Source organism: Paraburkholderia agricolaris (genome assembly GCF_009455635.1).
Taxonomy (GTDB): Bacteria; Pseudomonadota; Gammaproteobacteria; order Burkholderiales; family Burkholderiaceae; genus Paraburkholderia; species Paraburkholderia agricolaris.
This window is the reverse complement of record NZ_QPER01000002.1, coordinates 1,600,369-1,831,054: the sequence shown is the minus strand read 5'-3', so window position 1 is coordinate 1,831,054 and position 230,686 is coordinate 1,600,369. Positions and strand designations below refer to the sequence as shown.

At 62.2% G+C, this 230,686-nt stretch carries 197 protein-coding genes, 2 pseudogenes and 1 riboswitch (2 of these 200 running past the window's edge); of the genes and pseudogenes, 80 read left to right on the top strand and 119 right to left on the bottom strand.

The window, feature by feature from the left end:
• Both glgX and GH665_RS29570 read right to left on the bottom strand, forming a co-directional pair.
• Positions 1–171, bottom strand: the beginning of a protein-coding gene (glgX, locus tag GH665_RS29575) for a glycogen debranching protein GlgX (protein WP_153140738.1). Its footprint begins 2,046 nt before the window's first position; 171 of the gene's 2,217 nt are visible here — the first part of the coding sequence; its start codon is at positions 169–171; its stop codon lies beyond the left edge, outside the window.
• 102 nt (positions 172–273) lie between these two features.
• Positions 274–732: a response regulator gene (locus tag GH665_RS29570; protein ID WP_174771793.1), complete on the bottom strand. Its 459-nt coding sequence runs from the start codon at positions 730–732 to the stop codon at positions 274–276.
• A 493-nt stretch (positions 733–1,225) separates the two neighbouring features.
• Here GH665_RS29570 and GH665_RS29565 point away from each other — a divergent pair, with 493 nt between their 5' ends.
• Both GH665_RS29565 and zapE read left to right on the top strand, forming a co-directional pair.
• A complete protein-coding gene (locus GH665_RS29565) occupies positions 1,226–3,547 on the top strand; it encodes a hybrid sensor histidine kinase/response regulator (RefSeq protein WP_153140736.1) in 2,322 nt (773 codons plus the stop codon).
• Positions 3,548–3,598: 51 nt separating this feature from the next.
• Positions 3,599–4,705, top strand: a complete 1,107-nt coding sequence (zapE, locus tag GH665_RS29560) for a cell division protein ZapE (protein ID WP_153140735.1) — start codon at positions 3,599–3,601, stop codon at positions 4,703–4,705.
• 37 nt (positions 4,706–4,742) lie between these two features.
• Here zapE and tkt read toward each other — a convergent pair whose 3' ends face one another.
• The 5 genes from tkt to GH665_RS29535 all read right to left on the bottom strand — a co-directional run bounded on the left by tkt (position 4,743) and on the right by GH665_RS29535 (position 11,661).
• Entirely contained in the window at positions 4,743–6,827 is a 2,085-nt protein-coding gene (gene tkt, locus GH665_RS29555) for a transketolase (protein WP_153140734.1), read from the bottom strand.
• Positions 6,828–7,030: 203 nt separating this feature from the next.
• Complete coding sequence (locus GH665_RS29550; protein ID WP_153140733.1) at positions 7,031–8,389, bottom strand: c-type cytochrome; 1,359 nt, start codon at positions 8,387–8,389, stop codon at positions 7,031–7,033.
• Positions 8,390–8,391: 2 nt separating this feature from the next.
• Positions 8,392–10,014 carry a GMC family oxidoreductase gene (locus GH665_RS29545; protein WP_153140732.1) on the bottom strand — a complete coding sequence of 541 codons (1,623 nt, stop codon included), beginning with the start codon at positions 10,012–10,014 and terminating at the stop codon, positions 8,392–8,394.
• Between the two features lie 3 nt (positions 10,015–10,017).
• Positions 10,018–10,467: a sugar dehydrogenase complex small subunit gene (locus GH665_RS29540; protein WP_153142360.1), complete on the bottom strand. Its 450-nt coding sequence runs from the start codon at positions 10,465–10,467 to the stop codon at positions 10,018–10,020.
• Positions 10,468–10,554: 87 nt separating this feature from the next.
• Entirely contained in the window at positions 10,555–11,661 is a 1,107-nt protein-coding gene (locus GH665_RS29535) for a porin (RefSeq protein ID WP_484555886.1), read from the bottom strand.
• A 510-nt stretch (positions 11,662–12,171) separates the two neighbouring features.
• Between GH665_RS29535 and GH665_RS29530 the strand changes: the two genes are divergently transcribed.
• On the top strand, positions 12,172–13,401 hold the full coding sequence (locus GH665_RS29530; protein WP_153140731.1) for an AAA family ATPase: 1,230 nt from the start codon (positions 12,172–12,174) through the stop codon (positions 13,399–13,401).
• 28 nt (positions 13,402–13,429) lie between these two features.
• Positions 13,430–15,181, top strand: a complete 1,752-nt coding sequence (locus tag GH665_RS29525; protein ID WP_153140730.1) for a cobaltochelatase CobT-related protein — start codon at positions 13,430–13,432, stop codon at positions 15,179–15,181.
• Positions 15,182–15,270: 89 nt separating this feature from the next.
• Here GH665_RS29525 and GH665_RS29520 read toward each other — a convergent pair whose 3' ends face one another.
• Positions 15,271–16,119, bottom strand: coding sequence for a class II glutamine amidotransferase (locus tag GH665_RS29520; protein ID WP_153140729.1), 849 nt, complete (start codon positions 16,117–16,119; stop codon positions 15,271–15,273).
• A gap of 20 nt (positions 16,120–16,139) precedes the next feature.
• Complete coding sequence (locus GH665_RS29515; RefSeq protein ID WP_153140728.1) at positions 16,140–16,814, bottom strand: MarC family protein; 675 nt, start codon at positions 16,812–16,814, stop codon at positions 16,140–16,142.
• Between the two features lie 348 nt (positions 16,815–17,162).
• On the opposite strand from GH665_RS29515, the gene GH665_RS29510 reads away from it, so the two are divergent.
• Positions 17,163–17,378, top strand: coding sequence for a DUF3311 domain-containing protein (locus GH665_RS29510; protein WP_153140727.1), 216 nt, complete (start codon positions 17,163–17,165; stop codon positions 17,376–17,378).
• Positions 17,375–18,847, top strand: coding sequence for a sodium:solute symporter family protein (locus GH665_RS29505; protein ID WP_153140726.1), 1,473 nt, complete (start codon positions 17,375–17,377; stop codon positions 18,845–18,847). Before GH665_RS29510 ends, GH665_RS29505 begins: the two co-directional genes overlap by 4 nt.
• 62 nt (positions 18,848–18,909) lie before the next feature.
• Here the strand turns inward: GH665_RS29505 and GH665_RS29500 are convergent, their stop codons facing one another.
• The gene (locus GH665_RS29500) at positions 18,910–20,763 is read right to left on the bottom strand and encodes an FAD-dependent oxidoreductase (protein WP_153140725.1); all 1,854 of its coding nucleotides are present in this window, start codon (positions 20,761–20,763) and stop codon (positions 18,910–18,912) included.
• Positions 20,764–20,979: 216 nt separating this feature from the next.
• On the opposite strand from GH665_RS29500, the gene GH665_RS29495 reads away from it, so the two are divergent.
• The gene (locus GH665_RS29495; RefSeq protein WP_153140724.1) at positions 20,980–21,627 is read left to right on the top strand and encodes a glutathione S-transferase family protein; all 648 of its coding nucleotides are present in this window, start codon (positions 20,980–20,982) and stop codon (positions 21,625–21,627) included.
• 90 nt (positions 21,628–21,717) lie between these two features.
• Here GH665_RS29495 and GH665_RS29490 read toward each other — a convergent pair whose 3' ends face one another.
• Positions 21,718–22,569, bottom strand: a complete 852-nt coding sequence (locus tag GH665_RS29490) for a phytochelatin synthase family protein (RefSeq protein WP_153140723.1) — start codon at positions 22,567–22,569, stop codon at positions 21,718–21,720.
• A gap of 333 nt (positions 22,570–22,902) precedes the next feature.
• On the opposite strand from GH665_RS29490, the gene GH665_RS29485 reads away from it, so the two are divergent.
• Entirely contained in the window at positions 22,903–23,106 is a 204-nt protein-coding gene (locus GH665_RS29485) for a DUF1289 domain-containing protein (RefSeq protein WP_343038786.1), read from the top strand.
• A gap of 27 nt (positions 23,107–23,133) precedes the next feature.
• Here the strand turns inward: GH665_RS29485 and GH665_RS29480 are convergent, their stop codons facing one another.
• From GH665_RS29480 to GH665_RS29465, 4 genes are all read right to left on the bottom strand, one after another.
• Positions 23,134–24,297 carry a GGDEF domain-containing protein gene (locus GH665_RS29480; RefSeq protein ID WP_153140722.1) on the bottom strand — a complete coding sequence of 388 codons (1,164 nt, stop codon included), beginning with the start codon at positions 24,295–24,297 and terminating at the stop codon, positions 23,134–23,136.
• Positions 24,257–24,967 (bottom strand): hypothetical protein, encoded by a 711-nt coding sequence (locus GH665_RS29475; protein WP_153140721.1) that lies wholly within the window; start codon positions 24,965–24,967, stop codon positions 24,257–24,259. Before GH665_RS29475 ends, GH665_RS29480 begins: the two co-directional genes overlap by 41 nt.
• Before the next feature lie 383 nt (positions 24,968–25,350).
• Entirely contained in the window at positions 25,351–25,695 is a 345-nt protein-coding gene (locus tag GH665_RS29470) for a cupredoxin domain-containing protein (RefSeq protein WP_153140720.1), read from the bottom strand.
• A 33-nt stretch (positions 25,696–25,728) separates the two neighbouring features.
• Complete coding sequence (locus GH665_RS29465) at positions 25,729–26,673, bottom strand: metallophosphoesterase family protein (RefSeq protein ID WP_153140719.1); 945 nt, start codon at positions 26,671–26,673, stop codon at positions 25,729–25,731.
• Between the two features lie 235 nt (positions 26,674–26,908).
• Here GH665_RS29465 and GH665_RS29460 point away from each other — a divergent pair, with 235 nt between their 5' ends.
• Together GH665_RS29460 and GH665_RS29455 are read left to right on the top strand one after the other, a co-directional pair.
• The gene (locus tag GH665_RS29460) at positions 26,909–27,109 is read left to right on the top strand and encodes a hypothetical protein (protein ID WP_153140718.1); all 201 of its coding nucleotides are present in this window, start codon (positions 26,909–26,911) and stop codon (positions 27,107–27,109) included.
• A 101-nt stretch (positions 27,110–27,210) separates the two neighbouring features.
• Entirely contained in the window at positions 27,211–27,957 is a 747-nt protein-coding gene (locus GH665_RS29455) for a hypothetical protein (RefSeq protein ID WP_153140717.1), read from the top strand.
• Between the two features lie 172 nt (positions 27,958–28,129).
• On the opposite strand, the gene GH665_RS29450 is transcribed toward GH665_RS29455, so the two are convergent.
• The 5 genes from GH665_RS29450 to GH665_RS29430 all read right to left on the bottom strand — a co-directional run bounded on the left by GH665_RS29450 (position 28,130) and on the right by GH665_RS29430 (position 32,585).
• Positions 28,130–30,304 (bottom strand): M1 family metallopeptidase, encoded by a 2,175-nt coding sequence (locus GH665_RS29450; protein WP_153140716.1) that lies wholly within the window; start codon positions 30,302–30,304, stop codon positions 28,130–28,132.
• A gap of 560 nt (positions 30,305–30,864) precedes the next feature.
• Positions 30,865–31,116 (bottom strand): hypothetical protein, encoded by a 252-nt coding sequence (locus tag GH665_RS29445; protein ID WP_153140715.1) that lies wholly within the window; start codon positions 31,114–31,116, stop codon positions 30,865–30,867.
• Positions 31,113–31,760 carry a glutathione S-transferase family protein gene (locus GH665_RS29440; protein ID WP_153140714.1) on the bottom strand — a complete coding sequence of 216 codons (648 nt, stop codon included), beginning with the start codon at positions 31,758–31,760 and terminating at the stop codon, positions 31,113–31,115. Before GH665_RS29440 ends, GH665_RS29445 begins: the two co-directional genes overlap by 4 nt.
• A gap of 40 nt (positions 31,761–31,800) precedes the next feature.
• A complete protein-coding gene (locus GH665_RS29435; RefSeq protein ID WP_153140713.1) occupies positions 31,801–32,253 on the bottom strand; it encodes an SRPBCC family protein in 453 nt (150 codons plus the stop codon).
• Positions 32,250–32,585, bottom strand: a complete 336-nt coding sequence (locus GH665_RS29430) for an ArsR/SmtB family transcription factor (protein ID WP_106354718.1) — start codon at positions 32,583–32,585, stop codon at positions 32,250–32,252. Before GH665_RS29430 ends, GH665_RS29435 begins: the two co-directional genes overlap by 4 nt.
• A gap of 136 nt (positions 32,586–32,721) precedes the next feature.
• Between GH665_RS29430 and GH665_RS29425 the strand changes: the two genes are divergently transcribed.
• On the top strand, positions 32,722–33,627 hold the full coding sequence (locus tag GH665_RS29425; RefSeq protein ID WP_153140712.1) for a LysR family transcriptional regulator: 906 nt from the start codon (positions 32,722–32,724) through the stop codon (positions 33,625–33,627).
• Between the two features lie 135 nt (positions 33,628–33,762).
• Positions 33,763–34,530, top strand: coding sequence for a YkgJ family cysteine cluster protein (locus tag GH665_RS29420; RefSeq protein ID WP_153142357.1), 768 nt, complete (start codon positions 33,763–33,765; stop codon positions 34,528–34,530).
• A 99-nt stretch (positions 34,531–34,629) separates the two neighbouring features.
• Here the strand turns inward: GH665_RS29420 and GH665_RS29415 are convergent, their stop codons facing one another.
• The 6 genes from GH665_RS29415 to GH665_RS29390 form a co-directional block, all read right to left on the bottom strand.
• On the bottom strand, positions 34,630–35,580 hold the full coding sequence (locus tag GH665_RS29415) for a hypothetical protein (RefSeq protein ID WP_153140711.1): 951 nt from the start codon (positions 35,578–35,580) through the stop codon (positions 34,630–34,632).
• A 420-nt stretch (positions 35,581–36,000) separates the two neighbouring features.
• Positions 36,001–37,359: a sigma-54 dependent transcriptional regulator gene (locus tag GH665_RS29410; protein WP_153142356.1), complete on the bottom strand. Its 1,359-nt coding sequence runs from the start codon at positions 37,357–37,359 to the stop codon at positions 36,001–36,003.
• Between the two features lie 219 nt (positions 37,360–37,578).
• Positions 37,579–38,733, bottom strand: a complete 1,155-nt coding sequence (locus GH665_RS29405) for an epoxide hydrolase family protein (protein ID WP_153140710.1) — start codon at positions 38,731–38,733, stop codon at positions 37,579–37,581.
• A 223-nt stretch (positions 38,734–38,956) separates the two neighbouring features.
• Entirely contained in the window at positions 38,957–40,102 is a 1,146-nt protein-coding gene (locus tag GH665_RS29400; protein ID WP_153140709.1) for a porin, read from the bottom strand.
• Between the two features lie 578 nt (positions 40,103–40,680).
• Positions 40,681–41,640 carry a DUF4148 domain-containing protein gene (locus tag GH665_RS29395; protein ID WP_167531027.1) on the bottom strand — a complete coding sequence of 320 codons (960 nt, stop codon included), beginning with the start codon at positions 41,638–41,640 and terminating at the stop codon, positions 40,681–40,683.
• 337 nt (positions 41,641–41,977) lie between these two features.
• The gene (locus GH665_RS29390) at positions 41,978–42,877 is read right to left on the bottom strand and encodes a DMT family transporter (RefSeq protein WP_153140707.1); all 900 of its coding nucleotides are present in this window, start codon (positions 42,875–42,877) and stop codon (positions 41,978–41,980) included.
• A 308-nt stretch (positions 42,878–43,185) separates the two neighbouring features.
• On the opposite strand from GH665_RS29390, the gene GH665_RS29385 reads away from it, so the two are divergent.
• Positions 43,186–45,501, top strand: coding sequence for a PA14 domain-containing protein (locus tag GH665_RS29385; RefSeq protein ID WP_246216408.1), 2,316 nt, complete (start codon positions 43,186–43,188; stop codon positions 45,499–45,501).
• A 77-nt stretch (positions 45,502–45,578) separates the two neighbouring features.
• Here GH665_RS29385 and GH665_RS29380 read toward each other — a convergent pair whose 3' ends face one another.
• Positions 45,579–45,938 carry a BON domain-containing protein gene (locus GH665_RS29380; protein WP_246216407.1) on the bottom strand — a complete coding sequence of 120 codons (360 nt, stop codon included), beginning with the start codon at positions 45,936–45,938 and terminating at the stop codon, positions 45,579–45,581.
• Positions 45,939–46,059: 121 nt separating this feature from the next.
• Here GH665_RS29380 and GH665_RS29375 point away from each other — a divergent pair, with 121 nt between their 5' ends.
• Entirely contained in the window at positions 46,060–46,641 is a 582-nt protein-coding gene (locus GH665_RS29375) for an alpha-ketoglutarate-dependent dioxygenase AlkB family protein (protein WP_153140706.1), read from the top strand.
• A gap of 46 nt (positions 46,642–46,687) precedes the next feature.
• Here GH665_RS29375 and GH665_RS29370 read toward each other — a convergent pair whose 3' ends face one another.
• From GH665_RS29370 to GH665_RS29355, 4 genes are all read right to left on the bottom strand, one after another.
• Positions 46,688–47,365 carry a type 1 glutamine amidotransferase domain-containing protein gene (locus GH665_RS29370; RefSeq protein WP_153140705.1) on the bottom strand — a complete coding sequence of 226 codons (678 nt, stop codon included), beginning with the start codon at positions 47,363–47,365 and terminating at the stop codon, positions 46,688–46,690.
• A gap of 117 nt (positions 47,366–47,482) precedes the next feature.
• Complete coding sequence (locus tag GH665_RS29365) at positions 47,483–48,118, bottom strand: carbonic anhydrase (protein WP_153140704.1); 636 nt, start codon at positions 48,116–48,118, stop codon at positions 47,483–47,485.
• Positions 48,119–48,561: 443 nt separating this feature from the next.
• Complete coding sequence (locus GH665_RS29360; protein WP_153140703.1) at positions 48,562–48,870, bottom strand: DUF4148 domain-containing protein; 309 nt, start codon at positions 48,868–48,870, stop codon at positions 48,562–48,564.
• Between the two features lie 231 nt (positions 48,871–49,101).
• Positions 49,102–49,362: a DUF1488 family protein gene (locus tag GH665_RS29355; RefSeq protein ID WP_153140702.1), complete on the bottom strand. Its 261-nt coding sequence runs from the start codon at positions 49,360–49,362 to the stop codon at positions 49,102–49,104.
• Positions 49,363–49,597: 235 nt separating this feature from the next.
• Between GH665_RS29355 and GH665_RS29350 the strand changes: the two genes are divergently transcribed.
• Positions 49,598–51,091 (top strand): MDR family MFS transporter, encoded by a 1,494-nt coding sequence (locus GH665_RS29350; protein WP_153140701.1) that lies wholly within the window; start codon positions 49,598–49,600, stop codon positions 51,089–51,091.
• 23 nt (positions 51,092–51,114) lie between these two features.
• Here the strand turns inward: GH665_RS29350 and GH665_RS29345 are convergent, their stop codons facing one another.
• Both GH665_RS29345 and GH665_RS29340 read right to left on the bottom strand, forming a co-directional pair.
• Positions 51,115–52,239 carry an alpha/beta hydrolase family protein gene (locus GH665_RS29345; RefSeq protein WP_153140700.1) on the bottom strand — a complete coding sequence of 375 codons (1,125 nt, stop codon included), beginning with the start codon at positions 52,237–52,239 and terminating at the stop codon, positions 51,115–51,117.
• Positions 52,240–52,241: 2 nt separating this feature from the next.
• The gene (locus tag GH665_RS29340) at positions 52,242–53,141 is read right to left on the bottom strand and encodes an AraC family transcriptional regulator (protein ID WP_408270722.1); all 900 of its coding nucleotides are present in this window, start codon (positions 53,139–53,141) and stop codon (positions 52,242–52,244) included.
• 168 nt (positions 53,142–53,309) lie between these two features.
• Here GH665_RS29340 and GH665_RS29335 point away from each other — a divergent pair, with 168 nt between their 5' ends.
• A complete protein-coding gene (locus tag GH665_RS29335) occupies positions 53,310–54,866 on the top strand; it encodes a rhomboid family intramembrane serine protease (protein WP_153140699.1) in 1,557 nt (518 codons plus the stop codon).
• A gap of 81 nt (positions 54,867–54,947) precedes the next feature.
• Positions 54,948–55,100, top strand: a pseudogene (locus GH665_RS29330) (polyamine ABC transporter substrate-binding protein); the annotation flags it as partial.
• A 19-nt stretch (positions 55,101–55,119) separates the two neighbouring features.
• Here GH665_RS29330 and cobM read toward each other — a convergent pair.
• The 3 genes from cobM to cbiE are packed head-to-tail and all read right to left on the bottom strand — an operon-like array spanning position 55,120 to position 57,875.
• On the bottom strand, positions 55,120–55,848 hold the full coding sequence (cobM, locus tag GH665_RS29325; protein WP_153140698.1) for a precorrin-4 C(11)-methyltransferase: 729 nt from the start codon (positions 55,846–55,848) through the stop codon (positions 55,120–55,122).
• 46 nt (positions 55,849–55,894) lie between these two features.
• Complete coding sequence (locus GH665_RS29320; RefSeq protein ID WP_153140697.1) at positions 55,895–56,617, bottom strand: cobalt-precorrin-6A reductase; 723 nt, start codon at positions 56,615–56,617, stop codon at positions 55,895–55,897.
• 13 nt (positions 56,618–56,630) lie between these two features.
• Entirely contained in the window at positions 56,631–57,875 is a 1,245-nt protein-coding gene (gene cbiE / locus GH665_RS29315; RefSeq protein ID WP_153140696.1) for a precorrin-6y C5,15-methyltransferase (decarboxylating) subunit CbiE, read from the bottom strand.
• Between the two features lie 84 nt (positions 57,876–57,959).
• Positions 57,960–58,138, top strand: a riboswitch (cobalamin riboswitch).
• Between the two features lie 83 nt (positions 58,139–58,221).
• Here cbiE and cobG point away from each other — a divergent pair.
• The 4 genes from cobG to cobJ are packed head-to-tail and all read left to right on the top strand — an operon-like array spanning position 58,222 to position 62,811.
• Complete coding sequence (gene cobG, locus GH665_RS29310) at positions 58,222–59,670, top strand: precorrin-3B synthase (RefSeq protein WP_153140695.1); 1,449 nt, start codon at positions 58,222–58,224, stop codon at positions 59,668–59,670.
• Positions 59,663–60,289, top strand: coding sequence for a precorrin-8X methylmutase (locus GH665_RS29305; RefSeq protein WP_153140694.1), 627 nt, complete (start codon positions 59,663–59,665; stop codon positions 60,287–60,289). The genes cobG and GH665_RS29305 overlap by 8 nt, the downstream gene beginning before the upstream one ends.
• Positions 60,290–61,021, top strand: a complete 732-nt coding sequence (locus GH665_RS29300; RefSeq protein ID WP_153140693.1) for a precorrin-2 C(20)-methyltransferase — start codon at positions 60,290–60,292, stop codon at positions 61,019–61,021.
• Positions 61,018–62,811: a precorrin-3B C(17)-methyltransferase gene (gene cobJ / locus GH665_RS29295; protein ID WP_153142352.1), complete on the top strand. Its 1,794-nt coding sequence runs from the start codon at positions 61,018–61,020 to the stop codon at positions 62,809–62,811. Before GH665_RS29300 ends, cobJ begins: the two co-directional genes overlap by 4 nt.
• Before the next feature lie 72 nt (positions 62,812–62,883).
• On the opposite strand, the gene GH665_RS29290 is transcribed toward cobJ, so the two are convergent.
• Positions 62,884–65,508: an AAA family ATPase gene (locus tag GH665_RS29290; protein ID WP_153140692.1), complete on the bottom strand. Its 2,625-nt coding sequence runs from the start codon at positions 65,506–65,508 to the stop codon at positions 62,884–62,886.
• Positions 65,505–66,647 carry a metallophosphoesterase family protein gene (locus GH665_RS29285; RefSeq protein ID WP_153140691.1) on the bottom strand — a complete coding sequence of 381 codons (1,143 nt, stop codon included), beginning with the start codon at positions 66,645–66,647 and terminating at the stop codon, positions 65,505–65,507. Before GH665_RS29285 ends, GH665_RS29290 begins: the two co-directional genes overlap by 4 nt.
• 196 nt (positions 66,648–66,843) lie before the next feature.
• On the opposite strand from GH665_RS29285, the gene GH665_RS29280 reads away from it, so the two are divergent.
• The 4 genes from GH665_RS29280 to GH665_RS29265 all read left to right on the top strand — a co-directional run bounded on the left by GH665_RS29280 (position 66,844) and on the right by GH665_RS29265 (position 72,395).
• Positions 66,844–68,124 (top strand): DUF445 domain-containing protein, encoded by a 1,281-nt coding sequence (locus GH665_RS29280; RefSeq protein WP_153140690.1) that lies wholly within the window; start codon positions 66,844–66,846, stop codon positions 68,122–68,124.
• Positions 68,125–68,262: 138 nt separating this feature from the next.
• Positions 68,263–70,215 carry an AI-2E family transporter gene (locus GH665_RS29275; protein ID WP_153140689.1) on the top strand — a complete coding sequence of 651 codons (1,953 nt, stop codon included), beginning with the start codon at positions 68,263–68,265 and terminating at the stop codon, positions 70,213–70,215.
• A 250-nt stretch (positions 70,216–70,465) separates the two neighbouring features.
• A complete protein-coding gene (locus GH665_RS29270) occupies positions 70,466–72,184 on the top strand; it encodes an FAD-dependent oxidoreductase (RefSeq protein ID WP_153140688.1) in 1,719 nt (572 codons plus the stop codon).
• 19 nt (positions 72,185–72,203) lie between these two features.
• Entirely contained in the window at positions 72,204–72,395 is a 192-nt protein-coding gene (locus tag GH665_RS29265; RefSeq protein WP_153140687.1) for a hypothetical protein, read from the top strand.
• 101 nt (positions 72,396–72,496) lie between these two features.
• Here the strand turns inward: GH665_RS29265 and GH665_RS29260 are convergent, their stop codons facing one another.
• The 3 genes from GH665_RS29260 to GH665_RS29250 form a co-directional block, all read right to left on the bottom strand.
• A complete protein-coding gene (locus GH665_RS29260) occupies positions 72,497–73,480 on the bottom strand; it encodes a 2-dehydropantoate 2-reductase (RefSeq protein WP_153140686.1) in 984 nt (327 codons plus the stop codon).
• 73 nt (positions 73,481–73,553) lie between these two features.
• On the bottom strand, positions 73,554–74,345 hold the full coding sequence (locus GH665_RS29255; RefSeq protein WP_153140685.1) for a class II aldolase/adducin family protein: 792 nt from the start codon (positions 74,343–74,345) through the stop codon (positions 73,554–73,556).
• Between the two features lie 60 nt (positions 74,346–74,405).
• On the bottom strand, positions 74,406–75,605 hold the full coding sequence (locus tag GH665_RS29250; protein WP_153140684.1) for an amino acid aminotransferase: 1,200 nt from the start codon (positions 75,603–75,605) through the stop codon (positions 74,406–74,408).
• A 244-nt stretch (positions 75,606–75,849) separates the two neighbouring features.
• Here GH665_RS29250 and GH665_RS29245 point away from each other — a divergent pair, with 244 nt between their 5' ends.
• Entirely contained in the window at positions 75,850–76,791 is a 942-nt protein-coding gene (locus tag GH665_RS29245; protein WP_153140683.1) for a LysR family transcriptional regulator, read from the top strand.
• A 134-nt stretch (positions 76,792–76,925) separates the two neighbouring features.
• Here the strand turns inward: GH665_RS29245 and GH665_RS29240 are convergent, their stop codons facing one another.
• Positions 76,926–77,744, bottom strand: coding sequence for a helix-turn-helix transcriptional regulator (locus GH665_RS29240; RefSeq protein WP_153142351.1), 819 nt, complete (start codon positions 77,742–77,744; stop codon positions 76,926–76,928).
• Positions 77,745–77,815: 71 nt separating this feature from the next.
• Positions 77,816–78,706: a LysR family transcriptional regulator gene (locus GH665_RS29235; RefSeq protein WP_246216405.1), complete on the bottom strand. Its 891-nt coding sequence runs from the start codon at positions 78,704–78,706 to the stop codon at positions 77,816–77,818.
• Positions 78,707–78,812: 106 nt separating this feature from the next.
• Between GH665_RS29235 and GH665_RS29230 the strand changes: the two genes are divergently transcribed.
• Positions 78,813–80,045 carry an MFS transporter gene (locus GH665_RS29230; RefSeq protein ID WP_167531025.1) on the top strand — a complete coding sequence of 411 codons (1,233 nt, stop codon included), beginning with the start codon at positions 78,813–78,815 and terminating at the stop codon, positions 80,043–80,045.
• A gap of 32 nt (positions 80,046–80,077) precedes the next feature.
• Entirely contained in the window at positions 80,078–80,956 is an 879-nt protein-coding gene (locus tag GH665_RS29225) for an alpha/beta fold hydrolase (protein ID WP_153140680.1), read from the top strand.
• A gap of 115 nt (positions 80,957–81,071) precedes the next feature.
• On the opposite strand, the gene GH665_RS29220 is transcribed toward GH665_RS29225, so the two are convergent.
• The 4 genes from GH665_RS29220 to GH665_RS29205 all read right to left on the bottom strand — a co-directional run bounded on the left by GH665_RS29220 (position 81,072) and on the right by GH665_RS29205 (position 84,336).
• Positions 81,072–81,968, bottom strand: a complete 897-nt coding sequence (locus GH665_RS29220) for a MipA/OmpV family protein (protein ID WP_153140679.1) — start codon at positions 81,966–81,968, stop codon at positions 81,072–81,074.
• A gap of 414 nt (positions 81,969–82,382) precedes the next feature.
• Positions 82,383–83,126, bottom strand: coding sequence for a peptide-methionine (S)-S-oxide reductase MsrA (msrA, locus tag GH665_RS29215; RefSeq protein ID WP_153140678.1), 744 nt, complete (start codon positions 83,124–83,126; stop codon positions 82,383–82,385).
• A 19-nt stretch (positions 83,127–83,145) separates the two neighbouring features.
• Positions 83,146–83,658, bottom strand: coding sequence for a peptide-methionine (R)-S-oxide reductase MsrB (gene msrB / locus GH665_RS29210; protein WP_153140677.1), 513 nt, complete (start codon positions 83,656–83,658; stop codon positions 83,146–83,148).
• A 135-nt stretch (positions 83,659–83,793) separates the two neighbouring features.
• Positions 83,794–84,336: an Lrp/AsnC family transcriptional regulator gene (locus GH665_RS29205; RefSeq protein ID WP_153140676.1), complete on the bottom strand. Its 543-nt coding sequence runs from the start codon at positions 84,334–84,336 to the stop codon at positions 83,794–83,796.
• 160 nt (positions 84,337–84,496) lie between these two features.
• Between GH665_RS29205 and GH665_RS29200 the strand changes: the two genes are divergently transcribed.
• Positions 84,497–85,513 (top strand): 1-aminocyclopropane-1-carboxylate deaminase, encoded by a 1,017-nt coding sequence (locus GH665_RS29200; RefSeq protein WP_153140675.1) that lies wholly within the window; start codon positions 84,497–84,499, stop codon positions 85,511–85,513.
• A gap of 308 nt (positions 85,514–85,821) precedes the next feature.
• Here the strand turns inward: GH665_RS29200 and GH665_RS29195 are convergent, their stop codons facing one another.
• Positions 85,822–86,700, bottom strand: a complete 879-nt coding sequence (locus GH665_RS29195; RefSeq protein WP_153140674.1) for a LysR family transcriptional regulator — start codon at positions 86,698–86,700, stop codon at positions 85,822–85,824.
• Between the two features lie 135 nt (positions 86,701–86,835).
• Between GH665_RS29195 and GH665_RS29190 the strand changes: the two genes are divergently transcribed.
• Positions 86,836–87,561, top strand: coding sequence for a pirin family protein (locus GH665_RS29190; protein ID WP_153140673.1), 726 nt, complete (start codon positions 86,836–86,838; stop codon positions 87,559–87,561).
• 100 nt (positions 87,562–87,661) lie between these two features.
• Positions 87,662–88,075 carry a DoxX family protein gene (locus GH665_RS29185; RefSeq protein WP_153140672.1) on the top strand — a complete coding sequence of 138 codons (414 nt, stop codon included), beginning with the start codon at positions 87,662–87,664 and terminating at the stop codon, positions 88,073–88,075.
• An 87-nt stretch (positions 88,076–88,162) separates the two neighbouring features.
• Here the strand turns inward: GH665_RS29185 and GH665_RS29180 are convergent, their stop codons facing one another.
• The 4 genes from GH665_RS29180 to prpR form a co-directional block, all read right to left on the bottom strand.
• Complete coding sequence (locus GH665_RS29180) at positions 88,163–89,317, bottom strand: alkane 1-monooxygenase (protein ID WP_153140671.1); 1,155 nt, start codon at positions 89,315–89,317, stop codon at positions 88,163–88,165.
• Positions 89,318–89,678: 361 nt separating this feature from the next.
• Positions 89,679–91,271: an alkyl hydroperoxide reductase subunit F gene (gene ahpF, locus GH665_RS29175; protein ID WP_153140670.1), complete on the bottom strand. Its 1,593-nt coding sequence runs from the start codon at positions 91,269–91,271 to the stop codon at positions 89,679–89,681.
• A 150-nt stretch (positions 91,272–91,421) separates the two neighbouring features.
• Entirely contained in the window at positions 91,422–91,985 is a 564-nt protein-coding gene (ahpC, locus tag GH665_RS29170; RefSeq protein WP_063499251.1) for an alkyl hydroperoxide reductase subunit C, read from the bottom strand.
• A gap of 136 nt (positions 91,986–92,121) precedes the next feature.
• Positions 92,122–94,131, bottom strand: coding sequence for a propionate catabolism operon regulatory protein PrpR (gene prpR / locus GH665_RS29165; protein ID WP_153140669.1), 2,010 nt, complete (start codon positions 94,129–94,131; stop codon positions 92,122–92,124).
• A gap of 170 nt (positions 94,132–94,301) precedes the next feature.
• Between prpR and GH665_RS29160 the strand changes: the two genes are divergently transcribed.
• The 5 genes from GH665_RS29160 (at position 94,302) to GH665_RS29140 (ending at position 99,619) form a co-directional block, all read left to right on the top strand.
• Positions 94,302–95,183 (top strand): isocitrate lyase/PEP mutase family protein, encoded by an 882-nt coding sequence (locus GH665_RS29160; RefSeq protein WP_153140668.1) that lies wholly within the window; start codon positions 94,302–94,304, stop codon positions 95,181–95,183.
• A gap of 90 nt (positions 95,184–95,273) precedes the next feature.
• The gene (locus GH665_RS29155) at positions 95,274–96,596 is read left to right on the top strand and encodes an MFS transporter (protein ID WP_153140667.1); all 1,323 of its coding nucleotides are present in this window, start codon (positions 95,274–95,276) and stop codon (positions 96,594–96,596) included.
• Positions 96,597–96,675: 79 nt separating this feature from the next.
• Positions 96,676–98,115 (top strand): MFS transporter, encoded by a 1,440-nt coding sequence (locus GH665_RS29150; protein ID WP_153140666.1) that lies wholly within the window; start codon positions 96,676–96,678, stop codon positions 98,113–98,115.
• Between the two features lie 130 nt (positions 98,116–98,245).
• The gene (locus tag GH665_RS29145; protein ID WP_153140665.1) at positions 98,246–98,680 is read left to right on the top strand and encodes a GNAT family N-acetyltransferase; all 435 of its coding nucleotides are present in this window, start codon (positions 98,246–98,248) and stop codon (positions 98,678–98,680) included.
• Between the two features lie 294 nt (positions 98,681–98,974).
• Positions 98,975–99,619: a cation diffusion facilitator family transporter gene (locus GH665_RS29140; protein ID WP_153140664.1), complete on the top strand. Its 645-nt coding sequence runs from the start codon at positions 98,975–98,977 to the stop codon at positions 99,617–99,619.
• A gap of 41 nt (positions 99,620–99,660) precedes the next feature.
• Here GH665_RS29140 and GH665_RS29135 read toward each other — a convergent pair whose 3' ends face one another.
• The 3 genes from GH665_RS29135 to GH665_RS29125 form a co-directional block, all read right to left on the bottom strand.
• Entirely contained in the window at positions 99,661–100,539 is an 879-nt protein-coding gene (locus GH665_RS29135; protein ID WP_153140663.1) for a 2OG-Fe(II) oxygenase, read from the bottom strand.
• A gap of 120 nt (positions 100,540–100,659) precedes the next feature.
• Entirely contained in the window at positions 100,660–101,139 is a 480-nt protein-coding gene (locus tag GH665_RS29130; protein ID WP_153140662.1) for a nuclear transport factor 2 family protein, read from the bottom strand.
• 146 nt (positions 101,140–101,285) lie between these two features.
• On the bottom strand, positions 101,286–102,881 hold the full coding sequence (locus GH665_RS29125) for an MFS transporter (RefSeq protein WP_153140661.1): 1,596 nt from the start codon (positions 102,879–102,881) through the stop codon (positions 101,286–101,288).
• 109 nt (positions 102,882–102,990) lie between these two features.
• Here GH665_RS29125 and GH665_RS29120 point away from each other — a divergent pair, with 109 nt between their 5' ends.
• The 3 genes from GH665_RS29120 to GH665_RS29110 all read left to right on the top strand — a co-directional run bounded on the left by GH665_RS29120 (position 102,991) and on the right by GH665_RS29110 (position 106,011).
• Positions 102,991–103,866, top strand: coding sequence for a LysR family transcriptional regulator (locus GH665_RS29120; protein WP_153140660.1), 876 nt, complete (start codon positions 102,991–102,993; stop codon positions 103,864–103,866).
• 198 nt (positions 103,867–104,064) lie between these two features.
• The gene (locus GH665_RS29115; RefSeq protein WP_246216404.1) at positions 104,065–104,529 is read left to right on the top strand and encodes a hypothetical protein; all 465 of its coding nucleotides are present in this window, start codon (positions 104,065–104,067) and stop codon (positions 104,527–104,529) included.
• A gap of 129 nt (positions 104,530–104,658) precedes the next feature.
• Positions 104,659–106,011 carry a DUF2325 domain-containing protein gene (locus GH665_RS29110; RefSeq protein WP_153140659.1) on the top strand — a complete coding sequence of 451 codons (1,353 nt, stop codon included), beginning with the start codon at positions 104,659–104,661 and terminating at the stop codon, positions 106,009–106,011.
• A 76-nt stretch (positions 106,012–106,087) separates the two neighbouring features.
• Here the strand turns inward: GH665_RS29110 and GH665_RS29105 are convergent, their stop codons facing one another.
• The 3 genes from GH665_RS29105 to GH665_RS29095 form a co-directional block, all read right to left on the bottom strand.
• On the bottom strand, positions 106,088–106,411 hold the full coding sequence (locus GH665_RS29105; RefSeq protein ID WP_153140658.1) for a winged helix-turn-helix domain-containing protein: 324 nt from the start codon (positions 106,409–106,411) through the stop codon (positions 106,088–106,090).
• A gap of 127 nt (positions 106,412–106,538) precedes the next feature.
• Positions 106,539–107,174 carry a nitrogen fixation protein NifQ gene (locus GH665_RS29100; RefSeq protein WP_153140657.1) on the bottom strand — a complete coding sequence of 212 codons (636 nt, stop codon included), beginning with the start codon at positions 107,172–107,174 and terminating at the stop codon, positions 106,539–106,541.
• 54 nt (positions 107,175–107,228) lie between these two features.
• Positions 107,229–107,717, bottom strand: coding sequence for a molybdopterin-dependent oxidoreductase (locus tag GH665_RS29095; RefSeq protein ID WP_153140656.1), 489 nt, complete (start codon positions 107,715–107,717; stop codon positions 107,229–107,231).
• A 227-nt stretch (positions 107,718–107,944) separates the two neighbouring features.
• Here GH665_RS29095 and GH665_RS29090 point away from each other — a divergent pair, with 227 nt between their 5' ends.
• The 3 genes from GH665_RS29090 to GH665_RS29080 all read left to right on the top strand — a co-directional run bounded on the left by GH665_RS29090 (position 107,945) and on the right by GH665_RS29080 (position 111,734).
• Positions 107,945–108,916 (top strand): NHL repeat-containing protein, encoded by a 972-nt coding sequence (locus GH665_RS29090; protein WP_246216402.1) that lies wholly within the window; start codon positions 107,945–107,947, stop codon positions 108,914–108,916.
• A gap of 87 nt (positions 108,917–109,003) precedes the next feature.
• Positions 109,004–109,879: an extracellular solute-binding protein gene (locus tag GH665_RS29085; RefSeq protein ID WP_153140655.1), complete on the top strand. Its 876-nt coding sequence runs from the start codon at positions 109,004–109,006 to the stop codon at positions 109,877–109,879.
• A 1-nt stretch (position 109,880) separates the two neighbouring features.
• Positions 109,881–111,734, top strand: a complete 1,854-nt coding sequence (locus GH665_RS29080; protein WP_153140654.1) for an ABC transporter ATP-binding protein/permease — start codon at positions 109,881–109,883, stop codon at positions 111,732–111,734.
• 7 nt (positions 111,735–111,741) lie between these two features.
• Here GH665_RS29080 and GH665_RS29075 read toward each other — a convergent pair whose 3' ends face one another.
• From GH665_RS29075 to GH665_RS29060, 4 genes are all read right to left on the bottom strand, one after another.
• Positions 111,742–113,184, bottom strand: a complete 1,443-nt coding sequence (locus tag GH665_RS29075; RefSeq protein WP_153140653.1) for a nicotinate phosphoribosyltransferase — start codon at positions 113,182–113,184, stop codon at positions 111,742–111,744.
• A gap of 94 nt (positions 113,185–113,278) precedes the next feature.
• Complete coding sequence (locus GH665_RS29070) at positions 113,279–114,040, bottom strand: methyltransferase family protein (RefSeq protein ID WP_153140652.1); 762 nt, start codon at positions 114,038–114,040, stop codon at positions 113,279–113,281.
• A gap of 174 nt (positions 114,041–114,214) precedes the next feature.
• Positions 114,215–115,417 carry a CpaE/TadZ family protein gene (locus GH665_RS29065; RefSeq protein ID WP_153140651.1) on the bottom strand — a complete coding sequence of 401 codons (1,203 nt, stop codon included), beginning with the start codon at positions 115,415–115,417 and terminating at the stop codon, positions 114,215–114,217.
• Between the two features lie 62 nt (positions 115,418–115,479).
• On the bottom strand, positions 115,480–115,767 hold the full coding sequence (locus tag GH665_RS29060) for a hypothetical protein (RefSeq protein ID WP_153140650.1): 288 nt from the start codon (positions 115,765–115,767) through the stop codon (positions 115,480–115,482).
• Positions 115,768–117,008: 1,241 nt separating this feature from the next.
• On the opposite strand from GH665_RS29060, the gene GH665_RS29055 reads away from it, so the two are divergent.
• The 4 genes from GH665_RS29055 to GH665_RS29040 all read left to right on the top strand — a co-directional run bounded on the left by GH665_RS29055 (position 117,009) and on the right by GH665_RS29040 (position 123,571).
• Complete coding sequence (locus GH665_RS29055) at positions 117,009–118,445, top strand: sigma-54-dependent transcriptional regulator (protein ID WP_153140649.1); 1,437 nt, start codon at positions 117,009–117,011, stop codon at positions 118,443–118,445.
• 170 nt (positions 118,446–118,615) lie between these two features.
• On the top strand, positions 118,616–120,292 hold the full coding sequence (locus GH665_RS29050; RefSeq protein ID WP_153140648.1) for an MFS transporter: 1,677 nt from the start codon (positions 118,616–118,618) through the stop codon (positions 120,290–120,292).
• Positions 120,293–120,409: 117 nt separating this feature from the next.
• On the top strand, positions 120,410–120,760 hold the full coding sequence (locus GH665_RS29045) for an NIPSNAP family protein (protein ID WP_153140647.1): 351 nt from the start codon (positions 120,410–120,412) through the stop codon (positions 120,758–120,760).
• 237 nt (positions 120,761–120,997) lie between these two features.
• Entirely contained in the window at positions 120,998–123,571 is a 2,574-nt protein-coding gene (locus tag GH665_RS29040) for a mechanosensitive ion channel family protein (RefSeq protein ID WP_153140646.1), read from the top strand.
• On the opposite strand, the gene GH665_RS29035 is transcribed toward GH665_RS29040, so the two are convergent.
• The 12 genes from GH665_RS29035 to GH665_RS28980 all read right to left on the bottom strand — a co-directional run bounded on the left by GH665_RS29035 (position 123,510) and on the right by GH665_RS28980 (position 139,097).
• On the bottom strand, positions 123,510–124,361 hold the full coding sequence (locus GH665_RS29035) for an alpha/beta fold hydrolase (protein ID WP_153140645.1): 852 nt from the start codon (positions 124,359–124,361) through the stop codon (positions 123,510–123,512). The two genes, GH665_RS29040 and GH665_RS29035, sit on opposite strands and share 62 nt — an antisense overlap.
• 212 nt (positions 124,362–124,573) lie before the next feature.
• On the bottom strand, positions 124,574–126,850 hold the full coding sequence (locus tag GH665_RS29030) for an ATP-dependent DNA helicase (protein ID WP_153140644.1): 2,277 nt from the start codon (positions 126,848–126,850) through the stop codon (positions 124,574–124,576).
• Complete coding sequence (locus tag GH665_RS29025) at positions 126,847–128,730, bottom strand: VRR-NUC domain-containing protein (RefSeq protein ID WP_153140643.1); 1,884 nt, start codon at positions 128,728–128,730, stop codon at positions 126,847–126,849. Before GH665_RS29025 ends, GH665_RS29030 begins: the two co-directional genes overlap by 4 nt.
• 105 nt (positions 128,731–128,835) lie before the next feature.
• Positions 128,836–129,792, bottom strand: a complete 957-nt coding sequence (locus GH665_RS29020) for a nucleotidyl transferase AbiEii/AbiGii toxin family protein (protein ID WP_153140642.1) — start codon at positions 129,790–129,792, stop codon at positions 128,836–128,838.
• A complete protein-coding gene (locus GH665_RS29015; protein ID WP_153140641.1) occupies positions 129,755–130,180 on the bottom strand; it encodes a type IV toxin-antitoxin system AbiEi family antitoxin domain-containing protein in 426 nt (141 codons plus the stop codon). The genes GH665_RS29020 and GH665_RS29015 overlap by 38 nt, the downstream gene beginning before the upstream one ends.
• A 153-nt stretch (positions 130,181–130,333) precedes the next feature.
• On the bottom strand, positions 130,334–130,921 hold the full coding sequence (locus GH665_RS29010) for a LutC/YkgG family protein (protein WP_153140640.1): 588 nt from the start codon (positions 130,919–130,921) through the stop codon (positions 130,334–130,336).
• Positions 130,908–132,299, bottom strand: coding sequence for a lactate utilization protein B (locus GH665_RS29005; protein WP_153140639.1), 1,392 nt, complete (start codon positions 132,297–132,299; stop codon positions 130,908–130,910). Before GH665_RS29005 ends, GH665_RS29010 begins: the two co-directional genes overlap by 14 nt.
• On the bottom strand, positions 132,296–133,039 hold the full coding sequence (locus GH665_RS29000) for a (Fe-S)-binding protein (RefSeq protein WP_030100444.1): 744 nt from the start codon (positions 133,037–133,039) through the stop codon (positions 132,296–132,298). Before GH665_RS29000 ends, GH665_RS29005 begins: the two co-directional genes overlap by 4 nt.
• Before the next feature lie 336 nt (positions 133,040–133,375).
• The gene (locus tag GH665_RS28995) at positions 133,376–134,122 is read right to left on the bottom strand and encodes a FadR/GntR family transcriptional regulator (RefSeq protein WP_028194639.1); all 747 of its coding nucleotides are present in this window, start codon (positions 134,120–134,122) and stop codon (positions 133,376–133,378) included.
• 63 nt (positions 134,123–134,185) lie between these two features.
• On the bottom strand, positions 134,186–135,982 hold the full coding sequence (locus GH665_RS28990; protein ID WP_153140638.1) for a S10 family peptidase: 1,797 nt from the start codon (positions 135,980–135,982) through the stop codon (positions 134,186–134,188).
• Positions 135,983–136,265: 283 nt separating this feature from the next.
• A complete protein-coding gene (locus GH665_RS28985; protein ID WP_153140637.1) occupies positions 136,266–137,453 on the bottom strand; it encodes a pyridoxal phosphate-dependent aminotransferase in 1,188 nt (395 codons plus the stop codon).
• A 138-nt stretch (positions 137,454–137,591) separates the two neighbouring features.
• Positions 137,592–139,097, bottom strand: coding sequence for an RNA polymerase factor sigma-54 (locus GH665_RS28980; protein ID WP_153140636.1), 1,506 nt, complete (start codon positions 139,095–139,097; stop codon positions 137,592–137,594).
• Between the two features lie 399 nt (positions 139,098–139,496).
• Here GH665_RS28980 and GH665_RS28975 point away from each other — a divergent pair, with 399 nt between their 5' ends.
• Complete coding sequence (locus GH665_RS28975; protein WP_153140635.1) at positions 139,497–139,835, top strand: BON domain-containing protein; 339 nt, start codon at positions 139,497–139,499, stop codon at positions 139,833–139,835.
• A gap of 107 nt (positions 139,836–139,942) precedes the next feature.
• Here the strand turns inward: GH665_RS28975 and GH665_RS28970 are convergent, their stop codons facing one another.
• The 3 genes from GH665_RS28970 to GH665_RS28960 all read right to left on the bottom strand — a co-directional run bounded on the left by GH665_RS28970 (position 139,943) and on the right by GH665_RS28960 (position 141,525).
• Positions 139,943–140,524, bottom strand: coding sequence for a hypothetical protein (locus tag GH665_RS28970; RefSeq protein ID WP_153140634.1), 582 nt, complete (start codon positions 140,522–140,524; stop codon positions 139,943–139,945).
• Between the two features lie 96 nt (positions 140,525–140,620).
• On the bottom strand, positions 140,621–140,965 hold the full coding sequence (locus GH665_RS28965; RefSeq protein ID WP_153140633.1) for a DUF1488 family protein: 345 nt from the start codon (positions 140,963–140,965) through the stop codon (positions 140,621–140,623).
• Positions 140,962–141,525 (bottom strand): DUF4142 domain-containing protein, encoded by a 564-nt coding sequence (locus tag GH665_RS28960; protein ID WP_153140632.1) that lies wholly within the window; start codon positions 141,523–141,525, stop codon positions 140,962–140,964. The genes GH665_RS28965 and GH665_RS28960 overlap by 4 nt, the downstream gene beginning before the upstream one ends.
• Positions 141,526–141,750: 225 nt before the next feature.
• On the opposite strand from GH665_RS28960, the gene GH665_RS28955 reads away from it, so the two are divergent.
• From GH665_RS28955 to GH665_RS28945, 3 genes are all read left to right on the top strand, one after another.
• On the top strand, positions 141,751–142,257 hold the full coding sequence (locus GH665_RS28955; protein WP_153140631.1) for a PRC-barrel domain-containing protein: 507 nt from the start codon (positions 141,751–141,753) through the stop codon (positions 142,255–142,257).
• A 16-nt stretch (positions 142,258–142,273) separates the two neighbouring features.
• Positions 142,274–142,696 carry a DUF3175 domain-containing protein gene (locus tag GH665_RS28950; protein WP_153140630.1) on the top strand — a complete coding sequence of 141 codons (423 nt, stop codon included), beginning with the start codon at positions 142,274–142,276 and terminating at the stop codon, positions 142,694–142,696.
• Between the two features lie 148 nt (positions 142,697–142,844).
• Complete coding sequence (locus GH665_RS28945; RefSeq protein ID WP_153140629.1) at positions 142,845–143,414, top strand: FUSC family protein; 570 nt, start codon at positions 142,845–142,847, stop codon at positions 143,412–143,414.
• A gap of 3 nt (positions 143,415–143,417) precedes the next feature.
• On the opposite strand, the gene GH665_RS28940 is transcribed toward GH665_RS28945, so the two are convergent.
• Positions 143,418–144,479, bottom strand: coding sequence for an AraC family transcriptional regulator (locus GH665_RS28940; RefSeq protein WP_153140628.1), 1,062 nt, complete (start codon positions 144,477–144,479; stop codon positions 143,418–143,420).
• A gap of 117 nt (positions 144,480–144,596) precedes the next feature.
• Here GH665_RS28940 and GH665_RS28935 point away from each other — a divergent pair, with 117 nt between their 5' ends.
• The gene (locus GH665_RS28935) at positions 144,597–144,953 is read left to right on the top strand and encodes a carboxymuconolactone decarboxylase family protein (RefSeq protein ID WP_153140627.1); all 357 of its coding nucleotides are present in this window, start codon (positions 144,597–144,599) and stop codon (positions 144,951–144,953) included.
• Between the two features lie 34 nt (positions 144,954–144,987).
• Here the strand turns inward: GH665_RS28935 and GH665_RS28930 are convergent, their stop codons facing one another.
• The gene (locus GH665_RS28930; protein WP_153140626.1) at positions 144,988–146,037 is read right to left on the bottom strand and encodes an aldo/keto reductase; all 1,050 of its coding nucleotides are present in this window, start codon (positions 146,035–146,037) and stop codon (positions 144,988–144,990) included.
• A 340-nt stretch (positions 146,038–146,377) separates the two neighbouring features.
• Between GH665_RS28930 and GH665_RS28925 the strand changes: the two genes are divergently transcribed.
• The 3 genes from GH665_RS28925 (at position 146,378) to pdeR (ending at position 156,631) form a co-directional block, all read left to right on the top strand.
• Entirely contained in the window at positions 146,378–149,704 is a 3,327-nt protein-coding gene (locus GH665_RS28925; protein WP_153140625.1) for an autotransporter outer membrane beta-barrel domain-containing protein, read from the top strand.
• A 175-nt stretch (positions 149,705–149,879) separates the two neighbouring features.
• On the top strand, positions 149,880–154,397 hold the full coding sequence (locus GH665_RS28920) for a DEAD/DEAH box helicase (protein ID WP_153140624.1): 4,518 nt from the start codon (positions 149,880–149,882) through the stop codon (positions 154,395–154,397).
• Positions 154,398–154,627: 230 nt separating this feature from the next.
• Positions 154,628–156,631 carry a cyclic di-GMP phosphodiesterase gene (gene pdeR, locus GH665_RS28915; protein WP_153140623.1) on the top strand — a complete coding sequence of 668 codons (2,004 nt, stop codon included), beginning with the start codon at positions 154,628–154,630 and terminating at the stop codon, positions 156,629–156,631.
• A gap of 112 nt (positions 156,632–156,743) precedes the next feature.
• Here the strand turns inward: pdeR and GH665_RS28910 are convergent, their stop codons facing one another.
• Both GH665_RS28910 and GH665_RS28905 read right to left on the bottom strand, forming a co-directional pair.
• A complete protein-coding gene (locus GH665_RS28910; RefSeq protein WP_153140622.1) occupies positions 156,744–157,631 on the bottom strand; it encodes a crotonase/enoyl-CoA hydratase family protein in 888 nt (295 codons plus the stop codon).
• Between the two features lie 454 nt (positions 157,632–158,085).
• A complete protein-coding gene (locus GH665_RS28905; RefSeq protein WP_153140621.1) occupies positions 158,086–159,549 on the bottom strand; it encodes a M20 family metallopeptidase in 1,464 nt (487 codons plus the stop codon).
• A 164-nt stretch (positions 159,550–159,713) separates the two neighbouring features.
• On the opposite strand from GH665_RS28905, the gene GH665_RS28900 reads away from it, so the two are divergent.
• The gene (locus GH665_RS28900; protein ID WP_153140620.1) at positions 159,714–160,034 is read left to right on the top strand and encodes a superinfection immunity protein; all 321 of its coding nucleotides are present in this window, start codon (positions 159,714–159,716) and stop codon (positions 160,032–160,034) included.
• 50 nt (positions 160,035–160,084) lie between these two features.
• Here GH665_RS28900 and GH665_RS28895 read toward each other — a convergent pair whose 3' ends face one another.
• Complete coding sequence (locus GH665_RS28895; RefSeq protein ID WP_106354827.1) at positions 160,085–160,504, bottom strand: winged helix-turn-helix transcriptional regulator; 420 nt, start codon at positions 160,502–160,504, stop codon at positions 160,085–160,087.
• 84 nt (positions 160,505–160,588) lie between these two features.
• Between GH665_RS28895 and GH665_RS28890 the strand changes: the two genes are divergently transcribed.
• Entirely contained in the window at positions 160,589–160,906 is a 318-nt protein-coding gene (locus GH665_RS28890) for a DMT family transporter (protein ID WP_028194660.1), read from the top strand.
• A gap of 57 nt (positions 160,907–160,963) precedes the next feature.
• Here GH665_RS28890 and GH665_RS28885 read toward each other — a convergent pair whose 3' ends face one another.
• The 11 genes from GH665_RS28885 to gltA all read right to left on the bottom strand — a co-directional run bounded on the left by GH665_RS28885 (position 160,964) and on the right by gltA (position 174,612).
• Complete coding sequence (locus GH665_RS28885) at positions 160,964–161,236, bottom strand: YodC family protein (RefSeq protein ID WP_153140619.1); 273 nt, start codon at positions 161,234–161,236, stop codon at positions 160,964–160,966.
• 475 nt (positions 161,237–161,711) lie between these two features.
• The gene (locus GH665_RS28880) at positions 161,712–163,259 is read right to left on the bottom strand and encodes an MFS transporter (protein ID WP_153140618.1); all 1,548 of its coding nucleotides are present in this window, start codon (positions 163,257–163,259) and stop codon (positions 161,712–161,714) included.
• A 30-nt stretch (positions 163,260–163,289) separates the two neighbouring features.
• A complete protein-coding gene (locus tag GH665_RS28875) occupies positions 163,290–163,925 on the bottom strand; it encodes a TetR/AcrR family transcriptional regulator (protein WP_153140617.1) in 636 nt (211 codons plus the stop codon).
• A gap of 99 nt (positions 163,926–164,024) precedes the next feature.
• Positions 164,025–164,879, bottom strand: a complete 855-nt coding sequence (locus GH665_RS28870) for an isocitrate lyase/PEP mutase family protein (RefSeq protein WP_153140616.1) — start codon at positions 164,877–164,879, stop codon at positions 164,025–164,027.
• A 170-nt stretch (positions 164,880–165,049) separates the two neighbouring features.
• A complete protein-coding gene (locus tag GH665_RS28865; RefSeq protein WP_028194665.1) occupies positions 165,050–165,475 on the bottom strand; it encodes an OsmC family protein in 426 nt (141 codons plus the stop codon).
• A 283-nt stretch (positions 165,476–165,758) separates the two neighbouring features.
• Positions 165,759–166,313 (bottom strand): carboxymuconolactone decarboxylase family protein, encoded by a 555-nt coding sequence (locus tag GH665_RS28860; RefSeq protein ID WP_153140615.1) that lies wholly within the window; start codon positions 166,311–166,313, stop codon positions 165,759–165,761.
• A 28-nt stretch (positions 166,314–166,341) separates the two neighbouring features.
• Positions 166,342–167,670, bottom strand: coding sequence for an aspartate aminotransferase family protein (locus tag GH665_RS28855; RefSeq protein ID WP_153140614.1), 1,329 nt, complete (start codon positions 167,668–167,670; stop codon positions 166,342–166,344).
• Positions 167,671–167,704: 34 nt separating this feature from the next.
• On the bottom strand, positions 167,705–168,760 hold the full coding sequence (locus GH665_RS28850) for a C45 family autoproteolytic acyltransferase/hydrolase (RefSeq protein ID WP_246216401.1): 1,056 nt from the start codon (positions 168,758–168,760) through the stop codon (positions 167,705–167,707).
• A gap of 148 nt (positions 168,761–168,908) precedes the next feature.
• The gene (locus GH665_RS28845) at positions 168,909–169,763 is read right to left on the bottom strand and encodes a MurR/RpiR family transcriptional regulator (RefSeq protein ID WP_028194669.1); all 855 of its coding nucleotides are present in this window, start codon (positions 169,761–169,763) and stop codon (positions 168,909–168,911) included.
• Between the two features lie 120 nt (positions 169,764–169,883).
• Positions 169,884–172,166 (bottom strand): amylo-alpha-1,6-glucosidase, encoded by a 2,283-nt coding sequence (locus GH665_RS28840; RefSeq protein WP_153140613.1) that lies wholly within the window; start codon positions 172,164–172,166, stop codon positions 169,884–169,886.
• Between the two features lie 1,147 nt (positions 172,167–173,313).
• Complete coding sequence (gene gltA, locus GH665_RS28830) at positions 173,314–174,612, bottom strand: citrate synthase (RefSeq protein ID WP_153140611.1); 1,299 nt, start codon at positions 174,610–174,612, stop codon at positions 173,314–173,316.
• 434 nt (positions 174,613–175,046) lie between these two features.
• Between gltA and GH665_RS28825 the strand changes: the two genes are divergently transcribed.
• Positions 175,047–175,448: a hypothetical protein gene (locus GH665_RS28825; RefSeq protein ID WP_153140610.1), complete on the top strand. Its 402-nt coding sequence runs from the start codon at positions 175,047–175,049 to the stop codon at positions 175,446–175,448.
• Between the two features lie 76 nt (positions 175,449–175,524).
• On the opposite strand, the gene GH665_RS28820 is transcribed toward GH665_RS28825, so the two are convergent.
• The 3 genes from GH665_RS28820 to GH665_RS28810 all read right to left on the bottom strand — a co-directional run bounded on the left by GH665_RS28820 (position 175,525) and on the right by GH665_RS28810 (position 178,466).
• The gene (locus GH665_RS28820; protein WP_153142348.1) at positions 175,525–176,310 is read right to left on the bottom strand and encodes an alpha/beta fold hydrolase; all 786 of its coding nucleotides are present in this window, start codon (positions 176,308–176,310) and stop codon (positions 175,525–175,527) included.
• 253 nt (positions 176,311–176,563) lie between these two features.
• Positions 176,564–177,616 carry a rod shape-determining protein gene (gene mreB / locus GH665_RS28815; RefSeq protein ID WP_153140609.1) on the bottom strand — a complete coding sequence of 351 codons (1,053 nt, stop codon included), beginning with the start codon at positions 177,614–177,616 and terminating at the stop codon, positions 176,564–176,566.
• A gap of 190 nt (positions 177,617–177,806) precedes the next feature.
• A complete protein-coding gene (locus GH665_RS28810; RefSeq protein WP_153140608.1) occupies positions 177,807–178,466 on the bottom strand; it encodes an alpha/beta hydrolase in 660 nt (219 codons plus the stop codon).
• 287 nt (positions 178,467–178,753) lie between these two features.
• Between GH665_RS28810 and GH665_RS28805 the strand changes: the two genes are divergently transcribed.
• Both GH665_RS28805 and GH665_RS28800 read left to right on the top strand, forming a co-directional pair.
• Positions 178,754–180,331 carry a DHA2 family efflux MFS transporter permease subunit gene (locus GH665_RS28805; RefSeq protein WP_153140607.1) on the top strand — a complete coding sequence of 526 codons (1,578 nt, stop codon included), beginning with the start codon at positions 178,754–178,756 and terminating at the stop codon, positions 180,329–180,331.
• A gap of 107 nt (positions 180,332–180,438) precedes the next feature.
• Positions 180,439–181,353, top strand: a complete 915-nt coding sequence (locus GH665_RS28800) for a glutaminase (protein ID WP_153140606.1) — start codon at positions 180,439–180,441, stop codon at positions 181,351–181,353.
• Positions 181,354–181,685: 332 nt separating this feature from the next.
• On the opposite strand, the gene GH665_RS28795 is transcribed toward GH665_RS28800, so the two are convergent.
• Both GH665_RS28795 and GH665_RS28790 read right to left on the bottom strand, forming a co-directional pair.
• On the bottom strand, positions 181,686–182,402 hold the full coding sequence (locus GH665_RS28795; RefSeq protein WP_153140605.1) for a hypothetical protein: 717 nt from the start codon (positions 182,400–182,402) through the stop codon (positions 181,686–181,688).
• A 51-nt stretch (positions 182,403–182,453) separates the two neighbouring features.
• Positions 182,454–183,842: an NHL repeat-containing protein gene (locus tag GH665_RS28790; RefSeq protein ID WP_217361913.1), complete on the bottom strand. Its 1,389-nt coding sequence runs from the start codon at positions 183,840–183,842 to the stop codon at positions 182,454–182,456.
• Between the two features lie 599 nt (positions 183,843–184,441).
• Here GH665_RS28790 and GH665_RS28785 point away from each other — a divergent pair.
• Positions 184,442–185,632 carry a helix-turn-helix transcriptional regulator gene (locus GH665_RS28785; RefSeq protein WP_153140604.1) on the top strand — a complete coding sequence of 397 codons (1,191 nt, stop codon included), beginning with the start codon at positions 184,442–184,444 and terminating at the stop codon, positions 185,630–185,632.
• A gap of 9 nt (positions 185,633–185,641) precedes the next feature.
• Here the strand turns inward: GH665_RS28785 and GH665_RS28780 are convergent, their stop codons facing one another.
• Positions 185,642–186,352, bottom strand: coding sequence for an SH3 domain-containing protein (locus GH665_RS28780; RefSeq protein ID WP_246216400.1), 711 nt, complete (start codon positions 186,350–186,352; stop codon positions 185,642–185,644).
• A 320-nt stretch (positions 186,353–186,672) separates the two neighbouring features.
• On the bottom strand, positions 186,673–188,100 hold the full coding sequence (locus GH665_RS28775) for a purine-cytosine permease family protein (RefSeq protein WP_425496070.1): 1,428 nt from the start codon (positions 188,098–188,100) through the stop codon (positions 186,673–186,675).
• A gap of 712 nt (positions 188,101–188,812) precedes the next feature.
• Between GH665_RS28775 and GH665_RS28770 the strand changes: the two genes are divergently transcribed.
• The 4 genes from GH665_RS28770 to GH665_RS38980 all read left to right on the top strand — a co-directional run bounded on the left by GH665_RS28770 (position 188,813) and on the right by GH665_RS38980 (position 194,094).
• Positions 188,813–189,979, top strand: a complete 1,167-nt coding sequence (locus GH665_RS28770) for a helix-turn-helix transcriptional regulator (RefSeq protein ID WP_153140602.1) — start codon at positions 188,813–188,815, stop codon at positions 189,977–189,979.
• Between the two features lie 106 nt (positions 189,980–190,085).
• Positions 190,086–191,252, top strand: coding sequence for a helix-turn-helix transcriptional regulator (locus GH665_RS28765; RefSeq protein ID WP_153140601.1), 1,167 nt, complete (start codon positions 190,086–190,088; stop codon positions 191,250–191,252).
• A 304-nt stretch (positions 191,253–191,556) separates the two neighbouring features.
• Positions 191,557–193,416: a cell wall anchor protein gene (locus GH665_RS28760; RefSeq protein ID WP_153140600.1), complete on the top strand. Its 1,860-nt coding sequence runs from the start codon at positions 191,557–191,559 to the stop codon at positions 193,414–193,416.
• Positions 193,417–193,554: 138 nt separating this feature from the next.
• Positions 193,555–194,094: a hypothetical protein gene (locus GH665_RS38980; protein ID WP_217361912.1), complete on the top strand. Its 540-nt coding sequence runs from the start codon at positions 193,555–193,557 to the stop codon at positions 194,092–194,094.
• A 165-nt stretch (positions 194,095–194,259) separates the two neighbouring features.
• Here the strand turns inward: GH665_RS38980 and GH665_RS28755 are convergent, their stop codons facing one another.
• The 5 genes from GH665_RS28755 to GH665_RS28735 all read right to left on the bottom strand — a co-directional run bounded on the left by GH665_RS28755 (position 194,260) and on the right by GH665_RS28735 (position 200,445).
• Positions 194,260–195,396, bottom strand: coding sequence for a porin (locus tag GH665_RS28755; protein WP_153140599.1), 1,137 nt, complete (start codon positions 195,394–195,396; stop codon positions 194,260–194,262).
• Between the two features lie 65 nt (positions 195,397–195,461).
• A complete protein-coding gene (locus GH665_RS28750; protein WP_153140598.1) occupies positions 195,462–196,391 on the bottom strand; it encodes a VOC family protein in 930 nt (309 codons plus the stop codon).
• Between the two features lie 32 nt (positions 196,392–196,423).
• Positions 196,424–197,263, bottom strand: coding sequence for a fumarylacetoacetate hydrolase family protein (locus GH665_RS28745; protein ID WP_153140597.1), 840 nt, complete (start codon positions 197,261–197,263; stop codon positions 196,424–196,426).
• Positions 197,264–197,305: 42 nt separating this feature from the next.
• Positions 197,306–198,646 carry an MFS transporter gene (locus GH665_RS28740; protein ID WP_153140596.1) on the bottom strand — a complete coding sequence of 447 codons (1,341 nt, stop codon included), beginning with the start codon at positions 198,644–198,646 and terminating at the stop codon, positions 197,306–197,308.
• Positions 198,647–198,738: 92 nt separating this feature from the next.
• Complete coding sequence (locus tag GH665_RS28735) at positions 198,739–200,445, bottom strand: FAD-dependent monooxygenase (RefSeq protein ID WP_167531024.1); 1,707 nt, start codon at positions 200,443–200,445, stop codon at positions 198,739–198,741.
• A 106-nt stretch (positions 200,446–200,551) separates the two neighbouring features.
• Between GH665_RS28735 and GH665_RS28730 the strand changes: the two genes are divergently transcribed.
• Positions 200,552–201,481 carry a LysR family transcriptional regulator gene (locus GH665_RS28730; protein ID WP_153140594.1) on the top strand — a complete coding sequence of 310 codons (930 nt, stop codon included), beginning with the start codon at positions 200,552–200,554 and terminating at the stop codon, positions 201,479–201,481.
• A gap of 205 nt (positions 201,482–201,686) precedes the next feature.
• Here the strand turns inward: GH665_RS28730 and GH665_RS28725 are convergent, their stop codons facing one another.
• The 3 genes from GH665_RS28725 to GH665_RS28715 all read right to left on the bottom strand — a co-directional run bounded on the left by GH665_RS28725 (position 201,687) and on the right by GH665_RS28715 (position 204,997).
• On the bottom strand, positions 201,687–203,066 hold the full coding sequence (locus GH665_RS28725; RefSeq protein ID WP_153140593.1) for a tripartite tricarboxylate transporter permease: 1,380 nt from the start codon (positions 203,064–203,066) through the stop codon (positions 201,687–201,689).
• On the bottom strand, positions 203,066–203,605 hold the full coding sequence (locus GH665_RS28720; RefSeq protein WP_246216399.1) for a hypothetical protein: 540 nt from the start codon (positions 203,603–203,605) through the stop codon (positions 203,066–203,068). Before GH665_RS28720 ends, GH665_RS28725 begins: the two co-directional genes overlap by 1 nt.
• Positions 203,606–203,710: 105 nt before the next feature.
• On the bottom strand, positions 203,711–204,997 hold the full coding sequence (locus tag GH665_RS28715; RefSeq protein ID WP_153140592.1) for a hydroxymethylglutaryl-CoA reductase, degradative: 1,287 nt from the start codon (positions 204,995–204,997) through the stop codon (positions 203,711–203,713).
• A 165-nt stretch (positions 204,998–205,162) separates the two neighbouring features.
• Here GH665_RS28715 and GH665_RS28710 point away from each other — a divergent pair, with 165 nt between their 5' ends.
• The 4 genes from GH665_RS28710 (at position 205,163) to map (ending at position 208,669) form a co-directional block, all read left to right on the top strand.
• Positions 205,163–206,548 (top strand): aminotransferase-like domain-containing protein, encoded by a 1,386-nt coding sequence (locus GH665_RS28710; RefSeq protein ID WP_153140591.1) that lies wholly within the window; start codon positions 205,163–205,165, stop codon positions 206,546–206,548.
• A gap of 304 nt (positions 206,549–206,852) precedes the next feature.
• The gene (locus GH665_RS28705) at positions 206,853–207,530 is read left to right on the top strand and encodes a hypothetical protein (protein ID WP_246216398.1); all 678 of its coding nucleotides are present in this window, start codon (positions 206,853–206,855) and stop codon (positions 207,528–207,530) included.
• A 162-nt stretch (positions 207,531–207,692) separates the two neighbouring features.
• Positions 207,693–207,905 (top strand): ParD-like family protein, encoded by a 213-nt coding sequence (locus tag GH665_RS28700; protein ID WP_153140589.1) that lies wholly within the window; start codon positions 207,693–207,695, stop codon positions 207,903–207,905.
• Positions 207,902–208,669 (top strand): type I methionyl aminopeptidase, encoded by a 768-nt coding sequence (gene map, locus GH665_RS28695; protein ID WP_153140588.1) that lies wholly within the window; start codon positions 207,902–207,904, stop codon positions 208,667–208,669. Before GH665_RS28700 ends, map begins: the two co-directional genes overlap by 4 nt.
• A gap of 9 nt (positions 208,670–208,678) precedes the next feature.
• Here map and GH665_RS28690 read toward each other — a convergent pair whose 3' ends face one another.
• Complete coding sequence (locus tag GH665_RS28690; protein ID WP_153140587.1) at positions 208,679–209,395, bottom strand: O-methyltransferase; 717 nt, start codon at positions 209,393–209,395, stop codon at positions 208,679–208,681.
• 214 nt (positions 209,396–209,609) lie between these two features.
• Entirely contained in the window at positions 209,610–210,485 is an 876-nt protein-coding gene (locus tag GH665_RS28685) for a LysR substrate-binding domain-containing protein (protein WP_153140586.1), read from the bottom strand.
• Positions 210,486–210,648: 163 nt separating this feature from the next.
• On the opposite strand from GH665_RS28685, the gene GH665_RS28680 reads away from it, so the two are divergent.
• Positions 210,649–211,170, top strand: coding sequence for a lipocalin-like domain-containing protein (locus GH665_RS28680; RefSeq protein ID WP_153142345.1), 522 nt, complete (start codon positions 210,649–210,651; stop codon positions 211,168–211,170).
• A 33-nt stretch (positions 211,171–211,203) separates the two neighbouring features.
• Positions 211,204–211,458 (top strand): annotated as a pseudogene (locus tag GH665_RS39265) (mandelate racemase); the annotation flags it as partial.
• A 92-nt stretch (positions 211,459–211,550) separates the two neighbouring features.
• Here the strand turns inward: GH665_RS39265 and GH665_RS39715 are convergent.
• Positions 211,551–212,168 (bottom strand): AraC family transcriptional regulator, encoded by a 618-nt coding sequence (locus GH665_RS39715; RefSeq protein WP_217361911.1) that lies wholly within the window; start codon positions 212,166–212,168, stop codon positions 211,551–211,553.
• Positions 212,169–212,357: 189 nt separating this feature from the next.
• Between GH665_RS39715 and GH665_RS39710 the strand changes: the two genes are divergently transcribed.
• A complete protein-coding gene (locus tag GH665_RS39710; protein WP_217361910.1) occupies positions 212,358–212,810 on the top strand; it encodes an alpha/beta hydrolase in 453 nt (150 codons plus the stop codon).
• A gap of 93 nt (positions 212,811–212,903) precedes the next feature.
• On the opposite strand, the gene GH665_RS28670 is transcribed toward GH665_RS39710, so the two are convergent.
• Positions 212,904–213,596 (bottom strand): GntR family transcriptional regulator, encoded by a 693-nt coding sequence (locus GH665_RS28670; RefSeq protein WP_167531023.1) that lies wholly within the window; start codon positions 213,594–213,596, stop codon positions 212,904–212,906.
• A 154-nt stretch (positions 213,597–213,750) separates the two neighbouring features.
• Here GH665_RS28670 and GH665_RS28665 point away from each other — a divergent pair, with 154 nt between their 5' ends.
• The 4 genes from GH665_RS28665 (at position 213,751) to GH665_RS28650 (ending at position 217,805) form a co-directional block, all read left to right on the top strand.
• Positions 213,751–214,656, top strand: a complete 906-nt coding sequence (locus GH665_RS28665; protein WP_153140584.1) for a fumarylacetoacetate hydrolase family protein — start codon at positions 213,751–213,753, stop codon at positions 214,654–214,656.
• Between the two features lie 71 nt (positions 214,657–214,727).
• Positions 214,728–215,204 carry a cupin domain-containing protein gene (locus GH665_RS28660; RefSeq protein WP_153140583.1) on the top strand — a complete coding sequence of 159 codons (477 nt, stop codon included), beginning with the start codon at positions 214,728–214,730 and terminating at the stop codon, positions 215,202–215,204.
• 59 nt (positions 215,205–215,263) lie between these two features.
• On the top strand, positions 215,264–216,589 hold the full coding sequence (locus GH665_RS28655) for an MFS transporter (RefSeq protein WP_153140582.1): 1,326 nt from the start codon (positions 215,264–215,266) through the stop codon (positions 216,587–216,589).
• A gap of 82 nt (positions 216,590–216,671) precedes the next feature.
• Complete coding sequence (locus tag GH665_RS28650; RefSeq protein WP_153140581.1) at positions 216,672–217,805, top strand: porin; 1,134 nt, start codon at positions 216,672–216,674, stop codon at positions 217,803–217,805.
• An 81-nt stretch (positions 217,806–217,886) separates the two neighbouring features.
• On the opposite strand, the gene GH665_RS28645 is transcribed toward GH665_RS28650, so the two are convergent.
• Positions 217,887–220,421, bottom strand: coding sequence for a glycosyltransferase (locus GH665_RS28645; protein WP_167531022.1), 2,535 nt, complete (start codon positions 220,419–220,421; stop codon positions 217,887–217,889).
• A 386-nt stretch (positions 220,422–220,807) separates the two neighbouring features.
• On the opposite strand from GH665_RS28645, the gene GH665_RS28640 reads away from it, so the two are divergent.
• The 4 genes from GH665_RS28640 to GH665_RS28625 all read left to right on the top strand — a co-directional run bounded on the left by GH665_RS28640 (position 220,808) and on the right by GH665_RS28625 (position 225,122).
• Complete coding sequence (locus GH665_RS28640) at positions 220,808–221,386, top strand: helix-turn-helix transcriptional regulator (RefSeq protein WP_153140579.1); 579 nt, start codon at positions 220,808–220,810, stop codon at positions 221,384–221,386.
• 435 nt (positions 221,387–221,821) lie between these two features.
• Complete coding sequence (locus tag GH665_RS28635) at positions 221,822–222,814, top strand: PadR family transcriptional regulator (protein WP_153140578.1); 993 nt, start codon at positions 221,822–221,824, stop codon at positions 222,812–222,814.
• A gap of 82 nt (positions 222,815–222,896) precedes the next feature.
• Entirely contained in the window at positions 222,897–223,724 is an 828-nt protein-coding gene (locus GH665_RS28630; protein WP_153140577.1) for a siderophore-interacting protein, read from the top strand.
• Between the two features lie 141 nt (positions 223,725–223,865).
• On the top strand, positions 223,866–225,122 hold the full coding sequence (locus tag GH665_RS28625; protein ID WP_153140576.1) for an MFS transporter: 1,257 nt from the start codon (positions 223,866–223,868) through the stop codon (positions 225,120–225,122).
• Between the two features lie 114 nt (positions 225,123–225,236).
• Here GH665_RS28625 and GH665_RS28620 read toward each other — a convergent pair whose 3' ends face one another.
• The 6 genes from GH665_RS28620 to GH665_RS28595 form a co-directional block, all read right to left on the bottom strand.
• Positions 225,237–226,319, bottom strand: a complete 1,083-nt coding sequence (locus GH665_RS28620; RefSeq protein WP_153142343.1) for an AI-2E family transporter — start codon at positions 226,317–226,319, stop codon at positions 225,237–225,239.
• A 135-nt stretch (positions 226,320–226,454) separates the two neighbouring features.
• Positions 226,455–226,697 (bottom strand): CsbD family protein, encoded by a 243-nt coding sequence (locus GH665_RS28615; RefSeq protein ID WP_153142342.1) that lies wholly within the window; start codon positions 226,695–226,697, stop codon positions 226,455–226,457.
• A 70-nt stretch (positions 226,698–226,767) separates the two neighbouring features.
• On the bottom strand, positions 226,768–226,950 hold the full coding sequence (locus GH665_RS28610) for a CsbD family protein (RefSeq protein WP_153140575.1): 183 nt from the start codon (positions 226,948–226,950) through the stop codon (positions 226,768–226,770).
• A gap of 294 nt (positions 226,951–227,244) precedes the next feature.
• On the bottom strand, positions 227,245–228,834 hold the full coding sequence (locus GH665_RS28605; RefSeq protein WP_153140574.1) for a helix-turn-helix transcriptional regulator: 1,590 nt from the start codon (positions 228,832–228,834) through the stop codon (positions 227,245–227,247).
• A 200-nt stretch (positions 228,835–229,034) separates the two neighbouring features.
• Complete coding sequence (locus GH665_RS28600; RefSeq protein ID WP_153140573.1) at positions 229,035–230,183, bottom strand: enoyl-CoA hydratase/isomerase family protein; 1,149 nt, start codon at positions 230,181–230,183, stop codon at positions 229,035–229,037.
• On the bottom strand, positions 230,180–230,686 hold the 3' portion of the coding sequence (locus tag GH665_RS28595; RefSeq protein ID WP_153140572.1) for an enoyl-CoA hydratase. Its footprint extends 330 nt past the window's final position; 507 of the gene's 837 nt are visible here — the last part of the coding sequence; the start codon falls outside the window, past its right edge; its stop codon occupies positions 230,180–230,182. The genes GH665_RS28600 and GH665_RS28595 overlap by 4 nt, the downstream gene beginning before the upstream one ends.

Sequence of the window (230,686 nt, the reverse complement as noted above, 5' to 3'; positions counted from 1 at the left end):
TTCGATGCGTTCGATTTCCGTCTCGCCGGTTTCGTCGAACAGACAGAGTTCGACCCGGGTTGCGTGCGCTGAAAACAGCGCGAAGTTGACGCCGCTTCCGTTCCACGTCGCGCCGAGCGGGAACGGTGTGCCTTCCGCGATGCGCGTCGAGTAGCTGGCCTGGGATGACATAGGGATTCCTGTGGAAGCTGAGAAGGCCGCACATGTGTTTGGCATGCGCAAGCTTGCTGCTCCAGCAAATTCCGGACCCAGACGCCGCGTTTGGCGTAAATATTACGGTGGTCCGAGCGCAGGCATCGCGGCAGCCGATTCGAGCACGCGCAAGAGACGCTCCGGCGTCAGGGGTTTGGCACAATGCGCGTCGAAACCCGCTGCTTTGGCTCGCGCCCGGTCTGCGCGCGAAGAAAAAGCCGTACAGGCCACCAGCAGCATGTCCGAAGTCAACGGATCGGCGCGCAGGCGGCGCGCCAGTTCGAAGCCGTCGAGACCCGGCATCTTGATGTCGAGCAGAACCGCGAACGGCTGCCATTCACAGGCCGCCTCGCAAACGGCAAACGGGTCTTCAAGCGCGCGGCACTCGAAACCGTCGGCAGTCAGGAGCATTTGCAGCGCTTCAGCCGCTTCCCGGTAATCGTCGACCACGAGCACGCGACGGTTTGAAGCCATCGCATACGGGATGGGCCGCCAAACCACAACGTCATCGTTCTCGTCCATTCTGTTGTCGAACGTCACCTCATTCTCCCTGGTCTGCGCTACCACTTCCTGTTTCGTCAACATAGCTCACCGGGCGCGCTGCCGCTTCCTGATTTATGCTGTCTTGACTCGCCCCGATACATCGTGCGCAAGCGCGGGTTGTTGTGTGGAAATATCGATGAAACGCACTTCCGCCGTGCATATCGTGCTGATTACGTGCATTGCGCATAACTTTGCATTCACTTCGACATCATTATCCCGCTATATACGGACGGATATAGTCCCCCGCGGGTTGGGGAAAACACTCAAACTTCGGTAACATTCCCTATTCGCGCTGGGCCCTGGGGTATTTACCGCGGTATTTATCGCTTACCCTGGCCCACTGGCAGGTCACAGGATTCGATCATGAGCTTCAGCAAATACAACAACATAAAGATTTGCGCTAGCGGCAAGCGAACCATGGTGCCGCCGCATGGCGCTTGCTGCAATCCGTGCATGCCCCGCAACGTCGAGCCGCTGAGCCCATAAGACGATGCAGAGCGCGTACCGGCCGCTGCCCTCCTCCGATGCCCTGTTCGAGCATGCCGCCTGCGGCCTGCTCGTGACCACCCCCGATGGCTGGATCCTGCGTGTCAACACCACCTTCTGCACATGGCTCGGCTATAGCGCGGCGGAACTCGCCGAGGCGAAGTCTATTCAGGATCTGCTGACTACCGACGGCAAGGTGTTCTACCGGACGCACTGGTCGCCCCTGCTGCACAAACAAGGCTCGGTGGCCGAGGTCAAACTGGACATGATGCATCGGGACGGCCACGTCGTGCCGATGCTGCTTAACGCAGTGAGCCGCCGTCATGGCGAAGGCAGCTACGTCGAAGTGGCGGCGCTGATCGTCGCGGATCGTCATAAGTACGAGCAGGAACTGCTGCTTGCGCGCCGCAACGCGGAAGCTTCCCTCGCCGGGCATCAGCTCGCGCAGAAAGCTTTGCAGGAAAGCCGTGACGTGCTGAGTCTCGCCATGCGCGGGGCGCGCATGGGTGCGTGGTCGCATGAGCCGGAATCGGGCAAATTCTGGTGGAGCCGCGAACTGGAAGCGCTCGCGGGCTATGCCGAAGGACGTTTTGCAAAAATGCCCGGGGGCTTTTTCGAACTGATTCACCCCGGCGACCTGATCGCGCTCAAAGAGGCGGTCGACCTTGCCGTGGCAAGCGGCGATGATTACGTCGCCGAATTCCGCTTCCTGCACGCCAGCGGCGACTGGTGCTGGATGGAAGGCCGCGGCCGCGCCACCTACGACCAGCACGGTGAGCCGCTGACGATCTACGGTCTCGGCATCGACATCACCGGGCGCAAGGATGCGCAGACCGTGCTGTTGCGTCAGGCGGCCATTTTCGAGCATCTGAGCGACGCGATCGTCATCACCGATCTGCGTGGCAACATCACCGATTTCAACGCCGGCGGCGAGCGCATGCTGGGTTACCGGAGGCGTGAAATTCTCGGCAAGCCAATTGCAATGTTCAATCTGCCGGAAGACGCATTGCGCATTCGCCGGGAAGCGCTCACCGCCCTCGCCGCCGAGGGTACGTGGCGCAGCGAACTGGTTTTCGTACGGCGCGACGGCACTCACGGCGTCTGCGAAACGGTCGTCAAACCGCTGGCGAACGCACGCGGCGACATCTATGGCGCGGTTAGCGTAAGCCGCGACATCACCGGGCACAGACGTGCCGAACAGCAACTGCAGCGTCTGAACCTGGAACTCTCAAAGGCGGACCGCCGCAAGGACGAATTTCTCGCCACGCTCGCACATGAGTTGCGCAACCCGCTCGCGCCGATGCGCAATGTGCTTGAAATCCTGCGTCTGAAAGATTTTGCCGACCCACAGCTAAGCTGGTCGCGCGACGTGTTCGAGCGGCAATTGCAACACATGACGCATCTGGTCGACGACCTGCTGGAAGTGTCGCGCATCACGCAGGGCAAGCTCGAATTGCGCAAGCAGCGGCTCGAACTCGCCCGCGCGATGCAGGCCGCCATGGAAGCGGCGCGGCCCACCGTGCAGGCCTCGGCGCACCATCTGAGCGTGACGCTGCCGCGCGAGGCGCTCTACCTCGACGCCGATCCCACACGCCTGTCGCAGATGATCCTGAACCTGTTGAACAATGCCGCCAAGTACACGCCGTCAGGCGGCGACATTTCGCTCGCCGCATCGCGTGAAGGCGATGAAGCGGTGATCGTGGTGCGCGATTCAGGTATCGGTATTCCGCGCGAGCATCTGAACAGCGTGTTCGAAATGTTCTCGCAACTCGCCCCTGCGCTGGACCGCTCGCAAGGCGGCCTCGGCATCGGTCTCGCGCTGGTGCGCGGCCTCGCCGAACTGCACGGCGGCACCGTGGCCGCATTCAGCAACGGTCCGGGCAGCGGCAGCGAGTTCGTGATCCGTCTGCCCTTATCGAAAGCGATCCCGCAGCCTTCCGATAGCGCACCGTTCGATGTGCCGCGCTCGCAGGGCTTGCGCGTGGTGATCGTCGACGACAATGCGGACGCCGCCGATAGTCTCGCCATGGTGCTCGAACTCGAAGGCCACGAGGTTCGCACAGCCAGTGACGGTATCGCCGGGCTGCAACTGATCGGCGAATTCGCACCGCATGCGGTGATTCTCGACATCGGCTTGCCGCGTCTGAACGGCTATGAAGTGGCGCGCCGCGTTCGCAGCGATTATCACGATGCCGGCATGCTGCTGATCGCCGTCACCGGTTGGGGCCAGCAGCAGGACAAGCAGACCGCCGAAGCGGCCGGATTCGACCACCATTTCACCAAGCCGGTCGATCCACGCGAATTGCAGCGGGTATTGAGGCGCTGACCCGGTGACGGACAAAAAGCGCACAAGAACAACAGACAGAAACTTCAACCCATGCTCGATGAAACCCAGATAATCAGTGCCCTCGCCGCGTGCCAGATCGTTCCCGATGCAACGCAGCGCGATGCCATTGCGGCGCTCGTCACGTTGCTCGGCGCGAATGGTAACGGGCACCGCCTGAAAGCCAACTTCGCGCGCGCGCATCAAGGCGTGTATTGCCATGGGCTGCCTGGCCGGGGCAAAAGCCTGGTGGTCGATACGGTGTTCGAGTTGGCGAACTGCCGCAAACGGCGCGTGCACTTTCACGAGTTTCTACGCGAGATGAACCGGCGTCTGGTGAACGAGCCGCGCGGCGACGATCGGCTGGGCTCGGTCTCGAGACAATGGCTCGACGGCGTGGAATTGCTGTGCTTCGACGAATTTCATGTGCACGATATCGCCGATGCATTCCTGATGGGCCGCTTTCTCGATACCGCGATCGGCCAGGGCACGCGCATCGTGCTGACTTCGAACTACGCACCGGACACGCTGTTGTCCGACCCGGAGTTTCACGAGCGCTTCCTGCCGACAATCGAACAGATCAAACGCTGCTTCACCGTGATTCACTTCGACGGTGCGCGCGATTACCGTTTCGGCGCTGAAGAAGCGGCACGTCCGCATTTTTTTGCACCGCTCGACCCGGCGACGCGCGACGCGCTACTGGATATTTTTGTGCGCTATGAAGGCAACGAGACGCTGGAGTCAACCACCGTCAGCGCGGCAGGGCGGCCGCTCGTTGCACGTGCCGCGGGCGCGGCCTTGCTATGGGCGGACTTCGAGAGTCTGTGCGTGGCGAGCCGCTCGCACCTCGATTATCTGGATCTCGCCGAGCAATGGCATGGCCTGATTCTCGACCACGTGCACACCGAATGGCTTGCCAAAGCCCATACGCTGCAACGGTTCATCTGGCTCGTCGACATCTTCTACGACCGCAAATGCGCGCTGTTCATCGCCTCCGATCAGCCGATCGAGGCCGCGCTCAGCGGGCTGGAAGGCGCGCACGATCTGTCGAGAACACTCAGCAGACTCGCCGAAATGCAATCGCATGGCTATCGCAACACTCTCGACGGTACAGCCGGCCGTGTGGAGATTGGAGCAACAGCGGTGCAGACGCTCGCCTAGCCGTACTAGCCGCGCGAACGCCTGCAAACAGGCCCTGCTACTGCTTGCCGCTCTTGCCTTTCACCCGCGCAATCTGCTGTTTCGCCGCGTCGTACACGCGCTCGGGCGTGAAGCCGAACTTCTTCTTCAGGTCGGCCAGCGGTGCGGACGCGCCGAACGTATGCATCACCACCTGCGCGCCGAGCCGCCCGACATAACGATCCCAACCGAGCGTTGCCGCCTGCTCGACGGCCACGCGCGCGTCCACATCGGACGGCAGCACGGCCTCCTGGTACGCCTCGTCCTGACGCTCGAAAAGATCCCACGACGGCATCGACACTACTCGCGCGGCAATCCCTTCGCTTTTCAGCTTCTCGTAAACGTCGACGCAGAGCGACAACTCGCTGCCCGTGGCGAGCAGAATCACTTCGGGCTTCTGCCCACCAGGCGCATCGGCAAGCACATAAGCGCCCTTCTGCACGCCGGTGGCCGGCGCATAGCGCGTGCGGTCCAGCGTCGGCAACGCCTGGCGCGACACGACAATGCACGACGGGCGCCGTGGATGCGACATGGCTACGCGCCACGCCTCGGCAACTTCGTTCGCGTCGCCCGGGCGCAATACGGTCAACCCCGGCACCCCACGCAGCGACGCCAGTTGCTCGATCGGCTGATGGGTCGGGCCATCCTCGCCGACGCCGATCGAATCGTGCGTAAACACATAGATGGACGGCACCTCCATGATCGCGGACAGGCGAATCGGCGGCTTCATGTAGTCGCTGAAAATCAGGAAGGTCGAACCGAACGGCCGCAAATTCGACAACGCGAGACCATTCACCGCCGCGCCCATGCCGTGTTCGCGAATCCCGAAGTGCAGATTGCAGCCGCCATAGTTGTCGTGCTCGAAGCTACCCGCGCCTTCGAATTTCAGATTGGTCTTGGTGGACGGCGCGAGATCGGCCGCACCGCCGATCATCCACGGCACGCGCGCGGCAATCGCATTGAGCACCTTGCCGGATGAATCGCGTGACGCGACGCCCTTTGGATCCGCATCGAAGGTGGGGATATCGCTGTCCCAGCCCGCGGGCAATTCATGCGCTTCCATTTGCGCGAACTGGCGCGCCAGGTCCGGATATTTCGTGTTGTATGCGTCGAGCTTCGTCTGCCATTCTGCGCGCGCCGCCTTGCCGCGCGCACCGATACCCTGCGCGAAGCGTTCATGCACGCCGTCCGGCACGTAGAAGAACTTGTCCTCCGGCCAGCCATAGAATTTCTTGGTCAGCGCTACTTCTTCGACGCCGAGCGCTTCGCCGTGCGCAGCGGAAGTGTCCTGCTTGTGCGGCGCGCCCCAGCCGATAATGCTGTGAACCACGATCAGCGTCGGCCGGTCCGTAATGCTTTTCGCTTCGACAAACGCAGCCTCCAGCGCCGCGGCGTCGTTCGCGTCGTTCACGCGCAGCGTGTGCCAGTTGTAACCGCGAAAGCGGCTTTCCACGTCGTCGCTATACGCAAGATCCGTGTGGCCTTCAATCGTCACGCGATTGCTGTCGTAGATCCAGATCAGATTCGACAGTTGCAGATGTCCGGCGAGCGAGGCCGCTTCGTGCGAGATGCCTTCCATCATGTCGCCGTCGCCGCATAGTGCATAGACGCGGTAATCGAACAGCGGCACGTCCGGCTTGTTGAAGTGGCTTTCGTACCAGCGTGCCGCCATTGCCATGCCGACGCTGTTGCCGAGCCCCTGACCGAGCGGACCAGTCGTCGTTTCCACACCGGTGGTCAAACGGTACTCCGGGTGGCCCGGTGTGTTGCTGTCGAGCTGGCGGAAATGTTCTATGTCGTCGAGCGAGACGGCGGGCGAACCGGTCAGCTTACCGTGCTCATCCACGGCCTTTACGCCGGCCAGATGCAGCAGCGAGTACAACAGCATCGAGGCATGCCCCACCGAGAGCACGAAACGATCCCGGTTCGGCCATAGCGGCTCGTCCGGATCATAGCGAAGGTGGTTTTGCCACAGATGATAGGCGACTGGCGCCAGTGCCATCGGCGTGCCGGGGTGACCGGAATTAGCCTTTTGCACTGCGTCCATCGACAGCGTGCGAATCGTGTTGATGCACAACTGATCGAGGGCGGGATCGTTTTGCATAGGGACACTCCTTGTTCGGCGGTTGGGAACTCTTCGCCGGGACGGCGTGCATCGGCCGTGCCCGGCGAACCGTGTTCGCGCGGAAGAACGTGGAAAGGACGCTTGAGGACCGCAAGGCCTATCGATGATGCGCCGATGCGCACAAAACTGCACGGCGCGTTACATCGAATGCCCTGTTGTACCGATGATTGGCGGCAGCCCTTTCATTCGGCTTGCGGTTTTAATGATGACCCAGCGGCCTCGTACGCATGCCCCGGTTGACCGACCCAACGCAGCTTCGCGACGTCCTTATCGGTCACCCGCGTGGCCGCCGGATTGCCGAACTGCGTCGTCACATAGTTGGTCAACGCGGCGACTTGCGCGTCATTCAACTGTGTGGCGAAGGCCGGCATGCCGACGTCGTTGGCGGCCGTTTTGCGCTGCACGCCGTGCAGGATCACCTGGACGAGGTTGCCCGGATTGGACGCACCCACCGTCGAGTTGTGCAGCAGCGGCGGATAGTAGCCATCCGGCGTGCCCTTGCCTTGCGCCTGGTGGCAGGTTGCGCAATTGCCGAGGTATAACCGTGCCGGGTCGAGCGTGCCGTCGCTCAATGCAACGCCGCGCAAACGCGTAACGTCGGTCGACGGCTTGCCCCACGTGCCGCGAGCTTGTGAACTGCCGCCCTCCACGGCGGGCACCGTGTGGACGTAAGTGGCGATTGCATCGATGTCCGCGTCGCTCATCTTCGAGAAACTATGCTCGACGGCCTCGCCCATCGGGCCGGCCGCTTGCGCGAGACCCGGCACGCTGCCGGTTTGCAGATACTGCACGAGTTGCGCGTGGCTCCAGCCGCCAATGCCACTATTGACCGACGAGGTGATGTTGTAGCCCTCCCAACCCGCCAGCACCGAACCGCCGAGGAAACCGCTGCCGGTTTCATCCAGCGCCTTCTCCTGCATCGCGAAGCCGCGCGGCGTGTGACACGTGCTGCAATGCGCGAGGCCCTGCACGAGATACGCGCCGCGATTCCAGGCGACGCTCTGATTCGGCTTCGCTTCATACGCGCCGTTTTTCAGGAACACCCAGTTCCATACGGTCAGCGGCCAGCGCATATTGAGCGGCCACGGAATGTCGCTCGCGTGCGTGGCCTCGTTCACCGGTGCCACGCCGTAACGGAAGTACGCATACAAGGCCTTCACGTCGTCGTCGCTCACCTTCGCGTAAGAGACGTACGGCATCGCCGGATACAGATTGTGGCCGTCCTTCGAGACGCCCTTGCGCAGCGCGCGATCGAAGTCCGCAAGCGTCCACGCGCCGATACCCGTTTGCGGGTCCGGCGTGATGTTGCTCGAATAGATCGTACCGAGCATCGGCACTTTCAACGGCAGGCCGCCGGCAAAGGGCTTGCCTTTGGCGGTGCTATGGCAGGCCATGCAATCGCCCACGGTGGCGAGGTACTCGCCGCGTTTGATCAACGCGGTGTCGTTGCCGCTCACCGGACTCGCGGAATCATCGGCCTGCGCCAATGCGGGCCAGGTCAACGCACCGGCCAGCAGCCAGAAAAAGGTCTTTTTCAGCACGTTCAAACTTCCTTCTTCAACTGGTCGGCCATGCGCAGTGCCAGCGCGGCAATGGTCAGCGTCACGTTGACGGTGCCCACGGTCGGCATCGTCGCGCTGCTCGAAATAAACAGGTTCGGGTGATCGAAGGTCCGGCAATGTTTGTCGACCACCGAGTCGCGCGGGTCGCTGCCCATGATCGTCGCGCCGGTAATGTGGTTGTTCGGCGCGAATTCGTCCTGATACTCGATCTCCGTGCCGCCCAGCACTTTCGCCGCGTTCGTGTAGACCTCTTTCGTATGGACGGCGCCGCGTTTCACGTAGTCGTCGATCGCGTACGTGATCTCGGGGCGCGGAATGCCGATCGCGTCGACCTCCGTTTTGCTCGGCACGATGCGGTTTTGCGGCTGCGGGAGGATCTCGTGGAAGCAGTCGAACTCGACAAAGCGCGCCGAACGGTCGCGAATCTGCGCGTCCAGTTCAGCCGGCTTGATCAGTTTGCCCTGCCTGAAAATCTTCTGCGCTTCCTGGTCGATGCGTGACAGGTTCGACAGGTGGATCTTCTTGGCGGCCTCGTTCGCGCGGAACGGGCCGTCGCGAAAGCCGATCAGCGAGGTCATTTCCTGCGGACCACGGCCTGGCCAGAGTTTTTCGTCCGCGTAGAACGTAATGCCCGTGCCCGGATGGTCCATCAGATTGCGGCCCACCATGTCGGAGCTATTGCCCACGCCGTTCGGGAAATCGTGGCTGGTGGACATCAGCATGATCTTCGGCGTTTCGATACCGTTCGCAGCCAGCACGAAATACTTGCCTTCCACGCGATGCTCGTTGCCTTGCGGATCTTTATACAGCGCGGCGATGATGCGCTTGTCCGCACCCACTTCGAGCTTGTAGACGACCGCGTTGACGATCAGCTTCGCGCCGGCCTGCTCCGCTTTTTCGACGTGCACGATGCCGTTGTACATCGCGCCGATCGGGCAGATCGGCATGCAGTTGTTATTGCCGCAACAGGTTGGGCGCCCGTCGTACGGACGGCTGTTACGCGCAACCGGTTCGGTCACGACGTGATAACCCGAGTCGAATGCGTTGAGCTTGCTCTTGATGGTCTGCTCGTTATACGAGAGCGGCAGCGGCGCCATCGGATACGGCTGGCTGCGCGGCGAACCGAGTTCTTCGTCGGTTGGACCCCACACACCGAGTTCTTCTTCGGCACGCTGGTAATACGGCTCCAGTTCCTCGTAGTCCATCGGCCAGTCGCGGCCCACGCCATAGGTGGTCTTCATGCGGAAATCGTTCGGCATGAAGCGCCACGCGGACGCGGCCCAGTGCCATGTCGTGCCGCCCACCGCACGGATGTACTGCGAGTTGAATTTGTGCTCGCCCTTCAGGATCAGATAGTTGTTCGGCGGGCCGTATTCCGGATGCGGCGCCCACGCGCTGGACGGATACGGCGCGGAGTTGTCCGACTTGTCGAACTGATTGCGAAAGCGCTCGACGATCTCCCAGCGCGGCATGCGCGGCCCTGCTTCGAGCAGGATCACGGACTTGCCGGCCAACGCCATCTGATGCGCGACGATCGCGCCCGCAACGCCCGACCCGACTACGACGATATCGGCTTGTTCAGCCTGGTTTTGTGCATCGGCCATAGCTCAGGCTTGCCTTTCGATGGGTTTGGCGGCCCAGAAACCGGGCTTGTTGGGACAGTACGAACGAATAATCAGCGTGTCGGACACCACGTCGTACATCAGCGCCTGTTCATAGGTGACAACCTGATTGTCGACCGTGCCGAGATACCAGGCTTCCATGATCTTCAGCGCGAGCGCCTGTTGCGCGGCGTCGGCGGAACCGGCGGCGAGCGCGCCGGCCAGCTTCGGCAACTGCAGCACAAGATCGGGTGTGGACTTCTGCAACGCAGCCAGCAGGCGCGTGCCGACATCGCGATCGAGAGCCGACCTGGCCGTCAACGATTGCGACAGCGTCATGAAGGCGTCGATCGGCGGTGCGGCCGAGTCGTCGGCCAGCGCCTTGAGCGTGAGCGAGCCGGCCAGGCCGGCGGCCGTCAACGCGAGCGCGCCTTGCAGCCAGCGGCGGCGCGTCATCGTGGACGGTTCATCGCTCGCGGCGAGCCCGCCGTGAGAGTCTTGTGGAGTCAATGTTGTTCTTCCCTTGTGAGACGTTTTACTGCGTTAAAACTGATGCATCATCCCGACGTACGCACCGGTTTGCGATTCGCCCGCGAGCGGACTCGTGTTGTTGGTCGCATCGCGCGGCGACGCTTCAAGCGAGAAATTCGAATTGCTGCCGTTGCGCACGTAACCCACGGTGCCGTACACGAAGGTGCGTTTGGAGAGGTTATAGGTGGTGCCGAGCACGTACATCATTGCGTGGCCGGACGGGTCGTGCGCGGCATCGCCGCCGCCGTCGCCGACCTTGATGTAGTAGCCGCCCGCCGTCACCGCCCAGCGCGACTGAATGTTGTACGTGGCACCCAGCCAGTAGTGATCGGCACTATCGGCCACGCCCACCGGTGAATCCGGTGCCGCGTAATGGGTATAGGCGCCCTGGATCTTCCACGCATCGAAATGCACGTTCGCACCGGCGAAATATTCGCGCGAGGCCTGGAAGATGTTGCTGAAGCGGCCATTGCTGTCGCGCAGTTCATCGTAGATGCCGCGCACGTCGAAGAGCGGTGAGTGATACGTGAGCATAATGCCGTCGGAGCGGCCAAACTCGCCGGGCACACCGTTGTTGAACGCGCCCGCCTGGTTGCCGAACGCGTATTGCGCCTGGACGTCGAAGCCCCACAAGACCGGGCTGTGATACTCGACGTTGTTGCTGGTCTGCTGCCAGTTGCGCCCGCGCACGAGCGAGGCCGAAGAAAACGCCTGTTGCACGAACGGGTCGAATTCCCACACGCCGTCGCTGTCGATAAACAGATTACGCCCAGCCTGCAACGTGCCCCACTGATTGTCCTTCAGACCGACGAATGCGCGCCGTGACCACAAGCGTCCACCACTGGTGGTGCCGTTCATGACTTGCAGACCGGTTTCCAGATTGAAGATCGCATTCAGGCCGCCGCCCAGATCTTCGTTGCCTTTCAGGCCCAGCATGCTGGTGCCCCAATCGCCGCCTTCCGCGCTCCAGCGGTTCGATGTGCCGCCCGCGCCATTGTTGATGTGATTCAGATATTCCACGCCGCCGTCGAGACGGCCGTATAACGTCACGCTGGTTTGACCGTATGCCAGAGGACTGACCACTGCCAGGGCGGCCATTAATTTTGTAGGTAGTCTCATTGTTTTTGCCGTGAGTTTCTTCTGTCGAAATGATGCGCAAAGCCGACTGCCGATGACTCAAAACTACTCAGCGTGTCGCACCGCGACCGACTCTGCGTCAAGCCACGGACACTCGGCGCAAGGGCCGTCCGCAAGGCCTCATGCATACAACGGAACGTATGGGCAATGACCTGTTGCACCTACCGGGTTACACCGGCGTAATGCTTGTAATGCTGGAGCGAACACCGGATCCAACCAGTTTGCGAATGAGATGTTGCAAAACTACACGCGTCGCGCACGAACTATAGGTGATCGGTGCTTGATAGCCTATCCATTTCACGCAATAAACTTTTGCAATCAGCGCGCTCGACATTGAGAATCTTCAGTTGAATCCGCATACGCTGCAAATGAAATGCCTGGCGGGGAGAACGAAAGGTACTCACGATAAGATAGTCGGTCATTCGGCCTCAGCCAAATCGAAACGCATTATTTGTTATTTGACCCATCAACATTCACCATTTGCCACTCGCCATGAACGCGCCTGAATTGACCGAAGACGAAAACCTTGGCCTTTACCAACGGGCGACCGAAACCGGCGCGGAATGGTGGCGCGTCAGCGTGGCGGACCGGCCGGAAAACTATCGGCTCGAGCATGGGGTCAACGAAGGCGCCGGCACCGGATCGGTGGATATCGATCTGGTGGTCGACGCGGAGAACCTGCGCGCGAAGCTGAAGAAGTGGCGCCGCGAGGGCTTTGCGATCGATACGCCCGATGCCTCAAACGAAGCAGGTACAGCGGAGCGCGTGGCCTTCATGCCGGAGTTGCAGCGCGTCGCGGCGCGAGCCTCGGCAGCGAAACACCATCTGCAGGAGCAGGAAGATGCACGCGAAACCGTGCGCATCGGCCTGGTCGACGTGCCATGCGGCGTGGACAATCCGCTCGTGCCGCGCATCAATCCCGCCTATCTGTTCTCCGAGCGCTTTAACGACATTGTCGAAGATATCGTGGAGAACCGGCGCGTGATGCTGATCGGTCACACCGGCGCGGGCAAGACCAGCTTGATCGAACAGGTTGCCGCACGCTCGCATCACAGTGTGTTGCGCTCGAACATGAATGGGCAAACCACCGTTGGCGATTTTGTCGGCTTCTGGACGGTCAAGGGCGGCGAGACGATCTGGGTGGACGGCGTGCTGCCCACCGCGATGCGCGAAGGCCTCTGGCTGATCGTCGACGAAATCGATTTCGCCGAACCGTCGATTCTCGCCGCCCTCACCGCCGTGCTCGAACCGCACGGCCGCCTCGTGCTGAAAGAAAAAGGCAATGAGATCGTCGCGCCGCATCCCGCCTTCCGGCTGTTTGCCACCGCGAACGCGGTCGGCGCGATGAGCCAGTTCCGTCACCTGTATCAAGGTGCGAATCTGATGAACGAGGCTTTTCTCGATCGCTGGCGCGTCTATATGCTCGACTATCTGACGCCCGCCGAAGAAGCCGACGTGCTGATGCGTACCCTCGCGCCGCATATGACACACGCGCTCGCCACCACGCTTGCCGCGATTGCCGCCGACTGCCGCGCGGCGTTCGCCCGCGAAGACCTGTCGAGCGCATTCTCCACGCGGCGCCTGCTCGACTGGGCCGAGCTGATGCTGCGCACCGGCGACCCCGAACGGGCTGCCGGTCCGGCGATTTACGCGAAAGTCAGCCCGGAAGACGCAGCGCTGATTCGCGGCATCGTTCGCCATCACATCGCGCCGACCGCCTGACGCCCGCTCCGCACCATAAGCGATCACCATGAACGCAAGGCATCTCACCCGCGACACACAAGGCTTCGCGTTCGAATCGACGCTCAGCAAGGTGGCGCGCGTGCTGACCGGACAATATGGCGTGACGGTCGCCTTCAGTCCGGATGGACCGCGTGTCGAACCCGGCCGCATTGTGATTCCCGACTATGAGTTGAGCGGCGGCGTCGAGCGCGACGTGCTGATCGGCTATCTCGATCTGCTGGTGGCGCGCGCCAAGCACTCGTCGCTCGCGCTGATGGATGCGCAACCGGGCGGCGTGAGCGCGAAGCTCGCACAGGTGATCGAGGACCGCCGCGTCTGCATGCAATTGCTCGACGAGTATCCGGGAGCACGCTGGTTCATCGGCAAACTGCGTGCGCATGCCGCCGAACAGGCGCGGCAACGCTGGCCGAAGCTGCATTGGCGCGACCGGCTGGTCTGGCTGGTGGAGCGCACGCTATGGGACGAGCAGCCGACCCGCACCGAAGCGGTCCACTCATTGCTGGCCGCGCTGCACGCCTCGCAGGATCTGCTGGACGAAGCGCGCAGAAGCCGTTCGAGCGCGCATAGCATTGCAGCGGCGCAAGCCCTGGTGGCGCGCGTGCGGGCTTTGTCGGCGGGCGATGTCAACAGCATGGTATTCACCGCGGATCCGGTTGAAGACCTCGACACGGAAACCGCGGCTTCTTCGTCCGAACCGTTCAACGACGACGACACCGCCCTGCCCGACCAGGACAATGCTGCCTCGCCTCCGTCCGATAAAGGCGGCGGTGCGCAGGCGGAAAATGCGGTCGGCATGGGGCAGTCGCTGGCCGATGCGCAGCAACCGTCCGCGCGTTCCGAAGGCGAAGCCGGCGCAGTGTCAAACGCATCTCGCGACCGGCTATCGATTCCGCTTGCCACCGAGTTCGACGAAATCACCGACGTCACCGGTCAGGGCGACAGCGCGACCTGGCGCGAGCTTCGCGCGCAGGCCCGCGCGGACACGGCACCGCTCAAGGAAAAACTCGAACGCGCGCTGAGCGCCGACGAACGCACCCGTTGGCGCCGCGAACAGGAGCGCGGCGAAATCGATCGCACCGCGCTGGCGAAACTCGCCACGTCGCCGGGTTACCGTACGCCGTTTCGCACGCAGCGGGCGGCCAAAGGACGCGACGTCGCCGTGACCTTGCTGATCGATCGCAGCGGATCGATGGCCGGGCGCAAGATCGAACTCGCGCGCCTGTGCGCGAGCGCGCTGTGCGATGCGCTCACGCAGTTGTCGTTCGACTGCGAAGTGCTCGGCTATTGCTCACTCGAATCCGCACCGATGAAGCAACTGTATGAAAGGCAACTGGCGGGCGGTGCGGATTTGCGGCGCTATAACCGCTTTGTCGAGCGGCTCGACCTGAAAGTCTACAAGCGCTTTGGCGCGACGGATCTGAGCGGCATTGCCGAAATCGACTGCGGTCACGAGAATCCGGACGGCGAGGCGCTGGCCTGGGCCGCGACGCGACTCGCGGATCATCAGGCCGAGCGGCGCATCCTGATCGTCTTCTCAGACGGCTATCCGTCGACCGGCGATGGCGACCCACAGGTGCTGCGCCACGATCTGCGCGAACGCGTCGCGGCGATCCAGAAACGCGGCATCGAACTGGTCGGCATCGGCGTGCTGACCGATGCAGTCGAGGATTTCTATCCGCACAACGTGGTGGTGAGCCGTCTCGCGGAATTACCGTCGACGGTGTTTTCGGTGCTGAGTTCGATGCTGCTGACGCGCTAGCGCAGCACAACGCCGGGTCACGGATCGCGACAGGCCGCGGACCGAACAGAAGCGATCCGAACCGAACCGAACCGAATTGTCGCAACGCGCTACGCCGATTTGAGCTCGACCAGCTTCGGTTCGAACGGATACTGCTCTATCTCGCCACCCCTTGCGATCACGGCGGTGCTCTCGGGAATCTCCTCCCACCAGCCCGGCAGGTCCGAGAGCGGCTCCGATAACACCAGGAAGGCGTTATCGCCCACCGCCGTGATGCGCGGGTCGTCCGGATACAGCTCGTGCAAATGCTGGAACGAGGTACTGTGAAAGAGCGAGCGCGACTGTCTTTCACTCGAATAGCGAACCGCGATGATCTGCTCGCCATCCGTCGCGCAGACCGTCATGTTCAGCGGCTCATCCACCCCTTGTCTGCGTCCGACGTCTTCGACAAATCCGACCATGCGTTCGAGCGCGGTTACGGGCGCGAGTTCGAGACCAAAGGTCAGCGCGAGAAAAAACAGCACCTCGGAATCCGTCGAACCTTCAACCGAGGCGAATAACTCGGGATCGATCGCCAGCATCAGCTCGCGGCGCACCAGAGGAAAGTTGCGCACCAACCCGTTATGCATGAACAGCCACCGGCCATAGCGGAACGGATGACAGTTGGTTTCCTGTGACGGCGTGCCGGTAGCCGCACGGATGTGCGCGACGAACAGCGGCGCGCGTATGGCCCGCGCGGCCTCGCGCAGATTGCGGTCGCTCCACGCGGGCTGGATACAGCGGTAGCGAAACGGGATGTCGGTGGGATGACCGTACCAGCCGATGCCGAACCCGTCGCCGTTGGTGGTGGTCTGGCCGAGCCGCGAATGCAGGCTCTGGTCGATCAGCGAATGTTTGGCGTTGAACAGCACCGTTTCGAGTTGAAGCGGGTTGCCGGTATAAGCGAGCCAGCGGCACATGAGATTCCCTCCTGTCTTCGCTATTTGACCACGGGTTGCATCTGCGCGATCGGTATCAGGAACTCCGAAAAACCGGTCAGGATAATTTGCACGCCGATGCACAGCAGCAGAAACGACGAGACGCGCATCGCGACCTTGGTGCCGTCCGCGCCGAGATACTTCGCGAAAACCACGGCCCGGCTGTAGACCAGATAGACCGTGACGGCCACGAGGAGCGTGATCCCCACTGAGGCGATACCCGAAAGCACGAACTCCGAAAGTTTATGCGTGCGGTTCGCGGTCAGCGCGATCGCGGTGGCGATCGAACCCGGCCCGGTGGTGAGCGGAATGGTGAGAGGAAAAAACGCCTTCGACATCGCGTTATCCGAATCCACCCGCTTGACTGCCGGCTGTTCGGCCGGCGTATCGGGCGCATTGAGCATCTGCCAGCCGCTTACCGCTACCGCGAGGCCGCCGCCGATACGCAAGGCCTGCATGGAGATACCGAAGAAATGCAGAATCGGGGTGCCGACAAAGAAGGCAACCAGCAGCACGCACATCACGTTGAAGGCGATCTTCTTGGCGAGCGCGGTGCGGTCTTCGGTGGTGAGCGATGCGGTGCGGTCGAGAAAAACGAACGCCATGCCGATTGGATTGATGATGCTGATCAGCCCGGTGAAGCCAAACAGGATATCCGAGACCAGACTTTCGACCATATGCGATCCGTTTCGGGCAGCGGCTCGGGCGGCTTGATTGACTGACGGCCCGCCGGAGCGCTACGCTGAGTTGAAGTGCTGGACGCTTGTGGGCGCTCCAGATTGATGCCCCGCGTTGTGTGACTCAGATGATATCGCGGCGCGGCACGCAAATCTGTAAAAAAGGGGACGATGCAAGCCACGCGCGGCGTTGCACCGCAGCAGACAGGCGCAGAAAGATGCGCGCACAACTTTCAGAAAGCCTACACTTTTTTGACGGACTTTACGGGCTCGAAGCATCAGGCATAAAGTCCTCAGCGAAGCTGCACTTTCAACGAGACGTACTTACCGGTTCGAGGAGTTGCCCCCATGTTGCTTCGTGCACTCGCCGCGCTGCCGTTCATCGGCATTCTGCTCGGCGTCCCGTTTGTGAATCGTGTCGAACCGCTGGTATTCGGCATGCCATTCGTGCTGGCCTGGATCGTCATGTGGGTGATCCTGAGTGCCCTCATCATGGCGATCGTCTACCGTCTGGATCCGAGCAACCGTCAGCTTGCGGCGGATGCCGAGGAGGCCCGCTCATGAGCGCACTCATCATTATTGCGGCCATTACGCTGTTTGCGCTGTACCTGGGTGTGCGCGCGCGGCGCGGCCACGACATGAGTCTCGAACAGTGGACCGTGGGCGGCCGCAGCTTCGGCACCGCGTTCGTGTTCCTGCTGATGGCCGGCGAAATCTATACGACCTTCACCTTCCTCGGCGGCAGCGGCTTCGCGTACGGCAAGGGCGCACCCGTCTACTACATTCTTGCCTACGGCACGCTGGCGTACATCCTTTCGTACTGGATGCTGCCGCCGATCTGGCGTTACGCGAAAGACCATCGCCTCGTTTCGCAGCCACATTTCTTCACGCGCAAATACGATAGCCCGGCGCTCGGCACGCTGGTTGCGCTGGTCGGCGTGGCCGCGCTGATTCCGTACCTGGTGCTGCAACTCAAGGGCCTCGGCATCATCGTGGCGACAGCGTCGTATGGCGCAATTTCCTCGACAACCGCCATCTGGATCGGCGCCGCGGTGGTGACGGCTTATGTGACCGTCTCCGGCGTGCGCGGCTCGGCGTGGAATTCGGTGGTGAAAGATATCCTGATTCTGGCGATCGTGCTGTTCCTCGGCATCTACCTGCCGTTGCACTACTACGGCGGCTTCAGCGACATGTTCCGCGCCATCGACACCGCCCGCCCGGGCTTCCTGAACTTCCCCGCCAAGGGGTCGAGCGTGATCTGGTTCCAGTCGACCGTGCTCCTCACCGCGCTGGGCTTCTTCATGTGGCCGCACTCGTTTGGTTCGATTTTCACGGCGAAAAACGAGCGTATTTTCCGCCGTAACGCGATGGTGCTGCCGCTGTACCAGCTCATTCTGCTGTTCGTGTTCTTCGTGGGCTTTGCGGCAACGCTGAAGGTGCCGGGCCTGAAGGGCGGCGACATCGACCTGTCGCTGTTGCGCCTGTCGTTGCAGACTTTCGACCCGTGGTTCGTCGGCGTGATCGGCGGGGCCGGGATTCTGACGGCGCTGGTGCCGGGATCGATGATCCTGACGTCGGCATCCACGCTGCTTGCCAACGACGTGTATCGCGGCATGATAAGCCGCAATGCATCCGACGCGACAGTGACCAACCTCGCGCGCTTCCTGGTGCCGGTGGTGGCGCTGGTGGCCGTCGGGTTTACGCTGCACGGCGGCGAGACGATCGTGGCTTTGCTGCTGATGGGCTACAGCTTTGTGACCCAGCTCTTTCCGGCAGTGATCTGCAGTTTGATGCCGCATAACCGGGCAACCAAGTACGGCGCGTTTTGCGGGATTCTGGCGGGCGTCGCGGTCGTGGCGCTGACCACCACGCTGCATCTGAGTATTGGGCAGTTGATGCCGTTCTTGCCCGACGGGCTAAAGGACATCAATATCGGCTTCCTGGCGTTGGCGGTGAACATCATCGTTTTTGTTCTGGTGAGCGCCGTGACGCAGCCGCGGCCGGCCGAGCAGACTCACGCGCCGGTGCATTGAGGCGTTCTTCGTAGCTTGCCGCATAGTGGTTGAAGGGGCTGGTCGCCTTAGGCGTCAGCCCCTTATCTGTTTCGGACTCTCGTGAAGCCATCGGCACTCCACTCTTCCGAGTTCACGCCGTGATGAACGAAGAACAGGCCGTCGGGATCGTATTTGCGTTTCACGGCAGCCAGCCGCGCGTAATTGCTTCCCCAGTTCGCGTGCTGCCAGTCGGCTTCGAAGAAATTGCTCTCGGACAAATAGGTGCCAGGCTCCGGGACAACCGTACGCAGTGTCTGCGCAGCCTGCGCGACTCTCGTTGCAGCGCGCCGTCCCTGCGCCTCCTCTGGTTCGTGGCCCGGCATGCCGGGAAAGGCCGGAGCACCCTCGCCTGCAATGATCGCCAATGCAAAGGCGTCGAGTACGGCCGGGTTCATCGGGGTATCCCGGGTCGCGTTCAATGCGTCCGCTGGTGCCCCCGCGAGCCCTTTATTGAAGTGCAAGGAGACCGTCCAGTGCCGGGTGCTCGCGAACAGCGCATCGATCAGACGGCCCCGCTGAGTTGGCGCTACCAGCGCAACAGGCAGCCATGTCGAGGTATAGCCGTACAGATATTGCCCCGCCTCGCCGACGTTGCTCGTCCAGAAAACATTCTCTGCCGGCGTGCCCGGACGATCGTCAATCTTCAGCACGCCGGGCAGATGCTGCATCATGAAGCCAGCGTCCCACAAACGTCGCGCCGGCAGGCTCAGCACTTGTGGCGGTGTTGTCGTGCAACCGTGGGCGGGCTCCGCGATCCAATCGAAAAACGGTTGCCAGACATGTGCGGCATCGTTCTGGTTCATGCCCTGAAACAGCATCGAAATGCCTAACGTGTTGTCGGCGTGGAAGGCAACCGTTTCGCCCCAATGCTCGCTCACCAGATGGTCGGCGCTGAATGCGACGAACTCGCCGATCAGCGCTTTGAACGCGTCGTCCGACGATGCCTTCACTGTCGCGCGTATCAGACCGAACTGATCGGGCAACTCGTGCGTGCGTAGCGTCAGGCTCGTGACGACGCCGAGACTGCCGCCACCACCGCCCTTCAACCCCCAGAAAAGATCCGGGTGTGAGCATGCATTGACGATTCGCACCTCGCCATCGGCTGTGACGACTTCAGCCTGCAGCAAACTCGCGGCGGCGGTGCCGAACCGTTTCGAAAAACTGCCGAAGCCGCCCCCTTGCACGAGCCCGGCCACGCCCACCGTCAGGCAGCCGCCGCCTTGAACATAGCGGCCGCCGCGCGTTGTCACGGCGTCGTACACGTGTCCCCACAGCGCACCGGCGCCTACCGTCACCGCGGGCGCGGGCTTCAGGCGCCCTTCGCATCCTGCCGGCACGAACGCATCGTGCAGGGTGATGTCGCGCATGGATCTCGTCCAGACCAGCAGAGAATCGGCCGCGTTCGACGTGCCCTGATAGCTATGACCGCCGCCTTTAACGACCAGACGCAGACAATGTTCGCGCGCGAAAGCGATTGTGCGTGCGACGTCTTTCGCGTTGGCGACAGCCACCATGTAGGCGCTCGGCGCCGATGTCCATGCATCGAGCCATCCTGATGCCTGCGTCAGCGCAGGGGTGTCGCCGAGGTAGTACGGGTTTTTCAGGCGCCCGAAGACTTCCATGCAAGCCGTGCTTGCAGGCGTTTGCGCGCAGATCGCCAATGGCGAAGTGACAGCGCTCAGGCGGCCCTCGACGGCCCGGTTCAGCTCCTGCCAGGCCTGCGCCGACGGCCATGACGGGTCGCCGGGCCGCACGCGGCGTTGGGTCGGGCCCATCGCCGGTTCAGTTGGACCATTCGGCGCGTGCTGGGCGTGCACAGGAGAGCGCGCCGCTACGCCCAGCAACGGCGCGGCGAGCGCGCCTTTTAGCAAAGTCCGCCTATCGAGTGCACACATCGCGTTGCGTCACCTTCGAACATGAACAGGGGCAGCATAGGACCATTAACGACCGATGAGCCACCCACGAGTTTTCGTAAGGACGGCAATCGCGCGGGCCGGCCGCGGGGCTTCGGGCGGCCGATATCATGCGCATTTTGCAGGCCTGCCGCGTGCGTGCCCGGCAAGGATAGCGTTAGACTACGCCCCACTTCAGCCAACCTCGTCAACGGATAAATGGACTACCTTCTTTGCTATTCGCCAGGCGCGGCCAGTATGGCGGTTCACTGGATGCTGATAGAAATGGGCATCCAGTTCGAGACCCGGCTCGTCGATATCAATGTCGGCAATCAGCGCAACCCTGAATATCTGCGGCTGAATCCCTCTGGCCGCGTGCCTACGCTGATGGTCGACGGCACGCCGCGCCACGAGTCGGCCGCGTTGCTCATGCTGCTGGCCGAACGGCATCCTGAAGCGGGCTTTGCCCCCGAGCCCGGCTCCGCTGAGCGCGCGGCGTGGCTGGAGTTGATGATCTATCTGGCCAACACGGTGCTGCCCGCCATGCGCGACTGGTTTTACGCCGATAGCGACGGCGATCCCGCGGGGGCCGAAGGCGTTCGGGCGCTTGCGCGACGCCGCATCGAAGAAGCCTGTGACCGGCTCGACACCGAACTCGCCGACGGACGCGATTATCTGGTCGGCGGCAAGCTCAGCACGGCGGATTTCCTCGCCGTCGTGCTGATGCGCTGGACACGCAATATGCCGCGTCCGGCACTCGGCTGGCCGCATCTCGCGCGCTATATCCGCGGGTTGCGCGCGCTGCCGTCGTTCATCGAATTGAATGCGCGCGAGGGACTCACCGAGTGGCGCAATCAGGACGATTGAGGTGCGCTCAGTTCAATCGCGGCCGGCAATAGCCATAGCAATAGCAATCGCGCCGGACGGTCTGCGGGACCGGCAAGCCGTGAGAAAGCGCTAATGCGCTCGCGTGCCGACGATCACAATCCCGCGTGAAAGTCCGCTGACGTAGTCGACCGCCAAGGCTCCCGCGTACAGCTGCGCGACCGGCACCCACGCCGCCGGATACTTGTAGCGCGCGACATCGAGCAGCAGCGCGCTATCGCTGGCGGCGTCGTAAGCGGCCAGTGGCGACCAATGGCCGCCGCCTGTTTCACCGATGTCCACCCGCCTGAAGTTCAGCAACGCAAAGCGGCCACTGCGGCTCGTCGTGTCGCGAATCAGATCGCGAAACTGGCCGAGCGTCAGATCGTTGGCATGGAACGCCTTCACCTCGACAGGAAATGCGTTCAGGGCCGCGCTGAGCTGGTCGAGCGTCATGCCTTCCTTCGATACCCGCGCGGCATTGGCCACCTGCGGATCGACGTTGCGAAAGAAATCCTCTTGCGAGAAGTATGGAAAATCCGGATACAACGTCGACTCGGGACGGCGAATGCCCAGAGCATTGAGCGCCATCACCGAGGTCGCGACCGAACAGTAAGCCTCGTTGCGCTGCGTTTCGAAGTACTGCGAAAGCGGCCAGTACGACCGGTTGTGGGCGGTGGCCATCAGGCGTTTCTGGCCCGCCGCCTGCGTCAACGCGATGAGATTCGGAGGAACCGGCAGCGGCCCGTCGGCTGAGCGCACCGCAACCGAAGCAGGCGCTTGCGGCGCATCCTGATGCTGGGTTTGATCCGCGACCGGATTTGCAGCCGGATTTGCAGCCGGCGGTAGCGGCGCGCAGGCCGCCAGTGTTGCCGTCAGCACAGCAACGATCCACTCAGGCCGGCTTGCACGCTCAAGGGCGCGTATCAACGAATATCTGGACATTGACTCTTCCGCTGCGGATGACTTCGGAACGACGGCAGCCGTGCCGACGTATTTCATCGCATATCGGCAGGCCCCGATTTTTTAACACGAAATAAGTCGGCGCGTGCGTTCGCGCGCGAGGCGCAGGGTTGTGCAGCCGCTTGCTATACTCCCGCGGGCCAATTCTGGAGCGCGTGGCCGAACGACTGATCGACGGCGCTCACAGCCAATTCAAGTAGAACGGATTCGGAAATGAGCGACTTAAAGAGCGCTGCGTGTGACATGGAATGCCAGCCTGGCGCTGCGGAGGTATTCGATAAAAAACAGCATCAAGCCAGCGCAACCGCTGCGCCGATCGAGCCGATCGCGACGGTTCCCTCGCCTTGCATCGACATCTGCAAAATCGACAGCAATACGGATTGGTGCATCGGCTGTCTGCGCACACGCGACGAAATTCGCGGATGGAAACACCTGTCCGACGCGCTGCGCATCGTGTTGATCAACGAACTATCGCGCCGCAAGTTGACGCTGACGTCTGAAAAGGCCACGACGCTCTAAGCTGGTGGGCATCATCAAAGGCGCGGATCAACTCGCCCCGTTTGCGAACGCGTAACTGTTCTTGCCACTACGTTTGACCTGGTACATCGCCTCGTCGGCGGAGGCCACAAGGCGATGATAATCGTCGACGGGATCAGGAAAACTGGCAATGCCGATGCTGGCGCGAACCCCGCCGACCCCTATCTCCCGGTCCGTTTGAGCTACGCAGGCAATCAGCCGCCGGGCGATTTCGCCCAGCTCTGCATTCGTCGAAAACTCGCACACCAGGATGGCGAATTCGTCGCCGCCGATCCGCGCGACCACATCGCCTTTACGCACCGACTCACGAAAGCGCTTCGAAACGGCGATCAGAAATTCATCGCCGACGCGGTGGCCGAGCGAATCGTTGACGTGCTTGAAGCCATCCAGATCCACATACAGCACGGCGATTTTGCAAGGCGCCGCGAACGCGCGCGATTTCGTCACCACGGCTTCGAGTGAGGCGAACAGCTTGCGCCGGTTCGGCAAGCCGGTCATTGCGTCGTGCAGCGCCGCCCATTCGAATTCGTTCGACCTGCCTGCCAGCAGGCGATTGCGTTTCGCATACATCCCCAGCGCGGTGATCAGCATGCAGAACAGCAACGCTGCCAATGCGATCAGCGTGCGCGCAATGTGAGCAATCCGCACGCGCACGTCGGCGCTGTCCGCGTCGCGTTGTGCTCGCCACCAGGCCGACGCGGCACCGAGCGCGGCATCCGTATCGCGCAGATCGGCGTCGCGGGTAAGCGAAGATGCGGGCAAACGCGGCGCCGCCGATGGACTGGCATTCACCAGCGCCGCGAGTGACGCGAGCCGCTGAGCGAGTTCGGTTCGCGCTTGCCGGTACCCCTGAGACCCCCGATATCCGGCGGCACCGGCTTGCGCGGCGTCCGGCAGTTGCTGCCAGATGCCGACCACGTTTCGCGCGCTTTCCGCGCGTTCGACCGCTTCGAGAACGAGCCCCGCGTATTCCTGCTTCAACTGATCGGAGAAGATCGTTCGGATCTGCAGCGCAAGGTACAGAAGTCCTGTCAGCAGACAAATCAGCGCGGCGGTGGCGATCACAGCCGGGCCCGGCCTGAAGCGGATGGCGAGCGCGCGCCTGCCCGCGGCGAACTGGCTACGCGTTCGCTCAGGGATGGGAATAGAGGTCTTGCTGGCTTCCGGTGCCATGCTGGCGATAGCTCACGCGACGAAAGAACGAACCCATGCGGGCGAACAGACTGCTCTTATGCCTGGCATTGGCCGTCGGCGCAGAGCGGCGATCCGACTGCGCAAGACGCGCATCTCTGCCCGAGCGGCCGACTCCCGGTTGCTGTGCGGGAGGATTGGAGGGGGATGCCGCGTGAAGAACGGCAGGCGTAGAAACCGTGGCCGGTGTCGCGTCGGCCACCGCGGTCTGGGTAACCGTAGGCATCGGCGTAGGCGTCGGCGCCGGCGCGGGAGGTCGGGTAACCGGGCCGGACCAGGAGGCCTGTTTCTCGCCTGCCTCGTCCATGACCGGTGCTGCCGCTGCTGTCCGCGCGGGTGCTGTGGCCGACCCGGGCGGTGTAATCGATTCAGCGATCGCCTGTCTTACCGCCGTCGACCCAACCGCGCCGAGCGCCTGCCGTGCTCCCGCGATAGCGTCCGCGTACCTTTGCTGGTCGTGGTTGAACCAGACCCCATACGCGACCGTACCCACCACGCCGACAGCCAGCGAACTCGCCGTTGCAACGCATAGTGCAAGACGTCCGAAGCGCACCGGTGGCGCCGCAGCCGACGGCCCACTGCCACCGCCGGCATCGAAGCCGGTATCCGGGCGCTCTACAGCAGATTTTGGCAAGTCAGTATCGTTGGACATCGCAATACTCTCCGGAATCCCTACGTCCGACCTGTCGGCCAGATTTTGTTCACACGATTCAGCAGTGGGTGATGTTGGAAGAATTTATTTCGCGCGCGGGGTAGCCGCCATGCGGCAATGCTGCGCTTTAAACGGCAGCTTGGCGAGTCCGGTACGCATCGGCAAAACAGGTAAAAGATTCAACGCCGCGTGTATCAATGAGCGGTACTGCGGGCACATGCAGTACAACTCCAGGCTGGGCTGATGGGGAGCGATACGAGCGTGCGCGGTGCGTCTGTCTTATGCAATAAGCACGCCAGCAGAAACCCTGCTAATGGGTAGCTGCTGCTTTAAACACGGTGCACGACTGTGTGAGCGCATGGCGCCCACACAGGATCCGGCACCTATTGCACGGTGATCGTCTCTTTCATATTCGGATGGATGCTGCAGAACACCTTGTACACCCCGGGCTTGTCGAACTTGAACTGGTAGGTATCGTTTTGATCCAGCGCGGCAGAGCGAAACATGCCGGCGTCGTTCACGACAGTGTGCGGCTCGCCGTCGAGATTTTTCCACGTCACCGTCGATCCGGCTTTGACGGTGAGTTCCATCGGCGAAAACATGAAGTTCTTGATGACCACGGTGTTGGGCGTCTCGGCTTGTGCAACGGAAAACCCAGCCGATGCGACGACGAGCGCCGAGCCGCCGAGCAACACCACAAGCGTACCGTATAGGGAATTATTTCGCATAACTGATCTCCTGCGTGAAAGAAAATCCTGCAATCAAACGAGTGTCGTATCGTCAAGCGTCGCTTTGAGCGGATGACGCTCGATCTTGATGCTGGTCACGCCGAGCATCTTTGGAAGTTGATCGCTCGCTACCGTGAGCGGCCCGGGGCCGGGACCATTGCCGGCAGTCGGCTGCGGATAGGCGGTCGAGCGGGCGGTATGGAACGTGATATTGCCTTCGACCTTCGACACGATCTGATGAATATGACCGTTCAGTACGGTCACCGAGCCAAAGCGCTTCAGATAGCTCATGGCCTGACCAGCGTCGCCCGTGCCCCATCCCCAGGGCTCGTAGATCGTCCACATCGGCATGTGGGCAAAGACGACGATCGGCGTACTGGACGAGCGCCCCTTCAGGTCGTTTTCAAGCCAGGCGAGTTGATCGTCGCCGAGTCCGCCCAGGCCGTTAGGCTTGAAATGCATCACGTTGACGAGCGCGACGAAATGCACGCCATTGTGGTCGAAGCTGTAATAGCCTTTGTTGTCCGAAGCCTTGCCGAAGCGGTTGAAGTACTCGGTTCCGGGGCCGTCCGTCACGTCGTGTTCGCCCGGTACGGTATGAAGCTCCGTGATATTCAAGCCTGACATCAGCTGCGCCGCGAGATCGAATTCCGCCGGTTTGGAAAGATGCGTGATGTCGCCCGTGTGGATAGTCAGCGCGGGCTTGACCGGCATGGCATTGACGTAGTCGATCGTTTGCTTGAGCGTGCCCGCGACGTCCGGATTCGCTTCTTTATTGAAGCCGATATGTGAATCGCTGATCTGCAGGAAAAGCGGCACACCCATCGATGTCGCGGACGATTTCGCGTCGGCCGCAAGCGCCAGCTCCACGGGCGTAAGAATGCCGCCCGCAAGAACGAACACCGTGCCTACGCCCCCGAAAGCGAGACATTTCAGTGCGCCGCGGCGGGATGGGTTGAATGAATGATGTGACGACATGTCGACCTCACGATAAGGATTCGCAGGCAAACCGCGGGATCATCCGGCGGGCCACACGACTCGGTTCACCTGCAAGACCGCAGCGCTGCCGGCTTTATTCCCGGAAAAATGAAAATAGTGCTGACGGGTGAATTCAGTGCCGTCGGCTTACAGGCTCCGCACGACCGTCAACGCGGGAATAGCCACGCCGCGTCCCCAGTCTTGCAGGTGAGAGAACCTGAAAGGAGTAGTCAACATGGACATCATCGACATGGCCCGTGCCTCGGGCATGGCCGTCATCCTCGACGGCAGGATTGGCCGCGAGGAATATCAGAGCGTGTGCGGCTCGCTGTCCGCGCTACAGCGATTCGCCGAGGCGGTGCGCCAGAGTACGGCACGTGGGGCACAAGCGGGCCGATCCCGCAAGCGCACCCTCACGCCCGCTCGCGGGGCATGAGGACCGCAGAAGCACGGCAGGCGCCGCGGTATGCTCGACGTGGCTCGACTGCGGCCTCTCAAGCCGTTTCTCCGCAGCTTACGAATTGAAGGGAGGGTAACGTGCGAGCGGAATTACGGCCTGTTCTGCGCCGCCTGCAACTCGGGTCGGGCGTGGTGCTGCTCATTTATCTGTTTTTGCATCTGCTCAACCATGCGCTCGGAATCTGGTCGCTCGATCTTGCCGGGCGCGGACTGATGCTGGCTCTGTGGATATGGCATAGCGTGCCCGGCACGATCCTGCTGTATGGGTCCGCCCTGCTCCATTTCGCGCTGGCTGTGCGCACGATTTACGGGCGTCGTCACTGGGCGCTCCCGCCGGCCGAATGGATCCGCCTGTGGGCCGGACTCAGCCTGCCTCTGCTGCTGATCCGGCATGCGGTCGCGACGCGCCTCGCGGCGTCGCTGTATGGTTTCGAGCCGAACTACGAACGGATTGTGATATCGCTGATCACAAGCGGCACGCAAGGTCTGCAACTTGCGCTGCTTGCGCCTGGCTGGATTCACGGTTGCCTCGGCGTGTGGTTCCGCTTGCGTGGCCATGCGGCGGCACAACGCGCCAGGCCGGTGCTGTTTGCCCTGCTCGTTCTTTTGCCATTGCTATCCGCCGTGGGTTTTCTGCGGATGAAGCAGGCGGTCGTCGCAATGCATGCCGTTCTCCCGGCGCCTGATTCGAAACTGCTGACGCATCAGCTTGCGCTCGATACATGGCGTCACAGTCTCGTTACGCTGTATCTTGCCGTGCTCGTTAGCGCGCTTCTGGCGGGTTTGTTGCGGAACTGGCTGGAGAGCAGGCCACGTTCGGCTTGACCTGGCGATGACGCGGATCTGATCGCTCGAGATGGAGCTTTGCTCGATGAGCACCGCTCGCGGCGTATGGCGCCGATGGATGCCGTCGTGCCGTGGCCCGCATCGCTAAGAATGCGGGCCACGTGACGGCTCTTTCACGACGGCACGAGGCCGTCTACCCAGCCTGCCAGGCTTATTGCGCTTGCTGCGCCTGCGGCTTCAGCTTGAACTTGCCCTGATAGCGGATCGTCGGACGCAGGGACTGTGTCGTCGGCGCCGTCATCAACATCTGACGTGCGAGCGGCGTAGCAGTCGAGCCAAGCGAACCGATGCTGCTTTCACGCGACGGATCCGCCAGACCGTTCTTCACCAGCAGCTTGGCCTCGAGCTGCAGACTGGTCAGCAACACCGGGTCCTTCAGTGCATTACCTTGCGTCAGCAACTGACTCCACGCGTTGTTGCTGTAGTTCGTCACGTAGTAGTCGAGGCCGCTCGGATCCGCGAGCACGGCAGAACAGCCGTTCAGACGCACCTGCATTTGCGTGTCCTTCATCGCAACCGTCTTGCGCGCGCTCAGTCCATCACCGTAAGCGAGCGTCAACGGAATCGTCCATTGCGTGCCGGGGTACTGGTTCTGGTTCGGGAACGGCGACTGCTTCAACGTGACCACGGTCTGATTGGTCGTCAGATCGCACTGGGTGTCGAGCGACAGCAAAGGCACGCCGGTTTGCCGCACGAAGCTGTCGCCAATCGCGACCATCGGCTCGCCGCTAGCCTTGGCCAGTTCGTCCCACAAACGCTTGGGTGTGCCGTTGCCGAGCGCGTAGTCGGCCAGATACGACTGCAGCCCCTTGCGCAACACCTCTTCGCCGAGATAGTTCTCCAGCATCTTCAGCACATGGCCGCCCTTGTCGTACGTAAAGGCGCTTGCGCTCAGCACGAAGTCATTCGAGGCCCAGCCGTTAAAGTTCGGCTGCACCGGGAATGAAGTGGATTTCAGATCGGCGTTGATCACCGCATACTTGTTCTTCACGTCGTCGACCCAGCTGAAACGGTCCGGGAAGAAGCGCACCTTGGTCTTGTTCTCGAAGAACGTCGCGAACGATTCGTTGAGCCACACGTCGTCCCACCAGTCGAGCGTGACCAGATCGCCGAACCATTGGTGCGCGGCTTCATGCGTCAAAACCGTCACGCCATAGTCGGACATGGGGGTGCCGGGCGGCGGCAGAATATCGTCGGCAAATTCGAGAATCGCACCCCAGTTTTCCATGCCGCCGAAGTTCAGGTCCTTTTGCGCCTTGAAGGCGTCGTTCGCGGCGATCGTGTCGAACTTGGTGAGCGGCAACGGAATACCCGTGTATCGATAGTAGTAATCGAGCGCCTGCTTGGTCTGCTGCATGGCCGGTTTTGCCCAGTCACGCATGCCGGGTGGCGTGAAGATGCGCAGATGCAGACCCTTGTGATCGGGCAGCGGGCTCGCGAAGTCGTCTTCGAGAATGTCGAACTGGCCACCGCCGAAGAAGAGCAGATAGGACGGCATCGGCGGGGTCTTTTCGAACGACACCAGCTTGTAGCCGCTATCCACGTTCACCGCCGGTTTCTCCGCCGCGTTCGACACGACGTTCCAGTTCTGCGGGACTTCAGCGCTGACCTCATAGGTGGGCCGGAACGCCGGTTCATCCCAGCCCGGGAACCATTGGCGCGAAAGGTTCGATTCACCTTGCGTGAGAATTGCGCCGCTGGTCGTGCCATCGGTCGACTTCAGGTCGACGCGGAACACGCCCTCCGCCGCGGAGCAACCCGGATAGGGATCGTTGCCGCAACTGCCACCGGTTTTGGCGACCGGGTCGTCATAGGTCTTGAAGTTGATGATGCCGCTCCACTCCATGTGCAGCGAGTAGTTGCCGGCGGCGATCTGCCCGCTCACGGGTCGAAGCTGATAAAAATCGCCGTCATCCTGAGGCGTGGCGATCAACTGGATGTTGCCCGGCTGCAGCGTGATCGAGCCGTTGGTGAACTTGATGCGGTGGCCGGCGATCGTGATCGCGTTGACGGACTTCAGCACCTTGATCTGAACGTCCGCGCGGCCGTCGAACGAAGACAGCGCCGGGTTCGGCCGGAACCACAGCTTGTAGTTGATCGGTGTGACCGTGTCGGGCAATTCGACCGGCGGCACGCTCTTGTTGATCGAGGCATCCGCGACGATCGGCGCGGTAGGCGGCGCGAGCGCCGCGTCGGAAGCGGCCGTGGGCGTTTGGGCGGACTTGCTCGAAGGCGTTGGCGAGCCGTCTGAACCGCCGCAGCCCGCCAGGACCATTATTCCTGCTAACGCCAGGCACTGTATCTGCAATCGGAAATTTATACGCATTATTAATCCTCGACTGACAAAATCGGCATAAAGAAAGTGCGTTGAGTGCTTAAGCTGTGTTTCTCTTTTTTCAGCGAAAAAGGTCTCCCGCACTAGCCGCAGATTGCTAGCGAGAATATATGGACGTGTTACTACCTCAGCACTTGTGGCTGATTTTTAATTGCGCGACTTAATCATTACAATTCTTTCGAAAAGCTGGCGTGAGCCGTTTTCTTCCGTTTTGACGCGATCGCCTGACTGACGGACAAAGCAACGGCATACCTGCGTCTCCGGGCAGGTGGACAGGAACAGGGTCAGTTTTTAGCGATAGTGCGTAGCCTAGTTTGGCAAACGTTCCCGTGTCAACTTCCTTTCACAATCTTTCCTGAACGGGTGCACGGTGTATGCAAACAGAATGGCTCGAGTAATCAACGGAGTTAATGCTCTGAAGGCTCGAACGAGCGCCGGCTTCTACGAGAAACTTTATTTTATTGCGGCGCGGAGTGTGATAGGAGGCGGGACGGCAGTCAATGCGTTTCTAAAATTAACTAGCTGTTGAGTTCACAAAATAAAATCCGCCGCTAGCGGATGAAATGAGCACAAATCGGCATTGCGCTCAGGCGAGAATAAAACGACGACTGCCCGCCACGAACCTCGGCGAATTGATCGGCTGCCAGCGCGGAGCCGGCGGCCGCGCCGATCGCAATCGACACGATCGCGATGCGCCGTAGCCACCCGGCCCGCCCGGTGAGCGTGTCCGACACGCTGCGCCAACTGGCGAGCAAGGTCATGGCGAGTGCAACGATCGCGCAGCACATGACGCGTATTTTCACGCGTTGAGCGCAGCGTTCGCGGCGGAGGTTGCCGAACGCACCGGAAACGGATTGCGCCATGCTTCGATCTCGTTCAGTTGATCGTGCCAGCGCTGCATTTCCGGAAATTCGTCGAGCGGCATGGCTGCGGTTTTCGCATAGGGCAGCGCAATGGCAACGGAGAAATCCGCAACGCTCAGGCCATCACCCAGCAGCCATTTACGGCCTTTGAGATGCTGCTCGAGCACGCTGGCGGATTTGCGAAACATGCCCTGCTCTTCAACCACTTTCGACGGATCGGGGCCGCCGAGTCCGAACACCGGCTTGATGATGGACTCGAAGTAAAGCATGCCGGCATGCGGGTAAAAATGGTGGTTGTTCCAGCTAAACCAGCGCAGCACGTCGATCTGCCGGTCGTCGGTCGGCCAGAGGTCGGACTTCGCGCGCGTGGCGAAATGGCTGATGATCGCGTCGGCTTCCCAGATGCTTCTCCCGCCATCGACGAGACACGGCACCTTGCCATTCGGATTGATCGCCAGATAGTCCGGCTTGCGATGCTCACCCTTCGTCAAATCGACGAAGGTGTATTCGATTGGCAAACCTAAATACTTTGCCACTGCACAGGTTTTTCGCGGAGCCAGTGTCTCAGCATAATAGAGCTTCATATTCGACCTCGGTATGAGTTGAATGTGTTTCCGACCTGCGTCAGTTGCCTTCGTCTTCCAGTCGAGCCATGAATGCGTCGAGCTTGTCGAGAGCCGTACCCCAGCCGCTCCGATGAGCATCGCGTGCGGCTTCGTCGAAGAACTGTGCGTGCGTAAGCGTGAGCTCGGTCCCCTCCTCGATCGGACGCAGCCCGAGAGTGACCTGCGAGCGGCGCTCGGGCAGCGTGACCCACTCCCACGTGAAGACGAGCTTGCGGTCCGCTTCGACCTCCAGGTATTCGCCGCGACAGTCGTGCGTTTCGCCATCCAGTGTCTGGAACACCACGCGAAAGCGGCCGCCCACGCGCGGATCGGCTTCGGCGCTGAGTACCGGCCCGGCGTCGGGCCCCCACCAGCGCACCATCAGTTCGGGCCGGGTCCAAGCGGCATACACTCGGGCTGGCGGTGCCTTGATGCGCCGCACGATAGTCAGGCTCGGCTTTTCCTGGGTCATTGCCCGTCTCCCTCCACAAAATCGGCGAGCCGGTCGAGGCTCGCGGACCAGAAACGCTCATAGCGTCTCAACCATGCCATTGCCTCCTCCATCGGCCCTGCGACCAGATCGACCGACACCGTCCGCCCGCTCTTTGTACGCGATACCAGACCCGCGTCGCTCAGCACGTCGAGGTGCTTCATAACCGCGGGGAGCTTGAGCGGCAGCGGCCGCGCGATTTCCGTGACCGACAGCCCGGGCTCCCGCTCAAGGCGAGCGAGGATGGCCCGCCGTGTCGGGTCCACAAGGGCGGAAAACGTGCGATCGAGCTGACTGACTGGAGACTTTGCCATATGGTGAACTATAGATGGATCGTAGGCGCTGTCAAGATTTTTCGTAGGCTGCCCAGATCGCGCGGACTTCTGTTTGCGGCGCATCGCCGGTCCGTTCTAGACTGCGGATCGGCCACATTCGAGGGAACCACCCGGTATGGATATTCTTCAAGGTATGGCGGTGTTCAAGCGTGTCGTCGACGCATCGAGCTTCTCCAGGGCGGCCGATTCGCTGGAAATGCCACGCGCGTCGGTGTCGACCCTCGTGCAGAATCTGGAGAGCCATCTGGGAGTCCGCCTGCTGAATCGCACCACGCGCAGCGTGCAGGTCACCGACGACGGCGCGCTCTACTACGAATACTGCGCGCGCATTCTGGCCGAGGTCTCCGGCGCCGAGTCCGCGTTGTCGAGCAAGCGGCAAAACCCGCGCGGCACGATTCGCGTCGACACGTCCGCCACCTTTGCCGCCAACGTGCTGCTGCCTGTCATGCGCGATTTCAATACGCGCTTCCCCGACATCACCGTGAAGATGGGGCTGGCCGACCGCAACGTCGATCTCATTCAGGAAGGCGTGGACTGCGTGATCCGGATCGGGACTCCCGACGATTCAAACCTCATCGTGCGGCGGATTGGCAATGTCCGTTTGACCACCTGTGCCGCGCCGGCGTATCTCGAGCAGATGGGCGAGCCCGCCACGCCCGACGATCTCGAACACCATCGGGCCGTCAACTATTTTTCGGCGCGCACGGGGCGTGTCTACCCATTCGAGTTCGAAGTGGACGGGGTGCTGGTCAGAAAATCACTGGATGGCGCACTCGCGGTCAACGAAGGACTGGTGTTTGCGAGGTTCGCGATCGAAGGATTCGGCATGATCCAGGTGCCGCGCTTCATGGTCGCGAAGGCGATCGAGGCCGGCGCGTTGCGCGAAATTCTTGGCGCCTACCCATGCCCGTCCGTGCCCCTCTCCCTGCTGTATCCACACCGCCGGCAGAGCATGTGCGTGCGGGTGTTTAGCGAGTGGGTTCACGAGATCGCGCAAAAGAATCCCGATCTCAACAGCTAGGGATGCTTCGGGGGCGCGAGGCGCGGACTCCGGTTGCCCGACCCACTCGCCGCAAAAATTTATCGACTTTGCTGTCAGAATTTTTCATCTGGTCCGACTAAAGCCAGCGTAGACTTTCGCGGCGAGGGATTTATGATGAATGACATCGATTTCGAATGTACTGAATGCGGCAAATGCTGCCACGACCTGCGCCTGGCGCTGACGGTTACCGAGGCTATCGCGTGGCTCGAGCGCGGCGGCCGGATGGAACTCATTTGCGAGGCCATCCCGTGGCCGGTTGAGCCCGAACCCGGCAATGCGCAAGCGGAATACAAACGGGCCCGGTCGTCACAGGCCATGAGCGGAAGCTTGCCGGTCCGTATTTCGATCGTGCTCGCCGCGGCATTCGAAGGAGCCTGTCCCAATCTGCGCGCCGATATGCGCTGCAATATCTACGAGCAACGGCCGCTGGTCTGCCGGATCTATCCCGCCGAAATCAATCCGTTCGTCGAGTTGGCGCCGCAGAACAAGGGCTGTCCTCCTGACGCGTGGCAAAACAAGCCGCTGCTCCGGCAGGGAATCCTTGTCGATGCGGTAACCGTCGAGCAGATCGAGCAGTCGCGTCGCGCGAATCAGCTCGAGGCGCCGCTGCGTATGCAGGTGTGCACCGAGCTCGGCCTGAACGAGGCTGCGCTTGCGAACGAGGGCTTTGTCATGGTTTCGCCGGATAGCGAGGCGCTGTTGAGCGCCCTGCGCAAAATACACACGAGCGGCCAGTCGCAGGACGCCGCCGCGCAGTGGACCTTCGTGTCGAATCGCACTGGCACCGTTGAAACGCTCCAGTCGGTAGGCGCGGCCGGTCACCTCGTTGAAACCAACGTTGCCGGCAACGCCCGGTATCACGGTTTTTTCCCGCCGTCATAGAGGCAAAATCGCCGGTACATGCCCGCGCACAGTTAGACCCCGCTGCTGCCGTAGTGCCCCGCAGAATGCGATGGCCTAACGCTTCACGCCGTGCAAGTCTCAGGCAGACCGCGTGGCCAGACGCTCCACACTCAGCCACCGGGCGATGCGTTTCAGTGCATGGCGCACGCGGCCACGCAGATGCGCCTGTCGCATATGGCGCCAGAAGCGGTCCGGCACAAAATCCGCGAAACGCGCTTCTCGTTCCAGCAACGCCTTACCACCTGGCAAGTGGACAAACGAACAGCAGCGAAACCAGCGCACGTCCCGATAGTTATTGCCCGGCCAATGGCGGCCCACCGCCTGATAGGCGCCCACTTCGATCAGGCCCTGCCCCTCGTCGGCCAGGATATTGAGCGCCGCCGAAATGAACGCTTCGTCGCCGTGATGTCCGAGCCGCTCGATTTCGCTGATATAGCGGGTGTAGCTGGCGCGAGCGCGCGGCACCAGCCGGCGCAATGCAGCGGGCGTCGCCATTAGAAACTCGCCGCCGTACCAGCGCGGATTTTTGAGCCGCCTGTCCGCGACGATTTCCAGATCCGCGACAACGCGTTCGCTGCCGTACGGCGGAAATACCTGATCCGAAATATCGAAGGCGCCGAGCCCCGCCTCAGCGCAGCGCCCGATCAGATCGCGCGAGAGCGGCAGCAGCGCGACCATGTCGGCGTCGAGCAGCAACAGCATCGTGTCGGCTGGCAGCCAACCGGCTATCTGGTCCATCAGATCCAGCTTGAAATGCGCGGCGTAGAACGGCGTGTTCTTCGGCAACTCGATCGTCGCCTTCAAGGTCATCAGTGCAGGCCGGCGCTCGGGCGTCACCTTGTCGAGCCGCGACGCGACCAGTGCCGGCGCATTGGTCATGATGGTCAGCTTCGGCATACCGACCTGCCGCAAGCTGTTGTTCAGGCAGATCGCCTGACTCACATACGACAGCGGATCGCGATTCCTCGAGTTGGGCCCCGGATTCGCATCGACATCCACATACACCAGCGTGCAAGGAAAAAGATTCACGTTGTTCCTCACCATGTGTGAGAGACGGTTCGCTTTTTCCAGCGCTGCCGTAATCGTTCGCGGATTGATCCACAGGTCGTATCGGGCGGCAAGCCAGAAGCCCGCGCGAGGTGGTGCGAGAGCCGTCGTGCCGCGGCTCGCGCCCTGGTGGCGTCACGCTCGAGCCGGGTGATGATCCGCGGCGATGGAATCGGATGAACCGGGCCGCGGCTATCAGGTATGAGCTATCGTTTCACGTCCTTGCATCCCCTTTCCGCCAAAAGCCAGCGAGACGCAACGCGGGCGCCGTCAATCGGCTTTCGGGAGGTCGAAAGTACGCGCAGCGATCCGGTGTTTTGACATTTGCGTGAATAACTTACTTGGGGGCATTAGCTGGGTGCATTAGCTGGGCAGATTGGCCAACGCCGCGCGATCTTCGCATCAGCTTTCGGCCACGGTGCTGTCTTCCCCCTCGCGCATACCGTGCGAAATGAGCAGACGGTACAGCGTGGTGCGTGAAATGCCGAGTTCGCGCGCGGCGTCGCCGAGCCGCCCGCGATGGCGCAGCAGCGCGAGTTCGATGGCTTGCCGCTCCGCCGTCTCGCGCGCCTGCGCAAGCGTCACGGGCACGACCTCGACGTAGTTGGAGAGTTCGAGGTCGTCCGCACCAATCGTTCGCCCTTCTGACATCACAATCGCGCGGCGAACCCGGTTAATCAGTTCCCGCACATTGCCGGGCCAGTCGTATTGATGCATCGCTGCGATCGCGTCCGGCGAAAAACCGTACACCCGCCGGCTCGCATCCTTCCGGTAGCGGTCCAGCGTGTACAGCGCGAGCAGTTCGATGTCTTTGCCGCGCGCGCGCAGCGGTGGCTCGTCGATTCTCAGCACGCACAAGCGGTGGTACAGATCCGCGCGGAAACGCCCGTCGTTAATCGCGGCCTCCATATCGACGTGCGTGGCGGAAATGATCCGCACGTCGACATCGATCGAGTCGATGCCGCCCAGGCGGTCGATCGTGTTTTCCTGCAGGAAACGCAGCAGGCTTGCCTGACTTTCGAGCGGCAGGTCACCGATTTCGTCGAGAAACAGCGTGCCGCCGTGAGCGGCCTCGACGCGCCCTATTTTGCGTTGACTCGCGCCCGTGAACGCGCCGCGCTCGTAGCCGAACAACTCGGACTGCAGCAGATGCGGCGGAATCGCGCCGCAGTTGATGGCAACGAACGGCTCGCTACGGCGCGGCGAGCGCGCGTGAATCGCCGCCGCGGTCAGCTCCTTGCCGGTACCGGATTCACCGTAAACGAAGACGGACGCGTCGGTTGTCGCGACCTTGCGGATCGAGCGGAATAACGCGAGCATGGCATCGCAGTTACCGATCATCTCGCCTTCCGCCATCGACGTATTGACGAACACGGGTTCGCCGAGCGCGATCATGCCGCAGGCATGGCCGACGGTATCGACAATCCTGGCGTTCGCGGCAGGGAGCGTCACATAATCGAAGCAGTAGTCGCGCACCAGCCGGCGCACGGCGGCCTCATCGAGCTCCGGCGTGGCGGTCATTGCGACCCAGCCGACGTTCGGCATTGCCAGGCAGCCTTCCAGCGCGGCAATGTCATGAACGTCGAACACGCTCGACAGATCGACCAGTCCGGCCGCCAGCGAGCCATCGTCCACGGCTCGCCGCACGTCTCGAACCGAGCCGATCACCTCGACCTCCCAATCGCGTTCCTCGAAGCTCGCCAATAGTTCTGGCGAAGCGTCGCGCGTGAAATAGATGACACGCCGCGTAATGGCCTTCATTGTCTGCATTGTTTTTTAGTTTTCCCGCAGAGCCTGCTCTGAGACGCGTTGTGCTCAGACCTGCGTCACTGCGTTGTTCTTGTTGCCCTGCCGATCATACGCGGCCGCCGGGGCACCGCAATACGCCCTGACGATATTTGAAGATTCGCTTCGGAACACACGCTGGCCATGTCGGCCAGGCACATCATCGCCGAACCGATCATGCCATCGAATCGACACCTAGTGCCTCAACTTCCTGAAAAACTTGCGAATCTCGGTTGCGAGCAGATCCGGTTTCTCCAGCGCGGCAAAATGGCCGCCGCCCGGCATGTCGCTCCATTGCACCACGTTGAAAGTCCGCTCGAGCCACGTGCGTGGCGGCTGGTTGATTTCCTTCGGAAAGCAGGCAAATCCTACCGGCGGCACGACGCGCGGCCCCTCGGTGAAACGCATCGGTTGCAGCCGGTTTTCCCAGTACATCTGCATCGACGAGCCGATACTCTGGGTGTACCAGTAAAGCGAAATATTGGTGAGCAGCTCGTCTTTCGAAAACACCCGCTCGACGTCGCCGTCGCAATCGCTCCATGCGCGAAACTTCTCGCCGATCCATGCGGCGAGCCCCACCGGCGAATCGTTTAGCGACGCCGCCGCGGTCTGCGGTTTCGTGCCGTGCATGTGCGCATAGCCGCCTTCGAGCGCGGCCCATTCGTTCTTGTGCCGCAGATAGGCTTCCTCCGCGGGCGTGAGCGGTGTCTGCGCGGCGCCGCTTGCGGGCTCATACGAGCTCGGCAGGAAGTTGAGATGAATGCCATCGACACGTTCATGATGCCTTGCCGCGAGCGCGATCGAGACGCCCGCGCCCAGGTCGCCGCCTTGGGCGCCAAAGCGTTCATAACCGAGACCGCGCATCAGCGAGGCCCACAGGTCCGCCACCTGAAACGCGGATGTACCGGCCTCTGTCGGAGCCTGCGAGAATCCGAAGCCGGGCAGCGACGGAACGACGACGTCAAACGCATCGGCCGGATCGCAGCCGAAGGCGGCCGGGTCGCATAGGCGATCGAGTAACGCGTGGAACTCGAAAAACGATCCGGGCCAGCCATGCGTGACGACGAGCGGATAGCACGCTGGGCCAACCCCGCGCCGATGCACGAAGTGCACGCGCTGCCCCTCGACCTCCGCGAGAAATTGCGGCTGCCGATTCAACTTGCGCTCGGCTTCCCGCCAATCGAAGCGCTCGGCCCAGTACTGCGCGAGTTCGCGCAGCCACGCGGAATCGGCGCCTTGCTGCCACGCGGGCGATGGCGTCGCCGGGGCCCAGCGGGTTGCGCGAATACGCCGGCGAAGATCGTCTATGTCGGCGTCGGGCACGGCAATCTGAAACGGCTCTATCTGCATGTCAGTTCATCCGGCACAGCGTGTGGGGATAACGGGCGCTTCACATTCGACCTTCATCGTGCTGGCCGCCTCCACCCGGCGGCAGCGAAGGCACAAAGCGGGCACGGCAATCCGCATGGTACACAATGAGCGGCCTGAGAGCATGAGGGCGGGACCGCTTCGTCAGCGAAAACAGAAAAGCCCGCAAAATGCGGGCTTTTCTGCTTACCTCTGCACCGGCCGTTTAGAAACGGTGACGGATACCCACCGTGCCGACCACCTGCGAGTCGGTCGACGAGCGGCTCACACCGACGATATCGGCAGTAATGCCCGAATTGCCGACGCTGCCGACATGCTGATACGCCGCTTCAACATACACGTCGGTACGTTTGGACAATGCATAGTCGGTTTGCAGCGTGATCTGCTGGTACTTCGGGCTCGCGCCGTTCAGACTGGCGTCGGTAAATGTATATGCGCCCGATACCGTCCATGCCGGCGTGAATGCATAACGTGCGTTCACTTCATAGTTCGTGAAGCGCGCGCTGCCGGCAGTCAGCGCAAATCCGCTGCTCGTGCCCGACGCCGACGATCCGATCGACGTGGCGTTGCTCAGTTGCGTCTGCGTGAATACCAGGCCGACGTTGGCCGCGCCGAACGCATAGTTCACGCCTGCGCCATAGGTACGCTGCAGGCCCGCGTTGAAGGTGGAGTCGCCGCTTGCCACGGCGCCGCTCGAGTTGGTCGTCGAACCGCCGCCGTTCAGTTGCAGGTAGCCCGCGGCGAACTTCAGGCCGCCGAACGCGTACGATGCGCCGACGCTATAGGCGCGGCTATCGGCGAAGCTGCCCGCCGCGTTCGAGAAGCCGTACAAGGCGCCGAACTTGAAGCCGCCGTAATCGACGCTCTGGAACTTGACGGCGTTGTTGATCCGCACCGAGTTGTTCAGGTTGTCGTTGTCGTACGGGTGCGATGCGAGCGTGCCGCCGTATTGCGTGCCGTTCAGTGCGAGCGGCGCGAGATAGTCGACCACGCTGTCGTACTGGCGACCGAGCGTAACCGAGCCGAACTGGTCGCTCGCCAAACCGACGTACGCCTGACGGCCGAATTCGCGACCGTTCTGACCGAGCTTGCCGGTCGACAGATTGAAGCCGTTCTCCAGCACGAAGATCGCCTTCAGGCCGTTGCCCAGATCTTCCGAACCGCGCAGGCCCCAACGGTCGCCATTGAGCATGCCGCTGGCCTGCTGGTAGTTTGCGCTGCCTCCCGAGTTGCTGGTGTAGGTGAGACCCGTGTCGATCAACCCGTACAGCGTAACCGAGCTTTGTGCGTGGGCGGCACCCGCGGCGCCGACGAGTGCGAGCGAGAGGCCCGACAATACGAATTTATTCATTGATTTCTCTCCGGATTTCAATAGCGGATGCTATCGAGTGGCGGAGAATATCCCACTGATAGAAATACTGTTTTTCAGTTAATTACGATGTTGCTATTATGCGACGTGACTGATTTTTTAGATTGCTGATCATTTCACCGGAACGGCCAGCCTCTGTGGAAAATTAAAAGGGGAACGCGCGACGTGCGATTACACATCAAGTATCTGATTTAATTGCCACATCGAAGAGTCAGGCCGGCGCGCGACTGAAGCAGAAACCTCCCAAACAACTCATATTACTCAACTTTCAATTCCAATTAATTCCCGCTGAAATTAATTGGAATATCTTTGAAGTAAAATTAACATATTCAGTCTATTATTGCGGCAATCGCAAATGCTCATTGCCAATTTTAAATATCAAAAGAAAATCGCCTGCCTGGCAGAAAAGACGAATGAACTGCATCCGCCAACCACCTCGCAACACGCCGTGCTCACAAGCCGGATAAATGAAACCCCTGCCCTTACTCATCGAGAGGAGCTTGCTGCGATGTCTGCCTACGAATCCAAAGTGCCGCGGATGCTGTTGCCCGCGCAACGCTTCAAGGACGCGGCGCGAGGGTCAGGCTCGGTGCGCCGCCGGGTCCGGCCGGGTCCGGATTGCCGAACGCAGGCAGAGCGCCGTCGGCACGGGCACGGGCGATTTCCGCACGCACCTGTGCGCGTGTTTTCGCCCCAGCTTCTGAATTCGCCGACGTGCCGGCAGCGGGCGCGAGTTGAGGCCCCCATTGCGCCGATTGTGCCGATGCGGTTTGCGCGGTTAGCTCGGCTCGCGGTACGGGCTGCGCAGTTGACGCTGGCACGGTCGGCTTTGAGTCAGCGGGCGCACCGGCCACGTTAGAGATTTCCGCGACCCTAGCTGGAACGGAGGGTAATGCGCGTCCAGTTGCAGGAGCACCAACGGCACTCGCCACCCCGCTCAACACGCTGCCCGCGTCAACCGTAGTCACCGCTGTTTCAGGATTCCACCGGGTCTTCGCATAACTGGTTGGCACGCGCTTCGACTGTTCGCGCGTCGCCACGTGACGTTCACGAGAACGGACCGTGTTGCTGGAAGACAGCGACGCAGAGTGAGCCGGCTTCATCCCTTGCCGCGTTGGCTTCCGCACCTGCACGGCGGCCTGCGCTTGCTGTGCCTGCTCCATGCGCGCCGCTACTTCTCTTTGCAGCGCGCGAACCTGATCGTCGCCCCGATGTGCCGGCCGTACCGCGTCCAGTTGCGCTTGCGCGGCGACCAGGTCGTTGCGCTGCAGACTGTGGCGCGCCGCGTCGAGATTCCCGGCAATAGCTGCCGCCGAGCCGCCGGATGTCAGGACGGGTCCCGAACTCACCGAACCGCTGTTCGTGTCGCCGCCTGCGTCACGAGCCAAAGTATTTCCGTGCTCGAGACCCAGGTCGTCCGCCGGTAGCCAGTTTTTATCCGACTGCGAAATATAAGCCACGATCCCAAGCGTGCCGACAATCAGGCTCGTGAGAACGATCTTGCTGGATTCGATAATCATGACGTCTCCCTCTCGAATCGTGGACGTGCGCGTTCGCGGTATCGCAAACGTGCCCGAATTCATCAGAGGGTTCGTAGCGAATTAATCGATGCCGCCGCAACGACCGCATGTTCGGGCCGGTACAGTCACGTACGAATAGGAGTGCAAGCTGGATGCGTGCTATGTGCTATTTATAGCCGCCAAACATCGATCTGTCCGCATGTGCCTGGCGTGTTGTCCGAAAAAGCCAGCTTGCTGGCCAGCCATTTCTAGGACGATTGTTTGAACTGCGAAGCAATCAGCAGCGAATTTGAATTCAGCGTTTGAATCCGGCGCATGCGGTGAGCCCGGTGCATGCCTACACGAGTGGCCCTTCCGCCTGCTTGCCACGCACCGCAACCACAATCGAGCTGCCGACAATCAAGGCAATGCCGAGCAGCGACATGCCGCCGATCGTCTCGCCCCACGCGACATAGCCGAATAACGCGGCCCACACGATGCTGGTGTAGTTATACGGCGCGAGCGCACCGGCGTCGGCCTGTCGGAATGCCATCGTCATCAGCAACTGCCCTGCGGTGGCAAACCCGCCCAGCAAGGCCATCACCACGAGCGCCTCGCGCGATGGCGTGCGCCATGCAAAGAATAGCGACGCCCCGGTGACGATCGTGCCGATCACCGTGAAATACAGCACTGTGGTGCCCGAATCGTCGGTGGCACGAATCCGCTTGATCTGAATGATCGACAACGCGCCGCAAAACGCGCTCGCAATCAGCAGGACCGGGCCGAGCCAACTCGAATGCGAACCGTCCGGCCGCACCACGAAAAGTACGCCGACAAAACCGATCGCGGCGGCCAGCGCATCGCGTGGCTTGAGCGTCTCCTTCAGAATAAGCGGCGCCAGAACGATCACCAGCAAAGTCTCCGAGTAGACGATCGCCACCGCTTCGCTGAGCGGGACATAAGGCAGTCCGGCAAAGAACAATCCTGAAGCACCGAGCAAGGTCAGCGCGCGTACGGTCTGCCCACGCACATCCATATGCCTGAGACGCTCGATGAGCGGTTTGCCGCGCAGGCAAACCGCGATGGCAGGCAAGAGGCCGAACAGCATCCGGAAAAAGGTCACTTCATTGGCCGGATAGGCGAGCGCCACCGACTTCGCCAGCGCGTCGACCAGCGCGAAGCAGAACATCGAGACGAGGATCAGCGCAATGCTGCGCAGCGGCACGGCGGTGTTCCGAACTGCAGTGATGGGCGGCATGAGTTTTCCTGACAGCGCACCAGGCGGCGCGCCGCCTGGGTTGCACCCCAATGAAAGGGTTGCGTAATCGGAAAACGGATTATGCCTGCTGCGCCTCCTTTGCGCCGCCAGCATCGGCTGCGCCCCCGTCAGACCCTCTACCCCGCGTTTACGCCATTCCGGGTAAGTACCGATACAGGTCTCGCAAACTAATAATATTATTCATATCGATTTCCGTATCCATAGGGTCTAGGCCCGTTGTCTGAGGCCCTATGCGTATTTAATAATAATTATGACCATCAATTAAGCGGGGACATCAGGAGATACAGGTGCGCAATTACTTTGTGCTGGCAACGCTCGCCATGCTGGGCGCTTGCGGCGGCAATGATGGTTCGCCAGACGTGGCCGCGTCGGCGAACAGGCAGATCGCAGCAGTCGATTCCTCAGCAGCGTCGGGGGCAGCCGCGGCCTCGGCAGCGGCGCTGGCGGATACGGCCAACGTGGAAGCCGAGTTCAGGACGGCAAAGACCATCCCCCTCGGGATGAAGACAACGACGCCGCCGCTCGTGATCGCCGACCCCACCCTCAACCTTCCGCCGTACACGCCACCACCCCCGCCCACGCCGGTTTCCACCACGACCCTCAACTTCGGCGACTTCACGAGTTACCTCGCGCCGGGGTCGACCCAAGGCTGGCAGCCCGGTTCGAGCAGTTCGACCATCACGATTCCCCCGCCGGCCACCAACGGCACTGGCGCCGGCGACAAAACCGTTGCGCTCGCCAGCACCTATGCCACGGCGTCTTACGAAGCGGATGTGACGGTCAGCGCGCCGGTGGGCAGCGGCGCGGCGAACGCCGGCTTTATTGTCCGCACGACGAACCCCACCGCAGGCGGCCCGGATAGCCTGACCGGTTATTACATCGGCCTCGATACGGGTTCGCACGTGCTGCAGGTCGGCAGGGAAAACAACAACTGGACGAGTTTCATCGCGTACCCGATGAGCACGATCGTGGGCGGCAGCACGCACCACCTGAAAGTCACGACGAGCGGCACGGCCATCACCGTCGATCTCGACCAGCAGCGCGTGATCAGCGTCAACGACGCCACCAACGCGCTCCCCGCGGCCTTCCAGTCGGGCAGCTTCGGGCTGCGGCGATTCGGCGTCGGCGCGAGCTTCAGCAACATCACGATCCGCACCTATCCGACCGTTACGTCGCCCAGCTTCGATTTCTCGAAGGTGGTCGGCGCGGTCTACACGCCGTCCAACGCGGTGAACGCGATCGACTTCTGGGAGAACTACGACCCCGAGATCGTCAATCGCGAGCTGACGTATGCGCAGACATACGGCATGAACACCATTGCCGTGTATCTGCACTACCTCGTGTGGGCGAACGATCGCGTCGCATTCCTTAGCAAGTTCGAAAACCTGCTGAAGATCGCCGCGCGGCATGGCATCAAGGTCTCGCCGATCTTCTACGACGACTGCTGGAACCCGACGCCCGCGTATGGTCCGCAACCCGCGCCGATCTGGGGCGTGCATAACAGTCAGTGGGTGCAGTCGCCAGGCACGCCGGTCGAGCAGGCGTACTTCCAGCCCACAGCGGCCAATGCCGGCACCACGTATAAGGCGAGTCTCGCGAGCTACATCACCGACTTCGTCGCACCGCACCGCAACGACCCGCGCATCATTTTCTGGGAGCCGATGAACGAACCGGGTTGCAGCGGCAACGGTTCGTTGCAGCAAACCCGCGCCGTGATGATGAACGACGCGCGCATCGCGATTCTGAATGCGGGTGCGACGCAGCCGATCAATTCGCCCCAGGTGCAGGAGGACGAAGGCACGTATTTCTCGGACTTTTATGCGTTCCATCCGTACAACAACCCGTACACGGGACCGGTGAACGGCAGCAATGTCAGCGCCTTGAATTCCGAAACGCTGCAGCGCGGCTTCCCCGGCACGACGGGACAGACGATGCCGGGCATTGTGTCGAACTACGGCGGCACGACGGGCTTCGTCGTGTGGGAACTGATGATCGGCCGCACCAATACGCGCTTCCACTGGGGTCAGGTGCCGAGCGCGCCCGCCACCGTCGAACCGGCCACGCCCTTCCAGGGGACGATCTATCCGGATGGTCACCCGTGGCAGACGTCGGAGGTCCAGGCCTTGACGGGCGGCTTCGATGTGAAGCTGCCGGTGCTGCAAGTCGGCTACTACAACGATCCGACTTTCAACAGCGCGCCGGTCAAGACCTCGGTCACGCCGTTGATCGACTTCGACCTGAATACCGAACGCGGCACCGATTCGCCTGATGCCTCCGCGGGCGTCAACGCGACCGGTTATGGCGTGCGGTGGACCGGCGCAATCGAGGCCGCCAGAACCGGGCTCTACACGTTCTCGATCAATAGCGACAACGTTGCACGCCTGTGGATCAACGGGGTGCGGGTCATCAACAAGAAGACCTCGACACTGGCCACGGTGAGCGGCACCACCTGGCTCACCGCGAAGCAGCGCGCCTCGATCAAGGTGGAGTATGTGCACGGGTCGGGCCCGGCGAGCATGCACCTGTCGTGGTCGAGCCCAATGGCGAAGAACCCGGGGGCACTGAGGATCGTACCGTCGGATTCCCTCGTGACATCGAACTAACGGAGCGATCGTTGCGCCAGTCGGCAGCGCGGCAGCCTGCAACAACTGCCGACTGGTGGTTTCGTCAATCCGCGGGTTCAGCCGTTACCGCCGTGCCACAGCGTGAGCTTGTTCACCACGACCAGCACACCCGGCACGGTTCGGGCGATCTGCTCCGCCTGCCGGATCTGGTCGGCGCTATGCACCGTGCCGCTCAAGATCACCGCGCCGTCGCGTGCACGCACGAATACGCCCGCCACATTGAAACCTGGGGCCTTGTCGAGTGCTCGCCGGACTGCTATCGCGAGATTGTCGTCGGACTGCGACCCGGTTTTACCGCTTGTCATTGCGGGCGGCACGCCGGCGTTCGACGTCCCATCCCCGGTTTGCACGCAGGCCGAAAACGCCGCCGTCATGCACACGACTGCTAACAGACCGGATACTCGTTTGCGGTTCACGTGGATGTCCGGTGGAAATGCGCGGCCCGACCTCAAAACACTGTATAAAAACACAGTATAATGACCTTTATGGATGGCCCATTGCTTCGTGTCCGGGCTATCGCTCCGCAAGGTTTGAATCATGGTGTTCCAGCCAGGCCTGTTTGCCCCCGAACCCGTGTCCCTCGTCAATGACGCGGAAGGCGGAATTCGATATCTACCTGATTCGATCCCCGCAATTGCCGCGCAACAGTGGTTCGAGCAGTCACTTGAAAATATCTGCTGGATCAGCCAGCAGCGCATGATGTACGACCGGGAAGTGGCGGTGCCGCGCCTGCTCGCCACTTTCACCCGCGAAGCTGAAGATCTGCCTGCGCCGCTTGGCGAAGCATTCGAGGCCGTGCGCGCACTGTTGGGCGCGCCATTCAATCGCGTCGGTCTGAATCTCTATCGCGACGGCAACGACAGCGTTGCGCTCCATGGCGACAAAACCGAAAAACTGTTACCGGGCCAGCCGATTGCCATCGTCTCGCTCGGCACGTGCCGCCGTATGTCGATCCGGCCAAAGGCGGGTTCTGGCCGGATCGTGCATGTGGAGTTGGAGCCAGGCAGTTGCATCGTCATGAGCTACGCCTCGCAATTCACGCACGAGCACGGCATTCCCAAACTGGCGGGCGTGACCGAGCCGCGTATCAGCCTCGCGTTTCGCTGCTATGCGGGTTGAGGCGGGTTGAAGCCGATTGAGCCCGTTAAGCCCGCTGAGCCTGCCGCTAACCGAGCTTCGCAAGCAACGCCTTGGCCGCCGCTTCCGACGAAGCGGGATTTTGCCCCGTAATCAGATTGCCCGCGATCACCACATGCGACTGCCAGTCCGGCCCCTTCGAATAACGTCCGCCATGCTTCTTCAACATGTCTTCGACAAGGAAAGGCACGACGTCGGTAAGACCGACCGCCGCTTCTTCGGAATTGGAAAAACCGGTAACCGGTTTGTCACGCACGAGCGGCGCTTGATCCGCCAGCTTCGTATGACGTAGCACGGCGGGCGCGTGGCATACGGCGCCGACCGGTTTTCCGGCGGCATAGAGCGCTTCGATCAGCGCAATCGAATGCGGGTCTTCAGCGAGATCCCATAACGGTCCGTGACCGCCGGGATAGAACACCGCGTCGTAGTCCGCAGCCGACACGGTGGAAAGTTTTACGGTATTCGCCAACGCGGCTTGCGCGTCCTTATCCTTGCCGAACCGGCGCGTCGCATCGGTCTGCGCATCGGGATCATCGCTCTTCGGGTCGAGCGGCGGCTGGCCGCCTTTGGGCGAAGCGAGCGTCATCTCGGCGCCGGCATCCTTGAACACGTAATACGGCGCGGCAAACTCTTCGAGCCAGAAACCAGTCTTCCGGCCGGTATTGCCGAGTTGGTCGTGTGAAGTCAGCACCACCAGGATTTTCATGGAAACCTCGCGAGTCGATTCAGTTCGCGTTGCGCCGAGCCGTGCAGCGGGATGGCCGGCTCCGCGCGTTCTGGCAGTATAGGCGGCTATCCGGCCCGCAGAAGCATCCCGCTCACGCTAGACAACATAAATTTCCGGGTTGTCCACCAAGGGTAAAAACTGTCCTGTGCGTCCATCGAGCGCGAGCATCGTGCCGCTTTCGATATCGAAGATCCAGCCGTGCAGCCGCACCGTTTTGTTTGCCAGACCCACGGCCACACACGGATGCGTGCGGATGTTCGCGAGTTGCGCCATCACGTTATCCTTGACCAGTGCGTCGAGACGCTCGGCATCCGATGCGTAGGTTCGTGACGCGTTGATCGCTTTCGCCGCGTCGGCGTGACGCAACCAGCCTGCCACTGCCGGCAGATGGTCGAGGTTCTTGCATGTGCAGATTGCCGTCATTGCCCCGCAATTGGAGTGACCGCAAATCACAATATCCCGCACGCCGAGTACCGCCACTGCGTATTCGACCGTGGCCGATACCCCGCCCGGCTCGGGACCGTATGACGGCACGATGTTGCCCGCGTTGCGAATGACGAACAGCGCGCCGGGCTCCACCTGGGTCAGTAATTCGGGAACGACCCGGCTATCCGAGCAGGTCACGAACAGCGTGCTCGGACTTTGCGCGGTCGATAAACGCTTGAACAAGGCGCTTTGTTGCGGGAAGACTTCGCGTTGGAAGCGGATGAGCCCTTCGATGATTTCTTTCACGACTTTCTCCGGATAGTCAAAGCCTCAGCCTGCCGGAACTGCGGCAAAGGTCCAAGGCGTGTCTGCGATCGGTTCGCGGGACTATACCGCAGTCGCGGCTGCCGTTTCATCCGGCGGCAAGCAAGCCGCAAACAAAAAAACCCCGGCTGTTACCAGCCGGGGCCAACTCTCTCGTCCGCACACCGGAAACCGTGCGGGCATAAATACTGTACCTGCGCAGACGCAGCGGATGTACACGCGACTCTGGAAGAGTCCTTTCCACCGATCTTCTCCGCTCTCCACCGCTCGCCGGCTTCGCGGCGAAAACCCGAACGCGTTGCGCTAATGCGCGCTATCGCATTGCTGCATTGCTGCATCGCCACATGGCAACACGCATCAACACGCATAAGCGCAACACAACCAGGTCAGTCAATCCTCGCCGCGTTTTCGGCAAAGCTCACGGTTTAATGGCCGTACATCGCATTCCAGTCCGCGGCCGATACCGCCGGACGACCGCTTTGCGACGAGCCCGCGGCGTTGCCACCGTAGCCGCTCAAGTCGCTGTTGCGGGCGGCAATTCGTGCCTGCGCAGCCTGAATCGCATCAGGATAATGCGCCTGGTCGCCGTCACCGACGTGATACCCCGCCTGCTGGAGTTGGATCAGTTCGGCACGCACCTGCTCACGGGTGATGCGGGAATTCGATTGCGCAAAAACGGTGGCCGAAGCGGTAAGCGAAGCAACGATAACGACGGCCTGGATCAAAGACTTCATGGTAAAAACAAACTCCGATGATTGAGGGTGGGCGGTCAGTGGACTCATACTCGTCGTGACCGCTGAACCCAATATAGGCGCCGATTCCGCACGGAGTAACGGGCGCTCATCGAAGGGATTGTTGTTGAATCTGGAGAAATCAGCCGGTGCGCTGGCGAAAAGCAATCAGAGCGGGCCCGGCGCACAGATGCCGGACCGCCCTCCCGTGTCAGGATTTGGGCCGCTCAGGGCTCAGTTGAAATCCCCGGTTTCGAGTTCCACTGACCGTCCCCCGTTTTTTTCGAGGACGCGCCGCGTAGCATTTTCAATCCGCGCGCGATTGGCCTCGAAGGTCCCGACCAGATCGTGGGCCGACGGTCCCTCGTTGCCGAAATGACTATTCAGCGCGTCCAGCGACACGCTGCACCAGACGTCGGCTCCATCGACATTGGCTTCGAAGGCGACGCGCGCCGCTGCCACCACTTCACGGCGTCCGGTGAATTCGATCCTCATAATGACCCTCCATTTGGCGAAAGTAATGCTGATGCCGCAATGGCCATGCCAAGCCGTTCCGGTACCACTTCAATACCGGACTGACCTGCGCCGCCGCTAGCCGCGTTCAGCACACATTCTCCGCAAGGTGCATACTCGAGATCGGCCGCCTTCGGGCGGCCGCGCTTATGCGTCGCGGCATGCGTGTGCCTGTTATGCCGTCAGACGCCTCCAACATCCTAATACTACCGCCCCCATGTCCCGCAGCCCGCAATCGTCGCGTCGTTTAGTCATTGCCGCCGTCATGGCTTCAATGGCAATGGTCGCCATTGAAGCCACCATCGTTTCCACCGCCATGCCGCAGATCGTCGCGCAACTCGGCGATCTGCATCTGTATAGCTGGGTCTTCTCGTCGTTCCTGCTGACGCAAACCGCGATGACCGTGGTGTTCGGCAAGCTTGCCGATCTGTACGGACGCAAGCCGGTCATGCTCGCCGGCATCGCGATCTTTCTGCTCGGTTCGGTGCTGGCCGGCTTCGCGTGGTCGATGCCCGCGATGATCGTGTTCCGTCTGATCCAGGGGGTCGGCGCGGGCGCGATCCAGCCGGTCACGCTGACCATCGTCGCCGATCTCTATCCGGCGCGCGAACGCGGCAAGGTGCAGGGTTATCTCGCCAGCGTGTGGGCGATTTCAGCGGTGGTCGGGCCGATGGTGGGCGGCTTCATCATTCACAATCTGTCGTGGGCGTGGATCTTCTGGATGAACGTGCCGATCGGCCTTGCTTCGGCAGCCGGCTTCATTGCGTTCCTGCGCGAATCGGAACGGCACGCGCGGCCGTCGATCGATTTCGCGGGCGCGGCGCTCTTCATGGCGGCGATCGCGGCACTGATGATGGCGCTGACCTACGCAGGCGACGACGACCTCGTCAAAGCCTCGCTCGCCGGTGGCGCGTTCATGCTGTGCCTGCTGTTGTTCGTGTTCCAGGAACGCCGCGCGGCTGAGCCGATGATCTCGTTCGCGCTCTGGAGCCGACGGCCGATTGCGGCGTGCAATGCCGCCACCGTGCTGGCCGGCATGATCCTGATGGGCGCCACCACCTTCCTGCCGATGTATGTTCAAGGCGTGCTGCACCGTTCGCCCGTGGTCGCGGGTCTTGCGCTCACGATGATGATGGTGGGCTGGCCGGCGGGCGCGACGCTCGCGGCGAAGTCATTTCACCGCATCGGCTTGCGGCGCATTCTGATCGGCGGCAGCGCTTTCGTGCCGCTCGGCGCGGTGTTGCTGCTGTTCCTGCAGCCTGGCGGCTCACCGCTCATCGCGGCGTTCGGCTCGCTCATCATGGGCTTCGGCATGGGCACGTCGAGCGTCAGCTCGCTCGTGCTGATCCAGGAGATCGTCAAGATGGACGAACGCGGCAGCGCGACCGCATCGAATCTTTTCTCTCGCAATCTCGGCAGCACGCTGGGCGCAACGTTGTTCGGCGCGGTGCTCAACTTCGGCCTCAGCCACTCGAAGGATGTGGCCGTGGTCACCTCGGATCAGTTAAAAGCGCTGCTGCAGAATCAGGTGACGAGTCTCGCCGACAGCGACATGATCCGCATGGTGCTGCATCAATCGCTGCACCTGACTTTCATCTCGATCTTCGCGATTGCGATTTTTGTGGTCGTGCTGCTCAGTTTCGTGCCGCCCATCTCCATCGGGCCGACGAAGCAGATTCCGCTTGAAGCGTTGTCGCCACTCGAGGATTGAGCGCCGCTGCGTGATACGTGGCGCTACGCGCCACTCGCCGGCAACGCGGTGGCGAAGAAATCGATCGCCCTTTGGGCCGTTTGCGCGTGTACAGCATCCCGATCGACACCTGGATTGTCCTTGCAGATAGTCGCAAGACGATCCATTACACCGGGCAGGCAGGTGTCGAGAAAGGTGTAGTGCGACGCGCCCGGCACCATCGTGACGCTTGCCTTCGGCAGCAAACCCGCGATGCGGTGAATGTTGGTGTCCACCGGCGCGGTCACGTCGGCCTCGCCCGCGAGCAGCGAGACGGGAATGTCGACGTCCGCGAACGAGTGGCTATCGAAAGCCTCGCCTAGCGCCGGCGCGATCGCAAAGACCGCCTTGACGCGCGCATCCCGGTACGAATCGCCGGCGCGGTCCCGGGACGCCTTCGTTTCCGGCGAAAGCGTGGCGAGTGTCAACGGCGGTGCGTGAGGGTCCTCGTGGATTCTGGCGGCTTCCGGCGGATGACAGATCGCATCGGCCTGCGGCCCCGAGCAGAAACGCTCGAAGGCCGGCAAATTGGTTCGCGCGCCGGCCAGTTCGAGAACCGTGTACCCACCGAGCGAGAAACCTACGGCGCCGATCCGGTCACGATCGACATGCGGGCCCAGCATCGGATCGGCAAGGACGCCGTCCAGCACTTCGCTCGCGTCCGTGGCGCGCTCCCACCAGAGCATGAAGCCATCGCGGGTCATCGGCTCCAATGCGTTGTTACCGGGATGATTGGCGCCCGCCACGATATAGCCCTGGGCCGCGAGCGCCGAGGCCAGCCAGTCGAGACTGTCCGCGCTGCCGCCGGTGCCGTGCGACAGCACGAGCAGCGGATACTTCGCTCGCGCGCTCGACAGCGGCGCATCCACGATGGCCGGGTGCCCATGAAACAGCGGGCGCCCCGGCGCGCCAAGATCATGGGCGAGTTCCGGGCTCGCCGGATCGGCCGGATACCAGATGGTCGTCACCAGCGCCTGGGTCCGAGCCCCGCGCCAGTTACGCACCGTGGCAGGATGAAACACACGCGCGGCCTCACCCACATGCCAGGCGGGCGGATCGGCCGGCGCGGCGGCGTCTGCCCACAACAAGGCCACCGAACACGCGAAGGCGGCACAGCAGAAACGAAACATGACTAATCCTTGCGAATGGGGATCATCAGATCCGTGACGCATGTGTGCTGCAAACCGGCAATCGCCGGGTTCCGGTACACCTCGAGCAACGGACGGTTGTCGCGTGCATAGCCGCTTTGCGGCAGCCAGCCGCGGTAGAGCGCATGGAAGGTCGGCGCGATCAACGCATACGGGCCGATCAGCCGATGCACCGCGTACAGTCCGCCCTCCACCCGCATAGGTTCGATTGCCTCGCCCGGTTCCAGCACATCATGAGGCGACGCGACAAGGCCCGCGTGATAGCGGAAACCGGCAGGCTGCGCCGGATCGCGCGTACAGACGCCGATACGCTGGTCCTCAAGCGCGTTCGCGCCGCAGCCGAGCCGTTCCATCAGCGAGCGAAAGGTTTGCCCGATCGTCGCGACCGGTCCTTCGTGGCGAAGGCACAGAAGATCGAGCGGCGCGATCTCGGTGAGTTCAACCGACGGCAAAGCCGACATCCGGCTTTCAGCCGCGTGTTCGCTGCCGGTCCCGTTTGCCTCGTTGTCGCGGCGCCCTCTGGACGGCGCGGCCAGTCGCTTCTGCCGCGCCTTGAATTCGCTCGGCGTCACCCCGGTGAAACCGCGAAACGCGCGCGCAAAAGCCTGCGGACTGTTGTAGCCGGCGTCGTGCGCGACCATGGTGACCAAAGCCGCGGCGTTGGTCAGCCGTTGCGCGGCCTGGGCGAGCCGCAGGCGCTGCACGGTCTCGACCACGCTTTCGCCGGTTAGCGCGCGATAGATCCGATGGAAGTGATAAGGCGAGAGATGCGCCACCGCGGCAAGGCTCTCGAGCGTATGCGGCGCGCCGGGTTCCACCAGAATCGCCTCGACTACGCGGGCGATCCGTCGACGATAATCGCGTTCGGTGCTGGGCTTCATCATGACGCTAGGATAGCGGCCTCATGGACGGAAGACGGTGCAGAACTTGCGGCATTTACCCGGGCGCAGGCTCGGGTTTCAATACTACAATCAGAACCACGCGACGCCCCAAACCAGAAGGGCGATCTTCAAGAAGAACATAACGAAAAATAGAGAGAGTAAGGGGATCGTATGGATCGTTTGGAACCTACCCTGACAGCGCCTGGCCTCGCTTCAGGAACAACGCCTTTTGCCGGTTGGGACAGCACGCAACGCTTCAGCGTGCGCTACTCGATCAAGCCCTCCGGCAAACCAGGCCTTCTATCCGCGATCCGCTATTCATCAGGCATCAACGGCCAACTGTCGTTTTCAGATGACAGCATCACGCTGCGCCGCTCCCGCAACACAGAAAACAACACAGAACAACGAAACTTGCCGCGTGCGGAAATCTTCGACATCCAACTCGCCCATCACCGCATCTCGTTCGATCTGCATCGAGCGCAAGGTGGCGTCGAGCACGTTGTCCTGAAGGCAAGCAGCGAGGAAGACGTCCGGCGCATCGTCGAGCTGCTGCCGGCTCAAATGACGCCCGCATTCGCGGCAGAGCGTATTGCGCTCACCACGTTCAAGGACAAGCTCAGCGCTCTAACACGCTTCACCTGGGTGACCTACCTGCTGATTGCGCTGAACGTGATGGTGTTCCTGGCGATGTGCCGCGCGGGCGTCGGTGTGATGAAAGTGGACCCCGTTGCGATCGTCGGCTGGGGCACGAACTTCGGACCGTATACGCTCGGTGACGAACCTTGGCGGCTGATCACCTCGATGTTCGTGCATTTCGGCTTGATACACATCACGTTCAACATGATTGCGCTTTACGCCGTGGGGCGCCTCACTGAGCGCCTCTACGGAAACATGCGTTTTCTCGCGCTCTATCTGTTCGCCGGACTGACCGGCAGTATCGCGAGCGTGCTCGCGCATCCAACCATCAACAGTGCCGGCGCGTCCGGCGCCATCTTCGGCGTGGCCGGTGGCTTGCTGATTTTCGTGCTGCGCTTTCGCAAAGAACTGCCCGCCAGCATTGCCGCGCGCAATCGTAGCGCGATGTGGGTGTTCATCGTCATCAACCTGCTCGACGGCTTCCGGCATCGGGGCACCGACAACGCCGCGCACCTGGGCGGTCTCGTCGGCGGTTTGCTGATCGGCGCGCTGCTGGCAAGACCGCTGGACAATGCAGCGCGCGAGCGGCACTCGTTCAGGAGCGCATTGCTGTCCACGCTCATGGCATGCGTCACGCTGGGCGCCTTGACCTATCCGCTGACGCACGTCAGCAAAGCCAAACGCGAGGAGATTCAGTTTTCGAAGCTGCTGGTCGAATTGAGTGCGCAGGAGAAACACGCGATCGACGACACACGTGCATGGCAACACATGAAAATGCATTCGCAAATAGAAAGAGACGCCGCTTCCAACAAGCTCTTTGTGGATATCCTCCCGCAATGGGAGGCGCTTTATACGTCGGTCGAGAACACGCGGTTGCCCGATGGCTCGCCGCGCACCGCGCTAAGACAGGCCATGTTGCGCTATCTCGACGACAATCGCCGGATCGTTCGAACCGGCGCCGTGATGCTCTCGCATACTGAAGATAACGATCCGGTTGCGACGGCATCGCTTCGCGCGCTCAGCCAAGATTCGAAAGAACAGGCAGCGCTGGTCAAGAAGCTGGGCGCGGCGACCGGCAGTCCACCACGCTGAAACAGACATGGACGAGTTTGCCCGGATGTGCGACGGCATCTGCCGATGCATCAATCCATCAATCGCTGTCCCGGCCTGGCCGCGCGCAAATTCGTGCGGCCGGAAATTCTCAACGATCCGACCGTGTACCCGCCTGATTCCGTGCTGAAAACGCTGTTTCTGCTCAAGCCTTTGCCTGCCCCGATCAAGCGCCTGGAAGGCAGGCTGTGGGCGCAGCTAAAAACCGGAGGATAAGAAGTCGGCGCCGCGCGAATCAGGCGCCTTTCGCGTACAGCGTGGACTCAGTGAACCCGTCCGCGGCGAGTACCCGCCCTACCAGAATCAGCGCCGTACGCTCGATGGAGGTCGTTTGCACTTTGCCCACGATATCGTCGAGCGTACCGACGATCTTCTCCTCATCCGGCCAACTCGCCCGATAGACCACCGCGATTGGACAATCGCCGCCGTAATGTGGCCGCAACTCATCGACGATGCGTGCCAGATGACGCACGCCGAGGTGAATCGCCATCGTCGCGCGATGTCTCGCGAGGTCGGCGAGTTGCTCGCCCTCCGGCATGGTCGTTTTGCTGGCGAAACGCGTGAGGATCAACGTCTGCGAAATATTGGGCAGCGTCAGTTCGCAGCCGAGCGTCGCCGCGCAAGCCGCGGTTGCCGTTACGCCCGGCACGATTTCGTAGGGAATATTGAGTTCGCGAAGCCTGCGGATCTGTTCGCCGATTGCGCCATACAACGACGGGTCGCCGGAATGCACGCGCGCCACGTCCTGGCCTTTGTCGTGTGCGGCCTTAAGCAAATCAACGATCCGATCGAGGTCGAGCTCGGCGGTATTCACGACCTGCTCCGCACTATGGCCGTCCAAAACAGCGGCCGGCACCAGCGAGCCGGCGTACAGGATCACCGGACAGCCGCGCACGAGGCGTTGCCCTTTTACTGTGATCAGTTCCGGGTCGCCCGGACCCGCACCGATAAAAAACACCGTCATTCAGTACTCCATGATTCGATTGGCCGGAATGTCATGCATGTGCCATTCAAGTCGAGACTCGCAACGCTTCCAGCAAGTCGGCCACGCTTGCAAACTCGCGATCGACCGCGGGCAATTCAGGGCGCCGCAGCATCACGACCGGCAAGCCGCGTTCGCGCGCGACTTCGAGTTTCGCTTCGGTGGCGCTACCCCCGCTGTTTTTGCTGACGATGACATCGAAGGCTTCCGCGCTGAACAGCGCTCGTTCGCCTTCGAGTGTAAACGGCCCGCGTGTCGCCAGAATCCGCGCACGCGGATGGGTTTCGGGTGCGTCGAGGCAACGTATCGTCCAGAATTGCCGCAGAGGGATTTCGTCGAGATGCGCAAGCGGTTCGCGTCCGAGCGTGAAAAGTGGCCGCTTGAACGAAGCGAGCGCCGCCGTAAGCTCGGCCCAATCGCCGACCATGCGCCAGTCGTCGCCGGCTTGCGGCTGCCAGGCTTCGCGACGCAGTGCCCAACACGGCACGCGCGCCACGCCGCTCGCTTTCACAGCATTGGCGCTAATCTGCGCGGCGTACGGATGCGTCGCGTCAATCACCAGGTCGATACGTTCGTCCGCGATATAGCGCGCCATCCCTTCGCTACCGCCGAAGCCGCCCACACGCACCGCGCATGGCAGATCGTCCGGCACCTTGCCGAGGCCCGCGAGACTGTACACGTGCTCATGACCGAGTTGTCTGGCGATCCGCAAAGCATCGCCGGTGCCGCCGAGCAGCAGAACGCGCTTCATTGCACGGCTCCGACTATGGTTGAGGTGAGTTGCCGGACGCGCCGTGCGTGCCGTTGGCCTGTTTTGTGACCTCCAGCAACGTAATCGGCAACGCCTGACGCCACGTATCGAAACCGCCGAGCGGCTGAGCCTCAGCCAGCGCGATGCGGGTCAGCGTGCCGCCATGCTGCTCCCGCCATGCCGCGAGCGCCGCCTCGCCTTGCAAAGTGACGGCATTGGCGACCAGTCTCCCGCCTTCGCGCAGACGCGCCCAGCACGCATCGAGCACACCCGCCACCGTTACACCGCCGCCGATGAACACGGCATCCGGCTCGGCCAATCCTGCCAGTGCCTCGGGCGCGCGGCCGGCGACCAGTTGCAAACCCGGCACGCCCAACGCATCGCGATTGTGTTCGATGAACCGCTGACGCTCCGCGTGTCCTTCGATCGCGATTGCGCGGCAGCCCGGATGCGCACGCATCCATTCGATGCCGATCGAACCACTGCCCGCGCCGACATCCCAGAGCAGTTCGCCAGGCGTCGGCGCGAGGCGCGCCAGCGTGATCGCGCGGACGTCGCGCTTGGTCAACTGGCCGTCGTGGCGAAAGGCGTCGTCGGGCAAGCCGGTGGTCAACGGCAAACGCGGCGCGCCTTCCGTTGCACGGCATTCAAGCGCGACCAGGTTCAGCGCCGCCACGTCGCCCGCGGACCACTGGTCGGCGCGTCCGTCGATACACCGCTCCAGGTCGCCGCCCAAATGTTCCAGCACGCTCATCCGGGTCGCGCCGAAACCGCGCGCGTTCAGCAACTCAGCCAGCGCTGCGGGTGTACGCCCGTCAGCGCTCAAAACGAACACGCGTGCGCCGTCGTACAAATGGGCATTCAGCGCCGGCAATGGCCGCCCCACTAGCGAAACCGTGGCCACATCCTGCAACGGCCAGCCCAGCCGTGCAGCCGCTAGCGATAGCGACGACGGCGCCGGCAGCACCCGCAATTCACCGGTCGGCAATTGCCGCGCCAACGTGGCGCCGACGCCGAACAGCATCGGGTCGCCACTCGCCAGCACACACACGGGCCCACCACGCTCCGCCAGCAAAGGTGCAAGATCGAACGGCTTCGGCCATGCCGTCCGGCGCGCAGCCAGACGCCTGGGCAGCATCGCCAGATGACGTTCGCCGCCATAAACCACCGACGCTTCCAGCAAAGCACGCCGCGCGGGCCGCCCCAAACCGGCGAAGCCGTCATCGCCTATGCCCACCACAGTCAGCCACGCCGGCATGCATCCATCCTCATTCTGTATCGTCAAATATTGCGCTGTGCCACGCCGGTCAAAGCGTCCAGCCTCGTTGTGCTGTTCGAAAAAAGGCATAATACAGCCGCCGGTGCCCTTCGGGGCCGAAGAGGGAACACAGTGTCGCTGTGGCTGCCCCCGCAACTGTATGCAGCGAGTCCGCCTGCGCTGCGCGCCACTGGTTCGACCGGGAAGGCGGCGGCGGACGATGACCTGCCAGCCAGGAGACCTGCCGGCCAGACTGTTCGTGCCAGCCACCATCGGGCGGGGTGTACCGATGCCGCAGCAATGCCCGTAAGGGCGGCGCTCGGGCCATCGCGCGACGCTCAACCCGGTGTCCGTCTTGAATCAAGCTTCGCCCTCCACTGTTTTACCCGACGCGGCGCTCGCGCTGCGGCCTTCGGCGTGTCCGGGGCTGCTGCGCATCGTCGCCGCGCGCGACGGTGGGATCTGCCGGATCAAACTGCCCGGCGGTGAGTTGAGCGCCGCACAGGCCATCGCGATCGCCGAGGCCAGCACGCGGCATGCAAGCGGTGTAATCGAGCTGACCAATCGCGCGAATCTGCAGGTGCGTGGCGTGCATGCTGTACAAGGCGGGCATGAAACGGCACTGATCGCGGCACTCGTCGACGCGGGCCTTGGACCGGCTGTCGGACCGATTCCAGCCAACGCTGCGGTAGATGCTGCCAGTTTGCTGCTCGCGACTTCGGCGGACGACGTGCGCAATGTGATGGTGAGTCCGACTGCCGGGCGCGATCCATTTGCACTGTTCGACACGCGGCCCCTTTGCACCGAACTGCTTGCCTTGCTGCAAACCGAAGCGCGTTTCGCGGCGCTGTCGCCCAAATTCGCGCTATTGCTCGACGGCGGCGAGCGCCTTGCGAGAGTCGATCATCCGCACGATGTCTGGCTGGCGGCGACGCAAGCCGATGACGGCGTGCGATTTGTGTTCGGCTTGGCCGGTTGCCCCGCTGGAGAGACGAACGCGAAACCTGGCGCCCTCGGCGCCGTACTGCCTACGCAGGTCACCGGCCTGGTTCGCGCGCTGCTGCATACGTTCCTCGATCTGGCCGCCGCCGATGCCACGCGCATGCGTCATCTGCTTACCGCGCATTCCATCGACGCCGTTTTGCAGCACGCTCGTCAGTACATCGATTTCCCGCTGTCACGCGACGCGTCGCTCGCACACTGGCAACGCGGCACGCCTGCCGATGCCACGCTGCGGCTCGGCGCGCACGCTCAACGCGTCGTGGGCCTGCAGCACGCGGGCGGCCAACCGCCTCTCGGACGCCTCGACGCCGCCACCTTGCACCGCCTCGCCAAACTCTCCCAACAGCACGGCAACAGCACGCTGCGCATCACGCCCTGGCAAAGCGTCCTGCTGCCCGATATCGCAGCAAACCATGCGGCCGCCGTGCTCGCGGAAATGAACGCGCTAGGTCTCGCCTGCGATCCCGCGCAGCCGATTACACACCTGATCGCCTGCGCCGGTTCCACGGGCTGCGCAAAAAGCCTCGCCGATACCAAGGCCGATGCACTGCTTCTGGCGAATCGCTTGCCCGCTGGCGTCGACGTTCATCTGAGCGGCTGTCCGCGCTCATGCGCTGCGGCCTATTGCGCGCCGTACACGCTGCTGGCCACCGCGCCCGGCCTCTATGACCTCTATCGACGCAATGGCGAACCGGATTTCGGCTCGTGCGTCGCGCACCAACTTACGATCGAACAGGCCGCCGACATGCTCGACTCATTGGCCTACCCGGCCCGGAGCCCTTTAGATGCTTGATTACATTCGCGACGGTCAGGAGATCTATCGCCAATCCTTCGCGACGATACGTGCAGAGGCCGATCTTTCGCGCATTCCCGCCGACCTCGAAAAACTCGCGGTGCGTGTGATCCACGCCTGCGGCATGGTGGACGTCATTGAAGACCTGCAATTTTCCGCAGGTGCGGGCGCCGCGGGCCGCACGGCGCTGGCACAAGGCGCGCCGATTCTGTGCGACGCCGGTATGGTGGCGCAGGGCATCACGCGCGCACGATTGCCCGCCAACAACGAAGTCATCTGCACGCTCACGCATCAGGACGTGCCCGCGCTCGCGCGCGAACTCGGTAATACGCGTTCGGCCGCCGCGCTCGAATTGTGGCGGCCGCATCTGGCCGGCAGCGTCGTGGTGATCGGCAATGCGCCGACCGCCCTCTTCTATCTGCTTGACATGCTCGACGACGACGCGCCGAAACCCGCGCTGATTCTTGGTTTTCCAGTTGGCTTTGTCGGCGCTGCCGAATCGAAAGCGATGCTGGCGGAAAATAGCCGCGGCGTGCCCTACGTCGTGATTCATGGCCGGCGCGGCGGCAGTGCTATGGCGGCCGCCGCGGTGAATGCGCTGGCGACGGAGGTCGAGTAAATGACCGTGCGAGGACGTTTATTCGGCCTGGGCGTCGGCCCCGGCGACCCGGAACTCATCACGCTAAAAGCGCTGCGCGTGCTGAAAGCGGCCCCCGTGGTCGCGTATTTCGTCGCGAAGGGTAAAAAGGGCAACGCCTTCAGCATCATCGAGGCGCATCTGCATGACGCTCAGCAGCATCTGCCGCTTGTGTATCCCGTCACGACCGAAGCGCTCGAACCGCCGCTTTCGTACGAAGCGATCATCGCCGACTTCTACGACACCGCCGCGGAGATTGTCGCCGGCCATCTCGACGCCGGCCGCGACGTCGCGGTGATTTGCGAAGGCGATCCGTTTTTCTACGGCTCGTATATGTATCTGCACGACCGCCTTGCTGCGCGTTTCGAGGCCGAAGTCGTGCCCGGCGTGTGTTCGATGCTCGGCGGTGCGGCCGTTCTGGGCGCGCCGCTGGTGTATCGCAATCAGAGTTTGTCGGTGCTCTCCGGCGTGTTGCCCGAAGACGAATTGCGCCGGCGCCTCGCCGATGCCGACGCCGCGGTCATCATGAAACTCGGCCGTAATTTCGATAAGGTGCGGCGCGTGCTCGTCGAACTAGGGCTCGCGCATCGGGCGCTTTACGTCGAACGCGCGACCATGGGTAATCAACGTATTGTGGCCCTCGACGAAGTCGACCCGATGGCCTCGCCGTATTTCTCGCTGCTTGTGGTGCCGGGGGAAAAATGGCAAGGATGACGCCGCCCGCCATCGTCATTCTCGGCGCGGGCGCGTTGGTAACCGCACGGCGTATCCAGACGCTGTATGCCGGTTCCCAGGTGCATGCCTTGCAGGGGCGCGTCGAAGCTGACGTCTCGTATACGGAACTCCGCGCGCATCTGTGCGATCTTTATGCGCGCGGCACGCCGATCGTTGCGCTCTGCGCCGCAGGTATCGTGATTCGCTGCATCGCGCCCTTGCTGTCGAACAAGGGCGTCGAGCCGCCGGTACTGACCGTGGCGGAAGATGGCAGCGCGGTCGTGCCATTGCTCGGCGGCCTTGCAGGCGTCAACGTGATGGCACGTGAGATCGCGGCTGAATTGGCTGTGCCGCCGGCGATTACGACGAGTGGCGAACTGCGCTTCGGAACGTGTGTGCTCAATCCACCCGAAGGCTATGCACTCGCCGATATCGCGCAAGGCAAGCGCTTTGTTTCGGACCTGCTCGCAGGAGAAAGCACGCGAATCGAGGGCGAAGCGCCGTGGCTCGACGATGCGCAACTGCCGCGCTCTGAATCGGCACGTCTCGCGATTCGCGTGACACCCCGTGCGTGGGATGGGCGTGATGATGAGTTGGTGATTCATCCTCGGAGCGTGGTGGCGGCGGTCACTGTGCCGGGTGCGGGTGCGGGTGCTGGCTCGGCCTCTGCTACGAACGCAAACCTCAGCGCAAATTCCAGATCGGATTCCCAGACGGGTTCTGGCGCGCGGATCGCAGCGTTGGTGCGCGAGGCATTGGACGCACACGGTCTTGCGCCGCTTTCGCTCGCGGCATTGCTGGCGCCTTCTGAACACATGTTGGACGCGGCGCTCGCCGATGCCGCAGCGAGCCTGAATGTGCCCCTGCGTTTTGCCCAGCCGCGCCCGCAGGACGGCGAACCGCCGAGCAATCTGCTGCATGCCGCGCTGCGTGTCCCTTATCAAACGCTGCACGACGACGCGGACGCAGGCGTTGCCCTCGCGTTGGCCGCGCTGGCCATCGACCCGCACACGATTGGCCGCGCGCGCGGCCGCCTGACCGTGATCGGCCTCGGTCCAGGCCGTGCCGACCTGATGGTGCCTGCCGCACGAACCGCGCTGAACGAAGCCACCGATATTCTCGGTTACGAAACCTACGTGAAAATGGCCGGCCCGTTGCGCGCCGATCAACGCGTGCACGGCACCGACAATCGCGAGGAAATGCAGCGGGCACGCCATGCGTTCGAACTTGCTGGCACAGGACGGTCGGTGGTGATGGTGTCGTCGGGCGATCCCGGCGTGTTCGCGATGGCGGCTGCGGTGCTTGAGGCACTCGAAGAAGGCGGTTCGGCGAACGCCGGCTGGCGTGCGGTCGAACTCGCCATCGTGCCGGGGGTGTCGGCAGCCATGGCGACTGCCGCACAAGCCGGCGCGCCGCTGGGTCACGATTTCTGCATGCTGTCGCTATCCGACAATCTGAAACCGTGGACCATCATCGAAAAGCGCCTCCGGCATGCGGCCGAAGCGGATCTGGTGATGGCTTTTTATAACCCGATCTCGCGCGCACGACCGTGGCAACTGGATAAGGCGCTGGATATCCTGCGGGAATATCGCACGGCAGCAACGAAGGTGGTACTCGGTCGCGATATCGGCAGACCGGGCGGCACACTGCGTACGATCACGCTCGGCGAGCTGCGCTCGTCCGATGTGGATATGCGGACGATGGTGATCGTCGGCTCGTCGACCACGCGCGGGTTTGCCAACGGCATCGACGGTGGCGAGTGGGTTTATACGCCGCGCTGGTATGAGTGAGCGGTTGGCTCGCTCATACCGCCCTCCTTTGAGGTAGCCGCCTGGTTCAACAAAGGGAACCCGCTTAGCCCCCTAAGCCGCTACCTTCAGATCGTCAATCGCCCGCTGCCGCACCCCCAGATCGTCCCAAAGCTCCGGATGGCATGTGAACACCAGAATCTGGTGCCGCGTGGCCGCGTCGATCAATGCGCGCTTGATCGCGTCGCGCCGTGCCGCATCGGTATGCACGGCGGCATCGTCGAGCATCAGCAAGGTCGGGCGGCCCGATGCCTTCAACAGATCCGCATAGGCGAGCCGGGTCAGAATACCCAATTGTTCCCGCGTACCGAAACTCAACGCGTCGAGCGTATCCGCTCGACCATAACGATCCAGCGTCGCGGGACTCAGATCGTCACCGAGCGCGATCGTCGACTGCGGGAAAATCCGCTTCAGGTAGTGTCCGAGGCGTTCGGTCAACGGCGCACGCAGTTGGGCCACCGCGGCATCGCGTTCGTCGACTAGCACCTCGTCGAGCAAACTCAACGCACCCGCCCGCAAGCTCAGTTCGTCCTTGCGACGCGTAGCCTGTTCCACTGAAGCCTTCACGGTCGCGAGACGTTCGCCAAGCCCGGACGCGCCAACCGTCTCCAGTTGACTGCGCAATTGCGCGATCCGCACCTGCCGCTCATGCTGCTCGTTGCGTGCAAGCTCAGCCGACGCCCGATAGCGTTTCGCTTCAGCCGCCGGATCGTCGAGACGCGCCGCTTCCAGTTCGCGCTCACGTCCTTCGAGCTGTTTCTTCAGCGCTTCGACCTGCACACGCTGCTCGACGATTTTCGTCTGCCACTGCGCACGGTTGCGGCAAAACGCTTCGTCGCCCAGTTGGGCTTCCTTGCGCTGCACCTGAACCGCGAGCGACTCTGTCGTTGCGGTAGCGGTGGATTTGCTTTCCGCGGCCTGCGCCAGCACTTTTCTGGCGGCTTCCAATGCATCGCGCGCGATGTCGGCATTGCGGCGAGCTTCGTCGAGCGGCAGCGCAGCAGACGCATCGGGCAATAGCGCCAGCCGCTCATTCGAAGTCTTCAAACGTGCAGCAGCCGTCGCCAAGGCGGCACGCAACGCGTCGATACCCTGCGGCGCATGCACTTCAAGAATCTTCGCCTGACTTTTCTGCTGCGCGACCAGCGTCTTCCACTGCTCGTGCCGGGCCTCGGCCTCGCCTAGCGACGCCACGCCCAGGGCCTGCAATAACTGCGCATGACGAGCTTCGAGCGACGCCAGCTCGGACAACTGCGCCGACAAATCGGACACGCCCGGAATCACGCGCAATTCGCCAAGCTCGCCAAGGCCGATCAGCTTCTCTTCATCGACCCGTAACACGCCCTCGCCGCTTACCTGCGTATCGCCGACGCTAATCGCACCCGTCAGCCGGTATTCGATGCGCGTCATCGCCGCTTCGGTACGCGCGCGCAGCACGGTCAATTCGGCATCGAACGATTGCAGCCGCTTCAACTGCGCTCCGTCGATTTCGAGCGCGGCAGCCGCGCGCGTCGCCTCCAGCACGGCCTCATTTGCCTTGTCAGCAGCCGAAATCGCTGTTTCAAGCCGCTCGCTCTCGGTGCGGTGCAGAGCAATCTGACTGCGCAGATCGCCCGCGGTCACCGCAGCGTTCGCCAGTTCCTGCGCACGCGTGGCGTCGGCATACACCTGCTCGAATTGCGTCACGCTCGCCTGAGCCTGCGCATGTTCGTTCTGTATCGCCGACACGTTGGCGCGCGCGGCATCGAGTTGTTGCCTCTCGCGTGCGACGGCCGTTTCCAGTTCGTTCGCCGCCTGTTCCTGCTGCAACGAGAGTGCCAGTTCCGCGTCCTTCAATTGCAACGACTGTGAGAGCGCCTGAAGACTACGCTCGAGTTCCGCCGCGGCATCGGCACGCTGTTGCGCCTGCACCGCTTTCTGCTCGTGCAGCTCCCAGGGGCGCTTGCGTTGCGCGTCGTCGAAAGCTTCCTGCTGCGCGGCAAGCCGCACGATGTTTTCGTCGAACTGCTGGCGCTGCTGCTCCAGCTCGTCGCGTTCCTCATTGAGCGCCGCCAACGCCTGTTCGGCCTCGGCCAACGGCCCGGTGGACTTCTGCGTACGCGCGGTAAGCAGTTGCCAGAGTTCGCGCTGCACGGCGGCGATCAACGCGTCCTCGCCCGCGGATTCGCTGCTACCCGAGAGTTGCGAAAGCGCGTCGCGAAGATACTGCGCCGCGTGCCCGGTGGAATCGCGCACCTCCTGCGTGCCGCCCTGCTGCACCCACAACAAACCGGGAACGCCGGCGTTTTCCGCCTTGAGCGGCCCACGCGCGGCACGCGAAAAACCGAGCAGCGCGGCGAGTTTGTCCTCGGCTTCGTCTTCACCGAACACCGCCTGACCGATCTTCAACTCACAACGCTGCCGTGTGACGAACTGCTTCGACAGCCGGCATGCCGTGCCGTCCAGATCGAACGTCACTTCAACCGACGGCTGCCCGCTCGCCTTGCCCCACGGCAACAGGTCCTTCAGATGCGAAGCCTTGTAGCGCTCGAGGAACACCGCTCGCACGGCTTCGGCAATCGTGCTCTTGCCGGCCTCGTTCGGACCGGTGAACAGGTTGAGCCCGGGCTGCAGGTCGTCGATAACGAGGCGGCCGGTGAACTGCCTGAATTCCTGAATCGCAATACTTTCCAGCTTCATGCGGACCTCGCTTCGCGCGGCAGCTCACGTTGAAAACGGGCGAGAAGCAATAACGCCTCCGCCGCGCGCTTGACCTGTTGCGGGTCGGACTGCGGGTCTTCCTGCAAGCTTCGCAGACGCGCCACCACCTTCGCAAGGTAGCCGCTCTGCGCGCCGAGTTCGGCGAGGTCGGCGACGGTGGGCAGCACCTGCAGGCCGCTCAGATCGACGCGCAGCGCACGCACCCGCGCGCGGGTTTCTTCCACCGCGACGTGAATCGCCTCCGCCTCGGCCAACGCGGTCGTGCCGCTGACAGTGACGCGCAGCACGTCGTGACTGCCTGATGCGGCAAGGCGCGTCCTGAGCGAATCCACATCGGTCGGCACCGAGATCGTTTCCTCCCAGCGATGCCATTGATATTTCCCCACCCGCACCGCTTCCACGGCCGGCACGGCGCCAGGCTCGCTCAACGTGACGTCGAGCATGAAGCCCGGCTCGTTGGCGCGAAACCGGTCCTGCTCGTGCGTACCGGCATACCAGGTACGTTCGTCGACCCGCAGATGGCCGTGCCAGTCGCCGAGCGCAAGATAGTCCAGACGCGCGCTCGCGGCACGCGTTGCTGCGATCGGGTTCGACGAATCGATACCCTCCTGCAAGATCCCGCTCACGCTGCCATGCGCGAGTCCGATGCGGTGATAGCCGGGCGGCGTCTCTGCTGTGTCGAAGAAGCCCGTGGTGTCGTCGTAGGTGATGCGTTGCGTGAGCGGCGCGCACAGCAATGCGCATTGGCAGGCGTCGAGCGTCACCACGCCGGGTTCGAGCACCACCCGCACGTTCGGCGCGATGCAGTTCAGGCGCTGCGCACGGGTCCACACGCTCTCGACCAGCGCGGCGTCGTGATTGCCGGGCAGCATGATCCATGGCCCGGAAAACGCTTGCAACGCGCCGAACAGGCGGCGGATCACCGTGTCGGAGACGGTCTGCAGGTCGAATACGTCGCCCGCGACCAGCACGGCGTCGACCTTGCGCGCGGCGGCTTCCCCGGCGATCCGCCGCACGGTTTCGAAGCGCGCCTCCGCGAGGTGCGCGGCATCGTGCGGCTCGAACTGGCCGAACTGCGTGCCTATCTGCCAGTCCGCGGTGTGCAGAAACCTGATCACTGTGCCTCCATTCCGTTCAATTGCATCGTCACTCAACCGTCATTTGGCGCTCATGTTACCGCGCCAACGGGTCAAAGAAAGTCCCAGGCCGGTGCCACGTCACGGGCACAGCGGCGCTACACTCGCGTTTCTGGACGACCAGATCAATCGCACCGCAACATTTCAATCGACCAGGCCCCCGCCGCCCCCGCTGCCGATGAACAAAGAGACCGAACTGAAGAAGGCCAAGCGCACCCCGCTGCTGTTACTGGCGGCCGCAGCCTGCGTTTTCGTCGTAACCGCCTTCATGCCACGCGGCCTCTGGGTGGACGGCATCAAGGCCGTGGCGGAGGCCGCCATGGTCGGCGCGCTCGCCGACTGGTTCGCGGTGGCGGCGCTGTTTCGCCGTGTGCCGATCCCGATCGTCTCCGCGCACACCGCGATCATTCCAAGGAACAAGTACAAGATCGCCGACAACCTCGCGGTGTTCGTGCAGGACAAGTTTCTGGACGTGCCCTCGCTGGTCGGGCTGATCCAGAAGCACGACCCGGCGCAAAGCATCACCGGCTGGCTGACGAAACCGGCCAACACGGCGCGCCTGGGCGATTACGTGGTCAGGCTGACGGGCGGCATTCTCGAACTGACCGACGACGTGCGCATCCAGGTCTTCATCAAGGACGCCTTGCGCGACGTGCTGGCCAAAGTCGATCTGTCGCAATCCATGGGCGCGATTCTCGACACACTCACTAAAGACGGCCGCCACCAGGAACTGCTCGATGCCGGCATCGAACAGGTCGTGGCGCTGCTGAGCGAGCCGCAGGCGCGCGAGTTTATCGCGGAACGCATCGTCGAGTGGGTGAAGAACGAGTATCCGAAGATGGAGATGATTCTGCCGTCGGCGTGGCTGGGCGAGAAAGGCGCCGAAACGATCGCCAATGTAGTGAACCGGATGCTCGAGCAGATCAGCGAGAACCCCACCCATCAGTTACGCCAGAAGTTCGACGAGGCCGCGCAGAAGCTGATTGTCAAACTCAAGAGCGATCCCGCCTTCCTGCAAAAAGGCGAGGAACTGAAGCGCTACCTGGTGGAAGGCGAAGTGCTGAGTACATATGTCAAGGACATGTGGGGCGAGTTGCGCGCATGGCTCAAGCGCGACCTGCAAAGCAGCGATTCGGCCCTGCATGCCCGGGTGATGGCGATGGGTCAATGGGTGGGCCGGGAACTGGCGCACGACCCCGCGCTGCGCCAGTCGCTCAACGATCATATGGAAGAAGTGGCGCGCGGCATGGCGCCGGATTTCGCCCGGTTCCTCACGCGCCACATCAGCGATACCGTGAAGAACTGGGATTCACGCGAAATGTCACGGCAGGTCGAGCTGAATATCGGCAAGGATTTGCAGTACATCCGCATCAACGGGACGATCGTGGGCGGCTTTATCGGTTTGCTGCTGTATGCGAGTTCGCGATTGTTCGAACTGTTGCGGCTGCACCTGGGCTAGGCGGAAACGACCGCCACACGTCAAAACGCCTACAATCCAGGCATATGAATTGCTCGGGCGCTTTATCTACCTGCCGCCGTTCCATTCGCGCGTGCCCTCGAGCAAAGCGACAGCGTCATCACATCGAGAAGTGTGTTCATGAAAATATCGTTACCGCCGCACGGGCGGCCGAACCGCGTATACCCGCCGGGCACGCCCAGTCTGCATGGCCTCGCCTCGGTCATCACCGGCGTGGTGGTGGTGTGCGCGCTGTACTTCGGCCGCGAGGTGCTGATCCCGATCACCCTCTCCGTGCTGCTCAGCTTTCTGCTCGCCCCGCTGGTGCAGGCGTTGCGGCGCCTGCACATGGGGCAGTTGCCGTCGATCTTTATCGCGGTGCTGTTCGCCCTCGCCGCTTTGCTGGCCGTAGGGGGGCTGATCGGGGCGCAACTGGTGCAACTGGCGGGCGATCTGCCGCAGTACCAGGAGGCGATCGAGCAAAAGATCGAGACGGTGCAGGAGAAAACCGTCGGCCGGGCCGATTCGCTGATGAGCCGCGCCGCCGCCGCACTGCAGCGCGTCGCGCCAACCAAGCCGGCCCCGCCGCGCCTGACCGGACGCGCGGCGCGCAATGCGCCGGCGGTGCCGACGCCTGTGGAAGTGCACGAGCCCTCGCCCACGCCGCTGCAACTCGCACAACGGGCGCTGTCGCCGGCGATCGCACCGATCGAGACGACCTTCATCGTGCTGGTGGTGACGATCTTCATCCTGTTGCAACGCGAAGATCTGCGCGACCGGTTGATCAGTCTGTTCGGCTCACGCGACCTGCACCGCACGACCACCGCCATCAACGACGCTGCTGGGCGCCTGAGCCGCTATTTCGTCGCGCAACTGGGCGTGAACCTCAGTGCGGGCGGCATCATTGCGATTGGCCTCGCAATCATCGGCGTGCCGGGGGCGCTGCTGTTCGGCGTGATTGCCGCGTTGCTGCGTTTCGTGCCGTATATCGGCATCTGGATCGCCGCGATTCTTGCCGTGTTTCTCGCCGCCGCCATCCAGCCCCAATGGACCATGGCGGTCTACACGCTGATCCTCTTCATCGTGGTCGATGTGGCGGCCGGTCAGATCGCCGAGCCGCTGCTGTACGGCCATCGCTCGGGCCTGTCGCCGCTGGCGGTAGTGGTGGCGGCGATTTTCTGGAGCTGGCTGTGGGGGCCGATCGGCCTCGTGCTGTCCACGCCGCTCACGCTGTGCGTCGTCACACTGGGGCGCTATGCCGACCGTCTGAACTTCCTCACGGTGCTGCTGGGCGACCAGCCCGCGCTGACGCCCGCGCAGAACTTCTATCAGCGGCTTCTGGCAGACGATACCCATGAGGCCATCGTGCAAGCCGAGCGCCTGCTGCGCGAGATGTCGCTGATCGACTACTACGACAACGTCGCGCTGGAAGGCCTCAAGCTCGCGCGCAACGATGCGATGCGCGGCGTATTGATGCCCGAGCAGCTGGCACGCATCAACGATGCGCTGGTCGATATCGTCGAGAACCTGGAAATCGCCGACGGACTGCCGGATCGCCTGTCACGCACGGAACCGGCCGACTCGGTGGGCGCGATACTGGCTTCGGCGTCGGCGGATCTTTCGGACCGGCACGACAGCCACAATCCGGCCCATACGCCGCTGCGCCATGAAAGAGAAAAGACCTCGGTGCTGTGCGTGCCTGGACGTGGCGCATTCGACGAGGTTACCGTGGCGATCGCCGTGCAATTGCTCGGCCGCCACGGGTTTGCGCCGATCATGGCCACGCACTCGGGTTATCGCAGCGCACATGCCGACGAGCCGAGTTTCAGGGACGCGCCGATCATCTGCATCATCTCGCTCGACGCGCCCGAATCGCCGCCGTATCTGCGCAATATGCTGCGGCGTACGCGGGAATGGCGGCCGAAGGCAACCCTGGTGGTTGGCGTCGGCGGAGCGCCAGAAGGCAGCGCGGAGACCGGCGCAACCGGCGCTTCACATGCGGCTCCCACCTTCCGCGCGATGATCGAGGAATGTCAGGTGACGACGAGTGTGCATCACGCGCGCCAGACTTCCCACGCGGCTGGCGCGGATTGAGGCGGTCCGCACGGACGCCTGCATGATTGAATGAATGAAAGAGGCCGTGAGGTGCTGGCGCACCCCGCGGCCTTTCCGTTTGCGCTGCTTCAATGCACCGAAGCACCAATGCTCCCGCGCAATGTACCCAAAATGAGGACAGCCGCGCGCCACCCCTCCTGCATACTTCATCGATCGATTCGCACCGTCTTTAGAGCGCGTTCAGCGCCGTGGCGGGCAATTCCCGGCATCGAAGATCCAGGAGACATGCATGAGCCGCAGCTTCAAACCCTATCCCTTCACGCCTCGTCACTACGCGGGCGCGGTGCCGCCGCTGGTCGACGGACGCGACCCCGTGCGCCGCGCGGTGGCGATTGTCGGCGGCGGTCCCGTCGGCATGACGCTGGCGCTGGCGCTGGCTCGCCAGGGCGTGCGCTCCGTGCTGATCGAAGCCGACGACGGCGTTTGCACCGGCAGCCGCGCAATCTGCATTTCGCGGCGCAGCCTGGAGATTTTCAAACGCCTCGGCGCCGTGCACGGCTTCCTGCAAAAAGGCCTGCCATGGACCGGCGGCCGCAGCTTTTATCGCGATGCCGAAGTGTTCCGCTTCACCATGCATCAGGACGACGAGCAATCGCTGCCGCCGATGATCAACATCGCGCAATACCAGATCGAACAGTTGCTGCTCGACGAAGTAGAACAGCACGCCGATCTGATCGAGGTCCGCTGGCAAACGCGCGTGACCGGCATCGAGCAGCATGCCGGCGATGGCGCCGCGGGCGCGACGCTCGCCCTGAGCACCGGCGACACCGCATGGAAAATGGGCGCGGATTGGGTTGTTGCATGCGACGGCGGCCGCAGCACGATACGCGAGGCGCTTGGCCTCAAGCTCACGGGCACGACCTACGAGGGCCGCTATGTGATTGTCGATATCGAACTGGAGAGTGCGCGCGCCACCGAACGCCTCGCCTATTTCGACCCGCCCTCCAATCCCGGCTCGACCGTGCTGGTGCACAAACAGCCTGACAATGTCTGGCGCATCGACTACCAGCTTCGCGACGACGAAGACCCCGAAGCCGCGGTCAAGCCTGAAAACGTAATGCCGCGCGTGCAGAGCGTGCTCGATTCGATGGGCGAAACCGGCGCATGGTCGCCAATCTGGATTACGGTCTACAAAGCCAATGCATTGACCCTCGAACGCTACCGTCACGGCTCGGTGCTGTTCGCGGGCGATGCCGCGCATCTCGTGCCGATTTTCGGCGTGCGCGGCGCAAACTCCGGCATCGACGACGCGGACAATCTCGGCTGGAAACTCGCTTGCGTGGTCAATGGCATTGCGTCGGCGCGGCTGCTCGACAGCTACAGCGACGAGCGTGTTTTCGCGGCATGTGAAAATCTGAGCTACGGGATGAAAAGCACGGAATTCATGGCACCCCCGTCCTTCGCGTTCGACCTGATGCGCAAGGCCGTATTGGGACTAGCCGAACATCATCCCGCCGTGAGACCACTGATCAATCCGCGGCAGACGCACGCCATTGCGTACGCCCAGTCCCCACTCAATCAGGTTGCGGCCACAGCGTCGGATGCGTTCGCCAAAGGCCCCGCGCCAGGCACGGTGCTGCCGGAGTGCCGCCTGCAACGCCTATGCGACGGCGCAGCAGTCGACATCCATCTCACCGACCTGCTTGGGCCGTGCTTCACCGCGCTTCGCTTCGGCCCGACTGCGGCACAAGACGAGGCATGGCAGCAACTGCATCATGCGCTCGGTGAACACAGCATTCCGTTCAAGGCGGTCACGCTGGTCATGGCCGACGCGCCGCGCACCGCCTGCCCGAACGTAGTCGATCCGGCGGGACGCCTGCACGAGATGCTCGACGCGACGCCGGGCACGGTCTATCTGATCAGGCCCGACGGTCACGTGCTCGCCCGCTGGCGCAACGGCAGCGCGGCGAATGTGCAAAGCGCCGTGACGGCCAGCCTGACGAAATGACGCAAGGGGAATCCACACCATGACCGATAGCGAACTCGACCGCGTCTACACGACGCTCTGCACGACACTCACCACCGAAGGCGAAGCGCAAGCGCCTTTGTATCTGGCACGCCTTGCGCTGCTAGCTATGACGGAGCTCGGCGATATGCAGCGGGCGTTGTCGCTGATCGAAGCGGCGAAGCTGCCGCCCACCTCGGCCGTGACCGCGTAACGCAGCCGGAGTACGGCGCAGCGCCGCCGAAGCAAACCATCAGACGAAAAAACCGCCCCGCGAGTGAACTGATCACGCGGGGCGGTTTTTCGTGGCTACGTTCACTGTCGTGGGTACAGGCCCAACGTGCTCGCATGCAAGCGCGCGAGTCCGAGTAGCGCGTCCGTATACGGCGTCGGCACATTGGTGAGTTGCCCCAGTTCGCGCACCGCGGCCACCAGCGCGTCGAGCTCGACGGCCTTGCCCGCCTGTACGTCCTGCAGCATCGAGGTTTTCATCGCGCCGAGTTTGAGCGTGACCTCGTGCCGATCCGCCGGCGCCTGCTCGATCGGAATACCAAAGCGTGCGCCGATCTCCTTCGCTTCCAGCATGATGCTGGTGACGAAGTTGCGCACCAGTTCGTCGCTGAGAATCCGATCGGTGGTCGCGCCGGTGATGGCGCTGATCGGATTCATCGTCATATTGCCCCACAGCTTGTACCAGACGTCGCGCTGAATCTGCTCCGACAGCGACGCATTGAAGCCCGCCGCGCCCAGCGTGGCGGTGAGCGTTTTGACGCGTTCGCTCGGCTGTCCTGACGCCTCGCCGATAATCAGCCCATTACCCTGATGATGCCGAATGACGCCCGGCGCTTCGATCAGACAACTGGCATGCACCACGCAGCCCACCGTTTGCGCGGTGGGAATCGCGGCGGCGATCGCACCGTCAGGATCGATCGACTTCAACCGCTTGCCGGCGAAATCGCGGCCGAGCCCGTCGCAGAACCACCATGGCACGCCGTTCATTGCGGTCAGCACGGTAGTCTGCGAGTCCAGCAGCGGCGCGACATGCTCGGCCACCGACGCCATGGCCGGCCCCTTCACCGCCACCACGACGAGATCCTGCACGCCCAGATCCGCCGGCTGTTCGCTCGCCTTCACCGGCACGGTGTGCGTCACGCCACCTTCGATCAGACGCAAGCCGTGCTGCTGCAACGCATCGAGCGTCGCACCGCGCGCCACCACGCTCACGCCGTGTCCGGCCTGCGCGAGCTTCACGCCCATCCAGCCGCCGATCGCACCTGCACCGTAGATTGCTACTTTCATCGATTCAATCCTTGCTTTGATTCCTGAGCCAGGCTTTGCGTTAAGCCTTGCGTTATTTCTTGCACTATTCCTGTTATTCCTTATAGCTCGCGTCGATGCGATCCACGCGCCGCACCAGGGCGTCGAACACATCCTGTCCCGCACCGTGGCGCGGATCGAACTGCAACGAATCGCGTGAACAGCGGATCGCCACATCTTCCGGCACCGGCCGCGCGCGGCCCATCGAGAACGTGGCCATCTGAATTTCGCACGCGCGGTTGAGCGTCCACAGGATAGCGAAAGTCTGCGGCAACGTGTGGCCCCATGAAAGCAGGCCATGGTTGCGCAGGATCACCGCCTGTTTGTTACCGATATGGTCCAGCAAGCGCGGCCCTTCTTCCGCATGCACCGTAATGCCTTCGAAGTCGTGATACGCGATACGGTCGTGCAACTGCGCGCTATAGAAGTTGGTCTGCTCCAAACCGTTTTCGAGGCAGGCCACCGCGACGCCCGCCGTGGTGTGCGTGTGCATCACGCAGTGCGCATCGGCCAGGCCTTCGTGAATCGCCGCATGCACGACGAAACCCGCGGGATTCACCGGATACGGCGAGTTGTCGAGCACGCTTCCTTGCGCGTCGATCTTCACCAGATTGCTCGCCGTCACTTCGCTGTAGTGCAGGCCGAAAGGATTGATCAGGAAATGACGCTCGTCACCGCTGACGCTGGCCGGCACGCGCAACGTGATGTGGTTGTAGATCATCTCGGTCCAGCCGAGCATATCGAAGATGCGATAGCACGCTGCCAGTTGCACGCGCGCCTGCCATTCGTCGGGATGCATCGCGGCGGACTTCGGTGGGCTCGCCGGTTGTACTTCAAGAATCGTCATCAGGGTCTCCATTGTTATCGCTCATCGATTCGGATGCGCGGCCGTTGCGCGCCGCAGCGCTTAAGCGCCCGCCACCACCGCCGCGATCGACGACGCCACATAGCCCGCGTTGCGCGCATTCAATCCGGCGACGCACATGCGCCCCGAACGCAGCACATACACGGCATATTCGCTGCGCAAACGCTCGACCTGGGCTTCGCTCAGGCCCGTGTAGGTGAACATGCCGCGCTGCGCGACATAACGCTCACGCATCACTTCATCGACGCGGCCTGCGAGGCCGTCGTGAATCGTGCCGCGCATGGCCAGAATCCGTTCGCGCATGGTGGCGAGCTCCGCTTCCCACGAAGCCCGCAAGGACGCGTCCGACAGCACATTGGCGACGAGGCGTGCGCCATGCGTCGGCGGATTGCTGTAGTTGGCGCGCACCGCCGACATCAATTGACCAAGCACGCGAGCCGCCTCGTCCCGGCTCTTGCACACGACGCTCAATGCGCCGCAGCGCTCGCCGTACAGCGAGAAGTTCTTCGAAAACGAATTGGCGGCGATCAACGGCACGCCCGCATCGGCGAGCAGGCGCACGCAGGCGGCGTCCTCCTCGAGGCCCGAACCGAAACCTTGATACGCCATGTCGACGAACGCAATCAGCTTGCGGCGCTGCAATACCGGCACCAGTTCCGCCCATTGCGCCGGGCTCAGATCGACGCCGGTCGGGTTGTGACAACACGCGTGCAGCAGCACGATGCTCTGCTCCGGCAAGCGGCCAATCGTCTCGATCATGTCGGCGAAACGCAGGCCGCCGGTGTGTTCGTCGTAATACGGATAGGTGTTGACCGTGAGGCCCGCGTTTTCGAACACCACGCGATGATTTTCCCAGCTCGGATCGCTGATCCATATCTGCGAGGCCGGGAAATAGCGCTTCAGAAAATCCGCGCCGACTTTCAGCGCGCCCGATCCGCCAATGGTCTGCAAGGTGGCGATGCGGCCCGCTGCACGCGCTTCGTGATTCGCGCCAAACACCAGTGCCTGTGCGGCGTCGCGATACAGCGGCAGACCCGCCATCGGCAGGTAGGAGCGCGGACCGATTGCATCGAGCAGCGCGGTTTCGGCGTGCCGCACGGCGTCCATCACCGGCAGCTTGCCGGCGTCGTCGAAATAGATGCCAATGCTCAGGTTGACCTTGTTGGGCCGCGGGTCGAGTTGAAAGTCCTCGTTCAGGCTCAGGATCGGGTCGCCCGGATAGGCGGGAATGTGGTCGAACATGGCAATTCCTTGAGTGGAGCCCCGCGTGTGGCTGAATGGTGGCCTGCGTATACCCTGGATGTGCCCTGGCCGCGCTCTGGATGTGGGCTGTTGCAGCCTGGAGCCTGGCCTCAGCCGCGTGGGCAAGACGAAAGTCTAAGCGGGTTCCCTCCTCGCGTCGACCAGCACGAGTGTCGGCCAACGGCTCGCCACATACAATCAATCGTTTTTTCACGATTAGTAAGTTTTTCTTTAGAATCGCCTGATGCCACTTACACGCGTCACTATCCGTCAGTTCGAAGCCTTTCTCGCCATCGTCGATTTGCACAGCATCGGCGCGGCGGCGGACCGGCTCGGGCTGACCTCGTCGGCGGTCAGCCAGTTGCTGGCCGAACTGGAAACCGAACTGGGTTTTCGCCTGTTCGACCGTACGACGCGGCGCGTCAATCTGTCGAGCGCGGGGCAGGATTTTCTGTCGTCGGCCGAATCGGTGCTGCGCCATGTGCGCGCCGCCGCCCAATCCGCCGACGACATCCGCAATCGCGCCGCCGGCATCGTGCGGGTCGGCGCGCCGCTGGTGCTCGCAGCGACCGCGCTGCCCGCGGCCATCGCCGAATATGCGCGCGACAAGCCGAAGGTGGTCGTGCGCATTTGCGACACCGTGGTCGAGCAACTGGTGGAACGCGTGGAAAGCGGCGACGTAGACCTCGCAATCGGCCCGGATCGCCAGAGCGGCACGCGGGTGCGTTGCGATCCGGCTTTCGCGAGCCCGTGGGTGATGTGGTGCGCGGCAACGCATCCGCTGAGCGCGCGGCGCCGGGTGCAGTGGCAGCATTTGCGCGACGTGCCGATTGTGGCCACCGGCCGCGACCACGAGCGCGCTGTCGAACAGATGCTGGCGAATCTGCCGGTGGAAGCGCGCATCATTCCGGTGGACTTGGTGGACAACGTCACCACCGCGTTCGGCCTGGCTTCACAGGGGCTTGCCGTCACGCTTGCGCCCGCCTATGTCGCGCCGCTCGCGCGAACCTTCGGCCTGGTGATGAAGCGCATTGTCGATCCGGAAACCATCCGCGAGGTATGCGTGTATCGCTCGACCGAACGTGCGCTGTCGCCACCGGCCGACGGTTTCGCGGAATTCATCATGCCGTGGCTGAAGCGCTGGGATCGTGAGACACAGGCCGATGCACGGGCTAAACGGGGGTGATTGTCGATCCGGGCGCGATTGCATTCCGGCTGTTCAGCGGTAGCCCGTCAACTGCGGCGCCGCGAGGCGATGGCCGCAACTTCGGCGCGCCGGGTTGGAACCGTTCAGGCTCGCTCGGGAGCGCTCAGTTGCACTCAGTTGCACTCAGGCAGCAGACATAGCGCGAACAACTGGCGCTGGCTGGAAATACCCAGCCGGGCGTAAGCGCGCTTCTGATACGTAATCACGCTAGTGGCCTTGATCCCCATTTGCGCGGCGATCTCGGCCGCATTGGCGCCTTCCAGTGTGCCGCGCAGCACATCGATCTCACGCGGCGTCAGCGTCGGGCAGGCCCGTCTCACGCGCGCCAGCATCGCGGCTGCCGTACCTTGCTGATGCTGGCCGTTGAGCGCGTAATGGCTTTTCGCCGCATGCGCGAACAGGTGCGCCACGCTCTCCACATGCTCCAGTTCACCCGCTTGAAACATGCCATAGGCGCGGTCGCGATACAGATTGATCGACAGCCAGACGCTTTCCATTGGTTGCAGAAGCAACGATAAGCGGTCGGACACGTTGGGCTGCGCATAACAGGCGGCACGGTAGGCTTCGTTTTCGATTTCTTCGCTTTGCTGCTGGTGCAGCACTAACGCCTCCTGCGGCTGCTTCGCTTGCGGACGGCCGATGATGGCGCGATTGCCGTCGAGGGCATAGAAGTGCGTGGCGTAGTGGTCGGCGACATTGCGCAGAAAGCGGCCGCCCCGATGGTCGGCGGCGGAGACGGTACGCGGCCTCGCGTCGAACTCATAGGCAAAAATCGTGCACTGCGAAACGGGCAGCGCGTCGCCGACAGTTTTCAGAATGCTTGCAGCGAGCGCGTCCGGGTCGGCATGCGAGATCGACATGACGAGGTCGGTAACACGCGAGGTATTGATGTGCCCGCTGCGGGGCGGTGTGGATACGCGCCAGGAACGCATGATAAAGGCGAGCTTGCCAAGCTTGGGTTTCGGTCCGGCAAGCGTAGCACAACGGGGCATTGCGCCGCGCGCTACAGCGTCCCCAGTTTGACCGCCAGGAAATCGACCAGCAGCCGCGTCCTCTGCGGCAAGCGCCGTGTTTTCGCCCACAGCGCGTGCAATGGCAAAGGCGTGAGATGGAAGTCCGGCAGCAAAACTTCAACGCTGCCGGCCTCGACCCATTCCTGAATCTGCCAGAAGGCGGCAATCCCAATCCCCATGCCGCCCAGCACGCCCGCATTCACCGCGGCCACCTGATTGCTGTCAAAGCGACCGGCTACGGCCACGGCAATTTCGCTGCCGTCGGGCGAAGCAAACACCCACCGCCCGGGATGCGGCACCCCGGTTCGAACGACACAATCGTGTCGCGCCAGATCCCGTGGATGCGACGGTCTGCCATGTTCGGCCAGATAAGCCGGCGCGGCGAACGCCACCCGCCGAAGCGTGCCGATGCGCCGCGCCACCAGCCTTGAATCGGGCGTTTCACCAATGCGGATCGTCACATCCGCGCCGGTTTCCGTCGGGTCGCGATACGCGTCGCTCAAATCGAGCGACAACTCCAGTTGCGGATGACGCTGCAAAAACTCCGCGGCGAGTGGCGCGATAAAGCGCGGTCCGAACAGCGACGGCGCATTGATCAGCAATCGGCCGGTGAGCCGGTGTGCCTCCTCGGCGAGTTCGGTGCGCGCCAGTTCGAGTTCGGTCAGCGCACCTTTGACCCGCTCGTAAAAGCGCACGCCGGCCGCGCTCGCTTGCGAAGTACGGGTGGTGCGCACGATCAGGGTCGTTCCATGAGCCCGCTCCAGCATCTGCAGCGACCGGCTGACTGCTTGCAATGAGCGGCCAAGCCGGCGCGCGGCGCTCGTCAGGCTGCCCTCCTCGACAATCGCCACCAGGGTTTCCAGATCACGCAGGGCATCCATCGCCATTCTCCCGTTTTTCGTGAGGATGTATCAAATTCAGTGCGAATTGTATTTGTTCAACGTGAGAGTAGCATCGATTCGTCATCACTCAACGGCTCGCCTAACGATGGACTCTCCCACGATGCAGTGCCAGACAGCAGCCCGGGCAGCTACGCCGCCCACCCAAAGCGTTCCGACCGTGCGCTTTGCCGCGATGGTCGCGGTCGCCGTGCTGCCCCTCTATGCGTCACAAACCTTGATCGGCCCGCTCAACACCTCGTTGCATCTTGGCGCGTGGACCACGCTCGTTACCGCGTTGACGCTGCTCGGCTATGCGGTCGGCCTCGTCGGACTCGTGCCGCTGATCGACCGTCTGCCCAATCGGCCCCTGATCGCCGCCACCTTGTTCGCACAGATCGCGTGCCTTGCGCTGGCTGCCATCGCGCCGTTGGCGATGGTGTTTCTGGTGACATCGTTCGCCGTCGGCGTGACTTCGAGCGTCGTGCAGATGCTGGTGCCCGCAGCGGCGTCGCTCGCGCCGCCGGCTTCGCGCGGCAAAGTGGTCGGCAACGTGATGAGCGGTTTGATGCTCGGCATTCTCCTGTCGCGGCCGCTGGCCAGTGTGATCGGCGGCACCTTGGGCTGGCGCGCATTCTATGCAGCCGACGCGCTGCTGCTCGCGGCTGTCACGCTCGCCGTGGTACCGCGTTTGCCGGATGTGCGCCCTGTCCACGCACCGCCCTATGCCACGTTATTGACGTCGATGGCGCGCCTGCTGGCGCATGAACCCGTGCTGCGCCGCCGGGCTTTGTATCAGGGTCTGCTGATGGCCGGCTTCAATGCCTTCTGGAGCAGCGTGGCCATCGTCCTCGCGCGCGCACCGCTCGGTCTGAACAGCAACGCCATCGCGCTGTTCGCGCTGGCCGGCGGCGGCAGCGTGTTCATCGCGCCGTTGGCGGGCCGTGCCGGCGACCGGGGCTGGTCGAAGCCCGCCACCCTGCTCGCGCATGCGATCGCCATCGCCGCCGCCCTGATGGCGACACTGGCTTTGACCTCGGGCGTGTCGCGTGCCGCATCGATCGCCATGCTGGCGGTGGCGGCATTCTTTATCGACGGCGGCGTGATTGCCGATCAGGCGCTGGGCCGGCGCGCGATCAATCTGCTTGCACCCGAATCGCGTGGCCGGGTGAATGGGCTCTATACCGGGCTCTTTTTCGTCGGCAGCGCGATAGGCGCCACCATCGCCGGACCGGCGCTCGCCCACTGGGGCTGGCCGGGCGTCGGTATCGCTGCGATGGGATTCTTCGTCGCGGCAGCAGCGCTGCATCTGCGCGACAGTTCGCGCGGCCACAGCGCATGATCGATTTTACGAATCACTGAAGGAGCCTGTTCATGACTTCCACACGCACCGGAATGCGCTATCGCAGCATCGAAATCGACGGCCTCGACATTTTTTATCGCGAGGCGGGGCCGCGCGATGCACCTGTGATTCTGCTGCTGCACGGCTTTCCGTCGTCGTCGCGCATGTACGAGACGCTGATGCCGCTGCTCGCGCAGAATTACCGGCTGATCGCGCCGGACTATCCGGGTTTCGGCCATAGCAGCGCGCCCTCGCCCGCCGCCTTCGAGTACACGTTCGATCACCTCGCCGAGGTGGTGCAGCACTTCACCGAGGCACTGGAACTGAAGCGCTATACCCTCGTCATGCAGGACTATGGCGGTCCGGTAGGGTTTCGGCTCGCGCTTTCGAACCCTGAGCGGATTGAAGCCCTGGTGGTGCAGAACGCGGTGGCGCACGAAGCCGGCCTTGGTCCGCTGTGGCAAACGCGCAAGGCCTTCTGGAACGATCGCGCAACCCATGAGGCAGCACTGCGGGCCAATCTGCTTTCGTTTGAAGCGACGCGTTTGCGGCATGTCGGGCGCACACCGAATCCCGATCGTTACGATCCGGACACGTGGACCGATGAATTCGCGTTTCTATCGCGCCCCGGGCAGATCGATATTCAGACTGAGCTCTTCTACGACTATCGAACCAATGTCGAGCGGTACCCACTGTGGCAGCGGTATCTGGACGAACGTCAGCCGCCCCTGCTCGTGACATGGGGGAAATACGATCCTTCATTCGAAGTGGCAGGCGCCCACGCGTATCGCGGCAATGTGCCCAGCGCCGAAGTCCATATGCTTGAAGGCGGCCATTTTTTGCTGGATGAAGCCGTCGATCAGGTTGCGGCGCTGATGAGTCAGTTTCTGGATGCGCGGCTGGCAAAATAGTGCGCTTTTCTGCGAGGCGATAGTCCGGTGTAGCCTGGTTGTCTGCGCAACGACCGTAGACCGGCCGTCGCGAAAGACACCGGCTATCGCGCCTTTCAGAAGACCCGCGCGTCCATCAGAAGCGATAGTTGATCGAGATATCGGCCACACCGGTGGCCCTGGTATGCGTAATCGGACTGTTGCCCGCACTGCCGACCAGTTGTTCGAATGCGCCGTCGGCCGTGGCAAACCAGTGCTTGTCGAATAGCCACACCATGCTGACACCGAACCCCACCGACTTGAAGCCCGCGCTCGCGTGATACTGCGAGTATTGCGAGTGCGCCGCCTGATTCTGATTCACACCGTACCAGGCGTTCATGTAATTGGAGTCCGCGAGGGTCACGTTCGGCCCGGCGAACCAGAAGAATTTCTTGGTGCTGCCCGGCATCGGCATATAAGCGCCGAGATCGCCGATCCAGCCGTTCGAGCCGCCGAAATAGCGCCGCACGTCGGCGCGCAGCACGAGCGGGAAATCCTTCGACACGACATATTCCCCGGAGAGTTTGAGGCCCGGCGCGGGATTGATGTTGCCGAGTCCGTTCAACTCCTGCTGATCGTCATGAGCGCGGCGCCCTAGATCGTAGACAGCGGCGAGACTTGCACGCCAGTTCTGCCCTTGCGCGAAGTTGACCCCGAGGCCTTCTCCGCTCGAAAAGAAGAACAGGTCCTTGTAACGCACGTCGACGCTCGGACCCGCCATCAGGTGATACCTGTCCGAGCCCTCGTAACGCGGCTGGAACGACGTCGCCGCGCCGACACGCACCTGCCAGTCCGGAATCTCCGGTTGCCACATCTTCTGCAGCGGAATGCCTACGGAATACTGCCATTCGCCCAATGGCGAAGGCGTTTGAGCCTGCACCAAGCCCGGCAGAACGCCGATACCACCCAGGGTCACGGCGACCAGAGACTTTGCCGCGATACTTGTTCGTTTATTGCGAATCTTGCCGATTCGCTTTCTACGGCTGATCAACACCAGAAGCCTCCGTTCTCGCATATCGCGAAGGGTTTAGGTTCTCGCCCGGACTCCAGAACGGATCACAAACGTCCGGGCGAATGCCGCATTACTACGCGCGACATGTAATTCTTTCAGCAAACGACACGCCTTGTCTGACAAAACGCAGTGTTCGAACCTGATGCCGCCCCGTCAATTGCGCCTTGGTACGAATCGGACCTGCGAAAGATTTGTCGACGCACGCTGCTGTGCAAAATGCGGGCCTGGTCGCTGGAGAACCGGTTCGGACAGGGACAATGCAAGGACAGACCGACGGATGCTGACAAGCATGCCGTGGCGATGGTGACAGGCAGAATACAGCCACAAAAAAACGTCCGGCGCCGCGCGATGCGGCGTCGGATCAGGAAGATTGCCGCCGGCGCGGCGTTTGCGTTTCTACTGCGCCGCTTCGACCAGCACGGGTTTGTCGCGGTAGAGATTCGGGAACAGACGCTTCAGATTGGCGATCTTCGGCATATCGTTGATGGCGATATAGGCGGAGTTCGGATGCAAGCTCAGGTAGTTCTGATGGTACGACTCGGCCGGATAAAAGCCCTTGAACGGCTCCGTCTTCGTGACGATCGGCGCCGGGAACGCATGCGCCTTGTCGAGTTGCGCGATGTAACTTTGCGCGACATGCCGCTGTGTGTCATTGAGCGGGAACACCGCCGAACGATATTGCGTGCCGCTGTCCGGCCCCTGGCGGTTCAACTCGGTCGGATCCTGAGTCACCGAGAAGTAGACCTGTAACAACTGCCCATAGCTGACCCTGGTGGGGTCGAACGTGACCTGCACGGATTCCGCGTGGCCCGTGTCGCCGCCGCTGACGGTCTCATACTGCGCGGTGTCGCGCTGACCGCCCGAATAACCCGCGACCGCCTTCGTGACGCCTCGCACGTGCTGGAACACGCCTTGAACGCCCCAGAAGCAGCCGCCCGCGAACACGGCGGTTTCTTCGTGCGCGCTCGTGGCGGAAACCGGTTCGTCGAGCGCGGGCGGCGCAATGACAACCCCGGCTTCCGACGAAAAGGCCACGCGCTGCGCCAGCAGCAGCGCCAGCGCGCCGAGCCCGAGCGAAAGCGCGATGGCCGCGCCGCGCGAGCGGACCGGTTTGCCGATGATGCGTTTCTCGATGTTCATGATGTCTGTCCTGATTCGATCAACTGGTACCGCGCGCAGCGGGCGTGAAAGTGAGAGCGAGGCCGTTCATGCAATAGCGCAGGCCGGTCGGTTTGGGACCGTCGTCGAATACATGACCCAGATGGCCGCCGCAGCGCCGGCACAGTACTTCGTCGCGCGTCATGCCGAACGACTTGTCGGTCCGCGTAATGACCGCGTGATCCAGCGGCTGCCAGAAACTCGGCCAGCCGGTGCCGCTATCGAACTTCGTTTTCGACGAGAACAGCGGCAGCGCGCAGCCGGCGCACGCGAACGTGCCGGCGCGGTGCTCGTCGTTTAGCGGGCTGCTGAACGGCCGCTCCGTACCCGCCTCGCGCAGCACGCGGTACTGCGCGTCTGTCAGCAGCTTGTGCCATTCGGCGTCGCTGTGCGCAACCTCGTAAGCCGCCGCGGCGCCCAACTCCGCCGCGCGTGCCGTGCGCCACGCCGCGGTGCTGCCCGCGAGCGACACCGCTCCGATTAACCTGAAGAAACTTCGTCTGCTGCAAGCCATGATGATCGTCCCGGAAAGTCCGTACCGTTCACCCGTTCAGGCGCTGAACGCGCCGCCCGCGAGTGGTCCCGACACTTAGTCGGCCAGCCACGGGGTTTATGACAGCATGCGCGTCTTTTTACGTGTCGGCGGTGGTTACAGCGGAAATTTCGTGGTCGACAGAATCTCCTTGAGCACCATAAAGGAGCGGATTTGCCGGACGCCCGGCAGATAGAGCAACTGTTCCGCGTGCAGACGATTAAAGCTCTCGCTATCGCGAGTACGGATTGTCATGAAATAGTCGAACTCGCCGGTCACGACGTGACATTCCATGCACCCCGCCACCTTCTGCGCCGCTTTTTCGAACTCGGCAAACGACTCCGGCGTGGACCGGTCCAGCACCACGCCGATGATCACCAGCATGCCCGCCCCGGCCGCCTTCGGGTCGATCAACGCGACGACGCCGCGAATCAGCCCTGACTCCTTGAGCCGCTCGACGCGCCGCAGACAGGCTGGCGCACTCAGTTTGACTTTCGCCGCCAGTGCCACGTTCGAAATCGACGCGTCGGTTTGCAGTTGACGCAGGATCGCCCGGTCGATGCGATCGAGTGTGTGAAGCGAGTCGGCTTGCGCGATTGCGGTTGGGGCGGCGGGTACCTCAGAGGTGGCCGATGTGCCGCGAACTTTTATTGCGCTCATTGGTTTCTACCCGGTTTTTTATTAGGTCATCTTCGATTGAATATTTTAAAAAATATGCTGGACAGAATTTATTTGCAAGCTCATTTCGAGGGCTTTTCCCTACCATCTGGATAGCGCGGCGGCTTGCTGCTCGCGCCGAACCTACCATTTCGGAGCTGCCATGAACCTGCAACGATTCGCACGTTACCCCCTGACTTTCGGGCCCACGCCGATCCAGCCGCTGAAGCGTTTGAGTGACCATCTGGGCGGCAAGGTGCATTTGTATGCGAAGCGTGAGGACTGCAATAGTGGTTTTGCGTTTGGCGGCAACAAGACGCGCAAGCTTGAGTATCTGATTCCTGAGGCGTTGTCGCAGGGGTGTGACACGCTGGTATCGATTGGCGGCATCCAGTCGAACCAGACCCGCCAGGTAGCGGCGGTTGCCGCGCATCTGGGGATGAAGTGCGTGCTGGTGCAGGAGAACTGGGTCAACTATTCGGACGCTGTATACGACCGGGTCGGCAACATCCAGATGTCGCGCATTCTGGGCGCTGACGTCCGGCTGGTTTCCGACGGTTTCGACATTGGTTTCCGCAAGAGTTGGGAGGACGCTCTGGCGAGCGTGCGTGCTGCGGGCGGCAAGCCGTACGCGATCCCGGCCGGCTGTTCAGATCATCCGCTGGGCGGCCTGGGGTTCGTCGGCTTTGCTGAAGAAGTACGCCGGCAGGAGGTCGAACTCGGTTTCAAATTCGACTATATCGTGGTGTGTTCCGTGACGGGCAGCACCCAGGCCGGGATGGTGGTGGGTTTCGCTGCCGACGGCCGTGCCGAGCGCGTGATTGGTATTGATGCATCTGCGAAACCTGCGCAGACGCGGGAGCAGATCATCCGAATCGCGAAGCAGACTGCGGAAAAAGTGGAGCTTGAGCGTGACATTACGAACAAGGACGTGGTATTGGACGAGCGCTACGGCGGCCCGGAGTATGGCTTACCGAACGACGGCACATTGGAGGCGATCCGCCTGTGCGCAAGACTCGAGGGCGTCCTGACTGATCCGGTGTACGAAGGAAAATCGATGCACGGCATGATTGACATGGTTCGCAACGGCGAATTCCCGGAGGGCTCACGCGTGTTGTACGCGCACCTGGGGGGCGTCCCCGCACTGAACGGCTACAGCTTCCTGTTCCGGAATGGGTAAAGAGGAAAACCAACGGCGGAGAAATACGCATCGGCGCGCGCAGCGCCGCCGGAGGTATGACTGCCTTGTCACTAACGCGAAATGTGCGAGAACACAGATTCCAGATGCACCACTACCGTAGCTGCGCGGGGGACCCGCTTAAGAGCTAGCGGTGTAAAGCCGCTTTCTTTTGCCTACTTTTCTTTGCGGCGGGCAAAGAAAAGTAGGTGCCGCCCCGCACAGGGGCAACGCTAATAGACCACTAACAAAGCAAGGAAAGGCCAACCCCAAAAAACACGCCACAAACAAGCGCCGCAAAGGCAAAAAAATCACCCCCTCAACCCCTCCCTCAAAAACTCAACAAAAGCCCGAATACTGCCCGAACTCTGCCGATGCTGCGGATACACCGCATAAACAGTAGCCGCCGAAGGCAAAAACTCATCAAGCACACTCACCAGCAGCCCACTCCCAACCGCATGAGAAACAATAAAATCAGGAAGCCGAACAATCCCAAGCCCGGCGATGGCAGCATCGCGAATCAACTCCCCATTATTGGCCCGCAGCGGCCCATGCACTTCAAACCCCTTCAAAACCCCATCAACAACAAAATCCCAACTCACAACCCCGCCATGCCCATACAACAGGCATGAATGCTGCGCCAGATCGGCGGGCCCAACCGGCGCCCCACGCCGCCGCACATACCCCGGACTACAACACACCACCATCCTCACATCGACAAGCTTCTGCGCGATCAGCGTCGAATCCGGCAACGTGCCGATCCGGATCGCCATATCGAACCCCTCACCCACCACGTCGACGGTGCGATCGCTCAACTCCATATCGAAACGCACCTCCCCATGCTCGCGCAAGAAGCTCGCCACCAACGGCGACAGATGCGTCATCCCGAACGACATCGGCGCACTGACCCGCAACAACCCACGCGGCCCCGCGCGCCCCACCGACATAGCCTGTTCCGCATCTTCCACCTCGCCGAGGATGCGCCGCGCGCGCTCATAAAACTCCTGCCCGAGTTCGGTCACGGCCAGCTTGCGCGTATTGCGGATCAGCAACTGCACGCCGAGCCCTTCCTCCAGCGCCATCACACGCCGGCTGACGAACTGCTTGGACAGCGCCAGCCGCTTTGCCGCCGCGGTGAAGTTATGGGCATCGACGGTGGCGACGAAGATCCGCATGTCATCGAGTTGCATTGTATTGTCCACCTTAACGAGACACTGTTTCATTTTTTCACCAAATTATAACCATCCTGATTGACCTAAACTGTCGTTCATGGATCGCGGCCAAACATCTGGCCGGATCGCCCACCAGAACCCAGGAGAAACACGATGCTCGATATCAGACACGCCAATCAACGCGGCCGCGCGGAGCACGGCTGGCTCAGCTCGCGTCATACGTTTTCTTTCGCGAACTATCACGATCCGAAGCAGAACGGCTTTTCCGACCTGCTCGTGATCAACGACGACCGTGTCGCGCCGGCTCAGGGTTTCGGCAAGCACCCGCACCGCGACATGGAGATTTTTTCGTACGTGCTGGAAGGCGCGCTGGAACATAAGGACACGATGGGCACCGGCTCGGTGATCGTGCCCGGCGACATCCAGTTGATGAGCGCGGGAACCGGCGTCGCGCATAGCGAATACAACCATTCGAAGAGCGAGCCGGTGCACTTCATGCAAATCTGGATTGCGCCGGCCCAGCAAGGCACCGCGCCGCGCTACCAGCAACGTCATTTTGGCGCGGACCAGAAGCGCGGCGTGTTGCGTCTCGTGATGTCGCCGGACGGTGCGGACGGTTCGCTGGTGCTGCAACAGGATGCCCGCGTTTATGCCGGTCTTCTGGACGGTGACGAAACTGCACGCCTCGAACTGGCCAGTAATCGCTATGCTTATATTCATGTGGCGCGCGGCAGCGTCACAGTGAACGGCGTCGAGCTTGGCGAAGGCGACGGTGCACGGGTCCGCGACGAAGAAGCCCTGACCTTCACAAAAGGTCACGACGCGGAGGTTTTGGTGTTCGATCTGCGCAATATTGAAGTGTCGGAGTTGTGGGCTTAAGCGGTTCAGTGAAACAAGCCGATTAAGCGGCAGGCTTAAGCGTGGCTCGCTGCGCAGTTCGCGGCGAGCCGCCCCCTTTCCTTACCTTTTGAGAAAAATCATGCGCTATACGCTATTTGAAAACCAGAAAGACACAGTTGTTCTCGTCGCCCGTATCCTGTTGATGGTGTTGTTCGTGATCTTCGGCTGGTCGAAGTTGACCGGCTTTTCCGGCACCGTCGCTTACATGACGTCCACCGGCGCGCCGGTTCCGGAATTGTCGGCGATCATCGCGGTGGTGATGGAGTTTGTGGTCGGCATCGCGCTGGTGCTGGGCTTCTATACGCGCCCGCTTGCCCTGCTGCTTGCGCTTTATACGCTGGGTACGGCGATCATTGGCCACCACTACTGGAACATGACGGGCGCCGCACAGTACGAAAACATGATCAACTTCTACAAGAACATCAGCATCATGGGTGGATTGCTGCTGTTGTGTGTCACCGGAGCCGGCAAGTATTCGATCGACCGGCGCTAGGACCACAGTCCCCGTGTTTCGCAAGTCCAGTAAAAAAGCCGCCCGGCATTGCCCGGGCGGCTTTTTCTTTGCATCAAGCAGTGCGCGCTAGCCGGCAAACTGCGCCAGCACCCGCTCACGAATGGCCGGCCGGATATTCGACTGCGCCATATTGCCTTGATAATGCGCGACCACGCGCGGGTTCATCACGCGAAACCACAATGGCGGCACGTACGCGAGCATGATCATCGTCGCGTAACCGGAGGGTAATTGCGGCGCGCCGTCGAAATGACGCAGTGCCTGATAAGAGCGCGTCGGATTCGCATGATGGTCGGCATGACGCTGCAACTGGTACAGAAACAGATTCGTCACGATGCGATTGCTGTTCCATGAGTGCTGCGGCTGGCAACGCTCATAACGGCCGCTGGCGAGCTGTTTGCGGCCGAGCCCGTAGTGCTCCAGATAATTGACCACTTCGAGCAACGAAGCGCCATACACCGCCTGAATCAGCAGAAACGGAATCACCGTTTTGCCGAACAGCACGACCATCGCGCCCCACAGCAGTGCCGTCATCGCCCACGAATGCAGGACTTCATTGCGCCACGTCCAGGGCGACTTGCCAAGACGTTCGAGCCGATGCTTCTCCAGGCGCCACGCCGACGCGATGCTGCCGAATACCGTGCGCGGCAGAAAACGCCAGAACGATTCACCGTAGCGCGCACTCGCCGGATCGGGCGGAGTTGCCACGCGCACATGGTGTCCACGATTGTGTTCGACGAAGAAATGACCGTAAGCGACCGGCGCCAGCGTGATCTTGGCGAGCCATCTCTCGAAGCCGTCGGTTTTGTGGCCGAGTTCGTGCGCGGTGTTGATCGACACGCCGGTCGCGGCGCCCAGCGAGAGCGCGAAACCGAGATAGTCGTACCACGTCAGAGCATGCGTGCCGACGATCCACAGTGAGCCGAAGAACGACACATATTCGATGAAGGTGGCGAGATACACGACACGGCGGTAATAGCGCTCCCGTTCGAGCCGGGGAACGACGTCTTCCGGCGGATTGCTTGGATCGTCGCCGATCAGATAGTCGAGCACCGGAATAATGCCGAACACGAAAATCGGCCCGAACCACCAGAAGATATGCCAGCCAGTCTGCAACGCCAGATTGGCGGCATGCAGCGGCAAGGTGATGGTGAGCGCACCGAGCAGCCACAAATAGCGCTTGCCGTCGACCCAGCGGGCGGGGGTCGCTTGCGATGTTGCCATTGTCTCCCTCCTTGTTTTATGTCGCCCGGCGGCAGCACGCTGTGCGCTTGCGAGCCAGTACGCATGTCGGCGGGACGCGCCCGACCCCCAGATTTATATGGCCTGAGCGGTGGGATAGCCAAGGAATTGGCCCAGGTGGGAGGCTCCAAACAAAGGGGCACTGAGCGCGGCAGGAAGGATGGGCGTCGAGCGGGTGAATGAAACGGGCGTTTGCTGGCTTGCTGCAGCGCACCTCAGGGTGCAGGCTTCGTGATCAGTCGGAGTCCCCAAATGGTGAACCCCGCATTGAAGTGAGCTCCGGTCTCAACCACAAACAAAAACGGCGGCCCGCAGGCCGCCGTCCACTAGGCACACAACACCATCAAGCTGTCGCTTCAGTTTCTGCTTCGCTCACCACTTCATCCACATCGCTGCTGCGGATCAGGTGATCGAACGCGGAAAGCGACGCCTTCGCCCCTTCGCCTACGGCAATCACGATCTGCTTGAACGGAACCGTGGTCACGTCGCCGGCCGCGAACACGCCCGGCACCGACGTCGCGCCGCGCGCATCGACGACGATCTCGCCATGTTTCGACAACTCGACCGTGCCCTTCAGCCATTCGGTGTTCGGCACAAGGCCGATCTGCACGAACACGCCTTCGAGTTCAATGCTCTTCGTTTCGCCCGAGCGCAGGTCCTTGTAGACCAGACCGTTGACCTTCTTGCCGTCGCCGGTGATTTCCGTGGTCTGTGCCTGCGTCACGATCGTCACGTTGGCGAGACTGCGCAGCTTGCGTTGCAGCACTTCGTCGGCACGCAGTTGCGCGCCGAATTCGAACAGCGTCACTTCACGCACCAGACCCGCGAGATCGATCGCCGCTTCGACGCCCGAGTTGCCGCCGCCGATCACCGCCACGCGCTTGCCCTTGAACAGCGGACCATCGCAGTGCGGGCAGTACGCCACGCCGTGGTTACGGTACTCGCGCTCGCCCGGCACGTTGATTTCGCGCCAACGCGCGCCGGTTGCCAGAATGATCGTCTTTGCCTTCAGCACCGCGCCATTCGCCAGACGCACCTCGTTGATGCGGCCCGGGATCAGCGCTTCGGCGCGCTGCACGTCCATGATGTCGACTTCGTAGCTCTTCACGTGCTGTTCGAGCGCCATCGCGAACTTCGGTCCTTCGGTTTCCGTGACGGAGACGAAATTCTCGATCGCCAGCGTGTCGAGCACCTGGCCGCCAAAGCGCTCAGCCACCACACCCGTGGCAATGCCCTTACGCGCCGAGTAAATTGCCGCGGCCGCGCCTGCAGGACCGCCGCCGACGATCAGCGTATCGAACACCGGCTTCTTTTCCAGTTCCTTCGCAGCACGCGCACCGGCATTGGTGTCGAGCTTGGCGAGGATTTCCTTCACACCGCTGCGGCCCTGGCCGAACACTTCGCCGTTCATGAACATGGTCGGTACCGCCATGATCTGGCGCGCTTCGACTTCGTTCTGGAACAGCGCGCCGTCGATCGCCACGTGGCGGATGCGCGGGTTGAGCAGCGCCATCACGTTCAGCGCCTGGACGACTTCCGGGCAGTTCTGGCATGACAGCGAAAAATACGTTTCGAATTGATAGTCGCCGTCGAGATTGCGGATCTGTTCGATCACCGCGTCGTCGAGTTTGACCGGATGGCCGCCGACCTGCAACAGCGCGAGGACGAGCGACGTGAATTCATGCCCCATCGGAATACCGGCGAAACGGATGCCCGTTTCCTTACCCGGCTCGCCGATCGAAAACGACGGCTTGCGCTCGCTGTCGCCGCGACGTTCGATCACGGTGACGCGTTCCGACAACGTCGCGATATCGTTCAGCAACGCCAGCAGCTCTTGCGATTTCGCGCTGTCGTCGAGCGAGGCGACGATCTCGATAGGTCTGCTAACCTTCTCGAGGTAGGATTTCAACTGAGTCTTGAGATTGGCGTCCAGCATGGCTTTCGATTCCGTGACGAGGGGTGTTGGGTCCCGGCGCCGCGCGCATCCGGATAGGAAACGCGCAGCCCGGGAGCGTGCGAACCGCGGTAAGACGCGGTCCGCACGGCGATGCACCGTGAGGCGCTTACTGCGAGAGGCCTGTAGACCTTAGATCTTGCCGATCAGGTCGAGCGACGGCGTCAGCGTTTCTGCGCCCGGCGTCCACTTGGCGGGGCAAACTTCACCCGGGTGAGCCGCGATGTATTGCGCAGCTTGCACCTTGCGCAGCAGTTCGCCAGCGTCACGGCCAATGCCGTTGTCGTGGATTTCGGCCAGCTTGATCTCGCCTTCCGGGTTGATCACGAACGTGCCGCGCAGTGCCAGACCTTCTTCCTCGATCAGCACGTCGAAGTTGCGCGAGATGGCCAGCGTCGGGTCAGCCAGCATCGGGTACTTGATCTTCTGGATCGTGTCCGACGTGTCGTGCCATGCCTTGTGCGTGAAATGCGTATCGGTCGACACGCTGTAGATTTCGACGCCGAGCTTCTTGAATTCGGCGTAACGATCGGCCAGGTCGCCCAGTTCGGTCGGGCACACGAAGGTGAAGTCAGCCGGGTAGAAAACGAAAACCGACCACTTGCCCTTCAGGCTTTCTTCAGTGACGGTCTGGAAATCGCCGTTGTGATAAGCCTGTGCCTTAAACGGTTTGACTTGACTGTTGATGATCGGCATTTACTGAGTCCTCTTTCTGGGTGGTTGGAAAGTGGAGTCAGTATGTCAGACACCGCTTAATAGGTAAAGTGGTGTGTTTAAATTATTTTGATAGTTTATTACTATTTGAATGGCTACCGGCGGCTATTGCACCGCATCAATCCCCCGGTAAATCCTTCATGAGCCGCCAGAGGGTGGTGCGGCCGATTCCCAGCGCCCGGCTTGCTGCGGCGCGGTTGCCGCCGGCCTGTTCGAGGGCGCGTTTGAGGTCCCCGGGGGTGGGTGAACCCCGGACCGGAGCATCGCCGGTGAGCAGGGCATGATCCATGGTGCCGTCCCCGTCTGCGGCCACCTGACGCATCCGCCCGAACTCGGGAAACACTGCTTGCAGGTCCTGCCATTCCTCGCCGGCCGAATTGTTCAGATAAATGGCGGCGCGCGCGAGCAGATTTTCCAGCTCCCGCACATTGCCAGGCCATGCATAGTGCTCGAACAGGGGCGTGAGAAAGGTCAGCACCCGCTCGAGCGCGGCCTCCGATAGCCCATATTGGAGCGCGCTGCGCTCCAGCACGTGCCGCGCCAGCTGCGCAATATCGCCGCGCCTTTCGCGCAGCGGCGGCAACGCTATCTGAAGCAGATTCAGCCGAAAATACAGATCAGCGCGAAACACGCCCTGCGCGACCAGCGCGTGCAGATCGCGATGTGTGGCGGCAATCACCCGCACGTCGACAGGCGTCGCGCGCCCGGCGCCGAGCTTCATCACTTCACGCTCCTGCAGCACGCGCAGCAGCCGGCTTTGCAGCGCCGCCGGCATCTCGCCGATTTCGTCGAGAAAAATCGTGCCGGTATGGGCGATTTCGAAGAGGCCCGGCTTGCCGCCACGGCGCGCGCCGGTGAACGCCCCTTCCTCATGGCCGAACAATTCGCTTTCGATCAGCCCTTCGGGGAGCGCCGCGCAGTTGAAGGCAACGAACGGGTTGCCGCGCCGCCGGCTGGCATTGTGGATACCCTGTGCGACCAGTTCCTTGCCGGTGCCGCTTTCGCCGCTCAACAGCACGGTAGCATCGTGAGCCGCACCCGCGCGGGCGAGCCGCCGCACCCGTTCGAGCGCCGGCGAGTTGCCGACCAGATCGTCCAGATGGTGCCGCGCGACCAGATGTTTGGGCCGCTGACTGGTGCGCAGCGAGCGGTCGATCCGCTGCGCAAACAGCGCGTCCTGCACCGTAAGCACCGAGCCCGAGCGCAGGCCCTGCTCGACGATCGGCATACAGTTGACGATCAGCGCGCGGCCGCCGATCTGCTCGATACGCTCCTCGACCGGCATGCCATGTTCGAGTGTCTCGCGCAGCAATGGGCCAACAGTGCGTGTCAATTGCGCCGCAACGTCCTGTTCGCGGTCGAGGCCGAGCAGATCCAGCATTGCCGGATTGATTGCTTCGAGTTGGCCGGCATCGTCGAAGGCGGCCACACCGTCGCGCAGATGGGCGACGATCGTATTCAGGCGCACCCGCTTCGATTCCTTCTGGCGGCTCACGCGGGCCAGTTCGACCGAGCGCTCGAACGCTTCTTCGACCGCGCCGAGCGAGTACAGAAAGACACTCTCCATACCGGCTTGCTGGGCGAAATCGCAGGCCATGCCAGGGCCGATGATTACGCTGCAACCTTCGGCCGCCAGATTCGCGACCGCCAGCCGCACTTCGTCGATCGAGCGATAGGCGCGCTGCTTCAGACCGATGTTCAGCCACGCGCGCAGGTCCGCGAGTTCGTGCGAGATGGTTTCATGCAGGACGAGGCCGATCTGCGCGCGCGGCCAGTTCGTGGTGGCCCGGGTGATCGCGCTCAGCACGTCGAAACCGTTCACCTTGACCATCACCACCGGGACGCTCAGGTTGTCGCGCAGGTAGGCGCCGTTCGATCCGGCGGCCAGTACGACATCGACCGAACCAGCGTCCACATAGGCCTGCAGGGCCGTAACGGCAGCGCCGTAGCCTTCACGGACCGAAAAAAACCTGGCGCGATCGGCATAACGCGGCGCGACCGTCTCGCAAACCGATTGCAAGCGGCTGATACTGACCAGAGCAACACCTGGGAGGCCCGGCTGAGGACTGGCAAGAGACGACGTGAAAATAGACACTGCAGCGCTCCGTTCACAACTGGAACGTTCCATGAAACGTTTCATGGAACACACCAACATTCTGCCATGAACCGAGCCGCTGCTGCCGCTCAGCCTAAGCTACTGATTGTTCGGCATTAATTCTGAGACCCCGCGAATGGCATGGTTCCTGCGGAGTCAGTCCGAGCTTCTATCACTTACTTCCCATCTGGAGACACACCGCCATGAGCATTTCCGCCACCCGCCGCGCCGCCTTCCGCGCCAAAGTCAACCAACGCCAGGGCCTCCTCGTGCCGGGCGCCTTCAACGCGATGAGCGCACGCGTGATCGAGGACGCCGGCTTCGAAGCGATTTACATCACGGGCGCAGGCGTCACCAACATGTCGCTCGGACTGCCCGATCTCGGCTTCATTGGCCTCGCCGAAGTCGCCGAGCATTGCGCGCGGATTCGCGACGCCGTTGCCCTGCCGCTGATCGTCGACGCCGACACCGGCTTCGGCAACGCACTGAACGTACGCCAGACCGTGCGCGTGCTCGAGCGCAGCGGCGCCGACGTGATCCAGTTCGAGGACCAGATCATGCCGAAGAAATGCGGCCACTTCGCCGGCAAGGAAGTCGTCAGCACGAGCGAAATGGTCGGCAAGATCCGCGCGGCTGTTGACGCCCGCGAAGACGGCAATCTGCAGATCATGGCGCGCACCGACGCGGCCGCAGTCCACGGCATTGAAGACGCGATCGAACGTGGTCAACGTTTTATCGAAGCCGGTGCGGACATTCTGTTTATCGAAGCAACCGAATCGCTCGCCGACATCGAGCGCCTTCCAGGACTGTTCGACAAGCCGCAACTGATCAACATCGTGATCGGCGGCAAGACGCCTGTGCAATCGCGTGAAGCGCTCGCCAAACTCGGCTACGGCATCGTGCTGTACGCAAACGCGGCGCTGCAAGGCGCGGTGCTCGGCATGCAGCGCGCGCTCGGCACATTGAAGAGCAACGGCCGCCTCGATGAAGACGCTACGCTGGTCGCGCCGTTCAGCGAACGCCAGCGCCTCGTGAATAAACCGCTGTACGACAAGCTCGACAAGGAATACGCGGCGAAGGATTGAGCTGCATAGACAGCGCGCAGACCCCGCGCGGATGCCGCGCGGATCCATTCCAACCAGAACAACCGGAACAACCGGAAACCAGGAGACCCGATGTCCAGCGCCCCCGACACGAGCCGCGAGCACGGCATTGATACGGTTAATACTGCCGCGCGGCCGCGGATTCGCTCGATTGTCGGCGGCCTCGCCGGCAATCTGATCGAGTGGTACGACTTTCTCGCGTACAGCATTTTCTCGATCTACTTCGCGAACTCGTTTTTCCCCAGCGACAAACCGACCGTGCAACTGATGAACACCGCGGCGATCGCGGCAGTCGGTTATATCGCGCGTCCGGTGGGTAGCTGGCTGATCGGACTGTATGCCGACAAGCGCGGCCGTAAATCCGCGCTGACCGGTTCGGTGCTGGCGATGTGCGTCGGCTCCCTGATGATCGCGCTCACCCCGGGTTACGCGACGATCGGCGTATTCGCGCCGATCGTGCTGATTTTCGCGCGTCTGCTGCAAGGCCTGAGCATGGGGGGCGAATACGGCACGAGCGCGACCTACCTGAGCGAAATCGCACCGGAAAACCGGCGCGGTTTCTATCTCGGCTTTCTTCAGGTCAGCGTGGTGGCCGGGCAGTTATGCGCGCTGGCGCTGATGCTGGTGATGCAGCGCTGGCTGCTGAGCGCCCAGCAGATCGAGGCGTGGGGCTGGCGCATTCCATTCGTGATCGGCGGCGCGCTCGCGCTCTTCGCGCTGTATATGCGCCGCAACGTGACCGAAACCGAAGCGTTCGCGCAGAGCAGGCGGCAGCCCGGACCGTCGGTCGCGCAGGAGATGTGGCAGCATCGGCGGCAGATCGCGCAGGCCATCGGCATCACGGTAGGCGGCACCGTCGCGTTCTATACGTACACGGTGTATATGCAGAAGTTCCTGGTCAACTCGGTCGGGCTCAGCAAGGAAAGCTCGACCTTCATATCCGCGGCGGCACTGCTGCTCTATATGCCCTTGCAACCGCTGTTCGGCCTCGCGTCCGATGTGTTCGGGCGGCGCCCCGTGCTGATCTGCTTCGGCCTGTGCTGCACGCTGTTTTCGGTGCCGCTCTTCACCGTGCTGAGCCACACCAAAGACCCGTTCGTCGCGTTCGCGCTGTCATTCGCAGGGCTCGTCATGCTGAGCGGCTTTACGTCCGTTCACATGCTGGCGAAGACCGAACTGTTTCCGGCACGCATCCGCGCGCTCGCCGTCGGCTTGCCTTATGCGCTGACCACTGCGATCCTCGGAGGTACGACCGAGTTTGTTGCGTTACGATTCAAGGCTAGCGGCCATGAGTCATATTTCTACTGGTACGTCACCGTATGGGCTGCGATCTCGTTGATTGTCTATATACGGATGCCGGAAACACGTTTTCGAAAGGTAGTCGCAAAAACATGAAGTCAACACGCACTCTGAGTACGCGCCGGCACGCCGGCGGCGTCAGCGAATCCACACGCGGTGCGATGAGGAAGACCCCATGACCGGCGGTGGCGCACGCAATTCGCACGTCGGCTGGCTGCCGTACATCGTGGCCGCCACCTTCTTCATGGAGTATCTCGACACCACGGTGATCGCGACAGCGCTGCCGCAGATGGCGCACTCGTTCGGCGTCGGACCGAACAGCTTGAGTCTGGGCATGACGGCCTATATGCTGGCGCTGGCGATTTTCATCCCGGTTAGCGGCTGGGTTGCCGACCGCTGCGGCTCGCGCACGGTGTTCTTCAGCGCGATCGGCGTGTTCACGGTGGCTTCGGTGTTGTGCGGCTTGTCGCAGAACGTGGCCGAATTTACGGCCGCACGGCTGCTGCAAGGCATGGGCGGCGCGATGATGGTGCCGGTCGGCCGCCTGATCGTGGTCCGCAGTACGGAGAAGAGCCGCATGATGCAGGCGATCTCGACCATCACATGGCCGGCGATTGCCGCGCCGGTGATCGGGCCGCCGGTGGGCGGCTTCATCACCACGTATGCGAACTGGCGCTGGATCTTTCTGTTGAACGTGCCGTTCGGTCTGGCCGCAATGGCCATTGCGCTCGCGCTGGTGCCTAACCTGCGCGGCACCGAACGCAAACCGCTCGACGTCGTCGGACTCCTGCTGAGCGCCACCACGCTGACGGCGATCCTGTACGGCGCTGAACTGGCGAGCCAGCCCGGCGAGAATCCCTGGGTGGCCGGCGCGGTCATCCTCGGCGGCTTGTTGATGGGCGTGCTGGCGTTCCAGCATGCGAAACGTCACCCGCATCCGCTGATCGACGTCTCCACGCTGAAAATCCCGACTTTTTCCGTGACGGTGGTTACCGGTTCGTTCACCCGCATCGGCATTGGCGCGGTGCCGTATCTGATGCCGCTGCTGTTCCAGGTGGGTTTCGGCTTGTCGGCGTTCAAGTCGGGCCTGCTGTTGCTCGCGAGCGCGCTCGGCAATCTCGGCATGAAGGCACTGACCACTCGCATCCTGCAACGCTATGGTTTCCGCATGGTGTCGATTATCGACGTGACGGTGGCCGGCATTTTCATCATTGCCTGCGGGCTGCTGACGCCGAACGTGCCGCTCGTGCTGGTGTTGTTCGTCGTGTTCATTTACGGCGTGGCGCGCTCGATGCAATTCTCGACGCTTGCCACGCTCGCCTACGCCGACGTCTCACAACCGCAGATGAGCGCGGCCAGCACGCTATGGAGCGCCGCCGCCCAGATGACGATCGGTCTGGGCATTGCCTTCGGCGCCGTTTCGTTGCGCGCGGCAGCGGTCTTCAATGGCGAGACAACCGGCCACGTCTTCACGCTGGACGATTTCCGCCTGGCGTTTCTGTTTGCCGGCGTGCTGACGCTGGTGTCCGTGACCGGTTACCTGGGCCTCGCGCGCAACGCAGGACAGAGCATTGGCGGCGGCTCACGCGGCGTCGAGGGCCCGGCGAAAAGCTGACGACTACGCGGGCCGTGAAGCGGCAATGGAAGCGTGAATAAAAACGTAAATAGAAACGTAAAGAGAAACCACGCTGCCCTGCCGGCGCTGCTTCCTTTGATTGCTTAACCAGAACAGGCGGAGAGACGCGGTGCTAGCGAACGAGCTGACAATTTCAAACAACAAGGCCGATCTCGACATCGAGATGGTCTATGCGTTCCTCTCCCAGCAGACCCCATGGGCGAAGGGCATGCCACGTGAGACGTTCGACCGGGCGATGGCGGGCTCGCTCTGTTTCGGCGCGTATATCGAAGGCAGGCAGATCGCGTTTGCCCGCCTGATCACCGATCAGGCGACCTTCGCCTACCTGTGCGACGTCTTCGTGCTGCCGGCCTACCGCGGCAAGGGATACGCTTCGGCGTTGATGAAGCACGTATTTGCCAGCCCACAGTTGACCGGTTTGCGCCGGATCGTGCTGGTCACGACCGACGCTCACCACGTCTACGAGCCGCACGGCTTCAAAGGACTGACGACGCCGGAGCGTTATATGGAATTGCACAATCCGGACGTTTACAAGACTGCTTGAGCGAAGCGCGGGCGGCCGGGCGCCGGTCCGCGCGCGCCTGGTCCATGCCTGGTAAGCGCTTGGTCCGTGCTTGGCCCCCGTTCCGCCCGGCGCACTGAGGCCGGGCACCCCACTCGCCCAGATCCGGGCAAACAGAACGCATCCGAGCGCTTATAGCGCTTGCGGCACTGTCATCTGGACGCCACGTTCGACAGGTAATTTCCTGCGACAACATAAAGCGTCCCGACCCAATGCCACAGTCTTCCGCCGTGCGAGACAGCGACCGTCACAGCCGCGCCATAAAAGGCGGCTGTCTTGCTTAAAGCCGCCTCCGCCAGCGCGCTGCTCAACGCCTTTCTCATGGCGATGCAGATCGCCATCGGCCTGACCGCTCATTCGGACGGCCTGGTTGCGGACGGCATCCACACCTTGAGCGACCTGGTCGCCGACGGTGTCGTGCTCGTGGTATTGGTCCTGAGCACCAAAAACCTGAGCACCGCACGCCGCGAAGGAGACGGCAACGCGTCGCAAGCCGTGGCTTCGCTCTTCATCGCCGCCCTGCTGATTCTCACGGCAGCCGAAATGCTCTGGCACAGCATCGGACAAACCGCCACCTTGAACCCCAGCACGGCGATGCAAGTCTGCGCGCTCGCCGTCAGCGGATTCGTCACGATCGCCAAAGAGACGCTGTTCCACTACATGCGCGCCGAAGGCCGGCGCACCGGCTCGGCGATTCTGCTGGCAAGTGCATGGCATGCGCGCATGGATGCGGTGTCGGCACTGGTCGCGACCCTCGGCGTGGCCGGCAGCATGGCGGGGATGCCGATGCTCGACCACGTGGCCGGCGCGGCGATCGGCCTGATGATCATGCGTATGGGCTTCGTCAGCGCGCGCAGCGCATTGAAGCAATTGTCAGCGGGCGCAGCGGGACGAGCCGCCGCGCGTCACGCGGCCGAATAGCTGCAAAAATCGCGCCCCGCCCGCATTGCATTGCTTGCGCGTCAGCCGTAGGCGCGCTCGCGCATCCACTTCGTCATGATCCATTTGTCGCCGCCGAGCACCGGCGCACCGCCGTGCAAGGTCAGCGGATCGAGTTGGCGCTGGCCGTTCATATAGCGGAAATACACCGCGCCGCCTTGTCGCGCCGCAACCGACATTCCCGCTTCCGGGAAAATCGTTTCGCCGCCGTCGGGCACGTCGTTCAGATAGATCACGAGGGTCGCCACGCGCTGGCCGCCCTGCGCGGTATGGACCGCGCTGCCGGCCTGATCGGGCGGGAAATAATCGAAGTGCGGACGATATTCGCCGGTCGTGCCGTAATGAAGAATCTGCAGTCCCTCGCCGTTTTCAACCGGCCAGTTCATCAGACTCGCTATGCGCCGGTCCAGCCGCTCGATGAACGCGTCTTCCCCGCGCTGGTACCAGATGCCTTCGCTGGTGCGGTTGCGGATCACGTCTTCCTTGCCGGTGGCGGGATTGACCGTAGTCGAGCGCTTCAACCGGTGCCGCGAGCGTTCGATCATCTCGTTGCATTCTTCAGGCGACAGCACATCCGCGAACACGATCACCTGCGGCCGCTCGCAACGCATCAGCACGCGGACGTCGCGATCGTGCGCGCGGATCACATTGCCGCGCGCAACCGGCGGCGTGTCGTACTGGTAGGTTTGCGGCGCGGCTTTCGCCAGCGCGGCCTCGGTCGCACCCAGCGGCGAGCCCCCTGCGTCAACCGGGTCCTTGCCGAACGCCCTGTGCACTTCCGCGCGCGCGGCTTCCGTGGCGAAGCCGGCCTGCACCATCGCGTCGATCATCGAGTCGATGCTGCAACCGCGCGCCACATTGCTGCTCAGCCACGCTTCCCACGACGCATCCACTACCGGCATAGCATTCCCCGCTTGTTCATATCACGAAATACTGCATCAACTGGCCGGGGCATAGCAAGACTGGATGGAACGAAGCGGGTTGACCTCCGGTTGATCTCCGGCTGGTCTCCGGTTGGTCTCTTACGCGCTGCGCTGTCTGCGGCGATACAGATCGAGGCCTTTTCTTGCCTGTGCCCTGATTGCGCGCTGCACGAAAGGAGTCCAGCCGAGCAGCACACCCTTGACGCCTAAAGCCTGACGGGTCCACCGCCAAAGGTCGAACGCATCGCGATGTTCGATGATGCGGCCCTCGCGAAACCTGAAGCGGGCGTCGATACGGTTGACCACCGTGCGGCCTGTCTGACTGAAAGTGTAACGGGCCACCCAGTGAGCGCGGCCATTGTGCTCATCGGCTTCGACGCCGTCGAACGTCAGCGAGAAATCCTGCGCCCGCGCCACCAGCATGCGCCACATATCGCGCGCCTCTTCGCCGCGCAGCTCGCCAAAGGCCGGATCGCTGAAGACCACGTCGTCGGCGTAGCAGGCGGCCATGGTGTCGGCATCGCGCTGCTGGAACGCGGTGTAAAAACGCTCGATCAGTTCGGTATTGAGATGGCTCATTTGAGATGGCTCATTTCTTGTGCTGATGCGTTGCCGGCCGTGGAGACGACCTGGAAAGGAGCGCGCACCAGGACTTGAGCGCGCGCAGGCAGCACACGATAGCGGAAAACGGCGCGGCCGGGGTATTACAGACCAGGCGGCACAACCTAGCCATTCGAGGCGGTTCCGCCCACCCGCACTGCATCGCTCCCGCGACCCAGCACCCAGATTCCCGCCGCGCTCGCCACCGCCATCGCGCCCGCCACGGCAAGCGCCGCGGCAAAGCCGCTGGCAAAGCTCGCGTGCGCGGCCGATACCAACGCGATCCGCAACCCGGGCGGCAGATGCGCGGTGGCCTGGGCCATATCGCCCGCCAGCACACGCGACATGAACCCCGAGTCGAGTGCGGCTCCGACTTCAGGCGTCATGGGGATGCCGGCCACGAACGCCGTGTGCGTGCGGGCTGCGAGCACCGCACCCAGCACCCCCACCGAGCTCACGATCGCCGTGAAGCGCGTGGTCGTGCTGATACCCGAGGCCATGCCGGTTCGGTCCGGCGGCACGCAAGCCATGATGGCCTTCTGCGTGTCGCCATTCATGATCCCCGCGCCGAGTCCTGTCACGACCATGCCAAGCGCCACTAACGCATAGCTCGAGTCGCCCGCGACCCACGCCGTCAGCAGATTGCCGGCCGCGATCAGCACCAGCCCGGCCGACAGCAAGGCCATGCCCGGCAAGCGCCTCGCGAGCAGCGCGCCGATGTACGGCCCGAGCACCATCGCCAGCGCGAACGGCAGCATGCCGACGCCCGCCATCACCGCCGACAGGCCGAAGGCGTTCTGCAGGTACAGCGGCAGGAACGTCATCATCACCTGCGCGCAAGCGGCATAGCCGAACATAGCGAGCACGGCGGCGACAAAGCGCGACTGGCGGAACAGCGCAAGGTCGACCATCGCATGCGCCCGCACGCGTTGCACCTGAATGAATGCGCCGAACAACAGCGCGCATGCCGCCAATCTCGCACCCGTTGTCCAGCTCGCGAGCCCATCGGTCGGCACCTCGATCAGCGCCCAGATGCCGAGCGCGAGCGCCAGACCGAACAGAATGCCGCCGGCGGCGTCGAGTGGACCGGGGGTGGGATTGCGCGACTCGCGAATCGAGCGTGACGCGCACCACGCAAGCACCGCACATACCGGCAGATTGAGCAGAAAGATCCAGCGCCAGCCGAGCCATTGGGTAATCACGCCGCCGACGAGCGGCGCGACCGTCGTCGCGAGACCCATGCAGGTTCCCCAGACGGCCCATGCGCGCACACGCGCGGGACCTTCGTGGAAGGTGTTGGCGATCACGGCGAGCGCCGCGGTGAGCAGCATCGCGGCGCCGACGCCCTTGACCGCGCGCGCCACGTTCAGCATGGCGGCCGATGGCGCCACGCCACACCCCAGCGACGCGAGGAAGAACACCGCGAGCCCGAGCAACAGCATGCGCTTGCGGCCGACCCGATCGGCCAGGCCGCCGGCGGGCAGCAGGCATGCGGCGAACGCGACCATATAGGCGCTGACCACCCATTCGACAGCGGCGAAACTCGCGTGAAACGAGCGTGCGATCGACGGCAGGGAAACGGCCACGACATTGGTATCGAGAACGATCAGCGCACAGGTCGCCGAGGCGGTGGCCAGCACAAATGCGGGGTTGACAGGTTTTGCGCCTGTTGGGTTCGACGGCTGCGTGCGCAGTGCGGAACGGGAGGACGGAGATGGCATACAGGCGGGTGGAGTCGAATCGAAGTGTTTCGATGGTAGCCACGCAGCTATTGCCTGTCATTGGCATAAAATCACAGAATAATTAGCTGCATTGGAAATACTGAAAGCCATGCGAAAACTCGAACTCCGCCATATTCATGCATTTGTCTGCGTCGCGAAGCATCTGCACTTCTCCCGCGCGGCGGAGGAACTGGACATCGCGGCGCCGTCGCTGACCAAGCTGATTCAGGAAGCCGAACGGCTGCTCGGCGTGCGCCTCTTTCACCGCACCAAGCGCTCGGTGGCATTGAGTGCGGCAGGCAGCGCCTACCTCGCCGAAGCAATCAGCGCGCTCGGCCACCTCGCGCGCGGCGAAGAGCGTGCGATTCTCGCCGAGCGCGGCGAACTGGGCCGGATCGAAATCGGCTATGTCGCTTCGGCGGCCTATGCCGGCGTATTGCAGCGGGCGGTCAGCGGCTTTCGCGCCCGCTATGCGAGCGTCGATGTGTCGATTCGCGAGGTGCCGATGGACGGCGCGGCCGGGATGCTGCGCGACGGCCTGCTCGACGCAGCCTACGTGCGCCCGCCGATGCCGCTCGTCGAGGGCATTCAGTCAAGCACCGTGCACCGCGATACCTTCGTCCTCGCGCTGCCGGAAAATTCCGCGCTGGCCGGCTCGCCGACGGTTAAACCTGCGCACCTGCACGACCAGTGTTTTGTTCTGCCGGAACAGGAATCCGGCACCTTCGAAGTCGCGCGGCGCGGGCGTTTTTCGCCGCGGCTCGGGCCACGTCCCGGCACACTCGCCGCGGTGCTGGCATGCGTATCGCTTGGCGGCAATGTCGCGGTCGTACCGCATACGCTGGCCGGATGCATCACCTTGCCGGGCGTTGTGTACCGGAATATCGCCGGCAAGCCGATCGCCTCGGAAATCGCTCTTGCCTTCCGAAAATTCGAACGGGCGCCTGCCGTGCGGGCCTTTCTCGAGTTTGCGCGCAGCGGATAAGACCGCCTCTGCAACACTCGCGCGGCCTTTCGTTATATCCTGTCGAATATCACGGTATGCTTCGTGAAGCGCGGCGACTCGCCTGTCGCCCGCCCACGATGAAGCGAAACAAGCCAGCAGGAGCCAGCAGCGGTGCGTAATCCAGTTACAGCGCAACTTACAGCGGGACCCGCAGCGCCATCCACCTCGCGACCGATAGTGCGGTCCACCTCGCCCAATCCTTCGGGACGCGTTCCGAAGGGGCTTTCGTCGACCATTGTTGCGGTCAAGTCGGCGTCCGAACGAGGCCGCGCCGAGTTGATCCGGGATGTCGTGGATGCTTACCGGCGCCTTTATGGCAGCGTGCAGCGCTTCGTGTCGATGCTGACGGACGATCGCCTGAACTTCGCCTCGGTGGGCACCTCGGGTTCGCACTCATTGAACCAGTTGCTCTCGATCCTCGCCGAAGAGGCCAGGGCGGCGGCGTTCGTCCGCCTGCGCGAGCTGAAAGCGTCGATTGAAGAGGCGCGCTCGGCCGAGCAGCTTCGCGACGCGATTTTCTCGGACGCCTATAGCAACGATCTGGCCGCGTTGCGCAAGGTGGTAGCGGAACTCGAACGGCTCGACACAGCCTTTATCGGCCTGTGCGTCGGGCACGTGCTGGATCGCCATAGCCACACATGAACGTTTTTATTTGCCCGGCGTTATATCTTTTCGAATATATCGAAAGCGACGCTTGCTTGCCGTGCGTGACGTGCATGTCGAGCACGCATGCTCAGTCAGCCTGACGCCAGAACCGGATTCGAGGTCCTCATGCACACGCCCCCGTTTCGCCTTGCTCAACCCTCGCGTCTCAAGCTGTCCAGCGACGAACTGGCCGGGACCGGCTTGCGCGCGGCCGATCCGTGCTGCACGCCCGCCAAGGCGTCGTTCTCGAACACCAAACGGCGCGCGCGCCTCGCCGAGCTCGACGGCCAACTGCATTGTTCGATCATCGGCACCTGTCTCAGCACGCATGATCTGCGCAAGCTGGTGCCTAAATTCACTACCCTCGACAGCCGGGACGCGAGCGATCTGGAGATTCATCACTCGGCGGTCGAACTCGCGATCGATGGCGGCGCGGGCGCCAAAGCCCTGCACAAGTTGCTCGACGAGCACTATGCGGCCGCGATCCGCCGCTTCGACAAAGCCACCGACGAGGTCGAACTGCAGAAGCTCTGGGACGAAGCGCTGAAAAACGGCGACATTCCACCGACTTACTGGGCATTGATGACGCATCCGTATGCGAACCTGCACGTGCGCCAGAAAGCGTTCGGCGAACTGCACATGCTGTCGCATCTGGTCGGCGCGGCGAATCGCGCGGACATCCGCAGGCTGGTTGCACTCGAAGCGGAGAACGCCGAATTGAAAGAGAAAATCGAACGGCAGCAAGCCCGTTTGCATGAAATCAGCATGCAGCGCGATGCGTCGATCGCCGCGCTCAATGAGCAGATCGCGCAGCTCACCGCGCTTGCCGCGCGCCAAACGCCGACGGACCCCACGGATCTCGAAGCCGAAGTATCCCGGCTGCGCGACAAACTGGCCGACACCGACCAGCGGGTGGCCCTGCATACCAGCCGCCGTGAGGCCGCGGAACAGCGGGTACTGCAGGAGCAAGGCGCGGCGCTCGCGTTACGCAAGAGCCACGATCAGGCGCTAGCGCTCCTCAAACTGGTGCAAAGCGAATGTGATGCACTGGAGCGCGCTACGGTGGATGCCGCCCACGCCCATGGCGCCGCCCGGACGCGGCAAGCGAGCCTTGATAGCGTACGCGGCAAACGGGTCATGTATGTAGGTGGCCGCCCCGGCTCGAATGCCGCGCTCAAGCGGCTGGTGGAAGCCGCCGGCGGTGATTTCGTGGTGCATGACGGCGGCGTGGAAGATCGCAAGGGTTTGCTTGCCGCTGCGTTGCCGGGTGCGGATATCGTCGTGTTTCCGGTGGACTGCGTCGATCACGATTCGATGACTACGCTCAAGCGGGTATGTGAGCGCCACCAGATCGACTACTACCCGTTGCGCACGGCGAGCGTGGCGAGCTTCGTCGAATTGGTGGACCGGCTGCGGCCCGAACATCTTGCCCAGTTGGGTAATCCGCCGCCTTCGGCGTTTTGCCTGCGCCACAGCTGAGTTGCCGGTGGCGAGAGGTAGTCACCAGCCGCTTACGCTTAAACCCCGGACACTGAGCCGGAAGACACTTCGCAGCTCACGGGCGAATCAGCCGGGTCAACTCGGCGATCTGTTTTGTGCAGCTTCGTTGCGCCTCGATTTCGACCTCGCGGTACAGACGAATGATGTCTTCGCCCACCGGCGTCAACGTGCAGCCGCCGCCGCTCTGACCTCCCTGCTCCGAATGGGTAGCGGGCACTTTGAGCGAGCGGTTCAACTCGTCGATCAGCAGCCACGCGCGCCGGTACGACATGCCGAGACTGCGCGCCGCCGCCGAGATCGAGCCGTATTCGCGCACAGCTTCGAGCAGTTCGACTTTGCCTGGCCCGAGCGCAACGGCGTCGCCGCTCAGAATGCGCATTCTGAAGCGCACTTCGGGGCGCGGTTTCGCGGATTTCGTGGCGGGTCTTGGTTTGGTTTTCGCGGTATCAGCCATGCGCGAAAGGATACACGAACCGCCTCGCCCTGCCACCCAGGCTAAACGGCCTTCAATGGCGGCCGGGAAAGCAATGCCCGTAGTCTTCGCAACCCGGACAACCGGGAGCCGGGCCGGGCTCAAGCCCTAGCGAAAGCGCGCGTTGCTGGGCAAGGAATTTCTTCCAGCGCAGATTGTCGACATTCAAACCGACGAGCTTCGGGAAATAACGCGTCAGCATCCAGGTGACCTCTTCGCGGCCCGCAAGACCGAGGTCACGCCACAGGTGATCGGGCCGCAGGCATGCGTGCGCGATGATCGAAGCAAGACAGTGGGCGTCGTCCGCATCGACGGTGGCGCTGGCATACGTGAACAGGAGCGCGCGCAACGTGTCGACGAATGCCGCGTGTTCGCCGGTGTCCACAGGTGGCAACGCAGACAGCGGCACAAGCGCGGGCGCATGCGCGAAGTGCCGCGCCACTAGCGCGCGCCATGCCGGCTGCGGCAAGCCCAGCAACGCAAGTTCGTCACGCACGTCGCGCACGGCAATCAGTCTGGCGAACAGTTGTGTATCGGGCGAGGCGGCGTCCGTCGCCCCAGCCAGCCACCTGGCCGTGCGCTCGGCAACCGGCTCATCGAGCGGTGTACGCAGCGGCGCGGCGCCGGGCACGGCACCTCCAACAGCAGGCGAAAGCGGTTCGTCAGGCATGGCAGTAACGCAATGATGGGCAACGGATCATGTTACGCCAGTCGCCCAGATCGCCTACCCCAACGGCCTCAAAACATGCGCCTCGATACGGGCGAGACGTTTGACGTGGCGTGGGGCGGGCAGAATGTCCGAGCCGGAAAACAGAATCGGCGCGCCGTCTTCGGCGTCGAGCGCGCGGCCGCCGCATTCGTATGCGACCAGCACGTTCTCGCCGATCGGGGTGTTGAACAACTCGTGCCATGAAAACGTCACAACGTAACCATCGTGTCCCACGGCCACGAATACCGTACGCTTGAACTCGCCCGGCACCTCGTTCGGCAGGCCCGCTTCCGAGAGCAGGGTCGTCAAACGCACGCCGCGGTATGGCTCGACACTGCGGATGAAACGGTTCGTCGTATAGCAGCGCAGGTCGAACGGCGTGGACAGCACGCTTTCGTACGCCTTGAGCCGCTCGAGGTCGAAAGACAACAGGCGCTGGAATCGTCCGCACAGGACGAGCGCGCTTTCGACGGCAGGCGCGGCAATCACATTCACACTATCCATAAGCGCTTATCTCCAGCATTTCGTGTCTGAGCGGCTTGTTCGTTCGTTATGTCCGTGTGTATATTACGCTGCGATGATCGCCATGGCGCAAAAATGCATCGATACGCACTATATCGCCAGGCATATCGACCATTTCGCCGACGTCATCCACTCCTATAAAAATTCACGGCTCGCGTCGACCAGCCGGCTTCGCGGCCGGCCTTCGATCCGGCCGCTCAGGAGATTACATGCGCCTCTCTAGCCGCTTCGCGTCACGCTTCTCGTCCTGCTTCTCTACACGCTTCTCGCCTCTGTTACGCACCACCCGCTTCGCCCTCGTCAGTTGTGGTCTGATCGCGTCGCTAGCGGGCTGCGGCGGCGACGACGTCGCGGCTGTTCCGCAACGTATCGCCGTCAGCGCCGCGCCAAACGGCATCGCGGTACGCGCGGCCGACGGCGCCGTCTTTATCACCGACGACCAGACCAACGGCGTACTGTCCTCCCCCGACGGCCACACCTTTTCTCACTACGCCACCGTGCCGGTCGTGGCCGGCCAGGCGAACAGCCTGAGCCAGTTGAGCTTTGCCGATGCCGGCACGCTGATGATCGAACGCTTCGGCTTCGGCACCGCGAGCGCGGTATTCAGCATCACGGGTGCGGACACGATTGCGCCGCTGAGCGGCCCCAATCCGGCACGCCGCCGCCTCGGGCTCATCTCGATCGGGTCGAACCGGCTGCTGTCCACGTGGTTTATCAAAAACGGCAGCGCGCCGCCACAAGGCGGCCTGAGCCTAATCACTTACGACCCGAACGCGCATACCGCCGTCGAGCGCGACCTGCTGACAGGCCTCGGCAAGCCGGTCGGCGTGGCCGTGTCGGGCGATACCGTGTATGTCTCCGACCAGGCAAACAACAACATCGTCAAATCGAGCCTGAGTGCGCTGCTCGCCGGATCGCAGGCGGTCGCACCTGGCGCGACGCTCGTGCAGATCAACAGTCCCGACCTGATGGCCGTCGACGCGAGCGGCACCCTCTACACCAAGTGCAACACGAGCGGCCTCTGCCGGATCGCGCCGGACGGCACCACCAGCCTGCTTGCAAACGACTTTCAGGACGCTCGTGGCGTGGCCGTCGATGCGCCGCGGCACCTGCTATACGCCGTCGACCGCGCCGGCAGCACGGGCGGCACCAGCTACGTGCGGACTTTCCCGCTCAATTAATTGAGCGGACCAGACGCGCAACGACGCACAACGCAAGGCGATGACGTCGTAATATATCGCTCTTAATAACGCATCGGGGTTAATCGCATGATTCGCAAGCTGCTGGCATCTTTCGTTGTCGTCACCGGCGTGGTGACGGCCGCACCCGCCTTCGCGCAGGACAATACGGTCAACGTGCTGTACGCCGGTTCGCTCGTCAATCTGATGGAGCGCAGCGTCGGCCCCGCCTTTGAAAAGGCGACCGGCCAGCATTTCCGTGGCTATGCAGCGGGCTCGAACAAGATCGCCAACGAAATCAAGGGCAAACTGCGGCGCGGCGACGTATTCATCAGCGCCAGCCCGAAGGTGAATACCAGCCTGATGGGCGAGGCGAACGGCAATCATGTGACGTGGTATGTGAACTTCGCCGAATCGCCGCTGATGATCGGCTACAACCCGCAAAGCAAATTCGCGGCGGACTTCAGGAGCAAGCGCTGGGACCAGGTGCTGCAGGAACCGGGCATCCGCATCGGCCGTACTGATCCGAAGCTGGATCCGAAGGGCGCCTTCACCGTCGAGATGATGACGAAGGCCGCGGCGCTCTACCATCAACCGGATCTCGTCGAAAAAACGCTGGGCGACGCGGAGAACCCCGCTCAGGTTTTGCCTGAAGAAACGCTGGTGGGCCGCCTGCAATCCGGTCAGCTCGACGCCGGCTTCTTCTACTCGACCGAAACCTCCGACCTGAAAATTCCGGCGCTCCGTCCGGCGCCCGAATTGCAGGCTAAAGCAAGCTACACGCTGACGATTCTGAGCGACGCCCCGAACCGTGACGGCGCGAGCAGCTTCGTCGACTTCCTGCTGAGCGCGCAAGGCCGCGCGCTGCTCAAGCAACACGGCGTCGATGTGATCAAACCGACCATTACCGGCGATGTACAAGGAATGCCGCCTTCGGTCCAGGCCGTGATCGACGCTGCACAGTAAGGTGGCAAAACAGGCGGTAAACCGGTCCGCCGCGCGACCGCTGCTGTGGCTGGCGGCGCTGCTTGCCGTCTATCTGTGCGCGCCGTTTGTCGCGAGCGTGCCGCAACTCGGCGCGGCCGACTGGCCGAATGTCGACTGGCGCGCGGTGTGGTCGGCGGTCGGCATCTCGGCGGCGAGCGCCAGTGTGGCCTCGCTCGTGATTCTGCTCGGCGGCGTGCCGCTCGGCTATCTGCTGGCACGTTCGAACTCGCGCAAGATGGCGCTGCTCGGCTTCGTCGTGCAGTTGCCGCTCGCCTTGCCGCCGCTCACGAGCGGCGTGCTGCTGCTGTTTCTGCTCGGCCCGTATAGCTGGGTCGGCCAGTTCACAAACGGGGCGCTGACGGATTCGTTTGCCGGCATCGTGCTCGCGGAAGTCTTCGTGGCCGCGCCCTTCCTGATCATCGCCGCGAAATCGGCGTTTGCCGCCGTGGACCCGGTGCTCGACGACGTGGCCGCCACGCTCGGTCACCATGCGGGCAGCCGCTTTTTCCGCGTGATGTTGCCGGTCGCGTGGCCGGCGATTCGTGCAGGACTAGCGCTCGCCTGGCTGCGTGCGTTCGGCGAATTCGGCGCGACGGTGATGGTGGCCTATCACCCGTACTCGCTGCCGGTGTATACGTACGTCGTATTCGGCGGCCAGGGTCTGCCGGCGATGATGCCCCTGCTGCTGCCAACGCTCGCCATTGCGATTGTTTGCGCGGCGCTGTCGATCTATAGCCTTCGGCAGAAATCCGCGCTCGAACAAACCGAAAACGGCGACGACGCGCCGGAGCCCGGCACGGATCTCACCGCCAGCCGGGGCGAGACCACCGGCCGGCGTCTCACCTTTCATTTGCAACGCCGCCTGGGCGCGTTCGAACTCGACATCGCATGGACACCCGCGACGCGGCGGCTGGCGATCATCGGACCGTCGGGCTCGGGCAAATCGCTGGCATTGCGCCTGATTGCAGGGCTCGAATCCAACGCATCCTGTTCCGTCCGGCTCGGCGCAACCGATTTGAGCCCGCTGCCGCCCGAGCGCCGCCAGATCGGTTATATGCCGCAAGACTACGGTCTGTTTCCGCACATGACGGTCGCGCAGCAACTCGCGTTTCCGGTCGACGCCGATGCCGCCAGCGCGCGCTACTGGCTCGATCATCTGGGCCTCGCGCAACTGGTCGCGCGCTTGCCGCATCAGTTGTCGTTCGGTCAGCGGCAGCGTGTGGCGCTGGCCCGGGCGCTCACGCGTCATAGCGAATTGTTGCTGTTCGATGAGCCGTTCGCGGCGCTCGATACGCCGCGGCGGCGGCGTTTGCAGCAGTCGTTGCGAGCCTTGCAGCGCGAGATAGCCGCGGTGACCATCATCGTCACGCACGATCCCGACGAAGCGGCTCTCCTCGCCGACGAAGTGCTGGTGGTCGAACAGGGCCGCGTGTTGCAGGCAGGCTCCATCGCCACGGTATTCGAACAGCCGGCTTCGATGCGGGTCGCCGAACTGCTTGGCTTGCACAATGTCGGCGAGGGTTCGATGAGCGCCCCGGGTCGGATCGAGATCGGCAATGGTTTGACAATCGCAACGGGCGACAGCGACCTAGCCATTTCCGCTGGGCAACGCGTGATGTGGCGCATCTCGTCCCACGCCGTGCATCTTTGTCCCAACGGTGCGCATGCCGGCGTGGTCGAGGCGGTCGAATTACGGCGCGGCGAGCGGTATGTCAGGCTGAATATCGCGGGGGTACGGTTCGATATCGCCAACGAGGATACCCGCCTGCGCGAAGGAAGCCCCTGCCGGATCGATATTGACGACGCCGGTGTGTCGGTCTGGAAGCTCAGTTGACCCGCGGCTAATTCTCGCCCGCGTGAGCCCGCTTCCTGACATCGGAAAACGCCATATCCACCAGCAGTTTTCCTGAATCGAAAACGGTGACGAGCGCCTCGTCCCATTCGCCTTCAACAGTGCGCTCGCCCCACGCCACCGGCAGCGTCGCCGTTCGATACTCGCCGGTGTGACGATTCTGCAGCAAGGTAAGCCGCCCTTTCATCGACCGCTTGCCGGCATCCGTAACCGGATCCTTGTGGACGTCGTGCCATTCATCGCCATGCCGGATGGCCGAACACTTCATGGCGAACCGCTGCGTATCGCGGTTGATCTGCTGCAACAACGCACCGCCCATGCCGAACACGATGTTGTCCGCGGCAAAGCCAGCCTGATCCATGCCCGCAAGGATCGCTTCGATCGAGTCCGGATTCACACCGTCGCCCTGAATCACGCGGACGTTATTGAGCACGCGCCGCCCCTTACCGTTCACCGCCGAACCGAACGAGGCCTCGAGCGCCTGCATGGTCTGCAGAACTATCGTCAGCGGATCGCCGGAATCCGGCCGGATCACCAGCGTGCCGCCCGAGTCGAGCACCGCCTGCTTCAACTCCGTGCCCCATACCTTGAGCGCGGAAAACAGGTCGTAGGAATCGGATACCACCGAAACGATCGCCCCCGGCTTGCCGAACTTCGCGATCATGTTGCGGAAGGCGTCGGTTTCACGCTCGCGCCCCCATGACGTGATCGTGCTGTGCTCGGCGGCCGGCACCGAGAACGCCGCCATCGGCTCGTTGTAGTAGTGGTTCGCGGCAAGCACGCCGAGCACCGTATCCGAACCCATGAAACTGACGAGATGCGCGGAACCGCCGATCGCCGCCGATTCCGCGCTCGACACGCCGCGCGCGCCGAAATCGTGCAGCTTGAACGGCAATTGCGTGAGGTCGTCGCTACTTTTCTCCAGCCAGGCGCGGATCGTTTTGCGCAGATGCCAGCTTTGCGTCGCGACCGTGATCGGATACCACACGCGCAGCAGCATGGTTTCCAGATACGAGGCCAGCCAGAACACCTGCGGATCGTCGCACTCGACCGTCATCAGCACATTGTGCGTGGGCACGACCGAGCCTTCCGGCACCGCGCGAATCCGCACCGGCAGATAACCGCCGCGATGCTCGACGATGTAACGCCAGCCGGCTTCGTTGAACGGCTCGCCGTGCGCCGTGAAAAACGCCTTCGCCTGGTCGATCATGGCCGCCGTAATCGGGCGGCACAGATACTCCTTGATCAGCATCTGCAGGCCGAAGAACAGCGTGCTGTCATAGCGGCCGCCACGCGACTCGATGTATGAAAACATCGCCGACGCCTCGGGCGGATATTGCAGATAGTGCGACGCCTTGTATGAATCCGTGTTGAGGATCGGATTGGACAGGATCGACGCCATGTCGTTGAACGGGTTGATATCGCTTTGCATGGGTGACGTTGCGCTGACGCGGCGCTCTCAAGGGTAATCGGGCCGGCCGGGTATTTTGCCGCTTATGCCGTAGCCCGAACTACACCATACATCGTCAAAACACGCCCGGAATCACGCGGAACCGCACCTTACCCCTGTACGCCCGATACCGCTCGTCTTCGGACAGGAGCCGTTCCTCCCGCACAATGCGGCCAATCTGCAACGCAAACTGGCATCCGTAGACAATCACGTTCTGAATCCCGAAGTTCGCCAGCAAAAACCCGATATCCGTCAGGAAATACCCCAGGTACATGGGGTGACGCATGAACCGGTAAGCGCCGTGGGAGATCACCCCGCGATTGGCGGGCAAGATGCCAAAGGACCTGCTCAGCGACACCTTCGCAAACATCTGCCAGATGATCCCCAGCAACTGCAATGACGCACCGGCCAGTTCCGGAATGAGCTGGGTTCCCGGCGACAGCCGCACGGCCAGAAAATAGAATGTTCCGCCTACCGAGCAGATGAACGCAAAAGGCGTCCAGTCACGTTTGCTGGGCACCCGCGCAAACAGCGACAGGCCGAGAGTCATGAACGCGCTCACCACGAGCAGCAACAAGGTGATACGGGTGGGCGCAACAAGCCATTGCCTGACCGCCGCATAGGTAAAAATGCTCAGCATGAACCCCGCGGCGACACGCGCGGCGATTTCGACCGTCGCCTCGCGCCAGCCGCCGGCCGCCACCGCGCTGCCTTCGCCGCCGTCTTCACCGCTGCCCTCACCGCCGACGCGAGCTGCCGCGCTCGCCGGCTCGCTGTTCGCAGCATTCTCGAGAGAACCCTCTCTATCGACTTCCCGCGAGCGTGTGGTTTCTGTCATGCGTCACTCACTTCGATCTGCGAATTATTTTTCAAGTCTTCTGCATGAAGATTTCTGGTCCACCCGTGCCGCAGCGTAGCAGTCGCAACGGGCCGATGTCCATATCATGCCATGCGTCATGCCACACGCGCCCGGATTCAGGCCGGGCGTGCGGGTTTCAGCGATCGGATCGGGTCAGTGGCCCGGCTTCAATTGCGGCGGCACGTTCGGCCGCGCAGCGAACAAGCGGCCGAGCATGCCTTTGCGGGGCTCGGCAATGGCGGGCCACAGCATGTCGGCGAGCAGGCAGATACCGCGCGCCAGCGCGCTGTCGTGGGCGGTGGTGACGAGCGGCACGCCGCGATTGAGCGCCTCGTTGACCTGCTTGTCGTCACGCGAAAGCTGGTGCGCGACCTTCGCGCCGAGAGTCTGTTCGAGTGTCGGCAGATTGATGCGAGCGTTCTTGTCGTATTGATTCACCACGACCCGCACCTTGCTGGGCGGATAGCCCAGTTCCTTGAAAATATCGAGCATCCGGCGGCCGCCGTGCAGGTAAAGCGGATTTTGCCGCACGATCATGCAGATCGCATCGCTGTGATCGAGCGCATGGATCGTCAGCGGATTGATACTCTGGCCGATGTCGATCAGGACCGCGTCGTAGCGCTCGCGCACCAGCGCGAGAATCTGCTCCAGTTGCGAGGGCAGCATCGCGGCCGCCTTGAGCGGGTCGCCGGCCCCCGCCAGCACGTCGAGGTTCGCGTGTACGTGCATCACGCAGGCGTCCAGCAACGCGGCGTCCAGACGGTCAACCTGCAAGCATAGATCGGCGAGCGTCACCGGTGGCGGCTTGTCGGCGAGGAGCAGGCTCGCGTCGGCGAATTGCTGACTGAGATCGATCAGCAGCACGCGTCTGTTACGCTGCGCAGCCAGCGACCAGGCGAGATTCACGGCGATCAGCGTCGTGCCGCTGCCGCCCTTGCACGATGTCAGTGACACGATCCGCCCGGCACGGCGCACGCCCACGCTTTTCTTCCCGGCGATATGCGTGAGCGCCGCGGCAATCTCATACGCGTCCAGCGGCCATGACAGCACGTGCCGCACCCCGACGCGCATTGCCGCGGTCAGCAAGGCCGCGGACGGCGCTGGCGTGACCAGCATGCAATACAACGCGGGCGAGCAGGCCAGCGCCTCTTCAACGCCGTGCAACTCGCGCGCGCTCAGATCGACGTCGTCGACAATCAGCAGATCGGCGCTCCTGATTTCACGGGCATGTACGCGCAATTGCCGCGCCGTGCCATAAGCGGTGCGCAAACGAAATACCACGCCGCTTTCTTCGAGGCGCGCGACGATATGCGGCGCGCGCTCCGCGCTGGACGAAATCAGAAAGATGTCGATCATGTCGGGCCTCCGCCGAACTGAAGCCTTCCAGTGGGTAAGGCCACGTCAATCACTCTGCGCGTTCAGACGTAGTCGTCGGGATCGGCTGGGTAGATGGCTGCGCCCCGATCGTGATCCCGTTCGGGCAAAACCGGAATTTCATAGATCGCTTCGCGCAACACGTCGCGCTGAATCTCGGCCTGAGCCTTGCGTTTGATTGCCTCGGCGATCACCAGCGTGAGCAGATCGGCCGACGGCGCGGCGACCAATGACTGCTGTTGCGCAAAGTGACGCGAGTAGAAGAAACCGGCGCCGCGCGCCGTGTTCTGGTGATTCAGCCGCAATGCGGCCGGCTTGCTGATCGTTTTCATGACACCCCCGAATGAAGAGCCATTGCAAGGCCATCTCCAGGTAAGCCGTGCCCGCCCGAATGCGCGGGCACGGCGCCCAGTTCTCCTCGTAGCGTGTGCCCCTCTGTGGAGACTCAGGCCATTCCTCCCCGCTTCGTCGCGCCGGCTGTACGGACCGTGCGCTGCCCCTTCCCTGTTCTGTGCATCGCGTGCTCGAGATCTGCCCGAGCACGGTATCTGTCGTTATGACGATCAGCCTCGACCGTTCACTTCAAATCCGTCCCATTTGACGGATAAAGTGGCGAGGTCAATGCTTCACGTCGTCCGGTGACGGAATGACCGATACTTCGTACCGCTCATTCGCCCCGTTTTTTTGACGTCCGTTTTTCAGTGGCCCCGCCGCACCCTCGTAAGACACATTGGCTTCCCCGGCCGCGCTTACGAAGACAAGTTTTGCCGCCGGGCTCCATCTGCTGTTTCCCCGTGCATCCGGAGCCAGGCGGCAATGAATCTGCTTGTGAGACTCCTATTGCAATGGCTGTGCCATGCATCATCAATCCCTTGCTGGATGGAGAATTTGCTGCAATGCACCGCGCCGGGCCGGGCCTCGCGGTACACGTTGATTCGGATTTGACACGCGCTGGATTCAATCGCTAACGCAAGGCGGAAGGATCTACCTGCGCAGGGCATCGGCGCACTTTTTGTCGGTCCCTCTCCGGCCGCGCTTTGCGGCGTGCCCCGGTCAAATATGCCGATGCTTCGGGCCACGAAACGGCTTTCACGGTAGCTGCCCAAAATGTCGCAAGCTTGAGACGCGGTAATGCCTGGTAATTCGGCAACGCGTCATTTATTGCATGATTAACAGCATGAGATTTGCGGTCGCTATGTGGTCTTACACGCACAGCCGGGGTTGACCTGCTATTTTTGAACGGCAAGCCGATACGTCCCGGTGCGAAAAACGTTTCCTGATCCAGAATTGTTTGTATGGCGCTCCAAAGCGCTTTCGCATATCGTTAGGCCATGCGCCACCTAGAGCGCCTGTGTCAGGCCGCCGAGGTAATAAACGGCTTTTTGTGATTCGGGGATGAAATAGTCAGGCAGTTTCAGCGGTGAACACTTATTCTGCTGCCTGTCCGAAATGCAGCGCCCTGCGGCTCACGCCGCTTCAAACCCCCGTCATTGCCGCTACCGTGAATTTGCCATTGCCGGTCTGTCCAATTCGTCGAAAGCCGTTCTGAGAGAAGCAACGATCCGGGGGTTATATGAATACGACTAGCACGCCTGTCGACACCGAACGCACCGTTCTGTACGTGTCGAGCGCGCCCGATCAGAACCTCGCCCACTTCCTGGCCGCATCGGGCTGGCAAGCGGTACACGCCAAAAGCACGGCGATCGCCGAGCGCATGATCGAGCGCGCCAATATCAAGGTCGGCCTCGTCGAATTGCCCACGGACTGCACCTCCCAATACTTGTCGGCTCTGGCTTCCTGCATGCGGCGCGTCGAAACCAATTGGGTCGCGCAAATCGCGCCGGGCCAGTCGGAAAACGAACTGGTTAGCCGCTTTATCCTCGATTACTGCTTCGATTTCGTGACCCGGCCGTGGTTGAACGAACGGCTGGTGTTCGCGCTCGGGCATGCGCACGGACTGTCGAGCCTCAGGCACGCGCCGGTCGCAACGGAACCCTCGCTCGGCCGGCACGGCATGGTCGGACAATGCGAGGCGATGCAGCAGTTGTACCGCCGGATCGACAAATGCGGCGTGACCGATGCGCCGGTGTTCGTCGCCGGCGAATCGGGCACCGGCAAGGAACTGACCGCGCGTGCGATTCACGAGCGCTCGCCGCGCGCGGGCCGGGCGTTCGTCGCGATTAATTGCGCCGCGATTCCGCCGAGCCTGCTGCAAGCCGAATTGTTCGGCCACGAACGCGGCGCCTTTACGGGCGCGTTGCAACGCAAAATCGGCCGGATCGAAAGCGCCAACGAGGGCACCCTGTTTCTGGACGAAATCGGCGACATGCCGCACGAGTGCCAGGCGGTCCTGCTGCGTTTCCTGCAGGAAGGCACCATCGAACGGCTGGGCGGCAGCGGACCGATCAAGGTCGACGTGCGGGTGATTTCGGCAACCCATGTCGATCTGGACCGCGCCGTCGACGACGGCCGTTTCCGCTCCGACCTGTACCACCGCCTGTGCGTGCTGCGGCTCGTCGAGCCGCCGCTGCGCGAGCGCGGCGGCGACATCAAGCTGCTCGCCAACTACGCGCTCAGCATGTACCGGCAGGACGGCGCGCGCAAACTGCGCGGACTGTCGAGCGACGCGATCGTCGCCATGTCGAACTATCCGTGGCCGGGCAATGTGCGCGAGCTGATCAACTGCGTGCGGCGCGCGGTGGTGATGAGCGAGGGGCGCTTTATCACGGCGAGCGACCTCGGCTTGCCGGAAACCGACAGCGGGCCGGCTGTGACGCTCGCGGAGATCCGCAGCAAGGCTGAGAAGGACGCCATCGAGCACGCGTTGCAGCGGCATGGCTACAAATTGTCCGACGCCGCGGCCGAACTCGGCATTTCACGCGCCACGCTGTATCGCCTGATGCATGCGAACCGGCTGCATCAGGAGCCGGCTACCGGGCGTGCGCCGAATGCCAACGGCGGCACGGATGCCGACAAGGAGGCGGAGCGGCAGGCGCCGTATCTGGTTTGACCCTGCCGGCCGCCTGAGCGGGCGAACTTGCGCAAGACTGCCAGGCCGGACGCGATGGACGCGCCGGGCATGATGGTTACCGCGGTCCAGCGCGCCAGATGTCGTAACCGCCTATCGGATCTCCCCTGGCGTTGCTATGCTGAAAGCCGTTCATCCACCCGGGAGTGGACTTGGCCGATCAGCACGCTCCGGCGCTTGCGCGCCGCCCTTCCTCTGCCCTCCCGGCCCAGGCGAGTCCGTGCGACACGCTTGCCATCCACGCTCAGCCCCTCGGCCTCGGTCCGCCGTGCCGGCGCAAAAAGCTCGTGCTTGCCGCGACCATTCTTGGCTCGAGCATGGCGTTCATCGACAGCTCCGTGGTCAACGTCGCGCTACCCTCGATCCAGACCGAGCTGGGTGCGAGCGTCGCGGCCATCCAGTGGGTGGTCAACGCCTATCTGCTGTTTCTCGGCGCGCTGGTGCTGGTGGGCGGCTCGCTCGGCGATACGCTCGGCCGCCGCACCGTGTTTATCGCAGGAATCGGCGTGTTCACGCTGGCCTCGATTGGTTGCGGCCTGGCGCCGGACGCCCGCGCCCTGATCGCGGCGCGCGCCGTGCAAGGCATCGGCGCGGCGCTGCTGGTGCCGAGCAGTCTTGCCATTATCGGCGCGATGTTCGACGACAAGGAACGCGGCCGGGCGATCGGCACCTGGGCCGGCGTCGGCGCGATCACGTCGGCGCTTGGACCCGTGGCGGGCGGCTGGCTCGTCGATGCGTTTTCGTGGCGGGCGATTTTCTTTCTGAACGTGCCAGTTGCGTGCGCAACCATCGCGCTGGCAATCATCGCCGTGCCGGATAACCGGCGCAAAGACGACCCATCCGGCCCCGCCGCGGCGCTCAACGGGCACGCGCCGCCCAGGCTCGACTGGCGAGGCGCGGTGACAGCCACCGCAGGACTCGCCGGGCTGACCTACGGGCTGACCATCGCCGCGGCACGCGGTTTCGGCGATCACCGGGTGCTGGCATTAATCCTCGCCGGCGTGCTCGTACTGGCCGGCTTCGTCGCGCTCGAAGCGAAGTCCCCTAATCCGATGATGCCGCTCGACGTGTTCCGTTCACGCAACTTCGCCAGCGCGAACCTCGTCACGCTGCTGCTCTACTTTGGCCTGGGCGGCGCACTGTTTTTCCTGCCGTTTACGCTGATTCGCGCCTATGGCTACAGCGCGACGGAAGCAGGCGCCGCGCTGCTGCCGGTGCCGGTCACGATCGGCGTGTTGTCGCGTTTCACCGGCGGGCTGACGGGCCGTTATGGCGCACGGGTCCTGCTGGGCATCGGGCCCGCAATCGCGGCGCTCGGCTTTGCCATGCTCGCACTGCCCTGGGTAGGCGGTGAATACTGGCGCGGCTTCTTTCCCGCGCTCGTTGTGCTCGGGCTCGGTATGACGATTACGGTCGCACCGTTGACGACCACCGTGATGACCTCCGTATCGGCTGCGCGCACCGGCGTCGCGTCAGGCATCAATAACGCCGTTGCCAGGGTGGCGAGTCTGCTGGCGATCGCCGTGCTCGGGATCGTGTTCGTGTGGTCGCACGACGCGGCGCTCGATGCGCGGCTCGACGCGTTGCATGTGCCCGACGCGGCACGTCAAACGGCGCGCCTGGCCCAAACGGGCCTGGCGCAAACAGGTAGCGACGCGGGCTCCGTGCCCTCCGGCGTCACGCAAAGCGCTTCGCATGCCGAAGTGACCCACGCGCAGACCGAGGCGTTGGGTGCGGCGCTGCGGGCGGTGGCGCTGGTGTCGGCGGTATGCGCGCTGGCCGGCGGGGTGCTCGCGGCAGTGACGATCCGTTCGCAACACGGGCCCTAGAGAGGCAGCGCTATTTCATCGACAGTTCAGAAGGCTGTGAAACGTCGTGGTCAACCGGCCGCCATACTGGTAACCGGTATCTCAGACCACCACTACTACTTGATCGGGAGCCTGCACATGACAATGACCTGCTTTATCCGCTATCAGATCGATCCATTCCAGCGCGACGCCTTCAACGACTACGCTCGCAACTGGGGCCGCATCATTCCTCGCTGCGGCGGCCATCTGATCGGCTATTTTTTGCCCCATGAAGGCACCAACGACATCGCCTGGGGCCTGATTGCATTCGACAGCCTCGCCGCCTATGAAACTTATCGGGCGCGTCTGCGCAGCGATGCGGAAGCGCGGGAAAATTTCCAGTTCGCGCAGACCAGGCGCTTCATTCTGCGCGAGGAGCGCACCTTCACCGAAGTGGTCGAAGGCACGCTTGGGGTGCCGGCAACGGGCGCGGTGGACGCAACGGAATAGGCGATGGGTACGCCTGCGGGTTCGCGGCGGCGTCGGCGGCTGTACCGTCTGATAGGCAAGCTTTTTGCTACCTGACGTTACAATCCGGACCATCTGGCCAAGCTTTCGCGTGGCCACCGAAAGCCGCCACGGATGGAACTTGTACGATCAATCCCGTGTCGGTTCAGGGTCACGCCGCCGAACCGGTTCACGCGTCCCGGCACCACCGTCCGAACCTGGTACCCCGCTTTACACCCTATGCGCAAAATACTTCAAGCCTGGTTTCTTCTTTTTCTCGTTCTGAGCACCGCGCCGGTCTTTGCCGCCGCGGTGCAACCCGCCGCCGCATCAGGGGCATCCGCCGCCGCGCTCACCTTGACGCCCGAACAGGCCCGTCAGGCCCTCAGCGTCCTCAATGACCCCGCCCGCCGCGCGCAAGTCAGCGACACCCTCCAGGCGATCGCCGCTGCGGGCGCCCTCAGCGCTCCGCCTGCCTCGGCAGCAACCGCGGCTTCAGCGCCGGCAGCGGCCAGCAGCGCCGCCGCGCTCGTTCCAGCCGCATTCCAGTCCAATGGTCTTGCCTCGCAACTGGCGCGTCAAGGCGCGCATTGGGCCGTACGCCTCGGCGCATCGATACGCAGCTCGCTCGCCGCGCTGCTCGACGTCGCATCGGTGCGTGCCTGGTGGCATTGGCAATCGACCAACCCGCAAGCACGCAGCATATTGGGTCAGGTGGTGTGGTCGCTGCTGGCGGCGCTGCTGCCCGCGCTTGGGCTCGAATGGTTCGCGCGCCGCGTGCTGCGCCGCGCCTACACGGCCCTCGCCGCACGGCGCGAACAGGCGGCCGATGACACCACCGTGCCGCCAACCGGCCTGCCAGGCGCATCCGCCAGCACGCCCACACCGTCGCCCACCAGCGGCAAAGCCATCGAGGCCAAAGGCAAGCAGCACGCCGTGCATCACTGGACGCTCCTGCAACGTCTGCCGCGCGCGCTGCTGACTGCCGTGCTGCGCCTGTTGCCGCTGGCGATATTCGTCGCCACGGCAAGCGCGCTGATGTCGATCTTCACCACCGACGGCACGCCGCAGGACCGCGCGCTCGATTCGATCATCGACATCTACGTACTGTGCCGCCTGATCGTGATCGGCAGCGGCTTCTTCCTGCAACCCACCGCGCCGCGCCTGCGTCTGTTGCGCATGAGCGATACGTGGGCTGTTTTCTTGCAGCGCTGGATCGTGAGGATCGTTGCGGTGGTCGGCGCCGGTTCGGCGATCGCGGAGATAGCGCAGTCGCTCGGCCTGAACGATGCGGCGCATCTCGCGCTGATGAAGGTGGTCGCGCTCGCCGGCCACATCATGATCTCGATCCTGATCCTGCGTTGCTCGAAGCCGGTCGGCGACCGGATCCGCAAGCGCTTCGCCGCGAGCAAGTCGCTGGAAATGTTCGGCCATGCCCTCGCCGACGCATGGGCGTGGTTCGCCGCGTTCATCGTCATGGCGCTCTGGTTCATCTGGGCGCTCGACGTGCAGAACGGCTACCACACCCTGCTGCATCTCGGTGGCATTACGCTGGCGATCCTGGTCGGCGCGCGGGTCGTCTCGATCGTGATTTTCGGCGCCATGGCGCGGCTCTTCAATGTACAAGGCGATACGGAAAAGTCACTCGTGCAGGAGCATGCCTACCGCTATTACCCGCTGCTGCGGCGGATCGTCTCGTGGATCATCGGCATCGTCACCGCACTCGCGCTGCTGCAGGTATGGGGTGTCGACGTGGGCGAGCTGTTCCAGACCGGTTCGATCGGTCATCGGCTGGCTTCGGCGCTGGTCACGATCGGGGTCGCTGCGGGGATCGCGCTGGTGGTGTGGGAAGGCGCCAACGTGGCGATCGAAAAGCGGCTGGACCGCTGGACCACGAGCGGCGACCTGGTGCGCGCCGCGCGTCTGCGTACTCTCCTGCCGATGCTGCGCAGCGTGCTCTTCTGCGTGATCGCGCTGGTGGTGGTGCTCACAGGCCTGAGCGAGCTCGGCGTGAACATCGGCCCGCTGCTGGCAGGCGCGAGTATCTTCGGCGTGGCGCTCGGCTTCGGCTCGCAAAAGTTGGTGCAGGATTTCATCACCGGCATGTTCCTGCTGATGGAAAACGCCATGCAGGTCGGCGACTGGGTCACGCTCGCGGGCGTGTCCGGCACGGTCGAGTATTTGTCGATTCGTACCGTGCGGCTGCGCGGCAGCGACGGCTCGCTCTACACCGTGCCGTTCAGTTCGGTTTCCACAGTGAACAACACCAATCGCGGACTCGGCAATGCGGCGGTAAAAGTGAATATCGTGTTCGGCGAAGATGTGGATCTGGCAATCGCCACGCTGAAGGAAATCGGCGCCGCGCTGCGCGAGGATGAGAAATACAAGGACGGCATCCTGTCCGACTTCAGCTTCTGGGGCGTGGATGGAGTGGATGGCTCGGCGGTAACGCTGGCCGGTCAGATCCAATGCCGCGACACCGCGCGCTGGGGCGTACAGCGCGAATTCAACCGGCGCATTCTCGATCAGTTCAGCACTCGCGGCATCGCCATCGCGAACCCGCAACGGCATTTGCTGACGTGGGACCCGGAGAGCGTGGCGGCCAAAGTCGAATCGAACGGCACGCCGGATGACGCCCCCAAGACCGCACCGGAAGGCCCGGCGCCGGCAACGCCGGCAGCCGATACCTCGCTGAAGACGGCGGCCGCCGCAAAAGCCGACGCACCGCTCGACGATCAGCCGCCGGCCGACCCTAAGCCGGCCGGTGGCCCAGGAACGCCAGCAAATCCTGGTTCAACCTCTCCGCATGCGTGAAGTAGAGGCCATGACCGGCGCCTTCGTAGACGTTCAGCGACGCACCTTCGATCAGCGCCGCCGTGGGCCGGCCAGTCAATTCGAGCGGCGCTGAGGCGTCGCGGTCACCCTGCACGACCAGCGACGGCACGCGGATGCGGGCCAACTCCGCGCGAAAATCGGTGATGGTCTGAACACGGGCGAGTTCGAGCATGGCCTGATGCGAGGTTTGCAGCATCATGCGAATCGTCCAGTCGAGCGGTGCGCGCGACGTGCCCGATCCGAAGTAAGGCGCGGCATTGGCCTCGATCCAGTCGGGGAAAGAGCGGCTCAGCGCAACGCGGCCTTGCTCGAACAGAGCGGCGTCGATCCCGTTCGGATTGTCTTCGGTTTTCAGCAGATACGGCGTGGCGGCCGGCGCGACAAACGCAACCCGGGCCACACGTTCCGCGCCGTAGCGCGTCAGGTAGCGCACCGCTTCGCCACTCGCGATCGAATGCGCCACCAGCGTCACGTTGCTCAGATCGAGCGTGCTCAGCACGCTGTCGAGATCGGCGGCGAGCGTGTCGAAGTCGTAGCCGCGCCCCGGGTCGCTCGAACGGCCGTGGCCGCGGCGGTCATAAGCGATGCAACGGCAGCCGAGGCGCGACAGCGGCTCCATCTGATAGGCCCACATGTCCGAATTCAGCGTCCAGCCGGACAGGAACACGAGCGGCGTGCCATGCCCCCAGTCGCGGTAGAACAGACGCGTATGGTCCGCGGTGCGGATGGTGTTGGGTTCGTCGGTGAGATACGGTGCGGTTGCGTTCATGAGAGCCTCTTTAGCTTGGGTCGCCTGGGTCGGAATCGTTGTGCCGTGCCGCCACTTTGCCTGGCGGCGGTAGGCAGGTCGATTACCTGGGAGGTAAAGAGATCGGCTTGTGCCAATTACGCCAATTACGCCTATTTCACCTATTTCACCTATTTCACCTATTGCACCTATTGCACCTATTGCACCTATTGCACCTATTGCACCTATTTCACCTATTGCACCTGCCACCAGCGCGGCAACAGCCGGCGCACTTCCGGCCGCCGGTAACGGTCGTCGATCAGATGCACCACGCCCTGATCCTGCTCGGTCCGGATGACCCGCCCCGCGGCTTGCACGACCTTCTGCAAACCCGGATACAGATACATGTAGTCGTAGCCGTTGCCGAACTTCGCGTCCATCGTGCGGCGCATCTGCTCGTTGACGTCGTTCATTTGCGGCAGACCGAGCGTCGCGATGAAGGCGCCGATCAACTGCTGCCCGACCAGATCGACGCCCTCGGAAAACGCGCCGCCTAACACTGCAAAGCCGACACCCTGCCCCGTGGTGCGAAAGCGCGCGAGGAACGCATCGCGCGCGGCCTCGTCCATACCCGGTTCCTGTGCCCATACCGGCAGTTCCGGATGACGCTCGCGCATCAACCCCACCACCTGCTGCAGATACTCGAAGCTGCTCAGAAACCCGAGATAGTTGCCCGGCATCGCGGCGTACTGCTTCGCAATCAGATCGACAATGGGCACGAGCGAACGCTCGCGGTCGCGCCAGCGCGTCGATACATTGCCCGCCACGCGCACCTGCAACTGCTCGGCGCGAAACGGTCCTTCGACCTCGAGCCAGTTGGCCTGCTCAGGCAGACCCAGCGTGTCGCGATAGAAATAATGCGGATTGAGCGTGCCGGAAAACATCACCGTGGTGCGCGCGGCAGCGTAGCGCCCGGCGAGAAACGGTGCGGGGATCACATTGCGCACGCACAGCGTGGCGTTCGTCTTGTCGCGCGGCGCGTAGCGATCCGTGCTGAGCGTGATGTCGAAAATCGAATGCTCGCCGAACTGCTCCGCCAGCGCGACGAAATGCATGGCGTCGAAGAAAAACCGCAACGACGCCTCGTCGATAGAAAGCGGCGCTTCGGCCAACTGGTCCGTCACTGCGCCGATCAGGTTTTGTGCCGCCGCAAGCAGTTTGCCGGGTACCTCGGCGTAGACCTGATAGGTGCCGGTCTGCGCGCGTTTGACGGCGTTCCACTCGCGCTGAAGCCGTTCAAGCGGCCTCTTCAGGGTTGCCGGTGCGGTTTTGCGGGCGAGCCGGAACGCCGCCTGGTCGAGCGACGCGCTGTACATGCGGCGTGCCCGATCGAGCAGGTTGTGCGCCTCGTCTACCAGCACGCCGACGCGCCACTGATTGATCTGCGTGAGCGCGTACAACATCGCGCTGCTGTCGTAGTAATAGTTGTAATCGCCGACCACCACGTCGGACCAGCGCGCCAGTTCCTGCGCCAGATAGTACGGGCAGATCTCGTGCGCGAGCGCCGCTTCGCGCACCGACGCCCGGTCGAGCTTCGGCCCGGCCAAAGCCGTGCTGCGGGCCGCATCGAGCCGGTCGTAGAAGCCATGCGCGAGCGGACAGGACTCGCCGTTGCAGGCTTTGTCGGGATGCTCGCAGGCTTTGTCACGCGCGACCAGCTCCAGCGTTCTGAGCGGCAACCGCGCTGCGGACGGCGCGGCGCTCCGATGCAGCGTTTCGATCGCATCGAGGGCAAGCGCGCGGCCCGGCGTCTTCGCGGTGAGGAAGAACACGCGGTCGATCTGTTCTGACGCGCACGCCTTGAGCAGTGGAAAAATCGTCGCCAGTGTCTTGCCGATGCCGGTTGGCGCTTGCGCCATCAACGGCGTGCCGTCTCGCGCGGCACGATACACCGACACCGCGAGTTCGCGCTGCCCGCTGCGGAACGCGCCGTGCGGAAACTGCAAGGCGCTGAGCGCGGTATTGCGCGCCGCGCGATGGGCCTCTTCCTGTACGGCCCAATCGAGAAAGCACTCACATTGCTCGACGAAGAAAATCTCCAACTCACGTGCACTGTGTGTTTCGGCCAGCGACGTTTCCTTCTGAGTGCCGATATCGAAGTACACCAGCGCGACCGTCAATTCGCCGAGCCCGCGGGCATGGCATAGCAGATGGCCGTACACCAGCGCCTGCGCCCAATGCAGGGTCCGGTGATTGGCGGGCATCCGTTCGAGCGCGCCGCGATAGGTCTTGACCTCTTCCAGCCGGTTCGACACCGGATCGTAGCCGTCGGCGCGGCCACGCACGGTCAGGCCACGATGCGTGCCGCTTAGCGTGATCTCGGTTTCATAGCCGCCCGCGCGCCGCCCGGCCACCGTCACGTGGCCCGCCATGCCTTCCAGCGAGGTGGGAGCGGGCGTGAAGCGTAGATCCAGGTCGCCGCGCCTCGCGGTAAATTCGCACATCGCCCGCACGGCGACCACGTAAGTCATGTGGCGCCCTCGTTCGCGGCACCGGTGGTGACGTTTTCCGCCGCTGCTTCTGGAGCCGCTGTCGTGGCTGCTGTCACCGTTTCCATCACCGTCACCATCTCGGGCTTAGCGGCATCTTCATCGGCCCAGCGTACGTCGAGTACCCGTACCGGCATGCCGTGCTGCGCGCAGTAGGCGAGCCAGCGGATCTGATTGTCCTGCAAGCGGTCGCCGGGGCCCTTCACTTCGATCAACTCATAACGGCGCTCGGCCGGCCAGAAGCGAATCAGGTCCGGCAGGCCTGAGCGGTTGCCGCGGATATCGCGCAGCAGACGCTCGAACCACAGTTTCAGATGCGCGGCCGGCAGGCAATCGAGCGCCAACGCCACCAGTTCCGGCGTCAGCAAGCCCCAGAATACAAACGGCGATTGCAGACCCGCCTTGCTTTGCAGATGCCGCAGAATCGTTTCGCGATAGGCACTGCTCTCGAGTTGCGCCAGACAGGTGGCGAATTGGTCCGCGCGGCGCGCATGAAAATCCGGCGCATGCAGATCGGCGGGTCCGCGCTGGAACGGATGGAAGAATGCGCCGGGCACCGCCGCGAACACCGGCTCCCAGCACAGCAAACCGAACAGCGAGTTGATCAGCGCGTTTTCGACGTAATGAACCGGCGCGGACTCGCAAGTCAAATGATCCCGGGCAACGTATTCGACCGGTTGTGGCGCCTCCGGCTTTGGCAGCACCAGTGTGCTGCGCTCCACCGGCCGTGCGGCAGGCACGCGCGCCACCCGCTCGCCGCGCTTGCGCTGCAACCGCGGCAGCATGCGCGCGACGCGCTGCATTTCCTCTTCGCTTTCAGGCGTGCCAGCGGCTTGCGAAGCGAGGGCGAAGGCTTCGTCGAACCGTTCGCTGCGCTCGAGCACCCGCAAGCGCCGATGGCGCGCGCCAGGCCACGCACAGCGCTCATAAACGGCCAGCGCAGCAGGCCAGTTCCATTGACGCTCGCAATGCTGGCCGACACGAAACAGCAATTTCGCGCGCCGTGTTTCGAGCCAGGGATTCGAAATTTCGATTGCGGCAATCGCGGCGACGAGTTCGTCGATCGCGGCGGCTTCAGCGTCACCCGCGGGCAGCCATTCGAGTGCTTCGCGGCAGGCCTGCAACGCAAGGTAGACGTCCACGTCCGCACGCTGCTGGAATGCGCGCGACGACGGCGCGAACGCAACCTTCTCGTACTGGAACACCCCGAGATCGGCAAGCACGAACTCCGACCAGTCCTGCTGGAGATTGCCGAAGAACATCAGGCGCAGACGTTCGCAGAGCGGCGCGACGGCGACGTGGAAGACGCGGTCGGTGGTTTCGCAATGCCATGTGGACAACGGATGCGCGGCAACGCTTCGTTCCTCGCCTTCGCCTTCGCCTTCGCCTTCGCCTTCGCCTTCGCCTTCGCCTTCGCCTTTGCCGTCGGCGAACAACGGCCGCAGCGCTTCCAGCAGATCGGGTTTGCGCAAGCCCTTCGCGCCTGGAATCAACGCGATGGCATCCGCAAAGATCAGCAGCAACTCGGGACGGGTTGTGAGCGCGAACAGATCGTCGAGCGTCAGGTGCGGTTCAGTGTCGACCCAGCCGAGCGCCGCCAGGGGAGCAACGGCCTCGAAGGGACAGCCGATCTCGTCATAAGAAAGGCGGCTGGCGCGGAACAGTTCGCCCTTGCGCATCAGCATGCGAACCAGCAACGCACGCGAAGGCTGCGGCAAAGCGGCGAAATCGCGCAGAAAACCGTGTTCGTGCGCGTCCAGCAGATCGTCGTAACGCTCGGCAAGCCACGCGAGCGCACGCTCGAAGTTCAGCAGGTAGTAAGGGGCATCAGCGCGGAGGTCTGACGGAGCATCTATTGCCACGGGGTTTTGACGAAACCTGTATGTTTATACAGTGATGATAGCAAAAACCGTCGGAGAACCGGCTAACCTACGCCTTATTGAAAGTGGTGCGACGTGCAGCGGTTCTCAAAGCGTCGCCAGAAGCTTCGACGCCGTGGACTTGAACACTGCGAAGGCCTCTCCGAACGTCGGCCTCATCGCTCCATAGACAAGCGGCAGCAGCACCTGCTCATACTCACGTTTCGTCTGCGCTTCTGTTTCCACAGTCGCTAGAGCCGCGGTCATGGATTGCTTCGGATCGTCGACAAACGCGGCGTGATGGTGAAACTCTCCGCGATCGTATTCGACGCAGTCTTTAAAGTGGGCAGCCGCTCGATCGACGAACGCCGCGTTCGAGCCAACGATGCAATAGGTGTCGTAAATGTGGCGCACCAATGCCTGATCCCACTTTTCCCGCACGCCGGCTCTGTGTTCCGCGTGACGGCGCAAAAACGACAGAACTTTTTCCGCGAGTGTTTCTTCGATAGCGACACACGGCATACGGACCGGCGCCCTTTCGCGACCCGCCAAACGGTCGATCAGATAGCCGATAGGTTTTTGCACAACGGCAAAGCTCGGCGTACGCACTGTAAATTCGAGGCTTAAATGAGGTCGTAAGCTGGTGTGAGCGATATAGCGCGTGTTGTAACGCCAACCGGACGCGAAGTAACGGTTCGCGTTAAGAGCCCGTTTTTCTTCTTCGACGAAGTGGAAGCCCAGCGCTTTCATCGCGTCGATTACAGCGTTTTTTAGCTTGCCAAGATGAGTCTTCACGCCGCTTTGCGTGAACCCGTGATCGGCATTCAACACCACTTTCAGATCGACGTCTTCGGACATCCGTTCGATCAGGCCATGCGCCTTGGACAGGCTCGTACCACCGCAAAAAACGAACTGAATGTGCCGATGCTGAAGTTTCGCCAACGCATGCAAGGCGTCAGTGACGTGGATATCTTTCTCGAGGACGAAGGCAGAGAGGTTTCCGGCCAGCCCTTCCGCGGTAATCGAATCAATAAGCTCTTTCTGTTCTTCTGAGATTATTTTCATATTGAACAGTTTTATTGCCGAAACCTAACTTCCGCACGATACGGCGATTGCCGGTGTTGATCACAGTACCGGCCGGCAATTGAGTCGTTTCACCCGCGTTGTACAACTCGACTTGCCTGCTCGGGTAGACCTCGACCCCCATCTTCGTCAAAGCTTGCTCGGCTAAAACCTCAACGGGCTGAACCGGGATCGGTACGCCTGACAGGACACTACGCTTGGCTTTTGCATACACGCCAACGCCGAGTTTAACGATGACCCCACTGTCGAGCAGCTTGCGAAGCGCCCGCCCAATCTGGGCCTCGCTACCAAGACGGGCAAGCTCGGTCCGCAGGAACACATCGGACGCCCGCCTGGCAATTGCTATCTTCAGCCGGTCTTCGAGGACCATGACAAACTCCGCTCACAGAGTTGATCCAAATCAACATGCAACTCAATGATTTTAATAACAAAAATCGATCAAATACCGATCATTGAGTCAGTATAACACGTGCCCGGATGAGATTGGGCGTTGCCCCCTGGAGCCAGGCACGCACCAGATCCCTTACAACCCTGCCACCCACACCACCGTCAACGACCTCACCCCCTGCGCGCCGCGAATCAGCACGCCTTCAATATCCGCCGTAGCCGAAGGGCCAGTGACCAACGCAGCAAAGCGCGCGTCGCGAAAGTCATCGCGTCGGTACACGTCCTGCAAACCGTCAAGTAACTGCGCCGGATCGAGCAGCACCACCAGATGCTGCACGATGTACCCCAGCGCGTTGACGCCATACTCGCGCTCGCTGAACCACACCGAACCGGTTTCAGCGACGCCGAAGCGCGCCCGCACCACGCCCACCTCGACGTCCTGCAACGAAGCCGGCTCGGTTTCGGCCGTGATCTCCCGTGTGCCGGGCACTTCGGAGGTCGCCGAGGCCACCGACGCTGCCTCGCCGAACCGCTCGCGGATCAGCGCCAGTACGTCACCCGCCGCCGACACGTCGACGCACGTGCCGCCCATCGCCTGCAATGCCGCCGTGAAGCGCGCCCGCAAATCCCCGCCCAGCGAAGCGAACAACGGCACATCGGGCCGTGGACGCGCCGGCGGCTGCGCCTCGCGCACCTTCGCCAGAAAAGCTTCACGCGTTGCCATTGCCACCTCCACGATTCTTCTTGTACCAGGTATGGAAGGTCAGCTTCGGCGCCTCCGGCAACTCACGCTGCCGACCCCAGATATTGAGCGGGTTATACAGCACGAAATTCGGCAGCCGCCGCAGCGCGCCTCCCATCGACGACACCGTCGCCCGATATAGCGTCGGACTCGCGAGCAGACGTCCCGCCATTTTCAACACTTCCTGCTTCACGAACGGCACCTCGTGACGCTCGGCGATCACCGTGCGCCATTTGTAGATCTGCTCGTGAATATTGATCTTCACCGGACACACATTCGTGCAACTGCCGTTGAGCGTCGACGCGAACGGCAACGCGCTATAGCGCTTCAGATCGAAAGTCGGATTGATGATCGCGCCAATCGGCCCCGAATACGTGCCGCCATACGACAAACCGCCGCTGCGGCGGTACACGGGGCAGGTATTCATACACGCGCCGCAACGAATGCATTTGAGCGAGTACCAGAACTCCTCCATCGCAAGCCGCTCCGAGCGGCCATGATCGACGAGGATGAAATGCATCTCGGTGCCAGGACGCGGCGCGCGAAAATGCGAGGTGTACTGCGTAATCGGCGAACCGAGCGCACTGCGCGACAGCATGCGGATGAAGACGCCGAGATCCGACACCTTGGGAATCAGCTTTTCTATACCGATCGACGCGATATGCAACGGCGGCACATTCGCCGACAGGTCGGCATTGCCTTCGTTAGTACACACCACCACCGTGCCCGTCTCCGCCACCGCGAAATTGCAGCCGGTCATGCCGGCGGTTTTCCCGGCGACGAAATACGGCCGCGTGTTCATCCGCTGGCTTTCGGCGAGGTAATGAATATCGCTGTTGTTCGGATCGGTGCCGATGGTGCGGCCGAACAGTTCGGCCACGTCGGCGCGTAGTTTATGGACCGCGGGCACCACCATGTGGCTCGGGTCCTGGTGATCGAGTTGCTGGATGCGCTCGCCGAGATCGGTTTCCATCACCGTGATGCCGCGCGGTTCGAGATACTCGCGCATCTTGCATTCGTCGGTGAGCATCGACTTGCTTTTGACGAGCGTGGTCATGCCGCGCTCGGACATCAGCTTGTGAACCAGCGCGTTGTGTTCTTCCGCTGTCGCGGCCCAATGCACCACAACGCCATTGGCTTCAGCCGCGGCAGCGAACTGCTCGAGGTAGTCCGACAGATGCGACAGCGTGTGTTCCTTGATGTCCGACGCCAGGTCGCGCAGCGTCTCCCATTCCGCAATGCCGTGCGCCTGCGCATCGCGCTTCTCGCGCAAATCCCACAGACGCTTATCGTGAAACGCGACATGCTCCGTCTTCCTGATGAAAGCGCCCGCGGCTTTCGCGTGATCGACCCGGCTCATGCGCGTGCTCCGTTAAGGACCTGCGCGATATGAATGAAACGTGCGTCGGCTTTCATGCGTTCCGCGCAACCTTGCTGGTGCATCAGGCACGACATGTCGCCCGATACGATGTACTCGGCGCCCGCATTGAGATGATCGCGGACCTTGTCCTGCCCCATGCGGACCGACACAGGCTCCTCGGTCACCGAGAAGGTGCCGCCGAAACCACAGCATTCGTCGGGCCGCGACGGTTTGACGAACTCGATGCCCTTAACGCCTTCGAGCAAGGTGCGCGGTTTTGAAAACGGCGTCGCAGCGATCTCCGAGACCGATGCTTCCTTCAGATGCCGCAACGCGCTACAACTGTTATGCAGCCCGACGCGATGCGGAAACTCGGCCCATGGAAACTCGCGCGCGCCGACCACGTCGTGCAGAAATTCGACCAGCTCATAGGCGTTGGCACGAACCTTCGTGACTTCATCGGTCTGCGCAATCGCGGTCAAATGCTCGCGCACGTGATGGATGCAACTCGCCGACGGCCCGACAATGTAGTCGTAGCCGGCGAAGTTGCGCGCGAACACGCGCTCGGCGCCGGCGGCCTCGGCTTGCGCGCCGCTGTTGGCCATCGGCTGGCCGCAGCAGGTTTGCTCCTGCGGATAGTCGACCTCGATGCCGAAGCGTTCGAGCAATTCGAGCGTGGCGATTCCCACCTCGGGATAGAACGCGTCGATAAAACACGGGATAAACAGGGCGACTTTCATAAGCTCATTGAAAAGAAAGGCGGCGGCCGGCGATTCATCCACTCTAGTGCTGGAATCATCGCGGCGCAGGCATTTTCCGCCGACGCCATGCGTCTGGCCTGTCAGCGCGGTCATTCGTCGTGAGCCGCATTGTAAAGACTCAGTCAGACTGGTCATGTTGGTCTGACCATGAATTATATAAGGAGCGCACCGCACGGTGTCAACCGGAAATCACAGCAGGAGCGAGCTGGGTGGGTCGTCAGGAAGCAGCGCAGGTGCGCAAGGCGCCACTCGCGAGGCGAGCGCGAACGAAGTTCGAAAGCTCAGATAAACCAGAACATCAGACACCCGGCGGAATCAGGAAATCACGCTCGGCGCAGGTTTCGTCGCGTCGTCTTTGTACATTTCACGCACAAAGGTCAAATGACGCTCGGCGGCCTTGCGCGCCTTTTGCGCGTCACGCGCGATGACCGCGTCATAGATGGCCTGATGCTGGCTCATCAACTGTTTTTCCATTGCCTCGTCATAGTCGATCAGGCGATGGTATTGGCGCATGCCTTCGCGAATCAGCGTATGGATGCCGTGCATCACATGGGCAAGCGCGATGTTATGCGTAGAGTCGGCAATCGCGAGGTGAAACGCGGCGTCCAGCTCCGCCAGGTTCACGCGGTCTTGCGACTGCGAGCCAGCCTTCAACGCTTCGAATGCTTCGGTAATTTTCTGCAGATCGGCCGCCGTGGCACGTTGCGCGGCGTACACGGTCGAAATCGATTCGAGGCCCTGGCGCAGTTCGAGAATATCGGCGCTGGTACGCGGATTCTGCAGCAGCAGTTCAGCAAGCGGCTTGGAAATGATCGGGGCGGTGACGTCGACAACCGTAAAACCGCCCCGCCCCGACGTTTCAATATAGCCGTCCGCTTCCAGCCTGATCAGTGCCTCCCGCAACGACGGCCGCGACACACCGAGTTGCGTGGCCAGATCCCGTTCGGCCGGCAACCGGTCGCCCGGCATCAGCGCGCCGTCCGAGATCAGTTGCTTGATCTGGTCGGACACCACGTCGGAAAGTCGTTTGCGCGTGAAGGACTGGATCGGGAGAAATGGCATGGGCGGCGCGGGTGAAGAAGTGGACGAATTATACCGTTCGCCGACGTTGCGCCACTGACGAAGCTAGCTCGCGCCCGCCGCATAGAAGCTCGCCAGATCCCGCTTGAGGGTATGCAACGCGGCATCGTCGAGATAGATCATGTGGCCGGTCGGATAGTAGGCGATACGCACGTTGGCGCGCAGCGGCGCATCGACACCCAGATGCGCAAGCGCGTACTCGGTTGCATAGAACGGCGTGGCAAGGTCGAAATAACCATTTACCGACATCACGCGCAGATGCGGGTTCTGCCGCATCGCTTCGGCGAGATCGCCCGCGGCATACGGCTCGTTCAGGTGTTCCCCCCACCACTCGCGATGCTTCCAGTCCCATTGCGTCAACGCCTCGTTGTTGAAGACGCGATAGCGGTCGACGGGCGTGAAGTGCAGATCCTGCGCCAGATGCTGATGAAGCGCGGCATCGAAAGCGCTCGACACCCCGGCCACCGACGCATCGAAATCGGGATGCTCGGACACGCCGTCATACTCGAGCCCTTCGAAACGCGCATCGAAACGGCCGACGCTGCGCGATCGATCGCGCAGCAACTGATCGCGAAAGCGCGACGGATAGAGACGCAGGCGGCTTCGCTTCACATAATCGACGTCGAGTCCGGTGAACTGCGCAACGCGCGCGGCAATCTCGTCGCGCTGCGCGTCCGGTAACGCGTCGCCCTGCGCAAGTGCTTGCGCATAGGGCCCTCGGGCGAACGCGCGGGCTTCGTCGAGAAAGGCAGGCAGGTTGGCCGGCTTCGGCACGATCTTGTCGTGATACCAGGCAATGGCCGCGAAGCTCGGCAAGTAGCTTTCGCTCTGGAAATCGGAGCCGGGTGAAAACGCCGCGGAATCGAGCACCGAGGACATCAGGATCACGCCGTTGAGCGAGATATTGTTTTGCCCCAGCTCATACGCGAGCATCGCGGCGCGCGCGGTTCCATACGATTCGCCGAGCAGATATTTCGGCGAATTCCAACGCTGGTTCACCGTCAGGTAGCGATCGATGAACTGCGAAAACGCGGCGAGGTCTTTATCGACGCCCCAGAAGTCCTTCCCCGTGCCGTGCCCAACGACTCTCGACAAGCCCGCCCCCACGGCGTCGATAAACACCAGGTCGGTGGTGTCGAGCAGACTATCGGGGTTGTCGTCCAGCACATACGGCGCGGGCGGCGTGTTCGCGGGACTCGCCGTGCGCACCCGCTTCGGCCCGAACGAGCCGATCATCAGGAACACGGTGCCCGCACCCGGTCCGCCGTTGAAGAGAAAGGTGACGGGACGCGTCGAAGGATTTTTCGTGGCGACGGTATAGGCGATATAGAACACGCTCGCATTGGCCTGGCCGCTATGGTCACGCAGCAACAGATTGCCGGCGGTCGCGGTGTAATCGATCTTGCGGCCGCCGATCCGGATCGAATGCTGCGTCACCGCGGCGCTCTCCGGCGGCACCGGAATCGCCGGAGTTTCCGGCTTGGCGCTATGCGGCGCGTTGTCTTCCGACTCGTTCTGACTGGCGGCGGCAACCCGCAGAGGACGGCCAGGGCGTGCAGGATTGGCGCCAGGCGCCCTGACTGGCTGACCGTTCGCATCGGCGGCCTGACCGGCTGTTCCCGCCTGGGTACCCGGCATGCCGGACGCGCTCGCCGGGCTGCCCGGCAATGCGGCTGTTCCCGTGCTGGCCGCGGCAGCGGAAGGTTCGTCCAGTTCGGCCGCCACGCACATCTGACTGAACGTGGCGATAACGGCGAAGACGAGCGCCATCGCAATCAGCGCGGCCGCCACGGATCCGGCCATCAATGACCGGCGCAACGCGAGATAAAAGCGAATGGCCATGCAGTTTCCGTCCGCGAGTCGATAGGCGCCGATGTTCCGGCTGTCCAGACTAAGACGAACTCGGCGAACGATTCTTGACGCAAGCATGAACGACGTCAATCGAAAATGGGCTCTAACGGACTCTAACCGGCTCAAATAAGCCCCTACCCCTGCATCGCGTTGCTTCTTCGAGGGGAAACGAAAGCAATTCGAAACACTTAAGAAAGCCGACCATCTATCCTGCCCCCGCCAGCGGCTCACCTGCGTCCAAGGTCCCAGCAGCGTTCTTTGCGCCCGCTTCCGCCTACGCCCGGTTGTGCGCCGGCAATCCGCCGACGAATGCGGCAATCCGCTCGCATGCATCGATCAGGCTCGCTTCGTCGACTACGAAACCCAGCCGCACGAACCCGTTCGCCGTTTCGCCGAACGCACTGGCGTCGAGCAACGATACGCCTTGAGCACGAAACAGCTGCCAGGTGAAATCGACCGTGTCGAGACCCGTGCCGCTGACATCGACCATCATGAACATGCCGGCTTCCGGCAACAGGCAACGCAAACCCGGCACGTGGTGCAACCGTTCGAACACGACGTCGCGACGACGCCGGTATAGCTCGCGCATCCCGGCAACGATCGGCGCCTTGCTTTGCAGAGCCGTCAGCGCGGCCTGCTGGATGAAACCCGGCAAGCCATAAAGCATCGCCAGCGCGAGCCGCCCCATATGCTCGATCAAGGGAGCCGGCCCGATTGCCCAACCCACGCGCCAGCCCGCCATGGCATGCGATTTCGACAGACTGCCGAGCGTCACCGCGCGCTCCGCCATGCCCGGCATCGCGGCGATACTGACGTGCTCGCGCTCGAATGTGAGATCGGCATAGACCTCGTCGGACAGCACCCATAGATCATGCCGGCAGGCAAGCCGCGCGATGCGTTCGAGGTCGGCACGCGGCATCACCACGCCGGTCGGATTACAGGGTGTGGCAAAGAAGATGGCCTGGGTGCGCGGCGTGATCGCCGCTTCGAGCGCGTCGCAGTCGAGGTGAAACGCCCGCGCGGGGTCGACCGGCACCGGCACGAGCGTGGCGCCCGCCGCGCGCACGCAGGCCTCGTACGTGAGATACATCGGCTCGGGGACGATCACTTCGTCGCCTGCTTCCAGCAGACACAGCGATGTAGCAAACACGCCGTTCTGCGCACCCGCCGTCAGGATCACGTTGGCCGCGCTCACGGCGCAACCGGTGGTGCGTACATGTTCTTCGGCAATCGCTGCACGCAGCGGCTCACGCCCCGATACGGCGCTGTAATGCGTATCGCCGCCGCGCAACGCCTCGATTGCACGTTCGACGATCGGCGCGGGTGTCGCGAAGTCAGGGTCGCCCACACTCAGGACGATCACGTCTTCACCATTGGCGAGCGCCTGCTGGGCAGCACGGTGGATTTCCCACGCCGACGTGCGCTTGCCTTGCAAACGCTCGACCAGATTCGAGTACTTCATTGACTCACCCCGTTTCGACTTGACCCGCCAATGTAATGGGGCACGCGCGAAACGTCCAGATACGAAAAAGAGTCACGCGAGCGGTCAGTCTCGCGCGACTCTCTGGTGAAACCCGGCTTTAACGGAAGCGAAAACCGTTCAGACCTGGCGGCGCAGTTCGGCCGGCGGCACCTTCATCAGATGGCGGTACTTGGCCACCGTACGCCGCGCCACCAGCACGCCCTGATCGGCGAGCATCTTCGCGAGCGTCACGTCCGACAACGGATCGTGCGTGTTTTCCGCAGCGATCATTTCCTTGAGCAACGCACGCACGGCCGCGGCCGAACAGGTGCCGCCGCTTTCCGTCCCGAGCTCGCGCGGGAAGAAATGCTTGAACTCGAAAATGCCGCGCGGCGTAGCCATATATTTGTTGCCGGTCGCGCGCGAGATCGTGGACTCATGCAGACCGAGTTCCTCGGCCACGTCGCGCAGCACCATCGGTTTGAGCGCGATTTCACCGTACTGGAAGAAGGCCTTCTGATGCGCGACGATGCACTCGGCCACTCGCTGAATCGTATCGAAGCGCTGCTGCGCATTGCGGATCAGCCAACGCGCTTCCTGCAATTGCTGCGCGAGCGGCGAACGGCTCGCACCGGCCGACTGCGCGAACAACTCGGCATACATGCGATGGATGCGGGCACGCGGCTGCACGGCCGGGTTGATCGATACCGCCCACTTGTTGCGCACCTGGCGAACGATGACGTCCGGCACCACGTAGTTGTCGTCGGCACGACCGTAGCTGTTGCCCGGTTTCGGATCAAGCTTGCGCACCAGCGCGCAGGCCACCCGCAACTCCGTCGCGCTACAGCCGATCTGCTTTTGCAGTTCAGCCTGTTCGCGACGCGCGAGACGTTCAAGATGATGCTCGACGATTTGCTTTGCTACATCGCGTCCCGGCGTGTCCGCGGGCAGCGCGTCGACCTGCAACGACAGACACTCGGACAGCGAGCGCGCGCCGAGACCGGGAAGGTCGAGCGATTGCACGAGGCGCAGCGCGACCAGCAATTCTTCTTCGGTCAATTCGGGCTTGAGGTCGACACTCTCCGCAAGATCGCTCAACTCCTGACGCAGATAGCCATCGTCATCGAGTGCCTCAATGATGAAGCGGGCCACCGCGCGGTCGCGATCGTCGAGTCGGTACAAGCGCAGCGAGTCGTGCAATTGCTCACGCAAGGTCGGTTGGGCACGGGCCCAGTCGGCGGGATCGCTGTTTTCCGAGTCGCCATTCTGGCGCATCGAACCACGGCTGCTGTAGTCACCCGTGTAGTCACCCGAAAAGTCGCCCGAAAAATCACCGGGCATATCGTCCTGCCCCGCGCTTTCCATGGTGTCGCTGCCACTGCTTTCGGCCGGCGGCGCTTCGGACTCGGCCGCGGCAGCCTGGTCCGTGGCGGGCGTGGCGCCTGAGTCATCGCCTGGCGTTGTAGTGGCGAGCGCGACGTCTTCCGTGTCGGTCGAGTCGTACTCGAGAAACGGATTGGTGTCGAGCGCGGTGCGCAGCTCCTGCTGAAACTCCAGAGACGACAACTGCAACAGACGCACCGATTGCTGCAGACGAGGCGTGAGTGCGAGAGACTGCCTTGTGCGTAGTTCAATTGACGGCATTGTAGTGAGGTCCCGTGAATAGCTGAAAAATCGTACGTGACCTCAATAGAGCAACTGTCGTACCAGCTTGCCCAACACGCTGTTTTTTCTAAGTTTTGCCTTTTCAGGCCCGCCGATTGCGCAGGCGCCGAGCCCCATTTTTACAAGTACCCGGCAATTTCCGGTCGTATAACCTGCGCGGCGCCGGGCGGCGGGCCGCACCGGCGCTTCCTCCTATTCCTCAGCCTAAATGCATGGGCGGTAACGGCTTTTTCCGGCAGCGGGCCATGATGCGGCGGGCCGGGCACATACCTTGCGGGTGAACTTGGTGTGGACAGGCGCAGGTCTTCGCAGGCAGATGATCGCAGGCAGTGACTGCATCTTTGAACGCATCCTTCATCAATACCCAATGGAGAAACCATGAAGACTATTCGACTTCTGAAAACCGCCGGCAGCATCGCTTGTGTTGCATTCGCACTGAACGCTACGGCGCAGACCAGCGCATCGGCCCCGTCGGCAGCCTCCGAAACCATCGGCCAGCACGTGGACGACGGCACCATCACCACCAAGGCCAAGGCTGAACTGCTCAGCGCGAAGAACGTCAAGTCGACCCACATTCACGTGAAGACCCGTAAGGGCGTGGTATGGCTCACGGGTTCCGTGCCGACTGCCGACGACAAGGCTGCGGCAGGTGAAGTCGTGAAAGGCGTCGATGGCGTCTCGAGCGTGAAGAACCATTTGAAGATCGTCGCGGAATAAGCGCAGACGATTCTCTCGCTGGAATGCAAACGGCCCGACAATTGTCGGGCCGTTTGTGATTTACCGCGTCTACGCTTAAACGAAACCGCCTGCATTGCTCGCTTCGCTCAAGCATGTTTCTCGCTGAATTCGTTGAGCGGTTCGGGCGTTCTACGTGGATCGAAATCGGCCCACCGCCCCTGCTGCCAACGCCCACTCGCACGCTCGATCGCCGCGCCCCCTGCTTCGCGTAAGACGCGAGCAGCGTCGAACTGATTGTCGGGCGACACATGAACGGCGACCAGCACGCCGGAGTCGCGCAATTCCTGGTGGAACGGCACATGGTGGCCCACATGGCCGCCTTCGCGGGTGCGCGCCATGGCCCCAACCAGCGAGCCCACGTAAGCACCGACGCCCGCTGCAATCAGCGATACGAGCAGCGGCGCCGAGAAGGTCGCAAATATCGCTACGCCGACCACCGCCCCCACTACCGCGCCGATGGTGACACCCATGCCCGCGCCTTTCGGCGCTTCCTTCGCGGCGGAGTCGGTGGCGGTATCGCCGCCAATCGGATAGCGCGCGTGCTGGCCACGCGGATTGACAAAAAACAGCGTCACATCTTCTTCGACGAAACCTGAATTGAAGAGCTTTTGGGCCGCATCTTCAGCGGCGGGGAAAGTTGTAAACCGTGCTGCGACGATGAGTGACATAAGGCCTCCTTGCATCGTTGAATCGCGTTTTGCGGACCATGCCGCCGCACAGCCTTTGCGCTGGAAACACGCGCAGACGGCGGGCACGTAACCGAACTACGCGGCGCCGCCGCGATCGGGTTCCATGCCTTCCACTCTGAACAGTCCACTATGTAACACTACGCCTTCTCCACCGTTGCGGTCGAGTGCTTCCGCGCAAACTGAGCGGATACGGTTACGCCCTTTGTCGAAGGCAGCCATCAGGGCGGATTCGAGCGCGGAATCGGCGCCGAAATGATCTTCCAGCGCTTCGGCGCTGATCGCGCACAGAACGGTTTCGCCGTCGACGCGCGCCATGAATTGCACGGTCAGATTCGCGCCGTCGAACACCGGCGGGTCGTCGGGGAAAGTAATGTGCATACGGGAATCCTCATAGGCCGGCCGCGGCAGGGTCGCGCTCATGACGAACCCTTCATTGCGCCGGCAAGTTGTTGCGCCATCGCGAGATGATGTCTGATGGTCGGCAATGCATGCGCGGCCGCCGCCTTCAACTGCGAGTCGGTACCGCTCTGGCTCTCCTGCTGGAACAGATCGACCGCTCGCTGGTGCGCCTCCAGGCCGATCTGCTCGACGTAGGCCTGATCGAATTCGCGGCCCTTGAGCGTCTGCAGTTTGCCGACCAGCGCGGAGTCGGCTGCCGGCGTCACGGTGAGCCCCTTCTTCGCGACGAGCGCGGCCATGCCGTGCGAGAGTTTCGTATGGTCGGCGATCATCTGTTGCGCGAATTTCTTGACGTGCGGATCGTTCGAGTTCTTGAGCGCAATCCTGCTTGCCGCGATCTCGGTGGCGTCGGACTGTGAGGCATCCTGCACGAACTGCTGGTCCGCCGGCGAAAGTCGAGTGGCGCTCGTGGGCGCATCGCTGGCGGGAGCGTCGCTGGCCTGTGCGTACGCGGTGCCGACCGACGCTGCGCCAAACCCTAGCGCAACGGTCATCACTTGTAGGGAATACCGGAATTTCATGCATTTTCTCCCTGGTCAACCTGTCTATCGAAGCGGGCCGGGCAACCTGGCGGCCAATCGCGCGCTGCCGTCCACGGTGCTGTCCACGCTGTCGTCGAAATACATAGCAAGCTACAGAGCAAATACAGAGCAAGCCTTATGCCTTGTGGTGCATCGCTTCCCGCAAACCGATGGAATGCCGGTTGCTCAGTTCTCCATACATCGAACCGGTAAAGGAGAAACGTCATGGCCAACCAGACACAGACCCAGGGCGCACGTATCGTGGGCAAAGGCAACGAGACCGCCGACGGTCCCGGTCCCGAGGTGATGGCAGCCGCCACCCTCGACGGCAACAAGGTGATCAGCAGCGACGGCGAGGACATCGGCAAGGTCAAAGACATCATGCTCGACGTCGGCTCTGGCCGCATCGCGTATGTGGTGTTGTCAAGCGGCGGCTTTCTCGGCATCGGCGACAAGCTGCTGGCGATTCCGTGGCGTGCATTGACGCTCGACACGCAGCAGAAGTGTTTCGTCCTCGATATGACGGCCGAGCGTGTGAAAAATGCACCGGGGTTCGATAAGGATCACTGGCCGGCGATGGCTGACCAGACCTGGGCCACCTCCGTGCATCAGTACTACGGCAGCGAGCCTTACTGGGGACCCGCCCCGTACCACCGGCGCGACGACCTGGGCGTTGGCGACATTCCGGCGGCTTCGTCGGATGCGCCGGAAGCCGGCGGCGTAAAGCTGTAAGTCGGGAGGCGAAATCATGGCCGCGAGGAAAGCCACCGGCAAAACCGCCAGCAAATCGAAACGCCCGGTCGCTGGCGGCAAGTCAGGACGTCCGCCACGTCAACGGCATGCTCGCGCGCACGCGGCGCATCACGCGAAAAGCGCCAGCCGAAGCAGCGCGAAGCATCCGCAAAAGTGGTCGCATCAGGTGATGGAGACCAGCGACGCAATGGATATCGAGCACGATATTTTCAGAACCGGCAGCGCGGAGTCGATTGCCGAATCGCTGAAGCGATCGTCGACGCGAAGCCGCCGCCGTAAGGGCACGCCGTTCCAGTCGGCGATGTCGATGCTGAACTTCTACATCAATCGTGCAGGCAGGAATCTGCCGAAAGCGCGCCGCGACACCTTGCAACAGGCCAAACGCAAGTTGCGTGAGGCGTTCGGACGCGCACCATGAGATGACGTGTCCGGATGCCTGACCCTCAACCGGCCGCGCATGCTTCGTTTGCATGGCGGCCCCTACCTGCATGGTCACAAACGGAGTCGCCAGAACGGAGTCGCTAGAATACGAGTCCTTGCACGCTGCAACAGATTCCTCCCATTCGATGACCGCTCCCGACAACTCAAGACGCGCAGCGCGCACGAACGCCGCCAATTCGCTGTTTGCTTTTCTCAAGACGCTGCCGCTCGGCGACCGCCTGGCCGAAGGCGGCGTGATGGCCGCGCAGGCGGTGGCCGGCGCCAGTCTCGCTTTCGCCATCGGCCGCTGGCTACATACCGAACAGGCATTCTGGGCTGCGATTACGGCGATCGCGGTGAGTCAGCATAGTTATATCGACACCCGCAATCTCTCGCGCGATCAGTTCATCGGCGCGATGGTCGGGGGCATTTGCGGCCTCGCCGGCGCAACGCTCGGCGGCGGCAATCTCGCGGCTTATGCGGCCACCGTCGCCGTGGCAATCGTAACTTGCTGGGTCGTGAACGTGGGCAGCGCCGCGCGTTTGGGCGGCATTACCGCGACCATCATGCTGCTGGTGCCGGGCACCGGTTCGCCGTGGGACAAGGCCCTGCTGCGCCTCGGCGAAGTCACGCTGGGCACGATCTGCGCGCTGCTGGTGACCCTGATCATGTCGTCGATCGAGAAACGCTGGTTCGGCAGACCCGGGAAGACTTAACCCTTAACCGGCATTTCGATCGCTCTCCTGCGGTTGACGCCGGTAACGTCCCGGCGTCACACCTACGCTCTGCTGGAACGCCTTGCCAAACGCGGCTTCCGATTGATACCCCACCGTCTCGCCGATCTCCGCGGCGCTACGCTGCGTGCGCCGCAGCAGGTCGCACGCAATCGTCATGCGAATCTGCGTGAGAAAGTCCATCACGGTCATGCCCGCGCGCTCGTTAAAGTGGCGCGCGTAAGTCGCGCGGGACATCGCGGCGATCTCACCCAGTTCCGCGATCGTCCATGCCCGCTCGGGCACGCTCAGCATGTTTTGGACAGACGCACCGAGACGCGCGTCGGCGAGTAGAGCCAGCACGCCAGGGCTCGATGCATTCCGTTCCCCATGCATGCGCAGGGCCATCGCGAAGAGTGCGAGGCTCAGTGCGGTGACGATTGCAAGCGCGCCGGGCTGACGCCGTTCGGCTTCGGTGCGCATCAGCGTAATCACCGTCTGCAGCGCGCCAAGTGTTTGCACGCCGCCGAGCGACACATGAAACGGATCGGGCAGCGCGTCGAGCAGCAACGCGGAGGAACCGGGCGCATAGACGAACCGGCCGCACAGAAGATCCAGATCCACGCCGAGGTTGCACTCGCCGTTCGAATCGCGCGTATCGCCGCCATTGCCGACGGGGTTGCGTGCCGTGTTGCGTACCGGCTTGCATGCTGCGGGACAGGCTTCGTTGACGGCGTGATTGCGCTCAGCATCGCGACCATCATTGCGATGCACAGGCAGCATGCCGTCATGACTCAACCTGATCGGTGCGCCGCCGCCAGCCCGCCCGACATCGCGCACCCGATGCGCGGCGCCGTGCGGAAACAGCATGAAATCTCCTGCGCGCAATTCAATCCGTGCGCCACTCGCCGTCTCGACGACGCAAGCGCCGTCCAGCACCAGATGAAAAGGCGCAATCCCCGCCTCCATCGGCGCATGATCGACGTCGAAGCCACCGCTGAACAGGCAGCGCAAGTCGAGGCTGGCTTGCGGCCTGGCAAGGTCGATCAGCCGGCTGAGGGTATCCATGAGACGATCGCGCTAAAAGTTGAGCGAATCGAGTATTCAGGATGTCGCGGCACAGCGCAATACTTTGTCTCACGGCACCGGCACCCGCCGGCTTGCTGCCAACCAAGGAGCTCTGTCATGTTGAACTGGATCGATTACCGCAAGAAACTGTTCGGCCGCATCGGCGAGATCGCCAAACTGTCGCCGGATACGGTGAAGGGTTATCAAACGCTCTCAGCAGCAGGCCAGAAAGCTGACCTGCTCGGCGCGAAGACGCGCGAATTGATCTCGCTGGCGGTAGCGGTAACCACACGATGCGACGGCTGTATCACCGTGCACACCGCCGAAGCGCTGAAGCACGGCGCGACCCGTGAAGAGATTGCCGAAGCGCTCGGTGTCGCGATCGCCATGAACGCAGGCGCCGCGATGGTGTACTCGGCGCGCACCATGGACGCGGTGGCCGCTTATCAGGCAGACAACCCACCCGCGGCGTGAGGGAAGCAGCAGTTCCCCACACGCATTGCACGGGCTATAGCGGATGGCGCGCTTCTTCAAGCTGTTTGCGGCGCGCCTCGCCCTGGCGCTCCAGCATCCAGCCCGGGTACTCGGCCGGCAATACGCTGACCTTGTCGAGCTTCGCCAGTTCGTCGGCGTTCAATGTGACACTGGTAGCCGCAATGTTGTCGTCGAGTTGCTCGATTTTCTTCGCCCCGACGATCACCGTGGTCACCACACGTTGATGCAGCAGCCAGGCGAGCGCGATCTGCGCCACCGAGACGTTCTTCGCGTCCGCGATATCACGCATCACGTCGATGCAGTCGTAAGCGCGCTCGCGATTGACCGGCGGAAAATCGAAGGTGGTGCGGCGGCTGCCTGCTTCGCCCTGCTGCTCACGCCCATATTTGCCGCTCAGCAAGCCACCCGCGAGCGGACTCCACACCATCAGTCCAAGACCTTCGCTGCGCAGCATCGGCACGAGTTCGCGTTCGAGGTCGCGCCCCGCCAGCGTGTAATACGCCTGTAGCGTTTCAAAGCGCGCGAGACCGAGGCGCTCCGCAATGCCCAGCGCCTTGACGATCTGCCACGCGGCCCAGTTCGACACGCCGACGTAGCGCACATGGCCATGCTGAACCAGCGTGTCGAGCGCGCGCACGGTTTCCTCGATCGGCGTGGCCGGATCGAATCCGTGGATCTGATACAGGTCGACGTGATCGAGTTGCAGCCGCTTCAGGCTAGCCTTGACACCGTCGATGATGTGATAGCGCGAAGCGCCGCGTGCGTTCGGAAACCCGGCCGTTGGACCGAACACTTTGGTTGCGACCACAACTTTGTCGCGCGGCACTTTAAGGTTCTTCAGCGCCTGGCCTGTGATCTGTTCGGACAGTCCTTCCGCGTAGACGTCGGCGGTGTCGATGAAATTGATGCCGGCATCGAGCGCCCGGCCGACCAGCCGCTCCGCGTCCCCTTGCTGCAGATCGCCGATCTGCTTCCACATGCCTTCGCCACCGCCGAAGGTCATCGTGCCCAGGCATAGCTCTGAAACAAACACACCGGTACGGCCTAACGGGTTGTATCGCATCGTCGAGACTCCATCAAAGATTGGTGGTTCGGTGAGCCATATAGAGTACTTCACCCGGCAAATCTCCACAGCGCGCGACACGCTGCACGAGTAGCCAACGAAGGAACCCATGTTTCAAATTCATTACAGTCGAACGTCACTGTTACCGATGAATATTTCGATCGGAAAAATAATCCGATCCCCGGCAAGCCAGTCGCCATGCGGGTCTCCGGCAAGCGTCGGCGATTTGCAACATATTCATCAGTTATGCCAGGGGCATTTGGAAAGTTTCAGTAAGACGTGTATAAGTCGGACCATTCCGCTCGTATGGTGCAGTGCCTTTAACAAAAGGACCACGCGTATGAAGAAGAAGAAAAAGTTTGGAATCGGCCTGGGCAGCGTCGTCCTGCTCTCCAGGGCACTCACCCCTTCCGCGATGGCCGCGTGCAGCAATACCGCGCCGCCGAGCGGTACCACAGTCTCCTGCACGGGTAGCGGCCTCCCCGCCGTCGTCGCGCAAACCGGCAGCACCGGTGTGACGATCAATGCCGACAACACCGCCTCGGGCAGCTTCGTACGCAGTGCCACCCCGGTCGTCTTCAGCGTCGACACCAACAGCACGATCACCAGCAGCGGCACCTTCTCGCTGACGGGCGGCGGCGGCACCGGCACCGCGCGCGGCGCCGTGCTGCTCGGCGTGAACAACGGCAATCAGATCACCAACGCGAACGGCGGCAGCATCACCACGACCGGCGCCTACAACGACGGCATGGCCGCCAACGGCAGCGGCAACACGCTGACCAACCGCGGCTCGATCACGACCAGCGGCCCCAACGCTTACGGCATGACGGCCGCGTGGGGACAAACGAACGTCGGCCAGTCGAACAACACGCTGATCAACAGCGGCACGGTGACGACCTCGGGCAGCAATGCACGCGCTGCTTCGATTCTGGGCGGCAGCGGCACCATCAACAACAGCGGCACGCTGTCCACCTCGGGCGCGAACAGTCCAACCGCTTATCTGCAAGGCAATAACGACCAGTTGATCAACAGCGGCACGATCACCGCGAGCGGTGCCAGCTCCGATGCGGTGTTCTCGAATACCGCGGGATCGAGCTTCGTGGCGACGATCCAGAACCTCGCGGGCGGCAGCATCATCAGCCAGAACGGCTCCGGCATCCGCACGCTCAATGGCGGCAGCACCATCACGAATGCGGGACTCGTGCAGAGCGGCATCGGCACCGCGATCACGATGGGCAACGGCAACAACACGCTGATCCTGCAAACCGGCTCCGTGATCAACGGCGCGGCCGACGGCGGCGCCGGAGGAACGGCCACGGTGATCCTGCAAGGCTCCGGCACGGCATCGAACGCGTTTACCAATTTTCAGACCTTGCTGATGCAAGGTGCGCTGTGGAACTGGACCGGCAGCGGGACCTTTTCGCTTGCGCATGTGCAAACCGGCACGCTCAATCTCACCGGTACGCTCGGCGCAAGCGCGACGGCGCTGGTCGATAGCGGCGCGACCTTGCAGGCGAATGCGCAGAACCTGCCTGCCAGCGTCACCGACAATGGCCTGGTACGCTTTGCCCAGGACAGCGCGGGCACCTACGCAGGAACGATCAGCGGCACCGGCGCGGTCGATAAAACCGGCGCCGGCGTGTTGACGCTCGCGCCGACGGCGACCACCGGCAACACCTACTCGGGCGGTACGACTATCGATCAAGGCGGAATCGCGGTGGGCGCGGACAATGCGCTCGGCGCGAACACAGGTGGCCTGACGTTCAACAGCGGCACCTTGCAATTGACCTCGAGCTTCGACCTCGCCGGCACGCGCGCAATTGCGCTGGCAGCGGGCGGCGGCACCATCGACACACAAGCGTTCAACTCCACACTCACGCAGGCCGTAAGCGGAAGCGGCGCCTTGACGAAAGCCGGCAGCGGCAGTTTGCTGATGACCGGCGTGAGCACCTATAGCGGCCCCACCACGGTCGCGGCGGGCAGCCTCGCGATCGGCGACGCTACCCATGCGAACGCCGCGCTGACCGGCGGCGGCGCCACCACGGTGGCCGCCGGCGCGACGCTCGGCGGCTATGGCAGCGTGACGGGCGCCGTCCAGAACAATGGCACGCTGGCGGTGGCAAATGCAGTGCCCTTGTTGGCCAGCGAGGGGACCGGAGCGTTCTCGATCAACGGCTCACTGGTCAATGCCGGGCTCGTGCAGATTGGCGGTCCGGCCAGCGCCGGTGTCGGCAATGTGCTGAACGTGACGGGCAACTATACCGGCCAGAACGGCACCATCGGGCTGAACACCGTTGTCGCCGGCGACGGCGCGGCGTCCGATCGCCTCGTGCTGAGCGGCGGCACGGCCAGCGGTTCAACCCGTCTGCAAGTCACGAATATCGGCGGCCAGGGCGCGCAAACGATTGCGGACGGCATTGAGCTGGTTCAGGCGGCCAATGGCGCCACCACGGCTCCGAGCGCGTTCACGCTGGCCGCACCGGTAAAGGCCGGCGCTTACTCTTACTACCTCGCCAAAGGCGGCGTGAGCGGCGGTACAACGGACAACTGGTATCTGCGCAATACGGTCGCGCCACTGCCGCCCACGACTACACCGGGCGAGCCGCCTGTTGCGCCCGGCCAGCCCCCCGTCGCCGAACCCGGCGTGCCGGTTGCAGCCGAGGGCACACCGCCCTTGCCGCCCCCGCCGCCGGCCGGTTCGGCCGCCACGCCGCTCTATCGCGTCGAAGTGCCGATCTACGCCGCGGCGCCCGGCGTCGCGCGTGAACTCGGCCTGATGCAGATCGATACGTTTCATGACCGCCAGGGCGATCAGGCCTTATTGAGCGAAAGCGGCACATTGCCTGCCGCATGGGGCCGCGTATGGGGCGGTCATAGCGTGTTGAGCCAGAGCGGCACGGCAAGTCCGCAATTCGACGGTTCCGTGTATGGCATTCAGGCCGGCCAGGATCTTTACGCGGATCACAGCGCGAGCGGCCAGCGCAACCACTACGGTGTGTTCGTTGGTTTCGCGCGGGCCACCGGCGACGTCGACGGCTTTGCGCTCGGCATGCCCAATCTCGCGGTCGGCCACCTTGCGATCAACGCGTATAGCCTCGGCGGCTACTGGACGCATATCGGCCCGAGCGGCTGGTACACCGACGCCGTGCTGATGGGAAGCTCGCTGAACGTCGATCCGCTCTCGCGCGACGGCGTCGGCACGACGACGCACGGCAACGCGGTCACCGGTTCGCTCGAAGGCGGCTTGCCGATTCCGCTCGGCGCGGGCCTCTCGCTCGAACCGCAGGCGCAACTCGTGTGGCAGCATCTCGCGCTGTCCGATTTCAACGACGGGGTGTCGAGTGTCGGCTTCAATAGCGGCAATACTTTTGTCGGACGAATCGGTGCGCGCCTGCAAGGTCAATTCGATGCCTTCGCGACAGCATGGCGCCCTTATCTGCGCGTCAGCCTCTTGCGCGAGTTCGGTTCCGACGACAAAGTCACCTTCGGCGGAGGAACCGTCATGCAGGGCACGGTCGGACAAACCGCGGCGCAGCTCGGCGCGGGTGTGGTCGGCAAATTCAGTGCGTCCGGCAGCGTGTTCGCGACGCTCGGCTGGGTGACGAACCTGGGCGGCGCGCATCAGAGAACGGTAACCGGCGACGCGGGCGTACGCTGGATCTGGTAGTTTCCGCATGGCCCTAGGTACGCGCTACCGGTGCGGTGCGGCAGGATCCGCACCGGCAGCAATTGCCTCAGCGCTTCACACTTTCCCGGCCACCCGTCCCTCGGCAAAGCCGGTAAAAACCTGCCAGACTGAGTGCTGATCTTCGCAACAGGCCGGCGCTTGCCGTCCTCTGGATATGGCACGTCGCGCCCCCATCTATGCCAGCATGACTTCGGCCTCGACATCTGCGACCGCCTTGCGCGCGCACCCTGATTCCGCCAGCTTCGATCCGGCCTTGCGGACGGCGCCGGACGCCGCTGCGGGTCACGCTTCCAGCTTCTTAACGGCCACTGTGCTCGATGACTTCCATCCCGCGGTCGCCGGCTGGTTCCTGAAGACCTTCCCGGCGCCCACCGACGCTCAGGCGGCCGCCTGGCCGCAGATTCGCAGCGGCCGCTCAACGCTCGTCGCCGCGCCTACCGGTTCGGGCAAAACCCTCACCGCCTTTCTGTCCGCGCTCGACGAACTGGTTCAGCAAGGCCTCGCCAACGGCGGTGTCCTGCCCGACGAAACCCTGGTGGTCTACGTCTCGCCGCTCAAAGCACTTTCCAACGACATCCGCATCAATCTGGACGTGCCGTTGCAGGGCATCGCCGCGGAACTCGACGCGCGCGGGCTGCCCCCGCTCGAGATTCGCACCGCCGTGCGCACCGGCGACACCACGCAACAGGAACGCAACGCGCTGAAAAAGCGCGCGCCGCATATTCTCGTGACCACGCCGGAATCGCTCTACGTCCTGCTCGGTTCGGATTCCGGCCGGCGCATGCTGTCGACGGTGCGCACGGTGATCGTCGACGAAATTCATGCGCTCGCCGGCAGCAAGCGCGGCAGTCATCTGGCGCTCAGCCTCGAACGGCTCGACGCGCTGTGCGAGCGGCGCTTGCCGCGGATCGGCCTGTCGGCGACGCAAAAACCGGTCAGCGCCGTTGCGCGCTTTCTGGTGGGTGGCGCGAGTATCGAAAGCACCATTCCCGCGGACTGCGCGATCGTCGACGTGGGGCACATCCGCGAGCGCGACCTCGCGCTCGAGATTCCACCCGTGCCGCTCGAAGCAGTGATGCCTAACGAAGTGTGGGAACGCGTCTACGACCGGCTCGCCGAACTGATCGCAATGCATCGCACCACGCTGATTTTCGTCAACACGCGCCGCATGGCCGAGCGCGCCGCGCGTCATCTAAGCGAGCGCCTCGGTAAGGACGCGGTCGCAGCCCACCACGGCAGTCTCGCGAAGGAACACCGTTTCGACGCCGAGCAGCGCCTCAAACGCGGCGACTTGCGGGTGCTGATCGCCACCGCCTCACTGGAACTGGGCATCGATATCGGCGATGTGGATCTGGTCTGCCAGATGGGGTCGCCACGCGCGATCGCGCCATTCCTGCAGCGTGTGGGGCGCTCCGGCCACCATGTCGGCGGCATGCCGAAGGGCCGGCTGTTTCCGGCCTCGCGCGACGATCTGATCGAATGCGCGGCGCTGCTCGATTGTGTGCGGCGTGGCGAACTCGATGCACTGCGGATCCCGCGCGCGCCACTCGATGTGCTCGCCCAACAGATCGTGGCCGAGGTGTCGAGCAACGAACTGGGCGAAGACGCGCTGTTCGACCTGGTGCGGCGCGCGGCCCCCTACGCCGAACTCGAACGCGAGCAATACGACGCCGTGCTGCGCATGCTCGCAGAAGGCTACACGAGCCGCAACGGCCCGCGCGGCGCCTATATTCACCGCGACGTCGTGAGCGGCACGCTGCGCGGCCGGCGCGGTGGAAAACTGGTCGCCGTGACCTCGGGCGGCACGATTCCCGAGAACGCCGACTATGCGGTGGTGCTCGAGCCGCAGGCGATCAATATCGGCACCGTCAACGAGGATTTCGCGGTAGAGAGTCTCGCGGGCGACGTGTTCCAGCTCGGCAACGCGTCATATCGCATTTTGCGAATCGAGAGCGGCCGCGTGCGAGTCGAGGACGCGCAAGGGCAGCCGCCGAATATTCCGTTCTGGCTGGGTGAGGCGCCGGGGCGCAGCGATGAACTGTCGTTCGGCGTGGCGCGCCTGCGTGAGCAGATCGAGCGCCTGCTCGACGGCAAGGCGGCCGATGCCGACGCTAATGCCGATCCCATGGCTGCACGCCTGCAGCACGCAATCGACTGGCTCATCGAAACGCTCGGTCTCGACGAAGCCGCCGCCCGCCAGATTGTCGACTACCTCGCTCGTGCACGTGCCGCCCTCAGCGTGCTGCCGACGCAAAACACGCTGGTCATGGAGCGCTTTTTCGACGAATCGGGCGGTACGCAACTCGTCATCCACGCGCCATTCGGCAGCCGCATGAACCGCGCATGGGGCCTCGCCTTGCGCAAGCGTTTTTGCCGGACCTTCAACTTCGAACTGCAAGCCGCCGCCACTGAGGACGCGATCGTCCTCTCGCTCACCGGCAGCCATTCGTTCGTACTCGACGACGTATGGCGCTACCTGCATTCGAACAGCGCCGAGCATCTGCTGGTCCAGGCGCTGCTCGACGCGCCGCTGTTCGGCGTGCGCTGGCGCTGGAACGCGACCACCGCGCTCGGCCTGCCGCGCTATACCGGTGGGCGCAAGACGCCGCCGCAATTGCAGCGCATGCGCAGCGAAGATCTGCTGGCAAGCGTGTTTCCGGAGCAAGCTGCGTGCCTGGAGAACATTGTCGGCGAGCGTGAGCTCCCGCGTCATCCGTTAGTGGACCAAACCGTCGACGACTGCCTGCACGAAGCGATGGATAGCGAACGCTGGCTCGCTTTGCTGCGTCGCATCGAACAGGGCGACGTGCAGTTGGTCGCCCGCGATCTGCCGGCGCCCTCGCCGCTTGCCGCCGAAATCCTCAACGCAAAACCGTATGCCTATCTCGACGACGCACCAATCGAAGAGCGTCGCACGCAAGCCGTACTGAACCGGCGCTGGACCGATCCGGCCAGCGCCGACGACCTTGGCGCCCTCGACGCCGACGCGATCGACAGCGTACGCGGCGAAGCATGGCCGCAGGCACGCACCGCCGACGAGATGCACGAAGCGCTAACGGGCCTCGCGTGCATCACTGGAGCCGAAGCGGATCACAACGAAGGCTGGTCCGCATGGCTCGCGTCGCTTGCCGAATCCGGCCGCGCTACCCGCCTGCGGATCTGCGACGACGTGCTGTGGCTGCCCGTCGAGCGCCTGACCTGTTTCCAGGCGCTCTATCCGGACGCGCCGTTCGACCCACCGATCACCGCACCGAAGGGCTTCACCGATACCTGGAGCGCCGACGACGCCCTGCTCGACGTGTTGCGCGCGCGGCTGACCGGTTTTGGCCCGCTGCCGGTGCATGCGATTGCGCAAGCGCTGCGCTTGCCCGCGGCATCCGTTGAGCCGACCTTGATGCGCCTCGAAGCGGAAGGCTACGTGATGCGAGGCCGTTTCTCGCTTGGCGCAAGCGAGGAAGAATGGTGTGAACGCCATTTGCTGGCACGGATACACCGCTACACCGTGAAGCGCTTGCGACGCGAGATCGAGCCGGTGGAACGGCACGACTTCATGCGCTTTCTGTTCGAGTGGCAGCATTTGACGCCGGATACCCGTAGCGAGGGACGCGAAGCGTTGGCCGCCGTACTCGAACAGATGGAGGGTTTTCAGGCCGCCGCGGGCGCATGGGAAGAGGACATTCTGCCGGCGCGCGTGAAGGCGTACGCGAACACTTCGCTGGACGAACTATGCCGGGCCGGCAAGATCGTCTGGACCCGTCTGACCGAACGGGCACGCGGCGCCGCGGGGCCGGTGCGCAGCACGCCGATCGTGCTGCTGCCGCGTGCTCAGGTACGTGTATGGAGCGCGCTGATCGACCCGTCGAAACAGGCTGAGCTATCGGCGCGGGCACAGCGCGTGCATGACACGTTATCGCAACACGGCGCGATGTTCTTCGACGAATTGCTCACTGAAGTAAGCGGTTTGCGCATGGAACTGGAGAACGCATTAGGCGAACTGGTTGCAGCAGGCCTCGTGAATTCCGACAGTTTCGCCGGCTTGCGGGCACTACTGAAACCCGTCGCCAAACGCAGTGCCTATTCGAGCAGCCGGCGCGTCAGGTCGAGCGCATTGATCGGAGGAATGGACGACGCCGGACGCTGGGCGCTCGTCAACCGGCAAGCCGTTGCTGCCGCGCCGGAAACTTCGCCCGCGCGTCGTCAGCAGTTCGCGCCCGAGATACTCGAACACGTTGCGATGACTTTGCTGCGCCGTTACGGCGTGGTGTTCTGGCGTTTGCTCGAACGCGAAGCCGATTGGTTGCCGCCGTGGCGCGATCTGTTGCGTGTCTTCCAGCGGCTCGAAGCGCGTGGCATGGTTCGCGGCGGTCGATTTATCAATGGCCTCGCCGGCGAACAGTTCGCGTTACCAGAAGCGATTCCGTTATTGCGGGAGGTTCGACGGCACGCAAACGACGGTGCATTTGTGTGCGTTGCCGCAACCGATCCTTTAAATCTTGCGGGCACTTTGCTAGTCGGCGAACGGGTGCCTGCTGTCGCCGGAAATCGGATTCTGTATCGGGATGGTGTTGTTATCGCGACACTGATTGCAGGGGCATTCTGGTTTGCTCCCGCCATGGAAACGATTCCTGCGGAACGGGAGCACGCACGAAGCCTGTTGACGCGACGATTCTGACGCGATTTTGATTCGATTCTGAAACAATTTCTATGCATTTTCGCGAGCTTTTCGCTCATGCGCGCCGAAACAAAAATTTAAAGACAAAGACCATTCTGATCGTTAACGTTTTATGGGCCCGAATATCGGTTGCTTCGCTACAATGAGGCAAGTCTTTAAGTATGATGAAGACTGTTTGCCGCCAATCCACCTTCATGGTGGGGCCCATCGGCACACCGCCCAGGGATCTCATGAACGACGACCAACACGATCAGGTGCTTTTTGCGCAGTTCGGCACAAACAGCCCTTGCTGGCGTTTGTCGAACGACAGCAACGCATTGGAACTCACGCCGGTCAGCGGCGACGTGCCGGCTAACGTCGCAATTCCGCTGAATCCCCAGCAGGCCTCGCAAATCCGCTGCCTCACCGGGGTTACTTCGCACCTTATTCTCGACGTGCGGCTGTTCGGCGAGCCGCTGCGCCTGCACCTCGTCGGTAAAAAACTCGCCAGCAATACCTGGGCGGGCACCGCTTCGGCCTACGACGATACGGAGTCCGTCGCACGCGATCTGGTCCATGGTCTGTCATTCGCCGAACAGGTCGTCTCCGAAGTCAATTCGGTTGTGGTCATCGTCGACAGACACGGCCGTATACAGCGCTTTAACCGCCTTGCCGAGGAACTCACCGGCGTCAAGGAAGAAGACATTGTTGGCCGCAATGTGTGGGCATTGTTCATGAGCACTGAATCTGGCGCGGCATCGAGCCAGAACATCGCGGGGTTCTTCAATCGCGGCGTCTCGTATGAAGTCGAGCGGCGCGTGAAAACCCTGCGCGGCGAACGGCTCTTTCTGTTTCGCAACAAGTTCGTTCACAGCGGCAGCGGTGTCGACGAACAGTTTCTGATCTGCTCGGGCACCGACATCACCGAAGAACGGCTCGCGCAGGACCGGCTCACCGAACTGGCGAACACCGATTCGCTCACCGGCCTCGCCAATCGCAATGCGATCCAGGACAAGATCCGGACTGCGATAGAAGATGCGGCGCCAGGCGAATCGGTCGGCGTGCTGTTCCTCGATCTCGACAACTTCAAGAAGGTCAACGACCACTACGGTCACGTTTTCGGCGACCGGTTGATCTGCGACGTGTCGTCGGCGATCCGCGCCTGCCTGAACGAAGGCGACGCGCTCGCGCGCCTCGGCGGCGACGAGTTCATCGTGCTCGCCACCAAGGGCACCGCCCACGATCTCGAAGCAACCGCGCAACGCATTCTCGAACGCCTGCGCACGCCGTTTAGCCTGGGGCTCGTCGAGGTCTACACCGGCTGCTCGATCGGCATCGCGCTATATCCGGAGCACGGCGACAACCTCGAATCGCTGATCCGTTCCGCGGATACGGCCATGTACGTCGCCAAAGACGAAGGCAAGCGCACCTATCGCGTGTTCTCGCCCGACATGAACCGCAAGGTGGCGGAGTACATGTGGCTCGATACCAACTTGCGGCGCGGCCTCGAAGAAGGCCAGTTGACCCTGCACTATCAACCCAAGCTCACGCTCGCCACCGGCGTGGTGCAAGGCGCGGAGGCGCTGGTGCGCTGGAACTCGCCGGAGCGCGGGCAGATCATGCCGGCGGAGTTCATCCGCTATGCGGAAGAATCCGGCCTCATCGGCGTGCTCGGCCGCTGGGTCATGGAAACAGCCGCGCGGCAGGCCGCCAAATGGAAGGCCGACGGCTATAACCTGCGCGTCGCGATCAACGTGTCGGCACGGCAACTGGTCGATACCGCCGTGGTGCGGCATTTCAGCGAAGCGCTGCAATGCGCGAATCTCGATCCCTGCCTGATCGATCTGGAACTCACCGAGAGCTGCCTGATCGAGGACGAAGCCGCTGCGATCGATCTGATCAGGCAGTTCCGCCAACTCGGCGCACAGGTTCATCTGGACGATTTCGGCACAGGCTACTCGTCGCTCTCGCAACTGGGCCGCATTCCGCTCGACGTCATCAAACTCGACCGCAGTTTCGTCCGCTCGATCAATGCCGACACCAAAGCGCAGGCCCTGGTGCGCTCGATGGTGGCGGTCGCGCAGGAACTGAATTTCAAGGTGGTCGCCGAAGGCATCGAAACCGAGGCCGAAGAGGTGTTCATGAAAGGGCTGGGCGTCGACTACGTGCAGGGCTTTCTGTACGGTCAGGCCATGCCGGCCGCGGAGTTCGAACGCTGGTTGCAGGATAGACAGAAGCTCAGACTGATTGCCTGAGCTTCCGCGCAACCGGTGGCCCACAGGAAGTGCCCCGCCCCGAAAGAAGTCCCCGTGGAGTATTGGCGGCCCGCGCCCGCTGCGGTTCGATGTCGTCGAGACCCGGATCGATTCAGGCGAAATTGGCCGCACTGGAAGCTGTCTGGCGCAAATTTGAAGTACGGCGATTTTGCAGCATCACCAGCCGCTCCATGAAGGCAAGGTCCTTCTCTTCGATCATGAAGGCGGCATTCACCCAGTCCTCGGTAATTTCCATCAGTTCGGCGCGCGAGAGTTGCAATACACGCTGACGCGCCCGCAGCATCGCGCGGATTCCGTTCATCTTCGGCTTGAGCGTGTCAATGAACGTACGCGTCGCCATATAGGCGTCGCCCGGCTCGAACAGATGGTCGACCAGACCCTTGCCGAAGTGCCACTCCGCCGTATGCGATTCGCCCACACCGATCAACTCCTCGGCCAGACGCATGCCCACCTTGCGCGCGACCAGCGAATAACCGCCCATGCCCGGGAACAGATTGAATGCGATCTCCGGAAAACCCATGCGCGCATCGTTCTGCGCCAGCACGAAATGGTGCGCGAGCGCCGCCTCGAAGCCCCCACCCAGCGCCGTGCCCTCCACCATGGCGATCGAAATCGCCCCGGTGTCGAAGCCGCGTGCCGCCGCATGCACGCAATCGACACAGGCTCGCGCGTACGACAGCAGCGACTGACGCTTTCCCGAGCGGATCGAGTCGGCAAAGAAATCGAGGTCGCCGCCGACATTGAACATGGTCGGAATCAACGAGCCCGTCACCCAGAAATCGATCGGCAGGCCGGATTCTCGTGCTGCCTGCGCGAGACCCAGAATGTCATGCACCAGATCGAGATTGAAACAGGGCCGCGGTTGTGCCCGCAGCATCATCCACATGATGTTGCGGCCTTCTTCATAGTAAGCCGAGATTTGCGACAAATTTCCGGCCTCGAGGAACGGACGGCAGGCGTGATGATTATGCAGATTCATTTTGAATGATCCTTTTAAGGTTAAACATTGGCATTGCAATGCGAGCCTAAAGCAGACCGGAATCGGATGGGAGCGGGGTAACCAACAGATGAATGCAACACGTGCCCGGAGCACCGCCGGGCGGGGCTCTGCGGGAAGGTCAAATACAGGGAAACAGGATCCGCAGACGCAAACGCTTGCGCATCGGAGATGGGCGAAATTAAGCGCCGATCGGGCAGTCGGTCACAATAAATTAGCGAACGAACAGCACCTGAATTTCGTGCCGGATTTGAAAGAAAAAGAAATAGCTTTCGATTAGGTAATGCAATCGAAAATAGTGTTTGTGGATATTTGCTTTCTGATTTGTGGCCTAACAGACGGACTATTCAATTCGCATAATAAAATGCGGGCGCCTCATGGCGCCCGCTGATTCACCTGCAACGTTATTGCAAGAAAAGTGAAGGCGAAGCCCTGGTTAAGGCGCTGCCGCGATCACCTGCGCCACGGCCGCCGTCAACTTCTTGCCGTAGGGCACGTGCAGAAACTCGTTGGGTCCGTGCGCGTTCGACTTCGGCCCGAGCACGCCACACACCATGAACTGCGACTTCGGGAAGCCCGACTTCAACACGTTCATCAACGGAATCGTGCCGCCCTGCCCCATATAGGCGACGTCCGCGCCGTAGTGTTCGCGCGACGCGTCGTTAAGCGCGCTAGCGAGCCACGGCGCGAGATCGGGTGCGCTCCAGCCGCTCGCCGCACCGGCGTCCGGCTTGAAGGTGACCTTGGCGTTGTACGGCGGATCGAATTCGAGCAGCGCCTTCAGTTCGGCGACGGCCTTTTCCGCTTCGATCATCGGCGGCAGGCGCAGCGAGAGTTTGAATGCCGTGCGCGGACGCAGCACGTTGCCCGCGTCGGCGAGCGCGGGCAAACCGGCCGCACCGGTCACGGACAGCGAAGGACGCCACGTCGAGTTGAGCAAGGCTTCCTGCGGATCGGTGGTGGTGGGCAGCACCTGCCGGCCGTCCTGGCCACAGGCCCACGGTAGTTTCTTCCAGACGTCGTCGCCGAGAATCCTGGCGGTCGCTTCCGCTTCGCGCAGCCGGTCTGCCGGGATCTGAACGTGAAAACCCTTCGGCAGCAAGGTGCCGTTGGCGGAGTCTTCGAGACGGTCGAACAGCTGCCGCATGATGCGGAAACTCGACGGTGCAATGCCGCCATAGCCGCCCGAATGAATCCCTTCGTCGAGCACCTGAACTTCGAGGTCGCCCGCCACCAACCCGCGCAGCGACGTAGTGAGCCACAGCTGATCGTAATTGCCCGCGCCCGAGTCGAGGCACACCACGAGACCGACCTTGCCGAGCCGTTCGCGCAAGGCGTCGACGTACGGCAGCAGATCGTAGCTGCCCGATTCCTCGCAGGTCTCGATCAAACCGACACAGCGCGGACGCTCGATGCCCTGCGCGTCGAGCGCCGCCAGCGCCGTGAGGCTCGCGTAGATCGCGTAGCCGTCGTCGGCGCCACCGCGGCCATAGAGCTTGCCGTCTTCGAGCTTCGGCGTCCATGGACCGAGGTCGTTGCGCCAGCCGTCGAATTCAGGCTGCTTGTCGAGGTGGCCGTACAGCACGATGGTTTCGTCGCTGCCCGAGCGGGTCGCGGCCGTTTCGAAAAAGATCACCGGCGTGCGGCCCGGCAAGCGGACCACTTCAAGTTTCAGGCCACGCACGGGTTGCTGCTCGGCCCATTGCGCCGCGTCGGTGATGACGCGCTCGAGATAGCCGTGCTTGACCCATTCGGGATCGAACGCCGGACTCTTGGCCGGCACGGCGATGTAGTCCGTAAGCGCAGGCACGATCTCGTCGTTCCATTTGCGGTCTACGAATTCGCGTAGCGTGTCCTGATTGATGCGCTGAGTCTGCTGGGTCGTATCGTCGGAGATCATGGTGGGGTGGTCCGTGGCGGATCTGTTCTGTCGAAGCATCCATGATAGTCCTGATGCGCGATGCACTGAACCCCTCGGCCTACCTGCATGTTTCGCGGCGGCCCTGCGCAAACAGAACAATCGCGCGACAATCGGGGATACATCGCGTCCTGAGGAGCCGGTCTATGGGTGGCAACGTCGTGGTTCAGGCCATCGCCGCAGTGCTCGCGCTGGCGCTGTATTTTCTGCCGAGCATTCTCGCCGACCGGCGCAAGCGTCATGACGTGCTGACGCTTGCGCTCTTCAATGCGTGCCTCGGCTGGACCGGGTTCGGCTGGCTACTCGCGCTCTACTGGGCGATGCAGCCCAACCCGCCGAAGAACGTGGCCGGTGAAGTGATAGAGACGCGCAAGATCGTGCGGATGCGGGCGTTTTCTTCGGCGCTTCTGATGCGTGTGCAAAGGCGCGCCGCGGCGCGTGAGCGCCCGGAAAACAAACAGCCTTAACTCAATTCAAAGTCAAAGCACAACCGTACGCAGCAACCGCAGTCAGCCGGTTAGCGGTGCGTTTGCTGCCGCGCGTCATAGCGTTCACGGGCAGCGTCGAGTTCGGCCGCGTTGTTCTCGGCCCAGTCATCGAGCGCCACCAGCGCGTCACTCAGCGTTCGCCCTAACTCGCTGAGCCGATACTCCACGTGCGCCACTGCGCCTGGCTGCTCCTCGCGGATCACCAGACCGTTGCGCTCGAGTTCCTTGAGTGTCTGCGTCAGCACCTTCTGCGAGATGCCACCGATCTTGCGCAGCAACGCGTTATTGCGCATCGGACCGGGCAGCAGCGCCGGCATGATGAGCAGCGTCCATTTTCCTGCGATCAGTTCGAGCGCAAGGCGCGACGAACAGGCCGCGTCGAAAACGTCGCCGCGATAGGCTTGTTCGGCCGATGTGAGGGACGCGCTGGCGGACTCGGGGAATGCCATGGTTACCAGTGGGTAAGTAATGGTGAGCGCATCACTATAGCTCTAAGCTGGCCGCTCATTAACCACTTACCGATGGGACTCACGATGGCATGGCTTATTCTGCTCGCCGCAAGCGCGGTCGAAATCCTGATGGCGCTGGCGTTGAAATATGCAAATGGATGGACACGTTTGTGGCCGAGCATCGGCGGCGTTGCGGCCGCGCTCGGCAGCGTGTTTTTACTGACGCTGGCAATGAAACATCTGCCGGCCGGTACGGCTTACGTGGTATGGACAGGGATCGGATCGCTTGGCATCACGGTGCTCGGCGTGGTGCTGTTCAACGACCCGGTTTCGGCACCCCGGGTGATTTGCATGACGCTGATCGTGTTGTCAGTGGCGGGGTTGAAATTGATCGACGGATAAGCCGGCTCGCGGGTCTGGTACGTGCCTCTGGCTGGTACGTGCCTCAGGCTGCTTCTCTCAAGCTGCCCGGCCCATCTTGCCCCACGTCACCGAGCCGGCCGGAATCGAGCGCGGTTCAGCCCGCACGCTCTCGTGCGCGAACATCTCGCGGCGCAGTTCGCCCTGATCGTCGAACCACTCGCAAATCAGCCAGTCACCAGGATTGAGCGCCACCGGTCCCGCGTAGGTCACGGTCATGCGCGGACCGCCTTCTTTTAACGTGACGACGTCACCGACACTGAAAGGGGCGGCTGGCGGTGTTTCAAATGCATCAATGATAGCGGTCAGCATATTCAATCCCTACGGAACCCGTTGCGCGGAAATAGTTATGGCCTGGTGCTTTGCAACATCGAACTGCCGAAGGAAAACCCCAAAGAGCTTGCCAAGATTAACAATCCGAATTAATCGCGGCAAGCGCTTTTTATTGATACCGTTTTCATAGGCGCTGGAATAGGTTTTCCATGCCGGCAGCTAAGGTAAAACTCGTGAAAACCCTGCACATCAAGCCAGTCGGCCATCCTGGCAATGCTATCCGACTGCAAAAATTACTCTGGAAAACCCGAACCTCAAGTAGAAAATGCGGGTTGCATTTGTCATATTTAATGCTCGCCTGACAAACCGGTTCGGGTTTATTCCAATCAGCTTAAAAGCGGAATTACCAGTGAACAAAAAACCAGCCGGTAAATCTCACGCCGCGAACCGGGTTGGGTCGAAGGGTATAAAAAGTCCGCAGCTTCCGTTGAAAACGATTCCCGGTGCGTTATTTTCAAACCGGCTGGGCGGCGCTCCGGCGCAATGCAAGTTGCTGATGCCGTACCAGCAGCACGCTCAACCCGATACACACGAACATCAGGCACGCATTGATCGCGAGGCTGTACTGGAATGCGTGCGCATAGGCACCGGGCGTCTCACGGCCGCCGATCACACCGAAAAACGCGCCGCTGATGGCCGCCGTGCCGAACGCCGAGCCGATCTGCAAGGTCGACGACACCACGCCCGAGGCGAGCCCCGCCTTCTCCGGAACGACTTCCTGCAGCACGATGCGCATGATCGACGGCAGCAGCAGGCCATGACCGACGCCCGCGCACACCAGTCCGCAATAGAACAGCAGATCCGGCGTGGCGGCATGGGTCGCGGACCAGCCGGTAACCGTGAAACCGATCGTCATCATCGAGAAACCGAGCGCCAGTACATGGCCGCCGATCCGCTTGACCACCGCTGGCGACGTCAGCGGCCCGATCACGAAGCCGATCGCGAACGGCATGATGGCCATGCCCGAGGCCAGCGGCGACCAGTGCAGACCGGTTTGCAGGAAGATCCCGTAGGTCAGGAAAAACGCGCTGTTGCAATAGAACAGAAACGCGAGCACGAGACCCAGCGCGAAGGCCGGATTGCGGAACAATTGCAAATCCACCAACGGATGGCCACCGCCGCGTTCGACGCTCCGCTCGGTCGCCACGAAGAGCGCGAACACGGGCACGGCAAGCGCGAACATCACGAAGGTCCATGCCGGCCAGCCGGCTTCGCGGCCGTGCGTCATCGGATAGATAACCAGCAGCAGCACCATCGAGAGCAACGCGACGCCCTTCAGGTCGATGCCGGTTTGCGTGGCCGGCTGATTTTCCGGCACGAACTTCCAGGTGCCGATGAAGGCCACGATGCCGATCGGGATATTGATGAGAAAGATGATGCGCCAGTCGAGCCCGAACGGATGATAGGTAATCAGCGCGCCGCCACCCAACTGGCCGACGATCGACGACAGCCCGAAGACGAAACCATAGAGGCTCATCACCTTGGTCTGCCGATGCAGAGGCACGACCGCGCGGATGGTCGCGAGCACTTGCGGCGCCATGACCGCGGCCGCGATGCCCTGCACGATCCGCGAGATCACCAGCATATGGCCGCTGGTAGCAAAACCGCACAGCGCCGAAGCAACCACGAATGCCGCCATCCCCGTCATGAACATGCGACGCCGTCCAAACAGGTCGCCGAGCCGTCCGCCGGTGATCAGCAGCACGGCGTAAGCCGACGCGTAGGCGGACACCACGAGTTGCAGTTGCGCGTCGGTGGCGTTCAGGCCTGTGTGAATCGATGGCAGCGCCAGGTTGACGATGAAATAGTCGAGCGGCGCGAGGAAGGCACCGACGAACAACACGGCGAGCGCAAGGCCCGGACGCTCGAAGCCGGCCGCGGCCTTTTCGGAGACGGCGGCCGCGCGAGCGGCAACCGCGCCGGCACCAGGACAGACGGCAACGGTCCCACCCTCCGCCCCCGCGAGTGCCGCCGAAGCGGACTTGATAGCATCTCTATTCATGACTGTTCGTTCAAGAATTAGGTAAAAAAATTAGACGAGCGCACGCATGGCGACGTCCACGATTCCAATCAGCGCATCTTCCGTATGGGCGACTCGCCCCAGCACACGCAGCCCTTGCATCACGCACAGCAGGAAATCGCCAACGGCTTTTTCGTCGAGCGTGGAATTGAAGGCGCCGCTCGCCTGCCCGCGAATCACCGCCGCCGCCAGCAAGGTTGCCATGCGGCGCTGAATGGCGGCGACGCGCATACGCAAGGTCTCGTCGTCGCGCGGCATCTCCAGCGAGGTATTGGTAATGAAGCAACTGCGCTCGCCGTTCAACGCGCAGGCAACCCGGGCGTAATGCAGCAAGGCGTTACGCAATGCCTCGTCCGGCGGCACCGGCGCGTTGAGTCGCTCGGCCAGCCGCGCGACCGAGCCTTCCGCGTAATGATCGAGGGCGGCGAGCATGATGCCGTGCTTGTCGCCAAAGACGCCGTACAGACTGCCGCGCAGCAAACCGGTGGCCTTGCAGAGGTCGTCGATCGAGGTGGCATGGTAGCCGTGATGCCAGAACACCTGGCTCGCGCTCGCCAGAACAGTGTCCGTATCGAACTCGCGCGGCCGCCCACGGGGTGCTTCGCCGCCTTTTTTCACGGATTGCTTCCAGTTGCCAGATTGCTTCATGCAACGGATATTATGACTAACCGTTCAAGAAAGCAAGGCAAGATTGGATAGCGGGACGGTCCGGCAAAAATTCACGCGGCCGCCCGTCGCCATCTATCCTCACTCGCCCGTCTGCTGACCCCACTTCTGTTCGGCTGCCGTGAAGAGCTGGTTGATCTCGTTACCGCTCGCGGCCTCCTTCGTGTAGTTGAAGGTGCCGTGATCGCGCATTTCATGCGCCGCGCGGAGAAACGCGCCCAGCGCCGCGCGCGCCAGCGAACCGCCCACGCTGACACGCCGCACGCCCAGCGAACGCAGATCGTCGAAACTGAGCAGTACGCCCTGCAGCCCCATCAGCACGTTGACCGGACGTTCGAGTGCATCGACCACCGCGGCGATCTCTTCTCGCGTCTTCAGACCAGGTGCGTAAAGCACGTCCGCGCCGGCCCCCTCATAGGCCCGCAAACGCCGGATCGTATCGTCCAGATCGGGCCGGCCCACCAGATAGTTCTCGGCGCGCGCCGTCAGCGTGAATGGAAACGGCAAGCTGCGCGCCGCAACAACCGCCGCGCGCACGCGCTCCACCGCAGCTTCGAACCCATAGATCGGCTCATCCGCGCGACCGGTCGCATCTTCGATCGAACCGCCGACCACGCCCGCCGCAGCGGCCTGAATGATCGTTTCAGCGCAATCTTCCGGGGCATCGCCGAAACCATTTTCCAGGTCAGCGCTGACCGGCAAATCGGTCGCTGCTGCGATGTCGGTGAGATGCGCCATCATCTGCGCGCGGCCCACGGCGTTATCCGGCCGGCCGCGCGAGAACGCATAGCCTGCGCTACTGGTGGCAAGCGCCTTGAAACCCGCCAGCGCAAGCAGCCGCGCGGTGCCGATATCCCACGGATTCGGGATGATGAAGGCTTCGCCGGCTGCGTGATATGACTGGAATTGCCGTGCTTTTTCGGTTTGTGTTGTCATTGACGATCCCATCGAAGACGGCAACCGGCATCTCGCCACTCGCGCGCGGCCGGAACGTCGTCATGTTCGTTAGATTACAAATGAATGAAATGAACGGAAAGCGGCTGCCGGCGGCAAGGTGTCCCCTGCCAGCCGGCTCTGCATGGATCTGCCGCGCACAAATCGCGTGCTCAGGTTTCGAGCTTCGCGTCCATCGTGATGGTGGCGTTCAGCACCTTGGACACCGGGCAGCCCGCCTTGGCGTCCGCGGTGGCCTTTTCGAACGCGGCTTTGTCGCCACCCGGGATTTTCACGGCCACATCGAGATGCACCGCGGTAATCGTAAAGCCGCCGCCGTCCTTGTCGAGCGTGACGGTTGCCGTGGTGCCGATACGCTCGGGCGTGATGCCGGCCTTGCCCAGTTCCGCCGACAATGCCATCGAGAAGCAACCCGCATGCGCGGCCGCAATCAGCTCTTCCGGATTCGTGCCGATGCCGTCCGCGAAGCGTGTGGAAAACGAGTACTGGGTTTCCTTGAGGACGCCGCTGTCGGTAGAAATCGAGCCTTTGCCGTCCTGCAGGCCGCCTTGCCAGACTGCTGATGCCTTGCGCTTCATCGCTCTCTCCTGTTTGTGCCCTGCTTCGTGCCGCTCCTCAACCCTACGTGATGCCGCCCGCAACGGTCCAGCCCGGATTTTCGTGGTGTCGGCATCGGTCGCGAGTCGCCCGCAAGGATTTTCCTCGAGGGCGTGCCGCGCGGCGCGAGAGGCGCGGGCGTAGACCGAACTTCATGATAGGCGCTTCCGTGTGCCAGTGTCGTGACGACAACGGCTTACGGTTCGACGACGCGCGGAGCAAAACCCGGCGGCGAAACCAGCGCCCCCGCCGCCCCCGCCGCCACTACCCGGCGAACGGCAAGCTCTCCTGTCCCACGGCGCGCATGTCGAACACGTTCAGCGTCATCGCCACCAGGGCATAGTAGCCAAGCAATCCGACAAGGTTGATCACCACCTGATGGCCAAAGCGCTCGACCGCCTTTGCATAGGTCGCATCGGACACGCGTTTGGTATCGTAGAGTTCACTCGCGAAATCGTGGATCAAGGCGTCATCGGCGTGAGCGAAGGACGGGCGATGCCCCTGGCGGATCGCCTCGGCATCGGCTTCGGCTACACCCGCTTCCAGCGCGATCGGATAGTGGATGTACCACTCAGCCTGCGCCTGCCAGCGCGCCGCGGTCACCAGAATCGCCAGCTCCGACAGGCGCAGCGGCAAGCCGGTGCGATAGCGGCAGAACGCGCCGAGCCGTTGCGCCTGCTGCGCCAGCTCCGGACTATGAATCCAGCCCAGAAACGGCCCGTTCAGGTTGCCGCGCGGACCGGACAATATCTCGTCAAGAACAGCCTTCTGTTCGGGCGTGGCATCGGACAGTTCGAAGTGAGGCAAGCGCTCGGTCATTGCAAATCTCGCAGAAATAGAAAGGGTGTCAGACGGCGGCCAGTGCGCCTTCGATCGCATCGGCGAGACGGTTGACGATCTCGTCGATGTCGCGCGCCGTGCAGATAAACGGCGGCGCCAGCAGCACATGATCGCCGATCTTGCCGTCGACCGTGCCGCCCATCGGGTACACCATCAAGCCACGCGCGAACGCCTCGCGCCGGATCGCCGCATGCAGTTTCAGCGACGCGTCGAACGGCACCTTGGTGGCGCGCTCCCGTACCAGTTCCACGCCGACAAACAGGCCCCGCCCGCGCACATCGCCGATATGCGGATGCTGCGCGTAGTGTTCGCGCAAGCGCCCACGCAACTGCTCGCCGCGCGCCTGTACGTTCGGCAGCAGCCGCTCGTCAGCGATCACGCGCTGCACTTCGAGCGCCGCGGCGCAGGCAGTGGCGTGGCCGATATACGTATGTCCGTGCTGAAAGAAGCCCGAGCCGCCGACAATCGTCTGGTAAATCCGCTCGCTTACCAGCGTCGCGCCGATCGGCTGATAGCCGGCGCCGAGCCCCTTGGCAATGGTCAGCAGGTCCGGCGCGACGCCGTCTTCCTCGCACGCGTACAGGTAGCCTGTGCGGCCCATGCCGGACATGATTTCGTCGAGAATCAGCAGCACGCCGTAGCGATCGCACACGGCGCGGATCTTGCGGAAATACTCGCGCACCGGCGGCACCGCGCCGGCCGTCGCCCCCACCACCGTTTCAGCGACGAACGCCGCCACCGTGTCTGCGCCGAGTTCCAGAATCTTCTGTTCGAGTTCGTCCGCGAGACGCTGCGCGAACTGCTCTTCGGTTTCGTCGGCGCGCTGTTCGCGATATGCGTAACACGGGCTTACGTGATGCGCTTCGATCAGGATCGGCAGAAACGGCTCGCGCCGCCACGCATTGCCGCCAATCGCAAGCGCCCCCAGGGTGTTGCCGTGATAGCTCTGCCGACGCGCGATGAAATGACGGCGTTGCAATTCGCCCTTCTCGACGAAGTACTGCCGCGCCAGTTTCAGCGCCGCCTCGATCGCCTCCGAGCCGCCCGACACGAAGTACACGTGTTCGAGCCCTTGCGGCGCACTCGCCACCAGGCGCTCGGCGAGTTCCTCCGCGGCCTGGGTCGTGAAGAACGACGTGTGCGCATACGGCAATTGCTGCGCCTGGCGCTTGATCGCGTCGATCACACGTTGATTGCTATGGCCTAGGCACGAGACGGCTGCGCCGCCCGAAGCATCGATGTAGCGCTTGCCGGTGGAATCGATGATTTCGATGCCGTCGCCGGCGATAGCGACCGGCAGTGACTGCTTCGGCGAGCGATGGAATACGGTAGACATGATTTTCCTGTTCCTTTCTATGGGCGACGGCGGCTCAGGTGCGGAGCGGCGCAGGCCGCAAGGAGGCGACAACGGTCTCGAACGCGCATTGGCCTTGTCGATAAACCGTCATCGAAACACGGTCGCTGCCGATGTCGAAAAGCGCTGTCGCGAGCGTGTTTTCATCGTCGGGATCGAACGGGTCGTCGCGGTAGATCGGCAAGCCTTCAGGGGCGCGATCCTGCAACATATTCAGCAACGCGGCGGGATTGATTGGACCGGCGCATGTGCTCAGCAGATGCTCGACGCGAGCCTGCCGGTCGCGTGAAGAATCGGTGACGATTTGCGCCTCGGCTTCGCAGCCAGCATGAATCAGATGATTCGCATGACCGGCGATCGCCGACACCGTTTGCGCGGAACAGCGCCGCGCGCTGACTTCGACGCTCAGAAGACGCTCGTCGCCCGCACAGCCGAGCGTGTGATGAAAACCGCTCGCAGCCGGCGTGCCGCGCAGAATGGACAATGCTTCGTCGAGCGAGGCCGCATCGAGCACCGCGCGCGCGAGAATCATTCGCGGCACGCCGGCTGCGGGTATGCAAATACGCAGATTGTTGATGGCCTGCACGAGGCCCGCGCGGTTGGCCGCGAAGGTGTGGCCCGGCAACGATCCCGGGTAGTAGAAACTGACAAAGCCGGGTTTGCCGGCAGGTTGAACCTCGACCAGCGCGCAACGCTCGCGCAGAAACGGATCACCGTCTTCGTTGTGCGCGATGAAACGCGCATTGCCTCCGACCGCGGCTAACGTCGTGCAACCGTCCGGTGCGTTGTGAATCAACTCGCCGCGGCAATTCCACAAAAAGACGTCTTCCGCCGACCAGCCCAGTCCTGCCGCCATGCCGTCGAGTTCGGCCAGCAGCGCCGGGAAATATGCGTGAGCCGCCGCCCGTAGTTGTTGCACGAACGGCTCGCCGCGCCAGCGCCGAACCGCCCGCCACGCAATGCTTTGCTCCATATACTCGGTGAACACCGGCCTCGCGAGTTCACCCAGCCGGAAGCCGATGTCATATGGCTCACCGCTCACCTGAAAAAGACTCAAATCCTGCTTGGACACCACGGTTCGCACCCTGTCAACAATCGGCACGTATTTATACTTCCAAACAACATTTGTTGTCAAATTGCGTGACGGCGGAACGAGCGGAGCGGTTCTGCTTCAAGCCGCGCAGACCTGCGCGTGGCTCAAACGACAAAGACGAAGAACATCAGGGCACGTATGCGCCTTTGTCATGCAGCGATTGTTCGGCAATGCCAAGTTGTTCGACGGCCCCCGCCCCTTCCAGCGCGAGCAGATGCGCGACCAGCGATTCGGAAATCGCCGTGGCTGCCACCAGCGAAGGAAAGAACGACGGGCTTTCGTGCGAAAAAATCAGCACCTTGTCGGCGTTCAACGCGATCGGCGAGACCGCGCTGTCCGTGATTGCGATCAGCTTGCTGCCCTTTTCCAGCGCGGCCTCGGCGACACGCGCAGCCTCGACGGAATACGGCGCGAAACTGATGACGATGGTAGCGCTGTCACGCGCTACCGTACGCAGTTGCATTTCGAGCGTACCGGCTTCGCCGTTGAGCAGCGACACGGAGGGGCGAAACAACCGGTACCCGTAGACCAGCCCGAACGCCACGGCATAACAGGAGCGAAAGCCCGCGACATGCACGTGCGGCGCGCGCCGCAGCAGACGCGCCGCTTCCACGATCACGCGACTGTTATGCGCCGCGGTGACTTCAAGATTGTGCTGTTGCGCGACCAACAGGTCGTTGGCCAGCGCATCTTTCGATTTGACGAGCGAACGCGCGCGGCTGGTAAGCGGCTCGGGCCGCGTGCGCACGCGCGCGACGAACAGGTTGCGCAATTCGTTCCAGCCGGGAAAACCCAGCTGTTGCGACAGGCGCACCAGCGAGGCCGGTTGCACCTGCGCCCGCTCGGCCACTTTGCGCATCGACGAGACCGCGACTTCGTCAGGATGGTCGAGCAGGAACGCCGCGCCCATCTGGAACTGCGGACTCAGTTCGGAGAAGCGCGCCCTGATCAGGGCGGCGAGCTGGTCAAAACTGTCTGGCATGCGATGGTCCGGGTGACCGGCCGATAAAGATGACAACAAATGTTACCACCCGGGGCATCGCAGCCAACAGAGGATCCAGCGAAGATCCAGCATGCGCCGCCTCCTCGCGAAGGCGCATATCTACAGAAGCGCGACCACCCGCACGTCACCCTGCTCGGCCGCCGACGCGACCACCTTGTCACCGATCCGCCGGAACGTGATCGATACCGACGAATCGCCGACCTTCAGATCGCCGACTTCGAGCCAGTCGATACCCTCAGGCAGCATGGGCTGTTCGATTACGACTTCACGCCGCTCCGCGTCGATCGTGATGCCCAAACAGGCTTCGAGCATCATGAACGGCGAACCCGCCGCCCACGCCTGCGGCAGACAGGCGACCGGATAGGCAGTGGGCGGTTCGCCGCGCCGCCGCGGGAAACCGCAGAACAGCTCAGGCAGGCGCATGTCGAAATTGACCGCGGCCTGGAAGAGCGCCTGCAGCAGCCGCACGGCCGCCGCCTTGCCGCCGTAGCGTGACAGGCCGCGCGCACAGAGCGCGTTGTCGTGCGGCCAGACCGAGCCGTTGTGGTAAGCCATCGGGTTGAAGCGCGCCTGGCTCGCGGCCAGCGTACGCACGCCCCAGCCGGTGTGGAACAGCGTGGAGTCGAGCTCGCGCACCACCGCTTCGCCGCGCTCGCGCGAAGGCAGACCGAAGGCCAGCAGGTGACCCGCATTCGACGCCATGACGCGGCATAGCTCGCCGTGGCCGTCGAGCGCGATGCCGTAGAAGCCGGACTCTTCCATCCAGTATTTTTCTTCGACGCACTTGCGGATTTTCTTCGCACGTTCACTGTATTGCCCGGCCTGATCGCGCAGGCCGCGCAGCTTGGCAAAGTGAGCCATCGTGTCGAAGGCGGCACTCGCATAGGCCTGCACTTCGACGAGCGCGATAGGACCGTCGGGAAAGCGGCCGTCGGCGTGGAAGACTGAATCGTGGCTGTCTTTCCAGCCTTGATTGGCGAGGCCGCCGTCCGACTCGCGCTGATAGTCCAGCAGACCATAGCGATTCTTGTCGCACACGCCCGCGACCCATTGCGCCGCGCGCTCCAACGCCGGCCACAACTCGTCGATCAGCGCGAGATCGTTCGTGCGTGCTGCATAAGCGCCGGCCAACACGATGAATAGCGGGGTCGTGTCTACGCCGCCGTAGTACAGCGCGAACGGCACTTCGCCGGTGGCGGCCATTTCGCCCTTGCGCATCTCGTGCATGATCTTGCCGGGTGCGGCATCGCGAAACGGTGAATTCTCGCGTGCCTGATGCTCGGCGAGAAAACGCAGTACGCCCGCGGCCAGATTCGGTTGCAGCCACAGCGTCTGCAATGACGTGATGACGGCATCCCGCCCGAACGGCGTCGAGAACCACGGGATGCCGGCGTAGGGGTACGGCCCCGTGGCGAGATCGGTGGTCAGCAGGCCCAGGTCGGCCAGCGAACGGTCGATCCACGCGTTAAAGAGCGGATTGCTCGAACGCACACGCGCGGTGACGCGACGCCGTTCCCGCATCACCAGGTGGGCGTCGACCAGTGCGGCGCGCACGGCCGCGCGCCCGACCCGCGGGCGCTCCGCGTCGATCTGCGACAGATGGGCTTCACTCACTGCGTGCGTGGGTTGTGCGACGCCCGCGGCCGGCTTGTCGGCTTGCGGGACGACCTGCACCGAGACGGACAGATAGATCGACACACACGCTTGCGCGGGCAGCTTGACGGTGTAATCCGCGCGATCGGCGAAGAGCTTGTCCGGTTCCGGCGAGAAGGCGATCTGCACATTGCGCGCCACGTCATCGAGACCGATATAACCGAGCAGCACCTCGCGGTTCTCGACACGTGCCGGTTCGACACGACCCTGTTTGTCGCGTTTGAGGCCGCGCACTTCGAACATGTCGCGGAAATCGCTGGCAAAGGAGATCGACAGCGGCACGACTGCATCGCTCGTGCCGTAGTTGGTGAGTTCGATGGCTTCGTTGAGCACGGTGCCCGAGAGCACGCGTACGCGTTCGACGTGGATCACGCCTTCCGGCGTGCTATCGCCGCCGAGCGGCGGCAACGGGCGATTGGTCAGATGCGCGGTGAACGAGGTGTTGTCGCTGCTGACGCTGCCTGACAGCAATGAGGGCGCGCGGCCACCGAAGGTGAGGCGCAATGAGGACAGAACACGGGTGTCGTTGACGAACAGGCCGTCGTCATGGCCGGTGATATCGCCGAGGGGGTCGTTGACGATGAAAGTGTCGCCGGACTTCAGCACGTGCTGGGTAGCGCTCGCGACGTTGAGGTTTTCCGTCGGGATGAATGCGCCGTCCGGCTCGGGTTCGTGGTGGTCGATTCCACCCGAGTGGGATAGGCCGCCGAGGGCTTCTGGCTGCTGCATCAGGGGCACTCCTGTGGTGATCGTGGTCGGTATGCGGTTCGCTTTCGCGGGTCTGGGGTGGTTGTGCGGTTGTGCGGCTGCGCGGTTTGTTTCCGATTGTAGAAGGTCTGCATGCGTCTGACGAACTTATCACACGGGAGTTTCGGTTTTTTGGTTTTTTGTTTTCCCCTCGCCGGGGGGCACGGCTGCTCGCTGGATTCGCTGCTGAGCTGGTATTTTTGGCGCTTTGGCCTTTCCTTGTTTTGTGAGTGGTCTATTAGCGTTGCCCCTGTGCGGGGCGGCACCTACTTCTCTTTGCCGGCCGCAAAGAGAAGTAGGCAAGAGAAAGCGGCTCAAACCGCTAATTCTTAAGCGGGTCCCCCGCACAGCCGCGATAGTGGTGCATCTGGAATCCGTGCCCCCGCACACTCCGCGTTCGTGACAAAGGATTCATCAGCTCCCACTCCGCACTATGTGCGTCGCGGACGGGTCTGCCAGGGAAACCTGGGGCTTCGCTCCGCGCAGCGGGAGCCATCGGCTTCGCCTCGGCGAGGTGCTCCCACTCTGATCAGCGCCCCCCACTTCAAACGGAATGTCGGTGCGTTGCATTCGCAGTGCAATCGCGATCGCTGCCGCGGTTGTGCTTGCAGCAGCGAAGCAACGGCGAGTCATGACACGGGGGAAAACGCGAGAGCAAAACGGCATCCGGGGAGGCGCGAGGCAACAGAGAATTAGGGAGGAGACAAACGGGAGAATGAAACCGCAGCTCGGTGGCAGCGATGCAACGACGAGTGGGGGAACGGAGCAAACCGCGGAAGCGAAAACCCGGCGGGCGGTTTTATGAACTGGGTATCGGCGCGCGCAGCGCCGCCGGAGGTATGACGCCCTTGTCACTGAGGCGAAATGTGCGAGAACACAGATTCCAGATGCACCACTACCGCGGCTGTACGGGGGACCCGCTTATGAGCTAGCGGGGTAAAGCCGCTTTCTTTTGCCTACTTTTCTTTGCGGCAGGCAAAGAAAAGTAGGTGCCGCCCCGCACAGGGGCAACGCTAATAGACCACTAACAAAACAAGGAAAGGCCAAAAGACCAACAACAGACCAGACCACGAACACAGCAAGGCACCGCCAAAAATCCAGATCAACAACAAACCCGCCGACGAGGCGCTTACCTCTTATCGAGCGCCCGAGCCTCGCGCTGAGTCTCCCCAACGAACAACTGCCGCGGCCGCCCAATCTTCTGCTCCGGATCGGCAATCATTTCATTCCACTGCGCAATCCACCCAACAGTCCGAGCCATCGCGAAGATACACGTAAACATCGCAGTCGGAATCCCAAGCGCCCGCTGCACGATACCCGAATAGAAATCCACATTCGGATACAGCTTACGCGACACGAAGTATTCATCCTCAAGCGCGATCTTCTCAAGCGCCATGGCAAGCTTGAACAGCGGGTCGTCATGCAACCCCAACTCTTCCAGCACTTCGTGACAGGTCTCACGCATCAGCTTCGCGCGCGGATCGTAATTCTTGTAGACACGATGACCAAAGCCCATCAGCTTCACACCCGAGTTCTTATCCTTCACCTTCGCAATGAACTCAGGAATATTGTCGACCGAGCCAATCTCCTCCAGCATGTTCAGCGCGGCTTCATTCGCACCGCCATGCGCCGGACCCCACAAGCAAGCAATGCCCGCCGCGATACATGCAAACGGATTGGCACCCGACGAACCCGCCAGCCGTACCGTCGACGTCGACGCATTCTGCTCGTGGTCCGCATGCAGAATCAGAATGCGGTCCAACGCGCGCACCAGCACGTCGTTCACCTCGTACTCTTCCGCCGGATTGGCAAACATCATCCGCATGAAATTCGCGCTGTACGACAGGTCGTTCTTCGGATAAACAAAAGGCTGACCCACGGTGTACTTGTACGCCATCGCCACCAGCGTCGGCAGCTTCGCAATCATGCGAATCGCCGATACGTCACGATGCTGCGGATTGTTGATGTCGAGCGAGTCGTGATAGAAGGCCGATAGCGCGCCAACCGCCGCCACCAGAATCGCCATCGGGTGCGCGTCACGGCGAAATCCACGGAAGAAGAAATGCATCTGCTCATGCACCATCGTGTGCTGCGTAACCGTGGTGACGAACTCCTCCTTCTGCTGCGCATTCGGCAATTCACCCTTCAGCAGCAAATAGCACGTTTCAAGGAAGTCGGCGTTCTGCGCCAGATTGTCGATCGGATAACCGCGATACAGCAGCTCGCCTTTGTCACCGTCGATATACGTGATTTCGGAATTGCATGCCGCCGTGGACATGAAGCCCGGGTCGTACGTGAACTTGCCAGTCTGAGCGTACAGCTTGCGGATGTCGATGACATCCGGCCCGAGCGTGCCCTGGTAAACAGGCAAATCAATCGTTTGATCGCTGTCGGAAAAGCTCAGCGTTGCGTGTGTCTTCGAGTTCATCTACACGTTCCTTTTACTTTCACATCGCACACGTGCCGGCATGCCCGATCGTCGGATCACCGCTTGGCATGCTCAGGCTCCGCTTCGCATTCTACGGTCCGAAAGAGCTTTGATTGCGACGATTGACCGCAACAATCCATCTCGACTGGCGCAACATTCATTGCACAGGAAATAAGCACCGTCGCCGGAAACATGCGCAAATAAACTGAGAGTACACGGCCTGAGAAAATGCTGCACCCGCTCAGCAACATTGCCAGCCAAATGAAAGTTAGCACGCTTACTGCAACAATGTTTTGCGGCAGTCAAGCTGCACAAGCCCCGCCGCTCTGCGATACTGAAGTTGTGTTTTGCTTCCCCTGCGAACACATCGCTGTCTTTGGCCCGCCGTCCTACGGCGGGCCTTTTTAATCAGCCAGAAGAACAGGAAGGACCAGATGAACGCCTCTCTCGAAATGCTGTTTCCGGATCACGTCCACAACGAAGACAACGTCGTCACCGCACTGAATCACCAGGACATCGTTGTGGCCTTGTCGGCAGCACTAAAAACACAGGACGTGGCGGTACTGCATATGCTCTACCCGCGCACCGACGCGCGCACCCATCGCAGCCTCGACGAACTTGTGAATGTGCTGCATGGCCACGGCCTGCATGAAGTCGCGGATCTGATCGCGCACGAAGCGCACTATCTGCTGTTCAAAGACCCGGCGAAGGCATGGAAAGCCTTCCACGAAATTCGCAACGACTCGCTCGCGATCGGCGTGCATCTGTATTACCACGGCCTCGTCGGCGAAGCCGCGGAACGTGCACTCGATAAAGACGCGCATCGCAAGGCCTGAACCGCACCAGGCGATCAATTGAAAGCGCACCGCCCCGATACGCGGGCGGGTGCACGAAGCGCTCATCGTGCGCTTATCAAACGTCCACTGAACGAATGAACTCGTCGACGTAGCGATTGAATGCTGCCGGATGCGCGAGATTCATTCCGTGCGAAGCGCCACGCACAGTTTCGCGGCGCGAATCCGGCAGCCAGGTTTGCAGCGCCGTCGCCGTGCGGCGGAACATGTCGGGACTCTTCTCGCCGTCGATCAATAGCACCGGGCAACGCACCTCGGCGGCCTGTTCGGGCACGTAGGCCGGCAACGGGTCGCGGAATTGACGCGCGAGCGTGTGGGCGTTGTCGGTCGCCATCCTGCGAAAGCCCGGCGTGCTCATGGCCCAGAACCCGGGCCGGCTCACCGAATCGACAAACAGCTGCAAGCCCGCTTCCACGTCCCCTGTTTCGATCAGTTGTGCGGCTTTCGCACGCAATGCATTGACGGTTTCCGGCAAAGTCGCGGGCGGGCGGCCGGCGATCTGCAACGGGCCGCCCGGGTCGGCCAGCGTCAACGTGCGCACGTATTGCGGATGACGCCGCGCGAAATGGAATGCCACGCAGCCGCCGCGCGAATGCCCCACCACGTGCGCCGGCCCGGCGCCGAAACGATCGATGAACTCAGCCACATCGTCCGCATGTTCGCTCCAGCTGAACGGCTGATCGGGCTCGGTATCCGTCACCGGCCAGTAATGCGTGAGGCTCACCGAGACGCAGCGGTACTGCTTCGACAAACCCGCCAGCTGAGGTTGCCAATAGCGGTAATCGCACAGCGAGCCATGCACGAACAGCAGCAGCTCACCCTCCCCGGTTTCCACATAGGGCATGCGCAGGCCGCTATGCAGTTCGATAAAGGCCGGAGAGGCGGCAGAGGACGAAGCGGAAACGGACTGATTCACAGGTGGTTCACGGACAGCGCGGCGACGGCTGAACCTGTCAGCGGCGACGGCTAGAAATGGATTCGAAGAAGAAAGCGGATTCGCATCCCTAAAATTGGGATACGACGCGTATTGTCACACAGCCATTGAATATCCGCTGAGGCTCGTTCGACGCGCGCGGGGCGGCTTAGGTCGAATCAGATCACTCGTAGGCGCTTTCGTCCAGCAAACCGGCGGCCGCTGCCGCGCCCGCGCCTCGCACCGCGCAAGTAAGCGGTTCATCGGCGACGCGGACCTCGAGTCCGAGATCGTTGGTCAGGCGGCGGCCCAGATTGCCGAGCAGCGCACCGCCGCCGGTCAGGACGATGCCGCTATGCGCGATATCGGTCACCAACTCGGCCGGCGCCGTTTCAAGCGCACGTTTCACCGCGCCGATCACCTGACGCAGCGGCCCCTCGATTGCATCGGCGATATCGTGATTGCTCAACTGAACCGTGCGCGGCAAGCCGTCGTCGACGCTACGCCCGGTTGCGTTCATATGCTCGAGCGGCACGTCGCGTACGGCGGAACCGATGCCCTTCTTGACGTGTTCAGCGGTTTGCTCGCCAAGCAGCACGCCATACAGGCTGCGTACGTAACTGACGATTTCCATGTCGAAACTGTCGCCGCCCACGCGAACCGAGCCACTATAGGCGAGGCCGCCGAGCGAGATCACGCCGACTTCGGTCGTGCCGCCGCCGATGTCGACCACCATCGAGCCGACCGCCTCCGACACCGGCAGGCCCGCGCCAACCGCCGACGCCAGCGATTCGCCGATCAGACTGACCTTCCACGCGCCGGCCGCCACCGCCGCTTCCTTGATCGCGCGGCGCTCGACCTGGGTCGCCCCCGCCGGCACGCACAGGGTGAAGGCCGCGCGCCGGCTGAACAGCGGCCGCGGGCGCGCCATGTCGACAAATTGCCGGATCATCTGTTCGGCCGCGGAGAAATTGGCGATCACGCCGTGCCGCATCGGCCGCACGGCTTCGACGTTGCCCGGAGCACGGCCAAGTAGCTGGCGCGCTTCGGTGCCCACGGCCGCCACACGTTTCTGGCCGGCGCCGGACTCTTTCTGGAACGCCACGACGGACGGCTCGTTCAGCACGATGCCGCCGTTGTCGGTATAGATAAGGGTATTGGCCGTGCCGAGGTCCACCGTCACGGACTGACGGAACAGTCGATCGAAAATCGGGTAATGCGGCGTCGGTCTGGCCATAGGAAGGCTCTGATGTGTCGTTATCCGCCCTTGCTGGGCAGTCTGAAAATGCGCCCCCGGTTACCCGAACCGCTTGGCACGCCCAGTTGGGCGTTGCGCGATCCGCGCGGCGGGGGTGATTTTCATACCAATGAGCAGTTAACGGCAAGTAAATCAGAATCTTTAGGGCCACTTTTCAATTCTGGGCGAGTCAATCGCGCGACAAAGCACCCAAGACATGCTCCAGCGCCTGCTTGCCGAGCTCGACACCGTCCGCGTTTATCGTGTGACCGATGCCGGGCAACGCGTAGGCGTCGACCGCGTAGCCGGCGCTGTTGAATGCGTCCGCGGCGTATTCCAGCTCCTGTACCGGGATCACTTCGTCTTCCTCGCCGTGCACGAGCGTGAGCGGCGTGCGGTTCTGCGCGACGATTACCGAAGCGAGCCGCCCCGAATACGCGACGACGGCGGCAGCGCCTTGCGCGCTCGTCGCGACGTGATGCATCGCCATGATCGAACCCTGCGAGAAACCGACCAGCGCAAGGCGATCGAAAGGAAGCTGCCAGTACGCCAGTTCCGCCTCGAGTACTCGCCGCAAGGCCGGATAGCCGGCAGCGACACGGGTTTCGCGATTGCCTTCGTTGACATCGCGCAGGCTGAACCACTGGCGTCCGCCGAAGCCGCCATCGAAGGCCTCGGTGCCGTCGAGCGAAGTGAATGCCACGTCCGGCAGGCTCTCACTCCAGATGTCCGCGAGCGGCATCAGATCGCGCGCATTGCTGCCCACGCCGTGCAACAGCACCACCAGCGCTCTCGCGGGCGTGGTCGACGGCATGCGCCGCCAGCCGTGTTCGAATTGCTCCCAGGCCATAGTCAAATCCTCTCTTCGTACTCGCTGTACTTCCGGTTCGTGTCCGTATTTCCGTGTTTCCGCACGCGCGGCCAGCCAGGCCGGCAACGTGCAGTCCTGCGCGGCGCCTCAGCCGGGAGCATACGCTGCCGGAACGCTTCCTGCCGTCCGATCTGCGTGCTTCGACTACGCCGGAACGTGAATGCAGGTATGCTTTTGTGGGCATTCGCGCAGCCGCCCGGCTCACTGCCTGGGCAGAGCATCACGCCGTATCAAACATCCGTTGCACCGCAATCCGGAGAATCGTTTTGAGCCAGCCCTCTTCCGCGCCTGCCGCCGCGCCGCCGGCACCACCGCCGCCGCTACAAGGCGGCAAACTGGTTCTGGCGACCATCGCCGTCGCGCTCGCCACCTTCATGAACGTGCTCGACACGTCGATTGCCAATGTGGCGATTCCAACCATTTCGGGCAACCTCGGCGTGTCGGTCGACGAAGGCACATGGGTTATCACGGTGTTCGCCGCTGCCAATGCCGTCTCGATTCCGCTGACCGGCTGGCTCACGCAACGCATCGGCCAGATCAAGTTGTTCGTCGGAGCGATTCTGATGTTCGTGCTGGCTTCGTGGTTATGCGGCATTGCGCCCACGCTGCCGATCCTGCTGATCGCGCGGGTGTTCCAGGGAGCGGTGGCCGGGCCGCTGATTCCGCTCTCGCAAGCGATTCTGCTCGGTTCGTATCCGAAGGAGAAATCGTCGACCGCGCTCGCGCTGTGGGCCATGACGGCCACCGTCGGCCCGATTGCGGGCCCCGCGCTCGGCGGCTGGATCACGGATAGCTATAGCTGGTCATGGATCTTCTACATCAATATTCCGGTCGGCATTTTCGCGGCCGGCGTCACGTGGATGATCTATCGCACCCGCGAATCGGCAACCCGCAAGCCACCGATCGACGTGGTCGGGCTGGGCCTGCTGGTGACATGGGTCGCGTCGCTGCAGATCATGCTCGACAAGGGCAAGGATCTCGACTGGTTCTCCTCTCCGGTGATTCTGATTCTCGGCATCACCGCGTTGATCAGTTTCGCGTTTTTCCTCGTGTGGGAGCTGACCGAGGAGAACCCGATTGTCGATTTGCGGCTGTTCACGCAGCGCAATTTTCTCGGCGGCACGATCGCGATTTCAGTGGCGTACGGGGTGTTCTTCGGCAACCTCGTGTTGCTGCCGCAATGGATGCAGGAGTATCTGAACTACCGCTCCGTGGATGCCGGCCTCGTTACCGCGCCGCTCGGCGTATTTGCGGTGATTCTCGCGCCGATCATGGGCCGCGTGCTGCCGCGCTCGGACGCACGTATCATCGCAACGCTCGCGTTTATCGGCTTCGCGATTGTGTTTTACATGCGCTCGAAGTACGTGATCGAAATCGACACGTGGCACCTCGTGCTGCCCACGCTGTTGCAAGGCATTCCGATGGCGCTATTTTTCGTGCCGCTGACGGCGATCATTCTTTCCGGACAGCCGCCAAACAAAATTCCAGCCGCCGCTGGGCTGTCGAATTTCGCGCGCGTGTTTTGCGGCGCGGTGGGCACGTCGATCGCCGGCAACGAGTGGAATAACCGTACGGTGCTGCACCATGCACGGCTTACCGAGCAGGCCAGCATCAACAACCCGCTGTTCAACCAGCAGATCGATTCGACCCAGTCGCTGCTGCAACTGAATCCGCAATCGGCGCATGCGCTGTTCGATTTCACGGTGAACACCCAGGCCGCGATGATGGGCCTGAACGACATCTTCTATGTATCGGCGATCATTTTCATTCTGATCATTCCGCTGATCTGGATTACGAAGCCGGCCAAGGGTGGCGGCGGTCCGGGTGCGGCGGGCGCGCACTGATTCCGGGCGACGGCGTTGCTGCGCGAGCAGGCACGCCGGCGCGTCGCCGCATCAACAATTAGCAGCAGGATGCCAGTAGAATCGCGGCTTCAACGGTCCGAGCCCCAATGAACTACGCATCCATCCTCGAACAGATTCATCGCGATCTTCAGCCGTATCTGGGCACCGGCAAGGTCGCCGATTACATTCCCGAACTCGCGAACGTTCCCGCCGGGAGTTTCGGCATGGCGATCGTCACGGCATCGGGTGACTTATTCCGCACCGGCGCCGCCGACACGCGCTTTTCCATTCAAAGCATTTCCAAACTATTCGCCTGCACACTCGCGTTCCGGCTGCTCGGCGACGAACTTTGGCAACGCGTCGGGCGCGAGCCGTCCGGCAACGCCTTTAATTCGCTGGTCCAACTCGAAGCCGAACACGGCAAGCCGCGCAATCCGTTCATTAATGCAGGAGCGTTGGTCGTCACCGATGTGTTGTGCCGCCGTTTCGTGCAGGCCGAAACCGCGCTGGTCGAATTCATGCGGCGGCTGACGGGTGAAACCAGCATCGACTACGATTCGCGCGTCGCGCTATCGGAGTTGCAGCACGCGCACCGCAACCGTGCGATGGCGCATTTCATGGCGAGCTTCGGCAACATGGAGATGCCGCCTGAGGTGGTGGTCGATGCTTATTGCCGGCAATGCGCGATTTCGATGAGTTGCGTCGAGCTGGCCAAGGCGGCGCTGTTCCTGACCAATCATGGGGTGGTACCCACCACCGGCGAGCGGATTCTCGACATCAGTTCCGCTAAACGGCTCTCCGCGCTGATGCTCACCTGCGGCACCTATGACGCGGCGGGCGATTTCGTCTACCGGGTCGGCTTGCCGGCGAAAAGCGGCGTGGGCGGCGGAATTGTCGCGGTGCTGCCGGGTGAGATGGCTGTTTGTGTGTGGTCGCCCGGACTCGACAGCAATGGGAACTCGCTCGCGGGCGTACTGGCGCTGGAATGGTTGACGACTTATACGGGGCGGTCGATTTTCTGATGCCGCCGATTAACCAATTCGTCGTTAGCGAGGTTGATATTTTTTCTTCGGCGCCAGGCGACCCTTCCGCCGATGGATTGATGTAAAGAACACGCACAGTCCGGAATTTGCGAGCCAGCGATTGGCCGCACGCGACCCTGAAGCTGCCGCTCCGGGCAACGATCCTGGAACGACCGCTCATGGACGCTGAGCAGCCCGTCGAATGTCGGAATTGCCGTTCGCCGCTCAGAAGCTGCGGTCGCACCCAGGCGCCGGCGTCCGGCGAGAATTAAATCGTCACTGGGTCAGTTACATTCGTGCATCGTTGAGAATTGACCAGCTTCGCTCGCGAGCTATTGAAACGTCGCGGGTCCCGGGAATTGCAGCCAATCGACAAAGCAATACCCGTCGGGCGACGAGCAGCTGCCGGGCAAGTATTCATCGAGCGCAGCAACCATACAATACTGGCCGACTGGAGGATTGGTTTCTACCGCCGAGCTAACGACGGTTGTTGTGCTATAGCCGTTAACTTTCACCTGACTTGCGCTTTGTGCGCCAGAGCCAGTGAAACTGGGGATGAATACACCAAGTAGCGTCCCCGAAATGGCGCCGCTGCCGGCAAAAGAACTCTTCACCGCATAGAGCGTAGCGCGGAGCGAACCGGAGTAACTCGACGACGCGAGGTTGTTGACATTGCTATACCGTACTCCCCAGGTCAGCGTGGCGTAGTCTTGAGCAGAACCAGCGACCGTGCTAAGAGAATAGGAAAAACTGCCGCTTGGACTATAGAACTGCAATCCACCAGTGCCTTGACCGCTTCCCGCCGGACAGCTCAGGTTAGCAGTCGCCGGCGACGAAGCCCCTGTGGGCGCGCTGGCGGAAGTTGGAGAGGAGGCTGCTCCAGCACCTGCGCCATTTCCGCTATTTCCGCCATTGCTTGCACTGTCGCTGCCGGCACCGGGTGAGTTGCCTGACCCTCCTCCGCATGCCACCATCAACAACGCAATCGCCCCTGCGGCGGCAACTTTGAAATCGCAGCGGAAACCTGTTTTCGCTTTAACCGCATTCATTTTCAGCCCCTGCTAAGCGTTCGATCAAACGGGATGTCGTACTGAACTCGCTTACGGAGCAGGCGTCAGAAAACGGATCTCGTTGTCGTTCATCTCTGCCACGTAGATATTGTCGTTTGCGTCGACAACCAGACCTGCTGGTCCAGCAAAGGAAGCCGCACTGCCGACACCATTGACTGAACTTGCCACTGAGGAAGAACCCGCTATGGTGCTTACCGTGCCGGTCGGGGTGATTTTGCGAATTTCGTTGTTCACACGATCTGCTACAAAGATCGCCCCGCTTGCATCAACCGCTACCCCGTTTGGGTCGGAAAATGACGCGGCTCCGCCTGTCCCGTCAGCCGAACCCGATCTTGTCGACCCCGCCAGCGTGCTTACCACACCTGCAGGCGTTATTTTTCGGATTTCGTTGTTGCTGCTATCGGCCACGTAGAGATTTCCGCTCCTGTCAATCGCTATACCGCGTGGACCTGCGAATAGCGCCGTACTACCGGTACCGTCCAACGAACCGGCCGACAACGAGCCCGCGAATGTACTCACCAGTCCAGCCGGCGTGATCTTTCGAATCTCCTCGTTCTCAACGTCTGCCACATAGATATTTCCGCTCGCATCGACTGCCACGCCCCACGGACTATTGAACGACGCGCTACTGCCCATTCCGTCGGCATGACCCGGGGTCGTCGAGCCTGCAAGGGTGCTCACTACGCCAGCGGCGGTGATCTTCCGAATTTCGTTATTTCCCAGATCTGCTACATAGACGTTGTCATTTGCGTCGACCGCGACACCACCCGGATGATTAAACGATGCGGTGTTACCCATGCCATTGGCGGAGCCTAAAGCCCCAGAGCCGGCGAACGTGCTCACTAAACCTGCCGGTGTGATTTTGCGGATTTCATTATTTCCAAAGTCGGCCACATAAACGTTCCCACTCGAGTCGAGAGCTACGCCTGCTGGCGCATTAAATGACGCATCGTTGCCCGCCCCGTTGGCCGCGCCAGAGGTAGTCGAACCGGCAAAGGTCGATACCCGTGCCTGGCCGGCCACGCACGAAATAGTCACATTGGTGACGTTGCTCGTGGCAACGCCGCTATCATTTCCCACCGAGCAGTTCTGCCATGATGGTTGACTGCCAACTGTCACGGCGTAGGCTTTATTGAATGAGACAGGCGTGGCAAACGTGAAGGCCCCGTTGGCTGTTATCGACAGGGTATCGGCACCGTTGTCGAGCACGGACAGTGAACGACCGCTGTCGAGCCCCGACACGGAGCCGCCAATCGTGTAGCTTGAGCCAGGTGTGCCTGGAGAGCTACCAGGGGGTGTAACAGTCGGCGGCGTCTGGTTACCTCCGCTTCCGCTTCCGCCTCCCCCACACGCAGAAAGCACCAGCGTGCTCATCACGAGCACTGTCGCTGCTTCTATACGGGAATACGATGGATTCATTTTCCTTTCTCCTGACAGGTCCAACGCGTGTCTTTTCATCGGTCTGCATGGAACGCGACCGCTGACAATTGGCGACTCATTGAATCCGGCGCAGTGGCGATCAAAGAGGAGCGCTCGTCGACGGCCAGGAAGCGGGCAAGAATCTGATCGCTTCAAAAGTCAGATCAATATTCGAGCTTCGTCTGTCTTCCATCGACTACCGCATCGGCCGTGCAGGGGCTCGAATGCATGCGCGGCCGGTGCTGAATCTGAAGAATCGTTGAACATATTCTTGTCCCCCGCGCGGGTGGCGTCATGCCTCAATTGGGGTAGATTGCAATCTATCCGTGTGCGCCAGTGCACATTTCGCGCTTTGCATCGGTAGCGCGTTTCATAGGGTAACGAAGGAATAAATGTGGGAACGGGTGCGCTGCCCGGCAGGAATCGCGCGATTGCATGGCCGGGGTGCAAGCGAACTGCCGGAACGGCACTGATGAAGTTCAGATTATCTGCATTGCCAAACAAATTTTTGAAGCCTGATTTCATAGTAGGCTTCAAGGAACGCCGGCTTGTGCCGACGGGTCGGTCGGGGCGACCACCGGAGGCAAAAGGAGGTTGGAATGGACGGCGTCGATGCAGAAACGCTTTCGATGGTGATTCATCTGATTTATGCCGCGGCAACGGACCCATCGAAATGGCGGACCTTTCTCGACAGGTTTGCGACAGCAGTCGGTGCCGAGAGCGTGGTAATTTTCATGCACGATTTCAGAGATTCGACGGTCGTGCAGCAGGACGGAGAGACCGCGCTGATGGAATATGTGCGCTTCGATCCGGCCTTTATCGCTTCGTATGGAGCCCATTACGCGCATTGCAACATCTGGGCGCAGGCCGAGAACAGGATGCCTGCTGGCCAGGCAATCACATCGGAGATGCTGGTCCCATTTTCTGCGCTGCAGCGAAGCGAGTTTTACGGCGATTGGCTACGACCGCAAGACCTCGCCCATGCGCTCGGCGGCGTAGTGCTGAAAACTGGCAGCCAGGCGATCAAGTTCTCCGCGATCCGCTCCCGACATGCGGGCATGTTCGACAACAACGCCCTGCGGCTATACGCGGCACTGGTACCGCACCTGTCTCAGTCATTCGAGATTCACAAGCGGTTCCGGGCATTGCGCGCAGCAAATGCAGGGCAGATGCACGCGCTCGACGCAATGCCAATGGCCGTCTGGATGTGTGATGCCGGTTGCAAAGTCCTTACAGCAAACCGAACGGCGCACGCGATGACCGACGCGCATCGCGGGCTCCGGCTCGACCCGTCAGGACGCTTACGCGCGCAACTCCCGGAAGACGACGATAACTTGCAACGCGCGCTCGCGCGAGCGATAGGCATGAAGGAGCGGCAACCGCGAATCGGTACTGCGTTGGGGCTTTCGCGTCTTTGCTCGGTGACCCCGATTTCAGCGATGGTAGCGCCGGTTCACGAAAATACGAGCGGCTTTGGTGCGGAGACCGCAGCGATCGTATTCGCCTCCGATCCGGACGACACGCCATGCACGCCTGAAGAACTGCTCTGTAAAACCTACGGGCTGACACGCCACCAGGCGCGGCTTGCGGGCTGGCTGATGCGTGGCGAGGATCTGAAGGGATACGCTCAGGCACACGAGGTCACCTATGATACGGCGCGCTCGCACCTGAAGCAGGTGTTCGCGAAGACCGGCGTGACGCGGCAGGCGGACCTCATCCGCCTGCTGCTGTCGAGCGCGGCGCTGATGATCCGCTTCGAGACAGACACGTGGCGTGCGGGTGTCAGCTAAATGCAATCGCTAATGGTTATCCGGTGGACGATTGCGGTCTTCACTGCCGCCGCGCGCCTCGCCGCCGCGCTCACCGGACGGACCACCCGGGTGTAAGGGAGTCTGTCCCTGGGGACCGCCCATCATGTGTCCGGGCTGCTGCGCAGGCCCGTGCGCGTAGCCCGGCTGCGGCGGCGGCTGCGTCGGCCCATGCGCGTACCCCGGCTGGGGTTGCGGCGGCGGGCCGCCGTGCATGACCGGCCGCGGATTCATAGCCGGACCGCCCGCTGCCGGCGGACCACCATGCGGCGGCGGAGCGCCCCGCAGCGGCGGCGGATGATTCGCCCAGCGGTCCCGGTCGTGATACCAGGGCTGGCCGCGGTAGTAATGATCCCAGTAAGTTCCGAACGAGAACACCACGATCGGCAGTCCGATCTGCACGCCGTAAGTCATGACCGGCACCTCGCTACCCTGGTACGGATAGTCGAGATATCCGCCATAGACCCAACCGCGCAGTCCGGGCGCTTCGACGTCGCACCAGCTGTAATCGGAGACACAGCCGTACACCGTCAGCTGCGCGCTCGGCGGCACTTGCGCCACCACCGGATAATCCCCGGACGGCCCCGCATAAACGTCCACAGGCTGATTCGTATATGCCAGCGATTGAGCGATTGCAGCGCCGGACAGCGCCATCAGGCTGACGCCTCCCGCGACGATTCGAATGACGATTTTCTTTTGCACGATTCCTCCCTCGGAAAGAGTGGTCCATGCCTGACGTGCGCAATTCGTTTCGTCCAGGCGATAGGCGCGCCTCGATAGCAGGTCCACATTGCTTGGACAAGCCTGGGGGCAATTGAATTGCACTCGCCCTTCTGCGCAATTACGGTTTGTCAGCGCTCTTACCGTTCAGCAACTTTCATGCTTTGCCGCCCATCCGCCGATCTGGGCAAAGAGCCGATCTTCGACGCTGCGCAACCTGGACAGAACCGCTGCCGATTCGGGGCGCCCTTCTGCCCGTGCGTGTCAGTGGAAAACCTGGAGAGGAAGCGCTTCCACGTACTTCAATTGCGTGCGTTGCCTTGCTCGACCGGGAGAATGAGATGCTTCGGGATAGTGCGCGAGGAGTGGCGAGCACAGGTGTAATAGAGCACCGCGGGTACGATAAGACCGAGAATCCACGAGATGTCCGTTCCACCAAGTGCGTCGACAAGCGGGCCCGTATAGAAGCCGGTCGAAATGAATGGCATCTGAACCACCACCCCAACGACATAGATCGAGATGGCCATGACATTCCAGCGGCCGTACCGGCCGTCCGGATTCGAGAGAGCCGGGACGTCGTAGCGCGATTTCGTAAAGCAGTAGTAGTCCACGAGGTTGATCGCGCTCCACGGCGTGAAGAAAGCGAGCAGGAACAGGATGAACGCTGAGAACTCTTTCAGGAACGAATGGCGGCCCGCCAACGCGACCAACGTCGATACGCCCACCATGCCGAGGATGTAAAGCAGGCGGTGACGGGTCGAGATGGCGCGCTGACCGCGAAAGCCGCTGACAATCGTCGCCATCGACATGAAGCTGCCATATGCGTTGAGCGTCGTGACAGTGACTTTGCCGAATGCGATGCTGAAGTAAAGCAGCGCGGCAATCGCACCGCTCGCGCCCAGTCCGACGATGTACGACACCTCGTGGTGCGAGAACTGGCTTCCTGCGAGTGCCGCAGCGAACACGCCAAAGGTCATGGCAGCCTGTGCGCCGATTACCGAGCCGAGTCCCACAGCGAGAAACGTACGGATAGACGAGGTCGAACGCGGCAGATAACGCGAGTAGTCTGCGACGTACGGGCCGAACGCGATCTGCCACGAAGCCGACAGCGACATCGAAAGCAGGAAACTGGCGAGCGTGAAGTGCCGGTTCGCAAGCAACGCACCAACGTCGTGACGCGCGAAGAGCTGTGCAAACATGAAGACAAAGGCCGCGACGCCCACCACACTGGCAATGCGCCCGACGAAGTGAATCGAGCGGTAGCCGAAGATCGTCAGGAGCACGATCACGGCGGCGAACATCACGATGCCGAGCGCGTCGTCGACGTTGAAAAGCTGGGCGACCGCCTGGCCGGCCAGCACCGAACCGCTTGCCGAAAAACCGACGTACATCAGGCACACGAGCACGATGGGAATCATCGCGCCGTACACGCCGAACTGCACCCGGCTCGAAATCATTTGTGGGAGGCCGAGTTGGGGTCCCTGAGCACCGTGCAGCGCCATCACGGTTCCACCGATGATCTGCCCGATCACCAGGGCGACGAGCGACCAGAACACGTCCCCGCCAAGTACGACAGCGAGCGCGCCCGTCACGATGGCCGTGATCTGCAGGTTGGCCGATAGCCACAGCGTGAACTGGCTAAACAGGCTGCCATGCCTTTCCGCATCGGGGATGTAGTCAATGGAGCGGGATTCGATCAACGCGCCGCTGGCGGCGTCTTCAGTGGGAATTGCCAAGAAACATTCTCCAGAACACTTCCGATGCCACTTGCCCGACATCGAGTCGGGCGAACGGACGATTGGAGTTACGGGTGTGGCGGTACGAGCCGCCGCTTTTATCTATCTGGCGAATCGGGAGCGAGCAGCGGTTTGCTCGCCTGGCGGCGGGGACTTCTGGTACCCGGCCATGTCGAGTTCGATCACGCAGGGTAGAAATTTACTTGTATAGACAAGTGTGTGCAAATAGGGATTACCCGATTCGTGTACGCGATCTCAGCTTCCATTTTTGTCAGAAACGTTATTTCATGGGAAGGCCGTTATCTGGTGAGAGATAGCTGGCTTTTAGAGAATTCTGCGGCAGCCTGTCCCGCTTCGCGCTTGCCCAGCGCATCACAGTCGGATTGAAAAAAGATAAGCGATATGTATAGACATGCCGCAACGATCTGCTCAGCGAGTGGCAACTCATAACGATGCATCAATCACGGAATAACCTCCCCCGATCTGCTCTCATTACCGCTCTCCCTGAAGGTGCGTAATTGACCGTAGATATCCAACGTATGGCATCGAGAGCGAGCCGAGCGCACTCGGCTTTTCAGAAACCACTGCTTTTTTGCGAAAACCAGCCACGGAAGCGACGTGGAAACCAACTGTAAGAATCCCTTGCTAAAGTCGGTCGCAGGACTATGCCGCGCGTCTAACAAATCAAGACTCCGGGGGAATCACCGTGGATCTGTCCGTCGAACGGTATGACAGTGTCATCCATCTTCTCTACGAAGCCGTTGCGTATCCCGCCGCGTGGGCTAACTTCTTCAATGCGCTCGGCGATGCGGTTGAAGCGAGTAGCGTCCACATGCTTGCAATCGACAAGCAGCATGGCACCTTGTCATACAGCGATGGATTTAATTTACCAACTGACGGCGAACTGGGTTATATCCAGAAATATGGAAAAATCGACCCTCGCATGGCGGCTGTACAGGCGAAGGAAGTCGGCCAATGGCTGCACTGTCATGAAATGTTCGACGATGAGTTTGTCTCGCGCGATCCGTTTTACCAGGAATTCCTGATTCCGATTGGTAAGCGCTACGTGTCCGGTTGCAAACTCGTCGATGACGCCAGATCTTCCGTGGTTTTCTCAGTCTTGAGAGCCGTTGGCGAGAAACCGCTTGGCAAGCCGGAAATAGAATTCCTCGAGAAATTGACGCCGCATCTCGCGCGTGCAGTCCAGATGCAGATACAGAATTTTGTCTTCTCGGCCAAAGCGCTGGTCGGACATGCTCTCGTCAACAAGCTTAGACAACCCGTGATGCTGCTAACCACAGATGGCGGCGTCGTGCTGATCAACGAGTCGGCTTCCCGCCTGCTCGCGTCGACTGCGTTGATCAAGCTGACTGACGGCAAGCTGTCTTTGCCGAAACAGGTCGAGAAGCAGTTCTACGACGAATGCGCGCGTCTGGAAGGGTTAGCTCGTGGTGAACACCCGTCCGCGGCACAAGAGCTTTCCAGCTACCAATCATTGCAGATCACAGCGCCGACGCTGCCCGGTATGGTGGGAGAAACGCTTTATACGTTTTTCAGTTTGCTGGTGCCACTTCAGGTTAGCGGCGCGTTTGGCCTTCGGCCGCTTGTTCTGCTTCTTTTCTACCATCCTGAGTCGGCTCCACCGGTCGATTCGAACCTGCTGGGTGCTGCTTTCAATCTAACGCCGGCCGAGGGGCGCGTGAGTTGCCTGCTCGGCGAAGGTCTCTCACCGAAAGAAATCGCATCGCGACTCGGGACCCAACATGAGACCGTGCGCAAACAGCTCCAGTCTATTTACCGCAAAACATCTACCAACCGCCAGTCTGAATTGATGCGGCTCATGCTGCATCTTCCGTTGAACGCTTTTGATTAGCACAACGGATCTGGCCAATCAGGGATGACCATACCGATTGAGCCGCTTCATTTGCCGTCGAGCTTCAGATAGACGGATCAGGCAGCATAAAAACCGGGGAATCGGCGTGGACCTATCTGACGCACGTTACGACAACATCGTTCACCTGCTCTATGAAGCGGTGGCACGACCGGCGGCATGGGCTGATTTCTTTACCTCGCTGGGCGAAGCAGTCGGGGCCAGCGCCATCCACATGCTCGCGCTCGACAAGCAGCATGGTGCGCTCTCCTATAGCGACGGGTTCAACCTTCCCATTGACGGCGAGCTCGCCTATATCCAGAAGTACGGAAAAATTGACCCACGAACGGCCCTTATTCGGCAAAAGGACATCGAGGAATGGGTGCACTGCCATGAGGTATTCAACGACGAGTTTGTCTCCCTGGATCCGTTCTATCAGGAATTCCTGATCCCCGTTGGTCGGCGCTACGTGTCACTCTGCAAACTGGTAGACGACGCAAACGCCTGTGTCATATTTGGGGTGCTCAGAGCAGTCGGAGAAACTCCGCTCGAGCAGCCCGAGATACGTTTTCTGGAGAAGCTCACCCCGCACATGGCCCGTGCGGCCCGGATGCAAGTACAGAATTTCGTGTTCTCGACCAAGGCCCTGATCGGTCACGCACTCGTCAACAAGCTTCGACAGCCAGTAATGCTATTGACCACGGACAATAGCGTCGTACTCGTCAACGAGGCGGCTTCGCGCCTGCTCACGTCGACTTCCCTCGTCAGATTGGTGGACGGCAAGCTCGCCTTGCCCACCCCGTTCCTGAAGCGGTTTCAGGACGAGTGCGCGCGCCTGGAAGGGCTTGCCCGCGCCGGCGATCCGTCCAGGGTGGAAGAAGCCTCTGCTTACCATTCGCTGACAATCAGCCCTGCGGCCCAACCCGGCATGGCAGAGGAAACGCTATACACGTTTTTTACCCTGCTGGTCCCACCGCAGGTCAGCGGCGCTTTTGGTCTACGGCCGCTTGTCATGCTGCTCTTCTATCATCCTGAGTCGGCCCCGCCCATCGACTCAGACCTCCTCACAGCCGCGTTCAATCTCACACCCGCTGAAGCCCGTGTTAGCCAGTTGCTCGGCGACGGTTTTTCTCCCAAGGAAATTGCTGCCCGCCTTGGAACCCAGCATGAGACGGTGCGAAAACAGCTTCAGGTTATCTACCGCAAGACCTCGACGAACCGTCAATCAGAGTTGATGCGACTGATGCTTCACCTGCCGTTGAACGCCTTCGATTAGATCGCTTCCGTCGCCACCCCGTGATGATGACCTGCTGCGGTGAAATTTCCACACCCCAATTGGGGTATGGACGTCTCGGTGCGTCGTCGATACCTTCTCGGTAAAGATTGGTCGACAGAGACACCGCAGTTTCCATTCGGGGAAAACCATGAACTTCAAAACAATGACGCGACATCACACAAAAACGGGGTTACTTCTAACAGCAGCTGGAGCTTCTGCGCTTTCCATACTCGCCGCCTGCGGCGGTGGCTCGACGAATACGGGTGGCTCAACCACGACAAGCTCGACTGCCACACCAACGGCCATGACCGGCACCGTCGCCATCGGCAATGCGCTGGTAGGCGCCAACGTGCTGGTCATCGATTCGACGGGCAAGAACGCTTCCACAACGAGCGCCGCGAGTGGTAACTACTCGGTGCCGCTGTCCGGACTCACCGCGCCGTTCCTGATCGTCGCGACCGATCCGAGCGGTAACAATGCGCCGCTGTATTCCGTCGTAGCCAGCGTGCCGACCGGCAGCAGCGCCCCGCTGGTCGCCAACGTGACGCCGCTCACCACGGCGGTGACAGCGCAACTGACCACGGACGGTAATCCGCTGGATCTCACGACTCTCGCCACACTCTCCTCACTGGTGACGCCGGCGAACGTCAGTGCTTCCGTGTCGAAGCTAAACAAGGCCCTGTCGACCCTCCTGACCCAGACGGGCGGTCTCACGGCGGCCGCTGCCAGCAGTTTCGATCCGATCGGCGGCACGTTCACGCCGAATCAGACCGGCGCGGATGCGGTGATCGATTCCGTGACCGTGATACCCTCGCCGACGGGTGGATTGCAACTGGCAAGCATCGCCAGTCCGAACAGCGTGATTGCACTGAACTCCACGGCCGCGGCGGCGAGCACGCCGCTGTCCGCGCCGACAGTTCAGGCGAACTACCTGGCGACGCTGCTCACGCAACTGGGGCAATGCCTGGGCGGGACGACCTCTGCCTGTTCGTCGGCTATCGACGCCTCCTATCTCGAGAACGGCTTTTCCACGTTCCAGAGCTACCACTCCGGTATCAGCGCTGCGGGCTCGACCATCACAGGCGTCAAGACGCTGACGTTCATCCCGGCAGGCACATTCCCGAACGTGAACACGCAGAGCGCGCTCGTGCAGATCTTCTATACCAGCGCGTCGGGCACATCCAACTTTGCGACGACCGTCGTGCAGCAACTGGCGAACGGCAACTGGGACATCATCGGCAACCAGCAGGGTTACAACATCTCGATTACGTCGTTCCTGGCCCAACGGCAGTTCCTCGATACCAGCGACGCGCAGTATGGGCGATATGAATCGGGACTCGGCATCGGCATTCCCGCCGGTGCCGCAGGCACGCCTAACCCGGTGACCCTCGCCTCCGCGTCGGTAACGGGACCGGGCATCAACGCTACCGCCTGGCTCGAGCCGCGCAATGGAGCGGGCAACTCCAGTCTTTCGCTGACGGAACACCTCCTGAGCGCCGCCCCCACCGGCGGCGCCACGACGAACGCCAACACCAGTCTCTACCGCTGGTCATGGCAGGCACTGCCCGGCAACACCGCGACCTATACCCCCGGGTCCAACAACGTCGGCTACTACACGCCCTCGCCCATCAACACGTCGAGCGTGCCGCAGTTCGCGATCTATACGGTCACGTTCTACGACACCAACGGCAACCAGATTGGTCAACCCACGAAGGTCATGAACCCGACTCCCGTGCTCGGCTCGTCTGCCGGCGCCGGGGTCAGCTGGCAAACGCTGTCATCCAGTACACAGAGCGCATTCCTGAATCCGAACGGATCACTGGCAGGCGCGCAGACTTCGGCCAGCCTGTCGTGGTCGAACCTGATCGGCAACGCCAATGCGAACCTGGCGCCACTGGTGACAGGCGTGCAGATTCAGACGGTGCCTGGCACGGGTGTGACACCCTCGACTGAAGTAGACGGATGGTGGACGGGACCGGTGAGCTTCCAGAGCTCGGGGCAGTACACCGCAACCGTGACAGCAGGCGTTGCCCAGAACGGCGTTCAGCAATGCACGACGGCCTGCCAGTTCCCTGCATTGCAGGCCGGCGGCTCGCGGCTTGTTCAGTTGAACTGGAGTGCTGCCCAGACCGCTTACTACAACATCTGGAAGTACAACGACTGAGTGCGGCCTCGACGACGTGCAATGGCTGCCCGCCCAGGCGGGTAGCCATTCTGCGGATTCGCGAGGCGGTGCGGCGTCGACCTGCTCTACCAGACTGCCGTGCTTCACCACCGTCGGCGTCGTTACCGGAGACGCAAATTGAAGAATCGATATCCAGCATCTGCGGACGTACGCCGGATCAATGGCGTGCCGGCCGTCCAGGTCCAACACGACCACGCGCTTATCCCAGGGTTAAGGTCCCGGTTGTCGCATCGGTTCGGTTGCGTGGTCACCCTTGCAACGTGGACATTGCTCGCTGCCTGCGCGTCGCCCCGGTCGGTGACCGTACCTGACAGCGCGCTGCCGCTTTCGCACGATGAGGTCACAACGCTTCTAGGAAACGCTACGGTTCACGGATATGTGAACGGCTTCTCCACGATCATGAAGACGCACGAAGACGGTTCGCTTCAATACCATGTACAGCCGGGCAAGGAACATTTTGCGCACGCCTCGGATGTTGTGCATGCGACCGGAAACTGGCATGTTCTCGAGACCGGACAGTTTTGCGTGTCTCTCTCGTGGGGTTCGAGTGCATCGAGCAAGTGGTGCCGATATATTTTCCACTCGGACGCAGGCTACGGTGCAAGCAACAGCGCTACCGGCGGCAAGTTGGATAGCTGGGATATTTCAGCAAACTAGGTCTGACATTTTTTCTTTCCAGATTGAAGGATATCCGAAGCCAAAACTAAACCCGGCCATGCCGTGAGTCGCCATTTGCCAGCCGATTGTCACAATGAAAAGCGTCGAAACTGCAGAATCTCGAGCCAGGTCGATGCAGGATCAACGCATCGGAATCCAGCGCGCTCAGAACGTGTGCTTGATGCCGGCCATAACACCGAGTTGTCCGATACCCGCAGCCGGCGTCGTCCCGGGTCCACCCTGGCTCAGCGTATAGCGCGCCTTGGCACTGTTGAAGAGGTAGCCGCTTTGCAAATAGACGCTGGTTCGTTTCGACAGCAGATATGTGCCCCGTAGAGCCGCGAGCGTGGCGCGCGTGTCCTGCTGTTTGTCCAGGGTGCGATAGACGCCGCCGTCGAGAATGACGTAAGGCGTCACGAAATACGTACCGGTGACGTAGAAAATGTTCGTTCGGACGTCAGGCTCCGCAGGCGCCTCCGTGTCGACGAAACGTCCCAGCCAGCCGCCGCCGAATTTGAACTGACCCACCTTGAAGTAGCCGTTGAGTTGCATTCGGGTGTCCTTGTCGCCGCTTTGGGTCAACGCGATCGGCGCTACCCCGTTGAAGAAATTCGCGGCAGCGCCTGGACCGCCGCGCTGTTCGTCGTAGGAAGCCGCCACGCCAAAGGAGCTGGCGTCATAGCGCAATAGCGCGGACCATTGCCGACAGGCTTGCGAATTGCCGGGAATCGATCCCGCGCACGTGCCTTGGCCGGGCGAGTTGCCTGTGCCAGCCGAATCGCGGCCGAACGAATACGTCGCACCGACCGTGACGCCGCCAAAAGTACCCTTATAAGCAACCGTATTGTCGCTGCGCGAGTTCGGAATGTAGGCGTCGATGGAACCAACACCCCCGTAGATATCGGGACCCAGCGCGTCGGCGTCGCTAATCGCCCAGAACGACATCGTGTATTGCCGGCCAAAAGTCAGCGCACCGTATGAATTCGACAGACCGACCCACGCCTGCCTTCCAAAGAGCCGGCCGCCCTGATTCACATCGCCCGCACGCATATTGAATCCGTCCTCCAGGGTGAAGATTGCGGCAAGACCGCCGCCGAGATCTTCCTTGCCGCGAATCCCCCACCGCGACGGCGCGGAACCGGTGATACCTGGCATGCGGATCACCTTGTCACCGGCCGCATCCGCGTGCGTGACCAGTTCGATACCGGTGTCGAGAATTCCGTAGAGCGTGACGCTGCTCTGCGCAAACACGGGACCGCTCAAGGCAAGCACGGCAGCCACTGCAATCGTCTTTAATTTCATGTCTCCAAACCCTTTGTCTAGTTTTAATTTCTTCGGAACTGCCTCTCACATGACATGACGCATCGTCATGCTTCCGTGTTGTGAATGAAGTATTCGGGTACGTCGGGTCCCCATTGGTAGAGCGAGTCTTCAGGAGCGAAATCGCCTGCCGGCCATTCGGCTCCGGCGGAAACGAAATCGATATCGGCGGAGTACTCGGAAAACGAACCCCATGGATCGCGCACGTAGTGGAAATAGTTCGACCCCAGCACGTGCCGCCCCGTGCCCCACCCGGCCTTGAAGCCCGCCGCGGCCATTTGCGTCGCACCGTTGCCGACGTCATCGATACTCGCGACGTCCCACGCCACGTGATGCCATCCTTTGGCCGAACTTTTTGCAAACGCAACGAGATGGTGATCACTGCCATGCCGCGCGTGCGTGAACGCGATGATGTCGCCGGATCGGTCCGACAGTCGCAGACCCAGCGCGCTCTCGTAGAACGCCACTGCGCGCAGTACATCGGGCGTGAAGAGCAGCACATGAGACATGCGTCGCGGGTGCACGGTCCGCACCTCGGAGCGCATGCATGAACCACGGCGATCCGCCTCCGCGCCGAAAAGCGCGAGCGGCGTTTTGGAATCGGGCGTGGTCTTTGGACCGACTCGCACCTGAAGCAGGTTGCCGTCCGGATCGTCGAACCAGATCCCTTCGGAGCGGGTCGCATCGTTTGAAGAAATGATCGCGGCGCCCGCCGCGATCGCCTGCCGCGCGATCCTGGGCAGATCGCCTTCAAAGCAGTTGAAACTCAGCCACGCAAGCGACTTTCTGTCGGCCGGCAGGATGCGAGCCCAGCGATGCCCGTCTGCGGCACGAACATCAAGTGCGCCGCTTGTGCGCGTGAGCTCAAGACCGAATGCCGTGAAGAAGTGTTCGGCCTCGGGCAATGACGGCACGTTCAGCGCGAAGTGATCGATCGAATGCACGCCAGCAGGCGGTGAATCGGCAAAGGTGGACATGGTGTGGTGTCTCCCCGAACGGCAACAGTGGATCAGGCAGCCTCATCGACGATTTCATTGCGCAGGGTGCCGATACCCGCCACCGACACCTCGCATACATCGCCATGACGCATCAGCAGCCGGGGATTGCGCGCCCAACCCACACCGGACGGCGTACCCGACACGATTACGTCGCCCGCTTCCAGCGTGAGCGCCTCGCTTAGCAGAACAATCAGGGTTTCGACGTCGAACACCATGTCGTCCGTGCTTGCCGATTGCACGACTTCGCCGTTCAGACGCGTTTCAAGACGCAAGCCTTTTACGCCGGGGGGCAACTCGTCAGCCGTCACGAAGTCCGGACCGAATGCACCGGTGCCGTCGAAGTTTTTGCCCATTGTCCATTGCGGCGTTTTGAACTGGTACTCGCGCACGGATGCATCGTTGAACAGCGCGTAACCCGCGACGTGCGACAGTGCATCTTCCTTGCGAATATGGCGGCCGCCCTTGCTCAGCACCACGGCGATCTCGCCTTCGTAATCGAGGCTGTCCGACACGCGCGGGCGAACGATTGGAGCGTTGTGCGCGACGAGACTCGTATTGAGCCGCAGGAACATCGTGGGGTAATCCGGCTGTTCGAAATTGCTTTCCTTCGAGTGGCCCTTGAAGTTCAGACCGACGCACAGAATCTTGGTCGGCCGGCGCAATGGCGGCAGAAACTTCAGGCCGTCTTCCGCTTCTACACGCCCGCCTTGCTGCGTGGCCGCCCATTTGTTCAGGTCAACACCCTGAGCCAGCAACTCCTCCAGCGTGGCTTCGCCAAGCGTCCGGATCGCCCCGCCTTCACGCACGCCGAGAAACGCCTTGCCGTCCTTTTCAAAACTCACGTACCGCATGTCCTTCTCCTGAATGAATGCGGCGCACGCGCCGCAGTGAAATCAAATCTGTGATGTGTCGCGGCCGCGATAGAGCCAGCCGTTGGCGAGCATCGCGATACCCGCAATCACGACAGGCGCGGCAAACACAACGAATGCGGCATCGACAGTGTGAAACGCCACCAGCAGCACGCCTCCCGTCATCGAGCCGATGATCGAACCGATGCGACCGACGCCCAGCGCCCAGCTCACGCCGGTGGCTCGCGCGGCAGTCGTATAGAAGCCGGCGACAAGCACGTTCGCGCCAGTCTGTGCGCCCGACAGACCGAGGCCAGCCATGAAGACAGTGACGTAGACCCATGTGGGTTCATTGATCGAGAAACCGATCAACGCGATGGAGACCGCCGCGACGGCGTATGAGCCGGCGAGCACGAAAAACGGATTCATCCGGTCCATCAGGCGCGCATTGATCAGCGAGCCGATGGTCCCGCCGAGCGGCAACATTGCGCCGACGCGGGCCGCATGCGAGGCTTCGATACCGGCGCCGGTGATCACCGTGGGCAGCCAGCTGCTGACCTGGTAGTAGACCCACAGCGTGCAGAAGAACGCGAGCCAAAGCAGCAGCGTGCCGGTTCGATAACGCTGGCTGAAGAGCGTACCGACCGCGGTTTCGCGGATCGCGCCGGGGTTCGCGTCTTCGGGGATCACATGTTCGATCGGCGTGTCCGCGTCACCGGTCAGACGCCGAAGCACCTCACGGCTCTCGCGCCGATAGCGCGGCTTGCCCACCATGAACCGCAACGATTCCGGCATCCATAGCCAGATGATCGGAGTCAGCAAAAGCGGGAGCACACCGCCGAAGATAAAGACGCCTTTCCAGCCAAAGGCCGGAATCAACAGCGCGGCGACCGCGCCGCCAAATGCCAGTCCGAGCGTAAAACCGCAAAACATCAGCGTGACCATCAATGCGCGGCTACGCGCGGGGCTGAACTCCGACGACAACGTAATGGCATTCGGCATCGCGCCGCCGAGCCCCGCACCCGTTGCGAAGCGCAGCACGATCAACCACATCGGTGAAGACGCGTACGCACACGCCAGGCTGCCGACCCCGAATAGCACGAGCGAAATCGCAATCACGCGCTTGCGGCCGATGCGATCGGCGAGCGGCCCGAACAGGAAGCTGCCGACGGTGAGACCGAACAGACCCGCGCCGAATATAGGACCGAGTTGCGCCGGGCTGAGTGACCACGCTTTCCTGAGCAGTGGCGCGACGTAACCCACAGAGGCAACGTCGAAGCCGTCCGCGGCAACGACCAGAAAGCAGAGAATCAACGTGAGAATCTGTAGCGACGACGTCTTCCTGTCGTCCATGACGCCGTGTGACGTAATTGCTTGCGCGTGCATTTCCTGTCTCCGAAGGATGGGTTCGCTTGAATGCGAAACTGTTTCCGTTTTTGTTTTCCAGAGCTCCGGCCGGAGCCTCCATACCGTTCAGGTCATAGCGCCATGGCCATTGAAGGACGGGCTGCAGAGTCAGTTCCGGACACGTGTCCAATGGCACGGCGTACCGCCGCGTCAAACTCGCTGTTCAGCGCATTGCCGCGCCATGCCACATGCTGGTCGGGCCGGATCAATACGTAACGGGCTTTGTAGAGATCCGCGACCGCCGCTTCGCTGATCTGCACGATCGCCAGTTGCGTAAGCGTGGCCGCCGCGCGGTGCAGCGCTTCATCGTGCGATGCGTCGATGCCTGCCGGCGCCGTGCAAAGCAGCGTGAAGCCGGTACCGAGCCGGTCGTATAGCGAACCCCCGTCGGCGAGCCACGCATGCGGTGCGCGATGGCCGGCACGAGCGCACGGCACATAGAGATTGGCGGTATCCGGCGAACCTGCCCCGGCTTCGGCTTCGACAAGCGGCGAGGTTTCGTAACGCGTGCCGAGATGCACGCCCGGAATGACGAATTCGGCCGTGGCGTGAAACTTCAGATAATCGCCGACGGCTTCTCGCGCGGCGCTACCGGGAGAGCCGTCGGCGTAAGCCTCCGCAGGCACCTGCAGATGGCCGATGCTGTCCGCGAAACCGCGTGCAAATGCGGTGTTTCTCAACGCTGCCGGCCGGCGCTCGGCTTCGTAGCTCGCGCCGAGCTCGGCGCCCGCGAAGCCTTTCACCATCGCCTCGAGTTTCCACGCAAGATTCGCGGCGTCGTCGATGCCCGTGTTGTACCCGAGGCCGCCCGTCGGCGTGAATAGATGCGCAGCGTCACCCGCAAGAAAAACACGGCCCGCAGCAAACTTCTCGGCGACCAGCGTAAAACCGGCAGTCCACGTCGACCCGCTTTTCAACTCGAACGGAATATCCGCGCCAATCGCTTCAGCGATGCGGCGCCGGACACTGTCATCGTCGGGCAATTCGTCTTCGCGCATCTGCACGTTCATGATGAAGTGACCCTTGCCGTCGACTGCGATGATCAGCGCGCGTTGTCTCGCGCTAAAGGTCCAGTATTGCCAGGCTGGCGCATGCGGGCTGACCGTGTAGATGTCGGGTGCGTAGAAGTACACGGCGTCCATCTGGCCACCCATGAATTCCCGCTTCTCACCGGATACGCCCTCATAACGCACGCCAAGCGATTTGCGCACAAAGCTGCGCGGACCGTCGCAACCGATCAGATAGCGCGCTTTGAGCGTGCGCGTTTCAGCGTCACGTTCGGGCGTCGCGGCCAGCTCGACGGTGGCCGTTACGGCATCGTCGTCTTGCGAGAATGCAACTACATGTGCATCGAAATGCACACGGCACAGGGCGTTGCTGCGCGCCGCTTCAAGCAGAACCGGTTCGACGTAGAGTTGTGAGCAGCGATGCGGGGGCTCAGGCGTAGCCCAGGTGAAAGAATGCGCTTTCGCCCATTCGACAGCATCCCGGGAAGCGGGTTGATGAAGGCGTGCGAGTTCGTGACCGGCGATCGACGTGAAATACGCGATATCCGGCGCATAGTCAGGAGGCAAACCCAGCGCGCGGACCCTCTCCGATATACCGATGCGGCGAAAATGCTCCATCGTGCGCGCGCTGTTCGCGTTGGCAGCCGGATGGGTGCTCGTGCCCGATTTGGCATCGAACACTTCTGTGCTGATCCCTCGCTGCCCGAGTTCCGCCGCGAGAAACAATCCAACCGGGCCACCGCCCACGATGATGACATCGCAATCCACCACTGCTGTCTCCTGATTCTCGTTTATCGACCGTGGGTGCAAAGTTAATCGTTGGACCGGTATAAATCTATACAATGAGTTTCATATTCATCATGAATCTGGTGCATACATGGAACCGCCCGACCTCAACTTTCTGTACGTCATTCAGGCGCTCGGCGAAGAGCGGAGCGTGTCCCGGGCGGCGGACCGCCTCGGCTTGACGCAACCCGCTGTGAGTCATGCACTGGGGAAACTACGCACCCTGTTTCAAGACGATCTGTTCGTGCGGGCCGGCCCGGTGATGGCACCTACCCCGGTAGGCGAACGTCTGATCGAAGGCGCTGCGCACGTGCTAGGCGTGGTCGAGCAGGAAATCTGGAGCGCCAGGGCATTCGACGCGGCCACCACCACGCGGACGTTTTCCGTCTGTCTGAGCGACATGGGCGTGATCGTGTTGTTGCCGCGGCTTCTGGCGGCGTTGCGTGAACACGCGCCGCTTGCGTCGCTCAAGCCGATCCAGTTGCCCTCGCTGGAATTGGCGAGCGCGCTGCAGGATGGCGCACTCGATCTGGCCATCGGGTATCTGGGCAAGATGGGCGATAACCTGCACCAGCAGCCGCTTTTCCGCCGCTCGCTGGTCGGCATCATCAGAGGCGGCCCGACACGCAGGAAGGTCCGCATGACACTCGCGCAGTTCATCGAAAAACAGCACGTCGTGGCCGGCACCCTCGCGCTCACCAACCAGTTGCTTGAGAAGGAAATGCGCCGGCATGGCGCGCGGCTGAAGGTCGGAGTGGACGTGCCGTATCTACTGGCGGTGCCGAGTCTGGTCGCGACGTCCGATTTCATCGCGGCGGTTCCCGATGAACTCGCCGACCTGTTTGCGCGCCTCGCGGATGTCGATGTGTTTCCACTGCCGATCGACCTGCCCGATCTGACCGTTCAGCAGTTCTGGCATGCGCGTCATCACAATGACGCGGGACACCGATGGTTTCGCGCGCTTGTCGCCACCACGTTGCGTCACGATGGCGGCGGAACGAGCGTGTACGCAAAGGGCTAGAAGGCCGGATGGCCACCCGGCGTCTGCGCAGGGCTTGTGCAAATTCCTCCGGGAGCAACGCTTCGATTTCAGTCGGCGATTTGCCGGCCGCTACCCGGTCCTGCCCGACGTAAAAGCGGCTACGCGGCGCCGCCATACGTCTTGCAAGGCAAACCGTCCTGTCGGAATCTCGACAGCGTTCTTCGTACGCAGGCCGCGCTCAGACTCAGAACAGCTTCACGATGGCCGGAACGCTCAGTACAGCGACGTAATACCCCATGAACTGAACGCCCGCATTGAAGGAAAACATCCGTGAAAGCAATCCCCCAAACAGTCCGACCGTCAGAATGACCGCGAGGCCGAGCAATTGCCCTTCCCAAACGCTGATGACCACAATCAGCCCGGCGAATGTGGCGATAATCGCTTCATGACTCAAACGCCGGGCGACGAATGAGGCCGCCCGGTGTGCGTAGTTCATGGCGAGCGGGTACGCAATCAGTGCGGCGAGCACAACGGACAACAGGCCATATCCGAGAAACTCCCGGGCGGACATCAGCGTGTGCAGGTTGTTGATATGTCCAGTCGCTACGTCCACCGAAAAGCGCGGCGGCGCATTGAACAGAGGCGCTGCCGGCCCCGCCGCCACCGGACTCAACGGCAACCCGAATGCGATCAGGGGAATCAGCGCTTCTGCGATGTAGGTCGCTTCAGTCACGCCATTCCGGGCAGCGATGACCGTGGTCAGGCGCTGGTACGCGTGCTTGACGCGCGCGCCGACGAGTTCTCCCATCACAACGGTCATCGCGACCGGGCTGAAGACAAAGGTCGCGCTTGAGACGGCGGCGGTGGCCACGGTCCACGCCGCCTGCTGGCGATCCAGCACCCGGAACGGGTTGGGGAAATAGCCGCTCCAGCCTTTCAGATCGGGCGCGAGCGAGAAGGTTGAGACCTGGGCACGACGCATCCGGTGCCGCTCGGAAGGCGAGAGAATCGCGAACAGATCAGCGACAAGCGGACCGATCGCGATACCCAGAAAGTAACTGACACTAAGCTTGACGCCGTACTTTCCAGTCAGTGCCTGAAGGCCGACGATCAGCAGAACGAACGGCAACAGGAGCAGCACGGAGGCCCAGCGTCCGGCGGAAAAGTAGGCGATGACCAGCGCCGCCACAAGGAACACCCACGGTGCGGCCTGAGCGATCGAGGCCCCGAACGGGGCTAGCAGCACCGCGAAGAGAACACCAAGCGGCACGGCGACGAAGGCCGCGACGATCCCACCAGAGATCATCTTGCGCAGCGCAATGTGCGGCACCCCGAGAGCGCGCAACATCGTCGCCTGCTGCAACAGCGGCGCAGCCATCGTGTCGCCGGGTATGCCGAGCAGCGCGGTGGGGATCGAGTGGGTCATATGTTTGGCTACCGCGCCAGACATGAAGAAAGTAAAGACGCCCGCGGGCGGGACGCCAAGCAGGGCGACCAGAAGCGTCAACGGAGCGATGGTCGTCGTCTCGTCCGTGCCCGAGATCAGACCGATGCAGGCAAACACGATCGCGCCGATCAGCCCCATCGAAAGCGCGATAAGAACCTGGTGAAGAAACGGACTCATCAGCGCGCTCCCTTCTGAATGGAATGGGCCGGTAGAGGGTCGACCTCGGCGGGGTTACCGTCGTTGGCGTGTGCGCTTTCATAGGCGAGGAACAATTCGAGCAAACCCAATTCCTCCATCTCGGCCCTGACACTCGGCGGAAGATCCGCGACCGCGCCAAGCCCGCCAGATTCCGCGGCAAGTTGATCGAGCACCTTCAGGCGCTCCGTCGGGTCGACGGCGTGCTCGACAACGTCGCGCTTTGGTTTGAACAGGAGCGCGCAAACCACGCCCGCAACGAGGCAACCGGCCAGCCCAACCAGCATTGCGTAGGCTCGAGCGATTGCTGCGTCCTGAACGAACGTCGACAGCAGCCGTTGGCCCAGAAAGAATGCCCCCACGCTGATGCCGGTCCCCAAAGCGACTGACCATGCGAGATGTTTCAGATCGACCGTGTCGCCCCACACCTCGACTAGCCGAAGCGAGGACTCCTGCGCAGCGTCGTCACTACGGGGGCTGGCGGCGACAAGCGCCGCCGCGCTACCGCGATACTGTTCCATGTGTCTCCTCCGGATTTATTTTCGGAGTGTTGGTTTGAGTGGCCATGCGCTTGCAGCACGGTCATCCTGTCTTTTCTATTTCAAAGCGTGGCTGGAAAACGATAGTCAGGCAGTGCGCGGCCCCGCAAGCAATTCCACTGCGAAGTCGGTGCGGACATCCGTCGCGGCGATCATCTTTTTCACAACCCAGTCGACGTCGGCACCCGTTGCACCCGCTGCCATCGCGATATTGCGTGCGTGGAGCGCCATGTGTCCACGCTGAATACCCTCGGTCGAGAGCGCACGCAACGCGCCCATATTCTGGGCCAATCCCACCGCGACGGCGATCTCACCAAGATCCTGGGCGGACTTCACGTCCATGATTTTTAGTGCGAGACGCGCAAGTGGATGAGTCCTGGTCGCGCCGCCGACCAGGCCGACCGGCATCGGCATTTCGATCGTACCGACGAGGTCGCCGTTGTTCGCCTTCTCCCATGTGGTGAGCGACGTATACCGGCCACCACGGCATGCGTAGGCATGCGCGCCTGCTTCGACTGCGCGCCAGTCGTTTCCTGTCGCAACGATCACGGGGTCGATACCGTTCATGATCCCCTTGTTATGGGTAGCGGCGCGGTACGGATCAATGGCCGCGAAAAGATAAGCGTCGATCACGCCGTCGATGATCTCTTCGCCCGAGTACTCCTTTGTCTTGAGCGTTTCGGCGGAGTAACGGACCTGCGCGCGCGCAAGCCGCAGGTCGGCGAGGTTCGACAGAATCCGCAACCGCACCTTGCCGCCGGTGATTTCCTCGACGCGACCGGCAACTGACTCAGCCATGGTATTGACCGTGTTCGCGCCCATCGCATCCCGCACGTCGACAATCAGATGTGCCACCACCATGGCTCCGCGCGGTGTCTCCGGAAACACGTGCACTTCGATATCCTTGCAGCCGCCGCCCAGGCCGATCAACACCTTGTCCCGGCTATTGGCAAGCCCGATCAGTTCTTCCTTGTGCTTCAGTATCGACAGACGGGCGCCGTAGGGATCGGACACGTAAAGGATCTGAACCTGCGCACGCATCAACGGACCAGTGCTCGACGTACGAAAGCCGCCGGCATCCCGCGAGAGTTTTGCCATGAACGAGGCCGCCGCAACGATGGAGGGCTCTTCGACCGCCATCGGCACGATGACATCCTTCCCGTTGATCTGGAAATAACCCGCCACGGCCATCGGCAGTTCGAAAGTACCAATGACGTTCTCGATCATTCCATTTGCTGTTTCCAGCGGCAGTGCTCCCGGTTTGGCGAGCTGCGCGTACTGCGCGTCATCAAGGGCAACGGCCCTGCTGACATGAGCCAAACGTTGCGCGGGGGAAAGCGCGCGGAAATTGGGAAGCGTGGAATCGATCTGCATAGGCGTCTCCATGTGTCATCAATGCCGCATAGCGCTGTCAGGACTTGCGGGGGTCAGTAGATGGACGAATAATAAGCGTCGTGTACCCATAGAAAAGGTACAGTATTCGACGACAGTGATTGAACTGTACCCAAAACAGTGTACCTACCTTGCGGAGCAGCAATCATGATTGGGCGCGAGAAGAACAGCCTGTCTGATTCAATGGCGGACAATCTGGCGAAACAGATTGAAGAAGGGCTTTTGCCGGCGGGATCGAAGCTGCCATCCATTAGGGAATATGCTGAGGCGTCAGGATGCTCGAAGAACACGGTGATCCGGGCGTTTGACATCCTGACCGCGAATGGGCTGATCGAGCCCAGGCGTGGGTCGGGTTTCTTTGTGTCGCGGCAGGTCAAGGCGGCCAATCAGGTCGACGAGACCACCACACTCGATCGGGCGATGGACGTGGTCTGGCTGATGCGCGAGCAGTTGCAGGTCAAACCAGAGGTCCTGAATCTCGGCGAGGGATTTCCGCCGGTCGAGTGGCTCGAGGAGACACGCCTCGACCAGTACCATCAACGGGTTGTTCGCACGGGCGTCGCATCACTTTTTCGCTACGGCAGCCGGTATGGCTACCTTCCGCTGCGCCAGTCGCTTCAGCAGAAACTGGCCGGTTATGAGATCGAGGCCAGCCCTTCGCAAATCGTCCTCACGCATGGAGCAAACCAGGCGATGGACATGGTGATCCGGTACTACGTGCGCCCAGGCGATACGGTTCTGGTTGACGACCCGGGTTACTACCCGCTATTCGGAAAGCTGAAGCTGAGCGGCGCGAATATCGTCGGTGTGCCGCGCGATGTGGATGGTCCAAATATCCTTAAACTCGAAGAGCACCTTGCTACATACCGCCCCAAGCTGTTCTTCACGCAATCCGTTGGCCAGAATCCCACGGCAACGGATACAAGCGCCGCCAAAGCGCATCGAATCCTGCAGCTTGCCGAAGCGCACGATCTGACGATCGTGGAGAACGACGCGCTCGCCGATTTGCGGCCCAGAACCCTGACACGTATCGCGACACTCGATCAGTTGCGTCGCACGATCTATATCGGCAGCTTTGCAAAGTCCGTATCGGCCGCATTGCGAGTCGGATTTCTCGCGTGTAACGCTTCTCTTGCCAGCGATCTCGCCGACGTCAAGATGCTCACGCACGTAAGCAGTTCGGAATACTGCGAGCGCACGCTCGATGCGATCATCAGTGACGGCCATTTCCTGCGGCACACCAATCATCTTCAGGAAAAGCTGCAGAGAGCCACCTCCGCCGCAATCAATGCATTGACCAGACTCGGCGCGGATATCTACAAGGTGACCGACCGGAGCATGTACTTGTGGGCGTCGCTACCGGGTTATGCCGACTCGATGAAGCTGGCCGAAGCGCTGATTAAACATGGGGTTATTCTCGCCCCGGGGGCGATTTTTTCTCCAAGAAGCGATCAGGTCTCCGCCTACTGCCGGTTTAACGTGGCATATCTGGCCGATAAGCGTTTTGCGGCGGCGCTAAGTGCCATTGCATGATGACCCCGACCTGACTTTCTTTCCGCGAGTCCCTGAATAATTTGCAGGCATTCCGATCAAGATTGAGCAACTGATTCCTGCTTTACCGCGAGACTGAAAGTCCGGGCAATGGCATTTCAATTCGGCAGTAGCAAAAAATTGTCAATTACGCGCAGCGCATTTCATTAAACGGCATGTGAGATATCATGATCGAAATAATTCTGGATTAACTATTCGCCTGAAATTCACAGAAAAAATGAAAATCGCTCAACGTATTTCAATGCTTGTTCTGGTTATCTGGCTGGCCGCGTGCAGTCAGGCCCCCATGCAATCCGCTTCACCGCCGCCCTCACCCGAGGCCACGTCGCAACGGCCGGGCCTCGGCACTGCATGGGGCGAGACCGTGCAGTCCACGACGCATGACGTCGACTTCAAACGCGCCAATGAGAATACGCCTGACGACATGGCCGCAATCTATTACAACGACGTGCTCAAGACCTCGTCGGGCGCTACGCGCGCGAGCCTCCCGATGGTGAGCGGCGCGATCAGGCTCGAATTCCGCGACGGCAGCAACAACACGCTCAAACTCACGCGCGGCGATAACGGCCGGTGGAACATCGTCGGCAAATCAGGTGATCGGTACGAGATGGCGTTGCGCAACGAAGGGACGGCGGCGTACGAGGTGGTTGCGAGCGTCGACGGGCTCGATGTGATTTCTGGGCGCCCCGGCAGCTACGGCAATCGAGGCTATATCCTGCGCCCAGGCAAGACGCTGATCATCGATGGCTTTCGCAAGAACAGCAAGGAAGTGGCGGCCTTCCGCTTCTCGTCCGTCGCACGCAGTTACGCCACCAACACGCCGAGCGGCGATGCCGCCAATGTCGGCGTGATCGGCATTGCGCTCTTTGTCGAAAAGGACGCGGACGAAGCGATCCGCACGAAGGCCAATCCGTTCCCGGGCAGCGACAGCAAGTACGCGCCGCCGCCCATCCCGGCTCCGTGACGCGCGCGCTTCAAATCACCCATCTTTCGCCCAGATGGGTCGATCGCCCGCTCCCCGCCGAAATCGATTGACGCCAGAAGTGATCTTTGTCGACAAAGATCACTTGCACAGCCAACCGCCTTTAATATATGATTCGTATACGTTTCATATATCGAGGGTGGTATGGGTATTGTAAATATCGACGACGATTTGCACGATCAGATACGCAAGGCGAGCGCCGTGTCGTGTCGGTCGATCAACGCGCAGGCGGCCTTCTGGATCAAGATTGGCATGCTTTGCGAAATGAATCCGACGCAGAGTTTCAATGAGATCGTTGCCCGGGAACTGCGAGCCGCGGGCGTTGTGGAGCAAGCGATCAAGGCGGCTTCCGCATGACCAAGCGACCAGAAGAAATTGCATTGCTCGCCGAGTCGGGCAAGTTGCTGGCGGACGTATTCGGTCATGTGGATCGGCTGGACCTGATCGGCATGTCGACCATGCAGATCAACAATCTGGTCGATAGCCTCATCGTGAATGAACTCAACGCACGTCCGGCAAGCAAAGGGCAGTACGGCTACGCCTACGCGCTTAACTCTTCCCGCAACAACGTGGTTTGCCACGGCGTTCCATCCACGACCGAGATATTGCAAAGCGGGGATATTGTTAATTTCGATATCACGCTAGAGAAAAATGGCTATATCGCTGATTCCAGCAAAACATATCTTGTCGGTCAGGTGCCGCCGTTGGCCAAACGGCTCGTGCAAGTGACCTACGAAGCGATGTGGAAAGGAATCAGTGCCGTTCGTCCAGGCGCCAGACTTGGCGATGTGGGGCATGCCATCGAGCGGCACGCCCGGAGAAACGGCTATTCGGTCGTGAGGGAATATTGCGGGCATGGCATTGGCCGTGAAATGCACGAACCTCCCCAGGTGCTGCATTGGGGAAAGCCGCGCACAGGCCTGGTGCTGCAGGAAGGAATGGTGTTCACCATCGAACCGATGATTAACCAGGGTCGGCATGCCGTTCAGACCGAAGAAGATGGCTGGACGGTCGTCACGCGCGATGGCCAACTGTCCGCGCAATTTGAGCACACCGTAGCAGTCACCCGAAACGGCGTGCGGGTCTTGACGTTGCGCCCCGAGGAAAAGATGCTGAACTGACAGTCCGCGCTAGGAGACCACGACGGTAAATTCGACGCCCGATTCGAAGTCCAGAGTCGTGCTTGAAAAACCTGGATTTTTCTCGATGTAGTCCTTGTAGGTACCAACGGCGTCTTCGGCGGTGTACATATTGTCGGCGAGCACGATTGATCCCGGACGCAGGAGACGCTCAATCTGCCTGAACAGGCGGAGGTAAGTGTCGGCCCATACGTCGATAAAGACGAAGTCGAAGAATCCATCCAGTTCCGCGACGGTCTGGAACACATCGCCTTCCCGAAGATCGACATAAGACTCCACGCCTGCCATTCGGACATGTTCGCGAAGACGTGCGCACTTTGCAGAATCCAGTTCGGTCGCCACAACCGTACCGCGGCCCAACTTGCAGAGCGCGTCGGCGAAATACAGCGTCGATACGCCAACTGAACTGCCCAGTTCCAGAATCCGCGCTGGCCGGTGCGAAAGGACCAGGTTGCGCAAAAAGTGTCCCATCCCGGCGGACACCGCTAACGACAGATCGGTCCCTTGCGAGAAATACGAGTCTTCACTAGACAAGCCGTACATGCGGAGAAACTTCCCTCGCAGTCGAGGAGCAAGCGAAGTGTATTGCTCCGCCAGTTCCGCGAACGCCTCGTTTGAGCCATGGAACTGCGAACGTGCTCGGCCAATCGTCTCGACGGTGTTCTGTTCGTGCAGTTGATTGAGAAGAATGGTGCCTGAGGGAGACATGCCCTTACCTCGTTAGCTCGATGGCGCTGGCGGAATCGCCGGCGCCGGGTCGTTGTTGCGGACTTGATCATTACGCTTTACTAACGATGATGCCGCGCTTCGGTGCTGCCATCACGCTCGCTGCGATTGGCAGCACCATGCATCCAAAGACGTTTCGAGGCTACGAATATTGTGCGAGCGTCGAAAAAAGGCGCGCTCTGCCGATTTCCCCTGCTTAAGAGCCCAGATTCGCTACCGCATTTTCAATCACGACCTGCTTGAGCTCCGCCAGGGCGGCCGGCCTATCACTTGGTCCGGTATGCAGGCAGAGTTCAACCGTCGGCAGCGGCGGAAGTCCATTCCTGCCATCGAGTGGGCGAAGAGACTGCGGCAATCCGGCGGCCGTTCTCAACGTGATGCCAAGGCCGGCGGCAACGCCTGCCCACAGACTCTGGAGGCTCGCTGTGGTGTAAGCCAATCGCCACGGGATGCTCGCGTTGTCGAGCGCCTCGATTCCGGCACGGCGGAAAAAGCACGGTGAGTTGTACAAGGCCAGGTCCAGGGGAACACCGGGACGTAGGTCAATGTCGATCCCGGCCGCTCCAATCCATGTCATCGGCAGCGTCGCAAGATGTTCGGCGTCTGGACGGTTTGCGTAACCCATCACGAGCACCAGGTCCAGTTCTCCCCGATCCAGCCGCTCGAGCAGTATTCCGTTTCGCTCGACCGCGATTTCCACGCGTACGCCAGGATGAGTTCTTTTGAACTGCCCTAGCGCAGCCGGCAACCAGGTCTCGGCGAAATCCCCGGGTAGGCCGAAGCGCACCACGCCGGCGACCGATGCCCCTCGAACTGTCCTGACGACTTCGTCATTCAGATCCAGAATGCGGCGCGCGTAGGACAGCACGAGGTCGCCGGATTCCGTCAGAACCAGACCCCTGCCTTGCCGACGAAACAGGGGCTGACCGACCTGTTCTTCAAGTTTGCGCATCTGCTGGCTAACAGCCGATTGCGAGCGGCCTATCCGCTCAGCAGCCCGATTCAAACTTCCGGCTTGCTGGCTTATCAGCAGTGTCCGCAACGCATCCATGTCGAGATTGGGCAATGGCATAGCTCAGTTTTTCTGAAGCAACGGTCCTGAATTATCGCATTCATTACATATTCGTCCGTCTATGATCAATGTCGAATTTCAAGGACCCGTCGTCCGCTACGTGTCACAACCAGGCCTCGGCAAGCGCAGGCTTCTGGAACAATCCAGTGGAGAAATACACTTCATGAACAGCCACTCGCTGCTGAGTCGCGGCTTCTTTCGCGTCGTTTTCCCCGTATGCACGTTATTGGCAAGTGCGGTGAGTGCCGATGACGCGGTCGCCGCCGGTCCGTCGCTGGAGGGCACGTGGACGCTCGTCGCCGCTGACGTTCAACATCCCGATGGCACGCGTGCGCACGACTTCGGCAGTGCGCCCAAAGGGCTGCTGCTGATCGACGCCCAAGGGCGCTACTCGTTGCAGATTTTCAAGGCCGAACGCCCTCCTTTCGCCTCGGGCGACAAGGGCGCCGGGACGCCGGACGACTACAAGGAAGCGGTGATGGGCTCCAGTACTCACTTCGGCACAGTCAGTGTCGATCAGGATAACGGCACCCTGACTTTCCATATCCAGAATGCGTCGTTTCCCAATTGGGAGGGACAGCAGCAAATACGGAGCTACGAACTGAAAGGCGATCAGCTAACCTACCGCGTCGTCCCTCGACCGAACGGTGATGTGCCGATCTCGGTCTGGCGCAGGTTGAGATGATTGCGTAAAGGAAAGGCAGATGCGTATAACCGACATCCGAGAGCGCGGGGATGGCCACGCCAGGCTTTCTGGCCACATGGCGGCCACCTCTTCAGTCTGCACGTCACTGCAGCCTTGGGCCTAGGCGGCGCTGAACTTACGCCGTTTGCGTTTCGCCCTTTTTGTGGTCTTGCCGATCATCTGGAAGTCATAGCAGGACATGCCGATCTGCCGCAAGCGCCTGGCATCGGCTTTGAAACGCACGCTGAAGCACGGCAGGCATTTCAGGGCGCGTTCGGCTCCAGGTGATCAGGATGTGAATATCGCAACGGTTGACGATCTATTTGAATACACTCCGCTTTGAAGACATCCCTCTTAGGCAACCGCGATCAAACGTCTCGCTATCTTTTTAGGGAGTCGCCGTCTGCGCGAGGTGGGCGGCCGAACTGCCGTCGATATTCCCGGCTGAACTGCGATGAGCTGTCGTAACCTGCTTCGAGTCCGATATCGGCTACGTTCCTCGATGAAGACAGCAACAGCGTTCGCGCCACCTGCAGGCGAACCTGTTTCTGAAACTGAATTGGACTCAGCGACGTTACTGCCACGAAGTGCCGGTGAAACGAAGTGAGGCTCATACAAGCCACTTCAGCCAACTCTTCGACACGCAAGGCCCTGGCGTAGTTGGCCCGAATCCATTTGATCGCCCGGCTGATCTGCATGGTATGGCCGTCAGCGAACCCGAGTTGCTGCACCAGCGCCCCTTGTTCTCCGCTGATCAGCCGCCAAAAAATTTCCCGCTCAATCGAATCCGCCAACATGGAAAGATCCTTCGGTCGATCCAGCAACCGAAGAAGACGAACGACAGGATCAAGCAGGTCATTATCGAGGTGGCGGACGGCGATGCCGCGCCGGCGGCCGCGATCCCCTGGCTGAATGCCTGCCTCGAGCAGCAACGCGGCTATTCTGTCAGGGTTCAGCTTGAACCCCAGGCCAAGCAACGGCCCCTTCTCACTGGCCACATCTCGTTCCTGAGTATACGTGACGGCATCGATTCCAATCGCATCGGACTACTTGGCATTTGTGCCCTGGGTGGCTACGCAGTATCGGCCGCAGCAACTGATCACCGAATCAAGGCGGTAGCCACCGTCAGTGGCGTGGACATTGGCAGATTCTTTCGCGAAGGTTGCGACGGCAAGCAGGAGCCCCAAGTGCTTCAGGCGCTGCTGGACACCGCTGGCAAGGCGCGCACTGCGGAAGCATGCGGCGAAGCTATGCAGCGTTTTCCCATCTTTCCCGAATCCGAGGCGGACGCACGGCAGGCAGGGCAGTACGTCTACGAAGGCTGGCAATACTACTGCACACCACGCGCGGCACATCCTCGTTCGACCAGGATGATGTCCTGGAGCAGTGTCGACAGAATCGCAGCATTCAACGGCTTCAATCTTATCCACATGATCTCGCCCAGACCATTGCTCATGATCGTCGGTACAAAGGCCGATACCCGGTGGATGACAGAAGATGCGTTTGCTCAGGCTGGCGAACCGAAGGCGCTTCACTGGATTGACGGGGCGACACATGTCGATCTTTACGACAAGGCCGAATACGTTGTACCCGCTGTGGCAAAGCTCTCCGCGTTCTACCGGGATCAACTGGGCAAATAAATAATCTCCGCATAGTTACGGCCGATGCCACGAACGGCGGAGCCCACAGGTAGTTCGTCACCGGGACGGGCAACTAGCGCAATAGCATCCTCGCTAATTGCCCCGCCTGAAGTCGTTCACGATCCGCGCCGTGAGGCGGAAGTGGTCGCTGATCGAGGCGACGGCCACCTCCTCGCTGCGCCCCAGCACCGCGTCGACGAGTTCCTTGTGCTCGTGCTCGCGTGGCATGACCACGGCCTGACGCGACAGGTTCCGGTAGCGCTCCGCATGATCGAATAGCCGCATGCACGTATCTACCATCCACTGCGATCCACAGCCGGAAAAGATCTGCAGGTGGAACTCGCGATGCAACGGATCGAACAGCGGGTTCGAAACGGGTGGATCTTCCGACTCGTAGCGCGGCACCTTCGAAAGCCGGTGATACGCGAGCACCACGCGCTCCTCCCACGCAGCATCCCCATTACGCACCGCTTCCCGCACGGCCGCTTCGGCGGTCCACACGCGCGCGCGCGTCAGGTCTTCGAGACTCTCCTGGCTGATCGGCGCGACCGCGAAACCCCGCTGATCGAGATAAATCACCAGCAATTCCGCCGACAGGCGGCTCAACGCCTCGCGCGTGGGAATCGTTCCGCCGCCGTAGCGCTGCGCGACGTCGTGCACGCGAAGCCGCTCGCCGGGCTTCAGTACACCGCGCAGGATGTCGTGCCGCAACCGGGCGTGGATCGCGCTCGCGGTGGTTTGCGACGACACCTCCGTGTCGGTTTCATTGGACGGGGAAAAGGGCACGGCACGCTCGCAGACGAAAATAGTTCGTAGACTATACCAGTGTTTACCCGAAAAAAACCACAACCAACGCCCGCAAGCACTTTTTGTATATTATTCTTAACTCTACTTTGAATGATATACACATTGCCTCATAACCTCCATCGAGAACCGATACATGCAACTACTGAGCTTTCGTGACCGCGCGGCCCCCATCGCGCGCATTGGACTCGTGCGCAGCGCCGAGCGTGTCATCGACGTCGCGGCGAGCGCCACCGCGCTCGGCGTGACGCTGCCATTCGACGCCACCGACATGGTGTCGCTAATCGCGGCGGGCGCGCCGGCTCGCGCGGCGCTGGACGACCTCGCGCGCCGCGCCGCGGAAGATCTGCCGCTCGCCGGCCTTGAACTGCTCGCACCGATCCCTCGCCCGCGCAAGAACATCTTCTGCGTCGGCTGGAACTACCTCGAACATTTCGCCGAGGGAGCGAAGATCCGCCCGCACGTGAAAGAGATGCCGGAGTTCCCGACCTTCTTCACCAAGGCGCCGACGACCGTTTGCGGCCCCTACGCCCCGATTCCTTACTTCGCCGAACTCTCGGCGCAACTCGACTGGGAAGTCGAACTCGCGGTCGTGATCGGCGCGGATGGCCGCGACATCGCGAAGCAAGACGCAATGGACCACGTGTTCGGCTTCACCGCGCTGAACGACCTGAGCTGGCGCGACATTCAGCGCCGTCACGGGCAGCAGTGGTTCAAGGGCAAGAGCATTGACGGCACCTGCCCGATGGGGCCGTGGATCGTCACGCGGGACGCACTCGATCCGCGCGGCCTCGATCTCGCCTCGCGCGTGAATGGTGTCGTCAAGCAATCGTCGAACACGAGTTGCATGTATTTCGATATTCCGGCGATCATCGCCGAGCTCTCGCGCGGGCTTACGCTCGAAGCCGGCGACATCATCGCGACGGGCACGCCGCCCGGCGTCGGGCACGCGCGCACGCCGCCCGAGTTCATGCAGCCGGGCGACGTGCTGGAAACCGAAGTCGCCGGCATCGGCGTGTTGCGCAACCCGATCGGCGTCTGACGTGGCACGGATCGGGTTGCCCCCTCTCCACCGTATTCATTGACCGGCCCGAGCGGCCGACAGGAGTTCCCATGAGTTTTTCGATCCGCCGCGTGGTCACGGGCCACGACGCCAACGGCAAGGCCTGCATCAGTATCGACGAGCCGGTGTCGAACATCGCTCCGCTTCGCGAAGGTGCGACGGCCACAGTGATCTGGACAACTGAAGGCTTTCCCGTCGACAACGACGTGCCCGGCGACGGTGCGCAGCGCAAGGTCGCAACCGCGCATCCGAACGGCTCCGTGTTTCGCGTGATCGAGTACGCGCCGGGCGTCACGCCGCGCAACCACCGCACCGACTCAATCGACTACGCGGTCGTGCTCTCAGGCGAGATCGACATGGATCTCGACGGCAGTGAGGTGCACCTGAAGGCCGGTGATGTTCTCGTGCAGCGCGGCACGATCCACAACTGGATCAACCGCGGCACCGAGCCTTGCGTGATCGCGTTCGTGCTGATCGCGTCGTGGCCAGTGCAGGCAGCCGGCCACGCGTTGCACGCGACGGGCTGAACGCCGCTCACGACAACAAACACAAACCGGGCCCCGAAGAAACCCGCCAGGAGACCATCTTGAAACTACTCGCACGCTCGGGTTTTCCCAGCGACGCAGACTGGACGCTGTACAACCGGATCGCCGGCCGCCTGCTGCCGTTTCTGATCCTGCTGTACGTGATCTCGTTCATTGATCGTATCAACATCGGGTTCGCGAAGCTGCGCATGGCATCCGATATCGGGCTGTCGGACGCCGCGTACGGCTTCGGTGCCGGCATCTTTTTCCTCGCGTACTGTCTCTGCGAGGTGCCGAGCAACCTGATGCTCGCGCGAGTCGGCGCGCGGGTCTGGATCGCCCGGATCATGGTCGTGTGGGGCGTCGTGTCGGCCGCGATGGTGTTCGTCCACTCGCCGCTGTCGTTCTACCTGATGCGCACGCTGCTCGGCGCCGCCGAAGCGGGTTTCTTTCCCGGCGTGATTCTCTATCTGACCTACTGGTTCCCGAACCGCCAGCGCGCGCAGGCGGTCAGCCTGTTCCTGCTCGGCATTGCGCTCGCCGGCGTGCTTGGCGGCCCGCTCTCGGGCTGGGTCATGCAGAGCTTCGACGGTCGCTGGAACCTCCACGGCTGGCAGTGGCTGTTTCTGCTCGAAGGCACGCCAGCCGTCCTGGCGGGCGTCGCAACACTCTTCGTGCTCGACGACGGCCCGGCGCATGCCCGCTGGCTCGCGCCCGACGACCGGGAGCGCGTGCTGGCGACGCTCGCTCGCGAACGCGCGGCTCGCGACGCGCAGGGTCACGCGCACCGGCTCGGCGACGCATTACGCAGCGGCGACGTCTGGCGGCTGTCGATCATCAATTTCACGCAGATTGGCGGCATCTACGGCCTCGCGTTCTGGTTGCCGCAGATCGTTCGCGATCTCGGCGTCAAAGGGCTCGTAGAGACCGGACTCGTGAGCGCTGTGCCGTTCGGCTTCGCCGCGATCGGGATGGTAATCGTCGGCCGCCACTCCGACGATACCGGTGAACGTCGCTGGCACGTGGCCGGCCCCGCGCTGATCGGCGCGCTCGGGCTCGTGCTGAGCGGCGCATTTGCCACCTGGCCCGTCATCTCGCTCATCGGTCTCACGCTCGCCGCATTCGGCCTCATCAGCGCGAACGCAGTACTGTTCGCGCTGCCGGGTACGCTGCTCTCAGGCACAGCGGCGGCCGCCGGCATCGGACTCATCTCCACCATCGGCAACATCGGCGGATACGTATTTCCATTCGCGATCGGCTGGATCCGTGAGCTCACGCGCCAACCGGCCTGGTGCCTGTTTGCGCTCGCCGCCGTGGCGTGCCTCGGCGCGCTCGTCATGCTGAGCCTGCCCGCCCCTGCGCCCGTGCGCGAACGCGCACCAGGCTGAACCGACCGCCTTCGGAGTTCGGAACACCCATTCCTTTGTTTCGAATTCGTCCTGCTCGCAATAAAAATCAGGATAGCTTAGTATGAAAACGAGTATGAAACCGAATCAGGGTTACCGCTTGCTGAGTGGCGCCGTTCTCGCGGTTGCCGCCGCAAACGCGTGCGCACAGTCTTCCATCACGCTCTACGGGGTGCTAGACACATTCGCCGGCTATCAATCGGCACAGGTCGGCGGCAAATCGACCCAGCTCGTCGCGCTCGCGAACAACGGCGAAATGACGAGCCGCTGGGGATTGCGCGGCACCGAGGACATCGGCGGCGGCTACAGCATGCGCTTCGACCTCGAGAACGGCTTTGACCCGTCGACGGGCGCGCAGCAGAACGCGTACCGGTTTTTCGATCGCCAGGCGTGGGTGGGCGTCGCCGGGCCGTTCGGCGAGTTGCGCTTCGGCCGGCAGAACACGCCGATGTTCTACTACGCAATCGGCCTCGACGCGCTCGGCTCGGCCACCTACGGTTCTGGCTACAACGACTTCGCGAACTGGCTCTCGCGCGTCGACAACGACGTCGCCTGGTTCTCGCCGAAGTTCGCCAACACACAGGTGGAGTTGCACTACTCAGTCGGCGGTGTGCCGGGCTCACTCGCGGGTAACGCGGTCTATCAGGCCGCGGCGCAAAGCCAGCAGGGACCGCTCTACCTGGCGCTCGCCTACCTCAATGCCGCGAATCCGGCCAACAGCGTGCGCGTGCAGGAGATCATGGCGGGCGCGACGTACGATTATGGGCATGGCAAGCTTTACCTCGCGTGGTTTCGCGCGAACGACGTGATCTCGGCCACCACAGGCAATGCGCTCGCAAACCCCGCCGGGAAGTACAACCCCGCCCTTGGACCGGTCGGCAACGTGCCCGGCAATTACCACAGCACGTACAGTGTGTCCGCCGACTACCGGCTTACGCCCCAGGCGACGATCGGTGCGGCCTACGCCTATATCAAGGACGATTCGTCGCTCGACAACAACGCCGAACAGATCGGCGCCATTGCGAGCTACTCGCTCTCGAAGCGCACGCAAGTCTACGGCGTGGTGTCATGGCTGAAGAACTTCGGGACAGCCCAGTTCCGCATGACAGGCGCGAGCATCACGACGGGTTCATTGCTGAGCCCGGACCCCGGCCACAACGAGACCGGCGCGCAGATCGGCATCCGCCACCTGTTCTGATTCGACGGCTGATCCAGGCTGCTGCAGGTGCCGCAATGCACCGCTCGGTCCGCCGATGCCTGGATCGCCGCCCAGATTCCGTCATGTCCGTTGGATCAGGGACTTCCAGGTCCGAACCACCTCGTCTTCACAAGGTGTTTTCGAGAACTTCAGCAGCGCCGCCCTCTGCTCTTCGACCACCGCGAGCCATCGACGCTCGTTGGACAGAAGTTCGCAGACCTTCCCGGCAACCGCTTCCGCATCCTCGGGGTCGATTGTCAGGTCGGTCTGAAGCACGTCGCTCACGCCGGCGTTTCTGGAGTAGAACACGGGCACGCCATTCTCCATTGCCTCGAGAATGATCATTCCGAATGGCTCGCTACGCGAGGGCACGATAACGGCGCTGGCGTTTCTAAACATTCTATTGCGGGCCGACCAGTCGACGAACCCATTCATTTCCACGATTGGGTCCCCCTCCCTCCATAACCCAGGGCCGTAGACCAGGAAGTTCTCCTGGCGCGCTCCCTCCCCGAATGTCACAAGATGGTAGCCGTCCGGGGTGAACTTCAGCGTCAGAGTGAAACCGCCCTTCGCAATCCTCGCCTCCAACTCGCGATCGAGCGACGCCGGAGACGAAGTGTTCTTGTAGCTGAGCCGACCGGTCACCGGATTGCGCGTCGCAACGATCACGCTAGTCAGACTCACGATCAGTTCCACGGGCGTCCCCTGTTTGTTTTCAACCGGAGGTATAAATTTCGTCGGGTGGAAATACTGCCTGATCGAGGTCGCGATCTGCTGCACCATGTCGCCTTCGCCATACATCGCGAAGGTCGCCTCCGGCAACCTCTTCCTGATCCTGGTTGCCGCTTCGATGAAGTAGTCGGGTCCCTTCTGAGCGGTGATCCGTCCTGCAAATATCACCCTCCTGGCTTTGAAGCTGCCGCGTCTTTGCAACTCTTCCGGCTCAAACTCGAAACAGTTCGGGACGACCAGGATCTTCGTGCGCTCGGCTTTCAACACGCGGACAAGCGTGTCCCTGAGAACGGTGCTCGGAACCAGAATCTTGTCGGCGGCTCTGCAAGCGTCTTCTTCAATCTGATGAATGAGTTCACTGGCCTTATCGCCTCTTCGATCCCATTCGGTCGAATGGAAATGAGCAATCCAGGGAGAACTCGACACCCGTGCCAACCGTGCCGCAGCCGGGAACGTTACCCAGTCATGAGCATGGATGATTTTCCAGTTGTGGCCGGACTCTTCGGCGAAGTCTGCGCATCGACGCGCGAACGCGCTCACCTCGTCGACGATGCTGCCTGCCTCACCCTCGGCCTGCACCAACCCGGAAGCGATCTCCGACGCGGGAGCACTCGAATAGGCACCGTACGACCCATAGGCCGAAAAGCCCTGGAAAGGCCGCATATCGATTCCCGCATGATCAATACCGACGCCGGCAACTTCGACTTCGTGGCCAAACGGGTAAGGCGATAACGAGGAGTGAGGCCACGGCGCCAGCAACGTAAGGTCACTGCCCTTCCGGCGCAGCCGTCGCACCAGATGGTACGCCGCGGTCCACCCCCCGCCCGAGACAAAAGGCGGAAACTCCCAACACATCATCAGTGCGCGCGGACCCGTAGCCTCCGGTCCATGCTTCGCGATCAGTGTTTTTCGCAGGCCAGGGTCGAGGTGGCTGGTGCGCCATCCTTTGGTCAGCGTCCAATCGATTTTGGTCCGGCTGAATCTGGCGTCGCGCAGATCGCAGGCGGAAAAATCCGTGTGCAGTATCTTGACGTTGCGCAGATCCGTGTCCGATAAGTTCGCCCCCTTGAAGCTCGCCGACGCAAGGTCGGCATGTTCAAGTACCGCCTTCCGCAGATCGGCGCCATCGAATTGACACTGGGTCAGTCGCGCAGCGTTGAAGCGGCAACCCTGAAGATTGGAGCCGGTAAAGTCGCCGCCCATGATGATCGCATCGCGAAAATCGAAGCCATGAAGATCGAGGTCATTGAGACGGGGGTAATAGAGAACCACGCCCTGCCATGAGACTGACCCCAGCGTCTCGTGATCAATCGAGCGGAAGGCGCGTTCAATCACCGGCGTAACGGTTCGCAGAAGAAATTCGGAATCTTTCGGGGTATCCGAATACGCCAGAATCGATCGACAGCCTACCGACAAGGCAGAGGCAATGGAGCTGTGATAGATCGATAGTTCTCGGCCAAGGAAATTCTGTAGCGCCGCCATGCCGGCGCCACGCACCATCGCGGACTTATCGGCCAGCATCTCCCAGATCGACTTCAGCTCAGCGGAGGCACGGTCAACCCTCTCCTTCTGCCGGACGCCGAGGTATTGATGAAATCCGATCCAGGCGCCGGACAGAGCAACGATGACCGCCGCTGCGGCGCTCAGGTTGCCGGCGATACCGGTCCAGAACAGACCTTGCTTCACATTCTGGATCTTCGCGGCGATCGCTTCCTGTCTGGCCTTTTCCTCCGCCATTGACGTAAGGGGAGGCCGAGCGTCGTACTCGCGCAGGATCTGCTCAGATCGCACGGCGATGACGCTGGTGGTCCAGAACTGAATTCCCAGGAACAGCGCCGAAAGCGAAAGGGCAATCACGACCACCACTTGCCTGATGATGCTCATGGCTGTAGTCCCCTGCTCAGGCTTCCGTTGATTTCTCGACGCAGGCGAGCCGCGCATCGAGCGCCGATTGGTAAGGATTGCGTTGAGGCACTGTCTATCGTAGTTGCCGTCGCTCGGTTTATACAACTTTTCCAGGGGCCGGATTCACCCGCACGAACGAGCTTTAGCTGGCGTCGTCAGGGATATTAAGGAGCGCAATGGACGTTGTTCCCGCTTTTGGAATTAATCCAATGAGGCAATAATGCAGCCACCTTACGAAGCATTCATCTTTCCCGCATGGCGAGCAACACTATCCCTGTGACCATTCCGCGCTGCGGGCTGCGACGTCCGTACTGGTGGTCCCTGCATTGCAGCAAGACCTTCTGCCTTTTCACTGAATCCTCACCATGCCAGCTGTCAAGACGCACTTTCAGGATCTGCCCGTCACCCTGGACCCAGCCCAGCGGCTTGAAATCGCGCACCAGCATTTCGACGTGTCCGCGCTGCCCGTCCAGCAGCAACTCCTCCGCTTCATGGCGCCTTGGGATGCCCACCGGATTCTTCGCGAGATCGTGCTGCTGATCGCGGACGCGTTCGGCGAGCAGGCGGGGCTGAGGGGCAGCAAACCGGCGCTCGCGCGCGCCATGGCGTTCGACCTGGCGCGCCGCTACGTGCACGCGAACCTGCGCGACGACGATCTTTCGCCCGATCGTGTCGTGGAGTCATTGGGTATCTCGCGCCCCACCCTCTATCGCCTCTTTCAGCACGACAGAGGACTTGCCGCCTATATCCGGCACACGCGGTTGCGTGCCGCTGCCGACGAACTCGTCGCTTTCCCCGGCGTTCCGGTGCAGGACATCGGCTACGCTCACGGTTTCAAAAGCGCGTCGGATTTCACGCGGGCTTTTCGGCGTGCTTATGGCCTCGCACCGCAAGACATCCGCCAATCTCACACCGGCATGCACGCACACCACAATCGGTTATGACCGGTTCGAGCGCTTGCCACATCAGCCATTTTCGCCCTGAAAATATGCTGGTTTTTTTGACGTCGAGATTACGCCCGGCAGCAAGCTGCGCGATTCGACCGAACGTGCTCAGATGATGAGTGGCTCAATTCGGGCGAAACTGCCGTCTATAAAAATCAGGTAAGCGCCTGAAGCACCCCGCATTGCTACTGCGCCGGTTCGTGACCAATATTGACGACGGCAGGGAAGCGGCGACCGTCATAAAGCAATCTCGTTTCTTCATCACTTCGATCCCCCGCTGCCTCCCCCCATCAACCTGAAAGTGCCGTCTGAACGGCCGCTTTGCCGTTCCCGCACGCTTTGTTGCACGCCGGGACCCACAAAAATAAGTTTGACAAACTATCTTTAGATATATATCTTAAGACACATCTTAAGACACAACCGGGAGTACCCAAGATGCGTCATCACCATCGTTTTTCCCGTTCGCGTGGCGCGGACGACGGTTTCTTCGCCGGACATGACCGCCCGTCGCTGCATGAGCTTTGGCACGCCTTCGCCCGCCGCTACGAGCGGGCCGGCGAGCGCGGCAGCGAACGATATGAAGAAAGTTTCGAACGCCGTCATGGCGGCCGCGGCGACTGGCACGAATCTCATGGCGACGAACGCGGCCACGGGCGTCATGGCCGCCATGGCGAGCGCGACGAGCGCCGCAGCCATGGCGACCACGACGGCTACCGTTTCGGCCGCCAAGGCTACGACCACTTCTCGCTTCACGCACTGTGGCACGCGATTGGCCGCGATCACGAGCATCGTGGCGGCCGTGGCGGACGCTTCGGCGGTGGCCCCGGAGGCTTCGGTGGCGGCTTCGGTGGCGACGGCGACGGTTTTCCGCGCGGCCGCAAATTCAGCTCCGACGATCTGCAATTGCTGCTGCTCTCGATGATCGACGCCCAGCCGAGCCACGGCTACGAGTTGATCAAAGCGCTCGAAACGCGCTCGAACGGTTTCTATAGCCCGAGCCCCGGCATGGTCTACCCGGCGCTCACCTATCTGGAAGAACTCGGCTACGTCACCGTGCAACTCGAAGGCAACCGCAAGCGCTACGAACTGTCGGAAACGGGCCGCGAGTATCTGGCCGCCAATCGCGATCGCGTCGAGTTGATGCTCGCCAAGCTGGCGCATATCGCCCGCAAGATGGATTCCGTGCGCCGCGCGTTCGCCGGCGAGGAGCCGGCCGACATCAGCGAAGGCGGCTGGTTGCCGGAACTGAGCCAGGCGCGCCGCGCGCTGAAGCATGCGCTCCTGCGCCGCGACAACGTGCCGGCCGACGAGCAACGCCGCATCGCTGCAATTCTGATGCGCGCGGTCAATGAAATCGAAGGCGAAGGCGAAGGTGAAGGTGACGGCAATCCTGGCAACGACGCAACCAGCGGCGAACCGACCGTTTGAGACTACGCGATCTGCCACTCGCGCGCGAGGGCGCCCATGCCTACCTTCGCGCGCCAATCCAACCACGAGGAATGACACCCTTATGCTGACAAATGACAACCGCGCCGATCTGGCAGTCCATCGCGTACGGCATCCGCTGAAGTTTCGCCTGTTGCAGGTCAAACAAGTCCACGCGCTGAATCCGCATCTGATTCGCGTCACCTTTACGGGCGAGGATCTGCACGACTTCGTCTCCGCTTCGTTCGACGATCACATCAAAGTGTTCTTTCCCGAACCCGGTGCCGACAAACCCGTGCTGCCGGAAGCCAGCCCTGACGGTCCGGTGTTTCCCGCCGGCCAGCCGCGGCCGATCGCCCGCGATTTCACACCGCGCCGCTTCGACGCTGAGGCTCGCGAACTGGATATCGAGTTCGCCATGCACGAGGCCGGCCCGGCGGCAACATGGGCGGCGCAAGCCAAAGCGGGCCAGTATCTCGGCATTGGCGGCCCGCGCGGCTCGCTGGTGATTCCGGCCGGCTTCGACTGGCATCTGCTGATCGGCGACGATACCGCGTTGCCCGCTATTGCCCGCCGCCTCGAAGAACTGCCGGCCGGCACCCGCGTCGCAGCGGTAATCGAAGTGGCCGACCCGTCAGCGCAGATCGAATTCACGACGCAAGCCGAACTGCATATGGTCTGGCGCCACCGCAGCGAATCGGCCTATCGCGGCGAGGCCTTGCTGCAGGCAGTACGTGAAATCTACTTGCCCGAAGACGGCGAAGGCTATGTGTGGGCTGCGGGCGAATCCGCAACGATGCGTGCGGTGCGCTACCACCTGTGCACCGAGCGCGGTATCGACAAGTCGCGGATTCGCGCGGCCAGCTACTGGAAACAGGGCGCCGAAGCGGTACACGAATCGCTCGACGATTGACCGTCCACAGCGTGCGTGCAGTGAATGGCGTATGTCGGTCAAACCGTGTGAGCCGTGTGAGCCGGGTGAACTGCGGGGCCGCGCGAAACTGGATCGCACGACAAGCGGCGTGCCTCGAACAACAAGACAAGGAATTGACCGATGTACTCAATTAGCACAAAGCACGAGCGCCGCTTACTGTGGCTGCTTGCGCTGACGCAGTTCACCATCATCATGGACTTTATGGTGATGATGCCGCTCGGCCCGCAGATCATGCACGCATTCAGCATCACACCCGCTGCGTTTGCAACGGCCGTGTCGGCGTATTCGTGGTGTTCGGGGCTTTCGGGCTTATTCGCGGCGACCTATATCGACCGCTTCGACCGGCGCCGGCTGTTGCTGACCGTCTATGCGCTCTTCGCGCTGTCGAACCTGGCGTGTGCGTTGGCCACCAGCTTCCCCCTCCTGCTTGCCGCGCGCGCATTTGCCGGCATTACGGGTGGCGTGCTGGGTTCAGTGATCATGGCGATCGTCGGCGACGTGATTCCGGTGCAGCGCCGCGGCGCCGCAACCGGTACGATCATGACGGCCTTTTCATTGGCCGCAATTGCCGGCGTGCCGGCCGGCGTGATGTTAGGCGCGCATTTCAACTGGGCCGCGCCGTTCTATTTGCTGGTGGTGCTGTCGCTGCTTGTCTGGGTAGCGGGCTCGCAACTGGTGCCTTCGCTTACCGAGCACCTGAGTCGCCGCCAGCCAGCGCTTGGCGAGGTGCTGCCCGACTTGTGGCGGATCTTGAGCAACCCCCGGCATATGAATGCGTTTGCGCTGACCTTCATGATGATGGTCTCGCACATGCTGGTGATCCCTTTTATCTCACCGGTACTGGTCGCCAACCACGGGGTGGCGCCGGCGCAGTTGTCCTGGCTGTATATGGCGGGCGGCGCAGCAACGTTCTTCACATCGCGCCGCGTGGGCAGACTTGCTGACCGGTTCGGCACACGCCGCGTATTCCGGATAGCAGCGCTACTTTCGTTCCTGCCCGTCCTGTTCGTCACGCATCTGCCGGATCTGCCGTTCTATGCACTAGTCATGTTCTTCCCATTTTTCATGGTGCTGATGTCCGCACGCATAGTACCGATGCAGGCACTCCTGACCACCGTCCCCGAATCAAGCCGCCGAGGCGCTTTTCTAAGCGCCAATAGCGCGCTACAGGCTCTAGGCACGGGATGCGGTGCATGGATCGGCGGCCTGATGCTAAGCAGTTCACCGACCGGGCAGATCGTCGGGTACGGAACGGTCGGCTGGGCAGCGGTCGCCGTCGCGCTGGTCGCGGTATTCTGGATATCGCGAGTTCACGGAGCACAAAGCTCATTGCCGCCAACGACCATATTGGGAAGCAACGCAGTCGGAGAAGGCTGAGATAACAGGTAAGCCGGCATCCATCCCGGAGCACCGCGTCGGCGCGCGCGGTGCAGCCGGAAGAATGAAGGCCTTGTTATCAGGGTGGAATGGGCGAGAACACAGAAAAAACTGCTAATCCGCCTCACCCACCAGGGCCCGCCGCGCGGCCTCCCCCTTCGCAGAAGAAGCATAAAAAACCCTCGCCCTGCCAATAACAATCTTCAACATGGCAATCACCGGCACGGCGAGGAAAATCCCCGCCACACCACCCAGTTGATCCCCCGCCAGCAACCCGACAATGACAAGAAACGGACTTACCTCCACCCCTTCACTCATCAGATAGGGATTGAGCACATAGTCCTGAAACAGTCTGTACAGCGCTATAAAAATCACCAGCCAAAGCAAATGCGCATACCCGCTAAAAACGGCCACCACCAGCGTAATGGCAACCGCCGCTAGCGGCCCGGCGAACGGCACAAACTCCAGCAAGCCTGCGCTAACCGCCAGCAAAAACGCGTACGGCACACCCAGCAACGAAAAAACCACCCCGTAACAGATCAACGTCGCGAGCGACAGGAACAGCAACGCCCGCACATACTTCGACAAAAGCACATTCAGATCCGTGACGATCCCGGCCCACAACATACGATGCCGATCCGTCAGCAGATCAAGAAACGCATCACGCATCTGCGGGCCTTCCTTGATGAGCAGAAAGCTCAGAATCGGAATCAGCACGAGGTAAATCAGATTGCTCGCCGCATGCACCACGCCGAGACCGACACTGCGCGCCATCGGCACGGCCTTATCGGAGCCGGTCTCGATCTGCCCGCGCACGAAATCCACAATTCGCTCGCGCAACGGTTCGAGAAAATGCGGCAACGGAAGACGGTTAGGCACGTCGGATTTCATCAGTTCGGGCAGTTGCGCGAACAGACGGGTGGCCTGATCCTGCAGTTGCACACCGAATAGCGAACCTGCCACCGCGATCACCGCGACCACCACCACGAACACCAGCGCAATCGAGGCAACCCGCGGCACGCGGCGCGGCCGGAAGCGGTCGACGAAATCGACCATCGGGTAAATCAGATAGCTGAAGAAAACCGCGAACACGACCACTAACAATGTGGACGACGCGGTATAGATAATGAACAGCAGCAGCGCAATCAGAAACGCAGTCCAGACTTTCCTGGCTGTGCAGACGTCGAATCCCAGCATGAACTTTCCTCGAACAGACGGCGAACCCGGCGCCTGAAAGCCGCCGGGGAAATCGGACAACCAGGCGCCCGCCAAGGCCAAAGACACGCGCCTGCGACGCCATGCACCATGCGTCGCAAAGCGCCGTGAACTGACTTACATCAGCTTGCCCAGCAGAAATCCGACGCCGATTGCAATCAACAACGCACCGAGCGGATTGTTGCGTGCGGTCTCAGCGACCTGCTCGACGCTGTCGCCATACTTCGCCTGAGCCTTGCCGGCAAGCTGGCGGACCTTGCCCTCGGCTTGCAGGTCGAGATCGCCGGTCAGACCGCCGACCGCGTCCTGCACCTTGCCTGCCGCATCTTTCACGGTTCCTTCGATCTGATTTGAGTTCATCATCGTTCTCCTTGAACAGAGTGAGCAAGCATTCGCCCGCCGCAGCGGGCGCTTTACGGTTGTTGCCGGGTTACTTCTTCACGCGCTCACGGATCGCGTCCGCAGCTTCGCCGACTTTCGACTGCACCTTGCCGGCCAGTTTTTCGGCCGCGCCCTCGGCCTGGGTCGTCCGGTTGCCGGTGACCTTGCCAATCGCTTCCTTGACGGAGCCCTTGACCTGTTTCGCCGCACCTTCGACACGATTCTTGTCCATGACGATTTCCTTGAAAGATTGGGTTGTGCACCAAAGACGTCGAGCACCTCGCGTCAGAAAAGCCTGAGCGCTTGCCCACGAACACTCGACGCAGGATCTCATTGTCCAGCTTCACCGCATCTGCCGACAGGCGCGAATGCACCGGATCGCCTGGTGCATTTGAACCGCATGCCCGCGCGCCTGAACCCGCGAGCCGATCTGCGCCGCTTCATCCCGCGACGGCGCAGACGCACCTGTGTAGCACGCCTCGTTCCCGGTCACGTCGCCTGTGGGTGAAGCGCAATAGAAATGCGCCTAAGCCGTCTTCGAACCCTTACGGCGCGGCACTTTGGCGGCTTTGGCAGGCGCGAGGCCGAAGTGGCCGCGGCTTTGCGCCCACACTATCGCCTCGCCCCGGCTATGTACATCCAGCTTCGCGTAGATCGTGGCGACATGGTTGCGTACCGTGTTCGGCGCGAGCCCCAGCTCTCTGGCGATTTCCTTGTCGGCGAGACCCGCGCACAAACAGGAGAACACATCCCGCTCACGCGCGGTCAGGTCGGCGAGATGGCCGCCGGCGTCGGGCGCGTTCGCGCGCCGCACGTTGACCAGTTTTTCGATCAGCGTCTGGCTGAACCAGGAGGCGTCCTGCATGACGGTCTCGATCGCCGTCACCAGTTCCATTTCGGAACGCTTGCGCTCTGTGATGTCGAGCAAGGTCATCAGCACGCAATCCTTGCCGTGAATGCTGACCGCTTCAGCCGACACGAGACAGTTCAGCCCGTCGCCCGCGTGATTGTTCACCTGGAATTCGACGTTGCGCAGGCTGCCCGACTCCCGCAACGCCGCGCCGATCCGCTCGCAGGCGTCGCCGTTCCACAGTCCGCTCTGGTCCAGCGGCTTGCCCAGCAGTTCTTCGGAGGAAAAGCCGGTGGTCGCGGTAAAGGCATCGTTGATATCGAGCGTCATGTAGTCGCCGGCGACAAACAGCGCGGTAGGCACCGGCGTCATCCGGAACGACTTTGCGAAGCGTTCCTCGCTCTGCCGCAGCGCGCTCTCGGCGCGTTTGCGTGGTTCGAGATCCATGAAAGTGAACAACATGCACGCTTCTTCGCCAATGTCGATCGGCTGTCCCGCCACCACCACGAACTTGTTGCCGCCTTCTGGCAGGCGCAACAGCGCCTCCATCTGCGGAATCGTCGCGCCTTCGCTGAGCCGCTCGATCGCAAGTTCGCGCTTCTCCGCGCCTTCGAACACGTCGAGTTCGTACACCGAGCGGCCTATGACGTCTTCGCGCACGTAGCCGGTCATTTCCAGAAATCCCTGATTGACCTTGATGTAGCGCTGATCGCTGAGACGGCAGATAACCGCCGGCGCGGGGTTGGCGTTGAAGGTCTTTTCGAAACGCTTTTCGGCGCTCGCCCATTCGCTTGCATCGTGCAGGATCAGGGCAAGGCAGTCGGGCTCGCCGCGGGCATTGGTCAGCACGAGGCTGCGCACGCGATGCACCCAGTTCACTTCATCGTCATGCGCGGGGAAAACCTCGACCACCACGTCGCTGAAACACTCGCCCGCCACCACCCGTTCGATCGGATAGCCGCCTTCCGGCAGGGGGTGATTGTTGCGGTAACGCAGCCGGAAGCGCTCGCGGTATTCGGTGACGTCCGCGCCCAGTTGGGCGACTTCGGTGATGCCGTGCATCTGCAGCGCGGCCTGATTGGCCCAGACGATGGTCTGGTCCGGTTCGACGAGGATCACGCCCTCGGTCAACCCCGTGATGATCTGCTGCAACTGGCGGCGGTCGGTCTGGCTACGCAGTACCTTGTCGTCGGCTGGCGGCGGGGTGTCGTCCAAAGCGTCGGTCGACAGCGGTGGAGCGGGCGCGGCGGAGGGTGTTGCAGTCATTATTGTGGGCGCGCGGAAAGCACGCGAGAGCCTGTCGAGACTGCAGAATCGCCCAAATCGCGCTGCGGCGCCAATGGTCAATGCACCAGGCTTGCTGGTGCACTTGCACCAGGTGCAGGGGGCAGGCAGCAAAAACGCCCGCCGTCGCCGCATGCGGCGTGGCAGGCGTGGCGGGTGCTGGTTACCGCGGGCGTTGGACTTCAGCCCTCTTCCGCCCCCAAAGCAGCCAACGGATGCGTTTCCCGCTTCCACGGCGAAGCCAGAAAATGCCTGACCCGTTCCGGCCGCACTTCCGCGAGTGTCGCGGGCGCCCAGCGGCTCTTGCGATCCTTGTCGATCAAGTGGGCCCGCACGCCTTCGCAGAAATCGCCTTCCTCGATCACCCGCTTGACGATGCCCAGTTCCATCCGGAAGCACTCCGCCAGGCTCATCTGCCGGCCGCGCAGCAATGCCTCGCGCGCGACATACAGCATCGTGGGCGAATGCCCGACCATCGCGTCGTAAGTAGACTGCAGCCACTGCCTCACCTCGCGCGGCGGCTCGCGCTCCAGATCGTGGCGCAACGTCGCGACAATCCGCTCGACGCTCGAACGCCGGTCGAAATGCCTCAGGATCAGTTGGGTAAAGGGTCCCAATGCAGCGTGGGGAATGATATTGCACGGCGGCTCGAACACGCCGCGCAACGCACCCATCAGGTCCCCCGCGTGCGGCATGCGCTGCAGGCGCTCTTCGAATGTCGCAAGCCAATCGGCCGGCACGCACAGATCCGCGAGTTGCAGGCGCAGCGCATCGGCGCCGGATAAGGTCGCACCGGTGAGCCCGACGTAAAGTTCGACCTCCGCCGGCATCACGCTCAGAAACCGCGTGGCGCCAACGTCAGGCAGGAAGCCGATGCGCGTCTCCGGCATCGCGACCTTGCTGCGCTCCGTGACAATGCGCAGCCGCGCCCCCTGGCCGAGCCCCATGCCGCCGCCCATCGAAATACCGTCGAGCAAGGCGACCACCGGCTTCGGAAACCGGTGCAGCGCGTAGTCGAGCCGGTATTCGTCGACGAAAAACGCCAGCCACCGGCTATCGCCATTCTTCGCGAGCCGGTGCACCTCGCGCACGTCGCCGCCGGCGCAAAAACCTTTGGCGCCCGCGCCTTTCAGCACGAGGGCAACGATGCCGTCATCGGTACGGCAATGTTCGACCAGTACGGCAAGCTCGCGCACCATTGCATGCGACAGCGCATTGAGCGCGGCAGGCCGGTTCAGCGTAATGATCGCCACACGGTTGACCACGCGAAACAGAATCTCGCGCTCCGCTTCCGCGCTCGGATCGGTTGCGACGCTCTGCAAGGCGCTCATCGACGGGGCTCCTGCTCGACGTTGGCGGCCGGTTGGACCTGCCCTGCGGGCTCGGCCTTCGTCACCTGCCAGCGTGGCGCGCGTTTCTCGAGAAACGCATTGACGCCTTCACGCTGATCGGCGCCGTCGAACAGATCGACAAAGCGTTCCCGCTCCACCGCGAGCGCCGCAGCGCGCGGCACGCCGTTGCGGCCCTGATGAATCAGCGTCTTGCTGAAGCCGACCGCCTGCGGGCTCAAGGTCGCGACACGCGCGGCCATGGTCAGCGCGGCCTCGCGTGCAGCGCCCTTTTCCACCACTTCTTCGACGAGGCCGATACGCAAGGCGCTCGCCGCATCCACCCGCTCGCCGGTCAGGATCATCCGCTTGGCCCAGCCTTCGCCGACCAGCCACGGCAACGTCTGCGTGCCGCAGCCGCAGGGCAGCAGGCCCACCGCCGTTTCGGGCAGCGCCATCACCGCGTGTTGCTCGGCGATGCGGATATCGCAGGCCAGCGCGCATTC

Bases quoted from the DNA above. Each gene is read 5' to 3' on its own strand.
- GH665_RS29465 (WP_153140719.1), bottom strand. From the start codon at position 26,673: ATGTCGTCACATCATTCATTCAACCCATCCCGCCGCGGCGCACTGAAA.
- GH665_RS29125 (WP_153140661.1), bottom strand. From the start codon at position 102,881: ATGCCATCTCCGTCCTCCCGTTCCGCACTGCGCACGCAGCCGTCGAAC.
- GH665_RS28945 (WP_153140629.1), top strand. From the start codon at position 142,845: ATGACCGCTCCCGACAACTCAAGACGCGCAGCGCGCACGAACGCCGCC.
- GH665_RS29345 (WP_153140700.1), bottom strand. From the start codon at position 52,239: ATGTTTCGTTTCTGCTGTGCCGCCTTCGCGTGTTCGGTGGCCTTGTTG.
- GH665_RS29520 (WP_153140729.1), bottom strand. From the start codon at position 16,119: ATGTGCCGCTGGCTCGCTTATACCGGCAACCCGCTTCAACTCGAAACG.
- GH665_RS29545 (WP_153140732.1), bottom strand. From the start codon at position 10,014: ATGGCCGATGCACAAAACCAGGCTGAACAAGCCGATATCGTCGTAGTC.
- GH665_RS29370 (WP_153140705.1), bottom strand. From the start codon at position 47,365: ATGAAAATCCTGGTGGTGCTGACTTCACACGACCAACTCGGCAATACC.
- GH665_RS29235 (WP_246216405.1), bottom strand. From the start codon at position 78,706: ATGGATGCCCTGCGTGATCTGGAAACCCTGGTGGCGATTGTCGAGGAG.
- GH665_RS29085 (WP_153140655.1), top strand. From the start codon at position 109,004: ATGATTCGCAAGCTGCTGGCATCTTTCGTTGTCGTCACCGGCGTGGTG.
- GH665_RS28795 (WP_153140605.1), bottom strand. From the start codon at position 182,402: ATGAATGCGGTTAAAGCGAAAACAGGTTTCCGCTGCGATTTCAAAGTT.
- GH665_RS28995 (WP_028194639.1), bottom strand. From the start codon at position 134,122: ATGCCATTTCTCCCGATCCAGTCCTTCACGCGCAAACGACTTTCCGAC.
- GH665_RS29430 (WP_106354718.1), bottom strand. From the start codon at position 32,585: ATGGCAAAGTCTCCAGTCAGTCAGCTCGATCGCACGTTTTCCGCCCTT.
- GH665_RS29280 (WP_153140690.1), top strand. From the start codon at position 66,844: ATGAACAAAGAGACCGAACTGAAGAAGGCCAAGCGCACCCCGCTGCTG.
- GH665_RS28885 (WP_153140619.1), bottom strand. From the start codon at position 161,236: ATGCTGACCGCTATCATTGATGCATTTGAAACACCGCCAGCCGCCCCT.
- GH665_RS28600 (WP_153140573.1), bottom strand. From the start codon at position 230,183: ATGAGCGCCTTGCAGAGCGTCGCAACCGATCCGAGCGCGGAAGCGGAG.
- GH665_RS29240 (WP_153142351.1), bottom strand. From the start codon at position 77,744: ATGCGTTCCTGGCGCGTATCCACACCGCCCCGCAGCGGGCACATCAAT.
- GH665_RS28690 (WP_153140587.1), bottom strand. From the start codon at position 209,395: ATGTCTCCCTCAGGCACCATTCTTCTCAATCAACTGCACGAACAGAAC.
- GH665_RS29420 (WP_153142357.1), top strand. From the start codon at position 33,763: ATGAATGACATCGATTTCGAATGTACTGAATGCGGCAAATGCTGCCAC.
- GH665_RS29000 (WP_030100444.1), bottom strand. From the start codon at position 133,039: ATGAAAGTCGCCCTGTTTATCCCGTGTTTTATCGACGCGTTCTATCCC.
- GH665_RS29450 (WP_153140716.1), bottom strand. From the start codon at position 30,304: ATGCGTATAAATTTCCGATTGCAGATACAGTGCCTGGCGTTAGCAGGA.
- GH665_RS29075 (WP_153140653.1), bottom strand. From the start codon at position 113,184: ATGCAAAGCGATATCAACCCGTTCAACGACATGGCGTCGATCCTGTCC.
- GH665_RS29565 (WP_153140736.1), top strand. From the start codon at position 1,226: ATGCAGAGCGCGTACCGGCCGCTGCCCTCCTCCGATGCCCTGTTCGAG.
- GH665_RS29195 (WP_153140674.1), bottom strand. From the start codon at position 86,700: ATGCAACTCGATGACATGCGGATCTTCGTCGCCACCGTCGATGCCCAT.
- GH665_RS29005 (WP_153140639.1), bottom strand. From the start codon at position 132,299: ATGAGCCGGGTCGATCACGCGAAAGCCGCGGGCGCTTTCATCAGGAAG.
- msrA (WP_153140678.1), bottom strand. From the start codon at position 83,126: ATGAACATCGAGAAACGCATCATCGGCAAACCGGTCCGCTCGCGCGGC.
- GH665_RS28745 (WP_153140597.1), bottom strand. From the start codon at position 197,263: ATGCGGTACGTGAGTTTTGAAAAGGACGGCAAGGCGTTTCTCGGCGTG.
- GH665_RS28720 (WP_246216399.1), bottom strand. From the start codon at position 203,605: ATGGAACAGTATCGCGGTAGCGCGGCGGCGCTTGTCGCCGCCAGCCCC.
- GH665_RS28910 (WP_153140622.1), bottom strand. From the start codon at position 157,631: ATGAATCTGCATAATCATCACGCCTGCCGTCCGTTCCTCGAGGCCGGA.
- GH665_RS28955 (WP_153140631.1), top strand. From the start codon at position 141,751: ATGGCCAACCAGACACAGACCCAGGGCGCACGTATCGTGGGCAAAGGC.
- cobJ (WP_153142352.1), top strand. From the start codon at position 61,018: ATGACGCCGCCCGCCATCGTCATTCTCGGCGCGGGCGCGTTGGTAACC.
- GH665_RS28950 (WP_153140630.1), top strand. From the start codon at position 142,274: ATGGCCGCGAGGAAAGCCACCGGCAAAACCGCCAGCAAATCGAAACGC.
- GH665_RS29320 (WP_153140697.1), bottom strand. From the start codon at position 56,617: ATGAAGCGCGTTCTGCTGCTCGGCGGCACCGGCGATGCTTTGCGGATC.
- GH665_RS29475 (WP_153140721.1), bottom strand. From the start codon at position 24,967: ATGTCCAACGATACTGACTTGCCAAAATCTGCTGTAGAGCGCCCGGAT.
- GH665_RS28665 (WP_153140584.1), top strand. From the start codon at position 213,751: ATGCAACTACTGAGCTTTCGTGACCGCGCGGCCCCCATCGCGCGCATT.
- GH665_RS29035 (WP_153140645.1), bottom strand. From the start codon at position 124,361: ATGAACGCAACCGCACCGTATCTCACCGACGAACCCAACACCATCCGC.
- GH665_RS29155 (WP_153140667.1), top strand. From the start codon at position 95,274: ATGTCCAGCGCCCCCGACACGAGCCGCGAGCACGGCATTGATACGGTT.
- GH665_RS28810 (WP_153140608.1), bottom strand. From the start codon at position 178,466: ATGGCCTGGGAGCAATTCGAACACGGCTGGCGGCGCATGCCGTCGACC.
- GH665_RS28935 (WP_153140627.1), top strand. From the start codon at position 144,597: ATGTTGAACTGGATCGATTACCGCAAGAAACTGTTCGGCCGCATCGGC.
- GH665_RS28785 (WP_153140604.1), top strand. From the start codon at position 184,442: ATGGACGGCGTCGATGCAGAAACGCTTTCGATGGTGATTCATCTGATT.
- ahpF (WP_153140670.1), bottom strand. From the start codon at position 91,271: ATGCTGGACGCCAATCTCAAGACTCAGTTGAAATCCTACCTCGAGAAG.
- GH665_RS28845 (WP_028194669.1), bottom strand. From the start codon at position 169,763: ATGCCAGACAGTTTTGACCAGCTCGCCGCCCTGATCAGGGCGCGCTTC.
- GH665_RS28895 (WP_106354827.1), bottom strand. From the start codon at position 160,504: ATGGCATTCCCCGAGTCCGCCAGCGCGTCCCTCACATCGGCCGAACAA.
- GH665_RS29255 (WP_153140685.1), bottom strand. From the start codon at position 74,345: ATGACGATTCTTGAAGTACAACCGGCGAGCCCACCGAAGTCCGCCGCG.
- GH665_RS29305 (WP_153140694.1), top strand. From the start codon at position 59,663: ATGCTTGATTACATTCGCGACGGTCAGGAGATCTATCGCCAATCCTTC.
- GH665_RS29185 (WP_153140672.1), top strand. From the start codon at position 87,662: ATGCGCTATACGCTATTTGAAAACCAGAAAGACACAGTTGTTCTCGTC.
- GH665_RS29405 (WP_153140710.1), bottom strand. From the start codon at position 38,733: ATGCAGATAGAGCCGTTTCAGATTGCCGTGCCCGACGCCGACATAGAC.
- GH665_RS29410 (WP_153142356.1), bottom strand. From the start codon at position 37,359: ATGAAGGCCATTACGCGGCGTGTCATCTATTTCACGCGCGACGCTTCG.
- GH665_RS28685 (WP_153140586.1), bottom strand. From the start codon at position 210,485: ATGCCATTGCCCAATCTCGACATGGATGCGTTGCGGACACTGCTGATA.
- GH665_RS28860 (WP_153140615.1), bottom strand. From the start codon at position 166,313: ATGACCGAGCGCTTGCCTCACTTCGAACTGTCCGATGCCACGCCCGAA.
- GH665_RS29160 (WP_153140668.1), top strand. From the start codon at position 94,302: ATGAGCATTTCCGCCACCCGCCGCGCCGCCTTCCGCGCCAAAGTCAAC.
- GH665_RS29390 (WP_153140707.1), bottom strand. From the start codon at position 42,877: ATGCCGCCCATCACTGCAGTTCGGAACACCGCCGTGCCGCTGCGCAGC.
- GH665_RS28605 (WP_153140574.1), bottom strand. From the start codon at position 228,834: ATGACTGCAACACCCTCCGCCGCGCCCGCTCCACCGCTGTCGACCGAC.
- GH665_RS29460 (WP_153140718.1), top strand. From the start codon at position 26,909: ATGGACATCATCGACATGGCCCGTGCCTCGGGCATGGCCGTCATCCTC.
- GH665_RS28660 (WP_153140583.1), top strand. From the start codon at position 214,728: ATGAGTTTTTCGATCCGCCGCGTGGTCACGGGCCACGACGCCAACGGC.
- GH665_RS28820 (WP_153142348.1), bottom strand. From the start codon at position 176,310: ATGCCCTATGTGGAAACCGGGGAGGGTGAGCTGCTGCTGTTCGTGCAT.
- GH665_RS28940 (WP_153140628.1), bottom strand. From the start codon at position 144,479: ATGGATACCCTCAGCCGGCTGATCGACCTTGCCAGGCCGCAAGCCAGC.
- GH665_RS29030 (WP_153140644.1), bottom strand. From the start codon at position 126,850: ATGACTTACGTGGTCGCCGTGCGGGCGATGTGCGAATTTACCGCGAGG.
- GH665_RS29060 (WP_153140650.1), bottom strand. From the start codon at position 115,767: ATGAAAACGATCAGCAAGCCGGCCGCATTGCGGCTGAATCACCAGAAC.
- GH665_RS29265 (WP_153140687.1), top strand. From the start codon at position 72,204: ATGACCGATAGCGAACTCGACCGCGTCTACACGACGCTCTGCACGACA.
- GH665_RS28870 (WP_153140616.1), bottom strand. From the start codon at position 164,879: ATGACAACACAAACCGAAAAAGCACGGCAATTCCAGTCATATCACGCA.
- GH665_RS29200 (WP_153140675.1), top strand. From the start codon at position 84,497: ATGAACCTGCAACGATTCGCACGTTACCCCCTGACTTTCGGGCCCACG.
- GH665_RS29100 (WP_153140657.1), bottom strand. From the start codon at position 107,174: ATGCCTGACGAACCGCTTTCGCCTGCTGTTGGAGGTGCCGTGCCCGGC.
- GH665_RS29150 (WP_153140666.1), top strand. From the start codon at position 96,676: ATGACCGGCGGTGGCGCACGCAATTCGCACGTCGGCTGGCTGCCGTAC.
- pdeR (WP_153140623.1), top strand. From the start codon at position 154,628: ATGAACGACGACCAACACGATCAGGTGCTTTTTGCGCAGTTCGGCACA.
- GH665_RS29515 (WP_153140728.1), bottom strand. From the start codon at position 16,814: ATGGTCGAAAGTCTGGTCTCGGATATCCTGTTTGGCTTCACCGGGCTG.
- GH665_RS28740 (WP_153140596.1), bottom strand. From the start codon at position 198,646: ATGCACGCGCAAGCAATTACGTCACACGGCGTCATGGACGACAGGAAG.
- GH665_RS28975 (WP_153140635.1), top strand. From the start codon at position 139,497: ATGAAGACTATTCGACTTCTGAAAACCGCCGGCAGCATCGCTTGTGTT.
- GH665_RS29435 (WP_153140713.1), bottom strand. From the start codon at position 32,253: ATGACCCAGGAAAAGCCGAGCCTGACTATCGTGCGGCGCATCAAGGCA.
- GH665_RS29355 (WP_153140702.1), bottom strand. From the start codon at position 49,362: ATGAGGATCGAATTCACCGGACGCCGTGAAGTGGTGGCAGCGGCGCGC.
- GH665_RS28790 (WP_217361913.1), bottom strand. From the start codon at position 183,842: ATGAATCCATCGTATTCCCGTATAGAAGCAGCGACAGTGCTCGTGATG.
- GH665_RS28710 (WP_153140591.1), top strand. From the start codon at position 205,163: ATGATTGGGCGCGAGAAGAACAGCCTGTCTGATTCAATGGCGGACAAT.
- GH665_RS29090 (WP_246216402.1), top strand. From the start codon at position 107,945: ATGCGCCTCTCTAGCCGCTTCGCGTCACGCTTCTCGTCCTGCTTCTCT.
- GH665_RS28930 (WP_153140626.1), bottom strand. From the start codon at position 146,037: ATGCGATACAACCCGTTAGGCCGTACCGGTGTGTTTGTTTCAGAGCTA.
- GH665_RS28635 (WP_153140578.1), top strand. From the start codon at position 221,822: ATGCGTCATCACCATCGTTTTTCCCGTTCGCGTGGCGCGGACGACGGT.
- GH665_RS29135 (WP_153140663.1), bottom strand. From the start codon at position 100,539: ATGCCGGTAGTGGATGCGTCGTGGGAAGCGTGGCTGAGCAGCAATGTG.
- GH665_RS29510 (WP_153140727.1), top strand. From the start codon at position 17,163: ATGTTGCTTCGTGCACTCGCCGCGCTGCCGTTCATCGGCATTCTGCTC.
- GH665_RS28970 (WP_153140634.1), bottom strand. From the start codon at position 140,524: ATGTCACTCATCGTCGCAGCACGGTTTACAACTTTCCCCGCCGCTGAA.
- GH665_RS29040 (WP_153140646.1), top strand. From the start codon at position 120,998: ATGCGCAAAATACTTCAAGCCTGGTTTCTTCTTTTTCTCGTTCTGAGC.
- map (WP_153140588.1), top strand. From the start codon at position 207,902: ATGACCAAGCGACCAGAAGAAATTGCATTGCTCGCCGAGTCGGGCAAG.
- zapE (WP_153140735.1), top strand. From the start codon at position 3,599: ATGCTCGATGAAACCCAGATAATCAGTGCCCTCGCCGCGTGCCAGATC.
- GH665_RS28620 (WP_153142343.1), bottom strand. From the start codon at position 226,319: ATGCTGGGATTCGACGTCTGCACAGCCAGGAAAGTCTGGACTGCGTTT.
- GH665_RS29250 (WP_153140684.1), bottom strand. From the start codon at position 75,605: ATGTTCGACCACATTCCCGCCTATCCGGGCGACCCGATCCTGAGCCTG.
- GH665_RS29350 (WP_153140701.1), top strand. From the start codon at position 49,598: ATGTCCCGCAGCCCGCAATCGTCGCGTCGTTTAGTCATTGCCGCCGTC.
- GH665_RS29095 (WP_153140656.1), bottom strand. From the start codon at position 107,717: ATGGATAGTGTGAATGTGATTGCCGCGCCTGCCGTCGAAAGCGCGCTC.
- gltA (WP_153140611.1), bottom strand. From the start codon at position 174,612: ATGAACTCGAAGACACACGCAACGCTGAGCTTTTCCGACAGCGATCAA.
- GH665_RS29300 (WP_153140693.1), top strand. From the start codon at position 60,290: ATGACCGTGCGAGGACGTTTATTCGGCCTGGGCGTCGGCCCCGGCGAC.
- GH665_RS29105 (WP_153140658.1), bottom strand. From the start codon at position 106,411: ATGCGCATTCTGAGCGGCGACGCCGTTGCGCTCGGGCCAGGCAAAGTC.
- GH665_RS28750 (WP_153140598.1), bottom strand. From the start codon at position 196,391: ATGTCCACCTTTGCCGATTCACCGCCTGCTGGCGTGCATTCGATCGAT.
- GH665_RS28865 (WP_028194665.1), bottom strand. From the start codon at position 165,475: ATGAAGCGCAAGGCATCAGCAGTCTGGCAAGGCGGCCTGCAGGACGGC.
- GH665_RS29045 (WP_153140647.1), top strand. From the start codon at position 120,410: ATGACAATGACCTGCTTTATCCGCTATCAGATCGATCCATTCCAGCGC.
- GH665_RS29260 (WP_153140686.1), bottom strand. From the start codon at position 73,480: ATGAAAGTAGCAATCTACGGTGCAGGTGCGATCGGCGGCTGGATGGGC.
- GH665_RS29540 (WP_153142360.1), bottom strand. From the start codon at position 10,467: ATGACGCGCCGCCGCTGGCTGCAAGGCGCGCTCGCGTTGACGGCCGCC.
- GH665_RS28705 (WP_246216398.1), top strand. From the start codon at position 206,853: ATGCAATCCGCTTCACCGCCGCCCTCACCCGAGGCCACGTCGCAACGG.
- GH665_RS28840 (WP_153140613.1), bottom strand. From the start codon at position 172,166: ATGCAGCAGCCAGAAGCCCTCGGCGGCCTATCCCACTCGGGTGGAATC.
- tkt (WP_153140734.1), bottom strand. From the start codon at position 6,827: ATGCAAAACGATCCCGCCCTCGATCAGTTGTGCATCAACACGATTCGC.
- GH665_RS29395 (WP_167531027.1), bottom strand. From the start codon at position 41,640: ATGATTATCGAATCCAGCAAGATCGTTCTCACGAGCCTGATTGTCGGC.
- GH665_RS28640 (WP_153140579.1), top strand. From the start codon at position 220,808: ATGCCAGCTGTCAAGACGCACTTTCAGGATCTGCCCGTCACCCTGGAC.
- GH665_RS28730 (WP_153140594.1), top strand. From the start codon at position 200,552: ATGGAACCGCCCGACCTCAACTTTCTGTACGTCATTCAGGCGCTCGGC.
- GH665_RS28900 (WP_153140620.1), top strand. From the start codon at position 159,714: ATGGGTGGCAACGTCGTGGTTCAGGCCATCGCCGCAGTGCTCGCGCTG.
- GH665_RS29070 (WP_153140652.1), bottom strand. From the start codon at position 114,040: ATGACAGAAACCACACGCTCGCGGGAAGTCGATAGAGAGGGTTCTCTC.
- GH665_RS28615 (WP_153142342.1), bottom strand. From the start codon at position 226,697: ATGAACTCAAATCAGATCGAAGGAACCGTGAAAGATGCGGCAGGCAAG.
- GH665_RS29015 (WP_153140641.1), bottom strand. From the start codon at position 130,180: ATGGTCCTCGAAGACCGGCTGAAGATAGCAATTGCCAGGCGGGCGTCC.
- GH665_RS29535 (WP_484555886.1), bottom strand. From the start codon at position 11,661: ATGAGACTACCTACAAAATTAATGGCCGCCCTGGCAGTGGTCAGTCCT.
- GH665_RS29490 (WP_153140723.1), bottom strand. From the start codon at position 22,569: ATGTCCAGATATTCGTTGATACGCGCCCTTGAGCGTGCAAGCCGGCCT.
- GH665_RS29190 (WP_153140673.1), top strand. From the start codon at position 86,836: ATGCTCGATATCAGACACGCCAATCAACGCGGCCGCGCGGAGCACGGC.
- GH665_RS29505 (WP_153140726.1), top strand. From the start codon at position 17,375: ATGAGCGCACTCATCATTATTGCGGCCATTACGCTGTTTGCGCTGTAC.
- GH665_RS28630 (WP_153140577.1), top strand. From the start codon at position 222,897: ATGCTGACAAATGACAACCGCGCCGATCTGGCAGTCCATCGCGTACGG.
- GH665_RS28855 (WP_153140614.1), bottom strand. From the start codon at position 167,670: ATGTCTACCGTATTCCATCGCTCGCCGAAGCAGTCACTGCCGGTCGCT.
- GH665_RS28980 (WP_153140636.1), bottom strand. From the start codon at position 139,097: ATGCCGTCAATTGAACTACGCACAAGGCAGTCTCTCGCACTCACGCCT.
- cobM (WP_153140698.1), bottom strand. From the start codon at position 55,848: ATGACGGTGTTTTTTATCGGTGCGGGTCCGGGCGACCCGGAACTGATC.
- GH665_RS28890 (WP_028194660.1), top strand. From the start codon at position 160,589: ATGGCATGGCTTATTCTGCTCGCCGCAAGCGCGGTCGAAATCCTGATG.
- GH665_RS29480 (WP_153140722.1), bottom strand. From the start codon at position 24,297: ATGGCACCGGAAGCCAGCAAGACCTCTATTCCCATCCCTGAGCGAACG.
- GH665_RS29055 (WP_153140649.1), top strand. From the start codon at position 117,009: ATGAATACGACTAGCACGCCTGTCGACACCGAACGCACCGTTCTGTAC.
- GH665_RS29270 (WP_153140688.1), top strand. From the start codon at position 70,466: ATGAGCCGCAGCTTCAAACCCTATCCCTTCACGCCTCGTCACTACGCG.
- GH665_RS29335 (WP_153140699.1), top strand. From the start codon at position 53,310: ATGGATCGTTTGGAACCTACCCTGACAGCGCCTGGCCTCGCTTCAGGA.
- GH665_RS28680 (WP_153142345.1), top strand. From the start codon at position 210,649: ATGAACAGCCACTCGCTGCTGAGTCGCGGCTTCTTTCGCGTCGTTTTC.
- GH665_RS29290 (WP_153140692.1), bottom strand. From the start codon at position 65,508: ATGAAGCTGGAAAGTATTGCGATTCAGGAATTCAGGCAGTTCACCGGC.
- GH665_RS29225 (WP_153140680.1), top strand. From the start codon at position 80,078: ATGACTTCCACACGCACCGGAATGCGCTATCGCAGCATCGAAATCGAC.
- GH665_RS28800 (WP_153140606.1), top strand. From the start codon at position 180,439: ATGAACTACGCATCCATCCTCGAACAGATTCATCGCGATCTTCAGCCG.
- GH665_RS29425 (WP_153140712.1), top strand. From the start codon at position 32,722: ATGGATATTCTTCAAGGTATGGCGGTGTTCAAGCGTGTCGTCGACGCA.
- cbiE (WP_153140696.1), bottom strand. From the start codon at position 57,875: ATGCCGGCGTGGCTGACTGTGGTGGGCATAGGCGATGACGGCTTCGCC.
- GH665_RS29530 (WP_153140731.1), top strand. From the start codon at position 12,172: ATGAACGCGCCTGAATTGACCGAAGACGAAAACCTTGGCCTTTACCAA.
- GH665_RS28700 (WP_153140589.1), top strand. From the start codon at position 207,693: ATGGGTATTGTAAATATCGACGACGATTTGCACGATCAGATACGCAAG.
- GH665_RS28880 (WP_153140618.1), bottom strand. From the start codon at position 163,259: ATGAATAGAGATGCTATCAAGTCCGCTTCGGCGGCACTCGCGGGGGCG.
- GH665_RS28650 (WP_153140581.1), top strand. From the start codon at position 216,672: ATGAAAACGAGTATGAAACCGAATCAGGGTTACCGCTTGCTGAGTGGC.
- GH665_RS29110 (WP_153140659.1), top strand. From the start codon at position 104,659: ATGCACACGCCCCCGTTTCGCCTTGCTCAACCCTCGCGTCTCAAGCTG.
- GH665_RS28960 (WP_153140632.1), bottom strand. From the start codon at position 141,525: ATGAAATTCCGGTATTCCCTACAAGTGATGACCGTTGCGCTAGGGTTT.
- GH665_RS29470 (WP_153140720.1), bottom strand. From the start codon at position 25,695: ATGCGAAATAATTCCCTATACGGTACGCTTGTGGTGTTGCTCGGCGGC.
- GH665_RS29205 (WP_153140676.1), bottom strand. From the start codon at position 84,336: ATGAGCGCAATAAAAGTTCGCGGCACATCGGCCACCTCTGAGGTACCC.
- ahpC (WP_063499251.1), bottom strand. From the start codon at position 91,985: ATGCCGATCATCAACAGTCAAGTCAAACCGTTTAAGGCACAGGCTTAT.
- GH665_RS29360 (WP_153140703.1), bottom strand. From the start codon at position 48,870: ATGAAGTCTTTGATCCAGGCCGTCGTTATCGTTGCTTCGCTTACCGCT.
- GH665_RS29180 (WP_153140671.1), bottom strand. From the start codon at position 89,317: ATGGCAACATCGCAAGCGACCCCCGCCCGCTGGGTCGACGGCAAGCGC.
- GH665_RS28625 (WP_153140576.1), top strand. From the start codon at position 223,866: ATGTACTCAATTAGCACAAAGCACGAGCGCCGCTTACTGTGGCTGCTT.
- GH665_RS28985 (WP_153140637.1), bottom strand. From the start codon at position 137,453: ATGAAGTACTCGAATCTGGTCGAGCGTTTGCAAGGCAAGCGCACGTCG.
- GH665_RS29500 (WP_153140725.1), bottom strand. From the start codon at position 20,763: ATGTGTGCACTCGATAGGCGGACTTTGCTAAAAGGCGCGCTCGCCGCG.
- GH665_RS28645 (WP_167531022.1), bottom strand. From the start codon at position 220,421: ATGAGCATCATCAGGCAAGTGGTGGTCGTGATTGCCCTTTCGCTTTCG.
- GH665_RS29010 (WP_153140640.1), bottom strand. From the start codon at position 130,921: ATGGCAACGCGTGAAGCTTTTCTGGCGAAGGTGCGCGAGGCGCAGCCG.
- GH665_RS29120 (WP_153140660.1), top strand. From the start codon at position 102,991: ATGCGAAAACTCGAACTCCGCCATATTCATGCATTTGTCTGCGTCGCG.
- GH665_RS28755 (WP_153140599.1), bottom strand. From the start codon at position 195,396: ATGAAATTAAAGACGATTGCAGTGGCTGCCGTGCTTGCCTTGAGCGGT.
- GH665_RS29130 (WP_153140662.1), bottom strand. From the start codon at position 101,139: ATGAGCCATCTCAATACCGAACTGATCGAGCGTTTTTACACCGCGTTC.
- GH665_RS28825 (WP_153140610.1), top strand. From the start codon at position 175,047: ATGAACGCCTCTCTCGAAATGCTGTTTCCGGATCACGTCCACAACGAA.
- GH665_RS29495 (WP_153140724.1), top strand. From the start codon at position 20,980: ATGGACTACCTTCTTTGCTATTCGCCAGGCGCGGCCAGTATGGCGGTT.
- GH665_RS28965 (WP_153140633.1), bottom strand. From the start codon at position 140,965: ATGAGCGCGACCCTGCCGCGGCCGGCCTATGAGGATTCCCGTATGCAC.
- prpR (WP_153140669.1), bottom strand. From the start codon at position 94,131: ATGGAACGTTCCAGTTGTGAACGGAGCGCTGCAGTGTCTATTTTCACG.
- mreB (WP_153140609.1), bottom strand. From the start codon at position 177,616: ATGGCCAGACCGACGCCGCATTACCCGATTTTCGATCGACTGTTCCGT.
- GH665_RS29340 (WP_408270722.1), bottom strand. From the start codon at position 53,141: ATGATGAAGCCCAGCACCGAACGCGATTATCGTCGACGGATCGCCCGC.
- GH665_RS29065 (WP_153140651.1), bottom strand. From the start codon at position 115,417: ATGATCGACATCTTTCTGATTTCGTCCAGCGCGGAGCGCGCGCCGCAT.
- GH665_RS28715 (WP_153140592.1), bottom strand. From the start codon at position 204,997: ATGCAGATCGATTCCACGCTTCCCAATTTCCGCGCGCTTTCCCCCGCG.
- GH665_RS28760 (WP_153140600.1), top strand. From the start codon at position 191,557: ATGACCGGCACCGTCGCCATCGGCAATGCGCTGGTAGGCGCCAACGTG.
- GH665_RS28905 (WP_153140621.1), bottom strand. From the start codon at position 159,549: ATGATCTCCGACGATACGACCCAGCAGACTCAGCGCATCAATCAGGAC.
- GH665_RS29375 (WP_153140706.1), top strand. From the start codon at position 46,060: ATGGTGTTCCAGCCAGGCCTGTTTGCCCCCGAACCCGTGTCCCTCGTC.
- GH665_RS29245 (WP_153140683.1), top strand. From the start codon at position 75,850: ATGCCACTTACACGCGTCACTATCCGTCAGTTCGAAGCCTTTCTCGCC.
- GH665_RS29400 (WP_153140709.1), bottom strand. From the start codon at position 40,102: ATGAATAAATTCGTATTGTCGGGCCTCTCGCTCGCACTCGTCGGCGCC.
- GH665_RS29230 (WP_167531025.1), top strand. From the start codon at position 78,813: ATGGACTCTCCCACGATGCAGTGCCAGACAGCAGCCCGGGCAGCTACG.
- GH665_RS28875 (WP_153140617.1), bottom strand. From the start codon at position 163,925: ATGAAGCAATCTGGCAACTGGAAGCAATCCGTGAAAAAAGGCGGCGAA.
- GH665_RS28610 (WP_153140575.1), bottom strand. From the start codon at position 226,950: ATGGACAAGAATCGTGTCGAAGGTGCGGCGAAACAGGTCAAGGGCTCC.
- GH665_RS29275 (WP_153140689.1), top strand. From the start codon at position 68,263: ATGAAAATATCGTTACCGCCGCACGGGCGGCCGAACCGCGTATACCCG.
- msrB (WP_153140677.1), bottom strand. From the start codon at position 83,658: ATGGCTTGCAGCAGACGAAGTTTCTTCAGGTTAATCGGAGCGGTGTCG.
- GH665_RS28990 (WP_153140638.1), bottom strand. From the start codon at position 135,982: ATGGCCATTCGCTTTTATCTCGCGTTGCGCCGGTCATTGATGGCCGGA.
- GH665_RS28725 (WP_153140593.1), bottom strand. From the start codon at position 203,066: ATGAGTCCGTTTCTTCACCAGGTTCTTATCGCGCTTTCGATGGGGCTG.
- GH665_RS28920 (WP_153140624.1), top strand. From the start codon at position 149,880: ATGGCACGTCGCGCCCCCATCTATGCCAGCATGACTTCGGCCTCGACA.
- GH665_RS29525 (WP_153140730.1), top strand. From the start codon at position 13,430: ATGAACGCAAGGCATCTCACCCGCGACACACAAGGCTTCGCGTTCGAA.
- GH665_RS29020 (WP_153140642.1), bottom strand. From the start codon at position 129,792: ATGAAAATAATCTCAGAAGAACAGAAAGAGCTTATTGATTCGATTACC.
- GH665_RS29440 (WP_153140714.1), bottom strand. From the start codon at position 31,760: ATGAAGCTCTATTATGCTGAGACACTGGCTCCGCGAAAAACCTGTGCA.
- GH665_RS28925 (WP_153140625.1), top strand. From the start codon at position 146,378: ATGAAGAAGAAGAAAAAGTTTGGAATCGGCCTGGGCAGCGTCGTCCTG.